The following is a 218736-nucleotide window of genomic DNA, read 5'->3' on the forward strand; positions in this document are numbered from 1 at the left end:
TCTCGGCCGCAACGACCTCGCCCATGTCGACCAGTCGGACTTTTCCAACACCGCGCTTGGTCGCGGCATCAGCGAAGGCAAGACCGACGCCGTCTCCAAGGGCCTGACCCGTGGCGCCTCGCCGGTAAAGCTGGTGTCGCGCGTGACCGGCAACGATCCGAAGGGCTTTGCGGCCCCGGCGGGCGCCCCTGCCCGCTCGGCGCCGACAGCCGCCTTCTCCGGCTCCAACGTGCTGGCGCTGTCGTCGGCCACGGCAACGGCGCTGAAGGCCGACCAGGCGATCGGCTACAAGCGCGACTATGAGGAGCGGGCGAAGGAACTGGCCGAGGACATCGCCTTCGAGGAAGCGGTGGACGCTGCTTCCGACACCGCAGCCGACGCAACCGCAGCATTGTTCACCGACACGGCAGCGCTTGAGGCCGCCGAGGCAAAGAAACTCGCCGCCGACCGCCGCGCCAAGTCGCTGCTCCAGGGCTACACCGGCAATTCCTGCTCCGAGTGCCAGAACTTTACCATGGTGCGGAACGGGACCTGTGAGAAGTGCGATACTTGTGGCGCGACGAGCGGGTGCAGCTGAGGGGAGTCTGAAGCGCTAAAACGTAACATGGTCGGCCCGGTCGCAAGATCGGGCCGAAAGTACAAAGCAGAACAAAACGAGAAACAAATAAAGAAAGCTTTATGAGGCCCATCTGAAATACCAAAGCCGACCCTTTCGGATCGGCTTTGGATACCGCGAATAAGCCGAAGCCCACGCGGGGCGAAGAGATCGAAATCCCCTCTCCTGTCGCAAGGACATTATACGGGGAGTCGGTTCTTGGAGTCGAGGTAGCTGAGGCATTTCCAAAGAGAGATACCCAAATGACTACCAATGAACGCAAGACTTTCGACATTGGACGTAGCTCGAAGAGCGGCCAATTCATTCCTGTGAAGGAAGCAGAGCGCCGCCCCAACACCACCACGGTCGAGCGAGTCCCCAAGCCCGGTTACGGGGACACCAGGAACGAACCGTCACGCAAAAAATAGCGCGCCAAGACTAGGTTTGCCGGTCGCCTCGCTGTGACCGGCAGACAACCTTGTCAAGCTCGCTCGTGCTATATGTGGTGTCATTGCAGCAAGCCATACCACTATGTTGATTTTTTATAGACTTTTCCCATTATGCGGCTAGAATTTTAGTGATTCGAGATGGGCTTCGTATTCGCCGAGTTACGTCAGACACGATCGAAGGAGTTTCTCAGATGCCACCACGTTACTTTGATGATGTGGGCTATGGCGCTGCGGTGAGGCGGGCCCGTACCGAAAGAAGCTTAAGCTATCGAGATGTAGCGACCGCTTTCAAAGTTCGCCTTGCTCTGGTTTCCTACGTGGAGCGCGGTGGCGAACCCACACCAGAGTTTGTTGCCGCAGCAAAATCCAAACTGAAGGTTGATCGGGATCATTTTCTTCTGGATGCGCGTGGCAACAACCCGCAAGTAGCGGCAAATCAGAATCAAATTTGAGGCGCTGGCCATGGAAGCTATCCGATTTTACGGGCCAAAACGCAGCGATCGAAACATAAAGAAAGAGGCAGAACGCCTAATTTCGAGATGGAACTACATAAACAAAGGATCTGTCGAGCATATCGATATCTTGGATCTGATAGAATTTAAGATCGATATATTTGCTCCGGGGTTCTCTCTTGCCATTCTGACTTCAGATGACATGATGAAGGTGCTGGAGGCTAGCTCTGACAAAGAAATTTCAATTGCTTTTACAGACCTCAACGAGAAAATAATATACATCACGGAAAAACTCTACGAAGACGCTTACAACGGTGACGGATGGGCACGAATACTTCTTGCGCACGAGCTTGGCCATGCTGTTCTTCACAGCGATTATTCAAACAGAACTCCTCATTTTAGCTTCAAGTACAAATCGAGCGTGCAATCCGTAGACGAATTAAAAATACGCGGCATACCTCTTTATCGAGATACAGAACGCCAAGCGGACATATTTGCAGCATGCTTGATGGCACCCGATTATTTGGTAGAATGCTGTGTAAGCGTTGCGGACCTGAGTAAAAGAGCCAAGATCGACATATTCTCTGCTGGCGTTCGTTTGAAGTTCTTCTCCGAAGAGAAAGCTGGGCGGGCGCCTGTCTTTTCAATGCGGTTGAGGTAGTTCTTTCGGATTTAGCACTGTCTAGATATTGCGAGCGGGCTCTAGGCCGCTCCTTGTCGCGAGCCGCTTCCAACGCCTCAAACCAGCCCGACCAGCCACGCAGCAGCACCAAGAAAACCAACCGAACAGACCCACAGCAGCCAGAGCCCGCGCACCCGGCATTCGAGCACCGCCGAGGCCGGGTTGGCGGGGTCATAGTGCACGTCGACCTTGCTGCCCTCGACATAGCGCCGCGCCTGGCCGCTGACGAGGCCTGGCAGCGAAGCCGTCACGTTGGCGCCGAAGGTGACGCGGTCGGCGGTGTAATTTTGGCCGGCGACGCTATAGCTGTAGACGATGCGAGACCGGAAGACGGTGCGCCAGCTTCGATAGATTCCATGGGCGCGGAGCGCCTCCAGGCCTGACGCATCGATGCGCCCAGTGGCGACCGGCCATTTCTTCGCCCGCCGGGCGATCACTTTATGGGCGATGCCCATGAGCAGGATAAACAGGCCGATGAACAGCAGCAGCACGGCTGGGCCGAGATTCTCAGGCTTGGGCAGATGCGGCCCGATCGCGTCGAGAGCACCGCCGACAAAAAACACCAGCACCACCGCGCCGATCACCAGCCCGGCCGAAAGCTTGACCATGAACTTGAAGGCGCCATCCGGCAGGGTGCGCTCGATCACGGCTTTGCTCGGATCGGCCGGATTGTAGAAGACGGTCACTTCGGCGCCGCTCGGAAACTGCGCAAGCGTTTCGGCGACTTCGAAATTCCCCAGATTCTCCTTCACGCTGTAGCGCGAGCCGCGAAATTTCTTGCCGCCCACCTTGTACTCGAAGGTGATTGCCGGAAAATTGCGGACTTCTGTGGCATCGTTGCTGTCCACGCCAACGCCCGAGACCCTCACCTTGCGTGCCTCGGCGCGCGACGAGATGATCTTTCCCGGCGTCGGCAGCCAGTGGCTCATTGCCCGCACCTCTCGCCATTTGACGAAGGTGATAAGCGACAACACGCCGGCGATCACGCAGGCAAAGCCGACCAGCAGAAATTTGATCTCCAACTCGCCTCCGATGCCCAAGGGTGCAGGAGCTGCAAATAGACATCAAGGCAAAGCCGATGTCTATTTGCGAACTGGTGCTTGGGGAGAACGCGGCCGACCGTGGAGATCTCGAACAGACGGCGCGGGCGCGCTCGTATTGCGCTCAGCTGAGTTCCTGGGCGAGTCCGAAGAGAAGCCCTTCAGGCCCACGGATGTAGCAGAGCCGATACACGTCTTTATACTGGACGACTTCGCCGACGAGCTGCGCGCCGCGCTTGCTGAGCCTTTCAAGCGTGTCGTCGATGTCGTCCACGGTAAACATGACGCGGAGGTAGCCCAGGGCGTTGACCGGAGCGTTCCGGTGATCTGCGACGACAGGCGGCCTGAGGAAGCGGGAGAGCTCGAGCCGGCTGTGGCCGTCCGGTGTGCGCATCATGGCAATTTCGACATGCTGATCGCCCAGTCCAGTGACGCGTCCGGCCCATTCTCCTTCGATCGTGCCCTGCCCTTCGAGCTCGAGGCCGAGCTCGCGAAAGAAATCAATCGTCGCTGAGAGGTCTTCGACGACGATACCTACGTTGTCCATCCGCTTGAGCGCCATGTTTCCAATCTCCAAGCTGCTGTCCACATCAGAAGCTTGAACCATGGACCGCTTCAAACCGCCATCCCATTTTCAAACGGTCTCTCAGAAGCAAAGTCCGCGCCGCGTCATGACGGCCTGACAGCCAGGAACGTGTTCCATTCGTCGCTGCCGCGTCCCAAGTTGAAATCGTCCCTGATGAGGACCAGCCCGGCGGCTTCGATACGGGCCGCGAAGTCGTCCCTGCGCCAGTAGACTGTGTGATATTCGCCTGATGTCTCGCCATCGCCATTGCGCATCGAGACGAGGAAGGCGCCGCCTGGTCGCAGCGATGCGGCTATCTTGGCAAGAACCTGGTCGGTCTGGTCGCGCGGCACATGGATCAGGACGGCCAGGGCCAGGACTGCGTCGTAAGGGCCGCCGAGATCATCGGTGATGAGATCGAGCAGCTCACCATGCTTGCCGCGCGCGGCCTGCAGCCCGAGAAACCGCTTGGTTGCATCGGTGCGCCGAACCTTGACGCCCAAACTCTCCAGAAAATCCGCGTCGTATCCTGCTCCCGACCCGACTTCCAGAATCTGGCCGCTTGTGCCGGCGATCGCCACAAGGCGCTTCAGCGATGCCTGCTCTCTCTCGTTGGGAACATGCCGCACGATTGCATCGTAGCGCTCCGCATAGTCCTCATAGGCACTGATCGTTTGACGGCTCTTCGCCAGATCCTGCGATGACACGCTCATCTTCCCTCCCTTGCATTCTGCGTCGATCAGACAGACTTGCCTCAGCGGATGCTGCCATTGGGAACGTGTCCGTCGAGCATGCCGATATCGCGCAGGAAGTGGTCCGACAAGCCGCGGTGGTCGAGCAGGCCACGCTTGCGGGGTCTGAACGGAGCGGTGAAGAGGTCGAGCATCGGACGGCGAAGCGAGTTGTAGAAAGCGATGGTGGTCATTGCCGTATCCTCCAGGGGTTCGATCTGATGAACGGAGCATGCCGTTTTCCGGTCTTGGTTTCCAATCGAACGTCGCGTAGCATGCATCAGGAGGATTGATGCGTCATGGGTTGGGAGCTGCCGCCATTAGGCGCTATCAGGGTGTTTGAGGCCGCGGCGCGGCTGGGCAGCTTCACCAAGGCGGCCGAAGAACTCGGCATGACCCAGTCAGCGGCCAGCTATCAGATCAAGCTGTTGGAAGAGCGCGCAGGAACGCCGCTTTTCATAAGAAAAACAAGGCAGATCGCCCTGACGGAGGCTGGACAGCAGCTGGCACCGCTGGCAACCGGCGCGTTCTCAGCCCTGGCTGACGCGTGGCTCGCCACCAAGGGTGGAGCGACCGGAGTGCTTTCCGTCACGACGATGGGAACGTTTGCGTCGAACTGGCTGGCCGTCTGGCTTGGAACATTCCAGCTGATGCATCCCGATCTCGCCGTGAAGGTGGACACGTCGTCCCGGCTGGTCGATTTCGCGCGCGAGGACATGGATATCGGCATTCGGACCGGCATTGGTAAATGGCCCGGTCTGACCGCCCACTATCTGTTCAAGGCGGACTACACGCCGATGCTCAGTCCAAGACTGGCCGCGAGCGTCGGTGGCATTCACCACCCCGAGGATCTCTACAAGGTGCCGCTATGCGGCCCTGACGATCCCTGGTGGAAAATCTGGTTCGAAGCCGCCGGCGTGGCCTTCGATCCCGGACGTGTCATCGCGCGACCGGCGCTTGGCGGGCAGACCTATGATGCGATGGCGGCAATCACCGATCAGGGCGCTGCAATCCTCACCCAGAACCTCTACAGTGCCCTGCTGGCGAAGGGACAGCTGATACAGCCCTTTGATATCGTCGGATCCGACGGCGACGGCTATTGGCTGGTGCACCTGGAAAGCCGCCGCAACACACCGAAGATCAAGGTGTTCCGCGATTGGGTGCTGGCCCAGACGGCGGACATACGCGAGCGCGAAAGGCGCGCGGCCCGATAGGCTTTCAGCGCGCAGCGACGGACCGCCTCAATCCTTGAAGGTCAGCCCGTACTTTGCGACCTGTTCCCTGGGCATATCCGCAAACGCCTGACGCGTGGTGTAGCCGCCATAGATGACGTTGCCGTCCTTGACCATCCAGTCCTCGACGTCGGCCTCGGCCACGGTCATTCGGTCACCCAGTTTGTACTTGTTGCCGTTGACCGGGACATCGGCGAGCAGGCCGATATACGAGCCGTCGCTGTAGCCGACCAGCTGCAGCCAGATGTGCTCGGTGGCGCCGTTCTGCGTCAGCGGGAACTTCACCGTGTAGGTGCCGGGCGTGCCGGCGGCGATCAGCTGGTGGAAGCGCGGCAGCGTCGAGCGGCCGCTCTTCTTGGCGGCCTGCATCGCCTTGTCTTCGGTGGAATAGGAGACGACGTTTTGCTTCGACTCCGCCAGCGAGGTGTCGGTGCCCGGCATGTGGGCGAGCGAGTTGAAAAACCCGTAGCCGACGCCGGCCACAACAGCGATTGCCACGACTGGATTGCGCATTGACCCCTCCGAAACCCGATCACGGGCACGTTACCGGAAGGCTGTTGCGATAGCGCTAAAGGACAAAGTGAGCGGATCGTTAGCGAAACGCTGAAAATTCAAGCCAAGGCGACCATAGGGCCCTGCCGTCATCAGCCTGCGTCGCGAGGCGTTCAGTCGGCGTCAGCCACCATTTGCCGCCCGCCCGCCCATGCGCGCCAGGCATTTTCGTCGCCATGAAAGACATTGAGGTCGATGCGGCCGCTCACGCCGTGCGACAGGCCGGAGCCGGAATACTGCCAGAACAGCCATTTGCGGCCGGGGTAGACTTTTGAGGGATGCCGCGCCACCGCACGCAGCCAGAACGGGTAATCCAGGAAGGCGCCCTGTAGATTGTCGCGGTAGAAATCGGGGCTGGTGTAGATGATGGGCCGCTGGCCGTAATGGCGCTCCAGTCTGTCCATGAACACCTGCATCTTCTCCAGCACCTTTTCGCGCGACGGGCGCCGCTTGCAGCTGGACTCGCCGTTCCACTCGACATCGATGACCGGCGGCAGCGCGCCATCCATCCTGGGCACGTTGCGGATGAACCAGTCGGCCTGTTCGCCGGCGGTGCGGCACCAGTAGAAGAAATGATAGGCGCCGCGCTTCAGCCCGGCGGCATCGGCATTGCGCCAGTTCTTCATGAACATCGGATCGAGATGGTCGCCGCCGTCAGTGGCCTTGATGTAGGCGAAGTTGGCGCCCTGCGCGCGCAGCTTGCCCCAGTTGATGTTGCCCTGCCAGCGCGAGATGTCGACGCCGTGAACGGCCAGGCGCCTTGGCGATACCTTGCCGAAATTCATCGGCTTGGCGTCACGAAAGCCGTAGCGCGTGATCGGCCCGGCCAGCATCGCGGGTGCCGCCCGGCTCAGCCGCTTCGGCGGCGACATCAGGGCAATGGGCTCGGCCTGCGGTTCGGCGCTCTCCTGCGGCGCCGGCGAAGGCGCGATCATGGCCTCTTCTTCCTCAACCATGGAAAAGGGTGGCGCATTGTCGGTCGCCGCATCGGACCGCATCGGCGCGAGAACGGCCGTCTCCACCGGAGCCGCCGCGACCGGCACGCTTGGCCGCACGACCGAACTGGTGGTTTCGTTGGACGGCATTTGCAAGGCATCGACGCCTGCCGTCGACGAGCAGCCGGCAAGGCACAAAGCCGCGACCGAGAAAATGACGACGCCTGATAACCGCATCTGGACCTGTACGCAGAACACAACAGACCGATGGCCAACACTCGCCGCCGGACAAAACTGGCTTCGATTACTAACGAGAAATTACCAACAAAGTTTGAATCAAATATTAGCCATAAGCGGTTGAGTTGAGCAGCACCACCGTGCCTTCGTCATCCTAGGGTCTACGCGACGTCGCTTCGCTCCTGCTCCGCCCGAGGATGACGAAGAGGCGGTGGGATGCAGTCCCCCAATCCCGCTTGACAACTTCCGTGTTAATATTACTCTGCGCTAACCTTACATCGTAAGGTAATGAATCGGGAGGAAGCCCATGTCGTCCGCCGCTCTGTCCGAATTGCAACCCGTCGCCCTGCCCGAACCGCATCAACCGGCCATTGCGATGGAGGACGTCTCCCGCGATTTCAGCCGCGCCATCGAACGCGCCGAGGTCAATGCCTGGCTGGACCTTTACCAAGCCGCTCCCGCCGACTTTGCCGCGCGGCTCGGACTGACGATCGCCGAAGATGGCAATCTCGTCTGGACCACCTGCACGGCAATCCCGTTCATCCATTTCAACTGCGTCAAGAATTTCGGCGTCGCCGGCCCGGCCACCGAGAGCCAGCTTGACGCGCTCCTGGCGCATTACCGCGCCGCCGGCATTGCGAGGCCATGGTTTTATGCCAATCCGCACGCCGAGCCTTCTGCGCTCAGATGCTGGCTCGAGGCGCGCGGCCTGCAGCGCCTGAGCGGCTGGGAACGGATTTTTCGCGAGGCAGCCCCTCTGGCGGCTGAACCGCTTTTCCCGATCGAGGGCGTGTCGGTCGAGCGCGTGACGTCTGCAACGGCAGGCGAATGGGCTGGCTTCATCGACAGCCAGTACCGGCTGCCGACCTCACCATGGCTCAAGGCGCTGGTCGGCCGACAGGGTTGGCATCATTACATGGCGCGGCGGGACGGCGCGGTCGTGGCTGTGCGCTCGCTGTTCATCGGCGCTGACGGCACGGCCTGGAGCGGCATCGACGCGCCGGTGCCTGGCATCATGGCGCCAAGCTTCGATCTCGATGCCATGCTTGGCGAAGCCATGGTTCGCGACGGCCTTGCGGCCGGCGCGAAACTGTTTGTCGCCGACATCGAGGCGCCGCACCCCGACCGCGACGGTCCGGCCTATAGCAACTATGCGCGGCTCGGTTTCAAGCTGGCCTATTTCCGCAGCCATTACAGCTATTTGCCGGCAAACTCCGGCTGACCTATCTGCCCAGCCACTGTTGCAGGCAGGTCTTGGCGACGACATGCGCCGGTGGCACCAGCGGCCCATAGACGGCGGGGCGACGGGCGCGTTCAAGCAAGATGCGCACCTGTTCGGGTTTTACGCGGTCACGCTCCATCACCAGCAAGACCATCGGATCGCTCAAAAGCTCGTCCAGGGTGTTGATGCTGTCGCTCATCCGTCGCCTCCTCGAATGCCGGCCCGCAGCCCATAGATAAGGAGACAATCATGGCTCGCCAATGACGCTTTGCCGGCTATGTCGTGTCTATTTGGATTAAATTTTGGTTATACGATTCAATTCGGTGGCGGCGCGCCTTCATATTGCGGCAGGCCGTCGTCGAGCTGCACCCAGGGCTGCTTCGAAGCTGTCCACATATGCATCTGCGGCTTGAAAACCGAGGGATCGTCGAGCGAGCCGGTGGTGATGCCGACGATGCCGGCGGAGTCGCGCCGGGAAAACATGGTCGTCCCGCAGCTGGAGCAAAAGCCGCGCTTGAGGTCGGGTGAGGTGTTGACCGTCGCCACCGCCCCCTCGACGGTCACGTCGTCGATGCGAAACAGCACGCGCGCATTGAAGGCCGCGCCAATCACCTTCTGGCAAAGCCGGCAATGGCAGACGCGTTCGTTGATCGGTACCGCATCGGTGCGGTAACGCACCGCGCCGCACAGGCACCCGCCCTGATATCCAGCCATCGCCCGGTTCCGTTTTCCTGAGGAAGCCTAGAGGTAACGGCAGGATTGGCCCGGTCAATTGAAAATCGTTGATGATGGTATCGACTGTCGTGATGGGAATGCGAAAGCAGGCACAAGAAACCGGCCGCCCTTTTGGGACGGCCGGCAGCCATTTCCGGTGATGGCTATTCGGTTTCGCTGACGACCTCGTCCCAGGTCTTCACCCTGGTCTCGCCATCGAGGAAAGGCAGCGCCGCGGCGGTCAGTTCCGGGGCGAAAAAGACGTCGTAGTGGGTACGATTGGGCAGAATGGCCAAGCGGTTCTGCGACAGGTTCTCGCGCATCCAGCCGGCATCCTTCAGTCCGCCGCCGAGCATCTGGTAAAACTTGATCTCATGCTCGGGCCGGTACATGTCGCTGTCGCCATAGACCAGCATCACCGGCATCTTGAGCTTGGCGACGTCGGCGGAATAATCGTAATCCTTGCGCATGAAGTTGCCGAGCGCATCGAGCAGTTTCGGGAAATCCTGCGGATGCGGCGCGACCGCGACGTAGGATTTGTACATCGGCGTGTCCTTCATGAAATCGGCTGCCGCGGCGCTGACTTGCGCCTGCTGGCCGCGCATCTCGGCATAGAAGCCGTCGGCTGCATAGCCGGTCGAAACCAGGACGAGCCGGCGCACCGCTTCGGGATGCTGGACGGCCATGCGGAAGGCGACGCCGCCGCCCAGCGAATAACCCATGACATCGACCTTATCATAGCCAAGTGCCTTGACGATCGCGGCCACGTCGTCGCCGATGGCTTCCAGACCGAACGGCCGTTCGCCAAGCGCGGTGCGGCCATGCCCCTGCAGGTCGACGGCGATCACCGTGCGATGCTCGGCAAGCCTGGGCAGGATCGGTGCGAACATATCGATCGTGCCCAAACCTCCATGCAGCAGAAGCAGCGGCTCGCCCTTGCCGTAGACGGCGTAATAGTAGTTCAGGCTGTCGATCGGCAGCAGGCCGGATTTTTCCGGCTTCGGCAGGGTTTTGGTCTCGGTCGTCATGGCGGGCTTTGTCTCCTCTGCATTGGTTGAGCCGGGTGCTGCGAGCAAAGCCGCGACCGAGGCGAAAATGGCGAAAAGCAAGGTTCTGGACATGTCGATCTCCTCCGGTCTTGCCGGCATCAAAGCGTCTTGGCGAGTTCCTCGAGCTGCTCAGTGCACTGGCCCCAGCCCTCGTGAAAACCCATCTTCTCGTGCTGCTCGCGGTCGGCGGCACTCCAGTGCCGAACCCGCACCGTGTAACGGGTCTTGCCGTTGCCTTCGTCCTCGAAGGTCAGCACGCCGGTCATGAACGGCTTTTCCGACGGCTCCCAGGCGGCGGTGTAGGCGTCGGTGAAGACGATCTTCTTGCCCGGGATGACTTCGAGGAAAACGCCGGGGTTGGGGAATTCATTGCCGTCGGGGTCCGCCATGACGACAACGCTGGAGCCGCCGGTGCGCACGTCCATTTCGGCGCGCGGCGTCGTCCACGGTTTTGGCGCGAACCATTGCGTCACCAGCTTGGGGTCGGTCCAGCAGCGATAGACGTTCTCGCGCGGCGCATCGATGATGCGGGTAAGAGCCAGTTCGCGGTCATTGCCGGGGGCGATGTCGAGCTTGGTGGTCATGATGGTCTCCTCGGTTTGATCTGGGTTGTGCCCCAAGGACGTACCGACGGAGCACCAGCCGACACGGCCTGGCGAAAAAATTCACGGGAGCGGTGAACAGAGAGTTGGAAGCCTAGAGCATGATCCCGAAAAGTGGGAACCGGTTTTCGGAAAAGATCATGCTCAAACACAGGAATAGAGCCCCATCCCGATTCCATCGGGATGGAACAGGCTCTAGTGGCGCTTGGCTTGCACGAGATAGGCGTCGATCTCGGTTTCGCCGAGCCACTTGGCCGCTTCCAGCCGGTGCAGGCCCTCGACCAGGATATGGCGCTTGCCGTCATGGCGCACCTGGATCGGCGTCTTCATGCCGTTTTCCAGAATGTCCTCGGCCAGGTGCCGGACGGTCTCGGGGTGCAGCGTCTTCTTGCGCGCGGTCGGCACGTAGATTTCGTCGACCTTGACCTTTTGCACTCTCAGCATTTTGGCTCCCACGGCAGAAATGCCGCCTGCCCTTGAGATAGTCTGTTTGGCCAACACGGCCAAGGGCGCTGTGGACGAATGCTGGCCCGATCGTTTCCATTTGACGCTTGGCTGGCCGATGGTCTCAATGGCGGCCACTGATCTCAGGTGTTCATTGACGCAGCTGCCGACCGAGTTCCCCGATTTCGGGCTGACGCCCGAGCAGCGCCGCGAGGCGGTGCGTGGCCATTATTACGAATGGCCCGGCATGGATGGCGAGCGCGGCGAGATCTGGTGCTATTCCGATCGCTTCTCCTACCGGCTCGGCGAGACAGTTTCGCTGCATGTCAGCTCGACGGCACAAAGCTTCGGCATCGTCATCATCCGCGACGGCGCAACCGAAACCAAGATTTTCGAGAAGGCCGGGATCGCGGCGCGCTGGCAAGAGACGCCGGACCAGTGTTCGGTCGAGGGTTGCGGCTGGGAAACGTCGTTCGAATTCCGCGTCGCGGACGACTGGCCCTCCGGCGCTTATCGCGTCACGCTGACAGCCGATGGCCGCGACGGCAAGCCGATCCTTTGCCACCATCTGTTCATCGTCGCACCTCGGCCCGGCAATAAGCCCGGCCGGGTGCTGCAGGTGGCGGCGACGGGAACCTGGCTTTCCTACAACACCTGGGGCGGCTCCAATGCCTATCAGGGCATCACCGGCCCGGATCGCGACCAGTATGCGCGCATGGTGTCGACGCAGCGGCCCTGGTGCCGCGGCTTCGTCGTGCTGCCAAAAGATGCGCCGCGCGTGCCGCTGGAGGTCGCCGTACCGCCGAAGACCGTGCCGCGCTATCCCCATATGGAATGGGCGCTCGCCACCGGCCATTCGAAGAAATACGCCTCGTCAGGCTGGGCGAGCTATGACAGGCACTTCTTCCGCTTTGCCGAGCGCGCCGGCTATGGAATCGATCTCGCCAGCCAGCACGATCTGCATTTCTCGCCGGAGATTCTCGACGGCTACGACTGCGTCGTCTTTGTCGGCCATGACGAATACTGGACCTGGGAGATGCGCGACGCTGTCGACGCCTATGTCGAACGGGGCGGCCATGCGGCGCGCTTCGCCGGCAATTTCATGTGGCAGACGCGGCTGGAGGACGAGGGCCGCCGGCAGGTCTGCTACAAATACCGGGCGCGTGCCGAAGACCCGGCCTATCGCGCCAACGTCACCCGCGCCAGCAATTCCTGGGAAGCACCGGAAATCGGCCGGCCCGGCGCCGCGACCTTCGGGCTCAACGCCACGCGCGGCGTCTATGCCGGCTGGGGCGGCTGCGCGCCGCGCGGCGTGCGCGGCTTCCCGGTCTACCGTCCCGAGCACTGGGCCTTTGCCGGCACCGGCATCTACTATGGCGATCTGCTCGGCGCCGACAGCCATGTCTATGGCTACGAGGTCGACGGGCTCGACTTCGAGATTCGCGGCGGCCTGCCCTACCCCACGCCTGACAGCGGCGCGCCGGATGGCCTGCAGGTGCTGGCCGTCGGCATGGCGAGCCAGGTTGAGGAAAGCGTCGACATTCCGTTCGAAGACCAGTTCCTCTGCGACGAGGACGGCCGCTTCACCGCCGAAACGCTGTTCGGCGAAGCCAGCGACGCCAATCTGGACAAAGTCAAACGCGGCAACGGCATGATCGTCAATTTCCCGCGCGGCAACGGCGAGGTTTTTCACGCCGGAAGCTGCGAATGGGTTGCCGGCCTGCTAAGGCAGGACCCGATGGTCGAACGCGTGACCAGAAATGTTCTCGACCGCTATCTCGGAAAGACCTGACATGACGAAGCCCTCCACCGCCGTATCGGAAGCGCGCGCGCCGTCGCATCTGTTCTATCTCTCCAGCCTGCGCCGGCCGCTGATCGATCGCGCCGAGGGCATCTACATGTGGACGCAGGACGGTCGCCGCTTCATCGACGGATCGAGCGGGCCGATGGTCGCCAATATCGGCCATTCCAACCGCAACGTGCTCGATGCCATGAAGCGGCAGATGGACCGCGCCACCTTCGCCTACCGGCTGCATTTCGAAAACGAGCCGGCCGAGGAGTTGGCGCGTGAACTCGCAGGAAAGCTGCCAGAGGGCATGGACCGCATCTTCTTCGTTTCCGGTGGCTCGGAAGCGACGGAATCCTGCATCAAGCTGGCGCGGCAATGGGCGGTCGCCACCGGGCAGGCCAGCCGCTGGAAGGTGATCACGCGGTTCCCCTCCTATCATGGCGGCACTTTGGGCTCGCTTTCGGTCACCGGCGACGATGCGCTGGCCGAAAGCTTTACGCCGATGATGCAGGTGATGCCGAGCGTGCCGGCGCCGACCGCCTGGCGCGACCGCGACAATCTCTCGATGGAACAGCGCGGCATCCGTTACGCCGACATGCTGGAGGAGAAGATCCAGGCCGAAGGCTCGGACAGCGTGCTCGCCTTCATCATGGAGCCGATCGGCGGCGCTGCGACCTCTGCCCTGGTGGCGCCCGACAGCTACTATCCGCGCATTCGCGAAATCTGCGACCGCTACGGCATCCTGCTCATCCATGACGAAGTGATGAGCGGCGCCGGCCGTACCGGCAAATTCCTTGGCGGCGACCACTGGAACTGCAAGCCCGACATCGTCGCGCTGTCGAAGGGGCTGGGCTCCGGCTATGCGCCGCTCGGCGCGCTCGCAGCACCGACGCGGCTGGTGCAGCCGCTGCTCGCCTCCGGCGGCTTCCAGCATGGCCACACCTATGCCGGCAATCCGCTCGCCTGCGCCGCCGGACTTGCCGTGCTCGGCGAGATGGATCGCCTCGACCTGATCGCCAATGCGGCCGCCATGGGCGATGTGCTGATGGAGGGGCTAAAAGGGCTGGCAAAGCGCTTCCCGTTCATCGCAGACGTGCGCGGCAAAGGCCTGCTCACCGGCGCCGAGATGGTTGCCGATCCCGAGACATTGAAACCAATCGACCAGAGCAAGAAAGCCACGCAGCGCCTTCTCGACCTGGCCTATGAGCGCGGCCTGATCATCTATGGGCGCAGGGTCAAGGGCGGTGTCGACGGCGACAATTTCATGGTTGCGCCACCGATGATCGTTACCCGCGAACAGATCGGCGAAATCATTTCCATCATCGGCGACTTGCTGCAGGTGCTGGCCGCCGAACTCGACCTCCCGGTCGAAGGCTGAGGGGGAAAAAATGGCGCCGAGGAAAGTCATCATCACCTGCGCGGTCACCGGCTCGGTGCACACACCGTCCATGTCGCCCTATCTGCCGGTGACACCCGACCAGATCGCCGCTGAGGCGATCGCCGCCGCCGAAGCCGGCGCGTCGATCCTGCATCTGCACGCCCGCGATCCAAGCGACGGCCGGCCGACCGCCGACCCTGATGTGTTCATGCAATTCCTGCCGCGCATCAAGCAGGCGACCGATGCGGTGATCAACATCACCACCGGCGGCTCGTCGCTGATGACGCTGGACCAGCGGCTGGCCGCGCCGCTGCGGGCCGAACCCGAAATGTGCTCGCTCAACATGGGCTCGATGAATTTCGCGCTGTTCCCGATGCTCGACAGACCGAGGGAATGGCAGCACGAGTGGGAGCCGAAGCTGCTCGAGGCGACCCGCGACACGATCTTCAAGAACACTTTTGCCGACATGGAGACGGTGCTCGATAAACTCGGCAAGGGCTGCGGCACGCGTTTTGAATTCGAATGCTACGATGTCGGCCATCTCTATTCGCTGGCGCATTTCCGCGACCGCGGGCTGGTGTCGGGACCGTTTTTCATCCAGTTCGTCTTCGGCATTTTGGGTGGCATCGGCGCCGATCCGGATAATCTCGTGCACATGAAGCGCATCGCCGACAAACTCTTTGGCGACAGTTTTCAGTTCTCGGTACTGGCAGCCGGCCGCCAGCAGATGCCACTGATCTCGATCGCCGCGGCAATGGGCGGCAATGTCCGCGTCGGGCTGGAGGACAGTCTTTACGACGGCCGCCAGCTGGCCAAATCCAATGCCGACCAGGTGCGCCGCATCCGCGGCATTCTCGACGGGCTGTCCCTGGAGGTCGCGACGCCGGCCGAGGCGCGCGCTATGCTGGCGCTCAAGGGTGGCGACCGGGTGGCGTTCTAGGCGCATGGTGGAGGCCGGGTGGCAAAGGGAGGAGCTGATATGGAAAGGGTTCTCGTCTCAGCCTGCCTGCTCGGCAGCAAGGTTCGTTACAACGGTTCCTACCGGCTCAACGACCATCCCGTTCTGGCGCGATGGCAGGCAGAAGGGCGGGTCGTGCAGATCTGCCCGGAGGTCGCCGCGGGTTTCTCGACGCCGCGCCCGCCGGCTGAAATTCGCGGCACCGGCGACGGCCTTGCTGTGCTGCACGGCCAAGGCCAGGTGGTCGAGAAAACCGGAAACGATGTGACTGCACTCTATCTCGAAGCCGGGCAGCTCGCGCTCGATCTCGCCCGGGAAACAGGCTGCCGCTATGCAGTCCTGACTGACGGCAGCCCGTCGTGCGGCAGTAGCTTCATCTATGATGGGAGTTTTTCGGGCAACCGGGTGGCTGGCTCTGGCACGACCACGGCGCTGCTGGAGGCGAACGGCATTCGCGTCTTTTCGGAAGACGGCATTGGCGAGCTTGATGACCTCCTGGCCAAGCCTGATACAGCCGGAACCGCAGCCTGATCCATGCGAGAGAAAGCCCGAGCCACGACCCGCGATACCATCATCCGCCCCGGCACCATCGACGACGTCGACACCATCTACGCCGCCCTGTTGCGCCTCGGCAACCATATTGGCGCGCATCAGGAGATCACGTCCACCGCCGACGACCTGCGCCGCTACGGCTTTGGCGAAAAGCCTGCCTTTTCGACCCTGATCGCCGAAGTCGGCGGCGAGTTTGCCGGGCTGTGCCTGCATTTCCCGATCTTCTCGACCTGGATGGGCCGGCCCGGCGTCTATGTGCAGGACCTCTATGTCGAAGGCCGCTTTCGCGGCCGCAAGATCGGCGAACGCCTGCTGCGCAGTGTCGCTGCGCAATGCCGGAAGGACGGTGGCGTCTATCTCAGGCTATCGGTCGACACCGACAACGAAACCGCCAAGGCCTTCTACGAACGATTGGGCATCGCCTGGTCGAGCTACGAACAGACTCAGAAGATTGTCGGCGACGCTTTCTTCGCCTTTGCCGATGGGCCGGACGATGTATAGCCGGCTACTGTATTGGGAGACATGATGAAAGCCTTCTATGCCGAGGAACAGAAACGCCACGATCCAAAGGCCTTCCTCTCCAGCGGGGCGCCGCAGCCCAATCCGGAAAAGCCGGAACGCGCAGAGCGACTGCTTGCCGGTGCCAAGGCCGCCGGCTGCACGATCGAGCGGCCACGGGATCATGGGCTCGGCCCGGTCTCTGCGGTGCATACGCCCGAATATCTGGATTTCCTCGAGCACATCTTCGTGCGCTGGCAGCGCATCGAAGGCGCCTCGGCCGAGGTGATCCCCAACATTCACCCGATTGCGCGCAACGGCTCCTACCCGGCCTCGGCTGTGGGACAGGCCGGCTATCATATGGCCGATACCGCTTGCCCGATCTCGGGCGAGACCTGGGGCAGCGCGCTGTGGAGCGCGTGGAGCGCGGTCGAAGCTGCCGAAGCGGTGATGGCAGGCGCACCGGCCGCCTATGCTCTCTGCCGCCCGCCCGGCCACCACGCTTTTGCCGATGTCGCCGGCGGCTTCTGCTTCATCAACAATTCGGCGGTCGCGGCGCAAGTGCTGCGCAAGCAGGCCGCGCGGGTGGCGATCCTCGATGTCGACCTGCATCACGGCAACGGCACGCAGGGCATTTTTTATGCGCGACCCGACGTGCTGACGGTGTCGCTGCATGCCGATCCGGTGCGCTTCTACCCGTTCTTCTGGGGCCATGCTGACGAGCGCGGCGAAGGGCCGGGTCTCGGCTATAATTTCAACCTGCCTTTGCCACGCAAATCCGGCGACGCCCAGTTCCTCGAAGCCTTGGCGACGGCCTTCCAGCGCATCCGCGCTTTTGCACCCGACGCGCTGGTGGTGGCGCTCGGCTTAGACGCGTTTGAAGGCGACCCGTTCGGCGGGCTTTCGGTGACGACGCCCGGCTTCTCGCGTATCGGCGAAGCCATTGCCGGCCTTGGCCTGCCGACGGTCATCGTCCAGGAAGGCGGCTATCTCTGCGACGCGCTCGGCGACAACCTCACCGCATTCCTCACAGGCTTCGGCGGCAAGAACCGGTGAGGATGCAGCGTCAGGATCGCTGCTGCCTGAGCATGGCGATGACGCGGTGCACGCTTTCGAGCGTCTCGTCGATCTCGGCTGCTGTGTTGTAATGGGCGATGCCGATCCGAACGACGCCTTGCTCGGCGGGAATACCGAGCTGGTGGACGATCTCCCAGGCGTAGTTGTGGCCCGACCAGAGGAAGATGTTTTCGGCATTCATCTGGCGCACGATCGTCTCCGGCACGATGCCATCGACGGTGAAGGAAACCGTCGGCACGCGATGCCCGAGCCGCGCCGGGTCGGTGATGCCGTGGATCGTCAGGCCTGCAATGTCCGACAGCCCGTCGATCAGTCGTTGCGCCAGCGGATTCTCGTAGGCGATCGAGACTTCGAACGCCTTGGCAATCTTGCGCCTTCTTGACCCACCCTCGCCCGCCGCCGTGCCCAGTTCGGCGAAATAATCGACGGCGGCGGTGAGGCCGGCCATCAGTTCAATTTGCGGCGTGCCGAGTTCAAAACGTTCCGGCAGGCCGTTGGACGAACAGCGACATTTGTACGGCTTCAGCGCCTCGATAACATCCAGCCGGCCCCAAAGAATGCCCATATGCGGGCCGAAGAATTTGTAGGCCGAGCAGATGAGGAAATCGCAGCCGAGGTCCTGCACATCGACCAGGCCGTGCGGCGCGAACTGCACGGCGTCGACATAGACCAGCGCGCCCGCCTGCTTGGCGATGCCGGTCAGCGCCTTCACCCGGTTGATCGAGCCGGTCAGATTGCTGGCGTAGTTCAGTGCGACGAGCCGCGTCCGGTCGGTGAGCAGTGCGCTGAGCGCCGTCTCCTCGACCTGCCAGCTCTGCTCATCGAAAGCCAGCCAGCGCACAACAAGGCCAAGGTCTTCGGCCAGTTGCAGCCAGGGCGAGACGTTGCCCTCATGGTCCATGCGGGTAAGGATGATCTCGTCGCCAGGCTTGAACGTGCGGCCGAGCGTACGCGACATATGGTAGGTCAGCGTCGTCATGTTGGCGCCGATGATGATTTCCTGCGGGGACGCGGCACCGAGAAAATCGGCCATCGCGGCGTGAGCATCGTCGACGACCTGTTGCGCGGCGACAGTGGTCTCGAAAAAGCCGCCGAGATTGGCGTTGGTGGTCAAAAGGCAGCGCGACACCGCGTCAGCCACCGCTTGCGGCACCTGGGTGCCGGCGGGATTGTCGAGATAGATGCGGCGGCGACCTTTGTCAGTGAGCCCAAGGGCTGGAAATTTTGCCCGCACCGCGTCGATCTGAAATGTCATTTTGTCCCCCAATCAATTGAACCGGCCCCCGGATCTCCGCTTACGGGCATGGATTGCCGACGCGCTGGTGGATCGCATCGACCGCCTTCTGCATCTCCTCGGTCCAGGTCACGTCGACGGATGACAGCGCCATTTCAAGTTGCGCAATCGTCGTGGCGCCGATGATGTTCGAGGTGACGAACGGCCGGCTCGACACATAGGCGTTGGCAAACAAGGCCGGTTCCAGGCCGAAGGAACGTGCGAGCTCGTTATACTCGAGCTGCGCCTCCGCCGCATTCGGCGTCTCGTAGCGCTGGCCGCGGTTGAACAGTTGCGAGCGCGAGCCTTGCGGCCGTGCGCCATGGTCGTATTTCCCGGTGAGATAGCCCTGCGCCAGCGGGGAATAGGCCAGCAACGACACCTGCTCGCGCTCGCAGACCTCGGCCAGGTTCACCTCAAAGGTGCGGTTGACGAAATTATAGGCGTTCTGGATCGAAGCGACGCGCGGGCCGATGCCCTTGTCGGCCTCGGCGATGAAGCGCATGGCGCCCCAGGAATTCTCGTTCGACAGGCCGAAATGGCGGATTTTTCCTGATTTCACCAACTCGTCGAACACGGCGAGCGTCTCGGCAATCGGCGTCTCGCCGGCCGGCGCACCGATGGAATCGGCGCGCGGCGCCACGGCGCCGATGCGGTTCGGGTTGGCGCCCCACGGTATGTCGCGTTCCGGCCAATGGATCTGATAGAGATCGAGGTAATCGGTGCCGAGCTTGGTCAGCGATTTTTCGATGGCGTCAAAAATGTCGGCGCGCACCAGCTTCGAGGGACGGTCGCCACGAAACCAGGTGTTGGCGGTGCGGCCTACCACTTTCGAGGCCAGGATAACCTGGTCGCGATTGCCCTTCGCCTTCATCCAGCTGCCAATGATCTTTTCGGTACGGCCTTGCGTCTCCGCCTTGGGCGGGATCGGGTAAAGCTCGGCGGTGTCGATGAAATTCACCCCGCATGCAAAGGCCAGGTCCATCTGAGCGTGGCCTTCGGCTTCCGTGTTCTGCTGGCCCCAGGTCATCGACCCCAGGCAGATCTGGGTAACAAGAAGATCGGTCCGACCGAGACGGCGTTTGTGCATGGAATTTCTGCTCCGGAGGGAAAGCTGGCGCGGCGGCGCGAGAAGGAAACCGCTTTTATAGGGAAAGCAGTCGCGCTCTCCAAGCCTCAGCGGACCGACTTTTGCGTGAACTCCGGAAAAGTCAGCGCCTGGCGCCGGCCAAAGCGCGCCGCTTGGCTTCGTCGATCAACATGTTGGCCACTTGCATGCGGATCATGGCACGCTGGCGCAAATGCGGGGCGACACGGTCGGGATGGTTGGCGAAGGCGAAGCTGCGGCGCATGCGGCCGAAATCGGCGACATCCTTGGGCTGGTTGAGGCCGAGTTCGACGGCGATGGATTCGGGATCGATCGGCGGCAGTTTTTCCTCAGGCTTGGGCTCTTCGCCGGCAAGCGCGATCTTCGCCTGATCGAGCAGTGCGGCGAACTCGCTCGCCAGATCGGCGCCCTCGCGATACTCGGCGGCAAATGTGTCGCCGGCAACCTTTATGCGGCCGGAATGAAGCTCGTCAGCCACAGAGAGATAGTCGAACGGAATCGACGGCCGTGCGCCGGCCTCCTCGCCCTTCTCGGGGGCGACGAAGAGGTCGTCGAGCAACGAAGCGAAATCCCGCTTGCTCCCGGTGCCGATCTCAGCCTCCCCTGTCGTAAGCGCACGTGTACCGGCGCCCAACATAGAACCGGCTCGTTAAAAATGAATGCGACCGATCTTAACCAATTTAGCCGTTGGCTTACGGCGTTGCCAGCCGAACCCTCTATGCAAAAAAAAGCCGGACTGCATTTTCATACAGTCCGGAAAATTCGCCAGGAGTGGCGAGGAAAAGCCGGCCATGTGCCAGCGTTGAAGCATACGGTCGGGACGCGCCGGAAGTTTCACCGGCCGGTTCGATTGTGACGAAAAAAATTCGCGCAGCATGGCTGCCATGCAAATGCTGCACTGCACAATCTTCATGATTTGCCTATATTGCTTGAGGTGGAGGATCAACAAGGGGCCATGATCATGGGGTTCTTCACTGAAATGTTCGCTCGTCCGCGTCCGCAGGAACATCTGCGCTATCGCTCGGCACTGGCACTGCTGCATGCGATGAGCAGCAGCGACCGCGCCGACATCGGCATCAAGCCGGCCGATTTTCCGCGCATCGCCCGCGAAATGTCACTGCGCTGAACAAGGCGTTTAGCCGATCCTGACGCGAGGCTTCCCGGCAGCGCCGGGAAGCCTTTTTGACCTTCAACGCCCGAGGAAAGTTGCCTTGCCCAGCGGCACGCCGTTGTGACGCAGGATGTCGTAGGCCGTGGTCACGTGGAAGTAGAAGTTGGGCATGGCGGCGTGCAACAGGTATTGCAGCCCGGGCATCGAGACTTCACGCCCCGCAAGCCTGAGTTCGATCGTCCGCTGGTCGGAGCCATCGAGGTCGGCCGCCGAGAAGGTTGCGAGATGCTCGAGGGTCTTGGCGATACGGGCCTGGACGTCGGCAAAACTCGCCTCATTGTCCTCGTATTTCGGCACCTCGCGGCCGGCAAGCCGTGACGGCGCACCCTTGGCATGATCGGTGGCGATCTGCACCTGTCTCACCAGCGCAAACATGTCGGGCGCCAGCCGCGCCGTCAGAAACACCTGCGGATCGATCTTGCGATCAGCCGCATTCTGTTCGGCTGCAGACAGCACATTGGACAGCGCCTTGAGCCTGGCGGAAAACACCGGCACGGACGCCTCATACATCGATAGTGTCACTTGAAATCTCCATGCGGCGGAACGCCGACGGCGGCAGGTAGCGCCTTCGCGTGTGACTTTTCAAGCGTCACCGCGTCGCCGTAATCCTTGTGCTAGGATTTTCCGCATCGACTGGAGATTCCCGATGAGAAGCGCCCTTCTTGCAGCGACCGCTTTTTTCTCCCTTGCCACCATCAGCCAGACTGCCTTTGCCGCCGACGAAGCGCCCTATGTCGATGACCGGTCGGACGCCGCCGCTGTCGTCCGCTCGCTTTACAGTGCCATCAACCGGCACGAATTCGCGCGCGCCTGGGGCTATTACGGCGACACCAAACCGGCCAAGGATTTCGATACATTCGTCAAGGGTTATGACGGCACCGACAAGGTCGATGTCGAAACAGGCGCTGTTTCCGATGAGGGCGCGGCCGGCAGCATCTATTACAGCGTCCCCGTCGCAATCCGCGCCACCGGCAAAGACGGCAGCGAGGCGGTATTCGCCGGCTGCTACACGCTGCGCCAGGTCAATGCCCAGGTTCAGGCCCCACCGTTCCAACCGATCTTCATCGACAAGGGCGCGCTGAAACCGTCAAAGGCCGATTTCGAGGAAGCGCTGCCGGCAAGCTGCGGCGACGGACCGCCGCCGCCCAAGAAAGACACCGCACTGGAGCAAGCCAAGAAGATGTTTGCCGCCGACTACGGTGGCCAGTGCGACAAGGAATTTCTCGGCGAGGAGCCGGAAATCTTTTCTATCAAATACAAGGAAAAGGATGCTGCTGCTGGCGATCCCGACAAGGAAATGCGGCTTTTCCATTTCTCCTGCGCGGCTGCGGCCTACAATGAAAGCTCCGTCTACTACTTGAGCGATGAAGTGGCGGGCGTGCGGCAATTGCAGTTCGCCGAACCCCAGATGGATATCCGCTACGAGAACAATGACAGCGACGGCAAACTTTTGGGCATGACCATAGTCGGCTTCCACACGACCGGCTGGGCGACCAACTCCGACTACGACGAAGATACCAAGACGATCAGCACGTTCAACAAATGGCGCGGCGTCGGCGATGCCTCGGACTCGGGGACGTACCTGTTCCGCAACGGTGACTTTTCCCTGGTCCAGTACGATGTGGATGCATCCTATGACGGCGAGGAAAACCCGCAGACGGTGGTGGACTACAACACCGCCCCGTAGAGGCTACCCAAGGGGGTCAAGGCGCTTTCGACAGCATCCAGTTGAGCGTGCCGCGCCAGTCGGTCATGCGGATCGGCGTGCCATGCGTGCCCGTCTCGAAACGGACAAAGCGGGTCGGATACGGGTAGGCTTTCGATTTGGCGATGATGGAGCGGAAGAAGGCTTCCTGCTTTTCCACGGGGAAAACCGGGTCCTTGCTGCCCTGGCCGAAGAAGACCGGCACATGGCGCCGGAAGGCGGGGCTCGCCAAAAAGCTCTCGTCCCAGAGCGAGCCAAGCAGCAGCAGCCCGTCGATGCGCCGGCCGGTGTCGTTGCGGGCGGCGAGTTGCCAGCACAGCGATCCGCCCATCGAGCCGCAGGCGACGAAGATTTTCGCGCCCGGCGATTTTTCCGCATAGTGGTCGATCAGCGCCGCGACCTGGGCTGTGCCGGTGTCGCCGAAATCGGTGAAATCCGGAGAGAGATAGAGGCCGCCATTGGCGGCCATCAGGTTCTTGAGCCGGTTGAAATTGCCGCCGAAGGTGAAGTCGTCGACGCCTTGTTTGCGGCTGCCGCCCTGCCCGTGCAGGTAGAGCACGATGATGCCGGCGCCCTCGGTCTTGCCGACGGCGATGTGCCTGACATCGCCGGCATCGGTTTTCAGCAGCAGATCCTGCTGCACCTTGCGCACGTTGGTGTCGGTGTATTGGGCATGCACCCGGCGCTCGGGCACTTCATCACGGGCGTTGATGTCGCGCATTTCCTGGTAGTCGATGACCGTGTAGGCGCCGTTGTCCGCGGACGACAGCGTCGCCGGATATGCGAACAGATCGTCCTTGAAGGGTTTCAGCGCGTCGGCGCGAGCGGCAACGCCGCCAGGAAACAATACAAGCGCTGAGGCAAAAAGGGCATAGCGGAATCTGAAAGCCATGCCCAAGCCATGCGTTTTTCAGCTTCGGTTTGTCAATCCTGCAGCACGCCGCCGGCGCCTTCCAGCGCCTCGCGTGTGTCGACGTCGATCGATGCACCGTCGCCGATCTCGACATCGACGACATCCAGCCCCTCGGCCCCGACCAGATGCCGCGCGCCGGTATCGCCTTCGAGATGGGCGATCGCGGGAAACAATGCACGCGGCAACAGCACCGGGTTGCCGCGGCGGCCATCATGCGAGGCACGCACGACCGAGCGGCCTTCGGCCTTGCGGAAAGCGTCGATCAGCCTGTCGAGGTCGGCCGATGAGACGCCCGGCATGTCGCCGAGAACAATCATGGCGCCGGCGGCGTCTTCGGCAACCCTAAAAATACCGGCTTTCAGCGATGAGGACAGGCCCTCGGCAAAATCCGGATTGTCGGCAAAGGTGACGTCAAGGCCCGACAAGGCTGCCCGCACCCGCTCGCGCTGATGGCCGGTAACGACAATGGTACCCGAGGCTTTCGAGGCGAGCGCGCGCTCGGCGGTGCGGCGCACCAGCGGCTTGTCGTCGAACAATGCCAGCAGCTTGTTTGGTCCGCCCATGCGGCTGGAACGGCCGGCGGCCAGAAGCACGACATCGACCGCCAGTTGCGCCTTGGCCGGCAGCGGCTCGCGCGGCTGCGGCCGTGTCGGGATTTCCATCAGCAGCCCGCCGACGCCCATGCCGGCAATGTCCTTGGCGGTCACGTCTAGCCCGGCGATCAGCCGGTCCAGCACCCAGTCGAAGCCGTTCTCCTTGGGGCTGCGGGCGCAACCCGGCGCACCGATCACGCGTTTGCCGTCGAGCAAGCCGAGCACCAGCAGATTGCCGGGGTCGACCGGCATGCCGGCGCGGACGACGGTCCCTCCAGCGCGCTCGATAGCCGCCGGAACGACATCGCCAAAGTCGCTCATCGCCGAGGCGCCAAAAATCACCACCATGTCATTGTCGCGCGCCAGCGAGGCTGCCGCCTCCGCCACGGGTGCGATCTCGTGCGGTGTGCGGCGCTCCGCCGTCAGCTTGCCGCCCGAGCGGGCCAGGCGCGCTTCGGTGACACGCAGCGTCTTGTCGAGCACGCTCGGCTTGATGCCGGGCAGAACCGTCTGAATGACGCCCACACGCACCGGCTGATAGGCATTGACGGCAAATATCTCGCCGCCGGCGCAGATCTTTGTTACCGCATCGACCAAGGCCGAGGCGACGGCGAAAGGGATGATCTTCACGGTTGCGACCATCTGGCCTTTTTCGACCGGCGCGTGCTGCGCCAGCGTGGCGATGGTGATGGTCGGATCGACGGCGTTGATGGCGTCGATCATCGCCGCATCGACCGTGAAGATGCCGGAAGCCTCGGCATGCAGATTGACCCGGCCGGTCGCGGCCGGCTTCGCCTCGATGTTCCTGTGGGCCATGCTCTTGGCGATCTTCTCGGCGGCTGCATCCTCGCTCAGATCGTCTTGAGCCAGCACCGCCGCAACCACCTCCGAAATGCCGAACGCCTTCAGCAGCGACACGTCGTCGGCGCTCAACCTGTGCGCTTTGCGGAAGCGTCGATCTCCAGCGGTGGTGGCGTGCGCCAGCACAGCACCTTCGGCCGCCTCGATCGGGATCGGGCCGAATTTCACGCTGCGGCACCCTTGGCTTCGAGGCCGCGCGAACGAAAGGCGTGGATCGCCTGCGCCAGCACCGCAACCGCAATCTCGGCCGGGCTTGCCGCACCGATGTCGAGGCCGATCGGCGCGTGGATGCGGGCGATCTGGTCGGCGGTGGCGCCCAAGGCCAGCAGGCGCTCGACGCGCTTGGCGTGAGTCTTGCGGCTGCCAAGCGCGCCGACATAGAAGCAATTGGCATCGAGCGCCGCCTTCAGCGCAAAATCGTCGATCTTTGGGTCATGCGTGACAGCGGCCAGCGCCGTGTAGCTGTCGAGCGGCTGGCGCTTCAGCACATCTTCGGGCCATTCGGCATGCAGCGCGACGTCGGGAAAGCGATCCGGTGTGGCAAAGGCGGTGCGCGGATCGACGATCTCGACGGGATAGCCGGCGATTTTCGCCATCGGCGCCAGCGCCTGGCTGATATGGACGGCGCCGATCACCACCAGTCGCGGCTGCGGCAGATGGGCGTTGAGAAAGAAGGTTCGCCCTTCCGCCTCGACCGAACCGGAATTGCCTGATCGAAACGCCTTGGCGATCGCAGCGCCCAGATCGCCGGCAACCTGATCTCCCTCACGCACGATGCGGTCGCGGCCGTCGCCAAGATCGGTAACCAGGATCGCCGCGCGGCGGGCGCGGCGTTCGGCGTTCAGCGTTTTCAGCGCATAGGGGTCCATCGGTCAGCCCAGCCGCTCTACATAGACCTTGATACGGCCGCCGCAGGACAGGCCGACCTGCCAGGCGGTCTCGTCGGCGACGCCGAACTCCAGCATCTTGGCCTTCCCTGAGTCGATGACGTCGATCGCCTCGCTCACGACAGCACCCTCGACGCAGCCGCCGGAGACCGAGCCGTGGAAATTGCCTTCCGCGTCGATGACCAGATGGCTGCCCACCGGACGCGGCGCCGAGCCCCAGGTTTCGACCACAGTGGCAATGGCGACATCCTTGCCGTCCTTCATCCAGCCTTCCGCGATGATCAGCGGGTCGCGGGCCTCATCGAGATAAATGCTGTTGTCCATCGTCGCTTCTCTCAGAGTCTGTTTATGATCCGGCTATCGCCAATTCGCGCAAGCAAATGCATGGTCAATCGATCACCGCGAATGCGTCAACTTCGATTAGATAGCCGGGCGACAGGCTCGCCACACCAAGCACCACGTCAGCCGGTTTGTGATCTCCGAACAGCCCTAGCCGAGCCTTTTCGATGATCGGCAGGCATTCATCGCGATCGTAGTTGACGACATAGATCGTGATCCTGGCGACCTGGGCAGGCGCTGCACCGGCAGCGGCAAGTGCCCGGCCCAAATTGGCAAACACCTGGCGCGCCTGAGCCGCAAGATCACCACGGCCAACAAGCTTGCCGTCCAGGTCCTCGGGCTCCTGGCCCGAGATGAAGACCAACTTGCTCCCTGTCGCAACGACGACCTGGCTGTAGGTCTGGGGAACTGGCAAATCCTTGGGGTTGATGCATTGGAGCGTCATCTATCGGGTCTCCGGTGCGGGTGATTTCAATTTTTTCCGGGAGTCTGTTTCCCGATGGATAAACATATGGCTATGCCGCGTGCCTGGCGCCAGCACCCAACCAACGACGCGGATCGACGGAAGCGGCCGACTTCTTGTCCAACGACGCACAGAGGTCGGCGAGCGCATCGAGATTGTGCACCGAGCGGAACTCGTCGACATGCGGCAGCATCGCCTTGACGCCGCGGGCGCGGGCTTCGAAACCGTCGAAGCGCAGCAAAGGATTCAGCCAGATCAGCCGTCGACAGGATTTGTGCAGCCGCTCCATCTCCTCCGACAGACCGGCGACATCGTCGCGCTCGAGCCCGTCGGTGATCAAAAGCACCACCGCGCCCTGCCCCAGCACGCGCCGCGACCATAGCTTGTTGAACTCGGCCAGCGTGTCGCCGATGCGGGTGCCGCCCGACCAGTCCTTGACCGCCGCCGAACTCTCGGCAAGTGCCGCATCGGGATCGCGGTGGCGCATCTGCCGGGTCAGGTTGGTCAGCCTGGTGCCGAAGACGAAAGCATGCACGCGCCGGCGTTTTTCGGTCAGCGCATGCAGGAAATGCAGAAAAATGCGCGTGTACTGGCTCATCGAACCGGAGATATCGGCCAGCACCACCAGCGGTGGATGAACCTCGCGCGGCGACCGAAATTTTGGCAGGATCAATTCGCCGCCGGTGCGCGCGGCCGAGCGCATCATGGCGCGCGGATCGATGCGGCGGCCGTGGGCGTCGGCCTTGAAGCGCCGCGTCCTGACCATGTCGAAGGGCAGCCGCAGCTGGGCGATCGCTTTCTTGGCGTCGGCCATCTCGGCGGCGTTCATCTGGGCAAAGTCCTTGCCTCGCAGCACCTCATTGCCGGAAAAGGTGAAGCGGGCGTCGACCTCGATCTCGGGGATTTCCTGCACCGGCTGGTTCTTCTGGTGCCCCTCGAACATCGCCTGGCTGACACGATTTTCGGCCGCGCGCGGTTTTTGCTTTTCCCTGGCGTCCGGCGCCACCGGCGAAAACATCGCCAGCATCTTTTCGATCAGCTCGCGCGATTTCCAGAACAGCCGGAAGGCTTCGTCGAAGGTGGGATGATCCTCGTGCCGCGACACCAGCACGGCGTGCAGCGTCCAGTAGAAATCGTCGCGGGAGCCGATGCCGGCGGCCAGCACCGCCTCGATGGCATCCTTGACCGAGGCCGGCCCGACCCGCATGCCTGATTTGCGCAAGGTGCGGGCGAAATAGACGATGTTGTCAGCGATGCGCCCGTCGGGGGTGGCCTCTTTCGGTTCGGGGCGTGCCATAGCTCCTACTCCGCCGCCGCAAGCTCGGCTTTCACCTCGTTGAGGATGCGCCGGCCTTCGCCCTGTTCGATGCGGGCAATGTCGTCCTGGTATTTCAACAGGACGCCGATCGTGTCGGAAACCGTCTCCGGGTCGAGCGCCACCTTGTCGAGTTCGGTCAGCGCGCCGGCCCAGTCGATGGTCTCTGCGACGCCAGGCACCTTGAACAGTTCGATTTGGCGAAGCTTCTGGATGAACGACACCACTTCCGCCGAAAGCCGCTGGTTGGCCTGCGGCACCTTACGGCGCACGATCTCCAGCTCGCGCTCGGCATTGGGATAATCGACCCAGTGATAGAGGCAGCGCCGCTTCAGCGCATCGTGGATTTCACGGGTGCGGTTGGTGGTGATGATGACGATCGGCGGCTCCTCCGCCTTGATCGTGCCGAGTTCGGGCACCGTCACCTGAAAGTCGGAGAGAATCTCGAGCAGGAACGCCTCGAACGCCTCGTCGGTGCGGTCGAGCTCGTCGATCAGGAACACCGGCGCCGCACCCGCTTTCCCGGTCAATGCATCAAGTACCGGGCGGCGGATCAGGTATTTTTCGGAAAAGACGTTGCGCTCCATGTCGGAGCGGTCGACCTTGCCGGCTGCCTCCTCCATGCGGATCTCGATCATCTGCGCGGCGTAGTTCCACTCGTAGACGGCTGACGAGACATCAAGGCCTTCATAGCATTGTAGCCGGATAAGCCGGCGGCCAAGCGCCTGCGCCAGCACCTTGGCGATCTCGGTCTTGCCGACACCCGCCTCGCCTTCGAGAAAAAGCGGCCGCTTCATGCGCAGCGACAGAAACAGCACGGTCGCCAGCGACCGGTCCGCGACATAGTCCGCGCCGGTCAGGAGATCGAGCGTCTCGTCGATCGTCCGCGGTGCCGGGCGCGGTTTCAACTCGGTCATTCTTTCTCCATCAGCGCCGCTGGTCCGTTTCACAGAACGTGGTAGCCGCGGTTGTGGTAGATCAGCGGCCGCAAATTATCGCCCATGCGCAACCCTGTCACCTTGCCAAAAAGCACACGATGGGTGGCCAGATCCTTGGTGTCGATCAGTTCGCAGTCGAACACGGCAAGCGCGCCCTTCAGCGTCGGCGCGCCGGTCGAGATGACATCCCATTCGCCGAGCGCGAAACGCTCCTCGACCGGCAGGCCGGTGATGCCGGAAAAGCCGATCGACAGCGGCTCCTGGTCCGAAGCCAGCGTATTGAGGGCGAATTTGCCGTTTTTGACGAACGGCTCGTTCTTGGGATTTTCGCGATTGAGGCAGACCAGAATGGTCGGCGGCGTGTCCGATACCGAACAGGCGGCGATGACCGTCGCGCCGCGCCTGCCGGCAGGACCGTCGGTGGTGACCACATGGACGTGACCGGCAAAATGCGCCATCGCGTCGCGATAGGCCTGCGGCCCGATGTCGTTCTTCTTCAGCACGGATGATTTTCCACAGTCAGAACCCAAGCGTTATATATGGCGGCATACGATATGCCACAAGCGAAGTGGTTGACCCGCATTCCCGGAATTAGCGTGTTGCACCAAGGCCGGGCAGCCTTTAGGTCTTGGCGGCAAATAGTGCCAGAAGCGTAAGGCCGGCACGGAGGAATCCATCGCTCGAATGCGACCCCGGACAAGAACAATAGCGGCGCTGGTCTGGCTGTTTGTGGCCGGCGGCGCGAACGCGCAGACGCTGCTGGTCGGCGTCGCCGCGCCCTTGTCGGGGCCGTCGGCGCTGCTGGGCAAGCAAATCGAGACGGGCGCCGGCCTGTCGGCCGAGGCGAACGGCGTCGAGCTCCGGACCGTCGACGATGCCTGCACGGCCGATGGTGGTGCCGCCGCCGCCAGGGATTTCGTTGCAGCAAAGGTCAGCGTGGTCGTCGGCTTCCTCTGCACCGACGCGATCGAGGCGGCGCTGCCGATCCTGAAAGACGCCAACATACCGGTCATCACTGTCGGCGTGCGCACAGAAAGCCTGACCGACCGGCGCGCCAAGACCGGCTGGCCGGTCTATCGCCTCGGGCCGCGCGGCGACGACGAACGCAACGCCGTTGCCGCCATTCTCACCCGCCTGTGGCAAAACGAGCTGTTCGCCATCGTCGATGACGGCACCATCTATGGCCGCGAAATGGCCGAGACGTTTCGCGCGGCTGCGGAGCAGGCGGCGCTGAAGCCAGTGTTCGTCGATACGTTCCGGCCGCAACTCGACAACCAGATCGGATTGATCGGCCGGCTGAAGAAGGCCGGCGCGACGCGTGTGTTTGCCGGCGGCGACGGCGACGACATCGCCATCATGGGCCGCGACGCCAGCCAGCTCGAAGCCGGCATCGTCTTTGCCGGCGGCGAGAACATGCGCACACCGCCTGGCGACGTGCCCTATGCCACGGGCACGCTGATGATTGCGCCGCCGGAATGGGCCGAAGTCGCCGATCCCAAGGTGCTGGAAGCGTTTGCCGCACAAAACATTGCGCCCGATGGCTACACACTGCCGGCCTATGCTGCGGTGGAAATCGCCAAGGCCGCCTCCGCTCTTTCGGAAACCACCGGCAAGCCGCTGACTGAGGCGCTCACCGCGCATGATTTCACCACCGCGATCGGACCGATCCGCTTCGATGAAAAGGGCGACCTCAGCCACAACCCCTTCCGTGCCTACCGCTACGACGGCGCCCATTTCGTGCCGGCGGAGACCAACTGATGTTCCGCACCGGTCCGCGCAATCTCATCACCGATGTCGCCGGCCTGCGGGTCGGCAACGCATCCGACGCCAGGCTGAAGTCGGGGGTGACCACCGTGCTGTGCGATGAACCGGCGGTCGCCGGCGTACAGGTATTGGGCGGCGCGCCGGGCACGCGCGAGACCGATCTGCTCGAGCCGCACAATTCGATCGAGGCGATCCATGCCGTGGTGCTTTCGGGCGGCTCGGCCTTCGGCCTGGATGCCGCTTCCGGCGTGCAAGCGGCATTGCGCGAAAAGGGCATCGGCGTGGAGGTCGGCGGCTTTCGCGTGCCGATCGTGCCGGCGGCCATCCTGTTTGACCTGCGCAATGGTGGCGACAAGGATTGGGGCCGCTATCCGCCCTATCGCGACCTTGGCTATGAAGCGGCGCAGGCCGGGGCAATCGACTTTGCGCTCGGCACGGCCGGCGCCGGCACCGGCGCGCTGAGTTCCGGCCTGAAGGGCGGACTTGGCTCGGCCTCGACAATGTTGGACAGCGGCGTCACCATCGGTGCGCTCGCCGCTGTCAATCCGACCGGCTCGGTGACTGTCGCCCGAACCAGGCACTTCTGGGCGGCGCCGTTCGAGATCGGCGACGAATTCGGCGGGCTCGGATATCCGTCGCCGATGCCGGAGGATGCCAAAAGAATCCTGCTGAAGTACCGCGACAAGCATTTCATGGGACAGGCCGGCGGCAACACCACCATCGCCGTCATCGCCACCGACGCAGTTCTGACCAAGGCGGCGGCCAAGCGTCTGGCGATATCGGCGCATGACGGTTTCGTCCGCGCCATCTGGCCAGTCCACACGCCGGCCGATGGCGATCTGGTGTTCGCGCTGGCGACGGGCAGAAGCGGCATTGAACTCACCGCCGATGCGGCGATCGACCTCTACGCCGCGGCCGGCGCCACCATGGCGCGCGCCATCAGCCGCGGCGTCTTTGCCGCGACGCCAGCCGATAGCGACCTGTTTCCGGTGTGGTCGTCGCGCTGAAGGCGCGACGGTATGATCAGACGGGATCGGATTTTTCTTCCTCGAAAGTGACTGCGACATCCGAGTTTGCCGACAGGCGCACCTTGTTGCCCTCGATCTCGGCGATCAGGCTCGACGGGATATAGTGGTGATGCCCCTTGTGACTGCCCTGCCCGCTGTCGAGTTTGGTCAGTTTGATTCGTTCGCCCTCGACCTTGTCGACGGTGCCGACATGGACGCCGTCGGCGCCGATCACTTCCATATGTTCGCGAATTTTGCTGGTGTCGGTCATGGTGGGTCTCCGTTGAAGCTGCCGACAACAACTAATGGCGACGGGATTGGATGCATCGACCTTGTGTTTTAGACAGCACGACGTTTTGACCGCGTCGTGATAGGTGATCGGTCGACATTGGTTGCCGGAGCGAAACCCGATGCGAATACTGGTCCTGTTTGCCGCTTCCTTGCTTGCCCAGTTTGCGACATCCATCGCCGCCCATGCCGGCGATGTCGCCGAGCTTGAAATCCTTGGCTTCACAGGAGATGGCGGCGTCTTCGCCTTCGAGGAGTATGGTGTCTATGACGGGTCGGGCTTTCCCTATGCCAATCGCTATTACATCGACACCAGCAACGACAGTTTCCTGCCGGGCACGCCGATCCGGGTCCGGCTCGACGACGAGAATGCCACGCTCGACGCAGCGCGCCTCCAGGCGCGGCAAAAAGGCGAGGCGATCGTCAAGCAGGCGGAGCTCACGGCCAATCGTGGCATCACCGCCGGCTTCAACCCGGTGACCGAACTTTCGGCCGACCCGTTCCGCATGGTGGTCAACCCGCGCCCCATCTTTTCGCCGGTCGATCCCCCGCTCGAGTTCCGGCTCGATGAGATTGGCATGAATGACACCGAAGCCTGCCAAAGCCACGGCGAAATCAACGGTTTTCGACTGCTGCGCATCGAGGCGAACGACGGCGGTCAGACCCACCTGCTGCATCAGGACAAATCGATCCCCAAGAGCCGGGGTTGCCCGAACGGCTATCGGATCGGCGCGGTGCAGACGTTTTCGATGGACAGCATCAGCGCCTATGCGGTGCTGATCGCGGTGCGCCAATACGGCTTCGAAGGGCCGGATTTTCGCTGGATCGCGGTGACCGGCCGGCTGTGACACCACCTGTTCAATCCGTGATGCCCAACCCTGGCTCCGAGCGTTTGCCAGGTCGAGTCCGGCGAGCCTTGCCCTCGCTTCGGGTCGCGCTTTTCGGCGCCTTGCTGTGGGCTGCGGCGATGGGCGCCAGCGCGCTGGTCAATCTGTGGCTGGACGATTGGGAAACCCCGGCAAAAATCCGCTTCGTGTTCTTGCTGTTCGCCGCCGGCGGCGCGCTGGCCTTTCCGGTCGGCCTGTTCGCGGCCCGGCTGGTTTCGCTCGGTCGGCATTGGGAAGTCGCGCTGGCGGCGGCCTTTGTCTGCCTCCTCGTCGCGACGATCGGCTTCACCGGCGGGCTATTCGCGCTGCAATACCGTTCCTATTATTCGGAATGGCATGCGCCAGCTTTCACCCTCACCTGGGCCTTCCAGTTCGTGTTCACGATGTTGACGGCGCTCTACCAGTTCGTCGTCCTGGGCATCCGGCTCTACTTTCCACTCGGTTTCATCGCGTTGGCGCTCGCCAGCGTCTGGTTTGCACGCGGGCAGCGTTGAGCATTTTGTCTGCCTCTGTTAGGACGCGGGCAAAAGCTCTCGACACGTCAGGACTGACCGATGATCCCTCGCTATTCCCGGCCGGAAATGGTCGCCATCTGGTCGCCGGAAACCCGGTTCCGCATCTGGTTCGAGATCGAAGCCTATGCGTGCGATGCGCTGGCCGAACTCGGCGTCATCCCGAAGGAAGCGGCGAAAACCATCTGGGAAAAGGGCAGCGCGGCGAAATTCGATGTCGAGGCGATCGACGAGATCGAGCGCGTCGCCAAGCACGACGTCATCGCTTTCCTGACTCATCTTGGCGAATTCGTCGGACCGGACGCCCGCTTCATCCACCAGGGCATGACCTCGTCGGACGTTCTCGACACCTGTTTTGCGGTGCAGTTGACCCGCGCCAGCGACATCCTGCTCGCCGACATTGACGGCCTGCTTGCCGCACTCAAGCGCCGCGCCTTCGAGCACAAGGACACCGTCACCATCGGCCGCAGCCATGGTATCCATGCCGAGCCGACCACTTTCGGCATCAAGCTGGCGCAGGCCTATGCCGAATTCTCGCGCTGCCGCGAGCGGCTGGTGCACGCTCGGGAGGATATCGCCACCTGCGCCATTTCGGGCGCGGTCGGCACTTTCGCCAATATCGACCCCTATGTCGAAGAGCATGTGGCCAAGAAGCTCGGGCTGAAGCCGGAGCCGGTGTCGACACAGGTCATYCCGCGTGATCGCCACGCCATGTTCTTCGCCACGCTGGGGGTCATCGCCTCGTCGATCGAGCGGCTGTCGATCGAAATCCGCCATTTGCAGCGCACCGAAGTGCTGGAGGCGGAAGAATATTTTTCGCCGGGCCAAAAGGGTTCGTCGGCAATGCCGCACAAGCGCAATCCGGTGCTGACCGAAAACCTCACCGGCCTTGCCCGCATGGTGCGCTCCTTCGCGCTGCCGGCGATGGAGAACGTGGCGCTCTGGCACGAGCGCGACATTTCGCACTCCTCCGTCGAACGTATGATCGGGCCGGATGCGACGGTGACGCTCGATTTCGCGCTGTCACGGCTGACCAGCGTCGTCGACAAGCTGCTCGTCTACCCCGACAACATGCTGAAGAACATGAACAAGTTCCGCGGCCTGGTGCATTCGCAGCGCGTCATGCTGGCGCTGACGCAGGCCGGCCTATCGCGCGAAGATTCCTACCGGCTGGTACAGCGCAACGCCATGAAAGTTTGGGAGCAAGGCGCTGATTTCCTTGAGGAACTTCTGGCCGACAAGGAAGTCACGGCAGCCCTGCCCGAAGCCGAGATCCGCGAGAAATTCGACCTTGGCTATCACACCAAGCATGTCGACACGATCTTCAGGCGCGTGTTTGGATAGGTAAGCTCCCTTCTCCCCGTATAGTGACGGGGGGAAGGAAGCTGTGCCACAGTCCAATCACGCCTTGCCGGGAACAGTCCTTATGACCGTGCCCCACGGATCTTCACGCGTGGTTTCGCCGGTCACATTGTCCGAGCGCATCTCGACCCAGGCCAAGCCCGTGCGAGCCGGATCGCGGCGGCCGGCGCCGGCGCTGTGCCAGGCGTTGGCGCCGATGTGATGGTGATAGCCGCCGGACGACAGAAACACCGCCTGGCCGCCATATTTCGCCACCGTGTCGAAACCGAACTCCTGGTTCCACCAGGCTTCGGCGTCTTCCGGCCTGCCGACGCGCAGATGCACGTGGCCGACAATGCTGTTTTCCGGCGCGCCCTGCCAGCCGGCGTCGCCCGCCGGCACATCGGCAACGACAGACGGCAGGTTCAGCCGCTCGGTCGCCATGGCGATCTTGTCGCCATTCCATTTCCAGTCCTTCGGCAGGCGGTCGGCATAGATTTCGATGCCGTTGCCCTCGGGGTCGGTCAAATAGAGCGCCTCGCTGACCAGATGGTCTGATGCGCCTTCGATGCGGATCTTGTTGGTGGCGGCATGGTTGATCCAGCGGCCGAGATCGGCGCGGCTCGGCAACAGGAAGGCGGTGTGGAACAGGCCGGCGCTGCGCGGATCGTCGGGCTTGGCCGCCGCATCCGCCTCGATGACGAGCAGCGGACGGTTGGCGGCGCCGAGCGTGATCGCGCCGTCGGCGCGGCTCAATTCCTGCAGGCCAACGACCTGGCGGTAGTAGGCGGCGAGATTTTCGGAGTCGCGCGCCTTCAACCCGACGCGGGCAACGCTGACGGGAGTCGTGGCGGCAAAGGGCAGTTCACTCATCTGATGCTCCATTCGGCCGGCGTCCGACGAGCCCCAAAAAACCAAGGACCCGGCGCCAGCGATCACTGTACGTCGTCTTTCTCTTCCTGACGACAGATCGTCGATCGGCATCGTTCACACAAGATGGCAAGAAGCGAACATGGTGTTCACTATTGTGATCAGCTGCGCGGTTCATCACGGTTGCATGACGCAGCAGTGCTCGCTATCTCAGCGCCATGAAAGTCAGGGAAGCAGATATTCTCATCGTGCCGGGCTACACCAATTCCGGCCCCGAGCATTGGCAGAGCCGGTGGCAGTCAAAACTGTCGACGGCGCGCCGCGTCGAGCAGGCGGAATGGTCGAAGCCGGTGCGTGAAGACTGGACCGCGAGCGTGGCCAAGGCGGTCAACGAGGCCGAGCGGCCGGTCGTCATCGTCGCTCATTCGCTTGGTGTCGCCGCTGCCATCCAGGCCATGCCGCAGTTCGAGCGGCCCGTCGCCGGCGCCTTCTTCGTGGCGCCGCCCGATGTCGCCAATCCGAAGTTAAAGCCCAGGCATCTGATGACCTTCGGTCCCTACCCGCGCGAGCCGTTGGGCTTTCCCTCGGTGGTGATCGCCAGCCGCAACGACCCGTTTTGCGCGTTCGATGTGGCCGAGGATATTGCCGGCGCCTGGGGCTCGCTGTTTATCGACGCCGGTGAGGCCGGTCACCTCAACGCGGATTCCGGCTTCGGCCCGTGGCCCGAGGGATCGATGACCTTCGCCAAGTTCCTGACCGATCTCTAGGAGTCAGGATCTGTTAATCTGGTCGATTTAGAGTGTTTTGAATCGTTGCGTATCGGACAAGCCAAGATTCTGTTGCAGCGAGACAAAAAGGCCAATGCTTGCGCAAGGACGATTCACTTGAGTTCCTGAGGGGCGTCGCTGCTCTGGTCGTTCTGAATTGGCATACTTTGCTTGCGTTTGCACCTTCGGCAAGCGGCATTTTCGCGGACGGTCCGGCCAACTCGCTGCAGACAAGCTTCGCCTTCGTCGCATTCAACGGCCCATCAGCCGTGTATCTGTTCTTCGTGCTGTCTTCTTTCGTGGTGGTGAAACGCTATTTCACCAGCCGCAAGATGCAAGATCTGGGGCTGGCCGCCATCAAACGCCTGCCGCGTCTTGCCGGCCCAGTCCTCGTCACGGTGCTGGCTTCTTGCCTCGTCTTCAAGCTTGATCTCTACTTCTTCAGCGAAGCAAGCACCCTGACCGGGTCGCCCTGGCTAGCCAGCTTCGCCTATGCCCCAAAGGTGCTGTCGCCGGAAACGGCGAGCTTTTCCGAAGCGTTCACAGAAGGCGCCTGGCGAACGTTCGTCTTCGGTGACAACTATTACGACACCAGCCTGTGGACCATGTGGTTCGAGTTCTGGGGCAGTCTTGCCGCCTTTATCCTCGCGCCAATTCTCTTCTTGATGCATGACCGCACACCCCTACTTGCCTGGGTCGCCCTTTTCATCGGCATGTTTGTGGCATGGTCAATCAACTTCATGCTTGTGGCCTTTCCGGTTGGCCTTTCGCTCTATCTGGTGCTTGCCTCGACGTTTCGCCCGAATGCGCGGTTGAGGGCGGTGATCGTGGTGGTCGCGCTGGTCCTGCTGGGCTATGCCGGAAATGCGGTCGGCGCCTACCGCCCCCTGGCCATTCTGGACTTCAACGGCCTCAGCGCCGAGATGCGGCAAGCCTACGTCGCCATCCCGGCCAGCGTCATGCTTGTCTATGCGGTGCTGACGATGGAGAGCCCGCCATCATGGATGACGGGCAAAGTGGCACGTTTCCTGGGCGATCTGTCGTTTCCGCTCTATCTCGTGCATGCGCCGGTCATCTGCTCCCTGGGATCATGGGCCCTTCTGACCAGCGACTCCGCTCCGATCGCCGCCGCCGTGGCGATGCTGGGCTCGATCATCGTTGCGTTGCCACTCGTGGCCTTCAACAATTGGTGGGTTGCCGCGCTCGGCAGTCTGGTTGGCAGGCTTAGACGCCGCGGCGGCATTGTGGCCGTAGTGCCTGAGGCCGCCAATATCTGATCGTGGGCCGCTTTTGCGACAGATCAGGATCCGATCGAATCCCTGATGCTCTTGATCAGGGTTTTTGCTCCGAGCGCAATCAGCGTGTGATCCGAGCCCATGGCCAGCAACCGATAGCCCATGGCCACGACGCGGCCGGCAATGGCCGGCTCGATGACATAGATGGCGGCATGCTTGCCGGCCTTGCGTGTCCGCTCGGCGACTGAAGCCACGGTTTCCATCATGCTTTCCAGCGTCGAATTGACGGTGGCACCGTTCGACCAGGCGATCGAGAAATCCGAGGGCCCGAGGAAGATGCCGTCAATGCCCGGCGTGTCGAGGATGCCGTCCAGCGCATCGAGTGCGGCACGTGTCTCGACCATGGCGAAGGCCATGGTGCGCTGGTTGGTGTCGCGCAGCCATTCGGCCTGGTCGCCCTTGCCATGGCGCGGAAAGGCATAGGTCGGACCCCAGGAGCGCTCGCCAAGCGGCGGATATTTCATGGCGGCGGCAAACAGTTTTGCGTCGGCCACCGAATTCACCATCGGCGCAATCACCGCCTCGGCGCCGAAATCAAGTGCGCGGCTGGCCATATCGAAGCGGCCGACGGGAATGCGCACCAGCGCCGGCTTGTTGGCGGCCAGCACCGGCACGAGGCCGCGCAGCACGCTGTCTTCGTGATGACCGCCGTGCTGCATGTCGAGCGTGACGGCATCGAACCCCTGCTTGGCGATGATTTCCACCGTCAAGGCATCCGGCACCCCGGACCATGCTGTGAACAGCGTTTCATCCGCCGCCAGGCGTGATTTTAGGGACATTGGCGATTTTCCTTGTTGGCTGGCGCAGTTTCAGCCGGAAACGGCGGCAAAGGCAAAGAAAAACCGCCCGGATGGGCCGGGCGGTCGATTGGTCCAGTCATTCTTTGTTTGTCGCAGGTTCTGTCGCAAAACCGCAGGACACTTTTGCGGAACGTGCTTCGGCTGGATCAGGTGTTCTTGATCTGGTCGATCGCCTGCGCCATCAGCTCATCCATGGTTCGGCGGATCTGATGATCGGACTGGGCAACGCCGGCCGCATCGAAATCGGCGCGGATCTTGCGGAAAACGTCGTGATCGCCGGCTTCCTCGATGTCGGCGACAACCACCTCCTTGGCATAGGCGTCAGCGTCCGCCCCGGTCTTGCCAAGCTTTTCGGCGGCCCACAGGCCAAGCGCCTTGTTGCGGCGCGCCGCGGCCTTGAACCGAAGTTCCTCGTCGAATGCGAATTTGCGCTCGAAGCCCTCTTCGCGGTCTTTCATGCTGCTCATGGCATCCCTCCGGGTACAGTCCGATTCGTTTGACGGTGAATATGTGTTGCCGAAGCACAAACCAAAAGGCCGCGGGTCGGTCAATATGCTACCTTACTTGCTGCGCTGCGGCATTTCATTCCCGAAAGCGGTTGATTGGAAGGATTTGCCGATTGAGCAAACGATGTGATTGGGATAGACCCGGCATTGAACCCTATCGTAGCCGCACTATTTCAGGCTAACGGACAGGAACTGGTCGCTAGCCGCCTGCCCGGAAATCCAGAGAAAAATCAGATGAAAAATCGCCGCCGCATTTATGAAGGCAAGGCCAAGATCCTCTATGAAGGACCCGAACCGGGCACGCTGATCCAGTTCTTCAAGGACGATGCGACCGCGTTCAACAAGAAGAAACACGAGGTCATCGACGGCAAGGGCGTGCTCAACAACCGCATTTCCGAGTATATTTTCAACCATCTCAACCGCATGGGCATTCCGACCCACTTCATCCGCCGGCTCAACATGCGCGAGCAGCTGATCAAGGAAGTCGAGATCATTCCGCTCGAAGTGGTCGTGCGCAATGTTGCCGCCGGCTCGCTATCCAAGCGCCTTGGCATCGAGGAAGGCACGGTTCTGCCGCGCTCGATCATCGAATTCTATTACAAGGCCGACGCGCTCGACGATCCGATGGTGTCGGAAGAGCACATCACCGCTTTCGGCTGGGCCAGCCCGCAGGAAATCGATGACGTCATGGCACTTGCCATCCGCGTCAATGACTTCCTCTCCGGCCTGTTCCTGGGCGTCGGCATCCAGCTCGTCGATTTCAAGATCGAATGCGGCCGCCTGTTCGAGGGCGACATGATGCGCATCGTCGTCGCCGACGAGATTTCGCCTGACTCCTGCCGGCTGTGGGACGTGGCGACGCAGGACAAGCTCGACAAGGACCGTTTCCGTCGCGATATGGGCGGGCTGGTCGAAGCCTATCAGGAAGTTGCCCGCCGCCTCGGCATCATGAACGAGAACGAGCCGCCGCGTCCGGCCGGACCGGTGCTTGTCGCCTCGACCGATGGCATCAAAGGCAAGCCGCACTAACAATCCTACCGCTCAACATCGAACAGGAGCATGTCCAGCGTGATCAAGGCCCGCATTACCGTCACCCTCAAGACCGGCGTGCTCGACCCGCAAGGCAAGGCGATCGAACATGCTCTATCCGGGCTCGGTTTTGGCGGTGTCGGCACGGTGCGCCAGGGCAAGGTGTTCGATGTCGAGCTTTCGGAGACCGACAAGGCCAAGGCCGAGGCTGACTTGAAAGCCATGTGCGACAAGCTGCTGGCGAACACGGTGATTGAGAATTACGCGGTGGAGATAGCCTAAGGTGAAATCAGCGGTTGTTCTTCTGCCTGGCCTCAACCGTGATCGCGACATGATCGCGGCGCTTACCAAGATTTCCGGGACGCCGCCGGTCACCGTCTGGCAGACCGACACTGAAATTCCCGATGTCGACCTGATCGCCATTCCGGGCGGCTTCTCGTTTGGCGATTATCTGCGCTGCGGGGCGATTGCCGCGCGCATGCCTGTCATGCGGGCGGTTGCCGAAAAGGCGGCCAAGGGCGTCATGGTCATCGGCGTCTGCAACGGCTTTCAGATCCTGGTCGAGGCCGGCCTGCTGCCGGGCGCCTTGATGCGCAACAGCTCGCTGAAATTCGTCTGCCGTGAGGTGAAGCTGCAGATCGCCAATGCCAACACCATGTTCACCCGCCGCTATCAGCCGGGCCAGATCATCCGCTCACCGGTGGCGCATCATGACGGCAATTACTTTGCCGATGCCGAGACGCTGGCGCGCCTCGAAGGTGAAGGCCAGGTGGTGTTCCGCTATGCCGAAGGCACCAATCCCAACGGCTCGATCAACGACATTGCCGGCATCATCAACAGCCAGGGCAATGTGCTCGGCCTGATGCCGCACCCCGAAAACCTGATCGAAGCAGCCCATGGCGGCAGCGACGGCCGGGCTTTGTTCGAAGGTGCGCTTGGCATCGCCGCTTGAATTTCCTCAACGCAAGCACCGCAAAAAGCGGGCAAATCCAACACATTAGGGAGAGACGGTCATGAAACTCTATTCGCGGCCGTTGTCGCCCTACTCGTCGATCGTGCGGGCGCTGGCCTACATCAAGAACGTGCCGCTCAAGGTGATCGCGCCGCCGTCGGGATTTCCAATCCCCGAAGAATTCCGCGCCATTTCGCCACTCAACCGGATTCCGGTGCTGATCACCGGCTCCGGCGAAACCATCGTCGAATCGGTGGTCATCGCCGAATATCTGGAAGAGCGGTTTCCGGAGCCGGCACTGCTGCCGCAGGATTCGAAGGACCGGGCGCTGGTGCGCATGTTCGCCCGCATCACCGATCTCGATGTGCTTGCCCCGATGATGAAGCTGTTCGAGCTGTATTTCGTGCCGAAGCGCAACGACGCGGAGATCAAGGCGCAATTCGCCCGCCTGCATCACGGACTGGCGGCGATCGAGGCCCGCATGGCGCAAGGGCCGTTTGCGCTCGGCGACGACATCAGTTTCGCCGACGCCTGGCTGACGCCGACCCGCTTCATCTTCAACAATTTCCGGGTGACGACCGGGCACCATGACCTGCTTGAAGCCTATCCGAAATTCGATGCCTATGAGCAGATCGCCTTGCAGCACCCGGCGCTGTCGCGGGTCTGGGGCGAGATGACGGACGGGCTGAAAATCTTCCTTTCCGAACTCGAGATGGGCGCGGCCTGAGCATGACATCGACGATCGCCCGCCTCTGTCTTGTCGCCACCGCCTGCTTTGTGCTCGCCTCCTGCCAGTCGACGCCAAAGAGCGCGCCGGTGCCCATGGGCAAGAGCGCTTCGCTGCTCGCCATGGAGCAGGTGGCGATCGCTGCCCACAAATGCTGGATCGCCAGCAAGGACCCGGCCTTCAAATCGTATCAGATGGCCAATGAGCTGAATTCGTTCAGCGGCACGCCGCGCTTCCTGCTGGTGCCGGCCAAGCATTATGGCGGCAAACCGCTGCTGGTCGTGCAGGCGCAAGGCAATTCAAGCCACGTCGATGCGTTCGGCCCGCTGATGGCCGATCCGCTCGGCGCCCGCATCGGCTCGGACATTGCCCGCTGGCAGGCCGGCAATCCGGCCTGCAACGCGGCCGCGTAGCCCGATGGGCCGGTTCCTGCAGATCGCGGGTCTGGTCATCGGTCTGGCCGGGCTTGTCCTGCAATTCTGCATCACCATTCCGGCGTCGATGGAAGCCGGCCGCAGCCTGCTCGGCTCCATCGTCTTCCTGTTCAGCTTCTTCACCATCCTGACCAACGTCGGCGCCGTGCTGGTTCACGTCTCCTTGCTCTCGCCCAGCGGCTATGCCTGGCTGCCGGCCTTTGCCGGGCCGCGCATGCGGGCCGGCATCGCCGTTTCCATCGCGCTGGTCTTCATCATCTATACGACGGTACTGGCGCAGCTTTGGCAGCCGCAAGGGCTGTTCCTGCTCTGCGATGTCCTGCTGCACTATGTGACGCCGGTGCTGTTCGTGCTGTGGTGGCTGGTGGCGGGCGCGGACGGCTCGACGCGGTGGCGCGACATCTCATGGTGGATGCTCTATCCGATTGCCTATCTGGTCTATGCGCTGGCGCGGGCGCCAATAGCCGGCGAAGTGCCCTACCCGTTCCTCGATGTCGCCAAAAACGGCGCGGCCAGCGTCGCCATTGCGGCGCTGGCCATCACCGGGCTTTTTCTCGTGCTGTGCATCATCGCGGTCGTTGTTGACCGCGGCGTCTCGCGCCTCAGGACGTCAAGCGTCCGTTAGCTGATCCGGACCTCCGGTCCAGATCATGATTCTTGTTTGACTATGATCTTTTCCAAAAACCGGATTCCACTTTTTGGGATCATGGTCCTAATCCCAGAACGGCCTGATGCCCTCGCGGTGCGCATCGCAACGCGAGACGCCGATATCCTTGAGCTGCTCGTCGGTCATCTCCAGCAAGGCCAGACGGCTGCGCCGGCGATCCAGCAGGTTGCCAATCCAGCGCGCGGCCGATGCGACCACGTACACAAGGCGGCTGACATAGGTTCGCCGGGCCGACGGACGGGGTCCGAGCGACGCATAGGGAATTGTCTCGATTGTATGCATTGTCTTTTTGCCAAAGTCCGAATTGTACCCTTTTTTGTACGCGACTGATATGTATTGACTCCCATTTCGGTGCAATATAGAAAATTGTCACCATGACAAATTGGCTCCCAGACCTCACCGCCGGCACCGGCCCTCTTTATCAGCGTCTTGCTGACAGCATTGAGTCAGATATCGACCGGGGCGTGATTGATGCCGGGGCAAAACTGCCGCCGCAGCGCGACCTCGCCTACGATATTGGCACCACTGTCGGCACGGTCGGCAGGGCGTACCAGTTGCTGCGCGAGCGTGGACTGGTGAGCGGCGAGGTTGGCCGCGGCACCTATGTGCTGGCGCAGCAATCCGAAGCGGCACGCCCCGAATTCGTCGAGACCGCCGTGCAGGGCACACGCTATGTCGATGCGCCCCCCGGCAAGCTGCGCTTCGACAGCACCGCCGCCCCCGAGATCGGTCAGGGCGCCATTGTCGCCGACATGCTGTCGCGCACGGTGCAGGATCATCCGCACGAGATTTCCAGCTACACCAGGGACTTTCCGGAGCGCTGGTTCGAGGCTGGCGCGCGCTGGCTGTCGCGCAATTCGTTCCGCCCGGCCGCGGAGACCATCGTTCCCACGCTCGGCACCCATGCCGCCGTGATGGCGGCGATCGCTGCGTTGACCACGCCCGGCGATTATGTCGCCTTCGAGCACCTCACCTATTCGCAGATCTCGCGCAGTGCCGGGCTGATCGGCCGGCGCACGGCGCTGGTGGCATCGGACGAGGAAGGCCTTGATCCCGAGGATTTCGAACGTGTCTGCGCGCAAAAGCACCCGAAAATGATCTTCCTGATGCCGACGGTGCAGAACCCGACGCTGGCGATCCTCTCGGCAGCGCGCCGCGAGGCGATTGCGCGCGTGGCGCGTGAGTATAATGTCATCCTTATCGAGGACGACCTCTATGGCGGCTTGACCTCGGATCCGACGCCATTGCTCGCCGAATATGCGCCTGAGCGCACCATCGTTGCCGGCGGCCTGTCGAAATCGGTCGCCGCCGGCGTTCGCGGCGGCTGGCTCTCCTGCCCGCCCGCCTATCGCCATCGCATCCGCGTCGCCCACAAGATGATGAGCGGCGGAATGCCGTTCCTGCTGGCAGAGGTGAATGCCCGGCTGGTTCTGTCGGGCCAAGCCGGCGACATCCGCAAGCGCAGTATCGCCGAAATCGGCGCCCGCATCGCGATCGTGCGCGAGACGCTGGCCGGCTTTGCGTTCAAGTCGCATGAGAACGTGCCCTTCGTCTGGCTGACGCTGCCCGACCCCTGGCTGTCCGGCACCTTCAGGAGCGCCTGCCTCGAACATGGCGTGCTCCTCGACGACGAGGACGAGTTCAAGGCGGGACGCTCCGAGCAGGTTTTTCACGGCGTTCGTTTCGGCGTTTCGCAGCCGAGGCGGCGCGAGGACATTGCCGGTGGCGTCGAAGCTATCCGGCGGCTGCTCGACGAAGGCCGCGCCGGCTACGACAGTTTTTCCTGAGTTCGCTTTCGGCCGGGCCTGACAGGTGACGCGCTGCAGTTTTCCGGCGTTTTTCCTCATCCGAAGGGGTGTATCGCGCCAAAGCTTGCGATAAGAGGGGACTCAGAAATCCCCCTCTCCCACGGATACCAATCGCCGCCCATGACCATTTCCAATTCCGTGCCGATCACCCCGGAACTCATTGCCGCGCACGGGCTGAAGCCCGACGAATACCAGCGCATCCTCGACCTGGTCGGGCGCGAGCCGAGTTTTACCGAGCTCGGCATCTTCTCGGCGATGTGGAACGAGCACTGCTCGTACAAGTCTTCGAAAAAGTGGCTACGCACGCTGCCAACCACCGGGCCGCAGGTCATCCAGGGACCAGGCGAGAATGCCGGCGTGGTCGACATCGGCGATGGCGACTGCGTCGTCTTCAAGATGGAGAGCCACAACCACCCCTCCTACATCGAGCCCTACCAGGGTGCGGCGACCGGCGTCGGCGGCATATTGCGCGACGTCTTCACCATGGGCGCGCGGCCGATCGCGGCAATGAACGCGCTGCGCTTCGGAGCGCCTGACCATCCCAAAACCAGGCATCTCGTCTCGGGCGTCGTCTCCGGCGTGGGCGGCTACGGCAATGCCTTCGGCGTGCCGACGGTTGGCGGCGAGGTCAATTTCGACGCCCGCTACAACGGCAACATCCTGGTCAACGCCTTTGCCGCCGGTCTTGCCAAGACCGATGCGATCTTCCTGTCGGAAGCCAAGGGCGTCGGCCTGCCGGTCGTCTATCTCGGCGCCAAGACCGGCCGCGACGGTGTCGGCGGCGCCACCATGGCTTCGGCCGAATTCGACGACAAGATCGACGAGAAACGCCCGACCGTTCAGGTCGGCGACCCCTTCACCGAAAAATGCCTGCTGGAGGCCTGCCTCGAACTGATGGCGTCCGGCGCCGTCATTGCCATCCAGGACATGGGTGCCGCCGGCCTCACCTGTTCGGCGGTCGAAATGGGCGCCAAGGGCGACCTCGGCATCGAGCTCGATCTCGACAAGGTACCGGTGCGCGAGGAGCGCATGAGCGCCTATGAGATGATGCTGTCGGAAAGCCAGGAGCGTATGCTGATGGTGCTGCGCCCCGAGAAAGAGAAGGAAGCCGAAGCGATCTTCCACAAATGGGGACTCGACTTCGCCATCGTCGGCAGGACCACCGACGACCTGCGCTTTCGCGTGCTGCACCAGGGCGACCAGGTCGCCGACCTGCCGATCAAGGACCTTGGCGACAAGGCACCCGAATATGACCGCCCCTGGACCGAGCCGAAGAAGCCGGCGGCGCTTGCCGCAAGCGATATTCCGCAATCCGACGTTGCCGATGCGCTGCTGAAGCTGCTTGGCGGACCGGACCAGTCCTCGCGCCGCTGGGTCTGGGAGCAGTATGACACGCTGATCCAGGGCAACTCGCTGCAGCTTCCCGGTGGCGATGCCGGCGTGGTGCGCGTCGAAGGCCATCCCACCAAGGCACTGGCCTTCTCCTCCGATGTGACGCCGCGCTATTGCGAGGCCGACCCTTACGAGGGCGGCAAGCAGGCGGTGGCCGAATGCTGGCGCAACCTGACCGCCACCGGCGCGCTGCCGCTGGCGGCCACCGACAACCTCAATTTCGGCAATCCGGAACGGCCCGAGATCATGGGCCAACTGGTCGGCGCGGTGAAAGGCATTGGCGACGCCTGCCGCGCGCTCGGCTTCCCGATCGTCTCCGGCAACGTCTCGCTCTACAACGAGACCAACGGCCAGGGCATCTTGCCGACGCCGACCATCGGCGGCGTCGGACTGATTGCCGATTGGTCGAAGATGGTGCGGATCGGGTTTGCGGCGCAAGGCCAGATGATCCTGCTGGTCGGCGCGCCACGCATGTGGGGCACGCATCTCGGCCAGTCGGTCTATTTGCGCGATATCCATGGCCGCACCGATGGCCCGCCGCCGCCGGTCGACCTCGACCATGAAAAGCGCGTCGGCGACCATGTGCGCGCCCTGATTGCCTCCGGCATCGTCACATCGGCGCATGATGTCTCCGATGGCGGCATCGCGGTGGCGCTGGCCGAGATGGCGATGGCCTCCGGCATCGGCGCGACCGTGCCCGGCCTTGCCGGCACGGATCCGATTCCGGTCTGGTTCGGCGAGGATCAGGGCCGTTATCTCTTGACGCTGTCGATCGATCCGCAGAGCGACGAATGGGACGCCATTCGCGAGCAGCAAAGCAAGCTCGGCATCTTCGCGCCGTGGATCGGCTCGACCGGCGGAAGCGAGCTGAAGCTGGGCGATGCCAGGGCTATACCGGTCACGGAATTGACCGCCGCCCACGAGGGATGGTTCCCGCGCTTCATGGATCAGGCCATTTGACAATGCTGGCCGTCCGGGCGCTGCTTGCAGTCGTTTTCTGGCCGTCGCTGTTCTTCTTCTGGTTTCTCGGACCGTTCGTCTTTTTCCTGCTGTCGACGACCTCGAGCGAGGTTTGTCCCCGGCTGGAAACGCGGGCGGCGTTTCTTACCGCGGCCAACGGCACGATTTTGATGCTGGCCGTCCACCTGCGTCAAGCTCTTAGCCGTTACCGTCGTCATTGGCGTGCTGTGGGCGTATGGTTCCTCGCTCGTCTGCGACGGCTACGGCCAGACGTTCTTCTCACCCCTCTGGCAGTGGACGAGTTACCTCCCCATCGTCAGTCTGATGATCAACATTCCACTCTATGTGCTGACCTTCAGCCTTGGCCGCGCCTTCTCGACACGCGAGGATGTTGCCGAGAACGATGCTTCCCAAACAAACCAAGATGTCCCTTGAGCCTCCAATCGTGGCGCGGAACCGCTTCAATCCGAACCCGAAAGGCTTTAGGCTCACCCCGACTCTCATGACGCGGGCTGCACCGCTCCCCCGCTTGAAACAGGATTTTGCGATGGCAATGGACGCGCACGACATCGAACGGCTGATCAAGGAAGGCATTCCGGACGCCAAGGTGACGATTCGCGACCTGGCCGGCGACGGCGATCACTACGCGGCCGAAGTGGTGGCCGAAAGCTTCCGCGGCAAAAGCCGCGTCCAGCAGCACCAGATGGTCTATGACGCGCTGAAGGGCAATATGGGCGGTGTGCTGCATGCGCTCGCGCTGCAGACCAGCGTTCCGGAGTAGCCAACGCGCCTCACTTCTTCGTCGACACCGCGATGATCGGCCCCGCCGGATAGGTCCCGCCGACGATCATTCTCTGGCCATTCGACAATGCCGACACCGCGCCGTCGAAAAACAGCGCGTTGGGACAATTGAGCGCGTCGCGGAACAAGCGCGCGAAGCTGCCCAGGCTGACCTCCGAGCGCGAGATCGCCAGCACCACCGTATCGCCGTCACGCACGCCGACACCATTGCGGATGTAGCGCGAGGTGCCGTTGGCCTCGAAGCGCGGATGCAGCTGGCCGCCGATCACCAGCATCGGACCTGACTGGGTGGCGAAGGCAACGTCAGGCTGCGCAGCCGCATAGGCGTTGCTCTCCAGGATGGCCGCCCTACCGCCCTTGCCGATCAGGAACACGCCGTTCGGCTTGAGGAAGAAATTGCCTTCGGCGTCGGCCAGGTTGAGTAGCGCCTTTTCGCGTCCGTCCTCGACCAGGAGGCCAACCGGCGTCAGATCCTCGTGATACATGCCGGCGTTCATGGCGAGCAGCACCGGCCTGCCCTCGTCGGCCATCGCCTTGTCGAATTTATCCAGCGAACCGAAGGGTTTGCCGTTGGCACCGGCGTGGACGACGGCGATGTCATAGATGCGAAGATCGATCTCGCAGACGATGTAGGAAACCGCTTCGAAACTGAAATCCCGGCATGGCGCCGGCAGTTGGCCGCCGACGACGATGGGCGGGCGCTCCGGTTGCCGGAACCACCAGATCAAGGCCGTTGCCGCGACCAGAATACAGATCGGGATCGCCGCAAAATATCGTCTTTTCATCACGCCCCGGGATCAATGCGTTTGGCCCAACATCACGCCATGTTTTGCGCCATTTGCATGGCGGCGCGGCAAACATCTTGTTTCGGGCAACCTATGGGTTTATTTGATGGCTATGTTTCCAGCCTGACTCCCACAGGCGTGAAAGGATCGTCCATGAGCGGAATCAACGACTACATCGACAACGAAGTGAAGGGCAACGACGTCGTCCTTTTCATGAAGGGCACGCCCGGTTTCCCGCAATGCGGATTTTCCGGCCAGGTCGTGCAGATCCTCGATTACATCGGCGCCGACTACAAGGGCGTCGACGTGCTGACCTCGGCCGAGTTGCGGCAAGGCATCAAGGAATATTCCAACTGGCCGACGATCCCGCAGCTCTACGTCAAGGGTGAGTTCGTCGGCGGCTGCGACATTATCCGCGAGATGTTCCAGGCGGGCGAACTGCAGACGTTCCTCGTCGAAAAAGGCGTCAGCGTCAAAGGCGCGGCCTGACTTCCGTTTTGTGCATGTCGTTGTCCCAAAACCGCTGTACACTTTTGGGCGACATGCACTGAAAACGTCGGGGGTGCCCCCACCTCGGCAGACTGTTGCTCCCCGTTAGCGGGGCAAAGACGAATTCATGCGCCGGCCTTCCGGCGCATATTCGTTTGAACGATCGGACTTGCCGTGGACAACCAGACAGACGCGCCGCAACGGGCATTCAAGCTGCCCATTCCGCGCTGGGAATTTATCGCGCTGTGCGCGGCGCTGATGGCGCTGAACTCGCTGGCCATCGACATCATGTTGCCGGCACTGCAGCAGATCGGCGCGTCGCTTGGCGTCGAAAATGAAAATCACCGCCAGTATGTGATCACCGCCTATATTCTGGGCTTTGGCGGCGGCCAGCTCTTCTTCGGGCCGATCTCGGACCGTTTTGGCCGCCGTGCGCCGTTGGTCGCCGGCCTGATCATCTATGTGGCCGCGGCTGCCGCAGCCGCCATTTCACCAAGCTTTGAAACGCTTCTCATGTGCCGGGCCGTGCAGGGCCTTGGCGCCGCCGCCACCCGCGTTATCGCCGTCTCGATCGTGCGCGATACCTTTGACGGCCGGCGCATGGCCGAGGTGATGTCGCTGATCTTCATGGTGTTCATGGCCATCCCGGTCATTGCTCCTGGCATTGGCCAGTTCATCATGCTGTTTGCCACCTGGCACTGGATCTTCGTCACCATGGCGGTCGGTGCGCTGATCGTGTCGGCGTGGTCGCTGCTGCGTTTGCCCGAGACGCTGCATCCCGAATATCGCCGGCCGCTGACGGTCTCGTCCGTCATCGGCGGGTTCCGCATCGTGCTCACCAACCGCATCGCACTCTGCTATGCCTTCGCCAGCACCTTCGTCTTCGGGGCGATGTTCGGCTTCATCGCTTCGGCGCAGCAGATTTATGTCGACGTGTTCAATGTCGGCGAAATGTTCCCCGTCATCTTCGCCGGGGTGGCGGGCGTGCTCGCCTTCTCCAACTATTTGAACTCACGCCTGGTCGGACGTATCGGCATGCGCCGCCTGTCGCAGGGCGCGCTGCTGCTGTTTCTGGTCATCAGCCTTGCCTGGCTGGTCGTCTCACTGGAGATGAAGATGCCGCTCTGGCTGTTCGTCACCTTCTTCGCTTGCGCGATGGTGCCGTTCGGCGCGCTCGGCGCCAATTTCAACGCGCTGGCCATGGAACCGCTCGGGCAGCTGGCCGGCACGGCATCGTCGATCCTCGGCTTCATGCAGACCTTTTTGGGCGGCATCCTCGGTACGCTGATCGGTCAGGCTTTCAATGGCACGGTGACGCCGCTGGCCGCCGGCTTCTGCAGCGTGTCGGTTGCCGCATTGCTGATGATCTTCATCGCCGAGCGCGGCAAGATGTTCCAGCCGCACAACAAGCCGGTCTAGAGCCTGTTCCATCCCGATGGAATCGGGATGGGGCTCTATCATCTTGTTTGAGCATGATCTTTTCCGAAAACCGGTTCCCACTTTTCGGGATCATGCTCTAGGATGCCCCCTCACGCGCTGCCGTGAAGCGAGGAAACAGCGGACGTCCCGCGATTGCCCCGCCCATGCTCTTCGAAAGGGGCAGCGGCAGAGCCTTGTCGAGAGCCGCGAGGACGGAAGCCACGAAGGCCCGGTTGAGCGGGCCATCGTTGCCGAGATGAGAGTAGGTGGCGCGAGGCTTGCCCATCAGCGTGCCGTTTTGGCGAATTGAAAAACTCAGTGTCAACGTCATGCCCGCGGTTCCGGGCGGCGGCTGCCAACAGGCATAGATCGCGGCGAACATCTCGTCCATTGTGTCGACGGGATCGGGACTGTGACACGCGCGTTCCTGCGATCTCGCCCCGGTGACACCTGCGACCGAGGCAATGGCAAGGACCGTAGCGGCAATCGCCGAGCGAGGTTTCATCGCGGGTCTCCGGTCTCGGCCTAAAGCGCGCCGCGCGCTTTAGGTCTTTGTTTCATGCATGTCGTGCTCCCAAAACCGGGGCCACTTTTGGGCAACATGCATTGGCCGGCTATTGCGCCCAGAGTTCGCGGCGGATTTCGCGCCAGCTTTCCTCGTCCGGCGCGACGAGGATGCCGCCGTCAAGATGCGACGGCAGATAGGCGCTGCCGTCGATGCGCCTTGTGTACCCGCCGGCCTCGGCGTGGATCAGCACGCCGGCCAGATGGTCCCAAGGCATCAGCTTGTTGTAGACGACGAAATGGGCGTGGCCGCTCGCCAGCAGGCGGTATTCGTGCGCCGCACAGCGATAGCCGAACTGCGACAGGCTCTTGGTCTGATTGCGCGCCAGCCGCGACCGCTCCGGCTCCGGCATGTACTGCCAGGACACCGCGCCGGTCGTTTGCGACATCGGTACCGGCTTAGCGACATGCACCTTCTCCAGGCTGCCATACGCATGCCTGATGTGGCTTCCGGCCCCTCTGGCGCCGATCAGCCAGTCCTTGCCGACCGGATCGTGAATGATGCCGGCAACGGTCTCGCCCTTGACGACGACGCCCAGCATGACCCCGAACAACGGCACGCCGGAAGCGAAGTTGAAGGTGCCGTCGACCGGGTCGATGACGAAGGCGAGTTCGGCATCGCCGAGTCCCCTAAGCAGCGCCGGATCGTCCGAGCAGGCTTCCTCGCCGACGATCACCGCCTGGGGGTAGCGCTGACGCAGCCTGGCGGTGATCAGCCGCTCGGCATTGACGTCCGCCTCGGTCACCAGATCGGCGGCCGAAGTCTTCTGGCGGATGTCGCCCTCACCCAGTCGGCGAAAGCGCGGCATGATCTCGGTCCTGGCTGCATCGGCGAGAAGCTCGGCAAGCCAGTCGATAGCTTGGTCGTCAAATGTCATCGGAAAGGTCAAGTCCTGTGCTGAGGTCGCCATTGAGGGCGGCAAAGTCGAACAGTTTGCGGTCGAGCAGATGCGACGGCCTGGTGTTGGACAGCGCGCGAAGCATCGTGTCCTTGCGGCCGGGCATGCGCTTTTCCATGTCGTTGAGCATCGCTTTCATGGCATTGCGCTGCAGGCCTTCCTGGCTGCCGCAGAGATCGCACGGAATGATCGGGAACTTCATGGCGCCGGCGAATTTTTCGAGATCGGGCTCGGCGCAATAGCTGAGCGGCCTTAGCACCATGACGTCGCCTTCGTCGTTGAGCAGCTTTGGCGGCATGGCGGCGAGACGGCCGCCATGGAACAGGTTCATGAAGAAGGTTTCCAGAATGTCCTCGCGATGATGGCCGAGCACCAGCGCCGAACAGCCTTCCTCGCGCGCAATACGGTAGAGATGGCCGCGCCTCAGCCGCGAGCACAGCGAACAATAGGTGCTGCCCTGGGGCAGCTTGTCGGTTACCACCGAATAGGTGTCCTGATATTCGATGCGGTGAGGAATGCCGTATTTTTCGAGATAATCAGGCAGAATGTGTTTTGGGAAATTCGGTTGGCCCTGGTCGAGATTGCAGGCCAACAGATCGACCGGCAGCAGGCCGCGCCATTTGAGATCAAGCAGCACGGCGAGCAGCCCGTAGGAATCCTTGCCGCCAGACAAAGCGACCAGCCAGCGGTCGCCGGGTCTGACCATGGCGAAATCCTCGATCGCCTGGCGGGTAAGCCGCAACAGCCGTTTGCGCAGCTTGTTGAACTCGACGGAGGACGGCACGTCGGCAAACAGCGGATGAAAACCGCCTTCGGCCTCAGTGATCGGTTCCAATGATTCGACGTCTGGCAGCATGTTCATGGCGCGTCGGCCCCGAAATCTCTGTTGCCGCCCGGATTAGCGGAGGTGGCGGACAAAGAAAAGGCCGCCTCGACGGGCGGCCTTCGATGGTGTCGTAAAATGGGGTCGATCAGCGCGAATAGAATTCGACGACCAGGTTCGGTTCCATCTGCACGGCGAAGGGAACGTCGGCCAGGCCGGGGATGCGCGCGAAGGTGGCGACCATCTTGTTGTGATCGGCATCGATGTAGTCCGGCACGTCGCGCTCGGCGAGACCGACCGATTCCAGCACGATGACGAGCTGCTTCGACTTCTCGCGCACTTCGACGACGTCGCCCGGCTTGCAACGGTACGAGCCGATGTTGACGCGCTTGCCGTTCACATTGACGTGGCCGTGGTTGACGAACTGACGGGCAGCAAAAATGGTCGGCACGAACTTGGCGCGGTAGACGACCGCGTCGAGACGCGATTCGAGCAGGCCGATCAGGTTCTCCGAGGTGTCGCCCTTGCGGCGATCGGCCTCTTCATAGACCTTGCGGAACTGCTTTTCCGAAACGTCGCCATAGTGACCCTTCAGCTTCTGCTTGGCGCGCAGCTGCAGGCCGAAATCGGAAAGCTTGCCCTTGCGGCGCTGGCCGTGCTGGCCGGGGCCGTATTCACGCTTGTTGACCGGGGATTTTGGGCGGCCCCAGATATTTTCGCCGAGACGGCGGTCGATCTTGTACTTTGCGGATTCGCGCTTGCTCATCGCATTCCCTTTCAAAACAAACACACCCGGAACCTCATGGTCCGGGTGAAGGAAACGCGCCCTCCTCTGGCCTCCGTTTTCGAGGCCTGACAGGGTTTTCCCACGCAACGCGGCGGAAAACCCACGGGACACGTCAGTTCAAACAAGACCGGAAAATACAAACAGGTATCCGAGGTCTTGCGCATACAAAAAATACCACCGGACATTGCGGCCCGGTGTTGGCGCGGTGGTTAAACGGAGATTTAACCGGTGTCAAGCTTGTGAATGGCGCCGCGCGTCGCGACCGTATAGCATTTTCTGCGTTGAATACGGTGCCGGCTCTGGCGGGAAGTTGTCGCGCCAACGGCATCAGGAAGGGACTGGGAGTTAGAGGAGCCCGATTCTGATGAAGAAATTCTTCCTTTCGTTGGCAGGTGCGGCGGTACTGGCAGCATCGATGTCCGTTGCGGTGCCGGAGCCGGCAATGGCCCGGCATTGGCATGGTCACCGGCATCATCAGGTATGCCGCATCGTGGTCAAGAAGAAGGTAGTTTGGCGTCATGGCCACAAGCGCGTTATCCGTTACACGGTAAAGCGCTGCTGGTGGCGCTGGTAAGTCCGGCTTCGGCCTCCGAGGGGTGACAGCCCGATCAATTGAAGCCCGCGGTTTTAGCCGCGGGCTTTTTGATGGAACACCGCCTGGCGGAACACTGCGGGGCGACGTTATTTCGTTTGATTTCCTTCAATGCTTCGACTTCTTCTCGGGCAGGCCCTTGCGCTTGGTCTCGGCAAAATCCTCGAGCTGTTTTTCACTCATGGATTCGTACATTTCCTTGGAAGCGCCTTTGAGTTCGCTCTGCTTCGTCTCGCCACGTTTGGCGGACAGTGCCGCGCCGGCGGCCATTTGCTGGGCTTTCGATGTGGCTGGCATATCCGTTCCTCCTTTGCTGCCAGAAGAAACGTTGCGCCTCAGCGACGGTTCCAGCGCCGGCGGTTCAATTTCGTGTCTGCCCCGCCAGCAAATCGGCCTTCCCGCGTCCGGAACGCCAGTGTAGGACGACGCCATGAAATCGTTGACCGATCCCTCGCAAGCACTCGCTACCGGCCTAGCAAAAATCCGCACCGAGTTCCATGTGCCGGATGGATTTCCGGCAGTCGTAGTGGCAGCCGCAGAGGCGGCGGCCAAACGCGTGCCCACCCAGCATACCGATCGCACAACGATGCCCTTCGTCACGCTCGATCCGGCAAGCTCCACCGATCTTGATCAGGCGTTTTCAATCGAGGCAAGCGGCAGCGACCTTATGTTGCACTATGCCATTGCCGACGTAGCGTGGTTCGTCGAGGACGGCGACGCGATCGATCTCGAGGCCTGGACGCGGGGCGAGACCCTGTATTTGCCGGACGGCAAGGCCGGGCTTTACCCGCCAGTGATTGCCGAGGGTGCGGCGAGCTTGTTGCCCAACGGACCACGTCCGGCTGTTATCTTCACGGTTCGGATCGCCGAGGACGGAGGGGTAAAGCTGGACGGTGCTGAGCGGGCAATCATTCAAAGCCGCGCCAAGCTTGCCTATGACAGCGTGCGTGCCTCCGACGTTCCGGCCGGCTTCGCCGAAATTGCACGGCGCATGGCGGCAGCCGAAGAGCGTCGCGGCGCTTCCCGCGTCGACCCGCCCGAGCAGGAGGTGGAACAGCTTGCCGATGGCAAATTCCAGCTTTCTTTCAGACCGCTGCTACAATCCGAGCAGGACAACGCCGCGCTTTCGCTGGCCGCCAACATGGCGATTGCCGACGCCATGCTGGCACACCGGACCGGGCTGTTCCGGGTGATGGCGCCGCCGGACGCTTCCAAGGTGCAAAGACTGCGCAACGCGGCACGGGCTCTCGGCCTGTCCTGGCCGGCTTCGACCAGTTTGCCTGACTATCAGCGAACCCTCGATGCGAGCAACAAGCAACAGGCCGCGCTGATGCTGGAAATCCGCCGCGCCGGCTCCGGCGCGTCCTACCAACCCTATCAAGAAGGCGTTGTCCCCTGGCACGAGGCGATGGCCGCGACCTATGCCCACGCCACGGCGCCGCTGAGGCGGCTGGCCGACCGCTACGTCGTGCGCTGCACGCTGGCCATCGCCAACGGTCAGCCGGTGCCTCAGGCCGTTATCGAGGCGTTTGCCAGATTGCCCAAGGTTATGGGGCGCGCGGATGCCCGCGCCTCGCAGATCAATCACGCCGCCATCGACCTTGCCGAGGCAGTCATGCTGAAGGGACGCGAGGGCGAAACGTTCAAGGCCGTCGTCACCGACGTCGTCGATCAGCGTGTGCGCGTTCAGCTCTCAGACATGCCTGTCGTTGCCAACGTAAAGGCCTCCGGACCCAGACAAGGCGATGGCCTGACGCTAAGGCTCGTTTCGGCCGATCCGGATCAACGCAGTATCGTCTTCGCACCTGCCTAAATGTCTTTGTTTTTACGCAATTCCGGACGGAAAACCATTTCACACTTTTCCTGGAATTGCTCTAGCGCGCGCTCAGGCCAAAACCCTGCATCAGCCGGCGGGTGGCGAAATCCACCTTGCCGGAGGTGAAAACAGCGATGTCGGGCTCGCCGTCCGGCAGAGGGCCGTCTACAGGCGCAAGCAGCGACATGGCGCGCCGTGCGATCGCTTCAGCCGGATCGATCCAATCCACCGGCCAGGGCGCCGTCTTGCGCATGCGGTTGGCCAGGAAGGGATAGTGCGTGCAGCCCAGCACGACGATGTCGGTGCGGGCGCCGTCCTTTTCGACGAAGCACGGCGCGATTTCCTGGCGCACGATCTCCTCGTCGACAAATCCCTGGCGCATGTAGATTTCGGCCAGCGGGGCAAGTCGGTCTGAACCGACCAGCCGCACATGGCACTTCTGCGCCCATTTTCCGATCAGATCGCGCGTGTATTGGCGCTTCACGGTGCCGGGCGTCGCCAGCACGGAAACCAGACCCGAGCGCGTGCGCTCTGCCGCCGGCTTGATCGCCGGCACCGTGCCGACAAAGGGATGTCCGGGAAATTTCTCGCGCAGCGCATCGATCACCAGCGTCGAGGCAGTGTTGCAGGGAATGACCGAGATTTCCGGCTGGAATTTGTCCAGCAGCGCGCCGAACAGGCCGAGGATGTGAGCTTTGAGCGCTGGCTCCTCCCAGGCGCCATAGGGAAAGGCGGCGTCGTCGGCGACATAGATGAAGCGGCGGTCGGGCATCAGCACGCGCGCCTCGCGCAGCACGGTGAGGCCACCGATGCCGGAATCGAACATCAGGATCGGGCGGGCGTCTGATGGAACGGTCATTGTGCTTGGATCACGAGAAGAAGCTGAGGAATCAGGAGAAGAGGCTGGCTGCGGCGCTTCTATCTGGAACGATCATGGCCTTGAAGTGGCGAGACGCTCACACAAGACCGCGCTTGCCGAAGCCGCCGGGCCGAGGACGAGCGTTTGGACCTGTCGGTCGCGACGGCGCCGGTCGCGTGGCAGAGGTGGAAGCCGACGAAGCGGTGGGGGCGGCCGGCGACGAATACAATCTCGAATTCATGTTGCCGAGCGGTGCGGCCGGTTCGTCGAAATCAAAGACCGACGCCAACTCGTTGAGGTCGACACCTGCTGGCTTCGCCATCAGAATTGTGCACCAAAGGCCAAAAATCGAGAACCCGAGCAGGTTCAGGCCTGAATTGAAATCTTCAGCATCGAAATCATAAACCAGGACCGTGCCCGCCTGCAGAAACGCAAAGATGGCGGAAAACACGATGTAGCCCCACAGGATCCAATTCGATCCTTGCGCGTCGCGGCTACGGCGCCACGCGAAGTTGGCGCGAAACAGCACGACTACCAGCGAAACCACCAGGATCGCCGCGGCCACCCCTTCCCGGCCCGGACCAGGTTTCGAGTTGGCCAGTCCATCAAAGCCGATGGTGACCGAAATGCACAACACCACTGCCACTATTTCCGCGACCAGCACGGCCGCAGAATAGGAGAAGAAGCGCAGACGGCCGATATTTGAAGCAAACATCCCAGAGCCCATCGTTTTCACGACAATGGGCCTAACCGGATAAAATTCGGTTACCGGTGACGTAGGGGAATGCCTAGTCTTTGTCCGCGGCTTTTCTGGCACGCGCAGCCGCTGCCGGGAGCCGTCTCGGATCATCTCCCGGCGAGCCGTCGCCGCGCGGCATTGCCGGTGAAAACCTGTCCAGCGATGAGATGATGCCGCGCAACACCTTGAGTTCCGGCTCGGCGAAGCCGGCGCGCGTCAGCACCGCGCGCAGATTGTCGACCATCTTCGGCTTCTTCGGCGCCGGGCGAAAATAGCCGCGCGCTTCGAGCGCGCCTTCCAGATAGGCGAACAGGCCGTGCAGCTCTTCCTTGCTTGCCGGCTTCATCTCAGGGCCGGCAAAGTTGGTTTTGGTCTCGTCTTCCAGACCGGACTTCATCCACTCATAGGACATCAGCAAAGCCGCCTGGGCGATGTTGAGCGAGGAGAAATCAGGATCCACCGGAAAGGTGACGATCTCGTCGGCCAGGCCGACCTCGTCATTGTAGAGCCCAAAACGCTCGCGGCCGAACAGGATGCCGGTGCGCTGCCCCATGCCGTGACGGGCGCGGAGCACCCTGCCCGCCTCCACCGGACCGCGCACGGATTTGAAGCCGTCTCGCTGCCTGGCCGTGGTGGCGACGACAAAGTTGAGGTCGGCGATCGCCGAGGCCAGATCGTCGAAGACAGTGACGGCATCGATGACATGGTCGGCGCGGCTGGCAGCGGCGCGTGCCTTTTCGCTCGGCCAGCCATCGCGCGGATTGACCAGGCGCAATTCGGCCAGGCCGAAATTGGCCATGGCGCGCGCCACCATGCCGATGTTCTCGCCAAGCTGCGGCTCGACGAGGATGATCGCCGGCCCAGCGGCGGGAATTTTGTCGGGCTCTACCTGGGCTGTCATGGTCTCAATGAACTGCGGTTTGCGGCATTTCAGCGTCCCCTGCCACATTCGGCCGCGAAAATGAAGCTTTCGCAAGGAACGATCGGCGGTGACGGATGGGCCCTACAGGGCGGATCGCCGTTTGCGCGGTCAAAAATGCTTTGATATACGGGCCGCATCCCCGGCCGAAAGCCATGCGGGCAAGGCCGTTCCGATCCCCCAGCAACGAGGCATTCTTTCCATGGCGAAGATCAAGGTGGCGAACCCGGTCGTCGAACTCGACGGCGACGAGATGACCCGCATCATCTGGCAGTTCATCAAGGACAAATTGATCCACCCCTATCTCGACCTGAAACTTGAATATTACGACCTCGGCATCGAGCACCGCGACGCCACCAACGACCAGGTGACCATCGATTCCGCCAACGCCATCAAGAAGTACGGCGTCGGCGTGAAATGCGCGACGATCACCCCTGACGAGCAGCGCGTCGAGGAATTCAAGCTTAAGAAGATGTGGAAGTCGCCGAACGGCACCATCCGCAACATTCTGGGCGGCACCATCTTCCGCGAGCCGATCATCATGAAGAACGTGCCACGGCTGGTGCCCGGCTGGACCAAGCCGATCATCGTCGGCCGCCATGCCTTCGGCGACCAGTATCGCGCCACCGATTTCCGCTTCCCGGGCAAGGGCAAGCTGACGATCAAGTTCGTCGGCGAGGACGGCAAGGTAATCGAGCACGATGTCTATGACGCACCGGGCGCCGGCGTCGCCATGGCCATGTACAATCTCGACGACTCGATCCGCGAGTTCGCCCGCGCCTCGCTGAATTACGGCCTGCTGCGCAACTATCCGGTCTATCTCTCGACCAAGAACACCATCCTCAAGGCCTATGACGGCCGCTTCAAGGACATTTTCCAGGAAGTCTACGAGGCCGAGTTCGAGGCCGAATTCAAGTCGAAGAAGCTGTGGTACGAGCACCGGCTGATCGACGACATGGTGGCCTCCAGCCTGAAATGGTCGGGCGGCTATGTCTGGGCCTGCAAGAACTATGACGGCGACGTCCAGTCCGACACGGTTGCGCAAGGGTTTGGCTCGCTCGGCCTGATGACCTCGGTGCTGATGACGCCGGACGGCAAGACGGTGGAAGCGGAAGCCGCGCACGGCACCGTCACCCGCCACTATCGCCAGCACCAGAAGGGCGAGGAAACCTCGACCAACTCGATCGCCTCGATCTTTGCCTGGACGCGTGGCCTCGCCCACCGCGCCAAGCTCGACGACAATGCCGACCTGAAGCGCTTTTCGGAAACATTGGAAAAGGTCTGCATCCAGACGGTCGAGTCCGGCTTCATGACCAAGGATCTGTCGCTGCTGATCGGCCCCGACCAGCCCTGGCTGTCGACCACTGGTTTCCTCGACAAGATCGACGAGAACCTGCAGAAGGCGATGGCCTGACCGGCAAGCGACATGGGCAAGCCCATCGCCTACGGGGCGGACTACAGCGTCTATGTGCGCATCGTCCGCCTCGCGCTTGAGGAAAAGGGCGTCGACTACCAGCTCGTGCCGGTCGATGTCTTTGCCGTTGAGGGCATTCCCGGCTGGTATTTCGAGCATCATCCATTCGGCCGCATCCCGGCTTTCGAGCATGACGGCTTTCGCCTGTTTGAAAGCAGCGCGATTGCCCGCTACGTCGACGAGGCTTTTGACGGCCCGCCGTTGCAGCCCGAGGAGCCACGCGCCCGCGCAACGATGAACCAGATCATCGGAATGCTCGACGCCTATGGCTACCGGTCCATGGTCTGGGATGTCGCCGTCGAGCGGCTGGAGAAGGCGGCGCCCGACGAGGTCCTGATCGCCAGCGGACTGCTGCAGGCCGAAACGGTGCTGAAGGTGCTCACCTCACTCAAGGCTCCGGGGCCGTGGCTGCTCGGCGATCGGCTGACGCTGGCCGACCTGCATGCGGCACCCATTGTCGCCTATTTCGTCAAGGTTTCGGAAGGGCAGAGGCTGCTGGCCGAGTTTCCTGAGATCCAGGATTGGTGGACGCGCATTGCGGCGAGTGCGAGCTTCCTCGTCACGGAAAAGGCTGACTGACAGCCAGGGCTCGGCAAACGAACCCTGGCCAGCCGATCAGGCTGCTTCCAGCGCAGCCTTCACCGCAGCGATCGCATCATTGGCCTTCGAGGCATCCGGGCCACCGGCCTGGGCCATATCGGGGCGGCCGCCGCCGCCCTGCCCGCCCAAGGCGGCCGAGGCCACGCGCACCAGATCGACGGCGCTGAAACGGCCGACAAGGTCATCGGTGACAGCGACCACGACGCTCGCCTTGTTGTCTTCGCCGGCGCCGACGAAAACCACCACGCCGGAGCCGAGCGATGTCTTGCCGGCATCGGCCAGCGGCTTCAAATCCTTCGGCGAGACGCCCGAAACCGCCTTGCCGAGGAATCCGACACCGGCGACGGTCTCGTTTTCGGCCGGCGCACCGGCCGCCGCGCCGCCACCCAGCGCCAGCTTCTTGCGCGCCTCGGTCAGTTCCTTTTCGAGCTTCTTGCGCTCGTCGAGCAGCGCTTCGACACGCGCCGGTACGTCGGCCGGCGAAATCTTCAGCGTCGCGGCGGTGGCCTTCAGCCGGCGATCCTGCTCATCGAGATATTTTCGCGCGGCTTCGCCGGTCAACGCCTCGATGCGGCGCACGCCGGCGGCGACCGCGCTGTCGGAGACGACACGCACCAGACCGATATCGCCGGTCGCCCTGACATGCGTGCCGCCGCAAAGCTCGACCGAATAGGGCCGGTTGGCCTTGGCGCCGTGCACGCCGGTGCCCATCGACACGACGCGCACCTCATCGCCGTATTTTTCGCCAAACAGCGCCATGGCGCCTTCGGCAATGGCGTCGTCGACCGACATCAGGCGCGTCGACACCGGACTGTTCTGGACGACGATCTCGTTGGCCATGCGCTCGACCTCTTCGAGATCCTCCGGCGAAATCGGCTTGTTGTGCGAGATGTCGAAGCGCAGCCGCTCGGGCGCGACCAGCGAGCCCTTCTGCGCGACGTGAGTCCCCAACACCTCGCGCAGCGCCTCATGGATCAGATGCGTCGCGGAGTGGTTGGCGCGCAGCCTGGAGCGGCGCGCATGGTCGACCTTCAGCTCGACGGTCGCGCCCGTCTTGACGCTGCCGCTGGCCACCTTGCCGAGATGGACGAACAGCCCATCGGCCTTCTTCTGCGTATCGGAGATCTCGATCGAGAACCCTTCGCCTGAAATGATTCCGGTGTCGCCCATCTGGCCACCGGACTCGGCGTAGAACGGCGTCTGGTTGACGACCACCGCAACCGCCTCGCCCTTGCTGGCGCTGTCGATGGTCTTGCCGTCCCTGACAAGCGCCTGGATGAGGCCTTCCGCAGCTTCTGTCTCGTAGCCGAGGAACTCGGTGGCGCCCGCCTTCTCGCGCACCGAAAACCAGACCGTCTCGGTGGCCGCGTCGCCGGAACCGGCCCAATGCTTGCGCGCCTCGGCCTTCTGCCGCTCCATCGCATCGGTGAAGCCGGCAAGATTGACCGAGATGTTGCGCTGGCGCAGCGCGTCCTGCGTCAGATCGAGCGGGAAGCCATAGGTGTCGTAGAGCTTGAACGCGGTTTCGCCGTCCAGCATGTCGCCGGCACCGAGCGTTTCCGTCGCCTCTGAGAGCAGGCCGAGGCCGCGCACCAGCGTCTTGCGAAACCTGGTTTCCTCGAGCTTCAGCGTCTCTGATATCAACTGTTCGCCGCGCACCAGTTCCGGATAGGCCTGACCCATCTCCCGCACCAGCGCCGGCACCAGGCGCCACATCAGCGGATCATGGGCGCCGAGCAACTGCGCATGGCGCATGGCGCGGCGCATGATGCGGCGCAGAACGTAGCCACGGCCTTCGTTCGACGGCAGCACGCCGTCGGCCACCAGGAACGAGGACGAACGCAGATGATCGGCAATGACGCGGAAGGATGCGACCGTCTCCTTGTCTGGACCGCGCCCGATGGCGGACGACGCCGCATCGATCAGATGCTTGAACAGATCGGTTTCAAAGACGCTTTCCACCCCTTGCAGGATGGATGCCATGCGCTCCAGGCCCATGCCGGTATCGATCGACGGACGCGGCAGGTCGATGCGCTCCTGCTTCGTCACCTGCTCATACTGCATGAAGACCAGGTTCCAGAATTCGAGGAAGCGGTCGCCATCCTCTTCCGGGCTGCCGGGAGGGCCGCCCCAGATGTGCTCGCCGCGGTCGATGAAGATCTCCGAGCACGGCCCGCACGGTCCGGTGTCGCCCATCGCCCAGAAATTGTCCGAGGTCGCGATGCGAATGATGCGATCGTCGGAGAAGCCGGCGATCTTCTTCCAGAAGCCGGCCGCCTCATCGTCCGTGTGGTAGACGGTGACCAGCAGCTTGTCCTTGTCCAGCCCGAACTCCTTGGTGATCAGGTTCCAGGCAAGCTCGATGGCGCGCTCCTTGAAATAATCGCCAAAGGAGAAATTGCCGAGCATCTCGAAGAAGGTCAGATGGCGCGCGGTGTAGCCGACATTGTCGAGGTCGTTGTGCTTGCCACCGGCGCGAACGCTCTTCTGGGCGGTCGAGGCGCGCGAATAGGGCCGCTTCTCGAGACCGGTGAAGACATTCTTGAACTGCACCATGCCGGCATTGGTAAACATCAGCGTCGGATCGTTGCGCGGCACCAGCGGGCTCGACGCGACGATCTCGTGACCCTCCTTGCGGAAGTAGTCGAGAAATGTCGACCGGATCTCGTTCACGCCACTCATGAATGCTGCCTTTTCTAGGAGAGCCGCCGGTCGGCCCGGCGGAAAATAGATTTTTGCCCTTGGAGGACGGACTTGGCCTTTTAGCGGTCACACCGCAGCCTGTCCAGAAACACGGGATTGGTCCAAATCGCGGGCTTCGCGGGCCAGCCGAACCAGCCCTGCGGCGCCGCCCAAACACAAAACCGCCGGCTCAAGGCCGGCGGTTTGAAACGCATCGATACGCAAACTCAATCGGGATACGCGAACTCAAGAAGAACTCGGGCAGTGATTGCCCGCATCCTACATGGCGCCGGATTCTTCCTCGAAGCCGTCGTCTTCGCCACGTTCAGGGCCGCCATTTTCGAGGAATTTCTCGGCGATCAGCCCGGCATTCTGCCGCAGCGCCAACTCGATCTCGCGTGCCGTGTCGGGATTGTCGCGCAGGAACAGTTTTGCATTCTCGCGGCCTTGGCCGAGACGCTGCGAATTGTAGGAGAACCAGGCGCCTGACTTTTCGACCACGCCGGCTTTGACGCCGAGATCGACCAGCTCACCGGTCTTGGACACGCCTTCGCCATACATGATGTCGAATTCGACCACCTTGAAGGGCGGTGCCAGCTTGTTCTTGACCACCTTGACGCGGGTCTGGTTGCCGACGACCTCGTCGCGGTCCTTGACCGAACCGATGCGGCGGATGTCGAGACGCACCGAAGCATAGAATTTCAGCGCGTTGCCGCCGGTCGTGGTCTCGGGCGAACCGAACATGACGCCGATCTTCATGCGGATCTGGTTGATGAAGATGACCATGGTGTTGGAGCGCGAGATCGAGGCGGTCAGCTTGCGCAGCGCCTGGCTCATCAGGCGAGCCTGCAGGCCGGGCAGCGAATCGCCCATCTCGCCCTCGATTTCAGCGCGCGGCGTCAGCGCCGCCACCGAATCGACCACCAGCACGTCGATGGCGCCGGAGCGCACCAGCGTGTCGCAGATTTCCAGCGCCTGCTCGCCGGTGTCTGGCTGCGAGATCAGCAGATTTTCGAGATCGACGCCAAGCTTGCGGGCATAGACCGGATCAAGCGCGTGCTCGGCATCGACGAAGGCACAGATGCCGCCCTTCTTCTGGGCTTCGGCCACTGTGTGCAGGGCCAGCGTCGTCTTGCCCGAGCTTTCTGGCCCATAAATCTCGACGATGCGGCCGCGCGGCAGGCCGCCGACGCCAAGCGCGATGTCGAGGCCAAGCGAACCCGTCGGCACAGTTTCGATCTCGACGACCTGTTCGTTGGCGCCGAGCCGCATGATCGAGCCCTTGCCGAAGGCACGCTCGATTTGCGACAGCGCCGCATCCAGAGCCTTTGATTTGTCCACCGCTTTGTCCTCTACAAGCCGCAAAGAATTCTGAGCCATGATACATCACCCCTTGGTCGTCAATGAAGGCCGGACAATCCGTAATCCCTGCCCAGTTTGTACCTTTTTTGTTCTCGTTTGGCAAGAGGGGTCAAATAGCTGAAAATCAATCAATATCCGGATTTGTTCTTTTTTTGTCTCACAATTCGGTTTGGCGATGCATCCGGCATTAGTCGAGGCCGGTTCCTTGTTTCGCCCCGCCGAATCGCTGCCTTGATCGTGAAGCCCAGTCGCACAGCCTAGCGCTTGTCCGAGACGAATAACAAAGGTCATATCGCCTTCATGGTGAAATCCGCAAAGATACTGGCCGTTGGCGGCGCCCATATCGACCGGCGCGGCCAGGTTTCGGGCCCATATGTGCCGGCGGCGTCCAACCCCGGCACGATGCGCGAGGATGTCGGCGGCGGCGTCTTCAACGCGCTGCGCAGCATCGTGCGGCGCGGCGTCTCGGCCTCGCTGCTCTCGGTGCGTGGCGGCGATGCGGCTGCCGACACGGTGTCTTCGGCCATCGCCAAGGCCGGCATTGCCGATCTGTCGGCGGTGTTCCTCGACCGCACGACGCCGAGCTACACTGCGCTGCTTGACCGCGACGGCGAGCTGATCGTCGGCTTTGCCGACATGGCGCTGTATGATTTGGCGTTTCCCAAGCAGATCCGCCGCTCCAAGGTGCGCGAGGTGATCGGCTCGGCCGATGCGGTCCTGTGCGATGCAAACCTGCCGTCGACGGCACTGGAACGGCTGGTGGCGTTGGCTGATGGCAAGCCGGTGTTCGCCATCGCCATCTCGCCGGCCAAGGTGGTGCGGCTGATGCCGGTGCTCGGCGGGCTGGCGTTGCTGTTCATGAACCGGCGCGAGGCGATAGCGCTGGCCGGCGCAAGCGCCGACACTACAGAGCAAGATCTCGTCGATGGCCTGAAGCGCGCCGGCCTCAAAAGCGCCGTGGTGACGGCGGGCGATGGCCCGGTGCTGGGCTTCGACGAAGCTGGCCTGTTCTCAATCGCGCCCCCAGTCCCCAGAAAGATCGCTGATGTCACCGGCGCCGGCGATGCACTGGCTGGCGCAACGGTCGCCGCGCTGCTGCGCGGCGCGCCATTACGGGAAGCGCTACGCGAAGGTGTAGCAGCGGCGACGCTTGCCATCGAATGTGCCGACGCAGTGCCTGCCTTCACAGCGGCCAGTTTTGCCGAAGCGCTGGCCCTTGTGCCGGATACACAGGAAATGGCATGACACCGGCGAATTCATGTTTCTGGAGCCTGGCTCCAGGTCGGAGATGACAATGACCCCGGAAACCGCCCGCCCGTTCATCGACATCCATCCGCCGGTGGCGCAGGCGCTGGCCGCCGGGCGCCCGGTGGTGGCGCTGGAAAGCACCATCATCACCCACGGCATGCCCTACCCCGACAATGGCGCCATGGCGGCCAATGTCGAGAAGATCATTGCCGATCGCGGCGCGGTGCCGGCGACGATCGCCGTGGTTGCCGGCCGCATCAAGATCGGCCTCTCCGACGGCGAGCGAGAGTCGCTGGCGATGACCGGCGACGCCATGAAGCTGTCGCGTGCCGACCTCGGCTTCGCGGTCGCCGAAGGACGCACCGGTGGCACCACGGTCGCCGCCACCATGATCGCGGCGCATATGGTCGGCATCAAGGTGTTTGCCACCGGCGGCATTGGCGGCGTCCACAAGGGCGCCGAGAAAAGCTTTGATATTTCCGCCGATCTCGACGAACTGGCGCGCACGCCGGTCATCGTCGTCTCGGCCGGCGCCAAGGCGATCCTCGACATTGAGAAGACCCTGGAAGTGCTGGAAACGCGCGGCGTGCCGGTGGTCGGCCACGGCTGCGAGACGATGCCGGCCTTCTGGTCGCGCCATTCGCCTTTCCGCGCGCCGCTGACCTTGCATGGCGCGGACGAGATCGCGCATTTCTACAAGACTCGGGCTGCACTGGGCTTGAGCGGCGGCATGCTGATCGCCAATCCGGTGCCTGAAGATCATGAGATCCCGGCCGAAGAGATGGCCGGCTACATCGAGGCGGCGCAGAAGGCCGCCGAGGCGCTGAACGTGACGGGCAAGGCGGTGACGCCGTTCCTGCTGGGGAAAATCCTCGAACTCACCGGCAGCAGGAGCCTGAAGACGAATATCGCGCTGGTCGAAAACAATGCACGGCTGGCGGCAAGGATCGCGAAAGCCCTCTAGGCGATTACTTGCCGGCGCGCCGTCCGGCCTCATACGCCCGGCGCGCCCAGACCGCCATCTCGTCGGGATCGTCGAAAGCGCTGTCGGGAATGCTCCAGTAAGGCATCGACACAAGCTTGCCGTGCCTGGAGCCAGTATAGGTCCATTGCTGGCAGCCGGCGGCTTCGAAGTCGGGGGCGCTTTGTTCGTCGGCCTTCAATTTCAATTCGCCGCGCAGCACGATGGCGACGATGACGCCGTCGCAATAGACGCCCTTGCCGCCGAACAGTTTTCGGATGCTGACCGGGCCTAGGCTTTCGAAAAGTTCTTCTATGCGTTCATTGTCCATGCCGCGATCATGTCACCGGGATTTGGCCTTGTCATTGTCGCAACCAAAACCATGCTGACAGGTTGAGAACGAAATTCGTAGGAGTTCTTTCATGCCGCTTCTGCTCAAAGGGTCCTGCCGCTGCAACGCTGTGCGTTTCGAGGTCGAAAGCCACACACCGGCGCCCTTCATGCTGTGCTACTGCTCGATCTGCCGCAAACAACAGGGTGGCGGCGGCTTCGCCATCAATCTCGGCGCTGATTACGAGACGCTGAAGATTGAGGGCAAGCGCCATCTCGGTGTCTACCGGGCCGAGATCGAGGATGATGAGCATCCCACGTGCGAGATTTCGACCGGCGAGCGCAATTTCTGCAGGAAATGCGGCTCGGCGCTGTGGCTCTACGATCCGACCTGGCCGGATCTGGTCCACCCCTTCGCCTCGGCGATCGACAGCGAGCTGCCGAAGCCGCCGGAAAAGGTCCATCTGATGCTGAAATACAAGGCGAGCTGGGTCGAGCCGGTGATCGGCAAGAAGGACAAGGCGTTCGACGCCTATCCCGAGGAATCGATCGCCGACTGGCACAAGCGGACGAAGATGTGGGTGAAGTAGCTTCTTCGCCCCGTTCACGGGGAGAAGATGCCGGCAGGCAGATGAGGGGCGGCGCTAACTCTGGAGAGGCTGGCGCTGCCCCTCATCCGGCCCTTCGGGCCACCTTCTCCCCGCAAACGGGGCGAAGGGGAAGATCAGGCCGACTCGCGCGCTTCGGCCAAGGCCTTCAGATCGGCCGGCTTCAGTTCGACGGATTCGCCGCAGCCGCAGGCCGAGCTCTGGTTGGGGTTGTGGAAGGTGAAGCCGGTGCGCAGCGTCGTCTGCTCGAAATCCATCTCGGTGCCAAACAGGAACAGTGCCGCCTCAGGCGCGACATAGACATGGGCGCCGTCGCGCTCGATATGGTCGTCCTTGGTGTTGGGCTCGGTCACCAGATCGACCGTGTATTCCATGCCGGCGCAGCCGCCCTTTTTGATGCCGAGGCGAATGCCATGCGCGTTGTCGCGGGTGGCGACGATCTCGCGAACCCGGTCAGCGGCCTTTTCGGTCATCGTGATGACGGCGAAGCGTCCCATTCTTTTTCCTCTTCCATTCCATGCAGGTTCAAGGCCTGCCGAATGATTCCTCACCTAAAATGGTGAAGTTTTACCACCGGCGCAAGTGCGCCAGCCTTGGTCTGCCTAGTACCAGCCCACCGCGACCTGCGCCTCTTCCGACATGCGGTCCGGGGACCAGGGCGGATCGAAGGTCATGTTGACCTCGACGCCGGAAACGCCTTCGACGGCGCCGACGGCGTTCTCCACCCAGCCGGGCATTTCGCCGGCGACCGGGCAGCCGGGCGCGGTCAGCGTCATGTCGATCTTGACGGCGCGGTTGTCCTCGATGTCGATCCTGTAGATCAGGCCGAGTTCGTAGATGTCGGCCGGGATTTCCGGGTCGTAGACCGTCTTCAGCGCCGAGACGATGTCGTCGGTCAGCCGCGCCAGCTCGTCGGCGGGAATGGCCGAGGCGGAAACCAGCGCGTTAACAGCCGTTTCCGGCACGGTCTCGGTGGTGTGGCTAGCGTCATCCATGATCGTCACCCGAAGAACTTGCGCGCTTTTTCGAGCGCTTCGGCCAAAGCGTCGACTTCGGCCCTGGTATTATACATGCCGAACGATGCCCTGCATGTGGAGGTTACGCCAAAGCGTTTCAACAGCGGCTGGGCGCAATGGGTGCCGGCGCGGACTGCAACACCCTGCCGATCGATCACCATCGACACGTCATGGGCATGAATGCCCTGCAGTTCGAAGGAGATGATGGCACCCTTGCCCGGCGCATCGCCAAAGATGCGCAGCGAGTTGATGGCGCGCAGCCGCTCGTGCGCATAGCTCTTGAGATCTTCCTCGTGGGCGGCGATGCGCTCGCGGCCAATCTTTTCCATGTACTCGAGCGCCGCACCCAGTCCGATCGCCTGGACGATCGGCGGTGTGCCGGCCTCGAAACGATGCGGCGGGTCGTTGTAGGTGACAATGTCTTCCGTCACCTCCTCGATCATCTCGCCGCCGCCCATGAAGGGGCGCATCCCTGAGAGAACGTCCTTCTTGCCGTAGAGCACGCCGATGCCCGAGGGACCGTAGACCTTATGGCCGGTGAAGACGAAGAAGTCGCAATCGAGATCCTGCACGTCGATCGGCATGTGCACCGCGCTCTGGCTGCCGTCGACAAGGACGGGAATTCCACGCGCATGCGCAATGCGCACGATCTCCTTGATCGGCGTCACCGTGCCCAGCGCATTCGACATCTGGGTGATGGCGACCAGCTTGGTGCGTGATGTCAGGCGCTTCTCGAAGTCCTCGATGTGGAAGGCGCCGAGATCGTCGACCGGCACCCAGACCAGTTTCGCGCCCTGCCGTTCGCGGATGAAATGCCACGGCACGATGTTGGAATGGTGCTCCATGATCGACAGCACGATCTCGTCGCCGGCGCCGATGTTGGGCATGCCGTAGCCATAGGCAACCGTGTTGATGGCCGCCGTCGTGTTCGAGGTGAAGACGATGTTGTCGGTGCTGGGCGCGTTGAGGAAACGGCGCACCGTCTCACGTGCCTTCTCATAGGCGTCGGTCGCGGCGTTGGAGAGGAAATGCAGGCCGCGATGGACGTTGGCGTATTCCTGCGAATAGGCGTGTTGGATCGTATCCAGCACCACCTGCGGCTTCTGCGCCGAGGCGCCGTTGTCGAGATAGACCAGCGGCTTGCCGTAGACTTCCCGCGACAGGATCGGGAAATCGCGGCGGATCGCCTCGACGTCGTAAGGGATGTTTTCGACTTTCTGGTCCATTTCGAAGTCCTTGTCGGCCAAAGCCGCGATCCTTCCAACACCCCGCTCGACGCTGCGCGCCGATCCACCTTCTCCCACAAGGGGAGAATGTAAGGCGCTACCCGTGCGCCAAGAACCAGTCGCCGAGCCTTGCTTCCAGCGCGTCGACAATGGCCTCGTCCTTCAGTTCCTCGATCACCTCGGCGACGAACGCCTTGACCAACAGGCCGCGGGCCGACTTCTCGTCGACGCCGCGCGCCATCAGGTAGAACAGATGGTTGTGGTCGATCTCGGTGACGGTCGCGCCATGGCCGCAGACGACATCGTCGGCAAAGATTTCGAGCTCCGGCTTGGTCGAGAACTCGCCGTCATCCGACAGCAGCAGCGTGTTGCAGGCCATCTTGGCGTTGGTCTTCTGCGCATATTGGTGGACGTTGATGCGGCCCTGGAAAACGCCGCGCGCCTTGCCAGTCACCACATTGCGGATCACTTCCGTCGACGTCGTGTGCGGCACGGCATGGTCGAGCACCATGGTCACATCGGTATGCGTGTCGCCGGCCAGAAGATTGATGCCACGCAAGGTGAAGTCAGCGCCTTCGCCGGTCGTCCTGACCACGATCTCCTGGCGCACAAGCTTGCCGCCGGCATTCATGAAGAACACCGTCAGCTTCGAATTCTTGCCGAGATGCGCCTTGAACTGGGCCAGATGCGTGGCGGTTTCCGGCTGCTCCTGGACGATCAGCCAGGTCACGTCAGCACCCTCGCCGAGCACCAGTTGGCTGACCGAGCTGACCAGGGCCGCACCCTCGCCGGTCTGGCGCTCGACGACGCTAGCCTTGGCCCCAGTGCCGACGCGCACCAGCAGGCGCACATGGGTCTGGCCGCCGGCCTGCAGGTTCTGCAATTCGATCGGCTTTTCAAGCTGGGCGCCGTCGGCGATGTCGACAAAATAGCCGTCGGCAACAAAGGCGGTGTTCAGCGCGCCGATGGCGTCGTCGCTGCCATAGGGATCGAGTCCCGGCGCGATACTGCCATCGGTCAGTTTTTCCGACAGGCGCTGCACGGTGACGCCGTCGATGACAGGCAGCTTCGTGCCCGACACACCATTGAGGATCGCCAATACGGCGGACCCATCGACGATCGGTGCAATGGCCTTGCTCTTGGCCGCGGGATCGAAATCCGGCACCGAAATCAGCAGGCGGCGCAAATCCGTGTAGTGCCAGGATTCGATGCGCCGCGTCGGCAGGCCGCTTTTGATCGCCTCGATGGCGTCGTCACGCTTCAGCATCACCGCGCCGTCGCCCGGCAGCAGCGACAGCCGCTCGCCAAAAGCGTCGATCAGCGCCGTTTCGGCCTGTGTTCGCTGGGGTTGTGTATGCATATTCATCAGTTTTGCCTTGCCTTGTGGCATCTCACGCGGCTTCGCCGATCACACCGGCGTAGCCATTGGCTTCGAGGTCGAGCGCCAGCGATTTGTCGCCCGACTTGATGACCTGCCCCTTGTAGAGCACGTGCACGCTGTCCGGCACGATGTGTTCGAGCAGGCGCTGATAGTGGGTGATGACGACGATGGCGCGATCCGGCGAGCGCAGAGCATTGACGCCGTCGGAAACAATCTTCAGCGCGTCGATGTCGAGGCCGGAATCGGTCTCGTCGAGGACGCACAGCTTCGGCTCCAGCAGCTTCATCTGCAGGATCTCGGCGCGCTTCTTCTCGCCGCCGGAGAAGCCGACATTGAGCGGCCGCTTCAGCATCGCCATGTCCATGCTGAGCGAAGCCGCCGCCTCCTTCACGCGCTTGATGAATTCCGGGATCTTCAGTGGCTCCTCGCCGCGCGCCTTGCGCTGCTCGTTCATCGCCACTTTCAAGAATTCCATCGTCGCGACGCCCGGTATCTCCATCGGATACTGGAAGGCGAGGAAGATGCCTGCGGTGGCGCGCTCGGCCGGATCCATTTCGAGGATCGAATGGCCGTTGTAGAGGATGTCGCCTTCGGTGACCTCATAGTCCTCGCGGCCGGCGAGGATGTAGGACAGCGTCGATTTGCCCGAACCGTTCGGGCCCATGATGGCGGCGACCTCGCCGGCTTTCACCGTCAGGTTCAGGCCGCGAATGATTTCCGTGCCGTCGTCGACGATGCGGGCATGCAGGTTCTTGATCTCAAGCATTCTTCTTTATTCCTCTTGCCGACGCGGCAACTTCGTTCATTCGTTCAATCAGTTGTTGCAGCACCTAGTCCGGCGCCGCGGACACTCACATTCCAACGGTCCGTCGCACGAAGGGCCAGACAAAGGCCGCCACCAGGCCGGTGACCGCGCCGCCTGCCAGGCGGCCAGGCAGCGAGCCGAAGGACGGTGCCAGCGCCGAAAGCGCTCCGCAGATGATCGCGTAGAAAGCCATTTGCAACGTATCCATCACTTCACCCCCTCAAGCCGGTGTTCAGAGAATCTGCTCTGCGTTCACCCGACACTGCCTTCCAGTGAAATGCCGATCAGCTTCTGCGCCTCAACCGCGAACTCCATCGGCAACTGCTGGATGACATCCTTGACGAAGCCGTTGACGATCAGCGCGATCGCCTCTTCCTCGGGAATGCCACGCTGCATGACGTAGAACTTCTGGTCCTCGGAAATCTTCGACGTCGTCGCCTCGTGTTCGAACTGCGCCGTCGAGTTCTTGGCTTCCATATAGGGCACGGTGTGGGCGCCGCACTGGTCGCCGATCAGCAGACTGTCGCAATTGGTGAAGTTGCGGGCGTTGGTCGCCTTGCGGTGGGCCGAGACCTGGCCGCGATAGGTGTTCTGCGAGAAGCCGGCGGCGATGCCCTTGGAGATGATGCGGCTCGACGTGTTCTTGCCGAGATGGATCATCTTGGTGCCGCTGTCGACCTGCTGGTAGCCGTTCGACACGGCGATGGAATAGAACTCGCCGGAGGAATCGTCACCACGCAGGATGCAACTCGGATACTTCCAGGTGATGGCCGAGCCGGTTTCGACCTGCGTCCACGAGATCTTCGAACGGTCGCCACGGCAGTCGCCGCGCTTGGTGACGAAATTGTAGATGCCGCCCTTGCCCTCGGCGTCGCCGGGATACCAGTTCTGCACCGTCGAATACTTGATCTCGGCATCGTCGAGCGCCACCAGTTCGACGACCGCGGCGTGCAGCTGGTTCTCGTCGCGTTGCGGTGCCGTGCAACCCTCGAGATAGGAGACGTAAGCCCCTTCCTCGGCGATGATCAGCGTGCGCTCGAACTGGCCGGTGTTCTTCTCGTTCATGCGGAAATAGGTCGACAGCTCCATCGGGCAGCGCACGCCCTTGGGCACGAAGACGAAGGAGCCGTCGGTGAACACGGCGGAGTTCAGCGTGGCATAGTAATTGTCGGAGGTCGGCACGACCGAGCCGAGATACTTCTTCACCAGTTCCGGGTGCTCGCGGATGGCTTCCGAGATAGAGCAGAAGATGACGCCGGCCTGCGCCAGTTCCTTCTTGAAGGTGGTGACGACGGAGACGGAATCGAACACCGCGTCGACGGCGACGCGGCCAGACTTGTAGACATTGTCGCTGGCCTCTTCGAATTCCGACACGTCGGTCTTCTGCACGCCGGCGAGGATTTCCTGTTCCCGCAGCGGAATGCCGAGTTTCTCATAGACCTTCAGCAGTTCGGGATCGACGTCGCTGAGCGAGGTCGGGCCAGGCGTGCTCTTGGGCGCCGCGTAGAAATAGATGTCCTGGAAATCGATCTTCGGATAGTGAACGCGCGCCCAGGTCGGCTCATCCAGCGTCAGCCAGCGGCGATAGGCTTCCAGGCGCCATTCCAGCATCCAGGACGGCTCGTCCTTCTTGGCCGAAATGAAACGGATGATGTCTTCGCTGAGGCCCTTGGGGGCCTTGTCCATCGCGATTTCGGTCTGGAATCCGTATTTATACTGGTCGACGTCGATCTTTCGAACCCGATCGATCGTGTCCTGCACAGCAGGCATAAGCGTTCTCCATCCACGCCGGGGTCAAGGCCCGACAGTTTTCAAACTATGGCACCGGCAACGAGCCCCCATGGGGCTCAAAGGCGGCGTAAGTTCCATATAGTGCGTTTCGACCGGAAATTCACCCGGCCACCCTGAAACGCACGGCTCTACCAGGCCAAAAGGCCCGAATTCGTTTTGCCACGCTCAGGCGGCTTCTTCCCTGCTCGCCCGACGCGCGGCGATCGCTGCCAGCGCGGTGCGAAACATCTCGATGTCGTCGGCGCTGGTTGCGTGGCCGATGGACACGCGCAAAGCGCCGAGGCTGTCACTGTAGCCCATGGCCTTCAGGACATGGCTGGGACCAACCTTGCCCGACGAACAGGCGGATCCCGCCGATAGCGCCACGCCGGCCAGATCGAAGGCGATCTGCGCTGTTTCAGCCTTGATGCCCGCAATAGCGAAGAATGTCGTATTGGCAAGCCTTGGCGCGCCGGTTCCGAAGATTTCCGCATCCGGTACCAACATTTTCAGGATGGCCTCGACCTCATCGCGCCGGCGACCGACCGCATCGATGCTCTGCAGTCCGGCGAGAGCTTCACGCGCAGCAGCGCCAAAACCGACGATGCCGGCGAGGTTTTCGGTGCCGCCGCGATGGCCCTTTTCCTGGCCACCGCCATTGATCAGCGGCTTTGGCATCATCAGGTCCGCGGCAGCGACGATGGCGCCGACGCCCTTGGGACCACCGATCTTGTGCGAAGACAAAATCAAATAATCGGCGTAACCCGCTGACATATCGAGCGGAATGCGGCCAGCCGCCTGCACCGCGTCGACGATCAAGATGCCGCCCGCCGCCTTGACGATCTTCGCGATGGCCTCGACCGGCTGGATGACGCCGGTCTCATTGTTGGCGACATGGATCGCCACCAGCGGCAGGCCGTCGGCCTTGTCATGCGCGGTCAATGCGGCCGCCAAGGCGTTGAGATCGGCGATACCGTTGGCGTCGACGCCGATCCGCGTCACCCCGGCTGCCGGGAAGCGCCCGCCATTCAGCAGGCAAGGATGGTCGGCCGCGCAGACATAGAGATGGCTCATGCGGATAACGCCGCGTCCCATCTGCCAGTCCGGGGTCAACAGCGTCGAGGCGGCTTCCGTCGCCCCGGAGGTGAACACGACATGCTCGGGTTTGGCGTTGACCAATGCGGCCACGTCGCGCCTGGCATTCTCGATCAGGCGGCGCGCCGCGCGGCCCTCGGCGTGGACCGATGACGGGTTGGCCGTGACATCGAGCACTGCCACCATAGCCTCGCGGGCCGCGGCAAGCAGCGGCGCACTGGCATTGTAGTCGAGATAGGCGCGTGTTTCGGCCATTTTCGTCCAGTTGGTCCTGTCAAAAGCCATTCCGCCAACGTATCGCGTTATTTCCTTGAAATTCCAAGGCGAGCCGTCCTATTTACGCGGCTTGCGGCGCGGGTGGCCGGGCTCGACGTCTGGCCACTCAGTTTTGAACAGTTCTAAACTAGCTTCTAAGAAGACGCTCGCCCTGCGTCAAGGCCAGAGGAAGACATGTTCCGGGCGCCGCGCATTCGTATACCAAGTGGAGTATTTCATGCCTGAGGTCATTTTCACCGGTCCGGCCGGTCGCCTGGAGGGACGCTACCAGCCTTCCAAGGAAAAGAGCGCGCCGATTGCCATCGTCCTGCACCCGCACCCCCAGTTCGGCGGCACGATGAACAACAAGATCGTCTACGACCTCTTCTATATGTTCCAGAAGCGGGATTTCACCACGCTTCGCTTCAATTTTCGCGGCATCGGCCGCAGCCAGGGCGAGTTCGACCATGGCACCGGCGAGCTGTCGGATGCCGCCGCCGCGCTTGACTGGGTGCAGTCGCTGCACCCGGATTCCAAGAGCTGCTGGGTTGCCGGCTATTCGTTCGGTTCGTGGATCGGCATGCAGCTTCTGATGCGCCGGCCGGAGATCGAAGGCTTCATTTCCATCGCGCCGCAGCCCAACACCTATGATTTCTCGTTCCTGGCGCCCTGCCCGTCATCCGGCCTGATCATTCATGGCGACGCCGACAAGGTGGCGCCGCCGAAGGACGTTCAGGGCCTGGTCGACAAGCTGCACACGCAAAAGGGCATCACCATCACCCAGAAGACCTTGCCCGGCGCCAACCATTTCTTCTCCAATGATGCCGACCTGCTGTTGGAAGAATGTGCGGATTATCTCGACCGCCGGCTCGCCGGCGAATTGTCCGATCCACGGCCGAAGCGTTTGAGATAGAAGGTTCAACGGACGGCGATGTACCAACCTCCCCATTTCGTGGAAACGCGGCCGGAAGTCCTGCACGGGCTGATCCGTGCACATCCGCTGGGGCTGTTGATTTCCAACGGGGCCGACGGGCCGGTCGCCAACGCCATCCCGTTCCTGCTTGACGCAGATGTGCCGCCGAACGGCAGGCTGCGCGCGCATCTGGCCAAGGCCAATCCGCAATGGCGCCTGCTGGCCGACAATCCGGCATCGCCGGTGCTGGTCGTGTTCCAGGGCAGCGATGCCTATGTGACGCCGTCCTGGTACGAGACCAAGCGCGAGACCGGCAAGGTGGTGCCGACCTGGAATTATGCCATCGTCCAGGTGCGCGGCACCGTCAAGGTGATCGACGACCAAGTCTGGCTGGCGCAGCAGATTGCCGAGCTGACGGCGTCGCAGGAAGGTGCGCGCGAGGCGCCCTGGGCGGTGATCGACGCGCCGGCCCCCTACATCCAGTCGCAGATCAAGGGCATCATCGGGCTGGAAATCGAGATCAGCGAAATCCACGGCAAGTGGAAAGTCAGCCAGAACCGGCCGGTCGCCGACCGCGTCGGCGTCGCCGAGGGGCTCGAAAGCGAAGACCCCCATTCGCCCGACATGGCGCATCTGGTGAGGTCCTACGGCGGACTGGACGGCAATTAGCTTCTAGCTGCTGGCCCGCTTCGCCTGGCCGAACCATGCCAGCCGAAACGTTTGCTTGCGGACCGGCAAGCCCGAGCGCATCACGCGAAAAACGAAGCCAAGCCGGGCAAAGACCAGCGCCGAGGCAATCGCAAAGGCGCAGCCGAGGCCGAAGCCGGCGACGGTGTCGCTTGGGTAGTGCGCGCCAACGAAAACCCTGGTCGACGCGATGCAGGCGGTGATCGCGAGGGCGATGTACCAGCGTTTCGGAAACAACAGCAGAGCGATCCCGAACACTGCGCCCATGGTGGTGGCGTGGCCGGACGGGAAGCCGGCGAAGCGCGCGTCAAAAGCGAAGGGATGCAGCGACAACACTCCGAAATCATGGAAATACATCGGCCGGGCCCGGCCGATCGCGTATTTCAGCGCATTGACGGTCAGGCCGGACAGGCCGACGGCGCTCAGCACCAGAAAGGCCAGGCAGGTCCAGTTGTAGGCAAGCATCAGCGATTGCCGGGAAAGGCTTCGCCAATCGGTCAGGTTGGCGGCGACAAGCAAGAGCGCTGACGGAATGAGATACCAGCCGCCGAGGCCGAACTGGGTGAAGAAGTCTGCAATCTGGACGAAACCTGACGACCACTGGTCCCGCATCAGACCTGCTGGTGTGTCGAGGCGAACAAAGGCCGCAGCCGTCAAAAAGACCCAGACCAGGAGCCAGACCGACCAGAGTATGTTCGGATAGGAGGCCGGACGAGCGGCAAAACGCCTTTTCACGATCTGCGTCGTATCGCGAAAATTGCCGAGTGATCGACCGGGCACCGCAAGCAGTGCGGCGGACACGGAAGAGCGCGATTTCACCAGCATCGGGAATTCGACCCTGCAGCCGTCATTGGACGACACGATAGAGGCCGAGCGACAGTTTGTCTCCCGACGAATAGTTGAGGCCGTCGATCCGGGCGACGCGGTTCGCGGATTTGCCTTGCCCCGCCAGCAATCCATTCAGCTTCTGCTCGTCGCCGATCGGCGCCAGCGCCAGCGCGCAGGCAGGGTCAGAAAGCAGATGTTTGGCGACGCCGTCGACGTCGGTCAGGACCGTCTTCGTGCCCACCAGGAACACCATGCTCGGTTCGTGATATTCCGCCGAGGCAAGCACCGTCGCATCGCAAGGACGGTTGGCGCGAACCGCGGCCTCGATCGCCGGGCTCAGCCATATCGGTTTCAGCGCAGGCGCGATGACGCCGAACAACAATCCATAGGTGATGCCGGCGCAAACCGCTGTCACAGCGATACGGCGCAGCGGCACTTGCAATTGCCGCGAAAAGGCGAAGTAGCCGGCGGCGAGCGCCGCCGCGGCAGCCGGAATGCTCCACCATGAGAAGGTGTGTGTGAGATAGATCGGCGCGCCGACGCAGACCGCCGCCAAACCGAGGCTGACCACGGCAAGGCCGAAGGCAGTGGACCACCACAGCCAATTCTGCCAGCGTTTGAGCGGGGCGTTCGCGTCCTGCGGCTGCAATGTCAGAAGCCAGCCGATCAGCAGCGCCATGCCGGGATAGGCGGGCATGACATAGTGCGGCAGCTTTGTCGGGATCAGTTCGAACACCAGCCAGAACGGGATATACCAGGCGAGGCAGAAGCGCAGGCGCGGGTCGTCGCGCAGGCGATTGAGTGCCTGCAGCCCGGCGCCGACTGCGACCAGCCCGAAGGGCCACATGAACAGCGAATAGGTCAGCATATAGAAGCCGGGCGGCAGGCCATGCGATTCCTCGCCCGACGCGACCTTGCCGATCATGTCCTTGCCGACCGCCTGCTGGAGGAAAGCGCCATGGCTTTTCCAGGTGATGAGCGCGATCCAGGGCAGCACGATCAATGCCGCCAGAGCCAGGCCGCGTGCGGCCCTCAGCTTTGACAGCCAGCGCCAGTCGCGCTCGAAGGCGACCAGTGTGACCATGGTCAGCGCCGACAACAGCGGCGCGATCGGCCCCTTGATCAGGATCGCCGCACCCTGGGCGATCCAGAAAATCCACGGCAGATGGCCGCCGACAGGCTCGTTGCGGCGCGAGGCCGTGTAAATCTGCGCCAGCGCGCCTTGCGCCAGGACGCAGCAGGCCAGCAGCATGGCATCGGTCTTGGCGTCACGCCCCTCGAAGGCCGTGGCGAAGATCGCGGCCATCATCAGCCCGGCGGCGATGCCGGCATTGGTTCCAAAGAGATTGGCGCCGGTCCAGGCGATTCCGACAACGGCGATGGCAATGCCGAGCGCCGAGACCAGCCGGTACACCCAGATCGGTGCTGCCGCGCCGTCGCCGCTCAGCGCCACGGCCGCCGATTGCAGCCAGTAGATGCCGATCGGCTTCTGGTAGCGGGAGGCGTCCTGGAAGCGGATGTCGACATAGTCGCCGGTCTCGACCATCTGCTTGGTGGCCTGGACGAAACGCGGCTCGTCGCGATCGATCGGCGGCATCGACGCCAGCCCCGAAACCGTCATCAGCAGGCTGAACAGGAAGAGAAGGATATAATTCCTGTTCAACGCCATATCTCCGGTCATTCGCGATGCATGTCGCCCAAAAGTGTCCAGCGGTTTTGGGATAAACGACATGCAAAAAAGAGTTACGTGACAGGCTGCTCAATCGACCTTGGTCATCGCTGCTGCCTTGCGCTCATTGGCGATCAGCCAGAGATTGCGGATGTAGATCAACATGCCCATGGCCTGGCCGGCGATGAACACCGGATCCTGGCGCACGATGGCGTAGATCAGCAGCAGGCCGCCGCCGAACAGCGAAAAGAACCAGAAGGCGACCGGCACGACGCTGCGCTTGGCCTTTTCCGAAGCGAGCCACTGCACGACGAAGCGCATGGTGAAGAAGAACTGGGCGACGAAGCCGAGCAGAATCCAGGCATCGAACTGTTTGATGAAAACCTGGTGGAGCCAGGTCGCCAGTTCCTGAAGCACGTTAGCCATGCCTGATTTCCTCTGTTTTTGGCATTCTGCGGCGCCGGCGGCGCAGCCACCAGACACCGCCGAGGTCGAGTGCACCTTGCAGACCGCGATCGAAAATTCCGTAATTCGACTTGCCGTGGCGCCGCGAGCGGTCGACCACGTCGCAGTGAACGATCCGATACCCCTCCTGGATGACCAGCGCCGGAACAAAGCGGTGCGTGCCGTCGAAGAACGGCAATTTCCTGAGAATGTCGGTGTGGATGGCCTTTAGGCCGCAGCCGGTGTCGCGGGTCTCGTCGTGCAGGATCGCGCCGCGCAGCCAGTTGGCGAAACGCGACGCCAGCTGCTTGATCTTGCTGTCGCGGCGCTTCAGCCGCTGGCCTTGCGCGGCACCGAAATCGGGGCCGGCATGCCGCAAGGCATCGACCAGCACCGGAATGTACTTTGGATCGTTCTGGCCATCGCCGTCGATGGTGGCGACGATGGCGCCGCGCGCCGCCCAGGCGCCCGAACGCACGGAAAGGCTCTGGCCGGCGGATTTCTGATGACGCAATTCCCGCAGGGGAAATGGGCGCTTGGCCGCCTCGGCGGCAAGCACCGAAGCGGTATCGTCGGTCGAACCGTCATTGACGATGATGATTTCGAAGTCGCGCCCGGTCATGGCGGCTTCGATCTCGTCGATCAGCAGCGGCAGGTTCGCCGCTTCGTTGCGGCAGGGAATGACGATGGATATCAATGCGTCCGGCATATGTCGCGTCGGGCTCTGTCACAGGATATGGCATTTGAGGGATGCCGTGCGGTGCCGTTCCAGCGGATCGAAGGCTGCAAGAACCCGTTGGCGCGGCGCCTCATTACGCCAGCCGAAACGATGAAGCAAGCTCGCGCGGCAGCGCAGCCTATGCCGCCAGCGTCGGCACAAACCGGAAACCACTTTTGCTAAACGCGCGCGGATGCTAAACGCCCGCGTTCATATCAAGCTTGGCCGTTCAAGCCGGGCGCTTTCAGGAAGAAAAAATGTCCGCCTTCAAATCCGATTTCCTGCGCACGATGAGCGAGCGCGGTTTCATCCACCAGACGTCGGATGATGCCGGCCTCGACCAGCTTTTCGCCAAGGAAACGGTAAGCGCCTATATCGGCTTCGACGCAACCGCCAAAAGCCTGCATGCCGGCTCGCTGATCCAGATCATGATGCTGCACTGGTTGCAGCAGACCGGCCACCGGCCGATCGCCCTGATGGGCGGCGGCACCTCGATGATCGGCGATCCGTCCTTCAAGGACGAGGCGCGCAAGCTGCTGACACCTCAGGATATCGAGGACAACCTGGCCGGCATCCGCCGCAATTTCGCGCCCTACCTCAAATTCGGCAGCAGCGCGGGCGACGCCGTCATGATCAACAATGCCGACTGGCTGATGGAGATCAACTACGTCAATTTCCTGCGCGACGTCGGCCGTCACTTTTCCGTCAACCGCATGCTCGCCTTCGATTCGGTCAAGCTCAGGCTCGACCGGGAACAGTCGCTGTCGTTCCTCGAATTCAACTACATGATCCTGCAGGCCTACGACTTCGTCGAACTCTACAAGCGTCTGGGCTGCCGGCTGCAGATGGGCGGCTCCGACCAATGGGGCAACATCGTCAACGGCATCGATCTCGGCCATCGCATGGAAAACGCACAGCTTTACGCGCTGACCACGCCGCTGCTGACCACCTCGTCGGGCGCCAAGATGGGCAAGTCGGCGTCAGGCGCAGTCTGGCTCGATGCCGAAATGCTGAGCCCCTACGAATTCTGGCAGTACTGGCGCAACACCGAGGACGCCGATGTCGGCCGCTTCCTGAAGCTCTACACGACGCTGCCTTTGGACGAGGTCGCGCGCCTGGCAGCCTTGGGCGGTTCCGAGATCAACGACGCCAAGAAGGTGCTCGCCACCGAGATCACCGCCATGCTGCACGGCCGGGAGGCGGCGGAGCAGGCCAGCGAAACGGCGCGCAAGACCTTCGAGGAAGGCGTGACCGCCGAAACGCTGCCGACCGTCGAGGTGGGCAAGACCGAGTTGGAGGCCGGTATCGGCATCCTGTCTCTGTTCGTCACCGCCGGATTGGCTGGGTCCAACGGCGAGGCACGGCGTCACATACAGGGCGGCGCGGTGCGCCTGAACGACCAGCCCGTGTCCGACGACCGCCGGGTGGTGACGCTTCAGGATCTGAGTCCGGAAAACGTCGCAAAGCTGTCGCTCGGCAAGAAAAAACACGTTCTGGTGCGGCCTGTTTAACCCGGGCCGGACAGGCCCCTGTTTTCTTGTTTGACCATGATCTTGTCCAAAAACCGGTTTCCACTTTTAGGGATCATGGTCTAGCGATACTCGAAGATCGACCTGAAGATCCCGGGCGCGATTACCGACAGCGGGTTGATGTCCAGCACCGGCTTGTTGGCATTGCCCTTGAGCCGGTAGGTGACGCCGATCAGGCCGCGATCGCGGCCATTGCCGAGCAGTGCGCCGACCAGCGGCAATTCGCCAAAGATACGGTTGAGGCCATAGGCCGGCATGAACGTACCGGTCATGTCCATATTGTTGTCCTGGTCGTAGAGCGTGCCCTGGAACGTCGTGCCGATGCGCGGACCGCGCAGCACGCCATTGGCGAGCTTCAGATAGCCGGCGCCCTTTTCGATCTCGGTATAGCCGCGTTCGAACTTCACCCGCGAGGTGTCGAGCTTGCCCTTGACCGCTTCGTTGAGGCTGCGGCTATCGCCGGCCGGCGTGGTCGATACGATCGAGGCGAGCTTCGGTTCGTCGACGATGAAGAAGTCGCTGCTGTCGACCTGACCCTTCATAGGCCCGTCGCCGGCGCCCGCCAATGCCAGCGTGATCAATCCGCCTTCCATGTGTTCGTAGATGTTGAGGAAGCGCAGGATGGCGCCGGCGTCGGCCGACTTCATGGCGAGCGCGCGCCTGCCGTCGCCGGTGGTGTTGCTGATGGTTATGGCTGCACCCGAACTGGCGACAGCGCTCACCTTCAGCCCGTTCACTCTTGAGCCGGCGGCGCTGTAGTCGAGCTTCAGGTTCGACAGGACCTCGTCGTGGAACCCGGTCAGGGAATCGACATCGGCGCTGACGGAAATCGCGTTGGAGCCGGTGGTCTTGGTGGCGGTGTCGACGTCGGAGGTAAACTGCTTGATCAGCGAACGGGCATCCAGGGCGCTGCCGCTGACATCGACCGCATAGCCCTTGCCGGATCGCTTGACCGACACAGCAATGTCGTCGCCGCGGTTCAAGGTCACCTTGCTGAAGCGGCCGGTCGACAGGGCGCCGTTGACCAGCACCACGCTGCCGTCGATGGAGAAGGTCTTTCCGTCGAGGTTGAAATCGGACAGCGTCGTAGTGCCGCCGGACTTCGCCATGACGAAGGAGACGTTGGCGGGAATGCCCGGCCCCTTGCTCCAGCCCGCCCAAGGGATGTCCAGCCTGGCATCGGTCAGGTCGGCCGAGACGTTCTGGTTGCCGTCGCCGCTCTTGTCGATCGCCACCTTTATGGTTCCGGAAAGCAGCGGCGACAGGCCAGGCATGGCTGCATCGCGTATCTTGTCGTCGAGCACCAGCGCGACCTTGCGGCTGCGCGGCGGTCCGCCGTCCCTGAGCGGCTCGACCAGATCGAGTTCAGCCGGAATGCCGTTCAGCAACGCCTTGGCGGAAATCACCGCCTGATCGGGTCCAACGCTGATCGAACCGTCGGCGCCGGTCACCGTCTGGTCTTCAAACGGCTTGGCCAGCGCCAGGTCCTTGTAATCCAGCGTCACCAGCCAATCGAGTTTCGAGGTGTCGACGCCGGACTGCAGCGGAATATCCGCTTTGACGTGCCCGGTCATCGTGCCGGAGAGGTCTTCCGGCAGCAGGCCGACATGGCGCATGGCGTTGATCGGCTCATAGGAGGCGAGCTCTGCTATTGCCGGCGCCTCGCCGGCGACATCGATGTCGAGCGCACCGATCACCGGCGGATGGTTCGCCGCCTTCACCGTCAGCGTGCCGTTGCTTGCCTCGACGGTACGGCCGCTCGGCATATAGACGCTGCCTGACGTCAGGGAAATATCGACATCGTTGCCGTGGAAGCCGACAACGCCCACGGCATCGCGGATCGGTGGAATGCGGCCGGCCGTGTCGAAGCGCGAGCCCTCGATCTGGAAACGGCCGAACACCTCATCGGCCGAAAGCGGCACGCCGTTGCCAAGACGCCCCGGCACGACCTGGAACTGCAGATTGGCATCGACGACGCGGCCGCCGAACAGGTTCTGCAGCACCCACAGACGGGCATTCTTGGCGGAAAACCAGGGCCACAATTGCTTGACATGCGAGACCGGCATGTCGTGGACATTGAAGGCAACCGATATTCCCGGCGCCTTGCCCTCGACGAACGCGACCGAAGCGGTGCCCAGCGCCTCGCCGGTCGGCCCGGACCTGATGCCGATCGTCTCGGCGACCAGTTTGTGGCTGTTGGTCTGGTAGACGCCGGCGATGCGGGCGAAGAAGTTGAGGGCCGGCTCGGGCGATTCCGAAGGCGCCAGCGTCGACCCGTCGCTGGTCAGATCGTAGCGATAGGAGGGCTCCTCGCCCGCCGCGCCGGTTGCCGGCTTTGGCCCGATCGAACCGGCGAAATCGAAGGTCGAGCGGCCGGTCTTCAACAGCAGCCTGTCGACCTGGATCTTGTTGGAGCCAGCGGCAAGCGTGGCATCGACATCGACATCGGCCGGAAGCAAGCCGCGCGTGCCGAGATCGAGCACCGAGCCGGTGAGCGACAACGAGGCCGTCAGCTGCGAATTGTTCTCGCCGGACCCTTCCGATCCGGTCAGCTTCAGCGCAACCGCGCCCAGTTTGCCGACGACCGCCGCAGGGTCGCCGTCGGCTACCTTCACGCTGGCGTCGAGTGCGGTGACGCGCCGCGTCGTCGTATCGCGGCGGGCCGAGGCGGCGATGGTGAGTGCGCGGCCATCGACGGCCGCGTCGGCCGAAAATACCATGCTGCCCGCCCCCGACTGCTGCACGCTGGCAGTGTTGATCCTGACCTGTTTGACCGCTCCGGCTTCGGGCAGCTCAAATTCGACATTGCGCAGATCGATCTGGCGCATCGAATCCTCACGCACGGCATCGAGCCCGTGGTTGACGCCGGCGAAGACCGCTGCGGCGAGTTTTTCCGGATCGACAAGCCCGTCCTGGTTGCGCAGCCCGGCCGTCCAGTCGCCACCCGCCGGCATCGCCGCAGTCACGATATGGGCGTCGGAAATCCTGGCGCTGGTGAGCCGCACCTCGCCCGAAAGCAAGGGGATCGGCCTGATGCCGAAGCGGACGCGCCCGGCATCGGCCATCGGCTTGCCGTCGGCGGTCTTCAGGCTGACGTCGCTCACCTGCAGCGCAATGAAGCTCGATCCGTCGAGCGTCAGGCGAGCCGGTCCGACCGTAACGTCGACGTCGACACCGGCCAGTTTCTCGATCGCGGTTTCGGCTTCCGCCCGCAGCCGTTCTGTGCCAAAGCCTGAGGCGCCGATCACGTACACGGCGACGGCGGCCAACAGCACTAACGCCGAAAACCCGGCAACCAGCCGCGCAAGAATGCGAAAGCCGCGACCGATGCGCGCCTGGCCGAGCGGCGGCACATCGCACGCAGACGGAAACTTGCCCAGGTCGGTGATCTCATCACGCCTGAACTTGATCTTCTCGTGCTGCGGTTCTTCCTGATCCACGCAATTTTCCGTTGTACGAACTCGATCGTGGACGAATCCCCGTTCGACACTATATCGATGCAGCTTCGCGCGTAACCTCAAACAAGGGCATCGATATGGCTGACCTCGACGTGGGCGACCTTGCGCCGCAATTCGACCTTCCGCGCGACGGCGGCGGGTCGCTCAGTCTGACAGCATTCCCGGGCAAACCGATCGTGCTCTATTTCTACCCGCAGGACGACACCACAAGTTGTACCACCGAGGCGATCGGCTTTTCGCAGCTGAAGCCGGAATTCGAAAAGGCCGGCGCCGTCGTGATCGGCCTGTCGCCCGACAGTGTGAAGAAGCACGACAAGTTCAAAACCAAATACGATCTCACCATCGATCTGGTCGCCGACGAAGAGCGAAAAGTGATCGAGGCCTACAATCTGTGGGTCGAGAAGACGATGTATGGCCGCAACTACATGGGCGTCGAGCGCGCAACCTTCCTGATCGGCAAGGACGGGAAAATAGCCAGGATCTGGCGGAAGGTCCGCGTCAAGGGCCATGCCGAAGAGGTGCTGGAAGCGGTGCGCGCGCTTTGACGGTTCGCCGTCGCTGGTCTCGATGGCGAACGTGCGAGCAATCCTTACCGGCGCTTCGCCCCCGGCAAAGCTTTGTTAACCCTAATAATGTGTAATCAGGCTCGTCGTTGGTGTCGTAACGAAAGCTTGGTCCCGTGAACGTAACCGGTCAGTCAGCGGTCTTCGGCAGACGCAGAGAACCCCACACGGTCATCATCGCCCGGGGCAATCAGATAAGGCATTTCACCATACGCCCCTGGCTTGCCGCGTTCATAGGCTCGGCGCTGGCGGCGATTGCCATAGGCTATCTGCTGGCGACGTCCTACCTCGTGCTGCGCGACGATCTCATCGGCGCCGCCACGGCGCGGCAGGCACGCATGCAGCAGGCCTATGAGGATCGCATTTCGGCGCTGCGCGCCCAGGTCGACCGCATCACCAGCCGCCAGCTTCTCGACCAGCAGCTCATGGAAACCAAGGTGAGTGAATTGCTGGATCGGCAGTCCCAGCTCAGCCAGCGCCATGGCCGCCTTGGCCCGATCCTCGAACGCGCCGAAAACGAAGTGGGCACGCCGCCTGCCGCGGCCGATGCCACGACCGCAAAGCCGGACGAACATGCCGAATTGACCGGCAGCATCTCCCAGCCGACGGCCTATTCCGTCGCCAGCCTCGGCGCCGGCGACACCAGGCCGTTCTCGCTGTGGTCGACCCGCTCCGATCCGCTGCCCAGCGAGACAGCGGCCGACCGCGCCGACAAGCTGTTCGTGTCGATCAACGAATCGCTAAAGACCATCGAGAGCCAGCAACTCACCCGCATCGCCACGCTTGCCGACAATGCCTACAAGAGCGCCGATGCGATTACGCAGGCGCTGCAGGCGGCCGGCCTGCCGGTCGACAGCGACTTCGGCAAGAACGAGAGCGATGTCGGCGGCCCGCTGATCCCGCTCAACTCCTCGATGATGTTCGACAGCAAGGTCAAGGAACTCGACGAGGCGCTGGATGCGCTCGACCATCTGAAAACCGAAACGCGGCGGCTGCCGCTCGCCAATCCCGCCCCCGGCCACTCCGTCACCAGCCCGTTCGGCGTTCGCACCGACCCGATCCTCGGAACCGCGGCGCTGCATTCGGGCATGGATTTCCGGGCGCCGATCGGCATGTCGGCCAAGGTCACGGCGCCCGGCGTCGTCGTCAAGGCCGGCTGGAACGGCGGCTATGGCCGCATGGTCGAGGTCGACCATGGCAATGGTTTTTCGACGCGCTACGGCCACCTCAGCGAAATCGACGTCAACGTCGGGGACAAGGTCGATGCCGGCGCCATCATCGGCAAGACCGGCAGCAGCGGCCGCTCGACCGGCCCGCATCTGCACTACGAGGTTCGCCACAATGGCGAAGCCATCGATCCGCTGCGCTTCCTCTCGGTCGGCAAGAAGGTCGAGCAGTACCTCTGAGCCGACGATCCTTTTCGTCGGTCTTCATTCGGCAACCCAAGCATATCCGCGGCCGCGCCGAACCTTCAAAATTCGGAGCAAGGTCTCTGATTTGTGTCCCCTGGTGGCCCGACAAGCGCCGGGGCTTTGCTGCCGACTGCCAAATTATTTTTGAATTCCATTTGACTGAATAAATTATTGGTGCAAGTCTCACCTCTCCTAAGGGGCGCGGACATGGCACTGCGGGGGACCAATCAGGAGTTCGGGCGGCCGTACAACCGGCGCATCGTGCTGGAGTCCATCCGCCTTCACGGGCCTGTCGCCCGCGGTGATATTGCCAGCCGCGTCGGGCTCACCGTCCAGACCGTATCGACCATCGTTCGCGAACTGGAGGAGCACGGCTATGTGTTGTCCGTGCGCGAGGAGCCGAAAGGACGCGGACTGCCGCCGGCAACGCTGCGCATCAACCCGGAAGGTGGCTATGCCGTCGGCATCCATGTCACGCCGCTCGGGATCGACGCGGCGCTGATCAATCTCAGCGGCGACGTAATCGGGAGCACGACCCGCCAGGCGCGCAACGCAACGCCCGATCACGCCTTTGAGCTGATCGGCGCCATGGTGCTTGAATTGACCGGACTGCGGCCTGGAGGTCGCGTTCTAGGCATCGGCATGGCCCTGCCCGGCCCGTTCGGGGTCGAGTCCATGAGCTTTGTCGGCCCGACGACGATGGCCAGCTGGAAGGACGTGGCGCTGCGCGAACGGCTGACCGCCTCGACCGGACTGCCGGCGTTTTTCGAAAACGACATGGCGGCGGCAGCCATCGGCGAGCGCCTCTATGGCCTCGGCGCCGGCTATTCCGAATACTACTACCTCTATTTCGGCGTCGGCCTTGGTGGCGCCATGGTGCATGACGGGGCCGTGTTGCGCGGCGCCTGGGGAAATGCCGGCGAGATCGGGCACATCCCTGCCGTCCCCGGCGGCGAGCCTTGCCCGTGCGGCAACAGCGGCTGCCTCGAACGCTATTTCTCGCTCGACGCCTTCCGCCGCCGCAACATCGGTGAAGTCGACTGGGTGGTCGAAGTCGCACCGATCTTCCGCAATGCCATTGCCATCATCGAGAATCTGTTCGATCCCGAGACCGTCATCCTCGGCGGGCTTGCCCCTGCCGGACTGCTCGAACGGCTGGTCGGTGCAGCCGCACAGCTTCCCGACTCGGTCTCGGCGCGGCGCGATCGCACAACCCCGCGGGTGATGGCGGCGACCGGCGGCCAGCATTCGGTGCTGCGCGGAGCCGCGGCATTGGCCGTTTCCGGTGTGCTCTCGCCGCGCTTCGGCCAGATGTTCATTGCCGAGCGCGAACCAAGACCCGATTTGCTGCACGGCAAGGGAGTGGCGGCATGACCGAACCGCTGCTGGTGCTCGACAACGTCACCAAGAACTATGGCGCCATCGAAGCGCTGAAAGGCATCAGTTTTTCGATCGGCAAGGGCGAGGTGGTGGCGCTGCTTGGCGACAACGGCGCCGGCAAGTCGACGCTGGTCAAGATCATCGCCGGCGGCTTGGAGCCGACCTCCGGCCGCATGCTGTTCGAGGGCAAGGAATTCCTCGCCAGATCGCCCGCCGAGGCCAAGGCGGCCGGCATCGAAACCGTCTACCAGGACCTCTCGCTCTGCACCAACGTCGACGTCGTCGCCAATTTCTTCATGGGTCGCGAGATCACCAGGAAGGTTTTTGGCATCCCCGTGCTCGACGAGCGCGCCATGGAAGCGGTGGTGGGAAAAGCGCTGGCCAGCGCCGGCACTCGCATTCCCTCGCTGCGCACCAATGTCGAGCATCTCTCGGGCGGCCAGCGGCAGGCTATCGAACTCAACCGGTTCGTGCATTGGGGCGGCAAGCTGGTGCTTCTCGACGAGCCGTTCGCTGCCCTCGGTGTCGAGCAGACGCGGCGCGGTCTCGACATGATCCGCCAGGTGGCGAGCCAGGGCATCGGCGTCGTCATCATCACCCACATCATGCAGCAGGCTTTTCAGGTCGCCGACCGGATCGTGGTGATCCGGCAAGGCGTCGTGGCCGGTGACGTTGCACGCAACAAAACAAGTCCCGATGCGGTGATCAACATGATCACCGGTGAGACGCTTGCCGGTGCCGGACCGGCGGGTTGAGGGACACAAAGAGGGGTCCGGCGTAACAGGAGCGAACGACATGAAGCGAATACTTCTTGCTGTCTTCGGTATCCTGGCACTGGCTTTTGCCACGCTCACGCCGGCATGGGCCCAGTCCAAGGGAACCGTCTACTATCTGGTGCCGACCCTGCTCGACGAGTTTCAGACCGGCTCGGTGAGCGCGCTCGAACTGTTCCTGAAGCAGGTCGGCTATGAGGTGAAATCGCTGAACGCCGACAACAAGACCGACGGGCAGCAATCGCAGATGAACGACGTGATCGCGCTGAAGCCGGCAGCAATCATTCTTGCCGCCGTGGACTTCAACGCTTTGAAGCCGTCCATCGAAGCCGCACGCGCCGCCCGCATTCCTGTGGTTGAGTTCGACCGCCAGATCACCTCGACCCTTTCCGACTTCACCTCGGTCGCCGGAACCGTGGAGATCGGCCACGTCGCCGCCGATCAGGCGCAAAAACTGCTGACCGCAAAAAACGGCTCGGTAAAGGGAAAGATCCTGCAGGTGCTCGGCGATCCCGGCGATCCCTACACGCTCGACATCCAGAAGGGCTTTGAGGAGAAGATGAAGGCGTTTCCGGACGTCAAGATCATCTCGCTGCCGGCCATGCAATGGGAAGCCAGCAATGCCGGCACCATTGTCTCCGACCAGATGCTCGCCAACCCCGACATCGACCTGATCTTCAGCCATGCCGCTCACCTCTCGGTCGCCGCCGTCGCCTCGCTCGAGGCCGCCGGCAAGAAGCCGGGCGACGTCATGCTGATGAGTTCGAACGGTGCGCCGGTCGGCCTCGACCTGATCCGCAAGGGCTGGCTCAATGTCGAAGTCGAGCAGCCGCTCTACGCGCAGGCCGCGGCGATCGCCATGTTCATGGACAAGATCGTCAAGAAGGAAGAGATCAAGCCCGGCGAATATGATGTGCTCAGCCTGAAATCGACCGTGACCAAGGAAGCCTGGGGACCGAACATCAAGATCCCGGGCGCCGCCATCACCAAGGAAAACGTCGACAATCCGGCCTTCTGGGGCAACCAGAAGCCGCCGACAGACACCGTCAAGCCGGTCGAATAGCACGTCATGCCAACGCTCCGGGCTGCACCGGCCCGGAGCCAATTCCCTGCAACTCCAATCCGCGCATGATCCCGACGAAATCGAGACGATTTCGCGGGGGCGCCAACCGGATCAGCCCATGAACCCGCGCACGCGCCAAGTCCTGGAGTTCGTTCTCGATAATCTTGTCTGGTTCATGCTGCTGTTCGTGCTGGTTGTGTTCTCGCTCTTCGTCCCGAACTATTTCCAGCTCGGCATCTTTGCCAACATCATCGAGGCGTCGAGCGTGCTCGGCGTGATGTCGATCGGCCTGGCGCTGGTCATCATCGCCGGTCACATGGACCTGTCGGTAGAATCGGTGGCGGCGCTCAGCGCCATGGCGGTCGGCATCCTGTTCTGCTCGTCGGGCATCGGGCTTGGCGTGCAACTGCATCCGCAATGGCTGATGGTTCCGGTTTCGTTGTTTCTGGCGCTGGCCGTCGGCGGACTCATCGGCGCCTTCAACGGTTATCTGGTGGTCAGGGTGAAGATGAGCGCCTTCATTATCACGCTGGCCTCCTACATCTGGGTCCGCGGCCTGGTGCTGGTGGTTTCGGGCGGCCGTTCGGCACAGGATCTGGCGCCGGCCATCCGCTGGTTCGGCGTCCAGCGCCTGCTCGGCCTGCCGCTCACGGCCTGGATCGCCATCGCCTGTTTCGTCGTGTTTTCGCTGATCATGGCCAAGACACCTTTCGGCCGGCATCTGGTGATGATCGGCGGCAATGAGACCGCGACCTTCCGCGCCGGCATCCGCGTCAACCGCAACCTGATCATCGCCTTCATTCTTGCCGGCGCCATCGCCGGCCTCGCCGGCTGGCTGCTAGCCATCCGCACCTCCGGCGCCACCGCCAATCTCGGCGTCGGCCTGCTGTTCAACGCCTTCGCCGCCGTCGTCATCGGCGGCGTCAGCCTGAAAGGCGGTGTCGGCGCGCTGCCCGGCGTCTATGCCGGCGTACTGCTGCTGTCGGCCATCAACACGGCGATCAACCTGATGGGTCTTCCCGCCAACTTCACCCAGGTGATCCACGGCCTGCTGGTGCTTGCCGCTGTGCTGCTCGACGCCTTCAAACAAACCATTCGCCAGAAACTCGCATGACAGGACGGCTCGCATGACCAACCGGCTCAAGGACAAGGTGGCGCTGATCGTCGGCAGCGCCCGCGGCATCGGCAAGGGCATCGCGCTGCGCTTCGCCGAAGAGGGCGCAAGGCTCGTGCTCGCCGACACCGAGGTCGAGGCGGGCCAGGCGACCGCAGACGAGCTCGGCGGCGCCTTCATCCGCACCGACATTTCGCAGATGGCGGAGGCCGAGGCCGCGGTGGCGTTGGCACTGAAACACCACGACAGGCTCGACATCGTCGTCCAGAACGCCGGCATCTATCCCTGGCAGCTGATCGAAAACACCAGCCCGGACGACTGGGACCGCGTCATGGCGGTCAATCTGCGCGGCACCTTCAACGCCACCCGCGCGGCGCTTGTACCGATGAAGGCGCAGCACTACGGGCGCATGCTCTACACCTCATCCATCACCGGCCCGCATGTCACCAGCCCCGGCCACGGTCACTACGCCGCCAGCAAGGCCGGCATCAACGGCTTCATCCGCTCGGCGGCACTCGAATTCTCCGGCTACGGCATCACCGTCAACGGCGTCGAGCCGGGCAACATCCTGACCGAAGCGATCGAGCTGCATCGCGGCGCCGCCTATATCAAGAACATGGAAGACTCCATCCCGCTCGGCCGGCTCGGCAGCCCGCGCGACGTCGCCAATGCCTTCCTGTTCCTCGCCTCGGACGACGCCAGCTACATCACCGGCACGACGATCGTCGTCGATGGCGGACAGTTGCTGCCCGAGGGCAACGATTTTCGGCTGCTGCCGCCGTGACTATCCGCATCTAAAATTGGCAACAACCGCCACGCGGCCCAGGCGATTTCCGATCGCTCCGAGAGGCGCCTACTGATCCGTCGCCGCCAAGGCGCCAGGCATCCCCCTTCCCTTCCTCGCTGCGCACCGTCTCTCCTCGGCATATTACCGTTGACATAAACTAGTTGTAGGATGATATGTATATCCATACCTTCCTACTGATCCAGTCTGGCCCGGGATGACAGCGCACGGCATTGCCTCACCAGTTCTCGACGCGCTGCAGAGCGTCGTCGGAAACAGTGGCGTGGTCGCCGATGCCGCCGGCATGGCGAAGTATCTCGGTGATTGGGCCGGCGATCACAGCGGCAAGGCGCTCGCCGTTCTGAAGCCTGGCTCCGTCGCCGAGGTGCAGGCGCTGGTGCGGCTTTGCAGCGCGCTCGGGCTCGGCGTCATTCCGCAGGGCGGCAACACCGGGCTGGTCGCCGGCGCAATCGACATCGGGACTGGCGGCGCGGTGATCGTCAGTCTGGAGCGGTTGAACACGATCCGGCTTGTCGACGCCGACAATTTCATCCTGCAAGCCGACGCCGGCTGCGTCCTGCAGCACATCAAGGATGCCAGCGAAGCACAAGACTGCCTGTTTCCGCTGGCGCTCGGCGCCCAGGGCAGCTGCCAGATCGGCGGCAACGCCGCCAGCAATGCCGGCGGCGTCAACGTGCTGCGCTACGGCATGGCGCGCGACCTCATCCTCGGTCTCGAGGTCGTGCTGCCGGACGGTGAATTGTGGAGCGGCTTTTCAGGCCTGCGCAAGAACAACAGCGGCTATGACCTGAGGCAGCTCTTCATCGGCAGCGAAGGCACGCTGGGCATCATCACCGGCGTCGAGATGAAGCTGTTTCCCAGGCCCAGCCGTATGGAGACCGCCTATCTCGGCGTCGCCTCGTTCGAAGCGGCGATCTCGCTGTTTCGGCAGGCTCGCCGTGCCTCTGCCGATCTGATGTCAGCCTTCGAGATCATCGGTTCGGAATGCATGGCTTTGGCCAGCCTGATCGACCCCAACACGGCGTCGCCGGTCGAGGCTCCCGTGCACGTACTGATAGAACTGTCGGCAAGTGCGGCCATCGACCTGCGCACTCTTCTGGTCGATTTCCTCGCCGAAGCGATGGAGAGAGGCCTCGTCATTGACGCCGTGCTGGCCGAAAGCAGCACCCAGGCAAAATCCTTCTGGGCAATCCGCGAAGGGCTGGTCGAAGGCCAGGCCAAGCGCGGCTATCATGTGCGCACCGATCTTTCGGTGAGGATCTCGGATATCCCTGCCCTCACCGATCAGGCGCGTCGCTTCGTGGCGCAGGATCATCAGGGATGGCTGCCGCTGGCGTACGGCCATGCCGGTGACGGCAACATCCATTTCAACGTCCTGCCGCCGGAAGGCCTCGACGAGCGCGAGGCCCGTGCCCGCGGCGCCGACATCGCCGCCGGGCTCTACGCCATCACCACCGCGCTTGGCGGCTCGATCAGTGCCGAGCATGGCATCGGACGCACCCGCCAGCGTGCATTCTGGAGCGGGCTGTCGCCAACGCATCGACGGCTCGTCACCGCGCTGAAACAGGCGCTCGACCCCAACGGGCTGATGAACCCCGGTTGCCTTCTGCCCTCGATGGAGAGTTTTTCATGAAAACACGACTGGCTGCCATCGGGACGGTGGAAGCGTTGCCACATCGCGTCGCCGCGTTCCTCAGCCGCGAGATCGAATCCGGCGACCTCAATCCGGGCAGTCTGCTGCCGACGGAGCAACAGCTTTCGGAGAAGTTCGGCGTCAGCCGCAATGTCGTGCGCGAGGCGATCGCGCAATTGCGCGCCGACGGCATGGTGGAGGCGCGACAAGGTATCGGTTCGTTCGTCCTGGCGCCGGAGCAGCGGGCGGCAATCCGCATCGACCGCGAGACGCTGAATGAAGGCCAGAATATGCAGCGGCTGTTCGAGCTGCGCTGCATCCTCGAGGCCGAATCGGCGGCGCTTGCCGCCGAGCGCCGCGACCAGGAGCATCTCGATGCCATCAAGGCGGCGCTCGACCGCATGAGTGGCGAGGAGCGCTGGGAGGAAGGAAGCATCGACGCCGATCTGCTGTTCCATCGCGAGATCGCGCGGGCCACCGGCAACAGCTACATCCACACCTTCATTTCCTTCGTCTGCGAGCAGATCCGCCGCTCGATCCACTACGCCCGTCTCACCAACCCGCTGCACGATCTCGTCGAGGTCAATGTCGGTGAGCATGTGCGCATCTATGAGGCGCTGGTCGCGGGCGATCCGGCGGCGGCCGAAGCGGCAATGCGGGCCCACATCGTCGGCGCCGCGCATCGTGTCGGCGTGAAACTGCCGGCCTCGCGCCCTGAACGCATCGGCGAGGGCAAGTAGCCATGGCGATCGGTGGCCTGGATCGGATTACAGACGTGTGCCTGCTTGTCGCCGACATCGAGCGGACCGTGGAATTCTATGTCGACAAGCTCGGCTTCCGGCTGCGCCGGCGCGCCGAGGGCTTTGCCGATTTCCATGGCGAAGGGGTGACCCTCGCCGCCTGGGAGCTCGACCACATCAACAGCAACACTGGCGTGTCGAATGCCCGCTCGCCGCGGCATGCGCACAAGGTCTGCGTGGCGGTCAAGCTCGACGCGCCCGCCGAGATCGACCGGCTCTACGCCGATCTGACTGCCAAGGGTGTGCCCTTCTATAGCCCACCCCAGGACTATGTCTGGAATGCGCGCTGCGCCTATTTCACCGACCCGGACGACACGCTCTGGGAACTATACGCCTGGCTCGACGGCGGCCCAGGCGATTATCACGACGAAAGGCCGTAGGTGACGTCGCGCCGGCGGGAGTGGCGCGGATTTTGACGAACGCAACATCCAACAGGAGCGAAAAATGAGTGGGAACCAACGCTACCAGACAAACCGCCGGTCCTTCATCAAGACCGGCCTGATCGGCCTTGCGGCCGCATCCTCAGGCATGCAGCTTTTGCTCACGCCAGGCGCGAAAGCAGCCGGAAAGGTCGTCATCCAGTATGACTGGCTGATGTCGAACGGCCAGATCGGTGACATCGCGGCCGTTGCCAACGGCTATTTCAAGGAGGCCGGGCTCGAAGTCGAGTTCAGCCCCGGCGGGCCCAATTCCGCGACCGTGCCGCCGGTGATTTCAGGCGCCGCCCAGCTCGGCCAGTTTTCCGAAACGCCACAGCTCTATGCCGCGCGCGCCAGCGGCGTGCCGGTGAAAATCATCGCCTGCGGCTTCCGCACCGGCCCCTATGCCTTCACCTCCAAGGGGTCGAATCCGATCCGCGGCGTGGCCGACCTCAAGGGCAAGAAGATCGGCATTCAGCCGACAGCTCGTTTTGTCATCGACGAAATCCTGTCGAAGAACGGCTTGAGCGCCTCCGATGTTACCGTCGTCAATGTCGGCTTCGACAAGGCGCCGCTGATACGTGGCGACGTCGACGCCATCGGTGGCTGGATCACCAACACGCAGGCGCTCAGCGTCGTCGGAGATGACCGGGTCGATCTTCTGGTGCGCGATCTCGGGCTGGACTCCTATGCCGATGTCTACTTCGCCACTGATACTGCGATAGAACAGGATCCGCAGACGCTGGCGAAGTTCATCGGCGCCGTGGCCAAGGGTTGGGGCTGGGTTCATGCAAACCCCAAGGAAGCGGTGAGCAAGATGGTCGCGGCCTATCCGGAAATGGACCTCGGCTGGGAGCAGAAAACCATCGATCTCGTGCTGAAGCTGTCTTTCGACGCCGCAACTGCCAGGGATGGCTGGGGAACATTCGACCCCGCCTCCATCGAAAGCCAACTGGCGTTGCTGGACAAGGTCGGCCAATACCCGAACGGAAGGCCGGCCGCGGCGGACGTCTACACCACAAAAATCCTCGAACTGTCGGCCGCCGACCGGCCCAAGCTCGACGCGCCCGCCGCCTGATGGCGAACGCAATAGAAGCCCGCGAACTGGATGTCGGCTATGGCGGCCGGCAGGCGGCGGTGAAAGTGCTCTCCGGCCTCAACCTTTTCGTTGAGGCCGGATCTTTCCTGTCGATTCTGGGACCTTCAGGGTGTGGCAAGTCGACCTTGTTGCGGGTTGTCGCGGACCTGCTCGATCCACTCGGCGGCACCATCAGCGTGCTTGGCGACCGGCCGCGCGCCGCCCGCTCGCGCCGCGACGTCGGTTTCGTCTTCCAGGATTCGACCTTGCTGCCGTGGCGCACGGTGCGCGACAACATCCGCCTGCCGCTCGAAGTCGGACAAGGCAGTGTGACCCGCAAGATCGAGGATCGCACCGACGACCTGCTCGACCTGATGGGGCTCGCCGGCTTCGGCGAGCGTCTGCCGCACCAGCTTTCCGGCGGCCAGCGCCAGCGAGTGGCCATTGCCCGCGCGCTGCTCGGACAACCCAGCCTTCTGTTGATGGACGAGCCGTTTGGGGCGCTGGACGAGATCACCCGCGACCGCCTCAATGACGAGCTTCTGAACCTGTGGCGCCGCACCGGCACCACCATCCTCTTCGTCACCCACTCGATCGCCGAAGCCGCCTATCTCGGCGAACGCGTCATCGTGCTTGCCGCCAATCCTGGGCGCCTGGTCAAGGATCTCGACATGCGGCCGCTCAAGCAGGACGGCAACCGCTGCACGCGCGAGGATCCGGCGATCGTCAACGCCATGGCCGAATTGCGCGGTGCGCTGGAGCGGGCCTCATGAAGCCGGCTCCCTTGTCGCCAACGCTTGCCATCGCCCTGCCCGTGCTTGGTGCCGCGTCGCTCCTTTTCGCCTGGCAGGTCCTGCTCCCATGGCTGGGCGTACCCGCCTATATCGTGCCGACGCCGACGGCCATATTCGGCGTATTCCAGAAGAACCTGTCGCTGCTGCTCGCCAATCTCAGGCCGACGCTGATCGAGGCGCTGGCCGGTTTTGTCATCGGCAATCTTGCCGGCGTGCTGCTTGCCGTCTTGTTCGTGCACAGCCGCATCCTACAGGCCGCCTATTTTCCGATCGTGCTGTTCTTCAACACCATCCCCATCCTGGCGCTGGCGCCGATCATCACCCTGATCTTCGGGCTCGGCATGACGCCGAAGATCGTCATCGCGGCAGTGATCTGCTTCTTCCCGACGCTGGTGAACATGATCCGTGGCCTGGATTCAGGCAGCGACAATGAGCATGAGCTGTTCCGGGTGCTGTCGGCGACGCGCTGGGAAATTTTCTGGAGCCTGCGCCTGCCGCGCGCGCTGCCGATGCTGTTTTCCTCGCTGAGGATCGCATCGGCAACGGCGGTTATCGGCGCCATCGTCGGCGAGTGGATCGGCTCGGACAAGGGCCTCGGCGCACTCATCATCCAGGCGAGCTTCAACTACCAGTCGGACCGGCTTTACGCGGCGATCGTGCTGTCGTCATCGCTGTCGATCGCGCTGTTCGCGATCGTGGTTCTCGTCGAGCGCCGTGTCATAAAATACTGACAGGCATTTTCGCTGCCAGGTTTCAAGCCAGTTCGAAGCGCTCCACCGCCCGCATGATACCGCGGAGTTCGGCGAGACCTTTGAGGCGGCCGATCAGCGAATAGCCCGGGTTGATCCGGGTCTTGCCGATGTCGTCGGCAAGCAGATGGCCGTGGTCGGGACGCATCGGGATGCGCCAGTCGGCCCTGCCCTCTATGCGCCGACGCCCCTCTTCCTTCATCAGCGCCAGGATCACCGACGCCATGTCGGTCGAGCCCTCCAGATGTTCGGCCTCAAAGAACGAGCCATCGTCCTCGCGCGTGACGTTGCGCAGATGGGCGAAATGGATCTTCGATCCGAATTCTTCGATCATCGCGACAATGTCGTTGTCGGCGCGTGTGCCGTAGGAGCCGGTGCACAGCGTCAGCCCGTTGGCGGGACTGTCGACAGTGCTCAGGATGAAGCGCGCATCATCGGCGGTGGAGACGATGCGCGGCAATCCGTAGAGCGAGAAAGGCGGATCGTCTGGATGGATGCACATGCGTGCGCCGACTTCCTCGGCAACCGGAATGATCTCCTTCAGAAACCAGGCAAGGTTGGCGCGCAGTTCCGCCGGGCCGATTGCCGCATAGTCGGCGAGCGCGTCGCGCATCGTCTCCCTGTTGTAACTGCGCTCGGTGGCGGGCAGTCCGGCAATGAGATTGCGCTCTATTCTGTCGATCGCGTCGTCGCTCAATGTCTTAAGCCGCGCTTGTGCCTCCGCGATGCGAGCCGGGCTGTAGCTTGCCTCGGCATTGCTGCGTTTCAGCACGAACAGATCATAGGCAGCGAAGTCGATCGCATCGAAACGCAAGGCAAAGCCGGTCGTCGGGAGCCGATACATGAGATCGGTGCGGGTCCAGTCGACCACGGGCATGAAATTGTAGCAGATGGTCGAAATGCCGGCCTTGGCCAGGGCGCGAATGGTGTCCTTGTAAAAATCCGCGTAGCGCTGCCGCTCGGCCGAGCCGATCTTGATCGAGTTGTGGACGGGGATGCTCTCCACCACCGACCAGGTCAGCCCCGCGTCCTCGATGATGCGCTTGCGTTCAAGAATGTCGGCCAAAGGCCAGGCGCGACCGTCATAGATGTTGTGCAAGGCCGACACGACGCCCGTCGCCGCCGCCTGCCTGACATGATCGAGCGTGACCGGATCGTCCGGCCCGTACCAGCGCCAACATTGTTCCATCAAGGTCCCTTCCGAAGCGAAGCCAAAACCGTATTGTTGGACCATAGCCGGAGTCGAAACTTCGGCAATCCCGACGACGCGATGACGGAGTTTGAGCCATGAAGGATTTCGACGGCAAGATCGCCCTGGTGACCGGAACCACCGGTATCGGCCTGGCAAGCGCCAGGCGCCTGGCGGCGGGCGGTGCTGCGATCATCGCCTGCGGCATCGACGGCAGCGCTAATGCGGCGATGCAAAAGGAATTGGATGGTTCCGGCGCAAAGGCGCTGGTGGTGACGGCGGACGTTTCCTTGCCCGATCAGGTCGCCCGGGCGATCGCGGCCGGCGTCGCGCGCTTCGGCGGACTGGACGTCATCGTCAACTCGGCCGCCGTGCACCCTTATGGCACGGCAACGAGCACGGATTTCGAGACCTGGAACCAGGCCATGTCGGTCAATGTCGGCTCCATCTACCTGACCGCTCATTTCGGCATTCCCGAAATGATCAAGCGTGGCGGCGGCGCCATCGTCAACCTGGCGTCCGTGCAGGGCCACGCCTGCCAGCAGAACGTCGCCGCCTATGCCACGACCAAGGGGGCGATCCATACGCTGACGCGCTCGCTGGCGCTCGACTATGCGCGTCAGGGAATCCGCGTGAATTCGGTCAGCCCGGGATCGATCCGCACGCCGATCCTGGAAAGAGCGGCGCGCAGTGACGGCGGGAGCGACGCCGATATCGAAGCCGCTTTCAAACGCTTCGGCGAAGCGCATCCGCTTGGCCGGATCGGCGAGCCGGAAGAAGTCGCGGAGCTGATCGCGTTTCTGTGCTCGTCCAAGGCGGGCTTCTGCACCGGCGCCGACTACAAGATCGACGGCGGCCTGACCGCCGGCATCGGGGTCAAGTAGGGGGCCGGATCGCCGCGATCCGATCATTCAATCCAGCAAGACCTGTAAAATGGTGGGCGATGACGGGCTCGAACCGCCGACATCTTCGGTGTAAACGTATAGCTACCGTGTCCCTCCAATTCCCGGCAGATCATCTATTGATTGTTTTAACTAAGCTTTTTATGATGTGGCGTCTTTCCAAATCACCCGAGTTCCCATACTAGCTGTTGCTAGGCTGTAGCTAGGGTGGTGATCGGTGCCTCTTACCAAAACTGACATTGACGATATGCCTGCCGATTCCACACTTTGGGATTCTGGGCGCGGGTCAGTTGCGGGCTTTGGGGTTAGACGGCAGCGCAAGCACCCGACGTTCTGCCTAAAATACAGCCAGAGCGGCAAACAAAGGTGGCTTACGATAGGCCGCTATGGATCTCCTTGGACGGTTGATCAAGCACGGAATGAGGCCAAACGGCTGCTCGGTTTAGTCGCAGCGGGTGAAGATCCGGCAGCCGAGAGGGATCGTCCCAAGCCGCCAACTATGGGCGATCTCTGCGATCGGTACATGGAAATTGCCGAGGCTGGGGCGATCCTGACGCGCTTTAATCGGCCGAAGAAGCAATCGACCCTCTCGATCGATAGAGGCCGCATCGACCGCCACATTAAGCCTCTAATTGGAACCAAGGCAGTAACGGATATCGATGGCCGGGATGTCAAACGTCTGATTGAAGACATTACAGTCGGCAAGACGAAAGCGCGCATAAAGACCAAGGCGCGAGGCAGAGCGAACGTGACGGGAGGCGCAGCCACGGCAGCTCGGGTCGCAGACTTGTTGTCCGGCATCATGACATGGGCAGTGGACGAAGGTTTCATCGACCGAAACCCAGTGCACAAAGTCCGGCGATTTCGAAGCGAGGCAAAACAGCGTTTTCTCGACCCGACAGAGCTCGGTCGCCTCGGCACGGTGCTGACTAGAGGAAGGGACACGCAAGACAAAGAAATCCATCCCTACGCTCTCTCCATCATCAAGCTGCTTTGTCTCACTGGATGTCGAATCGGAGAGATTACAGGGCTTCGTTGGACCGAGCTTGACATCGCTCTTAACTGCCTGAGACTGGCCGACACAAAGACGGGCAAGAGCCTCCGGCCCATCGGAGGGGCTGCACTGGCTGTCTTCAAGGGCCAGCGGCGCGTAGCAGGTAAGTCGTTTGTGTTCCCCGGCTCAAAGGGGAACGCTGCCTACCAAGGTATCGGTAAAGAAGCTCGGCGAATCTTTGAAGCTGCTCAAGTTGAGAACGCGACGCCGCACACTCTGCGTCACACGTTCGCGTCATTCGCTTCTGAGCTGGGGTACTCGGACGGCACGATAGCGGGATTGCTCGGGCACAAAGGCAGAGGAATCACCTCACGATACGTTCATCTGCCGGACAAAGCGCTCGCTTCGGCAGCCGAAGCTGTAAGCGCCGTTATCGCCGCAGCCCTGTCACGACCTAGAGCAATTCCGGCAATTGAAGCTCCAGTCGATCAAGCGGGTCATAAGACCTAACCGTTTGATTTTTCAACCGATTCTTGACAATAGGAAAACATTCCTGTTATACTGGCTGCGGCGAGCTGCGTCGGCTGACGCGGTTAGGCCAGACCCTTAACAGGAGCACTAACATGCCTTTGACAGATCGGCCCGACACGCCATGTCGGCACCATACAAATCACACTGTAAGGGGCCCTCTGGCCCCTTTGTCATATTTGGAGGTCGGCCAATGAATGTCGCCTCCGAAACCACCCGATCACTGATCGTGTTCGGCAGGGATGATGCCCGTAAGCCTCATGCCTCGATATTCCTGCTGCCCGAGGTTGAGGCGGCGGAGGGTGCTGCGAAGCTGATGGGGATGCACTCGCACCGCATTGAGCCGGGAGAAGCCGTCGATATCGCCATGCGACTTCCGCGCGGCAAGCTGTTCGATAGCGGCAAGGCGTTCGTGCCCTTCGTCAAAGGGGAAGTCTATGCCCGCATCGCGGCCCTTGCGGGCGTCGCTGACGAGCGCGACGGCGGGCCGGGCGACGACAAGGCCGCCGACAGCCCCGAAAACGCCTCAGCGGGCTCGCCTGCGCCGGTGGCGGCCCTTGGCGGGGGCGATGGTGGCGGCGGTGCCGCTGGCGGTAACGGTGGCGACCTTTGGGCAAAGCTGGCGGTCGGCGACATGGTGCTGGCATCGGAAGGCCCCGACGAGGGATATTTCGAAGCCCGGATCATGAAGGCGAAAGCCAAGGGCATCTTTACGCTGAAATTCAGGGACTATCCGGATGCCCCGCAGGTCGACCGCAGCTACTACCAGCTCGGCCTGATCCACCCCCGCCAGCTGGCGAAGAAATAAAGCGGCCTACAAACGGGCCGGGTTCGATCCGGCCCGCCCCCCCTCAATCACTCATCCATTCGAAGGAACCACCTCATGACATGCTCAACAGAGCGCGTCGGTCGGCTATCGGCAGCTGACCGAACGGCGCGTATTCGGACCCTAAACGACCAACTGCGCCAGACGGGTGCTGGCGGGCGCATGGTGATGACCGCCGGTGTCGCCGCACTGCCTGCCCAAGAGATCGGCGCCATTCTGCTGGCCATCGCCAACTTCGATGCATTCGACGAGAACAACGATCCATGGGGCCAGCACGATTGCGCTCTGCTGCACGTCGGCGAGCGGCAGCTGTTCTTCAAGATCGACTACTACGACCGGGCGCTTGTGAACCTGTCGCCTGACGCCTCCGACCCGACCGTCACCATTCGGGTCATGACGGTCATGCTGCCGGAGGAGTACTGATGTTCTCCCCTGCACAATGCACAGGGGCACATCCGCCAGCTCGTCTAAACCGCTTTCGGCTTTCTGCCCGAAGAAAGTGGAGATGGCTCACGAGCACCTTTCGGAGGTTCGGTCAGAAGTGCGGCAGGGGCAACTCCAAGCGCGTTCGCCAAAGCCTGCAGTGTATCGGTCGTGACGTTTTCCGAGCCGCGCTCGACACGACCGACATACGATCGATCGATCTCGGCCGCCAGCGCCAGTCGCTCTTGCGACAGGCCCTGTTCAACGCGGAGCTTGCGGAGATTCCAACCAATGATTTTGCGCACATTCATCGTGAGCAAGAAGGCAATACAAACGGCTTGACAATCGACGGACTGACAGTCCCCTATTCGATGTGGGTATTGCTTCAGGTTCTATGCAAACCGGTTACGAAGCTTCAGGGGGATTGAAATGAAAATCGCAGTTGGAATTATCGGCATCCTGCTTGGCATGATTTCGATGCTGCAGTCCTGCGCGGTCGCGACGGGTGGAAGCATCGCGGCCAACCATGACCTAGCGGGCGCTGGGTCAGTCGGCGTGTTGGTCGGTTTGCTGTTCTTCGTCGGCGGCGCCTTTGCCTTCGGCCTGCCGCTCGTCTCGGCGATCATTTTCGTCGTCGGCAGCCTGTTTGCCTTCATCGCAGCCAGCGCATTTACCGACATGAAGATTTGGGCCTTCGCCGACCTGATCCTCGCCGCCATGGCGTACTTCGCATGGAGAAGCGCTCGTGCAGGCCGGATCAAAAAAACGGAAGGAGCCGCAAAATGAAAGGGATTCTGCGCGGCTTAATTGCGCTAACTGCAACCCTGCCCATACTGACGGTCTCGGCCCATGCCCAGAGTGCACAGGACTATCTGACCCAGCAGTCAAACATGCCCTACTCCATGGAATGTTGGTTCCGGGGCAGCCAGATTTTGGGTGTTCCGTCGACCAATGGCCGGGATGATGAAGAAGGATGGCAGTTTGCTGCCGATGCGGACGGCAATCTCTATGTCAACGGCACACGGGCGCAACCCGGTCCAAAGGGCAAGGTTACTATCGATGAGAATGGTGTCGGAGTAGATTCGGTCGTCAATGTCATGATGGCCTACGTGCAAGCTCGGGCCGTGGGGCAACCTCCCGAACTAGCAGCAGCGGGAATATCCATGTTCATCTCGGTGATGAGCAATCGGTCGCACGAACGCTTTGCGGTCTTCGACTTCAACAACACGAAGGTGTCCTTCGCCGATTGGGACAAGCTCAATAAGGCGTTTATCGGAGGCGTTGATATTCAATGCTCCGAGCAAGGCGAATGAGTTGCCGGAATGCAATGATTTTCCATATCGGCCCTACCTCGTATATGCTTAGCGGAAAGCATGGGAGGCGTCGTCATGGCCAAGCTGACAAATGCCGCCGATATGGCTAGGTCCGTTGGTGTTGATCCGAAAGCGTATCGACATGCGTTACGAAATGCGAACTTCAGTTGGCACAAGCACAACGACGACTGGATCGTCGAGCTTGATAGTGATGAGCACTCGTCGATGCGGACTGTGCTGGTGACCTTGCTAAAGCGGAAGAAAGCTTAATGTTCATCCAGCGCCGCCGCCAAGAACTTGGTTAGAACGGAGGCTAAGAGCGGGCCGCTCCGGTTGACTGGGGATTGTCGGCGCCGACATTTGCCAAAGCGACGTACGAGTCCGCCTGTCTAGACTAGTAAGGGCGCGATTGAAGGCGACCGAGGAGCGTACCGCGAAGACTATGGAAATGACGTCATGAAAGAAGAAATCACCGCCGAAATGAGCAGCGGCAACGTGTTTGCGGATCTGGGCTTTGACAATCCCGAAGAGGAACTGCTCAAGGCCAAGCTGCTGCGCGAGATCCGCGCCATTATCAAACACCAAGGCCTGACTCCTACTCAGGCGAAGGCGGCTGAGATGCTTGGGATGAAACAGCCCGACTTCTCCGACATTGCCATCGGTCGCACGGGGAGGTTCTCGATCGACCGCCTTGTCCGCTGCCTCGATTCGCTCAATTGGGCTGGAAAAGTCGATGCGGAGGACAAATAGACATCAACCCCGGCATCCTTTCTTAGTTGAACCGGATCGAGGCCCGGACTCTCCCTGTTGATCTTTCTGCCGCCGGAGAGTTGCGCGTAGAGGCCCCGCAGAGATCAACTCCAAGTTGGCGGAGGGCAAGCCTGCCAGCTAGGAAACCTGATACCTAGGTAGCTCGGAATCTGCATCTATATGCGCGACCATTACACACAACGCGGACGAAGAGCTCTCGGATTGCCTTCGTCGTGTGCCTCTAAAAGCGCCCTCGCTCTTTTCCTCGCCGCTGAGCGTGACTCTGATCGTGTAGTTGGGAACCCTGCCAACCCATAGGCTTGGAGTATCGAGCCAAATCGCGATCTGAACACACCAGCCGCAGGAAGGTCTGGGTCCGCATTGATAAGAGCGGAGGTGACATACCCGAAATTTGCGTGTAGCCGTCGGAGTCCATCGAGAAGTTGATCATTCGTAAATCCCCACTTAAACTTGCAGTGAGGATGTGCCGTCGCCCTTTTCATCCCCGCACGAACCGACTCGTATATAGTTGAAGGAAAGCCTGCCCGCGCATAGGCCCGCATTAACGAACCAAATCGGAACGTGAGCACACGAGACACTGGAAGGTCTGGGTCTGCATTGATCATTTTAGCTGTGACATATCCAAACTCGGCATGGAGTCTTCGTATCCCGTCAATTAGGTAATCATCCGTATATCTGAGACCTTGCTGCCAAGGGCATTTATACCCAACCAGTTCATAGGATGCTACGAGACTACCAAAGTGGTTAATATACGAACTCGAAGAAGCAGTGTATGGACAGGCATTAATTACTCCTTGAGTGAGCTTTCCCTTCTCCCTGAAAAGCCTCCTCAACCTTTCGATCATGTCCGTCTTCGCATAGGCATTGCCGACTTTGCGTCTCATCTCCTGTTGAACCTTCGCGAATTGTTTTGGGTCAACAATTGGGTCCATTACCCGCGTTCTGATCCATAGGTCTGGAGGATTTGGTCTGGACGGCCCTTTCATCCGCCGCGTTCGTACGTTGTAGACGTAGTATCCTATCATCAACTCGCTTGTGAGAAGGGTTCTGACGCGGCTCTGGGTCCATGCCTGACCGTTTGTTGAAAGGACACCTTCAACGTTCAGTTTCCGAGCGATAGTTGTCGTTGTTCGATGCTGGCTAACGAACATCCGGAAAATGCGGCGCACGGTTGTGATTTCATCCGGTGGACCGGGCACAAAGACAACGCGATCTGTGCTTAGGCCTTTTTGCTCGCCTAGACTGAGGAGAAATCGATGCTCTCCACCTTCGCTGACCAGCAGGCGTCTCACCCCGTAGAGGACCCCACCGCCCTGTCTGAACCCAAGACGTGCTTGCTGTGTTTGCGCCCTTGAGACTTTTGTAGACAGTTCGCGGCTGTACTCACCGGCCATCACCCGCTTCAGGTTCTTAACGATCATCGAGACCATGCTGCCGTCGTTCTCGAACGGTTCGCCGCAATACTCGACCGCGACCCCGGCGTCCCGACAGATGAATTCGTAATGGGCAGATTGGTCCGTATCCTGAAAACGCCCCCACCGGCTAATGTCCAGAACCAGAATCGCAGAATAGGAATGCTGGCCAGTCACAACGTCAGCCAACAACTGTTTCAGGCCATCTCTTCCCTTCAAGGTTAAGCCACTTTTACCGGCATCGGCGTAGGTCTCAACGATAGCGAACCCTCGTTTTTCGGCATACTCCCCGATGGCAGCGATCTGGTTCTCTAAAGAATACCGCTGGTTCTCGGTCGACATGCGAATGTACTGCGCAGCCGGAATGCGAAGATCGCTTGTAAGTGCAGTCACTATAGTGCCTCCGCGCGAGCCGATGTCTAATGCGGCAGGAACGACGCTGATGACGACAAGCGCATATTACTCCACAACGTCCTTGAGCAAAACGTTTTGAGCGGTCAATTCAGGTGTGCTTGCCGTAGCCGAGGAGAGCGCACCCTGAAGGCGGGAGGCGATGCCAAGCACCGTAAGCGTAAGCCCATAGCCGACCGGGGGATTCTTCGAGCAGACAAGCCACCGCTGCTTCTGGGGGAAGTTTTATCAGATTGCAGGGGCAGCTCGAAGCGCGTCCTGCCTTTCTCTAGACTCTTGCGCCCGACAGAAGCATTCTCCCCTTGGAGAGATGGCTATGGGCAATTCTGTTCAGCCGAGGGTTCGACGGCGAAGGCCTTGGTGGCGTAGTCTTCTGCGCGCTCGTCTCCCTATTTCTCTCGCACTGCTTGTCACGGCGTCCTTCGCCTATGTCGCGACAGACACCCAGCACTCACTTCCAAATGTTCATCATCCGAGCACGTCAACGACGTCCGTCGCCGTGCGCAAAGTGGGCTGTGACATCAAGGGAAACATCAATGATCGCGGGGAACGTATCTATCATGTGCCCGGTCAGGAATACTATTCGGCTACGCGCATAAACCCGGCGCGAGGGGAGCGTTGGTTCTGCTCCGAATGGCAAGCTTGGTGGGCTGGGTGGCGGAAGGCCAAGGTATAGTCGAACGTCGTTCGGTTCTATCAGTTGTCTAGCCCATTTAACTCTTTCAGCAGGTGTTCGCCAATCTCGATGACGGTGGAGAAATCGCAAAGCATTTGCCCATGAAGGCACACAGGCCTCGCATTTTCTCCAAATGAGTGTGTCATTACGGGCTCAAAGCGACCCAAAGCCCTCTGGGCGGAAAAGAGCCCGTCATACTCATCGAAGTTCCTAGCTTTCGCAGCTCGGGCAATCCCTTCTTCTAACTTTCGCCACTCGTTGCCCTCTTCATCGCTAAGCGTTTTCGGGGGGATGTAGACAGGTATCCTATGAGCGACTGCATGACGGTAGTTTGCTAAATATTCGAACCAAGGGTCAGCGCTTTTCAGGTAATCTCGCAACTCGTTGGACAAGCTCTCGCGAACCGTGATGTGCTTGGGGCCAAGACCAATTTGACCGTCTGCGAGAGGTTTTCCCCTCCCGTTTTTCACTTCGGCTTCCCAACACCAAATTCGAGCGACGTTGTCCAAACCACCGTAGACGCTCACCAGAAACGAGTGAATGAAGGCGGTAGCATCCATGAGCTGATCGCGGCTTGGAGGCTCGTCCGATTCCGGGGGTATCAGCTGAAACATCCGATCGATGCCGTGACGAAGGCTCTGCAATCGCCTCGACAAACCATGCCGCGCATACTCGGATGCCCTTTCACCTCGGTAAGCCCGAGTCATATAGTCCGTCATTAGTTGTTCTTGCCGCGGGATCCATTTTTCGTAGGCCTCTGCGAATTGTCCGATCGTTTCTTCCGAATATGCACCCACGTGCCCCTCCGCAGCTGTTTGAAGCCTAGATTCCCAAGAAGCGCCGAAGACTGGAACAAAGCTTTAGCCGTCCGTAACAAAGGATCCAACCAGCGGGCAACACTGAGTCTCAAAAGTCGTCCCGTGCCAATGGCACGGGCGAGCTAGGATGGCGTCGCACCTGACTATCGTGTTAGGGCTGCCGTTTCCGTTTCTCGAGGTTGCCGTGCTCGAAACACTCTTCGATTCTGCCCAAACTGAGCATCTTTATCACGACCTGCGGCGAGCCAACTCTGAGGCGGCCAAGAAGGAGAGATTCCTCACCTATGTCACCACCATTTTCCGGAGTGACGATAAGGTGCAAGGCTTCATACGCGATATGGCGATGGGGGCTGAAACCTCAGTGGCAAATATCATCAGGGACGGCCGTACGGCAAGGGGGCGGGCGGATAGCCAGACCGATGCCGTAATTATTGAATGGGAGCGCGATCTCGCCCGAACGGGGGACCATGCCCGGGACCAGCTTAAAGAATACCTCGAGGGCAGGCATACGCTGGCGTCGCTACGCACCCGACTGGTCTCACGTCGCAGTCGATGAACTAATGGGACGCAGCTTTGAGTTACGTGAGGTCCAAGCGTTTGATCTTTCTCCTAGCACGTTCGCCGAATTCCCTTTCTTCCTCGACGAGGTCCTGTTTGCGGACGAGCGTAAGACCGCGACCCTAGAAAACATCAGGGCGAACTTCGGGGATACGTCTCGGGCCTTTATTAATTCCATAACCGCGCTGAACCGATGTTTGCCAGCCCTGGAGCACCAAAGCGAACTCAAGGTCGCATTCGAGCAATGGAACCGCTTCCTTTCGATTGCCTACGGCCATTTCGATAACTCACCCAAGCTGTTCCTCGTTCACACCTACCTTTCTGTTTTTGCAAAATTCATAGCCTATTCGGTCATTACGAAGGAGACGGCGACCGACGACAATACGATTCGTGACGTCCTTTCTGGCCGGATCTTCGACCGCCTGAACGTGGAACGCTTTGTAGAAGATGACTTCTTTCACTGGGTCGCTTCAGACGAGTTCCTAACGGCACTTCGCCCAATGTTCCGCGAGATAGGACGCCAGATCGACTCCTACGACTTTTCAGAAGTGCAGGAAGACATTCTCAAGGGTGTCTATCAAGAACTGATCGACCTCGAGACCCGTCACGCGCTTGGCGAGTACTATACTCCGGACTGGCTTTGCGAACGAGTGATGGAGGAGCTACCTCTCGAACGCACGTCATCCATCCTCGACCCCGCTTGCGGCAGCGGCTCTTTTCTGCGCGCAGGGATCGCGCGACTTCGGGAACAATACCCTGATCTCGGCGCTGAGAAGCTCGCCGAGCAAGTGGTGGGCATCGACATCCATCCACTGTCGGTTCTCATTGCGAAGACCACCGTCCTTTTGTCCCTCGGTGAGACTGTCCGCCGAGCTCGCCGCCCAGTGACGCTGCACATCTACCTTGCAAACAGTCTTCTCGTGCCGCGAGGGACGGCCGATCTGTTTGAGTCGACGTTCAATGTAACCGTCGACAACGGGTCCTATGCGATCGATACTCGTGGAGTGTCCGCGCCGGAAGCCTTCGATGCCCTAATCACTTTCTGTGATGAACTCGTCGACAGATACGGTGAGCTACTGTCGCGAGAGCGCTTCTTTCAGCTCGGCGCCTCCTTGTTCGACGACTCGCAATCGCGAGATCTTCCAAGTCAACTGTACGACATCTATAGCGCAATGTGGGGCGCAAATAACGAGGGCCGCGACAGCATTTGGAAGTTCATCCTACAGAACTCCTACAAGCCGATTTTCCTAATGGGCCGGTTCGACTTCGTTGTTGGTAACCCGCCGTGGTTGACATACGCGGGAGTGTCCAACGGTGACTACCAGAACCTGCTGAGGACGCTGTCAGATCACTATCGGGTAACGCCGGAAAATAGGGCAAATTTTCCACACCTTGAGATAGCAGCGATTTTCCTCGCCCACTCCGTCAACTACTTTATGAAGCGCAGCGGCAGATTAGCGTTCGTCCTGCCGCGGAGCTTCATGTCTGCCGATCAGCATGAGGCTACTCGCGCCGGGAACGTTGCAGGCCTTCGCCTATCCGCCGTTTGGGATCTTGATGGTGTCGCGCCGCTGTTTCGGGTGCCGTGTTGCGTCCTGTTCGCGCAGCACGGAAAGGAAGGGAAAGGCGAGAACGCCCTGCCGGAACTTGGTATTGATGGGTACTCTGTTTCAGGTCGCCTGCGTAAGGCGCAGGTTCATCTCTTGGAGGCGCGACGTAGCCTGACTTGGGAAAAGAAACGCTGGTTCTACTCGCGGCTACAAAGCACGAAGAAGCGTACAAAGTCGGCGATCACCGCGACCACAGGGGACTCGCTCGCTGGTGCAAACGCTTACACATCAAGTTTCACTCAGGGCGCCACAATCGTCCCTCGGAATTTCTTCTTCGTCGATATCGACCAGCGCGTCGACGCTGGCGAGGATTTGCGCGATCGTGTCCTTGCCCTCAAGACCTCTATTGCCGCAGAGCGTGAGGCGAAGAAGCCATGGAAGGGGCTGCAGATACAAGAGCGAGCCGAAAGCGCTCTATTTTTCCGCACTGCGATCTCTCGGAACATCGTTCCTTTCGCACTTATAGCGCCGCCTCTGGTCCTTTTGCCTGTAGTTGAATCCAATGGAAAATTCGAGGTGCTCGAAGCCGACTCCTTGCTGGCGAAGGGCTACCGATTTGCGAGTGCGTGGTTCAGACGAGCCGAAGACCTTTGGGAGTCCAACCGCACCGAACGCAATGGCGGAAATACGCTCAGTAGCTATCTCAATTGGCAGTCCAAGCTTACGGGCCAAAATCCTCGGGCTCGCTACCTCGTACTATACACTTCGTCCGCGACGGATGCGTCCGCTGCCGTAGTGGATCGCCAATCCTTCGACCATCCATTCATAGTAGACCACAAGGCATACTGGTGCGAGGTGAGAACGCAGAAGGAGGCCTTCTATCTCGCGTCTTTCATTAATTCTGGCTATGCCAACAGAGCTATCAAGCAATTTCAGTCTCGTGGGCTTTTTGGTCCCCGAGATATTCATAAAACCATTGTGAAGGTGCCGTTCCCCCGATTTAAGATAGGTGACCCGGATCACGACGAGCTCGCGCGGCTGGGACAAATTTGTGCGACTAGTTCCGACAAAGTAATCCTCGGAGAGGGGGGCACGGATCTGGAGCCGCGGGTGCTCGGACGTCTTCGATCAAAAATTCGAAACGACATTGCAACAGAACTGGATGCAATAGACGTGATCGTTGAAAAATTGTCACGCGGCCAGAGCAAGGTGAAGACCGGTGAAAAACGTCTCGACATGTCGCGGAAGCGCAAAGCCTCAAAGGGGCTTTTCGAATAGCCGCTGCAAGAATGGATTGGACGATCCGATGTCTTTACAGGAAATGAGCGCCAGATTTTGAGGCCGCGTCCGCATGTAGAATCCGATAGACCTGCATCCGCGAACAACCCAGTGCTTTCGCAATGTCGGACACACCCCCACCCGCGTCATGCATCTCGCAGACGCGTTTTTGATCGATCCTCGATTTACCTCCCTTGTAGATGCCTGCGCCCTTCGCTTTTCGGATGCCTTCGCGCTGTCGCTCTCTGATAAAGCGACGTTCCATTTGTGCAACCATGCCGAGGACCGTTAGCACAACGTGGCCCATCTCGCCGCGGGTCGAAACATGCGGGTCCAGTACGGTGACGAAGGCTTCTCTCTGCTCGCACTCATGGATCAAATTTAGAACGTCGCGAGTGTCTCGGCCGAGCCGATCGAGGCGGGTGACGACAAGCTCATCCCCCGGCCGTAGAAAGTCGATGATGGTTGCAAGCTCGGCCCGGCCGTCCCTGCTGGCGCCTGAGACCTTTTCCGCTCGGATGATGCTGCAGCCTTCAGTTTTCAGCTTGGCGATTTGCGTATCGAGATCTTGGTCGATCGTGCTGACGCGGGCGTACCCTATACGGCTCATTGGCTGTCACCTCAAGGTTTAGGCCGAAGGCTACACTGTCACAAATAGTCGATGTCAACTCCGATGTTACATCGCCCCAACCGGACCGTGTTACGTCACCTCAGGGCATACCCTGAAGTTTCGGTTCCCTGATCCACCTAGACGATCGTCCGGCTCACCTTGATGACATCAGCCGGAGGCACTTGGTGCCCTCTACAACCCGTGGGTAACCCCTGAAGGGAGCTAGCGTATTGCGGCAGGATAGCCGCAAGATATTAAGTTGGACGGGCGAATCATGGGGCATGGAAGACGATGGAAAATAGCAGCGACGACCGGGATTACGTCGACATCTGTATTATTGTCCCGCTTAGAGAGGAATTTAAGAGGCTGATTGCCCGCTTCCCGGTCAAAAGTGAAACAACTAAGGGTACAATTCTGGCCGTCGAGTTGGAAACGGGCGTCCCAACCGTGAAGGCCGTAGCGATACTTCAAGACGACATGGGAAAGGCTGCGGCAACAAGAGCTGCAGAATTCGCGGTTTCCAAATACAACATTGGGGTCTTTATTGTTGTTGGAATCGCCGGTGGAATATCGAACGATGTAGCTGTCGGTGACGTTTGCATCACCGGAAGTGTTATAGACGTTCTTGAGAACGCAAAGGTGAGTGATAAAGGTGGCGGCCTTTCGATGGAGCTGTCCTCAAATTTTTACAATACAAACCCGCGCCTTACATTTGCGATTACATATTTCTCGATCGGGAAAGACACCATCTCCGCATATGAAGACTGGCAACTCACTCGGTACTATGCTGCGCAGGCATTGATCTTTGGCGATTTTATTGGTCGCGGCTCAAAAAATGAAGTCATCGGGATGCCCGAATTGCACGACGGAAATATCGTATGCGGGTCAGTCTCAAAAAGCAGCATTTATAAATCGTTGATGAAAGGGCTAGACCGCAAGGTGTTGGCTGTCGAGACGGAGGCGGGTGGGGTTTTTCATGTCGCTGCCATGAATGAAATCCCGGCGATAGCCATTCGGGGTATATGCGATTACTCAGATGAGAACAAAAATCAACTCGAAACCCAAACTGGTGGGCATCTTCGGAGAATTGCTGCCGACAACGCAATTTCACTCTTGGCGGCTCAGCTAGGAAATAGAGTATTTGAGATTTTTCTTAATGAGCGTCGTCAATCTCGTATGAAATCTACTCAGCTTCACCTTGAGGCCGACGGCGCGCAACTGCCTAAGTTGCTGGATGCCATGCGCCTCGAAGCACATACGCAACTTGGTCACCTTTCACCGGAATATCGCGGAAAGCCAGAAGGTTATCGTCTCCCACTGCCTAGGGTCAGGGCGGGTGCGTCATCAGCCACTGTGTATGCCGGGATTAGAAAAACCGACCCTACCGACATGCTTGAAGCCATTACGCGCAACCGCATAACCATTATCGAGATTCCCAGAAATTATCCCGATAATAGTCTGCCGTGGATCATCGCTGCAGAGCTCGGCCGTATTGAATTGCACGGAAAGAAAACGGCTCCCATCGTAATAGACGGCGAGCGAATCAAACCTCCATCCGGCTCTATAGATAACGTCGTTGACGCCCGCTTCCGCGATGCGCTAGCCAAGCCTGAGATAAAGCCAATCTTTATATTGGATGGATTCCCGTCAAAATCGCGATCTAGAATAGCAGCCCTGAAAGAGGAAATCGGCAAACATCCTGATGCTCACTTCGTAATTCTAGAGGACCATGGCGCTTCGGTAGCCGGTGAGACGGATCTTGTGATAATGACCGGCGCCGTGAGGCATGAGATTTGTAATATTTCTTTTATCGAGATAGCTACTTTCATTCAGCAAAATTTTAAGATTCCAGAGCAGGAATCAGCAGTGATTGCGTATAGACTTCATCAGCTTTTTCGACGTTTTGAACTAAATGCCCATCCGAGTTATTTTGCTGGAGTCGCTGGGGAGGTTCTTAGCTCTCTGTTGAAGGCAAACAGGAGGGCGGAATTGCTTCAACTAGCGGTAGGCGGTTTTCTCAGCTTTGTGGTCGCGTCTGATACAGATGACGTCGTGTTGAGTCGTACTACTCGGGAGGCGTTTCTTCGTGCATTGGCCTTTGATATAAAGGTGAAGGTTCGTCGGTTCGACAGACAAAGCTTAGTGTCATTCATTACTGAGTTCTCTGAGAGAAAAGATTACGATATTGATCCCATAAAGTTCATTTCAGCGTTTCAGGAAAAGGGCATTATCGATTTTGTTGACGGGTCTGCGAAGATAACGCTCCCCTTTATCGAGTCATATTTATTGGCGACTGAGTTGCGTGAGAGGCCGGAAGATGCTCTTCGCTATTTTGACCCAAACAATGATGACTTCGATTTTAATACGTTCGACATCTATGCCGAGCTGGGTGCCGATCCGAAAGTGGTAGACAATATTGTGTCCGCACTGGTTTCGCAGGCCGGTCAGCTGAATGAAGAAACAAATGAAGAGCACATCCTGCTAACTAACGAGCTTCGGCCGCCTTATGTTGAGCGCCAAGCGCGCGTCCAAGTGCTTAAGGAGCGGCTTCAAAAGGCGTTCGAGGATGTCGGTAACAATCGTGCCAACAGCGGAGACAAGCAGCGCTTGCTCGATATTGCCAGCAGGGTGGAGGAAGAGGCAAAAGAAGATATCGAATTACTGAATGCCAGAGAGAGAGAAGGAAAAGAGGACGACGTTAAGACGAGGGACGGGTTCAGGGTTTGGGCGATTGCTACTACTCTTATAGGTTCCGGATCCGAGCGCATCGATAGAGAGCCAAAGAGGAAGCTCGCAGCAGGAATTGTCCAGATTACAACTGTGCTTCTGGACAGAATAATGCGCGAGTTTCCCGTTGCAAATTTCGATAAACTTCGAGATAAGATGAGGTCTAATGAGGTACTCAAGGCAATATTTAATGTGTCACCCGACGAGCAGCTAACGCCGGAGATACAAGAACTTGCTGAAACCCTAGTGGATTCTTATGAATTTTCTTTGCTCACCTACCCGCTTCGCCTGATGTTTGAGCACATCGGCGCGGCCGCAGGACAGAAGGTTCTGCGAGCTAGTCTTGCTAGCATCCAGCCCGACAGCGACATCGAGAACTTAGTCGCTAGAATTTGGGGCGCAGAGATCGACGCGGTTCGCGAGAAAAGCGCCTTGATCGCGGCCATTGCAAGACTCCCTCCGTTCCCTTTCTTGAGACTAGCGCTGTCTACCCACCTGCTTGCACGTGTTTTCTGGGACCATTGGGAGACACCGAACCGGCTGGCATTGCTGGATGCCGTAAATGAAACTCTCAAACCGTTGAGCCAAACGATCGACAAAGGCAAGGTTCAACGGCAGATAGAGAAGGACAAGGGCAACTCTGGCGAGTGAGGGCTAATTCGCTCTATAAGAGCGTAGCGATGTAGGCGTACCGTCCCTGTCCCCCGATGCCCGATCACACGTTTGATAGGACAGTCATGAACCCGGAGCCTTTCTCGCTCCGGGCTCGCAGGTGGCAGATACACTGTCTAGCGATCAAGCCTCCCCAACCTGACACTGAGATAGCGCGTCCTAAGTAGACCCTTTTGCGCGACATGAACGCTTCTGGCACGGGAGCCTTCATCCAAGGCGTCGAGTTCGACCAGCCGCTTCATGATCACGTGTTCAACGCACCAGTCGTCCCTGACAAGGGCCTGGAGCGCCTCAAGCTTGAGGTAGAGCCTGAGTCCGTCCTTCTCGAGACGACGAAAGCCCTCCGACGTCTTCGCGGTGTCCACCGGGGGTTCGCCTCTAACCAACAGGGGAAACCTATCGATGCTGTCGAGGAACAGGCCCCAAGCCTGTTCGTCGCGTTTAGAGGCCGAGACAAACTGGCAGAGGACCGAGTCGTACAGTCGGACCAGAGCTTTCCTAATGGTCGTGGATTTGACGGGGATAAGCCCCACCTGAGAAGCGAGGTCGCCTGCTGCGTAGAGTAGGCAAAAACATTCGGCGATGCGGTCATGGGCCCCGTCGTTCGGCTTATCGACAAACCTCATGAACTCGATCTTGCTTATCGCTCGGGAGAAATCGAGTCCGACGATCCGAATGGACGACAGGTACTTGATCCACGCCGGGAGTATCGTTCCGTGCTGCCTCTCGATCAGCGTCTTAAGCTCGGCGGCCAAGTTCGCCGAAGTCACTTCCGCGCGCTTGCGGTTGTAGATGCCACCCTCGCTGCGGTTCGGGACGGGGATATCTATCAACCTAACCGCGTCGCCTCCTTCGTAGTCCACGTTGCCATCTCGGAAGAGCTGCGACATGGGCTTTTCACTCGAAAGGAAGGGTATAGAGAAAGACGGAGTTTCAAAACCGGAAGTTGGACCGTCGCGGCCCTTCCCGCTCGCCGCATTGAAGACGGTCGTCTGCAGCTTCTCCACTGCCTGCCTACCTTTCTCGTTGGCCGCCTTCAGATCTCCGAACGGATTAACCAGCCCACCGAAGCTTGTAAGTCTGTTCATCAAGTGGACCGGCGGGGCATTGAAATTGAAGAGCGACCGCTCGCTAGCCTCCGTGAGGAGCGAATGGGCCAAGACCAGAGCGGTTGTTTTGCCCGTGGACGACTCGCCCGCAAAGTTCAGGCCGAATGACGACGACCGTCCTAGTCGGGACGCCATGCTAGGCAGCAGTGCAGCGACATAGGCGAGCACGAGAAAATCGGATTGCAACAGGAAACGGCGAATTTGGGAGAGGAATTCGTCTCGAGTGCCCTTTGCATGTCTCGGAACGACAAGGCTTCGATCGAGTCTGACGTTGGCAATGTCTGATCGCTTCCCGAAGACCCCAAAGGGACAAAGAAATGCGTCACCAACCCACCGGCCTGTTCGGACGACCCGTATCTCGCGCGAAGGCATTGCGCCGTCCAAAATCGCCGCACAGCGACTCTCCAAGTCAGGGGGAACAAGGACGCCCTTATCAAGCAAGGTGCGCTTCAACTTGGAAACCTCTGTGAAGGCGGAGCGCGCCACCACTATTTCTCCTACGCCATCCTTTTTCTGGACAGCGAGCGCGTAGGAGTAATTACCCGTCGCGTCGTCGATCTCGACGTGTTTGACTCTGAAGATGCCCTTCGCGCTTGGAGCGGTCGTATCATGCTTCTGAAGACGTGTGCCCTGTGCACCCATGTCGGAATTCCTTTCGATTACGTTGTGGTGATCGGCCGTGCACGGGGGCACAGCCATAGTCGAAGCGGCGTTTGGTTGATGTGTCGCGTGAGGTTGAGGAGCCCAATTTCCCTCGCGTAGTGTTGCTACGATTGCTCCGATCAAGTTCCCCACAACCTCGTTGGGAGGCCTCTTCTCGGCATCGGCAGGGTTGTTTGAGCCATCTTCCACTTGAGAGTTCGCCGACACCGATTTCACATTGGAGGTCAGTCGGAACCGTCCGTGGTCGTAACGCATCCCTACGAACGCCAATCGACCGGAAACCGGGTGAGGACCGAGGTTAGAGATGAGCTCGTGAAGCTCTCGCCGATTTGGAAATGCGCGCTTCTTTCGGGATGGCTCACCGTGATACGAGTACTTCCAGAATGGCTGCTTGACGGTGTAGGTCGCAGCGTTGCGGAAATCTTCCCAACCGGGTGGAACGGCCTCGACCCTAAGCGGCTGCCCCTTTGCGGATCTGTCGAGGTCAAACCCGCGAGCTGCCTGCTTTATCTGAGGCTCAGACGGCCCGCTGATCATGAAGTGCAGATGAAACGGCTTGCCGGTCGCTTCGTTATCGATTGTGCGCCAGACCGTCTCGATCGCACCGATCAGCATGAAATTCGGGACCTTCAAGTGGCGGAGGCGTCGGACGAACGCTTTGATTTCTAGATTGTCTCTCAGACGACCAAAGGCTCGCATGTCTCCGGGCTTTTTCGTCCAGCCGCGGATGTAGGCCGTGACGAAGAACCACTTTCGCTCATGCAGTGCCTCTTGATGCAGGAACTCTACGAACCGCATTCGAAGGGCACGGATGCACAGGGGGCACAGGCCCGAATTGCAACGTTTCTTCGTGCTGCATTTTTCCGCGAGATAGTGCTTAGTGGTTGGAGCGGCGCCCAATGCCGCGCGACGGTATTTCCGGCAGGTAGCAACCGACTCGAACTTGGGTGGCAGGATGTTCTGTGCCTGTGCCCCGTGCACCTTCGAAGGACGCGCGTTCATTCCGCACCTCCTTTGTCGGAAGTGCTACTGCGGGAACCTGAGGCAGCAAATGCCTTTAGTTCCGCAAAGTCATAGACCACGCGGCTGCCGATTTTGAGGAAGCCGGGACCCGTTCCTTTCACGCGCCAGTTGGCAAGCGTCTTGACGCTGACTTTTAGAAAACGCGCAGCCTGCGAAGGCGTCCGAAGGTCACCTTCGTTCGCATTCCTCCTTCGCTTTTTACGAACGGGGAGCGGTGGAGGGAGGGGGAAATGGCCCCTTTTCGCAAACCACAGATAGAGTTGAACAAATGTCCGCTCGGTACTTCGCTGTCTCATAGATGCCCTCGGAATGCAGGACAGCGATGAGAATGCGGGGCGCAATCCGACCACCGTCCTTGTTGGCAAGGATGGTTGGTCAGAGCGAAGCGCCTAAGCGACAGGGGTAGTCCAAAGTACCCAGACCTCGGATAACCGAGATCGCCCTCTGACTAAGATGGCTTAGGCCCTTGGACGGCCGCCATTCTTTTTCTTGGCTCATCAACTAGTAGGTGGAGATCACCGTTACAAGGGCCGCGATGATCGGCGAGCGATTTTTGTTCTCACCCATCCGGCCAAGCTGTTGCTATTTTGTAGCTAGTCGGCGGTTTTGTGGGCTGTATTCTACAGATTAAACACTGAAATTATAGTTTAAAATCAAAGTGGTGGGCGATGACGGGCTCGAACCGCCGACATCTTCGGTGTAAACGAAGCGCTCTACCAACTGAGCTAATCGCCCGCTCCGGCGCGGACCTTTAAGCGGTCAAGACAGGCTTCGCAAGGCCAAATGAACAGGCGGCCCCCTCGCCATCGGCTGGTTTTGACAACAAAATCCCGCTTGTCAAAAAACCTTCTCCTGTTTGCTGTTATGCTGTCCGGGTGCGCTTGACACTCGGTGGCGAACCCCTTATCCACCGCCCCAACGACGAACACGGCTGACACGTGCTCGTCCATGCGCGGGTGTAGCTCAGTTGGTTAGAGTGCCGGCCTGTCACGCCGGAGGTCGCGGGTTCGAGCCCCGTCACTCGCGCCATTTCTCTTCAAGGGTCACGATCCTTGGTGCCGGAGAAATGTCGACGTTGATGTCAAAAATCTGTTCTTGCACAGGCAAACTGAGGCGCTCCGAATGCCGGCCATTGCCGTCGGTCTTCTGACGTTGTCGATTTCCTGCCGCGCTTCCTTGACGACTGACTTCGAATCATTGGTGGCTCTGTGCAAATGGGGTGCCGCGGCGGTAAGCTGACTATTCTGGTGAAACGCCACTTGCATATCCGCCGATAGATCGCTTGATTCATCGTCGGACAATAGGCCTGCTATAGAATGTCTGAGCTGGAAGGAGGACTTGCAATGTCAATCGCCCCAAACGTTTCGATGCGCATGGTGTTCACATTGATCTGCCTGGTCGGACTGACAATGATCGCTTCCGCTCTCTTTCCCAATACAGCCTCGGCCGATCGGCTTCAGCGATGCGCGCGCGAGGGCGGCATTTGCCGGCTGCCTTATCCCTCCGAAGTGGTGTTCGGCGTTCAGGGTCGCAGCACCTCCCGCTTTTTCGACCGCGACGCAGTGCCGTGCTCAACTCGTGTCTTTGGTGACCCGGCGCCCGGCCGGCAAAAGGCGTGTTTCATCGTGCTGCGCGATCGCGACGACTCCGATGGCGGCTACGACGAGCCTCGCCGTGACGAATGGGTCGCCTGTGCCCGTGAAGGCGAATATTGTGATTTCCGGGGCCGCAAGGTGGTGAGGTACGGGGGGCGCGGCCGGTTCACGCAAGACGTATTCAGGAACGGTGTCCAATGCGACAACGATTCATTCGGTGACGATCCCGCACCCGGCGCCCACAAGCGCTGCTACGTCAGGCAGTAGTTGGTCATCTCCGGGTCACTCGGGACCCTTGGCAGTTGCGCGTGTGGAAGCAGCGCCTTCCTGACGCGTTCGATGCCTATCAAGCCTGTCAGCCAGCAAGGGTCATGCTGGCCTGTCACGCCGGAGGTCGCGGGCTCGAGCCCCGCTCGCACCATCTCCCTCGATGGCTTCCGATCCCCGTTTGTAAATCAGGCGGACGACGAGGCCGATGTATCCAAGCTGAAGAACAAACATTGCAAGAACAGCCCAGCCGAGCGCCTTCCAGACGGACCCGGTTTCGATCTCGGCCCAGATCGCAACGATGAACGACGTTGCGAACATGCCCACCAAAAATTGCGGAAAATACATAATGGCCCAGCACCCATGTTTCGGCGATTCAGGCGGCTTTCAAATCGGCAGTTAAAGAGCCCGCCGCTTCATTTTGCGAAGCGGCGGGCCCCGTTCGCCGGGAGCGATGGATGCCCCCGGCATTGCTGACAGTGCAATTGCGGTGCCAGACATGACGACCCATTACGGGACACCTATGCCAATGGCGCAAGACCGGATTGCTGATTAACATTACCTGTTGCTAATATGATACCCCAAGCACGAGCGCCTCGGAAGTCTGAATGCCGGCCTGACAATTTCAGGATTTATAGGTATCGCGCCATCTCGGGCCGGGTTGAAACGAGCCGCCTGATCATCTCTCTTCTCGCCGAGGCGCCCTTGGAATCACCGTTTTTTGCCAGGTCGATGGACTGGCCTGCCAGCGTGTGCGCCGCACTGCGCAGATACAGGATCGAGCCCGGGCGCGGCGGCACCGCTGCATGGAAAATGGCAGGAAGAGCAACAGCTGCGGCAAGCGCGACGAGACCGTAGATCCATCCCTCAAAATACCAGATGCCGCTGACCGCCCCGACCAGTTCGACGAAGCAGATACCCATCAAGCCTGTCAGCCAGTCGGGGGTCATTCTGGCCTGAATTGGACGCCTGGTCTGAGCCATGCTGCGCCATTTTGGCCGCCGTTTTGGCAAGCGTCGAGACGAATGACAGGCATTTGCCCGCAAGCAATGCCCCCAAGGCCAGGGCCACCCAGAGCATCGAAGTTCCTCCTTGCGCGCCAATCATGCCGAAAACAATTTCGCGCCTGCTTCTACCCCTTCGCCAGCAGCGCCTCGACCTCCTGCAGCGTCGGCATGGACGGCGCCGTGCCCGGCCGCGTCACCGAAATGCCGGCGACGGCGCAAGCGAAGCGCATCGCCTGCAACGGCTCCACTCCTTTGGCGAGCGCCGCGGCCAGGCCGCCATTGAAAGCGTCGCCCGCCCCTGTCGTCTCGACCACCGGCCCGGCATTGACCACGGGAACATGGTCGGAACGGTTTTTCGTGTGCAGCAATGCGCCCTTGTCGCCGAGCGTGACGATGACAGCGCCGACGCCCTTTCCGAGCAGGCTGTCGGCGGCGCGGCGGGCGTCGTCGATGGAGGACACCTTGATGCCGGTCAGTTCCTCGGCTTCGGTCTCGTTGGGCGTGACATAGTCGCAAAGCGCGTAGATGCGATCGGGCAGCATCGCCGCAGGCGCCGGGTTGAGGATGGTGGTCACCCCTGCCCCACGCGCGATCTCCAGCGCCCGCAGCGCTGCCTCGATCGGCTGCTCGAACTGGGTGACGAAGACGCCTGCCGAACCGATCAGGCCGGCATGAGCGTCGATATCGGCGGGTGAAATCAGCATCGCCGCACCGGGGCTGACGATGATGGCGTTGTTGCCGGTTGCCTCCTCGACAAAGATGTAGGCCGCACCGGTGTAGCTCTCGGGCGTGTCGATGACGGCGCTCTTCACCCCGGCCTGCGCCCAGGTCTGCCTCGCCATATCGGCGAAGGCATCGACGCCGAGCCGCGTGAGGAAGGTAACGTCGGCGCCAAGCTTGCCGGCCGCCACCGCCTGGTTCGACCCCTTGCCGCCGGGGCCGAGCTTGAAGGAGTTGCCGAGAATGGTCTCACCCATACGTGGCTGGCGATCGGCGCGATATGCGGTGTCGGCGACGAAGACGCCGAGGATAACGACAGGCTTGCCTTCTGCCATGGTGCTACTCCGCGTCCGGCGGGACGACGCCCTTGCGGAAGGCGAAGCAGCCATAGAAGCGGCGCTCGCCGGTCTGGATGACGCAATAGGCCTTCTTTGAGCGTTCGTAGAAGGCGTAGCGCTCGACCGAGATCATCGGCCAAGCCTTGCCCTCGGCCTTGTCGATCTCTCTTTGCACTTCCTTCTGCACGGGCGGAATTTCATCCGGCTTGCCGACGATCTCCATGCGGGCGGCCGCATCGTCGACGAACGTATCCAGCGGATAGAGCGACAGCACGGCCTTGACCACATCCGCCGCCGACGCGTCGATGCGCAGCAGCTTGCCGAGCACGGTCTGGCGCGCCACCGCATCGGCGGGGAAATTGGTATCGGCGATGATCAAATCGTCGCCGTGTCCCATTGCCCGTAGGGCCTGCAGCACATCGGCATTGAGCAACGGGTTGATCCCTTTGAGCATTTATTCCTCCCGAACGAATTTTGGGTGTGAAATCAGAGCCGGTTGCCAGTCTCTGCGTCGAAGAGATGCACCTGGTCAAGCCGCGGCTTCAGATGCAGCGTGTCGCCCGGCTTGAAGTCGTGGCGCTCGCGAAACAGCGCCACCATCTCGCCCTCGCCGAAGCGCAGGAAGACCAGCGTTTCGGAACCTGTGGGTTCGACCACCGAGATTTTGGCGGCAACACCGTCAGGGTGGATTTCGAGATGCTCGGGCCGCACGCCATAGACGACATTGCGGCCGTTCTCCACGGTGCTGTTTGCCGCAATCGGGAACGGCGTACCGGCGATCTCGACAACCGGCTTGTCGCCCTTCTTCACGACGCCCTTGAGCAGGTTCATCGACGGCGAGCCGATGAAGCCGGCAACAAACAGATTGGCCGGCCGGTCAAACAATTCCAGCGGCGCGCCGACCTGCTCGATACGGCCATCGCGCATCACCACGATCTTGTCGGCCATGGTCATGGCCTCGATCTGGTCGTGGGTGACATAGATCGTAGTGGTCTTCAGCCGCTGGTGCAGTTCCTTGATCTCGGTGCGCATCTGCACGCGCAGCTTGGCGTCGAGGTTGGAGAGCGGCTCGTCGAACAGGAACACTTGCGGGTTGCGCACGATGGCGCGGCCCATGGCGACGCGCTGGCGCTGGCCGCCCGAGAGCTGGCGCGGATAACGCTTGAGATAGGGGTTGAGGTCGAGGATGTCGGCGGCGCGCTTGACCCGTTCCGCAACCACGGCCGGATCGGTTTTGCGCAGCTTGAGCGCAAAGGCCATGTTCTGCTCCACGGTCTTGTGCGGATAGAGCGCGTAGTTCTGGAACACCATGGCGATATCGCGCTTGGCCGGCGGCAGATGGTTGACGACACGGTCGCCGATGGCGATCGTTCCGCCGGATATGGTTTCCAGCCCCGCCACCATCCTGAGCAGCGTGGACTTGCCGCACCCAGACGGGCCGACCAGCACCACGAACTGCCCGTCGGCGATATCGACACTGACATCGTGCAGGACCTTGACGGTTCCGAACGCCTTGGCCACATTGGTGATCGCGACTTGAGCCATCGTCCCCTCTATCGTTTTCGGTGAAGCTAGCCATTGCCAACGATTAGGGCAAGCCAGTATCTTATAGATAAAAACCCATCCTTGTTGACAAGGTAATCGATTACGCGAATAGTGCGAGTGCCAATCCGACAGCCGGCCCTTTTTCCGGTCAACGGAACTCCTGGCGACGCAGGGTGGGGTCCCACGTCCCCATATGATATAGGAGAACCGCGGACGTTTCGGCGTCTGAGATTGGCATATCAAATCCATGTCTGGTCAATTCACGACTGTTGTTCTGGGAGGAATGGTAGATGAGAGTCGGTCTTTACGAAAAATTGGTCCGCGCGGGAGCAACCCGACGCGACATACTCAAGGGAGCGGCCAGCATGGCCGCGCTCTCGGCGGCATCGGGCGCCGGCCTCGGCGCATTGACGCGTCCGGCTTTCGCCGATGATCTGCGCGCGCAGATCCTGCAAGTCCCGGGTGTCGGCAAGGGTCAACCGACCGATGCCGACTTCCAGAAGGTCGGTGAGATGTGCCTTGGCGCCACCAAGGCCAGTGTCAAGCCAGGCGAGTTCGCCGGTGTCGAGCTCACCTTCATGGGTCTCAACAACCAGAACCTGCACAATGTGCTGTACCGCGGCTTCCTGAAGGCGTGGGAAGACTACACGGGCGCCAAGTTCACCTGGATCGATCTGGCGCAGGCCGACTACGGCGCGCGCCTGCAGCAGTCGATCGCCACCGGCACCGTCGACTTCGACGTCATCGAGATGGGTGCGCCGTTCGAAGGCGACGTCTGCGGCAAGGGGCTGGCCTCCGAGATGCCGGACTGGGTCAAGAAGCAAATCGAAATGGACGACCTGGTCAACTATCTCAAGCCGCCTGTCGGTACATGGGACGGCAAGCAGTATCGCGTGACCGTCGACGGCGATGCGCACAACTTCAACTATCGCACCGATGTTTTCTCCGACAAAGGTCTCGCCGACGCCTGGAAAGCCGCCGGCAATGCAACGCCGTGGGGCGTGCCGACCACCTGGCAGCAGGTGCAGGCCGTGACCAAATTCCTGAAAGGCCAGAAATTCAACGGCCAGGACGTCTACGGTTATCTCGACGCGCCCAAGGCGTGGGGCGGTTTCGGCTTCTATTTCCTTGGCAGCCGCGCCACCGCCTATGCCAAGCACCCGGACGACAAGGCCTGGCTGTTCGACGCCGACACGATGAAGCCGCGCATCAACAATCCGGCCTGGGTGCGTGCCATCCAGGACGTGATCGACGCGCTGCCTTTCGAACCGGCCGACCAGATCAACGCCGATCCCAACACCACAGGCTTCAGCCAGTTCCTCGCCGGTACCGGCTCGATGATCCCGTGGTGGGGCGACATCGGCTCCAACGCCAAGACCAACGATTCTTCGGTTATCGGCGACACCGTCGGCTTCTCGATCCTGCCCGGCTCGGACGATGTCTACAACTCCAAGACCGGCAAGTGGGATACGCTGGCCAGCGGCCCGAACTTCTCGCCGAACTGCGCTTATCTCGGCTGGGGCGTTTATGTCATGGCCCGCGTCGATAGCGACGAAAAGAAGAAAAAGGCGGCCTGGTCGGCAGCAGCCCATCTCGGCGGCAAGGACCTGTCGCTTTGGTGCGCGGCGTATCCGTCAGGCTTCCAGCCCTACCGCAACAGCCATTTCAACATTCCGGAATGGGTGGCGGCCGGCTACGACGAGGCGTTCATCACCTCGTATCTCAAGTCGGAAGCCGACAGTTACAACCATCCGAACGCGGCGATCGAGCCACGCATTCCCGGCATCTTCCAGTATTACAGCGCCGCCGAGGACATTCTGGCCAACACCTTCGCGGGCAAGATGAAGGCGCAGGAAGGCGCCGACGCCATCGCCGCCGCCTGGGAGAAGCTGACCGACCAGCTCGGCCGCGAGAACCAGATCAAGCTCTACAAGGCCTCGCTTGGCGTGTAGGCTGATCGTATAGTGAACAAGGGTCCGGCGGTGCAAAGCCGTCGGACCTGACCGGCCAGGCCGGTCGAAGGGCCTTCTTATGAATGGACGAGACGCGTGGCTGACCAGACCTTGCCCACCAATGCATGGCCGGCAAACGCCGTTCCATCCGACCTGATAGCGCCAGGCCGCAAGCGGCTCGGCCGGACGTTGATGGCCGTTGCGACGCTCGGTCTCTTGGCAATCATCGCAGTCCAGATCCTGTACAAGACTGAAGTCGACGCCATTGGCTTCGAGACCTGGCGGCCGGTCGTCTATGCCTACATGCTTTGGGGCGTGGCAATCGGCATCGGCCAGGTGCTGACGCGCGGCGAAGACGGCCAGCGCGCGCTGTTCCTGCTGCCGGCACTGCTGTTCACCATCGCCATGGTGATCTTTCCGACGCTGTTCGGCTTCTACATCGCGCTGACCGACTGGAACCTCAGTTCCATCACCGGCCGGAAATTCAATGGGCTCGACAATTTCTGGCAGATGCTGTCCGACCCGTACTACCGCAACGCGCTGTTCAACATGGTGCTCTACGTGCTTGCCGTGCTGGTCGAATATGCGATCGCCTTTGGCCTGGCGCTGCTGCTCAACGCGCAGATCCGGGCACGCAAATTCTTCCGCGTCGTCTTCCTGATGCCGTTGATGCTGTCGCCGGTCGCGGTATCGTGGATGGTCGGCAAATCGATCATGGAATATCGCTTCGGGCCGGCCGCGACGCTGGCACGCACTCTCGGCTGGGAAAACCCGGCCTTCTTCTCGGACCCGATCACCGCCCGCATCTCGATCATGGTTCTCGATGCCTGGACCTTCATCCCGTTCATGATGATCATGCTGCTCGCCGGCCTGCAGGCGATGTCGCGCGAGGTGCTCGAGGCCGCGCGTGTCGACGGCGCCACCGCCTGGCAGACCTTCTGGCAGGTCACTTTCCCGCTGATGCTGCCGGTATCGGTGACGGCGGTCATCCTGCGCATCATCTTCAAGCTGAAGCTGGCCGACATCATCATCACCGTCACTTCGGGCGGCCCGGGCGGCGCGACCGATTCCGTCTCCAGCTTCATCTACCGCGAGTACCGCGACCGCTCGAATGTCGGCTACGGCACCATGCTGGCGATGGCCTATCTCGTAATCATCGTCGTGTTCGTGACGTGGCTGTTGAAATTCGCCAACCGCTTCGTGCGCAACGTCAACTAGGGCCGGCGGCTACAATGAGCGTCCAGACCACCGACTATACCGCTTCCGAAATCCGCTCGCCGGCGAGCTTCGTCGCCAACCGCGTCTTCATCTACGGCGCACTCGCCTTCTGGGCCTTCATCTGCCTGTTTCCGATCTACTGGACGATCACCACCTCGTTCAAGACCGCGGTCGACGTCACCCAGGGGCATCTTATCCCGTTCGTCGATTTCCAGCCGGACTGGAAAGGCTGGCGCTCGCTTGGCCTGTCGCCGGACTCGATCTTCCGGACCTCGACGGTGCGCGACGAATTCCTCAAGCGCTTCATGAATTCGGTCATCACCTCGGTCGGCGCGTCGAGCCTGGCCATCATCATCGGCAGCCTCGCCGCCTATGGCTTGACCCGCTACCGCTATCACTTCGCCTGGTTCAAGAACGAGGACATCTCCTTCTTCTTTCTGTCGCAGCTGATCCTGCCGCCGGTGGTGCTCGCCCTGCCCTTCCTCGTGCTCTACCGCGAAGTCGGCCTGCTCGACACGCGCGTCGGGCTGATCCTGCTCTACACGCTGATGGTGCTGCCGATCGTCATCTGGATCATGCGCGACCAGTTCAACTCAATTCCCGTCGAACTGGAGGAAGCCGCCCTTGTCGACGGCCTGTCGATCTGGGGCGCGTTTTTCCGCATCGTTATGCCGATCGCCCTGCCCGGCATGGTTGCCGCCTTTATCCTGGCGATGGTGCTGTGCTGGAACGAGTATTTCTTTGCCGCGCTTTTGACCTCAACCGATGCCAAGACCATTCCGGTCATGGTGGCGAGCCAGACCGGCTCGCAAGGCATCAATTGGTGGTCGATGGCAGCGCTTGCCACCGCGGCAATCGCGCCGCTTGCAGTTATCGGCATCGCGCTGGAGCGCTATCTGATCATGGGCATGACGGCGGGAGCCGTGAAGTAGGCGATGGCCGGCCCATATTGGTTCGCCCGCAACATCCGCGTCGGCTATGTCGGCAGCCACCGCTACGGCAAAGGCGTCATGCCGATCGCCTGGCAAGGCCGCGCGGTGATCGCCGGCTTTGTGGTGGCGATGGTGGGAGGTGGTCTGTCCATGTTGCTGACCGTGCTCTACACCAAGTCGTTTCCGCTCGGCATCGCGCTCTTTGCCATCCTGGCAATCGCCGGCGGTGGCACCTTCATCTGGGCGGTGGGGACCAAGAGCGATCCGGAGAAGTCGATCGCCGAGTATGGGGCCGAAAGGCAAAGAGCCGGCTCATCCGGCGCTTAGCACTCGTTGACTGGCAACTAGCGCGAAAGCGTCTTGCGCAGATGATCCATGATCATCGCCACGCCTTTTTGCCCCAGTTCCGCCGAGGCGTCAGGGGCGCTCGCCGTGTACCAGCCAGTATTGTCGGCGAAGTGGCCGGCATCGACCGCCTCCGGGCACAGTGCCAGCATCAGCGAGGTCTCGCCGATGCCGGCATGGTCAAACGGGTACTTTCCGTTCATGGCCGCCGGCATCAGCGGATGCACCTGCACCCAGTTGAAGAAGTTTTCGCCCGCGGCGTGTCCGGAATAGTAGTCGGCCATCTCCTTTGCGCCCCACCAGCCCTCGCCGCGCTCCTTCTCCAAAAAGCGGAAGATCGCCTGGCGGCCGGCGGTCTTGAAGGCGAGGTCGGTCGGCATGCCGGCGGCGAAATTCTCGGTCTGGTGGTGGATGATGGCGTGGATGTTGCGAAAACCGACGCGCAACAGGCCGTAGAACAGCTCCTCGGCGAACGGCGCCAGCGCATTGCCGCCGACCTGCACCGAACCGCTGCCCTCCGGCGGCGCCACCACGTAGCTCGCCGCGCCGTAGTAGAAGGGCGGCAGGATGACGATGTCGGCCTCCTTTTCGAACAGGTCGAGCATCTTGACGACCGCCAGCGTGTCCATGCCGACAGCCATGTGCTCGCCATGGTATTCGAGCACGCCGAGCGGCAGCACCACCGGCCAGTTCTCTGATATCGCCTTGCGGATCTGGTGCGGCAGCATCAATTCGTAGCGCATGGTCTATTCCATGTTGGTGTGACGGGCGCGCATCGCTTCGGGCGTTGCGCCGATAATTGCCTTGAGCTTCAGCACCATCACTTCGAACAGCAGGAACAGCGCGCCCTCGAACACCGAACCCATCGGCAGGACGGAGGTCTTTTCCGGCCMCTGGTCGCGGGCCATGGTCTGCGCGGGAATGAGCAAGGTGAAGTCGGCACCTTTTGCCGCGCTGCTGCCGGCCTCGGCGGTGAGCAGCAGGACGGTTGCGCCGGCTTCGCGAGCGACCTGCATCAAGGTCAGCACGGTCGACGTTTCACCCGGGCCGGAACTGACCAGGAAGACATCGCCGCTGCCGAGCGGTGGCGTGTTCATGTCGCCGACCACCGACACCGGCAGGCCGAGATGATAGAGCCGCATGGCAAAACCTTTGACCTGCAGCGCCTCGCGGCCGCAGCCATAGGTGACGATCTGTTTGGCGCCGGCCAGCATGGCGCAGGCCGCATCGATGCGGCTTTCATCGACCCACGCCAGCACGGCGCCGAGCTCTTGTAGTGCAGTCGCAAACATATCCGAGCCGGTATTCGTCATGAGGGTCCCATCTGTCTGCCAAGGCTGTGGCTGGAGATTCCTGGTTGCGCTCTTCCGGGGAAAGGCTTGTTTTTGTTCATGCTATCACCGCGAAAATGCCTGTCCAACCGCCGTGGCGGCTTTTGCTGTGCCTCCGGCGTGATAGTGTCATGTCAGACAAATCAATCCAGGATTTCAGCAGGACATGAAGACACGGCATTTCGACCGCATCGGCAATGGCGGCATCGCGTTTACCGAACTCGGCTTCGGCACGGCGCCACTCGGCAACCTCTACCACGCCGTCTCCGACGAGGACGCCAATGCGACGCTGGAAGCGGCGTGGACGACCGGCTGCCGCTACTACGACACCGCGCCGCTCTACGGGCTTGGCCTGTCGGAAACGCGGCTCAATCCGTTCCTGCGCGGCAAAAAGCGCGACGACTATGTGCTGTCGAGCAAGGTCGGCCGCATCATGCGCGCCTGCCCGCCGGAGCAGCGCACCGGCATCGGCAAGTTCTTCGACACGCCGTCGCGCCGCGAGGTCTACGACTACAGCTATGACGGCGTCATGCGCTCCTTCGAAGCCTCGCTGGAACGGCTCGGCGTCGACCGCATCGACATTCTGTTCGTGCATGACGTCGACATCTTCACCCATGGCAGCAAGGAAGCCTCGGACCAGCGCATCGAGGAGTTCATGGCCTCCGGCTATTACGGGCTGCTGTCCCTGCGCGACCAGGGCGTGATCAAGGCGTTCGGCGGCGGCATCAACGAATGGCAGGTCTGCCAGACACTCGCCGAACGCGGCGACTTCGACCTGTTCCTGCTTGCCGGGCGCTATACGCTGCTGGAACAGGAGGCGCTTGCCAGCTTCCTGCCGCTCTGTGAGAGGCGCGGCATCGGCATCGTCCTTGGCGGTCCCTACAATTCAGGCATCCTGGCCACCGGACCCAAGCCCGGCGCCTACTACAATTATTCGGAAGCGCCGCAGGACATACTCGACCGCGTCACCCGCATCGAAGCCGTCTGCAAACGCCACGGCGTGCGCCTGATCGAGGCGGCGCTGCAGTTCCCGCTGCTGCACCCATCCGTCGTCTCGGTGATCCCCGGCGGCCAGCGGCCAAGCGAGGTCGAAAGCAACCGCTCGCTGCTCGATGCCAAACTGCCCGCGGCCCTATGGGCCGATCTCAAGCAGGAAGGGCTGATGCGGGCGGACGCGCCGACGGCGTAAGGCCTGCGCGCCCTCATTGCCCACAAAAAAGAAAAGCCGGGGCAAGCCCGGCTTTTCATGTTCTCTGAAAAGAAAAAATGGTCTTAGTTGACCGCGTCCTTGAGGCCCTTGCCGGCCGAGAATTTCGGCACGGTGCGCGCCGGAATCTTCACTTCCGCGCCAGTCTGCGGGTTGCGGCCAGTCGACGCCGCGCGCTTGGAGACGGTGAAATTTCCGAAGCCGACGAGCCGTACATCGCCGCCCTTCTTCAGTTCGCCAGTGATCACGGAAAACACCGCATCGACCGCCGACTGTGCGTCACCCTTCGAAATGCTCGCGGATTCAGCGACAGCGGAAACCAGTTCGTTCTTGTTCATAAAAATTCCCTTCCATGAGAAAAACCGGAACTCTTCGACTCATCCGGCAGGAAAGGGACTTTAGAAAGAAGCGTTCCCGCAACCAAGTCAAAAAGCGGCAAAAAAGTTTGAAAAAGCCCGGAAAAGGTGGGTTTTTCACATGAAAAAGCCGGGCTCAAGGCCCGGCTCTCTCTTTGTGCACTGCAACGTTAGCAAATGCTAATGCGCCAACGTCTTTCCGGCATCATCGCCGTTGTCAACCGCGGCCGGCGGATTGACCGGCTCGACCCACTCGATCGGCTCCGGCATACGCACCAGCGCGTGCCTCAGAACCTCGCCGACGCGTGAGACCGGAATGATTTCCATGCCGTTCTTCACGTTGTCCGGAATCTCCGCCAGATCCTTGGCGTTGTCTTCCGGGATCAGCACCTTCTTGATGCCGCCGCGCAGTGCGGCGAGCAGCTTCTCCTTGAGGCCGCCGATCGGCAAGATGCGGCCGCGTAGCGTTATCTCGCCAGTCATCGCCACATCGGCCCGGACCGGAATACCTGTCATTATAGACACGATGGCTGTCGCCATGGCTGCACCTGCAGATGGACCGTCCTTCGGCGTGGCGCCCTCCGGCAAGTGCACGTGGATGTCACGCTTGTCGAACAGTGGCGGCTCGATGCCGAAATCGATGGCTCTGCTGCGGACATAGGAGGCCGCCGCCGAAATCGATTCCTTCATCACATCGCGCAGATTGCCGGTCACCGTCATGCGGCCCTTGCCGGGCATCATGACGCCTTCGACCGTCAGCAACTCGCCGCCGACTTCCGTCCAGGCGAGACCGGTGACGACACCGACCTGATCGTCAGCCTCGACCTGGCCGAAGCGGAAGCGCTGGACACCGAGGTAATCGGCGAGGTTCGCCGCCGTGATGCTCACCGTCTTCTTCTTCGTCTTCAGGATCTCGGTCACCGCCTTGCGGCCAAGCTTCATCAGCTCGCGCTCCAGGCTTCTGACGCCCGCTTCACGGGTGTAGGTCTGGATGATGCCGCGGATCGCGTCCTCGCCGACGGAGAATTCCTTCGGCTGCAGCGCGTGATCGCGGATCACCTTGGGCATCAGGTGACGCTTGGCGATTTCGATCTTCTCGTCCTCGGTATAGCCGGCGATACGGATGATCTCCATGCGGTCCATCAAGGGCGCAGGGATGTTCAGCGTGTTCGCCGTCGTCACGAACATCACGCTCGACAGGTCGTATTCGACCTCGAGGTAATGGTCCATGAACGTCGAGTTCTGTTCGGGATCGAGCACCTCGAGCAAGGCCGACGACGGATCGCCACGGAAATCCTGGCCCATCTTGTCGATTTCATCGAGCAGGAAGAGCGGATTGGACTTCTTTGCCTTCTTCATCGACTGGATGACCTTGCCGGGCATCGAGCCGATATAGGTGCGCCGATGGCCACGGATCTCGGCCTCGTCGCGCACGCCGCCCAGCGCCATGCGGATGAATTCGCGGCCGGTTGCCTTGGCGATCGACTTGCCGAGCGAGGTCTTGCCGACGCCGGGAGGGCCGACGAGACACAGGATCGGCCCCTTCAGCTTCTTCTGGCGGCTTTGCACGGCGAGATACTCGACGATGCGGTCCTTCACCTTGTCGAGACCGAAATGGTCGGTGTCGAGCACGTTCTGCGCAAAAGCCAGGTCCTGCTTGACCTTGGAGTTCTTGCCCCACGGTATCGACAGGATCCAGTCGAGATAGTTACGCACGACGGTCGATTCAGCCGACATCGGCGACATCGTCCTGAGCTTCTTCAGTTCGGCCTCCGCCTTTTCGCGGGCCTCCTTGGAGAGCTTGGTCTTCTTGATGCGCGCCTCGATCTCGGCGGCCTCGTCGCGGCCGTCCTCGCCTTCGCCGAGCTCCTTCTGGATCGCCTTCATCTGCTCGTTGAGGTAGTATTCGCGCTGCGTCTTCTCCATCTGGCGCTTGACGCGCGAGCGGATGCGCTTCTCCACCTGCAGGACGGAGATTTCGGCTTCCATGAAGCCCATCGCCTTTTCCAGCCGCTCCTTGACGGAAAGCGTGGCCAGCATCTCCTGCTTCTCGGGGATCTTGATGGCAAGATGCGAAGCGACCGTATCGGCGAGCTTGGAATAGTCGTCGATCTGGCTGGCAGCACCCACCACTTCGGGCGAGATCTTTTTGTTCAGCTTGACGTAATTCTCGAAGTCGGTGACGACCGAACGCGCCAACGCCTCAACCTCGACCTCTTCCTCTTCCGGCTCGACCAGCGCCGCAGCGTGGGCCTCGTGGAAGTCGGGACGGTCGGTGAACGAGACGATTTTGGCGCGCGAAGCGCCTTCGACCAGCACCTTGACGGTGCCGTCCGGCAGTTTCAGCAATTGCAGCACATTGGCGAGCGTGCCGATGTCAAAAATGGCACCGGGCTCGGGATCGTCATCGGCGGCGTTCATCTGGGTGGCAAGCAGAATCTGCTTTTCCTGACCCATCACCTCTTCCAACGCCTTGATCGATTTCTCACGCCCGACGAAGAGCGGAACGATCATGTGCGGGAACACCACGATGTCGCGCAGTGGGAGGACTGCGAAGACGCCGTTGCTGGGTGCCTTGGATACTTTGGCCATTGTCCAACCTTTCATGTCGCGGCCACCAATCGGCCAACCGCGAATCTCATATTAACGACCGAGGGTCGTTCCGCCTACCACCGTTTGTGACGGGAGTTTTACAGCACAGAACTCAGCCCCACAGCCTTCTTTTGTTAGTTGGATGCACGAGGGGCAAAGATCAAGAGCCAGCACAATCCGTTCGTCACAACGCGGCACATCCGCAACAGCAAAACGGCGCCTCGCGGCGCCGTTTCAAAAACTTCGACTGCGGGCTCACGTCAGGCGCTGACGTTGCCCTTCTTTTCCTTCTGCTCGGAGTAGATGTAGAGCGGCCGGGCGCTGCCGGTAACCACCTCCTCCGAAATAACCACTTCGCGAACGCCTTCCAGCGCCGGAAGCTCGAACATGGTGTCGAGCAGGATCGCTTCCATGATCGAACGCAGGCCGCGCGCGCCGGTCTTGCGCTCGATGGCGCGCTTGGCGATCGCCGAGAGCGCATTCTCGTGGAAGGTCAGGTCGACGTTTTCCATCTCGAACAGCCGCTGGTACTGCTTGACCAGCGCGTTCTTCGGCTCGGTCAGGATCTGGATCAGCGCCGGCTCGTCGAGATCCTCCAGCGTCGCCAGGACCGGCAGACGGCCGACGAACTCGGGGATCAGACCGAATTTCAAGAGATCCTCGGGCTCGACCAGCCGGAACACGTCACCGGTGCGTCGATCTTCCGGCGAAGCGACGATGGCGCCGAAGCCGATCGAGGTCTTTCTGCCGCGATCCGAGATGATCTTGTCCAGCCCGGCGAAGGCGCCGCCGCAGATGAACAGGATGTTGGCGGTGTCGACCTGCAGGAATTCCTGCTGCGGATGCTTGCGGCCGCCCTGCGGCGGCACGGAGGCAACCGTGCCTTCCATGATCTTCAAAAGTGCCTGCTGCACGCCCTCGCCCGACACGTCGCGGGTGATCGAGGGGTTGTCGGACTTGCGCGAAATCTTGTCGATTTCGTCGATGTAGACGATGCCGCGCTGGGCGCGCTCGACATTGTAGTCGGCCGACTGCAACAGCTTCAGGATGATGTTTTCGACGTCCTCGCCGACATAACCGGCTTCGGTCAGCGTCGTCGCGTCCGCCATGGTGAACGGCACGTCGATGATGCGGGCCAGCGTCTGCGCCAGCAGCGTCTTGCCGCAACCGGTCGGGCCGATCAAAAGGATATTCGACTTGGCCAGTTCGACGTCGTTGTTCTTGCCGGCATGCGCCAGGCGCTTGTAGTGGTTGTGCACGGCCACCGACAGCACGCGCTTGGCGTAGGGCTGGCCGATGACATAATCGTCGAGAACTTTCAGAATCTCCTGCGGTGTCGGCACGCCCTCGCGCGACTTCACCATCGAGGTCTTGTTCTCCTCGCGGATGATGTCCATGCAGAGTTCGACGCACTCGTCGCAGATGAAGACCGTCGGACCGGCGATCAGCTTGCGCACTTCGTGCTGGCTCTTGCCGCAAAACGAGCAATAAAGCGTGTTCTTGGAATCACCGCCGTTGTTGCCGACCTTGCTCATTTTCATGTCCTTTCATGGCCGCCCGCCGATGGTCTGGCTGAAAGGGCGCATATTCAATCTATCGCGGGAAATCGCCGCCGCCAGTGTCCCGGCTCCCGCAACGTATTCCGTACGAAACACAAATCAGAAAACGTGGCAATGATTCGCAACAACCCCACGCAAAGCTAAGCCGTCGAAACTCAACATAGCCTTAACGTAGGCAATCCTACCCGTCGAGGGAACAGCCAATTGTGGCCGAAATGCCGCAAGCCGCGCCAAAAGCGCAGGATACGCACCTCCGCGATCGGAGATACCGCCATCCAACTGCCACGAAGCGCTTATGCCGCGACACCTTCGACCGGCTCGCGCGACGAAATGACCTTGTCGATGAGGCCGAAATCCCTGGCTTCGTCGGCGGTCATGAAGTGGTCGCGGTCGAGGGTTTTCTCGATCTCCTCGTAGGTCTTGCCGGTGTGCTTGACATAGACCTCGTTGAGACGGCGCTTCAGCTTGATGATGTCCTGGGCGTGGCGCTCGATGTCGGAAGCCTGGCCCTGGAAGCCGCCGGAAGGCTGGTGAACCATGATGCGGGCATTCGGCGTGGCAAAGCGCATGTCCTTGTGGCCGGCGGTCAGGAGCAGCGAGCCCATCGAGGCCGCCTGGCCGATGCACAGTGTCGACACCGCCGGCTTGATGAACTGCATGGTGTCGTAGATCGCCATGCCAGAGGTGACGACACCACCCGGCGAATTGATGTAGAGGTTGATTTCCTTCTTCGGATTTTCCGCCTCGAGGAACAAAAGCTGTGCACAAACCAGCGTCGCCATGCCGTCTTCGACCGGACCGGTGATGAAAATGATGCGCTCTTTCAAGAGCCGCGAGAAAATGTCGTAGGCCCGCTCGCCGCGATTGGTCTGTTCGACCACCATCGGAACGAGGTTCATATAGGTTTCGACGGGGTTCTTCATGGACTATCCCTTTTTGAAGGTGGGATTCCGGCGCCGGGGAATGAGCAAGTCGGGCAGAATCGGTTCTGGATCGTTGAGATGTAAATAGGATGCCGGCTCACCCTTGCGCAAGGCCGACCGGCCTAGCCATCCGGTTAAGTCGAATTAAGGTTGCCAAGCAGGATCTGTCCGATGCCCTTATCATCGTCGGCGAGCGGGCGAAACCATCGCCGGGTAGCAATTCCTTAACTGCGTCGCTTAACGAAACCGGGCGAAACCGCTTTTCGTCAGCCCGGCATCCCCTACAATTCAACGTTGAGCTTGCGTCTGGAGTTCAAACAGGGGGAGTACGATGTTCAGGAAAACCGCTTCCTTCACGATTGCCGGACTGACTGTTCTCGGCACGATCTCCAGCACGGCGGCGGGCGGCCGCGCCGTCGAATGCTACGAACTGGTCCGCAGTCCGGCTGTCTACGATACCGTCTATGAAGACGTGATGGTCAGCCCCGGCGGGCAGTTGGTCGACTACGACCCGCCGATCTATGGCACGCTCGAGCGCGTCGAGCAGACCGCGCCGCCCCGCGTCACTTATGAGGTGGTGCCGGCCATCACCCGTACCGTTTATCACTCGGTCAAGGTCGACAATGGCGGCTATGCCTGGGAATGGCGCGTCATCCACGGCCGCAAGGTGCTGTGCAAGGTCTGGCGCAAGGCCCGCTACGCCAGTGTCGCCGAAACGGTGGTGGTTGAACCAGCGCGCACCCGACGGGTTGTCCTGCCAGCCGAATATGAGAGCGTTGCCCATGAAGTGCTGGTGCGACCGGAGCGGCGGCATATCACCGAGATAGCGCCGTCATACCAGAGGGTGGCGCGGCGGGTGGTGGTGCAGAAAGGCTCGACCAGTTGGCGGCGCGTGCACATTCCACGGCATTGCCAATATTAACTGGATAGACGCCGATCCCGTGTCCGCCAATCGGACCCTGATGATGAGAGTTGCTGGATTTCTACCCGCAGCGTAGCCTGCGCCGCGGCAAGATTTAGGTTGAGCTGAGGGACATGCGCGACCTGGAAGTTTCCCATGAACAACTATCGGATTTTGCAGACCAAGCCCTGAATCTCGCCAAAAGCTATTGGGCTTCGCTTGACGGGCGTCGGGCGTACCCCTCGACCAGCGGCAAAGATACGACCGAACTCTTCTCGCGGCCCTGGCTGGAGGATGGGCGGGGTGAGGAGGTCCTGCAGGACTTCAAGTCAATCACTGAGCATGTGCGACCTGCTACCGGCAGATTCTTCGGTTACGTCGTCGGCTCGGGCGAACCGATCGGCGCACTGGGTGAATTGCTCGCTGCGGTGCTCAATCAGAATGTGACGTCGTGGCGGTCGGCTCCGGCGGCGACATCGATCGAGCGTGCCGTTGTCGGATGGTTGGCGGAAGCCGTTGGCTGCACCGAATTTACAGGCAGCCTGTGCGGCGGCGGTTCGACGGCCAATCTCATGGCGTTGGCGATGGCGCGTGAAGCGAAGCTTCCAGCCAACGAAACCGGCACACGGCCCTGCGTGATCTACGCCTCCGAACAGGTGCACATGTCCATTCCGAAGGCTGTCGCCCTACTGGGCATTGGCAAGAAAAACCTTCGCCTGATTGCTGTCGACGATAAACTCAGGATGCGACCGGACGCCCTGCTGGCCGCCATTGCCGCCGACCGCGAAGCCGGAAACACACCCATCGCCATCGTGGCAACAGTCGGCACCGTCGTCTCCGGTGCCATCGATCCACTCCCCGAAATTGCGGACATCGCCCGCAGAGAGGCGCTGTGGATGCATGTCGACGGTGCCTATGGGGGACTGGCGGCACTGGCCGTGCCGGAAAAATTCCTGGGGTTGTCTTTGGCGGATTCGCTGTCGCTCGACGCCCACAAATGGCTGTATCAGCCACTCGACTGTGGCTGTCTGCTCTATCGTCGTCCAGACATTGCGCGCACAACTTTCTCGCACAGCGACGACTATGTCAGGATATTGAGCGAAGATCCCCTGGAAGCATTCGCCTTCTTTGAGGAGTCGATCGAGCTGTCTCGCCGTTTCCGTGCGTTGAAGCTCTGGATGTCGCTGCAGTATCACGGACGCCGCGCCTATCGCGAAGCCATCGCGCGCGATCTGCGCCACGCCCAAATGTTGGCGCAGACAATCGCGTCGCATCCGGAACTGGAACAGCTTGCGCCCGTGTCGCTAAGCGCAGTCTGTTTCCGCCACCGCTCGAAGGACAATGAAGCGATCCTCGGTCGCGTGATCGCGCGAGGCCGCGTCTATCTGTCGAATGCAACGGTCAATGGCCAGTTCGCGCTGCGAGCGTGTTTCGTCAATCATCGAACGAATGGGGATGACGTACAGGCGATTGTGTCCGAAGTCCTTGCTGCTGCCGACGAGCTCAATCGCTGAGCCGCAGGACCTTGGCTTGCGCTCAAGCCACCTCTGCCCGCAGCCATGCCTTCAAACCCTCGACATCGCCGTCGACGACGGCCGCTGCCACGCGCCTGCCGACGGCGGCGCCGAACTTGTAGCCATGGCCAGAGCAGGCCGAGACGATCAGGCACTTGCCCTTTTCCTGCGCCATGAATTTGTCGTCGGCGGTGAAGGTGTAGGCGCAAGTGACAACCTCGGTCACCCTGTACTCCCCGATACGGGCGATCGGCGGCGAAAACAGGTTGCGGATCGCCTCGCCCTCGCCCGGCACCGGCTGGCGGTTCCAGTCGGCGTCGCTGGTCGGCACCCGGTGCAGCCCTGAGCCGAATTTCATGCCGGCGCCGCGCGTGAGCGGGATCATGTAGCCATCGGTCGAACCGCCGACGAGGATGGCCGGCGCCGCCTCCCATGCCGCCTTGAGATCCGCCGGTGGTTCGACATAGGCGAGCGCGGTGCGATAGGTCTTCAATTCGCCGCCCAGTTCCGGAAACAGTTTCAGCACCCAGGCGCCGGCGGTGACGACGATGCGGTCGGCCTGCATCGTCTCGCCATGCGCCAGCACGATGCGCCCGGCGTCAGCGTCGACCTCAACCACCTTGCTGTTTTCGTAGACGTTGGCGCCATTGGCACGCAGCCAACCTGCCAGCCCCGCTGCAATCTTGCGGCAATGCAATGCCCCGCCCTCGGGCGAGAGGAAGGCATAGCGGAACGAACCAGCTTCGAGGAACGGCCAGCGCTTGACGGCGGCGTCCGGCTCCAGCAATTCGAAAGGAAAGTTCCCCTCCGCGAGGCCCTCGCGGTATTCATCGCCCTTGTCGCCCGGTTCGAGCGAGACGCACAGCACGCCGCGCGCATCGAGATGGTTTTCCCCCAGGTCGGCCCACATCTCGTCCCAGGCTGCAAAGGCTTCGGTGATCAGCTGGCCATAGCCGGTTCCGGCGCGGTAGGCGCGGCGGATGATGCGATGATGGTCGCCCGACGCAGCCAGCGGATTGGGGATCGGCCCTTGCTCGACGATGGAAACGCTGTGGCCGGCCTTGACCAGCGACCACGCCGTCGAAAGCCCCGCAATACCCGCGCCAACCACGATCACATTCATCAATACCGTCTTTCCGCAGCCGCGGCCACTGGCTCAACGCATTGGGCCGTCGGGCGCCAACATACGGTCTGGCGCCTGTCTGGCAAGCCGCGCTAATGATCTGGAATGACCGATTTGACGCCACCCTACCTGGCCTTTGATCCAGCCAGCCGCCATGTGCGACTGGATCCACACGAGCCGGCTTTTTTTCAGAACCCCTACGCGGCCTATGACTTCTTGCATGGCGCATCGAACGCCTTCTTCTGGGAAGACTACGGCTTCTGGTGCTTTGGCGGCTTCGACGACGTCAACAGGCTGTTGCGCGACCGCCGTTTTGGCCGCCAGAACCCGGCGGGCATTCCCGACAGCCGCGGCGTCGGTCAGGACCGCACGCATCTCGCCGCCTTCGACGGCATCGAGGCCAACTCGATGCTGGAACTGGAGCCCCCGGTTCACACCAGGCTCAGAACGCTGGTCAACCGCGCCTTCGTATCGCGCCAGGTCGAGCGGCTCAGGCCGCGTGTCGAGGCGCTGGCCAACGAACTGATCGACCGCTTCGAACCGGGCGAGGTCGACCTGCTGCCTGCCTTCGCCGCACCCTTGCCGATCACCATCATCGCCGAAATGCTCGGCGTTCCCATCGAAATGGGGCCGCAATTGCTCGACTGGTCGCACGAGATGGTGGCCATGTACATGCATGGCCGCACGCGCGAGACGGAGGTGACGGCCAATCGCGCTGCCCGCGATTTTTCCGATTTCCTGCGCGGCTATGTTGCCGAGCGACGCAAGAAACCTGGCGACGACCTGTTGTCGCTGCTGATCTCGGCGCAGGAAGACGGCCAGAAACTGTCGGAGGACGAACTGGTATCCTCGGCCATCCTGCTGCTCAACGCCGGCCATGAAGCCACAGTCCACCAGACCGGCAATGCCGTGCGCTCGATCCTGGCGCAAGGCGGTGACATCAGGCGCTTCTTCACGTCGCCGGAGGCGACCGCGGCAACCGTCGAGGAGTGCCTGCGCTTCGACGCCCCACTGCACATGTTCCTGCGCTATGCCTATGAGGAGATCGAGGTCGGGCCTGGAATCGTGCTTAAGCCCGGCGACAAGATCGCGCTGCTGCTCGGCATGGCCAATCATGACCCCGGCGCCTTTGCCGAACCTTTCGCCTTCAGGCCCGGCCGCACCGACCAGAAGAATGTTTCGTTCGGCGCCGGTATCCATTTCTGCATCGGCGCGCCGCTCGCCAGGCTCGAATTGCAGGTGTCGCTGAAAACCCTGTTCGAGCGGCAACCGCGGTTGCATCTTGCCGAACAGCCGCGCTTCCGCGACACTTATCATTTCCATGGGCTGGAAAGGCTTGCCGTCAGTTTTTGATGTCGCGGGCCGGGGGTCGCGACATGAGACTGTCTTTCACGCGGGCGACGGCATTCGCCCTGGCGCTGGTGTGCGCAGGCATCGCCGGCGCGTTCGCCCAGCAGCAGCCTGAAAACATCCCGCAGGAAAACAGCGATGCCATAGCTCGGGCAATGGCTGGCAGACTGCTCGAACGCCAGACGGGCGCGGCCGTGCCGGCGGACAAGTTCTGGGCGTACGAGGTCGATTTCAATCTCGACGGGTTTTCCGAACTCTACGTCTATGTCGCCGATCCCGCCTGCGACGGGGTGAAGTGCGGGCTGTTCCTGTTCGTGCTCGAAGGCGACAGCTACCGCGAGGTTCTTGGCGACATTCCAGGCGCAAGGCTGACGGCCACGGACAGGGTCGGGCTCGGCGCATTCAAGCGCAACGGCTTCATCGATCTGCAACTCGACCAAAAACTGTTTGGCTGGACGGGCGATCGCTACGCTGAAGTCTCGACCTTCCCCGCCACGTCGCTCGACGGTACTACCTTCATCGCGGCCTGCCAGAAAAGCAAATCGAGCGAACAGCCTGAAGAAGGCGAGGCCGAACAGGTCGCCAACGAATGCCAATGCCAGTTCAACCGCTTTCAGGCGATCGGCTTTGCACAGGCCGACCTCGACCAATATGCCGCCTCCCTGGGCGAGAAATTCGACTATCCCGTCGGTGACAAGGAGAAAGCCTGGCTAGCCGTCTCCAGGGACGCCGGCGACGTCGCAACGGGCTGCGAGGTCGTCGCCGGCAAGGGCCAATGGCAGCCGGCCTATTTCAATCACGGCGACCAGCCGCAGGAGAAACTGAGCTTCGATGGCTTCATCGAAGCTTGTCCAGGCCAGGATTTTATCCTCGCCAACCGCAAGATCGGCTCGCCCGATCGCGCGCTTGGCCTGTGCGGTTGCCTTGCCCGGGAAATGCCGACCCAGGGCGTCACGCAGATCGGACTGGACCTGTTGGCGCAGTATTATCGCGACGAGATTTCCGATTCGGATGTCGAGGCTGAAGACGTCGATCTGCTGGCAAAGCACGACAAGGCTTCCGAAGCCTGCCTCAGCCAGTTTCCTGGGAAGTAGGTAACGAGCCGCCCTCAAGGAGGCCATCGCAGGACCGAGATCGCATGACTGAAAAAATGAGATTCGCTTTTTTGCAGGAGCCTCCCTTCTGCTTCACCGACGGTTCGGGAACTCTCGGCGGCTGCGACGCCATACTCGCGCAGAAGCTCTGCCAGGCGCTGGGACTGGAAGCGTTTTCACCCGTCGAGACCGAGTTCGCCAATTTGCTTCCCGGCCTGATCGATGGCCAGTGGGACATGACCACAGGCCTCTTCGTTTCGGACGAACGCAGGAAGCTGGTCGATTTCTCGCGGCCGATCTGGGTGTTGCAGGACGGATTGCTGGTGGCGAAAGGCAATCCGCGCACGTGAGTACGGATTTTCCGATACCGACATCGATCGGCTTTTGTGATTGCTATCCTTTTGTTTGACCATGATCTTTTCCGAAAACCGGCGACCACTTTTCGGGATCATGGTCTAAAGCTTGATCACATACTCCTTGCGGGTCGTTTCAAGCACTTCCCAGCTACCGCTGAAGCCGGGCCTGAGCACAAAGCTGTCGCCGGCCCTGACGGTGCGCGTCACGCCGCCCGTCTCCGATATCACCGAGACGCCTGACAGGATATGGCAGAACTCCCACTCGTCATATTCGATGCGCCATTTGCCCGGCGTCGCTTCCCAGATGCCGGCATAGAGCCCGCCATCCCGTTCCTCGACGTTCCAGGTGCGGAATTTCGGATCGCCCGCAATCAGACGATCCGGCGCCGGCGCGCCAGGTTCCGGCGCGACGGTATCGACGCCGATGGTGAGAAATTTTGGCGCGGTCATGGGCGCTCCTTGTTTGCCCGGGGTCAGACCTTGGCGAGGGCCTGTTCCAGATCGGCGACGATGTCGTTGACGTCCTCGATGCCGACCGAAAGCCGGACCGTGTCCGGCCCAGCGCCCGCCTTGACCTTCTGCTCGTCGGAAAGCTGGCGGTGTGTGGTCGAGGCCGGATGGATGACCAGCGACTTGGTGTCGCCGACATTGGCGAGGTGCGAGAACAATTCCAGGGCCTCGACGAACTTGATGCCGGCGGCATAGCCGCCCTTCAAGCCGAAGGTGAACACCGCACCCGCGCCAAGCGGCGAGTATTTCTTCTGCAGCGCGTTGTTCTTGTCGCTGGGCAGGCCGGGATAGTTCACCCAGGCAACCTTGGGATGATTGGACAGCCAGCCGGCGACGGTGACCGCATTGTCGCAGTGACGCTGCATACGCAGCGGCAAGGTCTCCAGGCCGGTGAGGATGAGGAAGGCATTGAAAGGCGAAATCGCCGGACCGATGTCGCGCAGGCCGAGCACGCGCGCGGCAATGGCGAAAGCGAAATTGCCGAAGGTCTCGTGCAGGACGATGCCGCCATATTCGGGGCGCGGCTCCGACAGCATCGGATATTTGCCCGACTTCGACCAGTCGAAGGTGCCGCCGTCGACAATGGCGCCACCGATCGAATTGCCGTGACCGCCGATGAACTTGGTCAGCGAGTGGACGACGATGTCGGCGCCATGCTCGATCGGCCGCACGAGATAGGGCGAGGCCAGCGTGTTGTCGACGATCAGCGGCAGGCCGTGCTTGCGGGCGATGTCGCCGATCTTCTCGATGTCGACGAAGACGCCGCCGGGATTGGCCAGGCTCTCGATAAAGATCGCCTTGGTCTTGTCGTCGATCTGGCTTTCGAAGGTGGAGATATCGTTGGTGTCGGCCCAGCGTACCTCCCAGCCGAAATTCTTGAAGGCGTGGCCGAACTGGTTGATCGAGCCGCCGTAAAGCCTTGTCGCGGCAACGAAATTGTCGCCAGGCTGCATCAGATTGTGGAACACCAGCACCTGCGCGGCGTGGCCCGAGGCGACGGCCAGCGCCGCCGTGCCACCTTCGAGGGCCGCGATACGCTCTTCCAGCACCGCCTGCGTCGGGTTCATGATGCGGGTGTAGATGTTGCCGAACGCTTTCAGCCCGAACAGCGAGGCGGCATGGTCAGCATCGTCGAAGACGAAGGAGGTCGTCTGGTAGATCGGCGTGGCGCGCGCGCCGGTCGCCGGATCCGGCTTGGCGCCGGCATGGACGGCGAGCGTGTTGAAACCGGGCGTGCGGGTCATCGAAAACCTCCCTTTCTGAAAACGTCTGAAATCGCCGGGCATTGTTGGCGAAGCCCGGGTGTGAATGCAAAGAAGAAAATACCTTTCAGCGGACGATCTGCGATCAACGTGCGAGGAAATCGACTTCTTCCCGGAATAAACTTCCGCCTACTTCTGGCGTACTCCAAAACTCTGGAATCCCGCGCGCATTAGCGGCTTCTTCGACGACAGCACGCCGGAATTGACGCCGGTCCAGCCGATCTCGCCCGACAGCTTGCCGTATTCGATCTTCGGGCAGCGGTTCATCACCACCTTGATGCCGGCGGCCTCGGCACGCGCCGCCGCCTCGTCATTGCGCACGCCAAGCTGCATCCAGATGACTTTCGGCAGCGGATCGAGCCGCAATATCTCCTCCAGGACGCCAGGCACGGCTGCCGAGCCGCGAAAGATGTCGACCATGTCGACGGGTCCAGGAAGGTTGGCGAGCCTCGCATAGACCGTGCGGCCGAGGATTTCCTTGCCGGCATGACCTGGATTGATCGGGAACACCGAAAATCCCTTAGCGAGCAGGTATTTCAGCACGAAAAAGCTCGGCCGTACGTCATTGGCCGACGCGCCGACCATGGCAATGGTTTTCACCGAATTGAGGATACCGGCGATATAGGCGTTGTCGTAGGCGTCGTGATTCACTCGTCGGTCTCCCTCAGCGCTTCCTCCATAAAGGACTGTGGGTCCGTGCAGAAGTCGCGCATCATGCGAAAATGATCGGTGTCGCTAAAATCGGTCGGGTCGAGCCCGAAGCGGCTGATGCGGAACAACCGTGCGCCGGGACAGGCCATCAGCAGCGGCGAATGCGTCGCCATGATCACCTGCGCCGTGCCTGACTGATCCATCCGCCGCAGCATCTTGAGCAGTTCGATCTGCCGCGACGGCGAAAGCGCGCTTTCGGGCTCGTCGAGAATGTAGATGCCTTGCCGGCGGCAGCGCTCCTCGAAGAAGCGGATGAACCCCTCGCCGTGCGACCAAGACAGGAAATCCGGTGGCGGCGGTTTGAACGGGTCTTCGAGCGCGGCCTGATCGAGATAGCGGGCGACGGAGTAGAAGGATTCGGCGCGAAAGAACCACCCGGCGGTGACTTTTGGCAGCCAGTGGCCGCGCAATGTGTTGGCCAGAGCCGCACCGCTCTTGTCGATGGCGACAGAGTGATCGACCGGCCGGTAGCCCTTGCCGCCGCCGGCTTCGTCATAACCGGCCAGTGCGCCGATCGCCTCGAGCAACGTCGATTTGCCGGTGCCGTTTTCGCCGACAATGATGGTGATTGGCGTGGTGAATTCCAGTTCGAATTCATGGCCGCGGAAGAGCGGCAGGTTCCAGGGATACTTTTCCCAATCCTCGACGCGGGCGGGGTCGATCAGGATGCGCTTGAGGTAGGGCGCCTTCAATCGGGTCAACTGCTTGCGATAGGCCATCCGGAAGCGATCAATCCGGCAGCGAAATCGATCCGTCTTCCGCGATCGGAAAGGCCGGATTATGCGCCACTTCCCAGACATGTCCGTCCGCATCGGCGAAGTAGCCATACCAGCCGCCCCAGAAGGCACGACCGGCCGGCTTGACGATTTTGCCGCCGGCCTTCTCGGCCGCCGCCAGCACCTCATCGACTTCGGCGTCGGAGCGGGTGTTGTAGGCGAGGTAGACCGCCGACGGTGCGCTGCCGAAGGCGATGCCGGAATCCTCCTCGGCGCTTTGGCGCGGAAACAAGCCGAGAATGGCGCCGCCCATCTGGAAGAAGGCAACGCCGTCGGTGATGCCGGCGTGACGCTTCAGCCCCATCGCCTCGTAGAAGCGCACGGCGCGGCCGAGATCGTCGGTGGCGACGGTGATGATGGAGATGCGCGGTTCCACCTCTATTCCTCAGGCCATTCCGGCTTGCGCTTGCCGATGAAGGCGCCGATGCCTTCCTCGGCATCCCGCGCCAGCATGTTCTCGACCATCACGCGGCCGGTATAGGCATAGGCGTCGGCCAGCCCCATTTCGGCCTGCGCGTAGAACGCCTCCTTGCCGGTCTTGACCACCAAAGATGATTTGGAAGCAATGGTTTGCGCGTATTTGGTGACAATCTGATTCAGGTATTCGCGCGGCACGACGCGGTTGACCAGGCCGAATTCCTTGGCCGTTGCGGCATCGATCGTCTCGCCGGTCAGCAGCATCTCCATGGCGTGCTTGCGCGAGACGTTGCGTGACAGCGCCACCATCGGCGTCGAGCAGAACAGGCCGATGTTGACGCCCGGTGTGCAGAAGGTCGCTTCATGCGAGGCGATGGCCAGATCGCAGCTGGCGACCAATTGCAGCCCGGCGGCGGTGGCGAGGCCATCGACCTCGGCAATCACCGGCAGGGGATGGCGCACGATCGCCTGCATCAGCGCCGCGCAGGCGGCAAACGTCGTCTCGAAGAACGCCCTGCCCCTATCCGCGTCGGCGCGGCGCGCGGTCAGCTCCTTGAGATCATGCCCGGCGCAGAATACTTTTCCGGCCGCCGACAGAATGATGACGCGCACGGATTTGTCGGCCTTGGCCAGCTCGAGCTCCGCCGTCAGCGCCGCCATCACCGCCAACGACAGAGCATTGGCCGGCGGATTGGCGAGCGTCAGGCGCAGCACGCCCTTTTCCAGCTTGGTGACAACAGGGCCTTCGGCGACAGCCGGCTTGATGGCGACGATTTCAGCCATGGGTCGCTTCTCCGCGATTCTGGATCAGGTTGGGTCCGACTAATCTAGTATGCCGCCTCGCTTCGTCCAACACCCTCGGTGACAGACAGGGGTGTTGCCAGAAATGCCGCGCTGCGTTCATACAGGCATGGCGCAAACGGAGACAGACATGCCCGCCCAAAGCAATCTCAAGCCGGTGCTGGATGCGGCGCAGGTCAATGCGCTGATGGCAACCGTCTATCCCGAGCTCAACGACCAGTTCACTTTTTATCAGGCGCTGGATGTGTTTCCGGGCGGCTGCACGGTGCGGCTCAACGCCGACGAGCGGCATCTGCGCCCCGGCGGCACGGTGTCAGGTCCATCGCTGTTCACGCTGGCCGACATTGGCGGCTATGTCTGCGTGCTCTCCCATGCCGGACCGGATGCGCTGTCGGTGACCACCAATCTCAACATCAATTTCGTCCGCAAGGCCGAAGCCGGGCCGATCGACGGCCATTGCCGCATCCTCAAACTGGGTAAGAACCTGATGGTGTTCGACATCGACATCGTCGCCGGGCCGGACGGACACACGGTCGCGCACGCCACAGGGACCTATTCGATCCCGCCAAAACGGGCGCCATAATGACGATTGATTTCCGGCTTGATGTGTATAAATGTGCGCATAGGTGACCTTTGCTGGAGCGTGACAGCCGCAAAATCGTGAAGCGCCTCAAGGATGATGGTTTCGAGCTGATTTCCGTGCGCGGCTCGCATCATAAATTCCGAAAGGGTGAGATCGTGTTGATCGTTCTGCATCCGGAGAAGGATCTGCCAACCGGCACGGCGCGGGCGATCGCCAAGCAAGCGGGCTGGATAAAGGCGCCCTAAAGCGCCCTGGAGACCGAAATGAAGAACTATTTCGCCTTGGTCGATAAAGAGCCCGATAGCGCGTTCGGCATCCGCTTTCCCGACATTCCCGGCTGCTTTTCGGCTGCGGACGAGGCGGAAGACATCGTGCCGAATGCAGTTGGGGCGCTACAACTGTGGGCGGAGGATATGCCCGTTCCGGAACCGTCCAGCCACGAAACGATTGTTGCACTTCCGGACATTCGTAGTGCACTCGCCGAAGGCGGCTATCTGGTCTCGGTGCCACTCATCGACAATGACAGTGCCGTCGTGAGGGCGAATGTGACTTTCGAGCGCGGCGTTTTACGGGCGATCGACGCCGCAGCGCGCGAACGGGGCATAACACGATCCGCGTTCCTCTCCAGCGCAGCCCGCAAGGAAATCGAAGCAAAGCACTAGGACCTGGTCGGATGTTGTCAGGCAAGCAGCGCCTATTCGATGTGGTAAAATAATACCTTTTACCCAAGCCATTGTTTTTGCTTCGTTTTACTCGCCAAATAGCTTTTCACGTGCCTTGACGCAGCCCCGGCCCTCACCTATAAGCCCTCACGAAGCAGCGGCCCGCAAAGGCCGCCGTTTTGTTATTGGCGACGAGCAAGCGGCTTGGCGCCAATCCAAGCAACAAGAAACGCCTTCTCCGGAAGGTCCGAACCGAAAGCAGAATCCATGACAACCTTTTCGCAGAAGCCTGCGGATGTGGTGAAGAAGTGGGTGTTGATCGACGCCGAGGGTCTCGTCGTTGGTCGTCTCGCCACTGTCATCGCCAATCATCTTCGCGGCAAGCACAAGCCCACCTTCACCCCGCATGTCGACGATGGTGACAATGTCATCGTCATCAATGCCGACAAGGTGGTGTTCACCGGCAAGAAATTCACCGACAAGGTCTATTACTGGCACACCGGACACCCCGGCGGCATCAAGGAGCGCACCGCGCGCCAGCTGCTCGAGGGCCGTTTCCCCGAGCGTGTCGTCGAGAAGGCCGTCGAACGCATGATCCCGCGCGGCCCGCTCGGCCGTCGCCAGATGAAGAACCTCCGCGTCTATGCAGGCACGGAACATCCGCATGTCGCCCAGCAGCCCGTCACCCTCGACGTCGGCGCGCTGAACGCCAAGAACAAGAAGGTTGCATAAGATGGCTGAGCTTTCCTCGCTCGCAGAATTGGGCGCCGCCACCGGCAACACCAACACCCAGCCGGCAGCACCCGTCCATGTCCAGAAGCTCGACAAGTCGGGCCGCGCCTATGCCACCGGCAAGCGCAAGAACGCCATCGCCCGCGTCTGGGTGAAGCCGGGTTCGGGCAAGATCATCGTCAACGACAAGGAATTCGCGACCTATTTCGCGCGCCCTGTCCTGCAGATGATCCTGAACCAGCCGATCATCGCCTCCAACCGCGCCGGCCAGTACGACATCGTCGCCACTGTTGTCGGCGGCGGCCTCTCCGGCCAGGCGGGTGCGGTTCGCCACGGCATCTCCAAGGCGCTGACCTACTACGAGCCGACGCTGCGCGCCGTGCTCAAGAAGGGCGGCTTCCTGACCCGCGACAGCCGCGTCGTCGAGCGCAAGAAGTACGGCAAGGCGAAAGCCCGCCGCTCGTTCCAGTTCTCGAAGCGCTAAGCGCTGCGCTTGCAAGTTCCTCGAAAGGCCGCCTCCGGGCGGCCTTTTTGTTTGCACGCAGCTATTGGTCAGCTTGCTAGACGCTTGGAGTGGCCGCCAATACCCGGCGTCGGATCAGGCCCGTCAGATAACGGCGAACTGGCTGATCGAAAAAGCGCAGTAAGGCACCCGAGGCAGCCACCGCAGCGATGGAAGCAACGAGTGCCGCAAGGTTGTAGGCAATCAAACCGGCGGTAAACCTCACGATGAGCACTGAGCAGAAATAAAACAGCGGTCGATGAATGGCATAGAGCGGGTAAGAGATATCCCCGAGCCATTGAGACAAGGCCGCCATTTTGGCAGGCATGGCGTTGTCGCTATTTGCCGCTACGAGGATTACTACACAGAATATTGCATCGATGAGCAGAAAAAGCACCTCGGGTGGCTTGGCTGAGGTCGGCATGGTGAGGATGAGAGCAACCGCGGCGGAGCAAAAAAACGAACCATACCTCCCTGCCGGCAAGCGCAATGTCTTCGACATGCGATAGGACAGCACGCCCAGGAAAAACCCAAAGAGCGCGCGGGCGAATAAACCTAGCATCTTTATTTCTGGTTCAATCAGGATACAGACTGCGGAAAACGCGACCAAAACAATCAGTAGAACCTGCGATCGCCGATTATATAACCATGCCGCATATATCGCGTTAACGACAACCTCAAAAAAGAGAGACCAAAATACGGTGTTGAGTGGAAATAGTTCTTCGTCCGCAGACACGGCCATTTTTGGGAACAGAACGAGGGAAGCCAAGAACTGAGCAGCCAAGGTCGAGAGATTGCCGGGATGCGCCACATAGTGAGCCAGTCCGGCCAAAAGGCCAAGGACACTTCCAACCGCAATCATTGGCCAAAGGCGGATGAAGCGTGTCGAGAGGAATGACGATAGCGTTAGCCCATTTCTTAGCTTGTCTTCATAAGAAAGAGCGATCACGAATCCGCTGAGAATGAAGAATAGATCGACAGCCAGATAGCCGCTTTGAACGACGTCGATGCAGTTGTGATAAAGCATGACGCCGATAGCCGCGATGCCGCGCAGCAAATCTAGCGTCACGTATCGCCGTTGCACGCTACACTCCAATGGCTAAAAATACGGATCGGGAGATCGAGGGCGCCACGGGTACTTCGCCAAGCGCCGACACACTGTCTATGGCTGCGCGCACTTCCTTGCGCCACAGCCAATAATGCGTCGCGGTCATTGAGTTCAGCCCCCTATCGCCCTCACTGAATGTCCGACTGTATCCGGTTGTTGGGCGGGGGGACAGGGTCGGCTCCCCCCGCCGAAAGGAGGAGGACCATGCCCAATATGGATGAATCCGGCGTTTCGCCCAGCTATTGGCCGCGACCGGCCGGTGTCTTGATGAAGTCGATGAACGCCCTGAGCGGCGCTGGCACCAGACGCCGTCCGGGGTAGTAGAGGAATGGCCCCGGGAAGCGCTGCCACCAAGGCTCCAGCACAGGTTCGAGCGCGCCGCTCTCGAAATGCGGGCGCAGCCAGTCTTCAAAGAGCCATAGAATGCCCAGTCCAGCGATCGCTGCGTCGACGACGAGATCGATGCCGCCACCGATCCCAACGATCAGCGGACCTGTAGGGTCGACCAGCACCACCTCGCCGTCACGCTCGAATTCCCACGACGGCATTGCCCCGCTGGGGAAACGTCCACGCAAACAGGCATGGCCGAGCAATTCGCTGGGGTGTTGAGGCCGACCATGGCGATCTAGGTAGGCCGGCGAAGCGGAGGCGGTGAAGCGTTGGACGCGTGGTCCTATCGGCACGGCAATCATGTCCTGCTCCAACCGCTCGTCGTAGCGGATACCGGCGTCGCAACCAGCCGCCAGCACATCGACGAAACTCTCCTCGTTGACCACCTCCAGCTGGATGCCGGGGTAGGCAAGGAGAAACCTCGGAACGATGCTGGGCAATACCAGCCGCGCCGCGCTGACCGGCACGTTGAGGCGCAGCGTGCCCGTCGGCCGGTCGCGGAAGCCATTCACCACGTCAAGTGCCGCCTGGACTTCGTTCAAGGCTGGCCCGAGCCGCCCCAGCAACCCGGCACCCGCGTCGGTCAAGGCGACGCTGCGCGTCGTACGATTGAGCAGCCGGACACCGAGCCGTGTTTCCAGGCGGCGGACCGCCTCGCTCAGACCCGAGGCGCTTCCGCCGCTGGCGCGCGCGGCTTCGCGAAAGCCCCCGGCACGTGCCACCGCCAGGAAGGCGTTGAGATCACTCAGTTCGACATTCACTGTTCGCTATCCTGTACAGCCCGTGCAGATTATATAGGGTTATAAGGACAGCGGACAGCGCCTATTTCTGCTTGGTCATTCAAGGAGAAAGATCATGGCCAACATAGACCAGTCCGGCACGTTCACCCTCGGCAGCCACACCGTAAAGCGGCTCGGCTACGGCGCCATGCAGCTCGCAGGCCCAGGGGTGTTCGGCCCGCCCAGGGACCACGACGCCGCGTTGGCGGTGCTGCGCGAGGCGGTTTCGCGGGGCGTCAACCATATCGACACCAGCGACTTCTATGGCCCGCAGGTCACCAACCTGCTGATCCGCGAGGCGCTGGCGCCCTACCCCGACGATCTCGTCATCGTCACCAAGATCGGCGCCCGCCGTGGCGCGGATGGCTCATGGCTGCCGGCCTTCTCGCCGGAAGCGCTGACCCAGGCGGTGCACGACAATCTCAGCAATCTCGGCCTCGAGGCGATCGACGTGGTCAACCTTCGCGTCATGTTCGACACGCGTGGCCCCGCCGAAGGGTCGATCGAAGCGCCGCTCACCGCCCTGGCCGAGCTGCAGCGGCGGGGCCTAGTCAGGCATATCGGGCTGAGCAACGTCACCCCTGCGCAGATCGCGGAAGGACGCGGGATCGCCGAGATCGTCTGCGTGCAGAACCAGTACAATCTGGCGCATCGGGACGACGACGCCCTGATCGACGACCTTGCCCGCGACGGCATCGCCTATGTGCCGTTCTTTCCATTGGGTGGCTTCAATCCGTTGCAGTCGTCCACCTTGTCGGCTGTGGCCAGGCGCCTCGGCGCCACGCCGATGCAGGTCGCGCTGGCGTGGCTCCTCAAGCGCTCGCCGAACATCCTGCTGATCCCCGGGACGTCGTCGGTCGGGCATTTGCGGGAGAATCTGGCGGCGGCGGAACTGGAGCTGTCGCAGGACGCGCTGAGCGAACTGGACGGCGTAGCGATGGCCGCCTGAAAGCAAATTTTTGCGGGCTGGGCTGTCACCCCACCCGCGCCTGCGGCGCGACCTCCCCATCAAGGGGAGGTAGGGCGCCGCGCCTTATTTTCAGCCATTCGTTCCGATTCTTGCGGAGCTCGGCAGACCAAGGCTGGGCCGAGAATTGCCGTGACTTCCTACCTCCCCTCGATGGGGAGGTCGGCGCGCAGCGCCGGGTGGGGTGAAGCGCCTGCTTTGAATTCCTAGTTGATGCTTGCCGTGTGCGCCGGCTCCGCTTCGGTGGCATAAGGCACGCGAAAGCCGTTGGCTGCCAGCCAGCCTATCGCCGCTTTCGGCTCGTCGGTCTGGATGATGGTCGCGCCGCGCTCGACCCAGAACCCCCAGGTTTCGCGCGGCAGGCTGGCGAGCACTGCCAGCTCGTCGCCGCGGCCGCCGGCCAGGAAGCCGCCCGGCTTGTTGACGATGGCGTAAGTGTCGGCCCAGATGTGCCAGTCGCCCCTCGCCGCCTCCGCCCGCATGTGCGGGCTGAACAGCGGCCCACCGGTCTCGGTCAGTGTTTCGGCGCCGGCCCGCCAGTTGATCAGCTCGATGGCGTGCACCGGGAAGGCGTGGGCGACAGTTTCGGCGAAGCCGGCATCGTGAACCGCATCGTCGGCGATGATCGGCATGAACTGGAAGCCGCCGCCGATCGCATCCATGGCGGCCTTGACCGTCGTAATCCTGGCGGAGTTCCAGAGGTTCTCCTTGACGATCACCTGCTCGGCCATGCCGAGGTCGCGGGCGACCGCGATCATGTCCTGGAGGTCGCCGACGGCGAGCTTGTTGTCGAGGTTGATGAGGATCCGGTCCCTGGTCGCCATCAGCATCTCGCGCAGCGTCGAAACCGTCTCATTGGTGGCGACGCCGGTGCCTTCGATCACCAGCCGGCATGTTTTCAGCTCGGCCAGCGTGTGCTTGACCACCTCGCCCTTGCACGTCGTCGTACGGTCGAGCCAGCTGTCGTGCATGACGACAAGCTGGCCGTCCTTCGACCGCCTGATGTCGACCTCGACGATTTCGGCGCCCATGGCGATCGATGCCTCGACAGCGGCAATCGAATTTTCCGGATAGAGCGTCTTGCCGGCCTGCATGCCGCCGGCGCGATGCGCGGCCACCAACACATGGTCGCGCCACTGGTTGGCGTGTTCGAAGCGGTCGAGGATCTGCCTGGCCCGGGTTTCGCCGGCCACGGCCTGGCCGACGGAGACCGCCAGTGCGGTTGAAAGCAGAAGGCTCAGCCAAATGGTCCGCATCGAGAATCGTTCCTTGCCGGATCGAACCGGGGATAGGCGATGCCCGTGACATCTGGGTGAACGAAGCCGGCTTCGAAAAGCGGGGAAGTTACGTCAACGCCGGCTGGAGCAGCCGTTTGTCGACATCGTGTGGATGGCCGACCGGCCCAAACAGGCGGCCGGCGAGGCGCCGGAAGAGGCGCTGGCCCGGTTGCTCGATCAGCCGATAGGTCACGTAGCTGGCCGCGATGGTGACCGCCACCATGGCGACAATCAGCAGATCGCCGGCAAACAGGCTACCGAGATCGATGCCGTCGCCATAGCGGTCGGTGCGGCCGACCTGCCGGACGAGGGACATTCCGGCGATGATGTCCACCAGCCGGGCCACGTTCAGCAGCCGCAACTGGATGAACAGGTGGATCATGTAGATCGAATAGGACAGTGTGCCGATGAAAATGAACGGGCGCAGGCGCAGCAGGCGGCTGACCATCCCCCTCTCCCTGGCGAAAACCCAGACCAGCAGCGCGAAGACAAAGGGCAAGCCATAGCTCAGCGGGGTCGCATGCGTCTTCCAGGCGACCACGACGGCCAACGCCGTCACCGACAGCTCGATCACGGTCCAGCGTAGCGATCCCGCCCGGCTGACGGGAGCGGCATGCTGCAACAGCATCGAGCGGAAGGAAACCACGTACAAAAGCGCGCCAATGGAAAAGCCGTAGATGGCGCGCAGGAAGCCGGTCCCCGATGCCGAGGCCATGCCTTGCGCCGAGGCCTGCCAAAGCACGAGTGGTGCGGCGATCATGGCGAGGACAAGCCACAAAATAACCCGTTTGCGCTGTGTCAGCACCGCGACGGCGAACAGGACATAGGCCAGATACTCCGCCGAAATGCTCCATGACGGCGTGTTCCAGCTCAGCGAATCCGCAGGCCAAAAAGCCTGGAGCAGCAGCGCGTTGCTGGCGAGATAGGAGAGATCGTTGGTGCCGGAGAATGAGGGATCGGAAGCGTTGACCAGTCCCGGCAGGAAGGTTTTGGCGATCTCGAACAGGAGGAAGAGCGCGAGCATGAAGATGTGCAGCGGATAAAGCCTACCCAGTCGCAAGACGAAGAAACGTCCCATGTCGCGAGGGGTCGAAAGCCTGTCGAGGTAGGCATGGGCGATGACGAAGCCCGACAGGACAAAGAACAGGTCGACGAAGGCTTCGCCCGAGCGGACGATGCCGATCAGTCGAATGTTGCTGACGATCTGGGCGTGAAACAGCACCACCATGATTGCGGCGAGGCCGCGCCAGCTGTCCAGCGCTTCGAACCTGATTGGTGCAGGTCGCGCCACATCCGGCGATCGGGCGGAAGTTCGCAACGCTGGCGCGCCCATAGTTGTTCCGTTCCCCGGCCGATTCCGTCCCACGACGGGACGGATGCTTGCTTTCGGCTGTCTTCATGCTTGTTACCGCAATTTGCGTGCCAGCACCGCAGTTCGCCCGGCACGCAAGAATTTGTGACCGAGTTCCAGCGGCCATCGCCTGCGGAAGGGGTCGCATTTCTGAAAATTATGTCCAATAAGGTCCGCGTCGACGCATAGGAGATCGCTATATGGCCAACCAGAACATCGACCACGCCTTCACCGCCCGCTCCAAAACGGGCGCTGCCTTCGAGCCGACCTATGCCGGCGCGCTGTCGTTCATGCGGCGCAAATACACGAAGGACGTGAAGGGCGCGGACGCCGTGGTGTGGGGCATTCCCTTCGACGCCGCCGTCACCAACCGGCCGGGCGCTCGCTTCGGGCCGCAGGCGATCCGCCGTGCTTCGGCCATCCTCGACAACGACCCGCAATATCCGTTTTCGCGTGATCTGTTCGAACAGCTCGCGGTGGTCGACTATGGCGATTGCCTGCTCGACTCAGGCAACCACCAGAAGACGCCAGGAACGATCGAGCGCGAGGCAGCAAAAATCCTGAAATCCGGCGCCTTCCTGCTGACGCTGGGCGGCGACCATTTCGTCACCTGGCCGCTGCTCAAGGCGCATGCCGCCATTCACGGGCCGTTGGCGCTGGTGCAGTTCGACGCCCACCAGGACACCTGGCCGGACGATGGCAAGCGCATCGACCATGGTTCGTTCGTTGGCCGCGCCGTCAACGAAGGCATTATCGACCCCGACCGCTCGATCCAGATCGGCATCCGCACCCACGCGCCGGATACGTTCGGCATCAAGATCCTCTACGGCCATGAAATCGAGGAGATGCGGGCGTCCGACATCGCCTATGCCATCGTCGATCGCACCGGCGGCAGGAAGACCTATCTCACCTTCGACATCGACTGCCTTGATCCGGCCTTCGCGCCGGGCACCGGCACGCCGGTCGCTGGCGGACCTTCCTCGGCGAAGATCCTGTCGACATTGCGCCAACTCGGTCAGGTCGACATTGTCGGCGCCGATGTCGTCGAGGTTGCGCCGGCCTATGACCATGCCGATATAACGGCGATTGCCGGTTCGATGGTGGCCATGCAGTATCTCGGCCTGCTGGCCGAGCGAAAGGCCCGGCTCGGAGAGATGAACAACGGCAATCACCACGCTGCCGCAGTGAATCAGGCAAGCGGCATATAGTTTTGAAATAGCAGGGAATTTGGTCAATCCATGAAACCGAAAATCTTCATCGACGGCGAGCACGGCACCACCGGTCTGCAGATCAGGGCGCTGCTTGCCGAGCGCGGCGACCTCGAGATCATCTCGATCCCGACCGAGCGCCGTAAGGAAACGGCGGCGCGCGCCGAGTTCCTCAATGCCGCCGATGTCGCGATCCTGTGCCTGCCGGACGCAGCCGCCAAAGAAAGCGTTTCGCTGATCACCAACGACACGACCAAGGTCATCGATGCGTCGACAGCGCATCGCGTCGCCGAAGGCTGGGAATACGGTTTTGCCGAAATGGACAAGGGTCAGGCGAAAAAGATCGCCCGGGCCAAGCGCGTCGCCAATCCCGGTTGCTGGCCGCAAGGGCCGATCGCGACGCTGCGGCCGCTGCTGACGGCAGGGCTGCTGCCGCCAGATTTTCCGATCACCGTCAACGGCATTTCGGGCTATTCGGGCGGCGGCCGGCCGATGATCGAGGAGTATGTCGCCAAGGGCGAGGATGCCTCGGAATTCCTGCCCTACGGGCTGACGCTGCAGCACAAGCATGTGCCGGAGCTGAGGACCTATGCGAAACTCTCGCATGATCCGATCATGCAGCCGGCGGTCGGCAATTTCGCGCAAGGCATGATCACGGTGGTGCCGCTGCAACTCGGCGGCCTCGACCATGTGCCGACCGGTGCCGAACTGCATACAGCGATCGCCGACCACTTCGCGGCCATCGATGGCGGCGTGGTCGAGGTCGCGCCCTATGCGCATCTCGAGCGCATGCCGGAGATCGATCCGGAAGTCTACAACGGCACCAACCGCATGAAGGTCTATGTCTTTGCCAATGACGACCGGGCACAGGCGCTGCTGCTCGCCGTCTACGACAATCTCGGCAAGGGCGCCTCGGGTGCCGCCGTGCAGAACATGGACCTGATGCTCGGCCTTTGATGGACGCGCCGGCGCTGGCAGGTCGGCGCCGGATGTGCAGGTAACCGCCTGTTCACCATGATGATCTACTGAAAGACTGACATCTTTCAGGGAATTCTCATGGTCAGCGCGATTTCGGCTTCGTCCCAGGCGACACAGATTTCTTCGTCCAGCGCGTCGAGCAACGCTTCGCAGGAGGCCGCGCTCGAAAAGCAGATCAAGGCCAAGGAAGACGAGGCGAAGACGGTCGAGGATCAGGTCCAGGCGGCCAAGCTGCAGCAGGAGATTGCGGCGCTGAAGGCCAAGCTCGATGCGCTCAAGGCCGCCGACAAGGCCGCAGCCACCGACCAAGGCCAGTCGACCCCGTCTGCCGCGGCGCTACGCCAGGCAGAGTTCGATGGTGAGACGAAAGACACGTCGACCGCACTCTGGATTTGACGAAGCAGCGAGCCCGCCGTCAGCCTCTGACGGCGATCCGGCTGGGCAAGGGATAAGCGCCCTTGGTGCCGCGCCAGTGAGCGGCGGCAAAGCCCAGCACCACCAGCGCAAAACCCTGATGCGTCAGCGCCATGTGCAGCGGCACATGCGTCAACAGCGTGCCGATGCCAATCGAGGCTTGCACCAGCACCAGCAGGAGCAAAACCGTGGCGCGACGGGCATGTGTCGAGCCGGGCAGACGCCGTCGCGTGGCGACCATGTGCCAGAGCGCCACGGCGAAGAGCGTGTAAGCGCCGAGCCGATGGACGAATTGCACCGTCTTCGGATTCTCGAAGAAATTGCGCCATGCCGGTTCGAGCAGCAGCAGGTCGCCTGGAACGATCTTGCCGTCCATCAACGGCCAGGTGTTGTAGCTGAGACCGGCATCGAGGCCGGCAACCAGACCGCCGAGATAGATCTGGATCAGCGCCAGCAGCACGAGAAAGCCGGCCAGGCGCTGTGTCGAGCGGTCGGCGGCGGGCTCCGAATGCGGGGCCAGCCCGCGCGCGACCACCATGGTCGCGGTGAAGATCAATGCCGCAAGCGTCAGGTGCGTCGCCAGCCGGTACTGGCTGACGGAGACACGGTCGACCAGGCCGGATGCCACCATCCACCAGCCGATGGCGCCCTGCAGGCCGCCGAGCAAGAGAATGCCTAGCAGTTTCGGCCCCAGGCTGCGTTCGACGTGGCGCGTCGCCCAGAAGAACAGCAGCGGCAAGGCAAAGACGACGCCGACGCTGCGCGCCAGGATGCGGTGCGCCCATTCCCACCAGAAGATCGTCTTGAACGCCTCGATGCTCATGCCCTTGTTGAGCTCGGCATATTGCGGGATCTGCTGATAGCGCTGGAATTCCTCCTGCCACTCGGCGTCGTTGAGCGGCGGGATGACGCCGTGGATCGGCTGCCACTCGGTGATCGACAGGCCGGATTCGGTGAGCCTGGTGGCGCCGCCGACCAGCACCAGCGCAACCAGCACCAGGAGCACGACATAGAGCCAGCCGCGCACCAGCGCCCGGTTGCGCAGGTCGCGGTCGCGAGCGATGTAAGGCGCGGCAGCTGGTATGGCAGCCATGGGCTTGTTCCAACGGTTTGAAGTCGCGGATTGGTGAACCATCGCAACCCGGCTGACAAGACCGGACGGCGCGGCACGCCGTCGCGCCGCTTGTCGCGGGTTGCGTGTCACTGTCTCAAGGCTTATTCGAAGCGCTTGCAAGAGGCCGGACAATGCCCATTCGCCTGAAAAAGCTGATCGGAACATTTCTGCTGGTGGCGCTAGTCATCATCTACGCGCTGGTCGCGTCGATCGTGGCGGTCGCGCAGCTGTCGCAGTCGGGACCGCTGGCGCATTTCCTGTTCTTCCTGCTGAGCGGCCTGCTCTGGGTGCTGCCGGCAATGGGCATCATCAAGTGGCTGATCCTGGAGCCGCCAGCGAAGAGCTGACGTGCCTAGACCGTTACGACCATCTTGCCGGCATTGGCCAGCGGCGTCGTTACCCCCGACAGCATGGTGCGAATGTGGGCGACGCTCTGGTAGCGGCCGTTGACTGAAATGCGCGGCAGCGCGTGCAGGAAGCCCGAATGCTCGGCGCGCAGCACGCCGTGCCGCGTCGTCACCGCCGAGGCATAGCCGGCATCGCGGGCAAAACCAACTTCGCGACAGCCGACGGCGCTGGCATAGCCATAGGGATAGGCGAGATGGCGCGGCTCCTCGCCCAGTTCCGCCTGCAAAATACGCCTTACATCGCCGATCTCGTGGCGCGCATCGGCTTCGGAAAGCCGCTTCAGATTGCGGTGGTTGACCGTGTGGCCACCGATCGTCACCAGGGGATGCGCGGCCATGGTGCGAATATCGTCCCAGTTCATCAGCGTGCTCGAGCGTAGCCCGTCAAGCTCGATGCCGTTGGCGCGCGCCAGGTCGCGCAACACCGCGCGCTGGTCTTCCTCGCGGATTTCCAGCGTCAGATAGCTATGCAGGCGCGCATTGGCCTGGAGTTTCTTGCCCGGGGTCGAGCAGTCGATGCTCACCGGGCCGGCCGGCGTCGGCAGCGTCAACCGGTCGCGCGCGTTGACGATGTCCTCGACCACGTCCCACCACAGGTCGGCGGCACCGTTGATCAGCCCCGGCGCGACGTAGATGGCGATCGGCGCACCGTGCTTTTCCAGCACCGGCAGCGCCTCGGTCATATTGTCGCGATAGGCATCGTCGGCGGTGATGGTGGCAAACTGGCCGCCCTTGCCACCGGCCTTGATGCGCTCGATGGCCTCGTCAAGCGTGACGAAGGCATAGCCTTTCGCCTTCATGTCGGCGATCACGGCGTCGAGGAAGTCGGGCGCGATGTTGAGATGCCGGTTGACGCCATTCGGTTTCTCCGGCGTCGCGGTCACCCGGTGCAGCATGAGGATGGCGCCGATGCCGCCGACGAACGGCTTGGCCAACGGTGCAAGGCCGGTATAGCGGGCGACATTGAGCGCCAGTTTCCGGATTGCCTCGCCTCCGTCGATCATTCATTCACCTTTTACGCCTAGGCTCATCCAAGCACGGAACGCGCCTATGCGAACCCCCAAATCGCGATGAATACGCCCTAAGGATTGAGGTATGGTTGACGCCACCGCGTCATTTGACGGCAATCGGCTTGCGGCAACCGAAGCGTCGCCGCGCGCGGTTTCCGTTGACCAGGCCGGCCTGTCGGCCTCGGTCTCCGACGGCACAGCCCTTGCGGCCTATGGCGAATTCAGCCGTTCGGCCTTGGTCGCCCCGGCGCAGAGCGCGTCGTGGATCCGGAACTGGACGGCGCAGGCCGGCCCGGACGTTGTCGTGGCAACCCTTAGCATTGAGGACAGGCCGGTTTTTGCGCTGGCGCTGGAAGTCACCCGCACAGGCCCGTTTCGTGTCGCCCGCTTCATGGCCGGCCGCCATGCCAATGGCAATTTCGCCGCCGCCGATCCGCGCTGGCTGGCCAAGCCGGACGGTTCGGCCATTCGCTCGATGCTGGCGGCAATCGGCAAGACCCGGCCCGATATCGACCTGCTCGCGCTGGAACGGCTGTTGCCGAAGCTCGACGGCGCTGCCAATCCGCTTGCCAGCTTCCCGCATTTTCCGAGCCCCAATCTGTCGCTCGCGGTCGACCTTGCAGGCGGTTTCGATGCCTTGCTGTCGCGCGCCAGCGGCAAGCGCAAGCGCAAGAAGCACCGTTCGCAGACTCGAAAATTCGAAGCCGTCGGCAGCTACCGCCGCATCGCGGCCGGCACGGCGGACGAGGTGAACCGGCTGCTCGACGCCTTCTTCGAGATGAAGGAATTCCGCTTCCGCAAGATGGGCATCGCCAATGTCTTCGGCGATGCGCCAGTGCGTTCTTTTTTCCGCGCGCTGTTCGTGGAAGCGCTTCAAGAGAAAAACCCGCCCTTCGTGCTGCATGGACTCGAGGTCGCCGGCAAGCTGCGCGCCATCACCGGATCGAGCCGTTCGGGCAAACGACTGATCTGCGAATTCGGAGCGATCGCCGAAGACGATCTCGGCCACACCAGCCCAGGCGACTTTCTGTTCTTCGACAACATCCAGGAGGCCTGCGAGACGGGCTTCGACGTCTATGATTTCTCGGTCGGCGACGAACCCTACAAGCGGCTGTGGTGCGACATCGAGACCCAGCATTTCGAGGTGCTGGTCCCCCTGAGCTTGAAAGGCCGCGCGCTGGCGCTTGTGCTGCGGCAAAGCGCGCGGCTGAAGGCCTGCATCAAGAACAGCCCGACGATCTGGAAGCTGACCAAGATGCTGCGCCGCAAGACCGCCGGACAGGCTGCACCTGCGGCTGCCGAGGACGACAGCTGAAGCTGGATGCGGCGCAGAAACTGCCTGATCTCCCCCCTTGCGGGGGAGATCAGATGTCACGCCTGCTTTCGCCAATCGCCGCGCCGCCAGAGTAGGTATCGCATATCTCAGGCGGCGCTACGTCGTCCCGGCACCGGCGTTCCCGGTGTCTCGTGGCCGATCGGCGTCACCAGAGTGAGCTCGGGATAGCCGTTCTCGATCAGCTTGACCGCCGCCTGCGCCACCTCGTCATGGGGCTCTAGCATGGAGAGGAAGACCTCGGTGCCCTCGCCCACCAGGCGGCTGATTCCTTGCGCATCGGTAGGGCCGCATTCGACGACGACCAGATCGTAGGCGGTGGTCAGCGACTGCATGATGATCGGCAGCCGGTCGGCGGCGCGCATGGCGCGAACCGGATCGGCGGTGCCGACGGGAATGACGTGGCAGTCCGAATAGAGATCGGGATGGATGACCTCGCTGAACTGCGCCTCGGAGGCGAGCAGATTGGTGATCCCGGGGAAAAGCCCGCTGTCGAGCATCGGCCGCGAGGCAGCGCCCGAAGCGGTGAGATCGAGCAGCAAAACGCGCAGCCCGGCGTCGGAGACTTCGCGCGCCACCAGCACCGCCGAGGCCGCCGCTTCGTCGCCTTCGGGCGACACGAATATGGCGCGGGCCGCACCGCTGGCGATCAGCTTTTCGGCTGCCTTTTCGACGTCGACTTCGCCGAGGCTGGAGCGCACCGGTTCGGCCCTCGCGGCAGCCTTTTCCGCCACGACAGCCGCTGCCGGCTCCGTCTCGGTTTCAGCCACAGCCGGATGATCCTCGGCTTCCGCGATTTCGACAATCGCCGGCTCCTGGCGGGCAGCCGGCATCGCAACCTGCTCGATGTGCTCGAAACGGGCGCCCGGGGCCGGGCGCATGGCGCGACCCGAGAACAATTCCTGGAGAAGCGTCACGATCGCCATCAGCAGCAGCGAACCGACGAAGGCCGCGCCGACGATCGGGACGATCTTCGGGAAATAGGGTTCGGACGGCATCCGCGCTTCGGAAAACACACTGGCATCGACCGGCAGATAGTTGCGGTCCTTGCGCGAGGACGCTTCACGGAAGCTGGTCATGTAGGATTCGAGTTGCTGGCGCCGCGCGGTCGCTTCGCGCTGCAGCGCATCGAGTTCGACCTGTTCCTCGCCGGCGCGCGCCGATGCAGCCTTGAGCGTATTGACGTCGGCGATGAGCTGGCTTTCACGGGCCTTGGCCGTCTGCGCCTGGGTCAACAATCCGCGCATGATCTTTTGCGCCTCGTTGCGAATCTGGCCGTCGAGATCGGCGAGCTGCGACCGCAGCGCCCGGATGCGCGGATGATTGTCGAGCAAGGTGGTGGAGAGGTCGGCGATGTTGGTCTTCAGCTCGACCTGGCGCTCGCGCAAGCGCTGGATCAGATCGGACGACAGCACCTCCGGCACCGCATCCAGCGAGGCGCCGTTCTGCAATGCCTTGCGCACGCTGTCGGCAGTCGCTTCGGCCGCGGCGCGATTGGCGCGCACCCGCGACAGTTCGCTCGACAGCTCGGACAGCTGTTGTGTCGCCAGCACTGAATTGTTGCCACCCATCAACAGGTCCGACTGCGCCCGGTAGGCAGCAACCTTGGCCTCGGCAGCCTTCACCTGCGCCTGCAGGTCGGTAATTTCCGGCCCCAGGAAGGCCGTGGCCGCGGAATTCGATTTGGTCTTCGCCGCCGCCTGGTAGGCGATGTAGGCGGCTGCAATGGCGTTCGGAATGTCGGCGGCAAGCTTGGGATCTTCGGAGGAAAATTCGATGGCGATCGCTCGCGTCTTCTCGACGCCGTAGACATTGAGCTTGTCGCGCATCTTCTTCAGCACGCGCTCTTCCTGCTGCATTTCTTCCGGATCGCTTTTCAGGCCGGCAATGACCAGAAAGCGGGTAACCGGCGACATGTTCAACGCATCGTCGAACTCCGGCTTATTTGCCAAATTGAGCTGTTCGGCCACCTTATTGAGGATATCGGATGAGGAAATGACCTGAACCTCGGTGGCCACACCTTCCGCATCAAGGACCGGCTTGTCGTCGTCATTGGTGCCGGCAGGGCGGGTGAAGGCCGATTCGTTCATCTGGATCTTCAGCAGCGTCGTGGCCTTGTAGTGCGGCGTGGCGAGCCAGGCAAAGGCGAACGCCAGCCCTGTCACCACCAGCGCGACCACAAAAATGCGCAGCCAGTTCCTCGCAAGACTTGCGAAGAGCTGCCTGAGATCGACATCGACATCTGCGGCCGCGGACTGAACGGACATGCATTCCTGCTCCGGTACTGAGTCTAGATTGCACCGTAAACAACTATGGTAACTCAGCCGTTAAGAACGCTGTAAGCAGCCGTTGGGGTTTGGCTCGCAGGCGGCAAACAACGACCGGAAAACAAGCCGGTTTCTATCGATTGCCGCCACATCGGCAGCGCCCCTTTACCGGCCATTAACCCTAACGGGATGATAACGAACCCGGATCCGTTAAGGTTTGCCGCGATGTCCTGGCGGCCAGAGTGATGAAGGTTCGTGTCCGGTCATGAAAAGCACTGCTTCCCTCTTTCGCGCTCTGCTTGCCGTGTCGATGCTTGCCGGCTGCTCCAGCTACAGGCCGACGCCAGCGGCGTTCCACGAAGTGCTCGATCAGCCCTACCGCCTGGGCGCCGGCGACCGTGTCCGCGTCACCGTGTTCGAGCAGGAGGGATTGACCAACACCTATAGCGTCGACCAGTCCGGCTACCTCTCCTTCCCGCTGGTCGGTGCCGTGCCGGCACGTGGCCACACGGCCGTACAGCTGGAGAAAGAGATCGCCGACAAACTGCGCCAGGGCTATCTGCGCGACCCCGATGTGTCGGTCGAGATCGACCGCTACCGGCCGATCTTCGTCATGGGCGAAGTGGGGGCTGCCGGCCAGTATTCCTACGTGCCGGGCCTGACCGTGCAGAAGGCGATCGCGATTGCCGGCGGCTTCTCGCCGCGCGCCAACCAGGAGAGCGTCGACATCACCCGCGACATCAACGGCAAGGTGATGACCGGGCGCGTGGTCACCTCCGATCCGCTGCTGCCCGGCGACACCGTCTACGTCCGCGAACGCCTGTTCTAGACCACGTGGCGGACACGCTCAGGATCGTCCACTGTTTTCGCTCACCCGTCGGAGGGATTTTTCGGCATGTGCGCGACCTGACCGAGGCGCAGGTCGCCGCCGGTCATTCCGTCGGCATCGTCTGCGATTCGACGACGGGCGGCGATTTCGAGGAACACCTGTTCGAACAGATGAAAGGCAGCCTGGCGCTCGGCATCCATCGCACGCCGATGCAGCGTCATGTCGGGCCGGGCGACCTCGCCTCGGCCTGGCGCACCTACAAGATTATCAAGGAATTGCGGCCGGACGTGCTTCACGGGCACGGCGCCAAGGGTGGCGCCTATGCCCGTCTGTTCGGCTCATTGTTGCGGGTATCAAGGTCTCGCGTAGCCCGCCTTTATTCGCCGCATGGCGGCTCTCTCCACTATGACGAAACCACGGCCACGGGAAAACTGTTCTTCGCGCTCGAACGCTTCATGGGCCGCTTCACCGACTGCCTGCTGTTTGTCTCCGATTATGAGAGGCGAACCTATCGCCGGAAAGTCGGCGAGCCGCCGATCCCCAACAGGCTGGTCTATAACGGCCTGCGCGCCGCCGAATTCGAACCGGTCGGCACAGTGCCGAATGCTGCCGACCTGCTCTACATCGGCATGATGCGCGACCTCAAAGGGCCAGACATTTTCATCGATGCGCTGGTGCTGGCCGCAACCCGGCTTGGCCGCCCGCTTAGCGCCGTGATGGTCGGCGATGGCGACGACCTGCCGCGCTATCATGCACAGGTGAAGCGGCTCGGGCTCGACGGCCAAGTCCGCTTCCTGCCGCCAATGCCGGCAAGGGATGCCTTTGCGCTGGCGGGGCTTGTCGTCGTTCCGTCCCGCGCGGAAGCCATGCCCTATATCGTGCTGGAGACGCTGGCGGCAGGCATGCCGATGATCGCCACCGCCGTCGGCGGCATACCGGAGATTTTCGGCGAGACCTCCCCTGCCCTGATCCGCCCCGACCCTAAGCAGCTCGGCGACAAGGTGAGCGAGGCGATGGCCGACCTCGGCGCCTACATCAGCCTGATGCCCGGCACCGCCGACCTCAAGGCGCGCTTCGGCGCCGACGTCATGGCGGCCGAGATTGAAAAGGCCTACTTCGCCGCCCTCGGGCGCTGAACCCTTTCCAAAGCCACCTGTTGCTTCAAGGCTTTCTTAGCTCTCTTTTGCTATCCAGTTGGGCGAAGCCCGCGGGAAAGTTCCATGAACGAAATCGACCCCACGCGCCGTTTTTCTGCCGACGCGGTGCGCAAACTCAAGAGTCCTGCTGAAGGCGATGCGCCCGGCAGCCTGAACAATGTCGCCCGCCAGGTCGCTTCGCAGTACCGGCGCGATACGATGTCGCCGATCATGGTCAGCGGCGTGTTGCGCCTGGTCGAATTCGGGCTGCTGTTCGCGTCCGGACTCCTGCTCTATTTCCACTATGTCGGCTTCTTCAACTATCTCGCCTGGCAATATCCGCTGACCATTGCCGCCGCTTCGTTCGTCGCCGTGGTGCTGCTCGACGTCAGCGACTGCTACCAGATCGTCGCCTTGATGCGGCCGATCGCCAATTTCGGACGCATGCTGCTGGTCTGGGCCGGCACCTATGCGCTGATGGCGCTGACGGCGTTCACTTTCAAGATATCCGAGGACTATTCGCGCCTGCTCTTCGGCGCCTGGTTCGTCGTCGGTTTCGTGCTGATCTTCGGCCTCAGGCTGGTGATGTCGAAGCTGATCCGCAGTTGGGCGCGCAACGGGCGCATGGAGCGCCGCGCCGTCATCGTCGGCGGCGGCAAGGCAGCGGAGCAGCTGATCCGTTCGGTCGAAAAGCAACCTTACAACGACATCCGCATCTGCGGCATCTTCGACGACCGCGACGACAAGCGCTCGCCGCCCATCGTTGCCGGCTATCCCAAGCTTGGCAACATTTCCGAGCTGATCGAGTTCGCCCGCATCGCGCGCATCGACATGCTGATCGTGTCGCTGCCGCTGACCGCCGAATCGCGCGTCCTGCAGCTGCTGAAGAAGCTGTGGGTGCTGCCGGTCGATATCCGGCTGTCGGCGCATTCGAACGCGCTGCAGTTCCGCCCGCGCGCCTACTCCTATATCGGCTCGGTGCCGATGCTCGACATCTTCGACAGGCCGATCAACGACTGGGATTCGGTTGCCAAGCGCGCCTTCGACATCATCTTCTCCATCATCGGCATCATCCTGTTCTCGCCGGTCATGCTGGCCACGGCCATCGCCATCAAGCTCGACAGCAAGGGACCGGTGCTGTTTCGGCAGAAGCGGCATGGCTTCAACAACGAGATCATCGAGGTCTACAAATTCCGCTCGATGTATACCGACCGCTCGGACCCGACCGCCAAGCAGACGGTGACCAAGAACGATCCGCGCGTCACCCGCGTCGGCCGCTTCATCCGCAAAAGCTCGATCGACGAACTGCCGCAGTTCTTCAACTCGCTGCTCGGCTCGCTGTCGCTGGTCGGTCCGCGCCCGCACGCCATTGCCGCCCAGTCGCATAACCTTCTCTACAATGAGGTGGTCGACGGCTATTTCGCCCGCCACAAGGTCAAGCCAGGCGTCACCGGCTGGGCGCAGATCAATGGCTGGCGCGGCGAGATGGACACCAACGAAAAGATCCGCATGCGCACGGAGTACGACCTCTACTACATCGAGAACTGGTCGCTGCTGTTCGATCTCAGGATCCTTCTGTTGACGCCGGTGCGGCTGCTCAACACGGAAAACGCGTATTGAGCGCCTTCACGCATGCGCCGGCCGCGGTCAACACGTTGCCGCCTTCGGCGGTAAACGCCAAGCTGATCGCGCTGATTGCGTCGGGCGCGGTTTTCATTGGCGTTTTTCTGTCCGGTTTCGTCATCGACGAGCCGGCGCCCTACGATCTCTATATGGTCGGGCTGATCGGCGTGTGGGCGCTGTTTGGCCTGCGCATCTCGCGCGCGGCGGTGCCGTTGCTGGTGCTGTTGCTGACGATGAACATCGGCGGCATGATCGCGATGACGCAGATGTCGGACCTCGCCAACACGCCGCTCTATCTCGCCGTGTCGCTGTTCCTCGCCTTCACCTCGGTGTTCTTCGCCTCGGTGACGGCGGTGCAGCCCAACCTCTACCGGTTGATCTTCATCGCCTATGTCTTCTCCGCGGTAGCGACTTCGCTGCTCGGCATTGCCGGCTATTTCCACGCTTTCCCCGGCGCCGAAGTCTTTACCAGATACGACCGCGCCCAGGGCGCCTTCCAGGATCCGAACGTGTTCGGACCGTTCCTGGTGCTGCCCGGCATCTATCTGCTCTATCTCCTGCTGACCGGCTCGATCGCGCGCATGCCGCTCTTGGCGGTGCCGCTGCTGATCATCACCGCCGGCATCTTCTTCTCGTTCTCGCGCGGCGCCTGGGGCATGTTCGCCGTCTCGGCAATCCTGCTCACCGGCTGCCTGTTCCTGCAAAGCAACAGCGGCAGGTTCCGGCTGCGTGTCGTCATCATGACCATTGCCGCAATCGCGCTGCTGGTCATCGCGATGATCGTCATCCTGCAGCTGCCCGGCGTGTCCGAAATGTTTTCCAGCCGCGCCCAGCTGGAGCAGAGCTACGATACCGCTCGTCTCGGCCGTTTCGCCCGCTACACGATCGGCTTCCAGATGGCGCTGGAACATCCGTTCGGCATCGGCCCGCTGGTCTTCGGCACGATCTTTGGCGAAGACACCCACGACATCTGGCTGAAGACGCTGATGGACTATGGCTGGCTCGGCTTCGTCTCATTCCTGTCGCTGACCTTGTGGACGATCGCTGCCGGCTTCCGCATCCTTTTGCGCGACCGGCCATGGCAGCCCTATCTCTTGTGCGCCTATGTCGCCTTCATCGGCAATATCGGGCTCGGCACCTTCATCGACATCGACCACTGGCGCCACGTCTATCTGCTGCTCGGCCTGATCTGGGGCGCCATCGCGCTCGAATACCGCCACCAGCGGCTGTTGCGGCCGGCGCCGCAGCCCGTGCCGAAGGCGCCAAATCCATCCAGCAGAAAAGCCGCCGAATTCGGTTGACCCGAACCGGCTTATCACGATACATCGCGACCGGTCCGGAGTGTAGCGCAGCCCGGTAGCGCACTTGACTGGGGGTCAAGGGGTCGTCGGTTCGAATCCGGCCACTCCGACCATTTTTTCAAAGGCTTGGCGCCTACCCGAAATCCCCCAAACACATTTGTCGTCGCCGCCGACAAAAGGCCGGCCGAGGCTGGCCATTGCTTTAACCCACGACCTCCCCCGAAAATCACCAATCCGTGCCGGATCATTCCGACCCGCTCCGCGTTGAATGAAATCCAACCCGGAGGAAACGACATGGGCGACGAACGGAACGAAAAGATTCGGCAGCGGGCATATGCAATCTGGGAACGCGAAGGCGGTCGGGATGGCGACCACGAGAGGCATTGGCTCAGGGCCAAGGATGAAATCGATCGAGAGGCAGAGCTGCCGGAAACCGGCGAGGTTGCCAGCACAGACGTTCTAACAGTCGAGGCCCTGGCCGTGCGCACCGGCATAACCGGCCAACAGGCGCAAGACCTCATCGACCAACTCGGAACCGACAGGGCAGCGATCGAGGATGCTGCCCGGAGCCTGGGGACGCAAAAACTCAACTTCAGTAAATAAGAAACCGCGGCCAAGCGAACGGTCGAGCGTTTGCGATTCTAAACCCGGAACCATTCTCACCTGAGAAAGTTGAGAACGGTGACGGCGGAGCATGCTTCCCCCAAGCAATGTCGAGCCCCCAAGCCTTCCGCAGTCACGACCCTTGAACCCCGCGACGTGCGGGGTTTTGTGGTTGTGATGCACAAGGGGCGCGTTGCAAACAAAGGAAATTAAAAGAGTGGAACTGGCTGGCGCCATGTCGCGTTGATCTCAGCCATTGGGAGATCGCAACCATGTCTGTCCAGGAAGAAGACTATCGAACCAACAGAGCCGACTATCTGATAGCGGCGGACGGCCGAACGATCAGGGATGGTGATCGCGATGAGCACCTGGCAAGAAAAAAGAAATCCCTGTGGCTAAGAGATCGGCGATCCGCCAAATTGGCCGCAAATCCTTCGGACAGCTTGCCTGAGCCGAGATCCAGACCGCGTGTCTAGCGCCTAGGCGCCCGCAGGCGCCTTGTTGTTCTCGGAACGAAAGGCGCTCGAGCCGCCTGACGGCGGCGTGCGGCGATGCCGACACGCTGTTGATTTGCCAGATCGGCAAGAGGTGCCAGTGACTCCTGGCCAGGCTCGAAAAGAGATCCCGTTGGTTTCCTCTCCGATCGAAATGCACCGCGAGGCCCTGGTCCGCTGCGAACAGGACCGCGTAGCGCTCGATCTGATCGTCCGATAGCTCGCAATCGCAGACTGTATCCCGCACCGACTGAACTGCCGAAAAAGTTGAGATGATGCGTCCGGGAGCACAGCAGTCGATATATCGCGCGACAGCGTCGATGACGTCGTCAGGAACGAGAAAGTTGAATTGGCGCGAACTGGTTTTGGTCGGCGCTACGATCCGCTTTAGCATTTCGCCTTCTGAAAGCCCCGCGCGATGCTAGCTCTGGGGCAGATACATCAGCAAGGACTAATGGACAGCAGGTGGATGTTATGCACTGAATTCTAACATGCCCAGGAAACACCCGTCCCGCGCATCACCCTACTGGCAGACATCGACCCACTCGGCGTCGACGATTTGCGCCATAAGCTGCGGGTTGAGCCGCACGGCGGCGTTGGTTGCGCCTGCCGCGGGCACAACCTCGTCAAAGCCGCCCAGCGACACGTCGCAATAGACCGGCAGCGGCGCCGGCAGACCAAACGGGCACACCCCTCCGACAGGATGGCTTGTCGCAGCGAAGACCTGCTCGGCGTCCAGCATGCGCGCCTTGCCGCCGAAGCGGTCCTTGAATTTGCGGTTGTCCAGCCGGGAAATCCCGCTCGCGACGACCAGCATCGTTTGATCGCCAACGCGCAGGCAGATCGTCTTGGCGATCTGCGCCGGTTCCACGCCATGCGCCTCTGCCGCCAGAGCCACCGTCGCCGAACTGGCCTCCGTCACGAGGACCTCGACGTCGGGGGCACGGGCAGCGAAAAAGGCACGGACCGATTCAAGACTCATTTCGCCGTTGTTTCCTTCGAAATGGGGGCTGGAGCTTACTGGATAGCTTCCCCATCAACCGGCGGCAACCTTGCCGCCTTTCGACGCCTGCGGCGAGAACAAGCCGCTCGAACACAAAAAGCCCGCCAGGGCAAACCGTGGCGGGCGTGTTGAGAAGACGCTTGCCGTCGCTGCTATCAGACGGCTCGCCTTTCCGCGGGTTGCGCCAGCACTGCCGGATCGATCAGCGCACTTTCCGGAAGTCGAAGTGCCGCGGCGATGCGTCGAAGCCTCGACGGATCATGATCCTTGCCGTTCTCGATGTTGGCAATCTCATCGGTCGACAGGCCGCATGTCAGGGACAGCTCTTCCAAACTGTATCCCCGGCTTTCCCGTATGGCGCGCAGCGCGCTGTGGTCGGGCGCAATGTCAGTCGCCGCCAGTTCGGAGAGGGCTTCGCGTTTTGCATTTTGGGGCATTGGCAACTCCGTGGGCTGAAAGGGTTTGGATCAAATTATGGGTGTTGCCTGAGACGCGGGAGAATGCCTGCTCATTAACTATTTGCCAAGTGGCAATGGAAGCGTCACGGCATCGTGAACCAACGCTGGAACGGCCGTCTTGCCGACGAAGCCGGCGCTCCTCAAAGACTGTCCCATCAAATTCTTTTGAAGGACTGCGGACGAATTGTTCGACGGTTTCAGGCCGCCCGTTCGTTGAACTGCTGTGGCTGGCAAACCAACCATCCTGGCCAACCACCCTGGCCAGCTTTTCGCAGAAGGACAAAACCCATGAATTTGAAGACATTCGCGATCGTGCTCGGCACGATTTCAAGCCTTGCCGGCACCAGCCTCGTTGCGGCTCAGGCGGCGGACACCATGCGCGTGCGCGGCACGGTGGCCGGTTTTGCCGGATCGACGCTGACGGTGAAGACCCGCGAGGGCAACACGGATGCGATCACGCTGGCACAGGGGTGGAAAATCTCCGGCGTCGCCAAGGCATCCGCCCAGAACATCAAGCAAGGCGACTTCCTCGGCATCGCGTCGGTCTCGAAAACCGACGGCGGCAGCGGCGCGCTGGAAGTCGTGGTCTTTCCGGCTGCTCTGAAGGGTGCCGGCGGAAGGCGACCGCCCGTGGGATCTGCAGCCCAACAGTCGCATGACCAACGGCACGGTCGCCGATGTCACCAACATCGATGGCCGGACGGTGACGCTTACCTATGACAATGGCCAGAAGAAGCAGATCGCCATTCCGCAAACGACGCCGATCGTCACCTTCGCCCCGGCCGTCCCTGGCGACCTCAAGCCCGGCGCGACAGTGTTTCTCACCGCCGAGCGGGGCAGCGACGGCGCACTCACCTCCGCCAGGGTCGTCGTCGGAAACAACGGCATCGTGCCGCCGATGTGAGGTGTCGGCCCGGGAGCCCCTCGGACACAATCCGGAAACAAAATTCTACAGTCGGGAAAAACTGTCGAAAAAATCCAGGAGGATAGTTCCAATCGCGGCGCTCATATCACCGGCATGATCCGGTGCCCCTCAAAGGCGGTCCGCGCAGAAAAGGAACCGAAGTCATGAAGAAGTCTCTCCTGTCGGCCCTCGGCCTGGCTTTTGCCCTGGCTGTCTCGCTGCCGGTCATCGGCGCCAGCAGCGCCGATGCAGCACCGCTGCACAAGAAGCATCACCACCATCATCGTCATCACCACAAGCATCACTGGCATCACCACCACCACCATCATCATCACAAAAAGGTGGTTGCGAAGAAGATTTAGTATCCGTCTTGTCCAGTGGGAAGGCTGGCTTTGGACCTCTAGCCAGGCTGCCTTTCTGCTGGTTTTTCATGCGCCGTGCTCGCCTCGCCAAATGAGGGCGTGACACGGCCTGAGCGATTTATGCTAGGGGATGACTTCGGGTCGATCGGCCCGCTTGCCGGCCTGGCAGGGACTTTCCCGAGAGGTATCCCTAGTGAAGGCTAACATCCCGGCCAGACACCGTCTCGTTCTGGCTGTTGCGCGCCTGCTGCTGACGCTTCGCCACCCGGCCCTGGTCGTTCGGTTCGTCATGAAGCTGGGCTATTTGCCCAATCCGGCCGCCCCTGAGAGCTATCACGAGCGATTGCTCTGGCGAAAAATCTTCGACCGCAATCCACTGTTCGTGACGCTGACTGACAAGCTCGCGGCCAAAGCCCATATCCGCGACGCCTGCCCGGAACTGGCCTTGCCGCGGACGCTCTGGTCCGGACGCGACGCCATAGACATTCCTCGCGACCTGCTGGCCGGCGATGTCGTCGTCAAGACAAACCATGGCTGCGCGATGAACATATTCGTTGCCAGTGGCGACCCCAATCGCGGCTTCATCGTCGCCAAGGCGAAGCACTGGCTGAGAAAACGCTATGGCCGCCGCGATGGCGAATGGGCCTATTGGCCGATCGTTCGCACCGTGTTCGTGGAAGAGCGGCTGGCGCTCTCTGGCGCACGGATCGCAACCGACATCAAAGTGCATGTTTGCGGCGGCGTGGTAACGCATGCCTGGGTCGAGGATAAGGCTGCGGGGCGTTCGCTGCTTTTGGATCGGGACGCCAATCCATTGCCCGGGCGCGATCCGGACTATCCCCGCGAGGATCAGGCGGTGCCCGTCAATGCGCGACTTCTCAGCTATGTCCGCCAGGCGGTGTCGATCGCCCCTGCCATTGCCGGCAACCTCGACTACATCCGCATCGACTTCCTGGTCACCGATCATCGTCTCTATGCCGGCGAGATCGTCGTCTACCCCGGCGCCGGCTATGGCACCACCACCAATCCGGCGTTCGCCGGCGAAATCGAGCGGCTCTGGCGGCTCGATCGGTCGCATTTCATGGGGCGGCGGCACAGAGGTCTGGCGCGCTTCTATGCTGGCGCGCTGCTCGCCAAATGCATGATCGATGCCGGCCATTCCCGACAGATACCGGCAGATTGCGAAGCCTGAAATTGACGCCGAGAATGACGCTTTGATGCCTGCGGCGCTCAAAAAAGTTTGAACCGCCGCGTGAACCTTTCCCCTCTGGACCGCACCAAGTCGGCATGGACGCCAAGAAGGCGATCCCAATCAGAAGGACGCCACAACGGCGCTCCACGATCCAGAGAAGGAAATGCTCAATTGACCAACTATTCGAACTTCAAGCGCCTGTCCCTTGCCGCTGCTGTCGCCATTTCGGCGCTCGGCTCGATCTCGGTGCCGGGCTCGGCTTTCGCCAATGGCACGCATCCCACCGGCGACGGCGGCGCGGTTTGCAAGGGCGCAGGCCACTGTCTGGTGCTTGAGATCGAGTGCAAGGGCACCTACACGGACGCCACCGACAAGAACGGCACCGTCTATGGCAAGTGCAGCCAGACCGCGCAGGTTTCGCCGCAGGGCAAGATCAAGCTCGCGAAGTAATCGACTGCCGATCAAGGAAATGGCGGTCGTCCGCGGGACGGCCGCCATTTTCTTGTGTCCGGAACAGAGCGCCGCTACCTGCGGCTGAAGAGCAGGCTGGCGACCAGCCCGACCACCGCCAGGCCCACGGCAGCGGCGGTCGCGGGATGATCGCGCGCCGTCCTTTCGATCGCCCTGCCCTGCTTCCTGATCGCAGGCAAGGCGTCACTGATGCGATCTGCGAGTTGCGCATAATAGTCCGACGCGGCATCACGCCCGTCTTCGTAATAGGCGCCCCCCCGCTTGGCCACGACCTTGCGCAGTGCAGCCAACTCCTTGGAAAGGACAGCGACCCGCTTGTCCAGGTCGATGTCGGTGATGGTGGAAAGCGATGCCATGATGTGTTTCCTTCATTGCAGAAGGAGAGGTAACGCATGGCTGCAAAGCCGGTTCCGGCCTCCCGGTAACAGACGCCAAAGCTCGCCACCGATCGGAGGTCAGCGTACCTGATCGAGCAGGCGCTTGCACTCGAGAAGGTCGAACAGCGCCTCCTGCAGCAAGGCGCGGTTGTCGCGCGACAGTTTTGACGCACCGGGCTGGACGGGACCTTCGTCGTCGGGCTTGCCGAGGCCGAAGAAGCGGCGGCTGGGTTTCACCTTGGGTTGGCCGACCAGCATCTCGTCGTCCATGCCGCGCGGCTGGGCCGCAGGCGTCAGCGGCACGGCGTCAGCCTGCCGGCGCTGCGAGATCGCCTCGACCGCGGCCATGTCGCCATTGCCGATGGCGACCAGGAAATGGTTGCCGTTCTCGCGCAGCAGTTTTTGCACGCCCTTGATCGTATAGCCCTGGTCGTAGAGCATATGGCGGATGCCCTTGATCAGTTCGACATCCTGCGGCCGGTAGTAGCGGCGGCCGCCACCGCGCTTCATCGGCTTGATCTGGTTGAAACGCGTTTCCCAGAAGCGCAGCACATGCTGCGGCAGATCGAGATCCTCGGCGACCTCGCTGATGGTGCGGAAAGCATCGGGGCTCTTGTCCATGGGCGAATCCTCACGCTGGACGGCGATCCGGCTCATTTTGCCGAATCGAGCTTTATTTCAGCGGTTTATGAAACAATATTCAAGCCCGGCGTCAAAGAGGACCACCGTTTTCAACCGGCTTCGACGCGGAGCCTATTTGCTGCCCTTGGCCTTGCTGTTCTGGTGAGAGCGCAAGATGCGGCTTTTCAGCACGTTTGACGACTTGAAGGTCATCACCCGGCGCGGCAGGATCGGTACTTCCTCGCCGGTCTTCGGGTTGCGGCCGATGCGCTCATTCTTGGAGCGGACGTGAAACGTCGCAAAGGACGACAGCTTCACCGTTTCGCCGCGAACGATCGCTTCGCAAATCTCGTCCAGAACCGCTTCGACAAGCTCAGCCGATTCCGTGCGCGACAAACCGACCTTGCGGTAAACAGCTTCGGCAAGGTCGGCGCGCGTAAGTGTCTTTCCCCCCATGCGACCGTCCCATCAGCTCAAAAACATAAATCGATACAAGCAAAGGCAGAGCCTAAGTAATTGATCCGGCAAGGTCAAGGACCGAACCCGTCCGTTCGGCACTTACCAGCGGACCAGCACCGCGCCCCAGGTGAAGCCCCCGCCCATCGCCTCGAGCAGCACCAGATCACCCTTCTTGATGCGGCCGTCGGCGACCGCCACTGAGAGAGCCAGCGGCACGGAAGCAGCCGAGGTGTTACCGTGCAAATCGACGGTGACCACCACCTTTCGCTCTTCTATCCCGAGCTTTTTGGCCGAAGCGTCAATAATCCGTTTATTGGCCTGATGCGGCACGAACCAGTCGAGGTCTGCGGCGGTGATACCGGCCTGAGAAAACGTCGCCTCGATGACGTCGGTGATCATGCCCACGGCGTGCTTGAAGACCTCGCGACCTTCCATCCTGAGATGGCCGACCGTCCCGGTGGTCGATGGTCCGCCGTCGACAAAGAGCTTCTCCTTGTGGACGCCGTCGGAACGCAGGCTCATCGCCAGCACGCCATGGTCGGCAATGCTGCCTTCCCCCTCGCCGGCTTCCAGGACGATCGCGCCGGCGCCGTCGCCGAACAGGACGCAAGTCGAGCGGTCGCTCCAGTCGAGGATGCGCGAGAAGGTTTCCGCGCCGATCACCAGAACCCGCTTGGCCTGGCCGCCGCGGATATAGAGGTCGGCGGTGGTCACCGCGTAGACGAAGCCCGAGCACACCGCCTGCATGTCGAAGGCGAAGCCATGATGCATGCCGAGCCGGTTCTGGATCTCGACGGCGGTCGCCGGAAAGGTGTTGTTGGGCGTCGATGTCGCCAGCACGATGAGGTCGATATCGGCCGGCGTCAGGCCGGCGCTGTCGAGGGCGGCACGCGCCGCCGCTTCGCCCAGCGAAGCCGTCGTCTCGTCATCGGCCGCGATATGGCGCTGGCGGATGCCGGTGCGCTGGGCAATCCACTCGTCGGAGGTCTCGACCATGCCTTCGAAGTCGGCATTCTTCATGATGCGGCGGGGCAGCGCGGCACCGGTGCCGCGCACGACTGATCTGATCAAAGCTCTGTCCTATTCCTTCGCGTCGACAACGACGTCGGATTTCCTGTTTGCCTGGGCATGCGGATTGCGCGCATGGAACAGATCGAGGTCGGCCTCGATGCGGTCAAGCAAATTGTTGCGCACCATGTCGTAGCCAAGCTCGATCGCCGCCGCAAAACCATTCGAATCGGCGCCGCCATGGCTTTTCACCACGATGCCGTTCAGCCCGAGGAAGACGCCGCCATTGGAGCGGCCGGGATCCATCTTTTCGCGCAAGCGGTCGAAGGCGCCCTTGGCGAAGACGTAGCCGATCCTGGCCATCAGCGTCCGGCTCATCGCCGCGCGCAAATAGCCGGCGATCTGCCTCACCGTGCCTTCCGCCGTCTTCAGCGCGATGTTGCCGGCAAAGCCTTCGGTGACGACCACGTCGACCGTACCCTTGCCGATGTCGTCGCCCTCGACGAAACCGTGATAGTTCATCGAGGCCAGATTGGCCTCGCGCAGCATGCGCCCGGCTTCCTTGACCTCTTCCTGGCCCTTGATCTCTTCGACGCCGACATTGAGCAGACCGACTTTCGGCCGGTCGATGCCGAAAACCGAACGCGCCATGCCGGTGCCGAGAATGGCAAAATCGATGAGCTGGTGCGCATCGGCGCCGATTGTGGCGCCGACGTCCAGCACCACGCTTTCGCCACGCATTGTCGGCCAGATCGCCGCGATCGCCGGACGATCGATGGTCGCCATGGTGCGCAGGCAGAATTTCGACATCGCCATCAGCGCGCCGGTGTTGCCGGCCGAGATGCAGGCCTGCGCCGTGCCGGATTTGACCGCCTCGACGGCTTTCCACATCGACGACTTCCAGCGGCCGTGGCGCAGTGCCTGGCTCGGCTTGTCGTCCATCCTGACGGCGATCTCGCAATGGACGAACTCGCTGACATCGGCCAGCTTGGGAAATTTGGCGAGCTCCGGGCGCACCACGTCCTCGCGTCCGTAGATGATGAAGCGGATATCAGGACGCCTTGTAGCGACCGTCATGAGCGCCGGGATGACCACGCCTGGTCCGTGATCGCCGCCCATGGCATCGATGGAAATCCTGATCACGCGGTGTTCATCTCACTTGCTTGGGGCCAGCGGCCTCGCGAAATACGGGGCTCGCGAAGGTTCGGCGAAAATAGCGGTTTTGGGCTGCCGCACAACCGACTTTTCTAATATTGGATCGGCTTTTAGGATTTTCCCAACAAGGATCGCAGCTTTTTCTGGAAATCGCTCTCCGCGGGCTCCGAATCGCCAACGGCGTCCAGGGATACACCTTGCTTGCGCGGATAAGGGTCGATGGCCAGTCCGAAGAACTGTTCGGCGAGCGCCCCGACATCGATCGTGTCGCCGGAAAATGTCTCCGGGCTGTCCGGCCCTTCGGCATCGAGCAGGATTTCGCCGCCGCCGTCAAAGCCCTGCCGTCCAAGCTTGGACTGCTCCGGCAGCAACAGTGCGTCGACCGGCTCATCGATATGCGCCGCGACCGGTTCGAGGGTGACGATGCAGGCTTGCGTGATGTCGGCCACCACATGGCCGCTTACCTTGACGCCATTGCGCTTCCACGGCGCCACCAGCAGTTCGGCGCGGTAGCTTTCGACCGAAAGCAGATCGTGCTCTTCGGCCAGAGCGATACGCTGCGCGGCATCGGCATCGATCACCACCATCAGGCCCTTGTGTGGCAGGCGGGCGACATTTGCCTTGAACGACACGGGGCTTGGGAGATCCGCAGGGTTCATCGGGCTCCTCCTTCAGCCTGGCCCGGCACGGGAAACACCAGCGTGCCGGAAACGATCGATTCGGTCGGCTGTGCCGCCAGGCGCTGGTCGACATTGACGACATAGGACGCCAGCAGCGCTGCTTGCGGCCAGGCGCCGGCGTCGGGCCTGATATTGCGGGCAAGGGCTACAGCAAGCGCTTCGCGGTCGTCGTGCTCCAGCGCGTCGTCATAGGCGGCAGTGCGGCCATAGAACATTTTCGCCAGTTTCTTCATGCGCTTCGGCACGCCGACGTCGCCAATGCCGAGTTCGCGCAGCGAATGCTCGACATCCAGGAAAAACTCGTCGATCAGCACCTGCGCGACCTCCGCGGCAACGCCGCTCTCGCCGCGCAGCCGGTGCTGAAACAGGAACATGTGCAGCGACAGCATCTCGAAACGGCCGAGAGGCGTGTCCGGCACATTCCATTCGGAATAAAACAAAGTCTGCCGCGCCGCTGCCACGATTTGTGCGTAAAGCGCCTCGGTGATAGCGCGGTTGGCGTGACGTTCGCGACCAAAAAGGCGCTGGAACATTGAGGGTGGTCTCCTGGGGACCGTATGTTGAATGGGCCTTGTTGCATCGGCAAGCAAGCTGGTTTACCGGTTTTGCGGCCCAGCGCAAGTTGCGGCCAGCTTATGGAGTTGTAGTTGCGCGCGCTGAAATTCAAGTCGACTTTTTTACCCATGCCTGCCGGCGCGATTTCGTTGCTGGTGATCGCTTCGGCGCTCTCCGCCTGCAACTCGTCCAAGATGATCGGCGATCTCAATCCGAGTGAGACGCTGACGCAGGGTTATGTCATCGATCAGCAGGCGGTCGACTCGGTTCCGGTCGGTTCCAGCCGCGAACAGGTGCTCCTGGCGCTTGGCACGCCGTCGACGACGGCGACCTTCGACAACGAGGCGTTCTATTACATTTCGCAGACGCGCAAGCGCTACGTCGCCTTCGACAAGCCGAGGCTGGTCGACCAGAAAGTGCTGGCGGTCTATTTCGGCCCTGACAGCCGTGTCACCCAGATCGCCAATTACGGCCTGAAGGACGGCAAGATGTTCGATTTCATCTCGCGCACCACGCCGACCGGCGGCAAGGACCAGAACTTCCTCAGCCAGATCATCAACGGCGCCAGCAAGCTGGCGCCCGGCCTGCCCAGCGGCGGCGGCGGCACGCCCTGATCACCAGATTCTGCGTTCCCTCCAGGGAAAGCAGCACCATCTCAGGCGACCAAAAACCCGTGGGAGCAATCCCACGGGTTTTTGTTTTGAGACGGCAAGCTATGGTCGCCAGACATCAATCTCCCAACGCCGTAAAGAAAAACCCGCAGGATCGCTCCCGCGGGTTTGTTTTCGAACGTTGGGCGCTGATCAGCCGTGCGCGAGCACGGCCAACAGCAGCAGCGCGACGATGTTGGTGATCTTGATCGCCGGGTTGACCGCCGGACCGGCGGTGTCCTTGTAGGGATCGCCGACCGTGTCGCCGGTCACCGAAGCCTTGTGCGCCTCGGAACCCTTCAAGTGCTTGACGCCGTCCTTGTCGACAAAGCCGTCCTCGAAGGACTTCTTGGCGTTGTCCCAGGCGCCGCCGCCCGAGGTCATCGAGATGGCGACGAACAGGCCGTTGACGATGACGCCGAGCAGCGAGGCGCCGAGGGCGGCAAAAGCAGACGCCTTCGAACCCGAGATCAGCAGCACGCCGAAATAGACGACCAGCGGTGCCAGCACCGGCAGCAGCGACGGGATGATCATTTCGCGGATCGCCGCCTTGGTCAGCAGGTCGACGGCGCGCGCATAGTTCGGCTTCGAGGTGCCGGCCATGATGCCCGGATCCTCGCGGAACTGCTTGCGCACCTCCTCGACGATGGCGCCCGCCGCGCGGCCGACGGCCGTCATGGCGATGCCGCCGAACAAATACGGGATCAGGCCGCCAAAGATCAGGCCGGCGACGACGTAAGGGTTGGAGAGGTCGAAGGAGACATCGCCCATGCCCTGGAAGTAGGGATATTTGTCGCCATTGGCGGCAAAGAACTTCAAGTCGTTCGAATAGGCGGCAAACAGCACCAGCGCGCCGAGGCCGGCCGAACCGATGGCGTAGCCCTTGGTCACCGCCTTGGTGGTGTTACCGACCGCGTCGAGCGCGTCGGTGGAATGACGCACTTCCTTGGGCAGGCCGGCCATTTCGGCAATGCCGCCGGCATTGTCGGTGACCGGGCCGAAGGCGTCGAGGGCGACGATCATGCCCGCAAGGCCGAGCATGGTGGTGACCGCGATCGCCGTGCCGAAAAGGCCAGCGAGCTGGTAGGTCGAGATGATGCCGCCGACGATGACGATGGCCGGAAGCGCCGTCGATTCCAGCGAGACCGCAAGGCCCTGGATGACGTTGGTGCCGTGACCGGTCACCGACGCCTGGGCGATGGAGTTCACCGGACGCTTGCCGGTGCCGGTGTAGTATTCGGTGATCACCACGATGAGGCCGGTCACCACCAGGCCGATCAGGCCGCAGATGAACAGGTTCTTGCCGGTGATGACCATGCCGGCGACGGTACCGACTTCGCCCCAGCCGACGGTTGCCGAGGTGGCGACACCGAGGCCGACGATCGACAACAGGCCGGTGACGATCAGGCCCTTGTAGAGAGCGCCCATGATCGAGCCGTTGGAACCGAGCTTGACGAAGAAGGTGCCGACGATCGAAGTCAGGATGCAGGCGCCGCAGATGGCCAGCGGATAGAGCATCGCCGCACCCAGAGCGGCGGTGCCGCCGAAGAAGATGGCGGCCAGAACCATGGTGGCGACGACGGTCACCGCATAGGTCTCGAACAGGTCGGCGGCCATGCCGGCGCAGTCGCCGACATTGTCGCCGACATTGTCGGCGATGGTGGCCGGGTTGCGCGGATCGTCTTCAGGAATGCCGGCTTCAACCTTGCCGACGAGATCGCCGCCGACATCGGCGCCCTTGGTGAAGATGCCGCCGCCGAGACGGGCAAAGATCGAGATCAGCGAGGCGCCGAAGCCGAGCGAAACCAGCGCGTCGATGACGATGCGGTCGTTGGGCTCGAGGCCCATGAAGTGGGTCAGGATGAGGTAGTAGATCGAAACGCCGAGCAGTGCGAGGCCGGCCACCAGCATGCCGGTGATGGCGCCCGACTTGAAGGCGATGTCGAGACCGGCGGCGAGGCTGTTGGAAGCGGCCTGCGCGGTGCGCACATTGGCGCGCACCGAGACGTGCATGCCGATGAAGCCGGCAGCGCCCGACAGCACGGCGCCAATCAGGAAGCCGATCGCAGCGGTGATCGAAAGCAGCCACCAGGCGAGCACGAGCACGACCACGCCGACCATGGCGATGGTGGTGTACTGGCGCGCCAGATAGGCCTGCGCACCCTCGCGGATGGCCGCGGAGATTTCCTGCATGCGTGCATTGCCCTGATCGGCCGCAAGGACCGAACGCGTCGCCCAGATGGCGTAAAGGATCGAAAGCAGGCCGCAGGCGATGACAGCGGAAATTATGGTCATTGCCGAATTTTCCTCGATTGGTGGCCCAAAAGAACCCCTCCCTGGGCCGTTGAGACGGAGAGCGGATGCCGCCAGGCAGAATCCGTCCCTTCGCAGCGGCTTATGCGAAACAGGGCTCGGAACGTCAAGATATTGTTCGGTTTTTGCCCGGCTTTCACCGAAAAGGCGTATGTGCCAGCGCGTCTGCGGGCGCCGCCGTCCTATTAGATCGATTGAAATCGGTTCTGGCGCCGTGCGGGATTACTCTGCCTCACGCCCCATCCGGCGCGCGGTGTAGCGCTCGATCGCCGACAGCCCGTCATAGATCAGCACCGCAAGCGCGGCGACGATCAGACCGCCCTGTAGGACGAAGGCAAGGTTGTTCGACAACAGCCCGGCGATGATCACCTCGCCCAGCGTCTTGGCGGCAACGGTCGAGCCGATGGTGGCGGTGGCCAGGCTGATCACCACCGACAGCCTTATGCCGCCCAAAATGATCGGCGCGCTGAGCGGCAGCTCGACCTTGACCAGCCTCTGCCAGCCGGTCATGCCGGCGCCGCGCGCCGCCTCCACCACATTGCCGGGCAATGTCGTAAGGCCGGTCAGCGCATTCTCGAAGATCGGTAGCAGGCCGTAGAGAAACAGCGCGATTAGCGTCGGTTTTTCGCCAAAGCCGACGGCCGGCACGGCCAGCGCCAGCACCGCCACCGGCGGAAAGGTCTGGCCGATATTGACCAGGCTGCGCGACAGCGGCAGGAACTCGACGCCGACCGGCCTGGTGACCAAGATGGCGAGCGCCACCGCAACGATGGTGGCGGCCACTGTGGCAATCAGCACGGTCCTCAGATGCAGCAGCGTCAGCGTCAGCAGGCTGCCCTGATTGTAGATCGCCGGCGCGTTGTTTTCGGTCAGCGGCTTCAGCAACGGCTCGAACCAGCCGGGATTGGTGACGAATGCGACAAGCAGCACCACCAAAGCAAGCCTGAGCAGTGACGGCAGCCAGGCTTTCATGCCGGCCTCGCCGCGCGCTTAACAAGCCCGTCGATGGTGACGCGGCCGAGCGGCTTGCCGTCGGCGCCTTTGACCGGCAGCGCCGGACGGCCCGACCACAGAAGTTCCGCCAGCGCATCACGCTGGCTGGCATCGCCGGGAATGGCTTCGCCTTCGGCGGCGCCTTTTTCTACGGCATCGCGCACGCGGCCGAGCGACAGCAGCCGGAACGGTCTTTCGCTGGCGCCGACCAAGGTTTCGACGAAGGCGCTCGCCGGCCGCGCCAGGATCTCTTCCGGCTTGGCATATTGCACAAGCTTGCCGGCATCCATGACGGCGATCTTGTCGCCCATGTGCACGGCTTCTTCCATGTCATGGGTGACGAGGATGATGGTGGTGCCGAAGCGTTTTTGGATCGCCAGCAGATCTTCCTGCGCCTTGGTACGGATGATCGGGTCGAGTGCGCCGAACGGCTCGTCCATCAACAGCACGTTGGGTTCCGCCGCGAGCGCGCGGGCGACGCCGACCCGCTGCTGCTGGCCGCCGGACAGCTCGTGCGGATAGCGCGGCCCGTAGGCTTGCGGATCGAGCTGGTAGAGTATCATCAACTCGTCGACGCGGGCCTTGATGCGGTCCGCGTCCCAACCGAGCAGCACCGGCACCGTGGCGATGTTCTGCGCCACCGTGCGGTGCGGAAACAGGCCGTGGCCCTGGATGGCATAGCCGATGCTGCGGCGCAGCTGGTAGCCGGGCAGCGAGCGATTGTCGGCGCCGTCAAGCTTGATGATGCCCGCGGTCGGCTCGACCAGCCGGTTGATCATGCGCAGCAGCGTCGTCTTGCCGGAACCGGAGGTGCCGACGATGACGCAAACCGTGCGCGGTTCGATCACCATCGACACGTCGTCGACGACCGTCGTCGCATCATAGCGCTTGGTAATGCCTTCGATCTCGATCATGCCGTTTCAACCCTGCGTTTGGTCGTCGTCATTTCGATCACCGCGTCGAGGACGATGGCGGCGGCAAAGGCCAGCGCCACCGTCGGCACGGCGCCGAGCAGCACCAGGTCCATCGCCGTCTGGCCGACGCCCTGGAAAACGAACACGCCAAAACCGCCGCCGCCGATGAGTGCTGCGATGGTGGCGAGGCCGATGTTCTGCACCAGCACGATGCGGATGCCGGTGAGGATGACCGGGAAGGCCAGCGGAAACTCGACACCGAACAGGCGCTGGCGGTCGGTCATGCCCATGCCCCGCGCCGCATCGTTGGCCGCGCGGGGTACACCTGCAAGCCCAACCACGGTGTTGGCCACCACCGGCAGCAGCGAATAGAGGAACAAAGCGACGAAGGCGGGCGCGGTGCCGATGCCGCGAATGCCGAGCGCGGCTGCTCCCGGCACATGCGTCGCGACCCAGCCGAGCGGCGCGATCAACAGGCCGAACAGCGCGATCGAGGGAATGGTCTGGATGATGTTCAGCACATTGAGCACGCCGGCGCGCAACCGTTCGACGCGGTGGCAAAGGATGCCGAGCGGCAGGCCAATGATCACCGCCGCCGCCAGCGAACCCAGCGCCAGCGTCACATGCTTGGAGCCTTCGGCCCAGAAACTGTCGGCGCGGTTGGCGTATTCCTTGAGGATCGAGAGACTGTCCCAACTTCCCGACACCAGAAGCAGGCCGATGGCCAAAGCCGCGACGACAAGCACGCCGACCCGCCCCCATGGCGACAGGTTCAGCCGTGTCAGCACATCGGCGAGCAACAGCGTGAAGGCGAAGATCAGCAGCCAGAAGCCCGAGGCCGGCGAAATGCGGGCGAAGGTGTTGCCTGCCGGCGTCAGGAAAGCGCCGGCGAAACCGATCAGCAGCGAAAGTGCCGCGAGCGCAACCACGCTGGCGGCAAGGCGCAGGACCAGCGGCGTTTTCAACAGGGCAATGAGCGCCGCGGCGACGACGATCGCCAGCAGCAGCGATCCGGTCGTCGCCGGCAGCGCTTCAAGGATGGAGCGCGCCTGGCCGGGAACGATGCGGTTGGCGCGAAAGGTAGCGAACGGGGCGAGGAACGCCGCATAGGCCACGATCGCGGCGATGACCACGCCGAGCTTGTCGAACCGGATGCGCACGCCCTGCCCCCGTCAGTCGATCCGGCGCGCCACGAATGCGGCGCGCCGGGATCGCCCTATTTCAGGAAGCCGTTCTTCTTCAGGAAGTCCTCGGCGACGCCCTTGACCGGCTCGCCGCCAACCTGGACGCGGCCATTGAGTTCCTGCAGCGTGACGAGGTCGAGCTTGGCGAAGACCGGCTTCAGCAGCGTCTCGATCTCGGGATGTTCCTTCAGCACCGCCTCGCGGATGATCGGCGCTGGCTGGTAGACCGGCTGCACGCCCTTGTCGTCGTCGAGCACGACCAGGCCGGACGGCGCGATGCCGCCGTCGGTGCCGTAGACCATGGCAGCGTTGGCGCCGTTGGTCTGGTTCGCCGCCGCGCCAATGGTCGCTGCGGTGTCGCCACCCGACAGCGTGATCAGCTGTTCCGGCTTCAGCGTGAAGCCATAAGTGGTCTGGAACGCCGGCAAGGCTGCCGCCGAATTGACGAATTCGGCCGAGGCCGCCAGCACCACCGTGCCGCCGCCGGCGACGTATTTGCCGAAGTCGGACAGGGTTGCCAGCTTGTTGGCGTCGGCAACCTCCTTGCGGAGCGCGATCGCCCAGGTGTTGTTGGCCGGCGACGGCGCCAGCCAGACAATCTTGTTGGCGTCATAGTCGAGTTTTTTTGCCGACTCATAGGCTTTGGCGGCATCCTTCCAGACCGGATCATCGGCCTTTTCGAAGAAGAAGGCGGCGTTGCCGGTATATTCCGGATAGATGTCGATCTCGCCGGCGGTGATCGCCTTGCGCACCACCGGCGTACCGCCGAGCTGGATGCGGTCGGTGGTCTTTATGTTGTTGGCGTTGAGCACCAGCTGGATGATGTTGCCGAGCACGCCGCCCTCGGTGTCGATCTTCGAGGACACCACCACCTGGGCGCTGGCGGAGGCGGCGGTGATGCCGAGCGCAAGGGCTGCGCCGGCGAGAGCCTTGATTGAAAACATTGTGAAAACCCCTTGCTGTGAACCGAAATCCGGTGGCCGCATATGAGCATGGCTTCAACGCCCAGTCGGGGCACACGGTTTCATAAGATGAGGGATCAGCGCAATAATTTTGTTCGGAAGCGGCCATTCCGGCTTGGCCAGTCCCGACAGCGTGATGTCAGCTGGGTTGGCGCAAGTCCGTGAACTTCAATGTTCCCAGCGCGACGAAACACAGCACCGTCACCGGGAAGACGATCCAGTTCAGCATCTCCCAGCCCCAGGCATTGTAGATCATGCCCGACATCAGCGACGCGAAGGCGACGGAGCCGAACAGGACGAAATCGTGGAAGCCCTGCACCTTGCTTTTTTCGGAAGGGTGGTAGCTGTCGGCGACCATGGCGGTGGCGCCGATGAAAGCGAAATTCCAGCCGAGGCCAAGCAGGATCAGCGCCGTCCAGAACTGCCACAGATGAAGGCCCGACAGCGCCACAGCAGCGCAGCCGATCAGCAGGACAAGGCCGGCGGCAACGATGCGTTCGGCGCCGAAGCGGTGGATCAGCGAGCCGGTGAAAAAGCTCGGCGCAAACATCGCCATGACATGCCAGGAAATGCCGAGCGTGGCGTCGTCCGTCGACAGGCCGCAGCCGACCATGGCCAGCGGTGCTCCGGTCATTACGAAGCTCATTAGCGCGTAGCTGCCAACGGCGCAGAACAGCGCCGCGACGAAGCGCGGCCGGGTGACGATCTCGGATAGCGGCCGGGCGTCGCTGTCGGCGATCTCCGCCTTGCCGGCAGCCTTGGCCGGAATGCGCAGGAACGATAGGATGATGGCGCCGACCGCGGCCAGCGGCAGAATGGCGGCGAACGAGCCGGCAAACATCACCGGCGCAAACAATTCGCGGGTGAAGATGACGATCTGCGGCCCGAGGATGGCGGTGATGATGCCGCCGGCGAGCACGAAGGAGATGGCGCGCGCCTTGAATTCGGGCGGCGCATTGTCGGCGGCAGCGAAGCGGAACTGCTGAACGAAGGCGCCGCCGACGCCGATGACGGCCAGACTGAACGCGAACAGCCAGAAGCTGGCCTGAAATAGCGCCAGCGTGGCGACCAACCCGCCGAGTGCGGTGATGACCGTGCCGGTCATGAAGCCGCCGCGCTGGCCAAGCTGGCGGATGATGGCCGCGGCCGGCAGCGCACCGACCGCCACGCCGACATTGAAGCCGGTGATCGGCGCCGTCGCCAGCGACTTGTCAGTGGCAAGCAGATATTGGCCGGCCAAGCCGCCCATCGAAATGGCGATCGGCGCGGCCGAACCGATGATCGCCTGCGAGACGGCCAGGATGATTGCCGTCCGACGCGCTTCCTTTGCGACCCCGGCGGCGACAGTCATACAGCGTCCTTGCCGCGCCCCTCGCCGCGCACCCGGCGCGACACGCGATCGAGCACGGCATTGACCAGCTTCGGCTCGTCGTCTTCGTAGAACGCCTTGGCGATATCGACATATTCCGAAACGATGACCGCCACCGGCACATCCTCGCGCTTCATCAATTCGTAGACGCCGGCGCGCAAGATGGCGCGCAACGTCGAGTCGAGCCTGGACAGCGGCCAGTCTTCGGTCAGCGCCTGGCGGATGATCGGATCGATGCTTTTCTGGTTCTCGACGACGCCGGAGAGGATGGCGCGAAACCATTGCGCGTCGGCCTCACGGTAGAGCGCGCCGTCGACTTCCTTGCCGAGCCGGAAGGCCTCATATTCGGCGGTGATTTCGATGACACCGCTGCCGGCAACGTCCATCTGGTAGAGCGCCTGAACGGCGGCAAGACGGGCGGCGCCACGCTTGTTGGCGTGGCGGATCGCGGGTTGGCCGGGCGCAGCGGGTTCGCTCACGATCCGGCTCCCAGCTGCTGTTTGAGCGCGATCATGGTCAGCGCGGCACGCGCGGCAAAGCCGCCCTTGTCGCCTTCCGAACGCTTTGCCCGCGTCCAGGCCTGCTCGTCGTTCTCGGTGGTCAGGATGCCGTTGCCGATGCAGACGGAGTCCTGCACGGAGATATCCATCAGCGCCCGGCTGGATTCATTGGCGACGATGTCGAAATGATAGGTGTCGCCGCGGATGATGGTGCCGAGTGCGACAAAGCCATCATAGTTTGTACCGCCTTCGGCCATGCCGTCGAGTGCGAAGGAAATTACAGCGGGGATTTCGAGCGAACCGGGAACGGTGACGACGTCATAGGTCGCGCCCGCGTCCTTGAGCGCGCTTGTCGCGCCGTCGAGCAGCGCGTCGGCAAGATCGTCGTGGAAGCGCGCCTCGATGATCAGAAGGTGGGCCTTCTGCTTCGGACGGATGAACGCTTTGCCGTGTTGGGATGTGCCAGCCATAGATGTCTCCGGGGGTAACCGGTGACTTAGGCTGAAGCCGGTTTGATCGCAAGCGGAAGATTGCCGGAGGTGCTCATTCGCCGGTGGCTTGACGGTACCGATGCACGGTGTCGCGTAGACGATCGTTCACCGGGCGCGGTGTGGTCAAGGCGTCAACGAAGACGTGAGCGTCCCTGGCGGACAAATCGAGATGCTGGCGCTTCTCAATAGCAAAGCCGATGTCCCCATTTGCCACTGGCTTGTGAGTCAGCTTGCCTTCCCGGGTAGAATTTACTCTGTCCTTGGCCATCAAAGCCCCTCTTTCGCCGCCTCGACCAGCCGCGCCGCGTAGCGGGCCATGGTGTCGATCTCGAGGTTGACGCGGTCGCCGACGTTCCGCTCGCCCCAGGTGGTCACAGTCAGCGAATGGTGGATCAACAGCACGTCGAAACGGGTGCCTTCGACCTTGTTGACGGTAAGCGAGGTGCCGTCGAGCGCGACCGAGCCTTTTGGCGCGATGAATTTCGCCAGCTCGCGCGGCGCGTCCATGGTGAAGCGCACGGCGTCGCCCTCCTCCTTGCGGGCCACGATCTCGGCCATGCCGTCGACATGGCCCGATACGATGTGGCCGCCGAGCTCGTCGCCAATCTTCAGCGCCCGCTCCAGATTGATCCTCGTGCCGGATTTCCAGCCCATGGCCGTCGTCAGCCGGAGCGCCTCTTCCCAGGCCTCGACCTCGAACCAGCGCGCATTGGCGCCCCTTTCCGGCAGTGCCGTCACCGTCAGGCAGACGCCGCCGCAGGAAATCGAGGCGCCGATAGCGATGGTGTCCGGGTCGTAGGCAGTGTCGATGCGCAAGCCGACGCCTTCCCGCAGCGGCCTCACGGCGGCGACTGTGCCGACATCGGTGACAATTCCGGTAAACATCGATGCTGATCCTAGAAGTTTCGTATCCATTCCGCGTAGCTGTCTTCGCCGAACTGCATGTCGCGCAATTTGCGAAATCCTGCCGGGATATGGTTGGCGTCGATGGGCGATGCAATGCCGACCTTGCCGATCGCTTCCGGCCCCTGGAACAGGATGATGCGGTCGACTAGCCCGTCGGCCAGGAAAGCGCTGGCGACCTTGGCGCCGCCCTCGACCAGCACACTCGCCATGCCGAGCGCGGCCAGATCCTCGAGCAGTTCCGGCAGTGCGACGCCGCCTTCATGCGTTTCGGTGCCGATGAAGCGCACGCCGGCACGCTCCAGCGCTGCGCGCCGGTGCGGATCGGCCTCCAGGCACGCGGCGACATAGAGCGGAACCCGGTCGATGCCGGATACCAGCTTCGACGTCTCCGGCAACCTGATCTGGCGGTCGAGCACGATGCGCGCCGGCGAGCGGTTTTCCAATCCTGGCAACCGCACGGTCAGCGCCGGATCGTCTTCCAGAGCCGTGCCGATGCCGACCAATATGCCGTCGGCCTCGGCTCGCATCAGGTAGACTTCGCGCCGCGCGATGTCGCCGGTGATCGAGACCTGCCCGTCGCCTGCCACGCCGATCTTGCCGTCGCTGGAAAGCGCAAGCTTCAGAATCACTTCCGGGCGTTTTTTGAGCGATCGAATCAGATAGCCGGCCATCTGCTCGGCGGCCTCGGTCGCCAGCACCTTTTCGACCACCTCGACACCGGCGGCGCGCAGGATGGCATAGCCCTGGCCGGACACGCGCGGATCGGGATCGCTCGCCGCCCCTACCACCCGTGCCACGCCGGCATTGACCAGCGCATTGGCGCAAGGCGGCGTGCGGCCGTGGTGGGCGCAAGGCTCCAGCGTGACATAGGCGGTGGCGCCACGCGCCAGTTCGCCGGCCTCGGCCAGTGCCTCGGTCTCGGCATGCGGCCGGCCACCGACAGCGGTGACGCCGGTGCCGACGATCATCGGCCCGGAGCCGTCGTCACGCACGATCAGCGTGCCGACGGAAGGGTTGGTCGAGGTCCGCCCGGCATTTTTGCGCGACAGCCTGAGTGCTGCCGCCATGAAGCGGCGATCAAGAACCTCTTGCGCGGCTTTGTCAGGCCTTGCCATGCTCAGCCGGCTTCCTCTTCGCCCTTGGCCTCGTCGCCCTTGAGCTCGCCCAGCACGTCATGGAAATCCTTGGCCTCGCGGAAGTTGCGATAGACCGAGGCGAAGCGCACATAGGCGACGTCGTCGAGCGACTTCAGCGCCTCCATCACCAGCCGCCCGACCTCACCCGAGGCAACTTCGGTCTCGCCCGAGCTTTCGAGCTGGCGCACGATGCCGGTGACGGCGCGGTCGATGCGCTCGGGATCGACATTGCGCTTGCGCACGGCGATCTCGACCGAGCGCAGCAGCTTGTCGCGGTCGAACGGCACTTTGCGTCCGGACTTTTTCACCACCACGAGATCGCGCAGCTGGACGCGTTCGAAAGTGGTGAAGCGGCCGCCGCAATCGGGGCAAACGCGCCGCCGGCGGATCGCCGCGCCATCTTCGGCGGGGCGCGAATCCTTCACCTGCGTATCTTCGGACTGGCAGTAGGGACAGCGCATGAAAAGCCTTCGGTTCGAGATTCCTGGTGAGCGAAAGGCTTAAAGCCTTCCGCGCCTCAGAGATAGCGAGGCGCGAGGAAGATTGCCAGCGCCACCAGATGCGTCAGGGCGCGACGTCCTTGGTCGGGAAACCGCAGGATGTGCCGAGATTGCGATAGGCCTTGGTGAAGCCGTCCATCGGGATACTGGTGACAGTCTGTTTGCCGAAAACGACATCGAGCGAGACGACTTTGCGCATGGCGCGCAATAAAGCGAGGCTGGTCTTGGCTTGATTGTCGACCGTCCAGCTCGGGCGCCCTTTGATGGCATCATTGGAATAGACCGTCGCGGAAACCTTGACGCCGGGATCGCCGAAGGTCGCCGCGATCTTCTTGCCGACCGGCAAATCCTTGTTGCCGACGGTGATCATAATCGCCGGATAGGCATCGGGCGGCAGAGCGTCGCCGCTCGAGATCGAAAGCGTCAGCGTGCCCGCATTGCCGCTGCCATCGACAAAGGCCGTGGAGGCGGCACAGGTCTTGTGCGAATCCTGGCCGGTGTCGAGCGTATCGATGATGGTGGTCCACCTGCCAAAGGTGTTGGTGGCCGGACCATCCGTGCTCGGCTGCTCCTGGGCAACCGCTCCTGAGACAGCGAAGGCGGCAAACGCGCCGAAAAGGGCCAGAATGGCAAGACCGAAAGTGCGCATCATCAAGTCTCCAGTAAGCCGCGCCGCCCGATCAAGGAGCGGCGCAGAGTGCAGGATAAAAGAGGACGCGCCGCTGGCGGTCAACCGAGATAGGGATAGAGCGGGAAGCGATCGGTCAATGCCACCACCTTGGCCTTCACCGCGGCCTCCACGGCAGCGTTGCCTTCGTCGGAATTGGCGACTTTCAGCCCGTCCAGCACTTCGGCGATCAGCTTGCCGATCTCGCGGAACTCGGCCTGGCCAAAGCCGCGCGTGGTGCCGGCCGGGGTGCCGAGACGCACGCCGGAGGTGACGAAGGGCTTTTCCGGATCGAACGGAATGCCGTTCTTGTTGCAGGTGATGTTGGCGCGGCCAAGGGCTGCCTCGGCGCGCTTGCCGGTGGCGTTCTTGGGGCGCAGATCGACCAGCATCAGGTGGTTGTCGGTGCCGCCGGAGACGATGTCGAGGCCGGTTTCCTGCAGGCTGGAGGCGAGCGCCTTGGCGTTGGCAGCAACGCTCTCGGCGTAAACCTTGAAGCTCGGCTTCAACGCCTCGCCGAACGCCACAGCCTTGGCGGCGATGACGTGCATCAGCGGGCCACCCTGCAGGCCAGGGAAGACGGCCGAGTTCATCTTCTTGGCGATGTCTTCGTCGTTGCACAGGATCATGCCGCCGCGCGGGCCGCGCAGTGACTTGTGCGTGGTGGTGGTCACCACATGCGCATGCGGCAGCGGCGACGGATGCACGCCGCCGGCGACCAGGCCGGCAATGTGGGCCATGTCGACCATCAGATAGGCGCCGACCGCGTCGGCGATCTCGCGAAACCGCTTCCAGTCCCAGACGCGCGAATAGGCGGTGCCGCCAGCCAGGATCAGTTTCGGCTTGGTCTCGTGCGCGGTCTTCTCGATCGCGTCCATGTCGAGCAGGTGGTCTTCCTTGCGCACGCCGTAGGAGACGACCTTGAACCATTTGCCGCTCATATTGACCGGCGAGCCGTGGGTCAGATGCCCGCCGGAATTGAGGTCGAGACCCATGAAGGTGTCGCCGGGCTGCAGCAGCGCCAGGAACACCGCCTGGTTCATCTGGCTGCCGGAATTCGGCTGGACGTTGGCGAAGTTGCAGCCAAACAGTTTTTTGGCGCGCTCGATGGCCAGTTCCTCGGCCACGTCGACGAACTGGCAGCCGCCATAGTAGCGCTTGCCCGGATAGCCCTCGGCGTATTTGTTGGTCATGATCGAGCCTTGCGCCTCGAGCACGGCGCGCGAGACGATGTTTTCCGACGCAATCAGCTCGATCTCATGGCGCTGGCGGCCGAGTTCGTTGCGGATGGCGCCGAAAATCTCCGGATCGGCGTCGGCCAGCGTGGTTTCGAAGAAGGATTCGAATTTGTTCGACACTGCCGCTGCTGTTGCCATGGCCTGAAATCCTCGGGTTCGGGGGCAATTTACCTATGCATATCGTTGCCCCAAAACCGCTGTACACGTTTGGGCGACATGCATTGCCGCGCCATTAACACAGTTGTTTTCGCCTCGCCACGTTTGCGGCGCGAAATTTGCTGGCCGGTTTGCGCCAGCAGGGCGGGTAGTCGCTATTTCCTGGACTGCCGGCCTTTCAACAAGGCCTCGGTCAGCGTGATCTCGGCAAACAGCGCCTGTGCCGTATGGTCGTTGATTTCGCCGCTGCGCAACATGGCGCGTATAGCGGTGCGCTCAGCCTCGATGGCTGAGAACCGGAGTTCCAGCTCCAGCCGCCCGGCTTCGCGAGCCTCGGCTCGGGCTTCATTGGCTTCGTCGGAGGCGGCGATGCGGCGGCGGTAGCCGGCAACGATGCTGTCAGCCACCGCCAGGCGGGCATCGGCCGCCTCCCCTTCGCTTGCGTCATTGGCGACGCTCTCGATGCGGGCGATTGCTGCGTTGGCCGCGCCGACGCGCGCCCGGCGCTCCTCGGCAGCACTCGGATCCTCGCCCGGCTCGACCAGCCCGCGGGCGATCTTCGGCAAAGCCAGGCTGGCGATGATCAGCGAGCAGATGATGACGCCGGCGGCGAGGAAGATCACCAGATCGCGCGCAGGAAAGGGCGAACCGTCCGGCATGGCGAGCGGCAACGACAGGATGCCTGCCAGTGTTATTGCGCCACGCACGCCGGCCACGGAACCGGCGAGACGCACGCGCAGGCCGAACGGCTCGGCCTTGCGCTTGCCCAGGCGCGCCGCGATACCGGCTGCGATATCGCCGACCCAGATCCACAGGAAGCGCAACGCGATCAGGCACAGCGTCAGGATCAGCACCGTGGCAACAGGTTCGACCAGCCAATGCCGGGTCGAAAGTTCTGGTGGCACCTTTCGGATGATATCAGGGAGTTGCAAGCCGAGCAGGATGAAGAGCGCGCCGTTGAAGACGAACGACAGCGTCGTCCAAAGCGACATCGTCTGCATGCGCGCCGAGACGCCGAGATAGCGGAAAACGCCGGAGCCACCGGTGAGCAGACCAGCGGTGACTGCCGCCAGAATGCCGGAGGCGCCGGCATATTCGGCGCCGAGATAGGCGATGAAGGGGATCAGAATCATGACCAGCACCTGAGCCTCGGCCGGCACGCCGCCGATGCGGTTCAGAAGCTGAAGCGTCTTGGCGGCGGCGAACAGCGCAGCGACGCCGACCAGGATGCCGACCGCGACGGCGTAGAGGAAGGTCAGTGATGCGGCGGCGAAAGAAAAACTGCCGGTCAGCACTGCCGCCACGGCGAAGCGGAACATGACCAGGCCCGACGCATCGTTGAGCAGCGACTCGCCTTCCAGAATGTGCATCAGCCGCGCCGGCACCACATTCCTGTCGACGATCGAGGACACCGCCACCGCGTCGGTCGGCGACAGCACTGCAGCGAGCGCGAAAGCGACCACGAGCGGTATGCTCGGCACCAGCCAGTGCAAGGCATAGCCGAAACCGACGATGGTGAAGAAGACCAGCCCGATGGCAAGGTCGAGGATCGGCCCGCGCAGTGCCAGCAATTCACGCTTCGGCGCGGTCGCGGCGTCGCTGAACAGTAGCGGCGGGATGAACACCAGCAGGAACAGTTCGGGATCGATCTCGACATGCAGGCCGCGCATCGGCCAGGCAAGTGCGGCGCCTATGGCAATCTGCAGCACCGGCAGCGGTACCCGCACCAGCCGTACCAGCGCGCCGGAGACGGCGACGAAGACCAGCACGACCAGGATGAAGACGGCGACTTCCATGTTGCGGTTCCAGACGCGTTGTTGCCGACCATGCGCAAAGCCGGCCGGTCCGTCCAGCCGGCAAGAAATAGACACGCCGTCCGGGAATTCGAAAAACAAAAAGGCCGCCCGTCGGCGGCCTTTTAAGAAATAATATCAGTCGCTTAGAGCGCGGAGGTAATCTGCAACTCGCTGGCCCCGTCGAGGCCGTAAATGTCGTCGCGCAGCTGCACGACGCCTGGCCCCGTCGACCAGGCCGAGACATAAAGAAAATGAACCGGTACCGGATTGGTGACCTGCACCGGCGTGTTCTCACCGGTTTTGATCGCCGCCTCGAAGTGCTGGCGGTCCCAGCCTGGCGTGTCGCGCAGGATCCAGGTGACGAGGTCGCGCACATTCTGCACGCGCACGCAGCCCGAGGAATCAAACCGCATCATCTTGCCGAACAGGCTCTGCTGCGGCGTATCATGCATATAGACGCCATCCGGGCTCGGGAAGTTGATCTTGACCGAGGCCATGGCGTTGCCGGAGCCCGGATCCTGGCGGAAGCGGTACTTTTCTGCATCGTCGGTCGACCAGTCGACTGTCATCGGATCGACCTCGCTGCCATCCGGTGCGAACAGGCGGATATGGCTGTCCTTGAGATAGTCGGGGTTCTTCCGCATCAGCGGAATGATGTCCTTGCGCACGATCGAGACCGGAGCGTTCCAGTAAGGATTGACGATGATCTCGTTGATCTTGGAATTGACGATCGGCGTCTGGCGGTCGATCTTGCCGACGATCGCGGTGTGGCGCAGCACGACACGGTCGTTCTCGACCGCCTCGATCTGGGCGCCGGGAATGTCGACTAGTACGTAGCGGTTGCCCAGCGTACCGGCCTTTTCGCGCAGCCGCTGCAGATTGGTCTGCAACTGGCCAAGCCGGATTTGCGCCGAAACATTCATCGCCGCGTAGGTGTATTTGCCCATCGAGCCGTCCGAAGGCAGGCCGTGGCGCGCCTGGAAGCGCTTGACGGCCGCGTCGACATAGGAATCGAAGGACGTCGAAATGCCGGCGCTCTGCGCCAGGTCGCCCGACATCATCAGCCGCTTGCGCAGCGGCACCACGTCGGGATCGTCGACGCCAAGCTGCAGCTTCTTGGTCGCGGGAACCTCGACCCAGCCGCCCTGGGCGACGATGTTCTGATACTGCGCGACGGCCTGCTCGGTGAAGGCAACGGTCTGCAGGCTGAAGATCGGCAGCGTCGAGGCGACCTTACCACCTTCTGAGGCGCGGGCATCGAACTGGTCGTCCCAATTGCCGCGGGCCGAGGATTTCAGGATATCCCCGATCACATCCTGCGCATTGGCGCTGTTCGCAACCATTGCGACGGCGAGCGCGGAGGCTCCGGAAAGGAAGAAACGGCGGCTGGTTCTCATGGACGTTCCAGACATTCTTGTAGCAATCGGATCACCGGGCGATCTCGCCCGCACTCTAAGATTGGCAATCTTAACAATTAGCCAACCATGGCTTGCATCACTTGGGCGTGAAACGCACGGGTGCGATGCCAGTTCCGGATGAGCACTCTGCCTTGTGAAATCTTGGCCTTCACCGCAGCATCACCCGTATCCTCGCTTTCACCGGGAATATGGCGGCAACGTGGCTGCTGCCCGAATTTGGATTGGCCGGAGCGGCGAAAAGCCGAGATCGGTGCTTTTCGGCACCGTCATCGCTCAGCGCGAAGTCTCAACCCTTCGGCTCCTGACCCGGCGGCGCCTTCAATTCCGAGCATCGCTGTAACACCTCATTTTGGGGATAGCGCAGGACCTTGTTGTCCAATTTGAGCAGCATCTCCCGTCTCTTGTCCGGGCTGCCCTCGCCGTCCGTGCAGCTCATGTCCAGAATGATCGCGTCCAGGCGGTTGATCTTCTGGACTTTGATCAATGTGCAGCGGACTTCCCACATCTCCACCGCCTTGTCGGTGAACGTCACGATGGAGTCATTGTTGTCGCATGGGGCGCTGCCTTGCGCGGCAAAGGAATCCTTCCACCACTCCTCCGCAAACGCCGGTTGCGCGGCCAGCAAAAACACCGCGGCAAGCGAGCAAATCGTCGAGCGGTTCCCCAGGTCCATCATGCGCTCCCTCCAGGCCGCGACAATTAAGCACCGTTGCCGCAACCCTGCCAAGGAGGCTGCCGACGAGGCGGCTGAGCTTTGGGCAAGGTTTCTGCGCCACCAAAGAAAAAAGGACCGGTGCCCCCCGGCGCCGGTCCTGATTTCCTTCTGCCCCGGCCGCGCTTCTTTCTGGCCCGGCTCGAATCTTGCTGCCTGGGATGCCTTACATCCGGTAGGCGATGGTGTCGTTCCAGAAGCGATCGAGCCGCTGCAGCGCGCGGTTCATCTGCTTGAACTCTTCGCTGTTGATGCCGCCGACCTGTTCGATCGAGCCGACATGGCGCTCATAGAGACCGGCGACGACGTCCGCCACCTCATTGCCTTTCGGCGTCAGCGAGACGCGGACCGAACGACGGTCGATGCGCGAGCGCTGGTGGTTGATGAAGCCGAGATCGACGAGCTTCTTCAGATTGTAGGAGACGTTCGAGCCGAGATAGTAGCCGCGCGAGCGCAGTTCGCCGGCGGTCAGCTCGGAATTGCCGATGTTGAACAGCAGCAGCGCCTGGATGGCATTGATGTCGGAGCGGCCGTTGCGGTCGAATTCGTCCTTGATCACATCAAGCAGACGGCGGTGCAGACGCTCCACCAGCTGCAGCGATTCCATGTACAGCGAACGGATCGCCTCGCGGCGGTCGTCGGATACGTTGGCGGTCTTCGCCGCCGGACGCGAATTGATCATTGTCTTTGCCTCTCGTTTGTCGCCCTGGTGATTTTTTGTTTTTCACCTTGATCGCGACACTATCGAATACTCATAAAATTCGACTTAAACGCTAGGGCTAACAAGAGCTTACCGGTAATAGGTTTCGCAAGAGGCTTAACGAACGGTCACCCGAGCAAGGATAATTAACCTAAAGATTTAGCCAATGATTTCGGGGCAACCAGGGCTCACGCCCGCGTCGGGCGTTTGCGCATCCAGATCACCACGCGGAAGACGATATAGAGCAGCGCCGCCGCGACGTGGGAAAAGATGATCAGCGGCCGGTGGCCGAAAAGGTCGGGGAAACCGGCATACATGATGGTCTCGGTGATCGCGCAGATGAACCAGATCACGGGGCCCCACGACGCCAGCATCCACAGGCCGGCGGCGGCGAAGGGAAAGAACACGGCGAGCACCACGGCCGCCACCTGCCAGTGCACCGGCATCAGATCGAAGCGCCACAGCGGGCCGGGATAGAAGCCGATCAGCCGGATCCAGTAGAGAATGCCGAACAGCAGGCAGTAGCCCGCTATGACGCGCTGGAACCAGGCGAAGATGATCTCGACGCCGGAGGGCTGCAGCACGATGCGTCTCGAGGCGGCCTCGCTCACAGTTCGAGCTCCCGTTCGAGTGGAGCGAAATAGGCATCGATGTCGGCAGTGCCGACCGCATCGATGCTGGCCGGCTGCCAGTGTGGCTTCGAGCCCTTGTCGATGATGACGGCGCGGATGCCTTCGTAGAAATCGCGGCCTGACAGCATGCGGTTGAGGATGCGGAACTCCATCTTCATGCATTCGTCCATCGACAATGTCAGGCCGGCGCTGATCTGGCGCCAGGCGACATGCAGGCTGGTCGGCGAGCGGGTTCGGATGGTCGCCAGTGTCTTGGCGGCGAATTCGTCGGCTGCTGCCGCCCGCTCCAGGCTGTCGATGATATCCCTGAGCGAGGCTTGCGCAAAATGCTGGGCGATCGCTGCCAGCGTCGGCCGGTCGGTCTCGCGCTTGGCCGAGATAAAGAACCCGCGCAGCACCGATTCCGGGTCGCCAGTTGCCGCCAGCCGGTCGAGAAAGCCGGCCTGGTCCTCGGCCTTGATGGTGTGCGTGGCGAGACCCGACCACAGCGCGTCGCCATAGCGGATGCGGTTTCCGGTCAGCGCCAGATACATGCCAAAGCTGCCGCCGAGATCCGGCAGAAGATGGCTGCCGCCGACATCGGGGAAGAAACCGATGCCGACTTCCGGCATGGCGAACTGGGCGTTCTCGGTCAGCACACGCTGCGAGCCGTGGAAGGAAATGCCGACGCCGCCGCCCATGACGATGCCGTCGATCAGCGCGACATAGGGTTTTTTGAACCGCTTGATGCGGGCGTTCAACCGGTATTCGTCGGCGAAGAACTCGACCGGCGGCTTTCCTGCCCGGGCCTCGTAGACGTGCATTATGTCGCCGCCTGCCGAAAACGCCCTGCCCTCGGCCTTGACGACGACGACATCGACGCCGTCATCGCGCTCAAAGGCGTCGAGCGCCTTGTCCAGCGCCTTGATCATGCGATGCGTCAGCGCATTGAGCGCCTGCGGCCGCGTCAGCGTGACGACGCCCGCCTTGCCCAACCGTTCGAAGCGAATTTCGTCGCCTCCGCCAAAATCCATCGTGAAAGAATCCCTCCCCGCGCCTGCGGGACTGAAGTGCTAAAGCGTGGCGCATGGGTGCGTCAATGGCGCGAGTGTATTCACCCCACCTTGGCCACCGCCACCGCCCGATGTTAGAAAGTCCGCCGCCATCGCAGCCGTGGCGTACTGTCTTTCAGCGGCTATGACCGGCTTCGGGGGATTGTGAGCCATGCCTGGACATTCGCGCCTCTCGCTGGTGATGATCGGACTGATGGCCGTTTACGCAACAGTTCGGCCTGCGTCCGCCACGTCACTCGACGAACTCTACCAGGCGCAGACTATCGTCACCGGCCAGGGCGAGGTGAACCGCCAGATCGGCTTCAAGGCCTGCCTGGACTCGGTTCTGGTCCGGGTCTCCGGCGACCAGCGCCTGCCAAAGCGGCCGGAGATGGCTGATCTGCGCGACAAGGCCGGCAGTTTCGTCGCCGAATTCCGCTATCACGACCGGCTGGAAGGCATTCCGGTTCATGATGAGCAAGGCACCCATGACCGGCCGCACGACCTCACCTGCCTCTACAAGCCGGCCGCGATCGATCCGGTGCTGGCGTCCCTTGGCAGCAAGCCGTGGCTCGGCGAGCGGCCGCGCCTGGCGGTGTTTCTGACGGCGGAGCAAGGAACAAGGCATTTCGCGCTGACGGCCGATGTGGACCGTGGGCAAGCCATGCGCGAATCGTTCACCAATGCCACCGGCCCGCTGGTGATGCGGATTGCGTTTCCCACGGCGTCGCTGCTCTCCGGTGCCGGTCTTGACGACAAGACGCTGCGCCATGCCGATTTGGAGACGCTGGACCAACTGGCAAAGAAAGCCGGCGCCGACCAGGCGCTCGCCGGCAGCATCGTCTGGAGCGACAGGGATCTGGGCTGGATCGCCGACTGGCGGCTGGCCACGGGCGGCAAGACCTACACATGGCAGGTGCGGGGCGTAAGCTTCGACGAGGCCTTCCGCGTCGCCATGCGAGGCGCAGCGCAGGTTCTCTCGGGCAATGGTCAACCAGAATAGGATTCGACCCGATCGCTGGCACAATCGTGTCGCATTGGTCAGCGGCAAGGGCTCGTGGTAAAAGCCGCCGATCCGGAGTTCTGGCGATGAACAAATTCACCCCTGCAAAAGCAGCCGGCGCACGCAGCGTCGACGACATCACCGGCAGTCGCCGCCTGCGCCGCATGCGCAAGGCCGATTGGTCGCGCCGCCTGGTCCAGGAGAACCGGCTTTCGGTCGATGATCTGATCTGGCCGATCTTCGTCGTCGACGGCAAGAATATCCGCGAACCGATCGCCGCCATGCCGGGCGTCTTTCGCCTGTCGCTCGACCTCGCCGTCAAGGAGGCCGAGCGCGCCGCCAAGCTCGGCATTCCAGCCATCGCCACCTTCCCCAATGTCGAACTCGGTCTGCGTGATCAGACCGGCTCGCACATTCTCGACCCGGAAAACATCATCAACCGCACCACGCGCGCGATAAAACACGCGGTGCCGGAGATCGGCATCATCACCGACGCCGCGCTCGATCCGTTCACCAGTCACGGCCATGACGGCATTTTGCGCGACGGCATCATCGTCAATGACGAGACCGTGGAACAGGTGACGGCGGCGGCCGTCATCCAGGCGGCAGCGGGCGCCGACATCATCGCCCCCTCCGATATGATGGACGGCCGCATCGGCGCCATCCGCGACGCGCTCGACGCCAACGGCTTTCAGGACGTGGCGATCATGTCCTATGCGACGAAATTCGCCTCGGCCTTCTACGGCCCCTATCGCGAGGCGGTCGGCACGGCCGGCCTGCTCAAGGGCGACAAGAAGACCTACTATATCGACCACGCCAACTCCGACGAAGCGGTGCGCGAGGCCGAGCAGGACATCGCCGAGGGCGCCGACATGCTGATGGTCAAGCCCGGCCTGCCCTATCTCGACATCATCCGCAGGCTGAAGGACGAGTTCCAGATGCCGACCTTCGCCTACCAGGTGTCGGGCGAATATTCGATGATCAAGGCCGCCGCCGCCAATGGCTGGATCGACGGCGAGAAGGCGATGCTGGAGAGCCTGCTTGCCTTCAAGCGCGCCGGCTGCGACGGCATCCTCACCTATTTCGCGCCCGAAGTGGCGGCGATGCTGAAGGGATAGGCAGCGCCGCAGCCGCCCTGCTCCAATCTTCCTAAAACTCCACGTCGAGTTCGATGATGTCCTCGGGCTCAGTCAGCGCGTCCTGCGTCCATACCTGCATCAGCGGCCAGGCGAGGATCGCCTCGCAATAGGTGGCGAGCGGTGCTTCGAGCTCAACCGCGTAGGTGCGAAAACGGGTGCAGACTGGCGCATACATCGCGTCGGCAACGGTCGGCGAGGAACCGAACAGCCAGGGACCGCCATAAGTCGCCAGGCATTCGGACCAGATCGTCTTGATCCGCTCCACATCTGGCCGGGCGCCGGAAAAGATCTTGAAGCTCTTGTGCCGGGCTTTCAGGCTCATCGGTAGCGCCGAGCGCAAATTGTGAAAACCCGAATGCATCTCGCCGGACACCGCCCGGCAATGCGCTCGCGCCACGCGGTCGGCCGGCAGCAGGCCGGCACCCGGCATGGTCTCGGCTAGATATTCGGCGATCGCCAGCGTGTCCCACACCGTCACCCCATCATGGGTCAGCCGCGGCACCAGCACCGATGGCGACAGCAGCAACAATTCCTGCCGCTGCCCGGGGTCATCGATATCGATGCGCTTCTCCTGGAACTCCAGCCCCGCCATGCGGCAGAGCAACCAGCCGCGCAGCGACCAGGACGAATAGTTCTTCGACGATATCGTCAACGTGGCCTTTGCCATGCGATCGGCCCTCCGAGCCCCTTTGCCGGCAACAATCCTCTCGCAATGCACAAAATTTTGCACTAGATTTTTTTGCACTGCCACATGGCCGCTTCGGAACGGGATGCATCTCGATGCTGTACCAGGCCTACCAGCTACAGGACGATCTCATCGCCCCGTCGCTTTTTTTCGCCGATCTCATGCGCTCGGCGATGAGCAGCATGGTTTCAGGCGACAGCGTGAAGCAACGGCTGGCCGCCGGACTGGAGATGATCGGCCGCTTCAAGCTCACCCATGCACGACCGGATTTCGATATCAAATCGGTCAAGGTCGGCAATCGCGATGTACCGGTCACCGTCGAGACGGCGCTCGAGCTGCCGTTCGGCACGCTGCTGCGCTTCGCCAAGGACATGGATACGCGCCAGCCCAAGGTGATGGTGATCGCCCCTTTGTCGGGTCATTTCTCGACGCTGCTGCGCGGCACGGTGGAGACGCTGCTGGCCGACCACGAGGTCTACATCACCGACTGGGCCAATGCCCGCGACGTGCCGCTTTCCGCCGGCCGTTTCGGCGTGGACGACTATGTCGACTACATCATCCGCTTCCTGGAGGCGATCGGCCCGGGCGCGCACATACTGGCGGTCTGCCAGCCCTGCGTCCAGGCGCTTGCCGCCGTCGCCGTCGTGTCCGAGGACAGGCATCCCGCGACACCGCGCTCGATGACGCTGATGGCGGGGCCGATCGATCCGCGCGAAAGCCCGACCAAGGTCAACGAATTCGCGGTCAGCAAGTCGCTGGCCTGGTTCCAGAGTTCCGTCATCTCGCGTGTGCCGTGGCGGCACGCCGGCGGCGGACGCCGGGTCTATCCGGGCTTTCTCCAGCTTGCCGCGTTCATGGCCATGAACATGGACCGTCACAACAAGGCCCACCAGAAACTCCACGACCATCTGGCGGCCGGCGAGACCGCCGAGGCCGAGAAAATCAAGACCTTCTACGACGAGTATCTGGCGGTGCTCGACCTGACCGAAGAGTTCTATCTCGAAACCATCGACCGGGTGTTCCAGAAGGCGGAGCTCGCGACCGGCACGTTCACTTTCCGTGGCAGCCCGGTCGATCCGGGCGCAATCCGCAACACGGCACTGCTCACCGTCGAGGGCGGGCGCGACGACATCTGCGCCCTTGGCCAGACCTCGGCCGCCCATGAATTGTGCCGCTCGCTGCGCCCGCATCTGAAGCGCCACCATTTGCAGGCCAATGTCGGCCACTACGGCGTCTTCAACGGCAAGCGCTGGGAGCGCGAAATCTATCCGGTCGTGCGCAACCTCATCCTGTCGATGGAATAGTTTTTGCTCGACAGGGCTAGAGACTCTGAAGAGGTAGCCGGAACCCGGAAACGCCGGGTTCCGGCTGTTCCTTACGCCTTGGGCAAATAAGGTATCGTTCCGGCCAGATCGGTATTGTCGATCATCTGGAAGCGGCTGTCGCTGCCGGCCTGACGCGCCGCCACGAACGGAGCGTATTGCGGATCGGTGGTGAAGGCCTCGGCGGCCTGAGCCGAGGGAAACGCCATGATGGCGATGAGGCTGGTGTCCAGCGGCTTGCCCTCAAGCGTCTTCACATTGCCGCTGCGCGCCAGATATCGGCCGCCATGCTTGTGCACGAGATCGTGCACCGAAGCGGCATATGCCGGCACCCACTTGTCGTCCTTCACCTTGATGTCTGCGATCACATAAGCGGTCATTGTCTTTCAAACTCCTCATTGATCGGCACCGGACTGCCCGGTGACGTGACCGCTGCTTCCCACGGCGATGACGCATCCCTCCAGTCACCGAACTGTACCAGGGGGCCCAGTACAGGTTCTGTACTGGCCCCATGATCCGTTTCTGGGTAAGTTCGGTCATCGTTTGTTGGAGACCACCACATGTCGCAAGCCAGATACAAACAGTTCTGCCCGCTCTCGATGGCCGCCGAACTGCTCTGCACTCGCTGGACCATGGTGCTGCTGCGCGAACTGGTGGCGGGATCGACCCGCTTCAACGACCTGCGCCGCGGTGTTCCGAAAATGTCGCCAACCCTTCTGTCGCAACGGCTGAAGGACCTTGAAGCCGGCGGCATTGTCGAGCGCACGGAGGTCAAATCCGAGAAGGGCGTGTTCGAATACCGGCTGACCGAGGCCGGCAGAGATTTGCGCCCGGTGGTCGAAGCGATGGGCTTCTGGGGCCAGAAATGGGTCGAGGCCCGGCTGTCATTGAAGAACCTCGATCCGTCGCTGCTGATGTGGGACATGCGACGCAATCTGAATCCCAGTCCGCTGCCGGACGGGCGGACTGTGATACAGTTCCTGTACCATGACCTGCCGACGTCAAAACGGTCCTGGTGGCTGATCGTCGAGAAGCAGGGTGATGTCGATCTCTGCTGGTATGATCCGGGATTTGACGTCGATCTCTACGTGTCGACGGACCTCTGCACCATGACCTCGATCTGGATGGGGCTGACGACGGTTCACAAGGAGCGCGACAAGATCGGCTTGACCGGCGACCTCGATATCGCCGCCAAAATGCAGATCTGGCTTGGCCTCAGCCCGTTTGCGGTGATGCCGAAGCGTGCTGCGGCGTAACTGACGTCACCGGCCTCTCGACTGACCGCTTGCAATTCGCAATCAGTTTGCTACAAAGAAGGCAATTGCAAATCACAATCGGTTATCTCGGAGGCACTCATGTCAAAGCTGCGCGTCAATGCATTCACCCTGTCGCTCGACGGCTACGGCGCCGGTCCAGACCAGACCCTGCAAAATCCGCTCGGCGTTGGTGGCGAGGAGCTGCACAAATGGATGACAAGCACCCGCAGCTTCCACCAAATGGTCGGCAAGGATGGCGGCACCACCGATGTGGACGACCGCTTCACCGTCCGCAGCTTCGACAATCTCGGCGCCTGGATCCTCGGCCGCAACATGTTCGGGCCGATCCGCGGCGACTGGCCGGACGACAGCTGGAAAGGCTGGTGGGGCACCAATCCGCCCTACCACGTGCCGGTCTTCGTGCTGACGCACTACAAGCGCGACCCTATCGAAATGGAAGGCGGCACCATTTTCCACTTCGTTACCGGCGGCATCCATGATGCGCTCGACCGGGCGAAAACCGCTGCCGCCGGCAAGGATGTCCGCGTCGGCGGCGGCGTCTCCACCATCCGGCAGTATCTCCAGGAGCAGCTCATCGACGAGTTGCATCTGGCGGTTTCGCCGGTGCTGCTCGGCAAGGGTGAGAACCTGTTTGCCGGCCTCGACATGCCCAAGCTAGGCTACCAGTGCAGCGAGCAGACCGCTACGCCGCTCGCGACGCATGTGGTGATCAAGCGGGCGTAATTACAGCTATTTCTCCCCGTCACTATACGGGGAGAAATGCCCGGCAGGGCAATGAGGGGCGGCGCTACCGATCGAAGATTGGACGACTGCGATATGGCGTCGAAATAAGTCCATCCCGGCGATTTGAGCCAGCTGTCGAAGTCAGCGCCGCCCCTCATCCGCCTGCCGGCACCTTCTCCCCGTATAGCGACGGGGAGAAGGGAGCTAGTACTTCTCCGGCACGTAAAGCTCGCGCGGTAGCGTCTGGCGCTCATATTCGGGGTTGAAGACGCGCTCCGGCAGCGTGATCTCCTCGTGCGGGACTTCCTCATAGGGCATTTGCTTGAGCAGATGATCGATGCAGTTCAGCCGTGCCCGCTTCTTGTCGTTGCCTTCGACGATGAACCACGGCGCTTCGGGAATGTTGGTGCGAGCGAAGGTCTCTTCCTTGGCCTTGGTATACTGCTCCCAGCGCACGCGCGACTGCAGGTCCATCGGCGACAGCTTCCACTGCTTCATCGGATCGTGGATGCGCATCAGGAAGCGCATCTGCTGTTCTTCGTCGGTGATGGAGAACCAGTATTTGACAACCGTGACACCGGAGCGGACCAGCATGCGCTCGAATTCCGGCACGTCGCGGAAGAACTCCTCGACCTGATCTGGTTCGGCAAAGCCCATCACGCGCTCGACGCCGGAACGGTTGTACCAGGAGCGGTCGAACAGGACGATCTCGCCACCGGCCGGCAGATGCGGCACGTAGCGCTGAAAGTACCATTGCGACTTCTCGCGCTCGGTCGGCGCTGGCAGTGCCACGACGCGGCAGATGCGCGGATTGAGCCGCTGGGTGATGCGCTTGATGACGCCGCCCTTGCCGGCCGAGTCGCGGCCCTCGAAAATGACCACCAGCTTCTTCTTGTGATAGGCGACCCAGGACTGGAGCTTGATCAACTCGGACTGCAGGGTGATGAGGTCACGAAAATACTGCATGCGATCGATCGAAGGCGGATGCGCGTTCTTGTAGATCTTGGCAATCTCCATCGACAGCGCCGGCTCCGACATTTCCAGTTCGTAGTCTTCGTCGAGCGTGTCGGCCAGCTCCGCTTCAAGCCAATCCCTGGCTGGAGAATTCTGTTTTAACTCGGTCATTTGCGCTGCTCCGCTTGCCGGCTGACATGAAACCCTGAGCCGACTTGATATAGGCCGGTAGTGACGGTTTTATTGCAGCCACCGGACGCCGCAAATCCGCGAGGCATGGTCGATCCGTCGCCGTGGCATGGCGACAAGCCACTCATATTGTCCTACAAATGCCGAACCCGTTCGGGCTCCCCTGCCCTCCCCACCGAAATTGCGAGGATTTGACATGGAATACCGCACGCTTGGCCGTTCCGGCCTGAAAGTTTCGACGCTGACGCTGGGCACCATGACCTTCGGCGGCACCGGGCCGTTCGCCGCCGTCGGCAATTCCGACGTCGCGGAAGCCAGGCGTATCATCGACACCTGCATCGATGCCGGCATCAATCTCATCGACACCGCCAATGTCTATTCGAACGGGCTTTCGGAAGAGATCATCGGCGAAGCGCTCGGCGGCAAGCGCAAGGGCGATGTGCTGATCGCCTCCAAGGCGCGCATGCGGATCGGCAAGGGTCCGAACGACGAAGGCCTGTCGCGCTACCACCTGATCCGCGAGTGCGAGAAGAGCCTGAAGCGCCTCAGGACCGATGTCATCGACATCTATTTCCTGCACGAATGGGACGGCGTGACGCCGCTCGAGGAAACCATCGCCGCGCTCGACACTTTGGTGGCGCAGGGCAAAGTCCGCTATGTCGGCTGCTCCAATTATTCCGGTTGGCAAGTGATGAAGGCGTTGGGGATCAGCGACAGAAGTCATCAGCCGCGTTTCGTCACCCAGCAGATCCACTACACGCTGGAAGCGCGCGAAGCCGAATACGAACTTCTGCCAATCTCGGTCGATCAGGGGCTTGGCGTGCTGGTATGGAGCCCGCTTGCCGGCGGATTGCTGTCGGGCAAGTACAATCGCGACAGCCCTACGGCCCGCCAGCTCAGCGGCTGGTCGGAGCCGCCGATCCGTGATGAGGACCGGCTGTGGCGGATCGTCGACGTGCTGGTCGAGATCGGCAAGAGCCGTGGCGTTTCGGCGGCGCAGGTGGCGCTGGCCTGGCTGCTCGGCCGCCCCGCGGTCAGTTCGCTGGTGATTGGTGGGCGCACCGAAGCGCACTTCAAGGACAACATTGCCGCTGCAAGCCTGGTGCTTGCCGAGGACGAGCGCGCCCGGCTTGACGCCGTCAGCAGGCCGCCCTTGCTCTATCCCTACTGGCACCAGCAGCTCACGGCAAAGGACCGCTTCGGTCCGGCCGATCTGGTCATCGACCGGAGCGGTGTCTGAGCGACCTAGAAGCGCCGGCGCTAGCCCGAGATATAGCGCCAGACCTCGGCGTCGGGCTCGACCTGGCCACTGAGCACGAAATATTTGTAGAGCACGAGCAGCGAGATCGCCTGCTCGGTCTGCTCGTTGCAAAACTTTCGGCAATAGGCGTTGGCGGCGGCAATGATGCGTTCGGCCTCCGCCGGATGCTGCTCGAAATACCGCATTTTTTCGGCAAGATCGGAGAAATCCGGGGCGAGCGGCACATAGTGGATATCAGCTTCTATCTGCTTTTCGGCGAACCAGGTCTCGTATGTCGGCGGCGGCATCAGACACAGCGAATTCGAACTCATGATCCATTTGAGGTTGGTCGCCACATCATTGCCTTCGAGCGAAACGATGTAGCGGTAGTGCCGCTGCTGGTCGATGCTGAGATATGGCTTGCGGTAAGCCGCCGCGGTCGACTTGGGTGAGCCGACATCGCAGAACGGCAGATCGCGCACCGCCTTCAGGAACAGCGTCCGGATCGGATTGTTGAGTTCGCCGCGCCAGACCACGGCCGGACGCTTGTCCGCGAAACGCATGGTGTCGGCGGGCATGTTGAAATGACGAAACTTGTCGAGCTTCATCAGCACGGCATTGCTGTTGTCGTCCTGGATTGGCCGATCCTTGACGATCGAAGGCACTTTTGGCACGTCAATGACGTCGCCGAACTCCAGATCGATCAGCAGGCCCGGATCGAAATAGCGGGCGAATTCCTTCAGGTCGTAATAATACATGCTCGGCCTGAACGGCAATCGGCGGACAGGCACGGCATTCGGGCTCGGCACGAAGGCGTGCTGCAGCTTGTTGTAGTAATCCAGCCGTTCGCGCACCGCCGCGTCGGAAAGGCTTGCCTGGCGAAGCCGACCGGCCAGCCGGCTGCGGAACAATGCCTGCGGCGCCAGATCGCGCACGACGTTGCGTGCGTAGTAGAACACCTTGACTGAGTTGCGTAGGACTGTGGCCATCGGTCACTTGATCAAAACAGACTGGCGGCCCCAGCATTTCGGCGCCTCAAGTCTTTCCTACACCATTGTGCCGCCTATCTTGCAAGCCCGGAACCACTCGGAAGCTCACCGCAGGGCATCTATGGGTGCCGATCGTCCCCTGCGGTGTTGTGTTTGCAGCCCAATGCTCCTAGGCAGGGGCAAGTCTAGAGAAAGGATACGACATGGCACGACCACCGAACTACGGGCAAGAACGCAAGGAGCGTGACCGGCAGAAGGCTGCCAAGAAGGCGGAGAAGCTGGCGGCCAAGGTCGCGGCCAAGGATCGTTCGACGCCCGAGAGCGAGACCAACGCTGAAGCCGAGACCGAAACGGCAGAATAGAGCGGCATCCGACCCGGCGCGGCAGACCGGCTTACGCCTCCCGGTTACGTCAAGCTCGAGCCGGTCCTTGCCGTGCTCAGGCCGGCATCTTGTCGCTGACGAAGACGTTCACTTCGCGCGCGGCGGCGATGAAGGCGCGCCTTGCGTTCATCGCCGGCTTGTCGCCGGCCAGCGCGTCATGACAGGCCTGCAGCGCTTCGCGGTGCTTCATGCTGCGCTTGCCGGGCCAGCTGTTGAGCAGATAATCGGAAGCCTCGCGCGCCGTACGCAAGAGCTGAGTGCTTCCCTCCGCGACCGACTTGACGGTCACGGGTGTTTCAAATCGGTTGTTTTCCATGGCCGCTCTTACGCCATCGGCGTTCGCGAAGCGAGGCCGAAAGTGATTGCACTGCCCGTTCTGCCTTTTCGTGATGACGTGCGTCAGGCGGCGACGACGGCAAAGCCCCTGGCGCGCAGGCCGCGCCGGTCATTGTGCAGCGACGTCACCAGCCGGTCGCGGCTGCCCACGATGTGGGTTGAGAGCCGGCCTGCCGCCTCGTCGGCGTCGCCAGCCTGCACCGCCGCCAGAATGGCGTGGTGCTCGGCCCAGGCCCGGCCAAGGGCTGCCTCGTCGCGGACCTCAAGCCAGCGGGCGCGCGACAGACGCGTCATCGCATCGCGCACAGCCCTGAACAGAAACTCGTTGCCGGACAGACGCGCCAGCTCGATGTGGAAATCCATGCCGACGCGGTGCCATTCCTCGCGCGGGGTGCCGGCATCGCAGGAGTCGAGCATCGCTTCGATGACGTCGACGGCGCTCCTGTCCTCAAGGGCGCAGGTCAGGCGCAGCGCCGCGACCTCGACCGCCTCGCGATAGACGGCGATCTGCTCAAGCTCGGCAAGGTTGATCGGCGACACCGTCCAGCCGCGCCCGTCGCGGCAGATCAGCCCCTCCGTCTCCAGCCGCAGCAGTGCCGCCCTGACCGGCGTGCGCGACGCGCCGAAGCGGCCTTCTATCCAACGCTCCGTCAGCCGCTCGCCAGGGCCGATCTCGAGGCCGAGGATCATCTCGCGAAGCTGTTTTTCGACATTCTGCATCTGCGACATTTTTATTCCGTTGTTCTTGTCACTGGACCAATCGGCCGACCGTTCGAGGATGCCGCATTGACAGCAGCCGGACTTGCGTCCAAGACGGATACCAACTTGGTATCCCAAAATGGTATCCACAGCAAGCCATCGGCTGCCGGGACAGGACAAATGACATGCCGCAAGACAGCGCAGGCACATACAACGCCCATTGGCGGCGCAATCTCTTCGTTTGCGTTGCCGGCTCGTTCAGCACGCTGATCGCCATGACGCTACTGCTGCCGTTCCTGCCGCTCTATGTCGAGCAGCTCGGAGCCGAGGGCCACGCGGCAATCGTGCAATGGTCCGGCATCGCCTATGGCGCGACCTTCTTTGCGGCGGCGCTGGTCGCGCCTCTGTGGGGACGGCTGGGTGACCGCTATGGCCGCAAGCTGATGCTGGTGCGCGCCAGCTTCGGCATGGCCATCTGCATGTCGCTGACCGGCATGGTGCAGACCGTCTGGCAACTGGTGCTGCTGCGCCTGCTGATCGGATTTGCCGGCGGCTATTCCTCGGGTTCGACCATCCTTGTCGCCATGCAGACCCCCAAGGAGCGCTCCGGCTGGGCGCTGGGTGTGATGTCGGCCGGCATAACCGCCGGCGCCTTGGTCGGCCCCCTGCTCGGCGGCGTGCTGCCGCCATTGATCGGCATCCGCACCACCTTCCTCATCTCTGGCGGCGTCATTTTCCTGGCCTTCCTGGCGACGACCTTTCTCATCAAGGAGAACCCTCGCCCGGTCGCGACAGACACCAGGTCAAAGGAGAAACCCAGAGGTGGCTGGGCACAGATTCCCGACAAGCGCCCCGTCGTCGCCATGCTGGCGACTGGCATGCTGTTGAGTTTCGCCACCATGTCGATCGAGCCGATCATCACCGTCTATGTGCAGCAGCTCATCGAGGATCAGAGCCGGGTCACGTTGATCTCCGGCGTCGTCATGTCGGCGGCCGCGCTCGGCGCCATCCTGTCGGCCTCGCGTCTCGGCAAGCTCGCCGATCGCATCGGCCACTGGAACGTCATCGTCGGCGCCCTTGCCGTCTCGGCGCTGCTGCTCATCCCGCAGGCTTTCGTCACCGAGGGCTGGCAGCTGGTGGCCTTGCGTTTCCTGATGGGCCTGGCGCTGGGCGGTCTGTTGCCCTGCATCACCAGCGTCATTCGCCACAATGTTCCGGACGGCGTCGGCGGCAATGTGCTTGGCTTGTCGATCTCGGCGCAGTATGTCGGACAGGTTGCCGGGCCGCTGCTTGGCGGCTTTGTCGGCGGCCATTTCGGCATGCGGGCGGTGTTTCTCGGCACATCGGTACTGATGGCGGGCGGCGCGGTGTATAACTGGCTGGTCCAGTCACGCCGCGCACGCGACATGCTGGTGCAAGCCGGCAAATCCTGACACAGGCTATTTCAGATCACGGAGACATTGACATGGCCGATCAGCTTGCAGGCAACAGTGGCCGCATCCTGGTTTTTGCCGGCGGCCTGTGCGGCGCGGCGGGCGTGGCGCTGTCGGCCGCGGCGGCGCATCTGGGCGGCGCCTTCGTCGGCACGGCCGCGTCGTTCCTGATCATGCATGCGCCGGTGTTTCTTGCCGCCGGCCTTACCGGCGCAAACCGGATGCTGCGATGCGGAAGCTTCATCCTTCTCGCCGGGCTGCTGCTGTTCGCGGGCGATCTTCTCGCCCGAGACTTCCTTGGCTCAAGGCTGTTTCCGATGTCGGCGCCGATCGGCGGCACCTTGCTCATCGCCGGCTGGCTGGTGATTGCCGGCTCGGCGCTGGTGCGTCCACGGGCTTGAGGTTCGCCCTGTTGTGAGCGTCAGCCTACTGACGTTCACCCTTGCCGGCGCTCGTCCTCTCGGCGCTCAGGTCGGAGCGGCAGTTCACGGTCGCGCGTGGCCGGCTCGGCGGCACGCCGCCGCTCCGGCCGATTGGAGGCCGGCGACATACCCCAATAATTGCGAAGAATTTCTTCGAACAGACGATTGACGGGATGCATGGCACTCTCCCTGTTATGAAACTTGAATCGATCCAATCGACTGGCACAAAAATGCCGCGCCGATCAGCTCCGTTTGCGCTCCACGAGGAAACGCAGATCGCGCTTCCCGGTCTTGCCGCGGCGCTTCCGGGCAACCGGAGCGATGCCCCAGTCGTTGCCGTAGATGTCTTCGAACAGATAGTTGACGGGATGCATGGCACCCTCCTCTTCAAGCGATCCAACCACAATTGGCATGACACTTGGATCGATTCAAACATAGGCCTTGACGGGCGGATGTCAAGCAAAAATTTGAATCGATCCAACGAAAGTGCTAGATGCTGCCAACGAACGTGCTAGATGGGAGATGGAGGCAAGCAAAAATGGCGCTACGCGGCGAAGGCAGCACAAGACCCATCCGGCTGGCGGACATCGCCAAGGCCGCCGGGGTTTCGCACGGCACTGCCTCCAATGTCTTCAGCCGTCCCGAGATCGTGCGCGAGGAAGTGCGCGAGCGGGTCAAGGCGGCGGCGGAAGCGATGGGCTACGCCGGGCCCGACCCCAAGGGCCGGCTGCTGCGCGCCGGCAAGGTCAATGCGATCGGCGTCGCGACAGGCGAACCCCTCGCCTATTTCTTCGACGATCCCTATGCCCGGGCCATGATGGCCAGTATTTCCACGGCATGCGACGCCACCGGCGCCGGCATAGCACTGGTGTCCGCCAGCAATGAGGAAAAGCTTGCGTGGAACATCCAGAGCGCGCTGGTCGACGGCTTCATCCTGTTTTGCATCGAGGGCGGCTCGCGCCTTGTCGAGCTGACACGCGAGCGCAAGCTGCCCTTCGTTGCGCTTGAGCTCGGCTTCGAGGACGAGACGGTTTCGGCGATCGGTGTCGACAATGTCGCCGGCGCCCGCATGGCGGCGCGCCATCTCGCCGAGCTTGGCCATCGCCGCTTCGCCGTGCTGTCGCTGCAGTTCGCCGACGGCCGCACCGGCCTTGTTTCGCCTGAGCAGGTCGCGGCGGCGGTCTACACCGGCACGCGCGACCGCCTTGCCGGCTACTTCGAGGTGCTTTCCGGCTTCGGCGTCGACACCGCCAAGGTGCCGGTTTACGAGACCGAAAACGACGAGGCCAGCACGAGAGCCGGCCTCGAAACCATTTTCGCAAGCGGTGAGAAGCCCACAGCTATCCTGGCGATGTCGGACCGGATGGCCATGATCGCCATCGAATGGCTGGCTGCGCGGGGTATAGCGGTGCCCGGCGATGTCTCCATCGTCGGCTTCGACGGCGTGCCTGGCGCCGCACTTTGCGATCCTGCGCTGACCACGGTCGCCCAGCCGATTGCCGAGATGGGCCGCCGGGCGGCGCGGGCGATCCTTGATTTCGACGGCAAGGTGCTGCGCGAAATACTCGATGTCGAGCTGATCGTCAGGGCTTCGGCCGGGCCGCCCAAGAAAGCTTGAACCCTATCGGTTGGCGCCTGCCGCCGCCGGCTGCGCGCTGAAGGAGGCCCGCCCGGAGGCTGCTTCGCTGTGTGTCGGCCTCTTGCCGGATGCACCGACGGTCGAAAACCATTCGAGATAGAAGGCGAGCGCGAACTGCATGGCGATGCCTGCAGCGATCAGCAGAGTGTCATAGACAAGGCCTCCGGGATTGATCAGCTTCAGCACCTGCGCTGCCATGGCGAGCACCGTGCCGGCGATGAACACCGGCAGCGAGCGCTTGCCGAGTATGGCGAGCGGATGATCGCGAGCGGTGCGGAACAGGTTCGAGATGGCCGGAAAGGCAACGATCAAATAGCTCATCGCCAGAATGTGCAGCAACCGCGGCAACGACAGGAACGTCTTGTCGAAGCCGGTCAGCACCACCGGCAGATCCAGCCATGACACGTGCCCCCAGAGCGGGCTGTGCACCCAGACAAGCGCTCCCGCGACATAGATTGCCGCCGCGCCGACCAGCCAGCGATTGACTGGAATGGTGCCGCCGCGCCTGACATGCAGCGTGCCCGCCAGGCCGATGTTGAAGAGGAACTGCCACGACAGCGGATTGAGAAACCAGAACCCCGGCTCGGGATAATTGGGCGGCGCGATCTGGTAGATTCCGGCAACCAGCCACAACGTGCCGGACACGGCCAGCGCCAGCAGCGGCCGGTAGCTGACGAACAGCAGGAAGGCCGGCGCCATCAGCAGCAGCGCTGCATAGACCGGTAAGATGTTGTTGTAGCCGAGCTGATGACCAAGCGTGACGATGCCGATCAGCACCTCCGGCGTGTTTTTCATCAGCGGCTCGATGTTGATCAGTTTCAGCAGCTCCGGGCGACGGGCAAACACCGCCGCCGCGCAGAACATGGCCATCACCGCCATCGTGGTGACGATATGGGCGGCATAGAGCACACCCGCCCGCCGCCACATTTTCAGCGTCGCCAGCAGCCGGCCTCCCGGCTGGAATTTGCTGCCATAGGCGAGCGCGACGGCCATGCCGGAGATCAGCACGAACGCTTCCGCGGCGTCCGAAAAGCCGAAATTCTTGTAGGTCAGGGTTTCGAACGCGGTGCCTGGCACGTGGTCGACGAATATTGTGATCAGCGCGAGTGCGCGAAACACATCGATACGCGTGTCGCGTTCGGACGAAATTGGCATGGACATCGACAAAAGGCCTCAAAGCTGGTCGTTCATAGGGGCAATGCGACCCCCGACGCACCGCTTCGATTCCTCCCGTGAGAGAGTGTATCGGCGCAGAAACGGACTGAAGTTAGCCTGGTTCAATCAACTTTCACGGAGCATGAAAATATTCCGTTTTGAAGCCGGCAAATGAACAAAAGTGACGTTAAATCAAAAGGATGTGATGATGACTGAAGAGGCCGCCGAAGATGGACTTCTGAGGCGCGACCTGGACTTTCCCTACCGCCTCTACAGGCCTGCCGATGCAACCGGCGAAGTGCTTTTTCTGCTGCATGGTTCCGGCGTCGACGAGACCACGCTGGTCCCGCTCGGCCGGCAGATCGCGCCGCGCGCGGTGCTGGTGGCGGTGCGTGGCCGCATCCCCCAGGAGGACGGGTTCCGCTGGTTTACACGCATCACGCCGACGCGCTTCGAGCAGGACAGCATCCGCACGGAGACAGACGCATTCGCGGATTTCATTGCCGACGCCGCGAAGCGCCAAAACCTCGATCTCTCCCGCTCCACATTTCTCGGTTATTCGAACGGTGCCAATCTGGTTTCCAGCATGATGCTGCTGCATCCGGGCCTCGTCGAACGGGCGGCGCTGTTACGCGCCATGCCGGTGCTGGACGACGTGCCGCCGGCGGACCTCAGCAAGGCGCAAGTGCTGATCATTGCTGGTGCCGCCGACCTGACCTACGCCCCTTTCGCGCCGGCGCTGGTGTTACTGCTCAGCCAGCGCGGCGCCGAGATCGACGCCCGGATCATCCCATCAGGTCATGAATTCGGCGGCCGGGATGCCGAAATCGTCAGGCAATGGCTGGCAGGCCCAGCGGCCATCACACAGGCGGATTGACCGCTCAGCGCGCGGCGACGGCCGCATGGCATTCCGCGGCGAGATCGACTACGCCATGCTGGTCAAGATTTACGGCGTCGCCGGAAAGCGTTGGGAGATTGCAGACATCGTTGCGCTGATCGAGGCGAAGGAAGCCGAGAAGCCACTGGCGCTGCCCCTACGCGGTTGACAAGCCATCGCGTTCGACGAGCTTAATTGGAGCTATCTAGCGGAATGTGCTATGATTCCTGTCGTGGGCAAGAAGGCAAAGCAGAGGATCGAATCCTTGGCAGATCGCGAAATGGCGATCGAAGCCGCCTACTTTGCCCGCAAGTTCGGCCTCACCAAAGAGGAGGCACTCAAAACCCTCAAAGAGGCCCGCGTCGTGAAACCGTTGCCTAGCAGAAATCTGACAAAAACCCGATAAGGGTTGGGTTGGACGACAACCGGCTTTTGGCAAGAAATCGAACGGCACTTCAGGGCCATAGATTTTGCGTCAGATCTCTATGGACGTTCATATTCAGATTTCGGCGTCCTCTCCGCGTCAGCCGCCCAGGCGCGTGACAAGATAGGTGAGGGCCGAAATGGCGGCCGTGGCCGGCAAAGTGACGATCCAGGCAATGACGATGTTCCCGGCGATGCCCCAGCGTACGGCCGAGACGCGGCGGGCCGCGCCGACGCCGATGATGGCGCCGGTGATGGTATGCGTGGTCGACACTGGAACGCCGAGCCAGGTGGCGGCAAACAGGGTGGTGGCACCACCGGTCTCGGCGCAGAAGCCCTGCATCGGGTTCAGCCGGGTGATCTTCGAACCCATTGTGTGGACGATGCGCCAGCCGCCGAACAAGGTGCCGAGCGCCAGCGCCGTCTGACAGGTGAGGACGACCCACAGCGGCACATAGAAATTGGCGCCGAGCATGCCTTGCGAATAGAGCAGCACGGCGATGATGCCCATGGTTTTCTGGGCGTCGTTGCCGCCATGGCCGAGCGAATAGAGCGAGGCGGAAAAGAACTGCAGGACGCGGAAGGTGCTGTCGACGGCGAACGGCGTCTGGCGCACGAACAGCCAGGAAACGACAAGGATCAGGGCAAGCGCCAGAACAAAACCTGTCGCCGGTGACAGGACGATCGCGGCGACCGTCTTGCCAAGCCCCGTCCAGACGATGGCGCCGACCCCACCCTTGGCAACGCCGGCACCGACCAGCCCGCCGATCAGCGCATGCGAACTGCTCGACGGGATGCCGGCAATCCAGGTGACGATGTTCCAGACAATGGCGCCGACAAGGGCTGAGAAGATCACCGCCGGCGTGACGATGCTGACGTCGACGATGCCCTTCCCCACTGTCTCGGCGACATGGAGACCGAAGAACATGAAGGCGATGAAATTGAAGAAAGCCGCCCACAGAACGGCATATTGCGGCCGCAGCACGCGGGTGGAGACGATGGTGGCGATGGAATTGGCGGCATCGTGCAGGCCGTTGAGAAAATCGAAGAACAGCGCCACGGCGACAAGGCCGATCAGCACGGGAAAGGCAATGGTGGCTTCCATCACCTAAACATTCTCGATGACGATGCCGCTGATCTCGTTGGCGACGTCCTCGAAACGGTCGACCACCTTTTCCAGCTGGCCGTAAATCTCGCTGCCGATCAGGTAAGCCATCGGGTCGCTGCGGCCGTGCCGCTTGAACAGGTCCTTCAGCCCTTGCTCGTGCAGATCGTCGGCGCGGCTTTCGACGCGCATGACCTCTTCGGCGATGGCGTTGAGGCGCACGGTGTGCGTGCCGACCTTGCTCAGCAGCGGGATCGCCTCGGCGACCAGCTTGGCGGCAGCGACGATGACGCCGCCCATTTCCTGCATCAGCGGGTCGAATTCCTTCTTTTCGAACAGCTTCACCGTCTTGACGGTCTTGTGCATCATGTCGATGGCATCATCCATCGACTGGATCAGATCCTTGATGTCGCCGCGATCGAAAGGCGTGATGAAGGAGCGCCGCACCGCAAGCAGTACTTCGGCGGTGATATGATCGGCCTCATCCTCGAGATCGATGATCTTCTGACACCAGCGATCGATGTCCTTGCCCTGCAGAAGCTGCTCCA

General features: G+C 62.0%; 237 protein-coding genes, 3 tRNA genes and 3 pseudogenes (2 of these 243 only partly in view). 115 read left to right on the plus strand and 128 right to left on the minus strand.

Annotated elements, in window-relative coordinates; all coding sequences use genetic code 11:
* From AC1DXN_RS06985 to AC1DXN_RS06995, 3 genes are all read left to right on the plus strand, one after another.
* Positions 1–577 carry the end of a vitamin B12-dependent ribonucleotide reductase gene (locus AC1DXN_RS06985; protein WP_477269461.1) on the plus strand. It extends 3236 nt beyond the left edge of the window, so only the last 577 of its 3813 coding nucleotides appear in the window; the start codon falls outside the window, past its left edge; its stop codon occupies positions 575–577.
* Between the two features lie 658 nt (positions 578–1235).
* Entirely contained in the window at positions 1236–1496 is a 261-nt protein-coding gene (locus AC1DXN_RS06990) for a helix-turn-helix domain-containing protein (RefSeq protein WP_477269459.1), read from the plus strand.
* Positions 1497–1506: 10 nt separating this feature from the next.
* On the plus strand, positions 1507–2157 hold the full coding sequence (locus AC1DXN_RS06995; protein ID WP_477269457.1) for an ImmA/IrrE family metallo-endopeptidase: 651 nt from the start codon (positions 1507–1509) through the stop codon (positions 2155–2157).
* A gap of 77 nt (positions 2158–2234) precedes the next feature.
* On the opposite strand, the gene AC1DXN_RS07000 is transcribed toward AC1DXN_RS06995, so the two are convergent.
* The 4 genes from AC1DXN_RS07000 to AC1DXN_RS07015 all read right to left on the minus strand — a co-directional run bounded on the left by AC1DXN_RS07000 (position 2235) and on the right by AC1DXN_RS07015 (position 4708).
* Positions 2235–3200, minus strand: a complete 966-nt coding sequence (locus tag AC1DXN_RS07000) for a DUF3592 domain-containing protein (RefSeq protein ID WP_477269455.1) — start codon at positions 3198–3200, stop codon at positions 2235–2237.
* A gap of 142 nt (positions 3201–3342) precedes the next feature.
* Positions 3343–3780 (minus strand): VOC family protein, encoded by a 438-nt coding sequence (locus AC1DXN_RS07005; RefSeq protein WP_477269453.1) that lies wholly within the window; start codon positions 3778–3780, stop codon positions 3343–3345.
* Between the two features lie 107 nt (positions 3781–3887).
* The gene (locus AC1DXN_RS07010; RefSeq protein ID WP_477269451.1) at positions 3888–4496 is read right to left on the minus strand and encodes a class I SAM-dependent DNA methyltransferase; all 609 of its coding nucleotides are present in this window, start codon (positions 4494–4496) and stop codon (positions 3888–3890) included.
* 41 nt (positions 4497–4537) lie between these two features.
* Positions 4538–4708 carry a hypothetical protein gene (locus tag AC1DXN_RS07015; RefSeq protein WP_477269449.1) on the minus strand — a complete coding sequence of 57 codons (171 nt, stop codon included), beginning with the start codon at positions 4706–4708 and terminating at the stop codon, positions 4538–4540.
* 105 nt (positions 4709–4813) lie between these two features.
* Between AC1DXN_RS07015 and AC1DXN_RS07020 the strand changes: the two genes are divergently transcribed.
* Positions 4814–5728 (plus strand): LysR substrate-binding domain-containing protein, encoded by a 915-nt coding sequence (locus AC1DXN_RS07020; RefSeq protein ID WP_477269447.1) that lies wholly within the window; start codon positions 4814–4816, stop codon positions 5726–5728.
* Positions 5729–5755: 27 nt separating this feature from the next.
* On the opposite strand, the gene AC1DXN_RS07025 is transcribed toward AC1DXN_RS07020, so the two are convergent.
* The gene (locus AC1DXN_RS07025) at positions 5756–6259 is read right to left on the minus strand and encodes a DUF2314 domain-containing protein (protein ID WP_477269445.1); all 504 of its coding nucleotides are present in this window, start codon (positions 6257–6259) and stop codon (positions 5756–5758) included.
* Between the two features lie 152 nt (positions 6260–6411).
* The gene (locus AC1DXN_RS07030; protein ID WP_477269443.1) at positions 6412–7470 is read right to left on the minus strand and encodes a glycoside hydrolase family 25 protein; all 1059 of its coding nucleotides are present in this window, start codon (positions 7468–7470) and stop codon (positions 6412–6414) included.
* Between the two features lie 307 nt (positions 7471–7777).
* Between AC1DXN_RS07030 and AC1DXN_RS07035 the strand changes: the two genes are divergently transcribed.
* Positions 7778–8692 carry a hypothetical protein gene (locus AC1DXN_RS07035; RefSeq protein WP_477269442.1) on the plus strand — a complete coding sequence of 305 codons (915 nt, stop codon included), beginning with the start codon at positions 7778–7780 and terminating at the stop codon, positions 8690–8692.
* Between the two features lies 1 nt (position 8693).
* Here the strand turns inward: AC1DXN_RS07035 and AC1DXN_RS07040 are convergent, their stop codons facing one another.
* From AC1DXN_RS07040 to AC1DXN_RS07060, 5 genes are all read right to left on the minus strand, one after another.
* Positions 8694–8891: a hypothetical protein gene (locus AC1DXN_RS07040; RefSeq protein ID WP_477269440.1), complete on the minus strand. Its 198-nt coding sequence runs from the start codon at positions 8889–8891 to the stop codon at positions 8694–8696.
* A gap of 116 nt (positions 8892–9007) precedes the next feature.
* The gene (locus AC1DXN_RS07045) at positions 9008–9406 is read right to left on the minus strand and encodes a GFA family protein (RefSeq protein ID WP_477269438.1); all 399 of its coding nucleotides are present in this window, start codon (positions 9404–9406) and stop codon (positions 9008–9010) included.
* A 164-nt stretch (positions 9407–9570) separates the two neighbouring features.
* On the minus strand, positions 9571–10527 hold the full coding sequence (locus AC1DXN_RS07050; protein ID WP_477269436.1) for an alpha/beta fold hydrolase: 957 nt from the start codon (positions 10525–10527) through the stop codon (positions 9571–9573).
* Between the two features lie 26 nt (positions 10528–10553).
* Entirely contained in the window at positions 10554–11039 is a 486-nt protein-coding gene (locus AC1DXN_RS07055; RefSeq protein WP_477269434.1) for an SRPBCC family protein, read from the minus strand.
* A 213-nt stretch (positions 11040–11252) separates the two neighbouring features.
* Positions 11253–11501: a ParB N-terminal domain-containing protein gene (locus AC1DXN_RS07060; protein WP_023669061.1), complete on the minus strand. Its 249-nt coding sequence runs from the start codon at positions 11499–11501 to the stop codon at positions 11253–11255.
* A gap of 127 nt (positions 11502–11628) precedes the next feature.
* Here AC1DXN_RS07060 and AC1DXN_RS07065 point away from each other — a divergent pair, with 127 nt between their 5' ends.
* From AC1DXN_RS07065 to AC1DXN_RS07090, 6 genes are read left to right on the plus strand one after another with little or no spacing between them, the layout of a single operon-like run.
* Positions 11629–13293, plus strand: coding sequence for a N,N-dimethylformamidase beta subunit family domain-containing protein (locus AC1DXN_RS07065; protein WP_477269432.1), 1665 nt, complete (start codon positions 11629–11631; stop codon positions 13291–13293).
* Position 13294: 1 nt separating this feature from the next.
* A complete protein-coding gene (locus AC1DXN_RS07070; protein ID WP_477269430.1) occupies positions 13295–14668 on the plus strand; it encodes an aminotransferase family protein in 1374 nt (457 codons plus the stop codon).
* Between the two features lie 10 nt (positions 14669–14678).
* The gene (kce, locus tag AC1DXN_RS07075; protein WP_477242977.1) at positions 14679–15608 is read left to right on the plus strand and encodes a 3,5-dioxohexanoate:acetyl-CoA acetone transferase; all 930 of its coding nucleotides are present in this window, start codon (positions 14679–14681) and stop codon (positions 15606–15608) included.
* 39 nt (positions 15609–15647) lie between these two features.
* Positions 15648–16157: a 2-thiouracil desulfurase family protein gene (locus AC1DXN_RS07080; protein WP_477269428.1), complete on the plus strand. Its 510-nt coding sequence runs from the start codon at positions 15648–15650 to the stop codon at positions 16155–16157.
* A 3-nt stretch (positions 16158–16160) separates the two neighbouring features.
* Positions 16161–16679, plus strand: a complete 519-nt coding sequence (locus AC1DXN_RS07085) for an N-acetyltransferase family protein (RefSeq protein WP_477242976.1) — start codon at positions 16161–16163, stop codon at positions 16677–16679.
* Positions 16680–16703: 24 nt separating this feature from the next.
* Positions 16704–17732 carry a histone deacetylase family protein gene (locus tag AC1DXN_RS07090; RefSeq protein WP_477269995.1) on the plus strand — a complete coding sequence of 343 codons (1029 nt, stop codon included), beginning with the start codon at positions 16704–16706 and terminating at the stop codon, positions 17730–17732.
* 10 nt (positions 17733–17742) lie between these two features.
* Here the strand turns inward: AC1DXN_RS07090 and AC1DXN_RS07095 are convergent, their stop codons facing one another.
* The 4 genes from AC1DXN_RS07095 to AC1DXN_RS07110 form a co-directional block, all read right to left on the minus strand.
* Complete coding sequence (locus AC1DXN_RS07095) at positions 17743–19008, minus strand: cysteine desulfurase-like protein (protein ID WP_477269426.1); 1266 nt, start codon at positions 19006–19008, stop codon at positions 17743–17745.
* Between the two features lie 40 nt (positions 19009–19048).
* Positions 19049–20116 (minus strand): aldo/keto reductase, encoded by a 1068-nt coding sequence (locus tag AC1DXN_RS07100; RefSeq protein WP_477269424.1) that lies wholly within the window; start codon positions 20114–20116, stop codon positions 19049–19051.
* A gap of 121 nt (positions 20117–20237) precedes the next feature.
* Positions 20238–20693 carry a hypothetical protein gene (locus AC1DXN_RS07105; protein ID WP_477269422.1) on the minus strand — a complete coding sequence of 152 codons (456 nt, stop codon included), beginning with the start codon at positions 20691–20693 and terminating at the stop codon, positions 20238–20240.
* A gap of 90 nt (positions 20694–20783) precedes the next feature.
* The gene (locus AC1DXN_RS07110) at positions 20784–21020 is read right to left on the minus strand and encodes a hypothetical protein (protein ID WP_477269420.1); all 237 of its coding nucleotides are present in this window, start codon (positions 21018–21020) and stop codon (positions 20784–20786) included.
* Between the two features lie 39 nt (positions 21021–21059).
* Between AC1DXN_RS07110 and AC1DXN_RS07115 the strand changes: the two genes are divergently transcribed.
* Entirely contained in the window at positions 21060–21260 is a 201-nt protein-coding gene (locus AC1DXN_RS07115) for a hypothetical protein (RefSeq protein WP_477270011.1), read from the plus strand.
* A gap of 63 nt (positions 21261–21323) precedes the next feature.
* Here AC1DXN_RS07115 and AC1DXN_RS07120 read toward each other — a convergent pair whose 3' ends face one another.
* Entirely contained in the window at positions 21324–21827 is a 504-nt protein-coding gene (locus AC1DXN_RS07120; protein WP_477242972.1) for a DUF1993 domain-containing protein, read from the minus strand.
* Positions 21828–21951: 124 nt separating this feature from the next.
* Here AC1DXN_RS07120 and AC1DXN_RS07125 point away from each other — a divergent pair, with 124 nt between their 5' ends.
* Positions 21952–22992, plus strand: coding sequence for a DUF1176 domain-containing protein (locus tag AC1DXN_RS07125; protein ID WP_477269419.1), 1041 nt, complete (start codon positions 21952–21954; stop codon positions 22990–22992).
* Positions 22993–23008: 16 nt separating this feature from the next.
* Here AC1DXN_RS07125 and AC1DXN_RS07130 read toward each other — a convergent pair whose 3' ends face one another.
* From AC1DXN_RS07130 to AC1DXN_RS07165, 8 genes are all read right to left on the minus strand, one after another.
* Complete coding sequence (locus AC1DXN_RS07130) at positions 23009–23902, minus strand: alpha/beta fold hydrolase (RefSeq protein WP_477269417.1); 894 nt, start codon at positions 23900–23902, stop codon at positions 23009–23011.
* Between the two features lie 32 nt (positions 23903–23934).
* Positions 23935–25545, minus strand: coding sequence for an NTP transferase domain-containing protein (locus AC1DXN_RS07135; protein WP_477269415.1), 1611 nt, complete (start codon positions 25543–25545; stop codon positions 23935–23937).
* On the minus strand, positions 25542–26246 hold the full coding sequence (locus AC1DXN_RS07140; RefSeq protein WP_477269413.1) for an XdhC family protein: 705 nt from the start codon (positions 26244–26246) through the stop codon (positions 25542–25544). The genes AC1DXN_RS07135 and AC1DXN_RS07140 overlap by 4 nt, the downstream gene beginning before the upstream one ends.
* Positions 26247–26249: 3 nt before the next feature.
* Positions 26250–26588, minus strand: coding sequence for an XdhC family protein (locus tag AC1DXN_RS07145; RefSeq protein ID WP_023734542.1), 339 nt, complete (start codon positions 26586–26588; stop codon positions 26250–26252).
* Positions 26589–26652: 64 nt separating this feature from the next.
* Positions 26653–27048 (minus strand): RidA family protein, encoded by a 396-nt coding sequence (locus tag AC1DXN_RS07150; protein ID WP_477269411.1) that lies wholly within the window; start codon positions 27046–27048, stop codon positions 26653–26655.
* A gap of 70 nt (positions 27049–27118) precedes the next feature.
* Complete coding sequence (locus AC1DXN_RS07155) at positions 27119–28363, minus strand: vWA domain-containing protein (protein WP_477269409.1); 1245 nt, start codon at positions 28361–28363, stop codon at positions 27119–27121.
* A 5-nt stretch (positions 28364–28368) separates the two neighbouring features.
* The gene (locus tag AC1DXN_RS07160; RefSeq protein WP_477242965.1) at positions 28369–29298 is read right to left on the minus strand and encodes an AAA family ATPase; all 930 of its coding nucleotides are present in this window, start codon (positions 29296–29298) and stop codon (positions 28369–28371) included.
* A 29-nt stretch (positions 29299–29327) separates the two neighbouring features.
* On the minus strand, positions 29328–29822 hold the full coding sequence (locus AC1DXN_RS07165) for a flavin reductase (protein ID WP_477269407.1): 495 nt from the start codon (positions 29820–29822) through the stop codon (positions 29328–29330).
* Positions 29823–30003: 181 nt separating this feature from the next.
* On the opposite strand from AC1DXN_RS07165, the gene AC1DXN_RS07170 reads away from it, so the two are divergent.
* Together AC1DXN_RS07170 and AC1DXN_RS07175 are read left to right on the plus strand one after the other, a co-directional pair.
* Positions 30004–31077 carry a branched-chain amino acid ABC transporter substrate-binding protein gene (locus AC1DXN_RS07170; protein ID WP_477269405.1) on the plus strand — a complete coding sequence of 358 codons (1074 nt, stop codon included), beginning with the start codon at positions 30004–30006 and terminating at the stop codon, positions 31075–31077.
* Positions 31077–32090, plus strand: a complete 1014-nt coding sequence (locus AC1DXN_RS07175) for a P1 family peptidase (protein ID WP_477269404.1) — start codon at positions 31077–31079, stop codon at positions 32088–32090. Before AC1DXN_RS07170 ends, AC1DXN_RS07175 begins: the two co-directional genes overlap by 1 nt.
* Before the next feature lie 16 nt (positions 32091–32106).
* Here AC1DXN_RS07175 and AC1DXN_RS07180 read toward each other — a convergent pair whose 3' ends face one another.
* A complete protein-coding gene (locus AC1DXN_RS07180) occupies positions 32107–32361 on the minus strand; it encodes a DUF2171 domain-containing protein (protein WP_477269402.1) in 255 nt (84 codons plus the stop codon).
* Positions 32362–32500: 139 nt separating this feature from the next.
* On the opposite strand from AC1DXN_RS07180, the gene AC1DXN_RS07185 reads away from it, so the two are divergent.
* From AC1DXN_RS07185 to purB, 3 genes are read left to right on the plus strand one after another with little or no spacing between them, the layout of a single operon-like run.
* On the plus strand, positions 32501–33226 hold the full coding sequence (locus tag AC1DXN_RS07185) for a DUF2259 domain-containing protein (protein WP_477269400.1): 726 nt from the start codon (positions 32501–32503) through the stop codon (positions 33224–33226).
* 20 nt (positions 33227–33246) lie between these two features.
* Entirely contained in the window at positions 33247–33759 is a 513-nt protein-coding gene (locus AC1DXN_RS07190; protein ID WP_477269399.1) for a hypothetical protein, read from the plus strand.
* Positions 33760–33819: 60 nt separating this feature from the next.
* On the plus strand, positions 33820–35121 hold the full coding sequence (gene purB, locus AC1DXN_RS07195; RefSeq protein WP_477269397.1) for an adenylosuccinate lyase: 1302 nt from the start codon (positions 33820–33822) through the stop codon (positions 35119–35121).
* Positions 35122–35178: 57 nt separating this feature from the next.
* Here the strand turns inward: purB and AC1DXN_RS07200 are convergent, their stop codons facing one another.
* Positions 35179–35991, minus strand: coding sequence for a VOC family protein (locus tag AC1DXN_RS07200; RefSeq protein ID WP_477269395.1), 813 nt, complete (start codon positions 35989–35991; stop codon positions 35179–35181).
* A 215-nt stretch (positions 35992–36206) separates the two neighbouring features.
* Here AC1DXN_RS07200 and AC1DXN_RS07205 point away from each other — a divergent pair, with 215 nt between their 5' ends.
* Together AC1DXN_RS07205 and AC1DXN_RS07210 are read left to right on the plus strand one after the other, a co-directional pair.
* Positions 36207–36755 carry an RBBP9/YdeN family alpha/beta hydrolase gene (locus AC1DXN_RS07205; RefSeq protein WP_477269393.1) on the plus strand — a complete coding sequence of 183 codons (549 nt, stop codon included), beginning with the start codon at positions 36207–36209 and terminating at the stop codon, positions 36753–36755.
* 98 nt (positions 36756–36853) lie between these two features.
* Positions 36854–38032 (plus strand): acyltransferase family protein, encoded by a 1179-nt coding sequence (locus tag AC1DXN_RS07210; RefSeq protein ID WP_477269391.1) that lies wholly within the window; start codon positions 36854–36856, stop codon positions 38030–38032.
* A 23-nt stretch (positions 38033–38055) separates the two neighbouring features.
* Here AC1DXN_RS07210 and AC1DXN_RS07215 read toward each other — a convergent pair whose 3' ends face one another.
* Together AC1DXN_RS07215 and AC1DXN_RS07220 are read right to left on the minus strand one after the other, a co-directional pair.
* Entirely contained in the window at positions 38056–38829 is a 774-nt protein-coding gene (locus AC1DXN_RS07215) for an HpcH/HpaI aldolase family protein (protein ID WP_477269389.1), read from the minus strand.
* Positions 38830–38996: 167 nt separating this feature from the next.
* Positions 38997–39317 carry a DUF1476 domain-containing protein gene (locus AC1DXN_RS07220; protein ID WP_477242953.1) on the minus strand — a complete coding sequence of 107 codons (321 nt, stop codon included), beginning with the start codon at positions 39315–39317 and terminating at the stop codon, positions 38997–38999.
* A 273-nt stretch (positions 39318–39590) separates the two neighbouring features.
* Between AC1DXN_RS07220 and purC the strand changes: the two genes are divergently transcribed.
* The 6 genes from purC (at position 39591) to AC1DXN_RS07250 (ending at position 43123) form a co-directional block, all read left to right on the plus strand.
* Positions 39591–40385, plus strand: a complete 795-nt coding sequence (gene purC / locus AC1DXN_RS07225) for a phosphoribosylaminoimidazolesuccinocarboxamide synthase (RefSeq protein WP_477242952.1) — start codon at positions 39591–39593, stop codon at positions 40383–40385.
* A gap of 39 nt (positions 40386–40424) precedes the next feature.
* Positions 40425–40667 carry a phosphoribosylformylglycinamidine synthase subunit PurS gene (purS, locus tag AC1DXN_RS07230; protein WP_477269993.1) on the plus strand — a complete coding sequence of 81 codons (243 nt, stop codon included), beginning with the start codon at positions 40425–40427 and terminating at the stop codon, positions 40665–40667.
* Position 40668: 1 nt separating this feature from the next.
* Positions 40669–41337 (plus strand): phosphoribosylformylglycinamidine synthase subunit PurQ, encoded by a 669-nt coding sequence (purQ, locus tag AC1DXN_RS07235; RefSeq protein ID WP_477269387.1) that lies wholly within the window; start codon positions 40669–40671, stop codon positions 41335–41337.
* Positions 41338–41398: 61 nt separating this feature from the next.
* Entirely contained in the window at positions 41399–42064 is a 666-nt protein-coding gene (locus tag AC1DXN_RS07240; protein WP_477242950.1) for a glutathione S-transferase family protein, read from the plus strand.
* A 2-nt stretch (positions 42065–42066) separates the two neighbouring features.
* Entirely contained in the window at positions 42067–42477 is a 411-nt protein-coding gene (locus AC1DXN_RS07245; protein WP_477269385.1) for a hypothetical protein, read from the plus strand.
* 4 nt (positions 42478–42481) lie between these two features.
* Positions 42482–43123, plus strand: a complete 642-nt coding sequence (locus AC1DXN_RS07250; RefSeq protein WP_477269383.1) for a Pr6Pr family membrane protein — start codon at positions 42482–42484, stop codon at positions 43121–43123.
* Between the two features lie 87 nt (positions 43124–43210).
* Here the strand turns inward: AC1DXN_RS07250 and AC1DXN_RS07255 are convergent, their stop codons facing one another.
* Entirely contained in the window at positions 43211–43447 is a 237-nt protein-coding gene (locus AC1DXN_RS07255) for a DUF1127 domain-containing protein (protein WP_477269381.1), read from the minus strand.
* Positions 43448–43539: 92 nt separating this feature from the next.
* Here AC1DXN_RS07255 and AC1DXN_RS07260 point away from each other — a divergent pair, with 92 nt between their 5' ends.
* The 4 genes and pseudogenes from AC1DXN_RS07260 (at position 43540) to AC1DXN_RS07275 (ending at position 48106) form a co-directional block, all read left to right on the plus strand.
* Complete coding sequence (locus tag AC1DXN_RS07260; RefSeq protein WP_477269379.1) at positions 43540–44952, plus strand: aminotransferase-like domain-containing protein; 1413 nt, start codon at positions 43540–43542, stop codon at positions 44950–44952.
* 141 nt (positions 44953–45093) lie between these two features.
* The gene (gene purL / locus AC1DXN_RS07265; RefSeq protein WP_477269377.1) at positions 45094–47325 is read left to right on the plus strand and encodes a phosphoribosylformylglycinamidine synthase subunit PurL; all 2232 of its coding nucleotides are present in this window, start codon (positions 45094–45096) and stop codon (positions 47323–47325) included.
* Positions 47322–47760: pseudogene (locus AC1DXN_RS07270) on the plus strand (hypothetical protein). Before purL ends, AC1DXN_RS07270 begins: the two are co-directional and overlap by 4 nt.
* Positions 47761–47872: 112 nt before the next feature.
* Entirely contained in the window at positions 47873–48106 is a 234-nt protein-coding gene (locus tag AC1DXN_RS07275; protein ID WP_023798252.1) for a BolA/IbaG family iron-sulfur metabolism protein, read from the plus strand.
* Between the two features lie 10 nt (positions 48107–48116).
* Here the strand turns inward: AC1DXN_RS07275 and AC1DXN_RS07280 are convergent, their stop codons facing one another.
* Positions 48117–48911 (minus strand): phosphodiester glycosidase family protein, encoded by a 795-nt coding sequence (locus tag AC1DXN_RS07280; RefSeq protein ID WP_477269375.1) that lies wholly within the window; start codon positions 48909–48911, stop codon positions 48117–48119.
* Between the two features lie 153 nt (positions 48912–49064).
* On the opposite strand from AC1DXN_RS07280, the gene grxD reads away from it, so the two are divergent.
* Both grxD and AC1DXN_RS07290 read left to right on the plus strand, forming a co-directional pair.
* On the plus strand, positions 49065–49400 hold the full coding sequence (grxD, locus tag AC1DXN_RS07285) for a Grx4 family monothiol glutaredoxin (protein WP_111542518.1): 336 nt from the start codon (positions 49065–49067) through the stop codon (positions 49398–49400).
* Between the two features lie 174 nt (positions 49401–49574).
* Positions 49575–50819: a multidrug effflux MFS transporter gene (locus tag AC1DXN_RS07290; RefSeq protein WP_477242941.1), complete on the plus strand. Its 1245-nt coding sequence runs from the start codon at positions 49575–49577 to the stop codon at positions 50817–50819.
* Between the two features lie 97 nt (positions 50820–50916).
* On the opposite strand, the gene AC1DXN_RS07295 is transcribed toward AC1DXN_RS07290, so the two are convergent.
* The 4 genes from AC1DXN_RS07295 to rpsD all read right to left on the minus strand — a co-directional run bounded on the left by AC1DXN_RS07295 (position 50917) and on the right by rpsD (position 53871).
* The gene (locus tag AC1DXN_RS07295) at positions 50917–51324 is read right to left on the minus strand and encodes a hypothetical protein (protein ID WP_477269373.1); all 408 of its coding nucleotides are present in this window, start codon (positions 51322–51324) and stop codon (positions 50917–50919) included.
* Positions 51325–51433: 109 nt separating this feature from the next.
* Positions 51434–52261, minus strand: coding sequence for an inositol monophosphatase family protein (locus AC1DXN_RS07300; RefSeq protein ID WP_477269371.1), 828 nt, complete (start codon positions 52259–52261; stop codon positions 51434–51436).
* Positions 52251–53144, minus strand: a complete 894-nt coding sequence (gene ttcA / locus AC1DXN_RS07305; protein WP_477269370.1) for a tRNA 2-thiocytidine(32) synthetase TtcA — start codon at positions 53142–53144, stop codon at positions 52251–52253. Before ttcA ends, AC1DXN_RS07300 begins: the two co-directional genes overlap by 11 nt.
* 109 nt (positions 53145–53253) lie before the next feature.
* A complete protein-coding gene (gene rpsD / locus AC1DXN_RS07310; RefSeq protein WP_006332867.1) occupies positions 53254–53871 on the minus strand; it encodes a 30S ribosomal protein S4 in 618 nt (205 codons plus the stop codon).
* Between the two features lie 385 nt (positions 53872–54256).
* Between rpsD and AC1DXN_RS07315 the strand changes: the two genes are divergently transcribed.
* Complete coding sequence (locus AC1DXN_RS07315; RefSeq protein WP_477269368.1) at positions 54257–54466, plus strand: hypothetical protein; 210 nt, start codon at positions 54257–54259, stop codon at positions 54464–54466.
* A gap of 126 nt (positions 54467–54592) precedes the next feature.
* Here the strand turns inward: AC1DXN_RS07315 and AC1DXN_RS07320 are convergent, their stop codons facing one another.
* Positions 54593–54781 carry a DUF3008 family protein gene (locus AC1DXN_RS07320; protein ID WP_477243118.1) on the minus strand — a complete coding sequence of 63 codons (189 nt, stop codon included), beginning with the start codon at positions 54779–54781 and terminating at the stop codon, positions 54593–54595.
* Positions 54782–54914: 133 nt separating this feature from the next.
* Here AC1DXN_RS07320 and AC1DXN_RS07325 point away from each other — a divergent pair, with 133 nt between their 5' ends.
* Positions 54915–56297, plus strand: a complete 1383-nt coding sequence (locus tag AC1DXN_RS07325) for an RNB domain-containing ribonuclease (protein WP_477269366.1) — start codon at positions 54915–54917, stop codon at positions 56295–56297.
* A 61-nt stretch (positions 56298–56358) separates the two neighbouring features.
* Here the strand turns inward: AC1DXN_RS07325 and murI are convergent, their stop codons facing one another.
* From murI to AC1DXN_RS07340, 3 genes are all read right to left on the minus strand, one after another.
* Complete coding sequence (gene murI / locus AC1DXN_RS07330) at positions 56359–57159, minus strand: glutamate racemase (RefSeq protein WP_477242935.1); 801 nt, start codon at positions 57157–57159, stop codon at positions 56359–56361.
* Between the two features lie 97 nt (positions 57160–57256).
* Positions 57257–57895, minus strand: coding sequence for a hypothetical protein (locus tag AC1DXN_RS07335; protein WP_477269364.1), 639 nt, complete (start codon positions 57893–57895; stop codon positions 57257–57259).
* A 52-nt stretch (positions 57896–57947) separates the two neighbouring features.
* Entirely contained in the window at positions 57948–58799 is an 852-nt protein-coding gene (locus AC1DXN_RS07340; RefSeq protein WP_477269362.1) for an RNA methyltransferase, read from the minus strand.
* A gap of 220 nt (positions 58800–59019) precedes the next feature.
* Here AC1DXN_RS07340 and AC1DXN_RS07345 point away from each other — a divergent pair, with 220 nt between their 5' ends.
* Entirely contained in the window at positions 59020–60231 is a 1212-nt protein-coding gene (locus AC1DXN_RS07345; RefSeq protein ID WP_477269360.1) for an NADP-dependent isocitrate dehydrogenase, read from the plus strand.
* A 12-nt stretch (positions 60232–60243) separates the two neighbouring features.
* Positions 60244–60870, plus strand: coding sequence for a glutathione S-transferase family protein (locus AC1DXN_RS07350; RefSeq protein ID WP_477269358.1), 627 nt, complete (start codon positions 60244–60246; stop codon positions 60868–60870).
* Positions 60871–60906: 36 nt separating this feature from the next.
* Here AC1DXN_RS07350 and alaS read toward each other — a convergent pair whose 3' ends face one another.
* On the minus strand, positions 60907–63573 hold the full coding sequence (gene alaS, locus AC1DXN_RS07355; RefSeq protein WP_477269356.1) for an alanine--tRNA ligase: 2667 nt from the start codon (positions 63571–63573) through the stop codon (positions 60907–60909).
* 279 nt (positions 63574–63852) lie between these two features.
* Complete coding sequence (gene recA, locus AC1DXN_RS07360) at positions 63853–64953, minus strand: recombinase RecA (protein ID WP_112561417.1); 1101 nt, start codon at positions 64951–64953, stop codon at positions 63853–63855.
* A gap of 282 nt (positions 64954–65235) precedes the next feature.
* Here recA and AC1DXN_RS07365 point away from each other — a divergent pair, with 282 nt between their 5' ends.
* Both AC1DXN_RS07365 and AC1DXN_RS07370 read left to right on the plus strand, forming a co-directional pair.
* Positions 65236–66180 carry a carbohydrate kinase family protein gene (locus AC1DXN_RS07365; RefSeq protein WP_477269355.1) on the plus strand — a complete coding sequence of 315 codons (945 nt, stop codon included), beginning with the start codon at positions 65236–65238 and terminating at the stop codon, positions 66178–66180.
* A gap of 49 nt (positions 66181–66229) precedes the next feature.
* The gene (locus AC1DXN_RS07370; protein ID WP_477269353.1) at positions 66230–67147 is read left to right on the plus strand and encodes a pseudouridine-5'-phosphate glycosidase; all 918 of its coding nucleotides are present in this window, start codon (positions 66230–66232) and stop codon (positions 67145–67147) included.
* A 4-nt stretch (positions 67148–67151) separates the two neighbouring features.
* On the opposite strand, the gene AC1DXN_RS07375 is transcribed toward AC1DXN_RS07370, so the two are convergent.
* Positions 67152–67475, minus strand: coding sequence for a TfoX/Sxy family protein (locus AC1DXN_RS07375; protein WP_477242924.1), 324 nt, complete (start codon positions 67473–67475; stop codon positions 67152–67154).
* Between the two features lie 91 nt (positions 67476–67566).
* Here AC1DXN_RS07375 and AC1DXN_RS07380 point away from each other — a divergent pair, with 91 nt between their 5' ends.
* The gene (locus AC1DXN_RS07380; RefSeq protein WP_477242923.1) at positions 67567–68064 is read left to right on the plus strand and encodes a GFA family protein; all 498 of its coding nucleotides are present in this window, start codon (positions 67567–67569) and stop codon (positions 68062–68064) included.
* A 134-nt stretch (positions 68065–68198) separates the two neighbouring features.
* Here the strand turns inward: AC1DXN_RS07380 and sufA are convergent, their stop codons facing one another.
* The 8 genes from sufA to AC1DXN_RS07420 all read right to left on the minus strand — a co-directional run bounded on the left by sufA (position 68199) and on the right by AC1DXN_RS07420 (position 75630).
* Complete coding sequence (gene sufA, locus AC1DXN_RS07385) at positions 68199–68579, minus strand: Fe-S cluster assembly scaffold SufA (RefSeq protein WP_477242922.1); 381 nt, start codon at positions 68577–68579, stop codon at positions 68199–68201.
* A gap of 105 nt (positions 68580–68684) precedes the next feature.
* The gene (locus AC1DXN_RS07390; RefSeq protein WP_477269351.1) at positions 68685–69077 is read right to left on the minus strand and encodes an SUF system Fe-S cluster assembly protein; all 393 of its coding nucleotides are present in this window, start codon (positions 69075–69077) and stop codon (positions 68685–68687) included.
* Positions 69078–69082: 5 nt separating this feature from the next.
* A complete protein-coding gene (locus AC1DXN_RS07395) occupies positions 69083–70324 on the minus strand; it encodes a cysteine desulfurase (RefSeq protein ID WP_477269349.1) in 1242 nt (413 codons plus the stop codon).
* 97 nt (positions 70325–70421) lie between these two features.
* Positions 70422–71690, minus strand: coding sequence for a Fe-S cluster assembly protein SufD (gene sufD / locus AC1DXN_RS07400; RefSeq protein ID WP_477269347.1), 1269 nt, complete (start codon positions 71688–71690; stop codon positions 70422–70424).
* Positions 71691–71715: 25 nt separating this feature from the next.
* A complete protein-coding gene (gene sufC / locus AC1DXN_RS07405; protein ID WP_477269346.1) occupies positions 71716–72471 on the minus strand; it encodes a Fe-S cluster assembly ATPase SufC in 756 nt (251 codons plus the stop codon).
* 85 nt (positions 72472–72556) lie between these two features.
* Positions 72557–72718 (minus strand): hypothetical protein, encoded by a 162-nt coding sequence (locus tag AC1DXN_RS07410; protein WP_477242917.1) that lies wholly within the window; start codon positions 72716–72718, stop codon positions 72557–72559.
* Between the two features lie 44 nt (positions 72719–72762).
* Entirely contained in the window at positions 72763–74280 is a 1518-nt protein-coding gene (sufB, locus tag AC1DXN_RS07415) for a Fe-S cluster assembly protein SufB (protein ID WP_258593086.1), read from the minus strand.
* Between the two features lie 186 nt (positions 74281–74466).
* Positions 74467–75630 (minus strand): cysteine desulfurase family protein, encoded by a 1164-nt coding sequence (locus AC1DXN_RS07420; RefSeq protein ID WP_477269992.1) that lies wholly within the window; start codon positions 75628–75630, stop codon positions 74467–74469.
* Positions 75631–75868: 238 nt separating this feature from the next.
* On the opposite strand from AC1DXN_RS07420, the gene AC1DXN_RS07425 reads away from it, so the two are divergent.
* The gene (locus tag AC1DXN_RS07425) at positions 75869–76543 is read left to right on the plus strand and encodes an alpha/beta hydrolase (protein WP_013532163.1); all 675 of its coding nucleotides are present in this window, start codon (positions 75869–75871) and stop codon (positions 76541–76543) included.
* An 18-nt stretch (positions 76544–76561) separates the two neighbouring features.
* Complete coding sequence (locus AC1DXN_RS07430; protein ID WP_477269344.1) at positions 76562–77212, plus strand: FMN-binding negative transcriptional regulator; 651 nt, start codon at positions 76562–76564, stop codon at positions 77210–77212.
* Between the two features lie 3 nt (positions 77213–77215).
* On the opposite strand, the gene AC1DXN_RS07435 is transcribed toward AC1DXN_RS07430, so the two are convergent.
* The 4 genes from AC1DXN_RS07435 to AC1DXN_RS07450 form a co-directional block, all read right to left on the minus strand.
* Positions 77216–78091 (minus strand): phosphatase PAP2 family protein, encoded by an 876-nt coding sequence (locus AC1DXN_RS07435; protein WP_477269343.1) that lies wholly within the window; start codon positions 78089–78091, stop codon positions 77216–77218.
* Positions 78078–79727, minus strand: a complete 1650-nt coding sequence (locus tag AC1DXN_RS07440) for an ArnT family glycosyltransferase (RefSeq protein ID WP_477269341.1) — start codon at positions 79725–79727, stop codon at positions 78078–78080. Before AC1DXN_RS07440 ends, AC1DXN_RS07435 begins: the two co-directional genes overlap by 14 nt.
* A gap of 90 nt (positions 79728–79817) precedes the next feature.
* The gene (locus tag AC1DXN_RS07445) at positions 79818–80153 is read right to left on the minus strand and encodes a lipid-A-disaccharide synthase N-terminal domain-containing protein (RefSeq protein ID WP_477242912.1); all 336 of its coding nucleotides are present in this window, start codon (positions 80151–80153) and stop codon (positions 79818–79820) included.
* Positions 80146–80880, minus strand: a complete 735-nt coding sequence (locus AC1DXN_RS07450) for a glycosyltransferase family 2 protein (RefSeq protein ID WP_477269339.1) — start codon at positions 80878–80880, stop codon at positions 80146–80148. Before AC1DXN_RS07450 ends, AC1DXN_RS07445 begins: the two co-directional genes overlap by 8 nt.
* 266 nt (positions 80881–81146) lie before the next feature.
* On the opposite strand from AC1DXN_RS07450, the gene tyrS reads away from it, so the two are divergent.
* The gene (gene tyrS / locus AC1DXN_RS07455; RefSeq protein WP_477269337.1) at positions 81147–82400 is read left to right on the plus strand and encodes a tyrosine--tRNA ligase; all 1254 of its coding nucleotides are present in this window, start codon (positions 81147–81149) and stop codon (positions 82398–82400) included.
* 80 nt (positions 82401–82480) lie between these two features.
* Here the strand turns inward: tyrS and AC1DXN_RS07460 are convergent, their stop codons facing one another.
* Complete coding sequence (locus AC1DXN_RS07460; RefSeq protein ID WP_477269335.1) at positions 82481–85858, minus strand: hypothetical protein; 3378 nt, start codon at positions 85856–85858, stop codon at positions 82481–82483.
* A gap of 95 nt (positions 85859–85953) precedes the next feature.
* Between AC1DXN_RS07460 and AC1DXN_RS07465 the strand changes: the two genes are divergently transcribed.
* The 13 genes from AC1DXN_RS07465 (at position 85954) to AC1DXN_RS07525 (ending at position 98441) form a co-directional block, all read left to right on the plus strand.
* Positions 85954–86421, plus strand: a complete 468-nt coding sequence (locus tag AC1DXN_RS07465; RefSeq protein ID WP_477269333.1) for a peroxiredoxin — start codon at positions 85954–85956, stop codon at positions 86419–86421.
* Between the two features lie 134 nt (positions 86422–86555).
* The gene (locus tag AC1DXN_RS07470) at positions 86556–87845 is read left to right on the plus strand and encodes a M23 family metallopeptidase (protein WP_477269331.1); all 1290 of its coding nucleotides are present in this window, start codon (positions 86556–86558) and stop codon (positions 87843–87845) included.
* Positions 87846–88058: 213 nt separating this feature from the next.
* Positions 88059–89225 carry an ROK family transcriptional regulator gene (locus AC1DXN_RS07475; RefSeq protein WP_477269329.1) on the plus strand — a complete coding sequence of 389 codons (1167 nt, stop codon included), beginning with the start codon at positions 88059–88061 and terminating at the stop codon, positions 89223–89225.
* A complete protein-coding gene (locus AC1DXN_RS07480; RefSeq protein ID WP_477269328.1) occupies positions 89222–89986 on the plus strand; it encodes an ATP-binding cassette domain-containing protein in 765 nt (254 codons plus the stop codon). The genes AC1DXN_RS07475 and AC1DXN_RS07480 overlap by 4 nt, the downstream gene beginning before the upstream one ends.
* 40 nt (positions 89987–90026) lie before the next feature.
* Positions 90027–91067 carry a sugar ABC transporter substrate-binding protein gene (locus AC1DXN_RS07485; RefSeq protein ID WP_477269326.1) on the plus strand — a complete coding sequence of 347 codons (1041 nt, stop codon included), beginning with the start codon at positions 90027–90029 and terminating at the stop codon, positions 91065–91067.
* 118 nt (positions 91068–91185) lie between these two features.
* Positions 91186–92181 carry an ABC transporter permease gene (locus tag AC1DXN_RS07490; RefSeq protein WP_477269324.1) on the plus strand — a complete coding sequence of 332 codons (996 nt, stop codon included), beginning with the start codon at positions 91186–91188 and terminating at the stop codon, positions 92179–92181.
* Between the two features lie 13 nt (positions 92182–92194).
* Positions 92195–92965 carry an SDR family oxidoreductase gene (locus tag AC1DXN_RS07495; protein ID WP_477269322.1) on the plus strand — a complete coding sequence of 257 codons (771 nt, stop codon included), beginning with the start codon at positions 92195–92197 and terminating at the stop codon, positions 92963–92965.
* Between the two features lie 217 nt (positions 92966–93182).
* Positions 93183–94619 (plus strand): FAD-binding oxidoreductase, encoded by a 1437-nt coding sequence (locus AC1DXN_RS07500; protein WP_477269320.1) that lies wholly within the window; start codon positions 93183–93185, stop codon positions 94617–94619.
* A complete protein-coding gene (locus tag AC1DXN_RS07505; protein WP_477269318.1) occupies positions 94616–95359 on the plus strand; it encodes a FadR/GntR family transcriptional regulator in 744 nt (247 codons plus the stop codon). The genes AC1DXN_RS07500 and AC1DXN_RS07505 overlap by 4 nt, the downstream gene beginning before the upstream one ends.
* A gap of 2 nt (positions 95360–95361) precedes the next feature.
* Positions 95362–95799 (plus strand): VOC family protein, encoded by a 438-nt coding sequence (locus AC1DXN_RS07510; RefSeq protein ID WP_477242904.1) that lies wholly within the window; start codon positions 95362–95364, stop codon positions 95797–95799.
* A gap of 64 nt (positions 95800–95863) precedes the next feature.
* A complete protein-coding gene (locus tag AC1DXN_RS07515) occupies positions 95864–96916 on the plus strand; it encodes an ABC transporter substrate-binding protein (RefSeq protein WP_477269316.1) in 1053 nt (350 codons plus the stop codon).
* Positions 96916–97689, plus strand: a complete 774-nt coding sequence (locus AC1DXN_RS07520) for an ABC transporter ATP-binding protein (RefSeq protein ID WP_477269314.1) — start codon at positions 96916–96918, stop codon at positions 97687–97689. Before AC1DXN_RS07515 ends, AC1DXN_RS07520 begins: the two co-directional genes overlap by 1 nt.
* The gene (locus tag AC1DXN_RS07525) at positions 97686–98441 is read left to right on the plus strand and encodes an ABC transporter permease (protein ID WP_477242901.1); all 756 of its coding nucleotides are present in this window, start codon (positions 97686–97688) and stop codon (positions 98439–98441) included. The genes AC1DXN_RS07520 and AC1DXN_RS07525 overlap by 4 nt, the downstream gene beginning before the upstream one ends.
* A 22-nt stretch (positions 98442–98463) precedes the next feature.
* On the opposite strand, the gene uxuA is transcribed toward AC1DXN_RS07525, so the two are convergent.
* Entirely contained in the window at positions 98464–99648 is a 1185-nt protein-coding gene (uxuA, locus tag AC1DXN_RS07530) for a mannonate dehydratase (RefSeq protein WP_477269312.1), read from the minus strand.
* 98 nt (positions 99649–99746) lie between these two features.
* Here uxuA and AC1DXN_RS07535 point away from each other — a divergent pair, with 98 nt between their 5' ends.
* The 5 genes and pseudogenes from AC1DXN_RS07535 (at position 99747) to AC1DXN_RS07555 (ending at position 103321) form a co-directional block, all read left to right on the plus strand.
* Positions 99747–100532, plus strand: a complete 786-nt coding sequence (locus AC1DXN_RS07535) for an SDR family NAD(P)-dependent oxidoreductase (RefSeq protein ID WP_477269310.1) — start codon at positions 99747–99749, stop codon at positions 100530–100532.
* A 235-nt stretch (positions 100533–100767) separates the two neighbouring features.
* Positions 100768–101019: pseudogene (locus AC1DXN_RS07540) on the plus strand (Arm DNA-binding domain-containing protein); the annotation flags it as partial.
* A 54-nt stretch (positions 101020–101073) separates the two neighbouring features.
* Positions 101074–102054, plus strand: coding sequence for a tyrosine-type recombinase/integrase (locus AC1DXN_RS07545; protein ID WP_477269990.1), 981 nt, complete (start codon positions 101074–101076; stop codon positions 102052–102054).
* A gap of 211 nt (positions 102055–102265) precedes the next feature.
* Positions 102266–102880, plus strand: a complete 615-nt coding sequence (locus tag AC1DXN_RS07550; RefSeq protein ID WP_477269308.1) for a hypothetical protein — start codon at positions 102266–102268, stop codon at positions 102878–102880.
* Between the two features lie 186 nt (positions 102881–103066).
* A complete protein-coding gene (locus AC1DXN_RS07555; RefSeq protein ID WP_477269306.1) occupies positions 103067–103321 on the plus strand; it encodes a DUF3768 domain-containing protein in 255 nt (84 codons plus the stop codon).
* A 44-nt stretch (positions 103322–103365) separates the two neighbouring features.
* Here the strand turns inward: AC1DXN_RS07555 and AC1DXN_RS07560 are convergent, their stop codons facing one another.
* Positions 103366–103632 (minus strand): helix-turn-helix domain-containing protein, encoded by a 267-nt coding sequence (locus AC1DXN_RS07560; RefSeq protein ID WP_477269988.1) that lies wholly within the window; start codon positions 103630–103632, stop codon positions 103366–103368.
* A gap of 157 nt (positions 103633–103789) precedes the next feature.
* Here AC1DXN_RS07560 and AC1DXN_RS07565 point away from each other — a divergent pair, with 157 nt between their 5' ends.
* The 4 genes from AC1DXN_RS07565 to AC1DXN_RS07580 all read left to right on the plus strand — a co-directional run bounded on the left by AC1DXN_RS07565 (position 103790) and on the right by AC1DXN_RS07580 (position 105384).
* A complete protein-coding gene (locus AC1DXN_RS07565) occupies positions 103790–104107 on the plus strand; it encodes a hypothetical protein (protein ID WP_477269304.1) in 318 nt (105 codons plus the stop codon).
* Positions 104104–104634, plus strand: coding sequence for a hypothetical protein (locus tag AC1DXN_RS07570; RefSeq protein ID WP_477269303.1), 531 nt, complete (start codon positions 104104–104106; stop codon positions 104632–104634). The genes AC1DXN_RS07565 and AC1DXN_RS07570 overlap by 4 nt, the downstream gene beginning before the upstream one ends.
* A gap of 75 nt (positions 104635–104709) precedes the next feature.
* A complete protein-coding gene (locus AC1DXN_RS07575) occupies positions 104710–104904 on the plus strand; it encodes a hypothetical protein (RefSeq protein ID WP_477269301.1) in 195 nt (64 codons plus the stop codon).
* A gap of 186 nt (positions 104905–105090) precedes the next feature.
* Entirely contained in the window at positions 105091–105384 is a 294-nt protein-coding gene (locus AC1DXN_RS07580) for a helix-turn-helix domain-containing protein (protein WP_477269299.1), read from the plus strand.
* Positions 105385–105575: 191 nt separating this feature from the next.
* Here AC1DXN_RS07580 and AC1DXN_RS07585 read toward each other — a convergent pair whose 3' ends face one another.
* Complete coding sequence (locus tag AC1DXN_RS07585) at positions 105576–107210, minus strand: recombinase family protein (protein WP_477269297.1); 1635 nt, start codon at positions 107208–107210, stop codon at positions 105576–105578.
* Between the two features lie 334 nt (positions 107211–107544).
* On the opposite strand from AC1DXN_RS07585, the gene AC1DXN_RS07590 reads away from it, so the two are divergent.
* Complete coding sequence (locus AC1DXN_RS07590) at positions 107545–107904, plus strand: sunset domain-containing protein (protein WP_477421511.1); 360 nt, start codon at positions 107545–107547, stop codon at positions 107902–107904.
* 20 nt (positions 107905–107924) lie between these two features.
* On the opposite strand, the gene AC1DXN_RS07595 is transcribed toward AC1DXN_RS07590, so the two are convergent.
* A complete protein-coding gene (locus AC1DXN_RS07595) occupies positions 107925–108701 on the minus strand; it encodes a hypothetical protein (RefSeq protein WP_477269293.1) in 777 nt (258 codons plus the stop codon).
* A 148-nt stretch (positions 108702–108849) separates the two neighbouring features.
* Between AC1DXN_RS07595 and AC1DXN_RS07600 the strand changes: the two genes are divergently transcribed.
* Both AC1DXN_RS07600 and AC1DXN_RS07605 read left to right on the plus strand, forming a co-directional pair.
* Entirely contained in the window at positions 108850–109278 is a 429-nt protein-coding gene (locus AC1DXN_RS07600) for a hypothetical protein (protein ID WP_477269291.1), read from the plus strand.
* 4 nt (positions 109279–109282) lie between these two features.
* Complete coding sequence (locus tag AC1DXN_RS07605) at positions 109283–112108, plus strand: N-6 DNA methylase (RefSeq protein ID WP_477269289.1); 2826 nt, start codon at positions 109283–109285, stop codon at positions 112106–112108.
* A gap of 34 nt (positions 112109–112142) precedes the next feature.
* Here the strand turns inward: AC1DXN_RS07605 and AC1DXN_RS07610 are convergent, their stop codons facing one another.
* Positions 112143–112718 carry a recombinase family protein gene (locus tag AC1DXN_RS07610; protein ID WP_477269287.1) on the minus strand — a complete coding sequence of 192 codons (576 nt, stop codon included), beginning with the start codon at positions 112716–112718 and terminating at the stop codon, positions 112143–112145.
* A 291-nt stretch (positions 112719–113009) separates the two neighbouring features.
* Between AC1DXN_RS07610 and AC1DXN_RS07615 the strand changes: the two genes are divergently transcribed.
* On the plus strand, positions 113010–116096 hold the full coding sequence (locus tag AC1DXN_RS07615) for a phosphorylase family protein (protein WP_477269285.1): 3087 nt from the start codon (positions 113010–113012) through the stop codon (positions 116094–116096).
* 137 nt (positions 116097–116233) lie between these two features.
* On the opposite strand, the gene AC1DXN_RS07620 is transcribed toward AC1DXN_RS07615, so the two are convergent.
* From AC1DXN_RS07620 to AC1DXN_RS07630, 3 genes are all read right to left on the minus strand, one after another.
* Entirely contained in the window at positions 116234–118891 is a 2658-nt protein-coding gene (locus AC1DXN_RS07620) for a DUF927 domain-containing protein (RefSeq protein WP_477269283.1), read from the minus strand.
* Positions 118888–119208 (minus strand): helix-turn-helix domain-containing protein, encoded by a 321-nt coding sequence (locus AC1DXN_RS07625; protein WP_477269281.1) that lies wholly within the window; start codon positions 119206–119208, stop codon positions 118888–118890. The genes AC1DXN_RS07620 and AC1DXN_RS07625 overlap by 4 nt, the downstream gene beginning before the upstream one ends.
* 363 nt (positions 119209–119571) lie before the next feature.
* A tRNA-Val gene (locus tag AC1DXN_RS07630) sits at positions 119572–119647 on the minus strand.
* 217 nt (positions 119648–119864) lie between these two features.
* On the opposite strand from AC1DXN_RS07630, the gene AC1DXN_RS07635 reads away from it, so the two are divergent.
* Together AC1DXN_RS07635 and AC1DXN_RS07640 are read left to right on the plus strand one after the other, a co-directional pair.
* A tRNA-Asp gene (locus AC1DXN_RS07635) sits at positions 119865–119941 on the plus strand.
* A gap of 314 nt (positions 119942–120255) precedes the next feature.
* A complete protein-coding gene (locus AC1DXN_RS07640; RefSeq protein ID WP_477243117.1) occupies positions 120256–120774 on the plus strand; it encodes a hypothetical protein in 519 nt (172 codons plus the stop codon).
* A gap of 102 nt (positions 120775–120876) precedes the next feature.
* Here the strand turns inward: AC1DXN_RS07640 and AC1DXN_RS07645 are convergent, their stop codons facing one another.
* The 5 genes from AC1DXN_RS07645 to AC1DXN_RS07665 form a co-directional block, all read right to left on the minus strand.
* Entirely contained in the window at positions 120877–121122 is a 246-nt protein-coding gene (locus tag AC1DXN_RS07645; RefSeq protein WP_477242898.1) for a hypothetical protein, read from the minus strand.
* A 284-nt stretch (positions 121123–121406) separates the two neighbouring features.
* A complete protein-coding gene (locus AC1DXN_RS07650; protein WP_477242897.1) occupies positions 121407–121724 on the minus strand; it encodes a hypothetical protein in 318 nt (105 codons plus the stop codon).
* 182 nt (positions 121725–121906) lie between these two features.
* The gene (gene rbsK, locus AC1DXN_RS07655; protein ID WP_477242896.1) at positions 121907–122836 is read right to left on the minus strand and encodes a ribokinase; all 930 of its coding nucleotides are present in this window, start codon (positions 122834–122836) and stop codon (positions 121907–121909) included.
* A gap of 4 nt (positions 122837–122840) precedes the next feature.
* Positions 122841–123293 (minus strand): RbsD/FucU family protein, encoded by a 453-nt coding sequence (locus AC1DXN_RS07660; protein WP_477269279.1) that lies wholly within the window; start codon positions 123291–123293, stop codon positions 122841–122843.
* Between the two features lie 32 nt (positions 123294–123325).
* A complete protein-coding gene (locus AC1DXN_RS07665) occupies positions 123326–124384 on the minus strand; it encodes an ABC transporter ATP-binding protein (RefSeq protein WP_477269277.1) in 1059 nt (352 codons plus the stop codon).
* A gap of 290 nt (positions 124385–124674) precedes the next feature.
* Between AC1DXN_RS07665 and AC1DXN_RS07670 the strand changes: the two genes are divergently transcribed.
* The 4 genes from AC1DXN_RS07670 (at position 124675) to AC1DXN_RS07685 (ending at position 128813) form a co-directional block, all read left to right on the plus strand.
* Positions 124675–126336, plus strand: a complete 1662-nt coding sequence (locus tag AC1DXN_RS07670) for an ABC transporter substrate-binding protein (protein ID WP_477269275.1) — start codon at positions 124675–124677, stop codon at positions 126334–126336.
* Positions 126337–126432: 96 nt separating this feature from the next.
* Positions 126433–127554: a carbohydrate ABC transporter permease gene (locus AC1DXN_RS07675; RefSeq protein WP_477242892.1), complete on the plus strand. Its 1122-nt coding sequence runs from the start codon at positions 126433–126435 to the stop codon at positions 127552–127554.
* Positions 127555–127568: 14 nt separating this feature from the next.
* Complete coding sequence (locus AC1DXN_RS07680) at positions 127569–128486, plus strand: carbohydrate ABC transporter permease (RefSeq protein WP_477242891.1); 918 nt, start codon at positions 127569–127571, stop codon at positions 128484–128486.
* Positions 128487–128489: 3 nt separating this feature from the next.
* A complete protein-coding gene (locus AC1DXN_RS07685; RefSeq protein WP_477269273.1) occupies positions 128490–128813 on the plus strand; it encodes a hypothetical protein in 324 nt (107 codons plus the stop codon).
* A 17-nt stretch (positions 128814–128830) separates the two neighbouring features.
* Here AC1DXN_RS07685 and AC1DXN_RS07690 read toward each other — a convergent pair whose 3' ends face one another.
* Positions 128831–129574: a creatininase family protein gene (locus tag AC1DXN_RS07690; RefSeq protein ID WP_477242889.1), complete on the minus strand. Its 744-nt coding sequence runs from the start codon at positions 129572–129574 to the stop codon at positions 128831–128833.
* Positions 129575–129577: 3 nt separating this feature from the next.
* The gene (locus AC1DXN_RS07695) at positions 129578–130144 is read right to left on the minus strand and encodes an SIS domain-containing protein (RefSeq protein ID WP_477421513.1); all 567 of its coding nucleotides are present in this window, start codon (positions 130142–130144) and stop codon (positions 129578–129580) included.
* 184 nt (positions 130145–130328) lie between these two features.
* Between AC1DXN_RS07695 and AC1DXN_RS07700 the strand changes: the two genes are divergently transcribed.
* On the plus strand, positions 130329–131351 hold the full coding sequence (locus AC1DXN_RS07700) for an aldo/keto reductase (RefSeq protein ID WP_477269269.1): 1023 nt from the start codon (positions 130329–130331) through the stop codon (positions 131349–131351).
* 83 nt (positions 131352–131434) lie between these two features.
* On the opposite strand, the gene AC1DXN_RS07705 is transcribed toward AC1DXN_RS07700, so the two are convergent.
* From AC1DXN_RS07705 to clpP, 4 genes are all read right to left on the minus strand, one after another.
* Positions 131435–131707, minus strand: a complete 273-nt coding sequence (locus AC1DXN_RS07705; protein WP_112392385.1) for an HU family DNA-binding protein — start codon at positions 131705–131707, stop codon at positions 131435–131437.
* 198 nt (positions 131708–131905) lie between these two features.
* Positions 131906–134317, minus strand: coding sequence for an endopeptidase La (gene lon, locus AC1DXN_RS07710; protein ID WP_477242886.1), 2412 nt, complete (start codon positions 134315–134317; stop codon positions 131906–131908).
* A gap of 260 nt (positions 134318–134577) precedes the next feature.
* Positions 134578–135852 (minus strand): ATP-dependent Clp protease ATP-binding subunit ClpX, encoded by a 1275-nt coding sequence (gene clpX, locus AC1DXN_RS07715; protein WP_436161829.1) that lies wholly within the window; start codon positions 135850–135852, stop codon positions 134578–134580.
* Positions 135853–136169: 317 nt separating this feature from the next.
* On the minus strand, positions 136170–136799 hold the full coding sequence (clpP, locus tag AC1DXN_RS07720; protein WP_477242885.1) for an ATP-dependent Clp endopeptidase proteolytic subunit ClpP: 630 nt from the start codon (positions 136797–136799) through the stop codon (positions 136170–136172).
* A gap of 331 nt (positions 136800–137130) precedes the next feature.
* Here clpP and AC1DXN_RS07725 point away from each other — a divergent pair, with 331 nt between their 5' ends.
* Positions 137131–137721 carry a hypothetical protein gene (locus AC1DXN_RS07725; RefSeq protein ID WP_477269267.1) on the plus strand — a complete coding sequence of 197 codons (591 nt, stop codon included), beginning with the start codon at positions 137131–137133 and terminating at the stop codon, positions 137719–137721.
* A gap of 113 nt (positions 137722–137834) precedes the next feature.
* On the plus strand, positions 137835–139214 hold the full coding sequence (locus AC1DXN_RS07730; RefSeq protein ID WP_477269265.1) for a pyridoxal phosphate-dependent decarboxylase family protein: 1380 nt from the start codon (positions 137835–137837) through the stop codon (positions 139212–139214).
* A gap of 22 nt (positions 139215–139236) precedes the next feature.
* On the opposite strand, the gene AC1DXN_RS07735 is transcribed toward AC1DXN_RS07730, so the two are convergent.
* Positions 139237–140337 (minus strand): NAD(P)/FAD-dependent oxidoreductase, encoded by a 1101-nt coding sequence (locus tag AC1DXN_RS07735; protein WP_477269986.1) that lies wholly within the window; start codon positions 140335–140337, stop codon positions 139237–139239.
* 105 nt (positions 140338–140442) lie between these two features.
* Here AC1DXN_RS07735 and AC1DXN_RS07740 point away from each other — a divergent pair, with 105 nt between their 5' ends.
* The 3 genes from AC1DXN_RS07740 to AC1DXN_RS07750 are packed head-to-tail and all read left to right on the plus strand — an operon-like array spanning position 140443 to position 143131.
* On the plus strand, positions 140443–141690 hold the full coding sequence (locus tag AC1DXN_RS07740; RefSeq protein ID WP_477269263.1) for a cytochrome P450: 1248 nt from the start codon (positions 140443–140445) through the stop codon (positions 141688–141690).
* 23 nt (positions 141691–141713) lie between these two features.
* Positions 141714–142781: a hypothetical protein gene (locus tag AC1DXN_RS07745; RefSeq protein WP_477242880.1), complete on the plus strand. Its 1068-nt coding sequence runs from the start codon at positions 141714–141716 to the stop codon at positions 142779–142781.
* A 56-nt stretch (positions 142782–142837) separates the two neighbouring features.
* Positions 142838–143131, plus strand: coding sequence for a transporter substrate-binding domain-containing protein (locus AC1DXN_RS07750; protein ID WP_477269261.1), 294 nt, complete (start codon positions 142838–142840; stop codon positions 143129–143131).
* Between the two features lie 105 nt (positions 143132–143236).
* Here AC1DXN_RS07750 and AC1DXN_RS07755 read toward each other — a convergent pair whose 3' ends face one another.
* The 6 genes from AC1DXN_RS07755 to AC1DXN_RS07780 form a co-directional block, all read right to left on the minus strand.
* On the minus strand, positions 143237–143587 hold the full coding sequence (locus AC1DXN_RS07755) for a cupin domain-containing protein (protein WP_477269259.1): 351 nt from the start codon (positions 143585–143587) through the stop codon (positions 143237–143239).
* Between the two features lie 23 nt (positions 143588–143610).
* The gene (locus tag AC1DXN_RS07760; protein WP_477269257.1) at positions 143611–144891 is read right to left on the minus strand and encodes an O-acetylhomoserine aminocarboxypropyltransferase; all 1281 of its coding nucleotides are present in this window, start codon (positions 144889–144891) and stop codon (positions 143611–143613) included.
* A 147-nt stretch (positions 144892–145038) separates the two neighbouring features.
* Positions 145039–145560 (minus strand): CoA-binding protein, encoded by a 522-nt coding sequence (locus tag AC1DXN_RS07765; protein WP_477269255.1) that lies wholly within the window; start codon positions 145558–145560, stop codon positions 145039–145041.
* The gene (locus tag AC1DXN_RS07770; RefSeq protein ID WP_477269253.1) at positions 145557–146339 is read right to left on the minus strand and encodes an AAA family ATPase; all 783 of its coding nucleotides are present in this window, start codon (positions 146337–146339) and stop codon (positions 145557–145559) included. Before AC1DXN_RS07770 ends, AC1DXN_RS07765 begins: the two co-directional genes overlap by 4 nt.
* 10 nt (positions 146340–146349) lie before the next feature.
* Positions 146350–146772: a VOC family protein gene (locus AC1DXN_RS07775; RefSeq protein ID WP_477242874.1), complete on the minus strand. Its 423-nt coding sequence runs from the start codon at positions 146770–146772 to the stop codon at positions 146350–146352.
* Between the two features lie 2 nt (positions 146773–146774).
* Positions 146775–147596: an enoyl-CoA hydratase gene (locus AC1DXN_RS07780; protein ID WP_477269251.1), complete on the minus strand. Its 822-nt coding sequence runs from the start codon at positions 147594–147596 to the stop codon at positions 146775–146777.
* 148 nt (positions 147597–147744) lie between these two features.
* Between AC1DXN_RS07780 and AC1DXN_RS07785 the strand changes: the two genes are divergently transcribed.
* The 5 genes from AC1DXN_RS07785 to rpsI all read left to right on the plus strand — a co-directional run bounded on the left by AC1DXN_RS07785 (position 147745) and on the right by rpsI (position 150075).
* Entirely contained in the window at positions 147745–148197 is a 453-nt protein-coding gene (locus AC1DXN_RS07785) for a PaaI family thioesterase (RefSeq protein ID WP_477269249.1), read from the plus strand.
* Positions 148198–148250: 53 nt separating this feature from the next.
* The gene (locus tag AC1DXN_RS07790; protein ID WP_477269984.1) at positions 148251–148442 is read left to right on the plus strand and encodes a type II toxin-antitoxin system HicA family toxin; all 192 of its coding nucleotides are present in this window, start codon (positions 148251–148253) and stop codon (positions 148440–148442) included.
* An 18-nt stretch (positions 148443–148460) separates the two neighbouring features.
* Positions 148461–148859 (plus strand): type II toxin-antitoxin system HicB family antitoxin, encoded by a 399-nt coding sequence (locus tag AC1DXN_RS07795; protein ID WP_477269247.1) that lies wholly within the window; start codon positions 148461–148463, stop codon positions 148857–148859.
* A gap of 267 nt (positions 148860–149126) precedes the next feature.
* Positions 149127–149591 carry a 50S ribosomal protein L13 gene (gene rplM, locus AC1DXN_RS07800; RefSeq protein ID WP_477242871.1) on the plus strand — a complete coding sequence of 155 codons (465 nt, stop codon included), beginning with the start codon at positions 149127–149129 and terminating at the stop codon, positions 149589–149591.
* A gap of 1 nt (position 149592) precedes the next feature.
* Entirely contained in the window at positions 149593–150075 is a 483-nt protein-coding gene (rpsI, locus tag AC1DXN_RS07805) for a 30S ribosomal protein S9 (protein ID WP_023810272.1), read from the plus strand.
* A gap of 76 nt (positions 150076–150151) precedes the next feature.
* Here rpsI and AC1DXN_RS07810 read toward each other — a convergent pair whose 3' ends face one another.
* Both AC1DXN_RS07810 and AC1DXN_RS07815 read right to left on the minus strand, forming a co-directional pair.
* Positions 150152–151177, minus strand: a complete 1026-nt coding sequence (locus AC1DXN_RS07810) for an acyltransferase family protein (protein ID WP_477269244.1) — start codon at positions 151175–151177, stop codon at positions 150152–150154.
* A gap of 263 nt (positions 151178–151440) precedes the next feature.
* The gene (locus AC1DXN_RS07815) at positions 151441–152352 is read right to left on the minus strand and encodes a LysR family transcriptional regulator (protein WP_477269242.1); all 912 of its coding nucleotides are present in this window, start codon (positions 152350–152352) and stop codon (positions 151441–151443) included.
* A 94-nt stretch (positions 152353–152446) separates the two neighbouring features.
* Between AC1DXN_RS07815 and AC1DXN_RS07820 the strand changes: the two genes are divergently transcribed.
* Positions 152447–153319: an aldo/keto reductase family oxidoreductase gene (locus tag AC1DXN_RS07820; protein ID WP_477269240.1), complete on the plus strand. Its 873-nt coding sequence runs from the start codon at positions 152447–152449 to the stop codon at positions 153317–153319.
* Between the two features lie 224 nt (positions 153320–153543).
* Here the strand turns inward: AC1DXN_RS07820 and AC1DXN_RS07825 are convergent, their stop codons facing one another.
* Positions 153544–154593 (minus strand): glycerophosphodiester phosphodiesterase family protein, encoded by a 1050-nt coding sequence (locus tag AC1DXN_RS07825; RefSeq protein ID WP_477269238.1) that lies wholly within the window; start codon positions 154591–154593, stop codon positions 153544–153546.
* Between the two features lie 88 nt (positions 154594–154681).
* On the minus strand, positions 154682–155905 hold the full coding sequence (locus AC1DXN_RS07830) for an acyltransferase family protein (protein WP_477269236.1): 1224 nt from the start codon (positions 155903–155905) through the stop codon (positions 154682–154684).
* 260 nt (positions 155906–156165) lie between these two features.
* Between AC1DXN_RS07830 and speB the strand changes: the two genes are divergently transcribed.
* From speB to AC1DXN_RS07845, 3 genes are all read left to right on the plus strand, one after another.
* Positions 156166–157173 (plus strand): agmatinase, encoded by a 1008-nt coding sequence (gene speB, locus AC1DXN_RS07835; RefSeq protein WP_477269234.1) that lies wholly within the window; start codon positions 156166–156168, stop codon positions 157171–157173.
* A gap of 30 nt (positions 157174–157203) precedes the next feature.
* Entirely contained in the window at positions 157204–158130 is a 927-nt protein-coding gene (argC, locus tag AC1DXN_RS07840) for an N-acetyl-gamma-glutamyl-phosphate reductase (protein ID WP_477269232.1), read from the plus strand.
* 99 nt (positions 158131–158229) lie between these two features.
* The gene (locus AC1DXN_RS07845) at positions 158230–158547 is read left to right on the plus strand and encodes a hypothetical protein (protein ID WP_477269230.1); all 318 of its coding nucleotides are present in this window, start codon (positions 158230–158232) and stop codon (positions 158545–158547) included.
* A 19-nt stretch (positions 158548–158566) separates the two neighbouring features.
* Here AC1DXN_RS07845 and AC1DXN_RS07850 read toward each other — a convergent pair whose 3' ends face one another.
* Positions 158567–159658, minus strand: coding sequence for a COX15/CtaA family protein (locus AC1DXN_RS07850; protein ID WP_477269228.1), 1092 nt, complete (start codon positions 159656–159658; stop codon positions 158567–158569).
* A 152-nt stretch (positions 159659–159810) separates the two neighbouring features.
* Here AC1DXN_RS07850 and AC1DXN_RS07855 point away from each other — a divergent pair, with 152 nt between their 5' ends.
* Positions 159811–160026, plus strand: a complete 216-nt coding sequence (locus tag AC1DXN_RS07855; protein WP_477269226.1) for a DUF2842 domain-containing protein — start codon at positions 159811–159813, stop codon at positions 160024–160026.
* Positions 160027–160031: 5 nt separating this feature from the next.
* Here AC1DXN_RS07855 and AC1DXN_RS07860 read toward each other — a convergent pair whose 3' ends face one another.
* Entirely contained in the window at positions 160032–161090 is a 1059-nt protein-coding gene (locus AC1DXN_RS07860; RefSeq protein WP_477269225.1) for a polysaccharide deacetylase family protein, read from the minus strand.
* Between the two features lie 91 nt (positions 161091–161181).
* Between AC1DXN_RS07860 and AC1DXN_RS07865 the strand changes: the two genes are divergently transcribed.
* Positions 161182–162411 (plus strand): GNAT family N-acetyltransferase, encoded by a 1230-nt coding sequence (locus AC1DXN_RS07865; RefSeq protein ID WP_477269223.1) that lies wholly within the window; start codon positions 161182–161184, stop codon positions 162409–162411.
* Positions 162412–162518: 107 nt separating this feature from the next.
* Here AC1DXN_RS07865 and AC1DXN_RS07870 read toward each other — a convergent pair whose 3' ends face one another.
* Entirely contained in the window at positions 162519–164696 is a 2178-nt protein-coding gene (locus AC1DXN_RS07870; protein WP_477269221.1) for a GumC family protein, read from the minus strand.
* Positions 164697–164961: 265 nt separating this feature from the next.
* On the opposite strand from AC1DXN_RS07870, the gene AC1DXN_RS07875 reads away from it, so the two are divergent.
* The 6 genes from AC1DXN_RS07875 (at position 164962) to AC1DXN_RS07900 (ending at position 170188) form a co-directional block, all read left to right on the plus strand.
* A complete protein-coding gene (locus AC1DXN_RS07875; RefSeq protein ID WP_477269220.1) occupies positions 164962–165525 on the plus strand; it encodes a polysaccharide biosynthesis/export family protein in 564 nt (187 codons plus the stop codon).
* 5 nt (positions 165526–165530) lie between these two features.
* Positions 165531–166661: a glycosyltransferase gene (locus tag AC1DXN_RS07880; RefSeq protein ID WP_477269218.1), complete on the plus strand. Its 1131-nt coding sequence runs from the start codon at positions 165531–165533 to the stop codon at positions 166659–166661.
* Between the two features lie 84 nt (positions 166662–166745).
* Positions 166746–168281 carry an undecaprenyl-phosphate glucose phosphotransferase gene (locus tag AC1DXN_RS07885; RefSeq protein ID WP_477269216.1) on the plus strand — a complete coding sequence of 512 codons (1536 nt, stop codon included), beginning with the start codon at positions 166746–166748 and terminating at the stop codon, positions 168279–168281.
* Positions 168278–169585 (plus strand): O-antigen ligase family protein, encoded by a 1308-nt coding sequence (locus AC1DXN_RS07890; RefSeq protein ID WP_477269214.1) that lies wholly within the window; start codon positions 168278–168280, stop codon positions 169583–169585. The genes AC1DXN_RS07885 and AC1DXN_RS07890 overlap by 4 nt, the downstream gene beginning before the upstream one ends.
* Positions 169586–169621: 36 nt before the next feature.
* Positions 169622–169698 (plus strand) — tRNA-Pro (locus AC1DXN_RS07895).
* Between the two features lie 181 nt (positions 169699–169879).
* Positions 169880–170188 carry a DUF2934 domain-containing protein gene (locus tag AC1DXN_RS07900; RefSeq protein ID WP_477269213.1) on the plus strand — a complete coding sequence of 103 codons (309 nt, stop codon included), beginning with the start codon at positions 169880–169882 and terminating at the stop codon, positions 170186–170188.
* Between the two features lie 342 nt (positions 170189–170530).
* Here the strand turns inward: AC1DXN_RS07900 and AC1DXN_RS07905 are convergent, their stop codons facing one another.
* From AC1DXN_RS07905 to AC1DXN_RS07915, 3 genes are all read right to left on the minus strand, one after another.
* On the minus strand, positions 170531–171076 hold the full coding sequence (locus AC1DXN_RS07905; RefSeq protein WP_477269211.1) for a hypothetical protein: 546 nt from the start codon (positions 171074–171076) through the stop codon (positions 170531–170533).
* Positions 171077–171205: 129 nt separating this feature from the next.
* Positions 171206–171664, minus strand: coding sequence for a YbaK/EbsC family protein (locus AC1DXN_RS07910; RefSeq protein WP_477269209.1), 459 nt, complete (start codon positions 171662–171664; stop codon positions 171206–171208).
* 176 nt (positions 171665–171840) lie between these two features.
* Entirely contained in the window at positions 171841–172122 is a 282-nt protein-coding gene (locus AC1DXN_RS07915; RefSeq protein ID WP_477242849.1) for a helix-turn-helix domain-containing protein, read from the minus strand.
* Between the two features lie 309 nt (positions 172123–172431).
* Between AC1DXN_RS07915 and AC1DXN_RS07920 the strand changes: the two are divergent.
* From AC1DXN_RS07920 to AC1DXN_RS07935, 4 genes and pseudogenes are all read left to right on the plus strand, one after another.
* Positions 172432–173047 (plus strand): annotated as a pseudogene (locus AC1DXN_RS07920) (hypothetical protein).
* A 164-nt stretch (positions 173048–173211) separates the two neighbouring features.
* A complete protein-coding gene (locus AC1DXN_RS07925; protein ID WP_477269207.1) occupies positions 173212–173409 on the plus strand; it encodes a hypothetical protein in 198 nt (65 codons plus the stop codon).
* 193 nt (positions 173410–173602) lie between these two features.
* Positions 173603–174601 carry an ATP-grasp fold amidoligase family protein gene (locus tag AC1DXN_RS07930; RefSeq protein WP_477269205.1) on the plus strand — a complete coding sequence of 333 codons (999 nt, stop codon included), beginning with the start codon at positions 173603–173605 and terminating at the stop codon, positions 174599–174601.
* Positions 174602–174772: 171 nt separating this feature from the next.
* Complete coding sequence (locus AC1DXN_RS07935) at positions 174773–175051, plus strand: hypothetical protein (protein WP_477242845.1); 279 nt, start codon at positions 174773–174775, stop codon at positions 175049–175051.
* A 74-nt stretch (positions 175052–175125) separates the two neighbouring features.
* Here the strand turns inward: AC1DXN_RS07935 and AC1DXN_RS07940 are convergent, their stop codons facing one another.
* The 7 genes from AC1DXN_RS07940 to AC1DXN_RS07970 form a co-directional block, all read right to left on the minus strand.
* Positions 175126–175428, minus strand: a complete 303-nt coding sequence (locus AC1DXN_RS07940; RefSeq protein ID WP_477269203.1) for a hypothetical protein — start codon at positions 175426–175428, stop codon at positions 175126–175128.
* 99 nt (positions 175429–175527) lie between these two features.
* Complete coding sequence (locus AC1DXN_RS07945) at positions 175528–176070, minus strand: MerR family transcriptional regulator (RefSeq protein WP_477269201.1); 543 nt, start codon at positions 176068–176070, stop codon at positions 175528–175530.
* Between the two features lie 132 nt (positions 176071–176202).
* Positions 176203–176526 (minus strand): integration host factor subunit alpha, encoded by a 324-nt coding sequence (locus AC1DXN_RS07950; RefSeq protein ID WP_477242842.1) that lies wholly within the window; start codon positions 176524–176526, stop codon positions 176203–176205.
* Positions 176527–176628: 102 nt separating this feature from the next.
* Positions 176629–177600, minus strand: coding sequence for a beta-ketoacyl-ACP synthase III (locus tag AC1DXN_RS07955; RefSeq protein ID WP_477242841.1), 972 nt, complete (start codon positions 177598–177600; stop codon positions 176629–176631).
* A 9-nt stretch (positions 177601–177609) separates the two neighbouring features.
* On the minus strand, positions 177610–178680 hold the full coding sequence (plsX, locus tag AC1DXN_RS07960) for a phosphate acyltransferase PlsX (RefSeq protein WP_477242840.1): 1071 nt from the start codon (positions 178678–178680) through the stop codon (positions 177610–177612).
* 122 nt (positions 178681–178802) lie between these two features.
* On the minus strand, positions 178803–179351 hold the full coding sequence (locus AC1DXN_RS07965; protein ID WP_477269199.1) for a YceD family protein: 549 nt from the start codon (positions 179349–179351) through the stop codon (positions 178803–178805).
* A complete protein-coding gene (locus AC1DXN_RS07970) occupies positions 179348–179905 on the minus strand; it encodes a ubiquinol-cytochrome C chaperone family protein (protein ID WP_477269197.1) in 558 nt (185 codons plus the stop codon). Before AC1DXN_RS07970 ends, AC1DXN_RS07965 begins: the two co-directional genes overlap by 4 nt.
* A 114-nt stretch (positions 179906–180019) precedes the next feature.
* Between AC1DXN_RS07970 and AC1DXN_RS07975 the strand changes: the two genes are divergently transcribed.
* Complete coding sequence (locus tag AC1DXN_RS07975) at positions 180020–180541, plus strand: outer membrane protein assembly factor BamE (RefSeq protein ID WP_477269195.1); 522 nt, start codon at positions 180020–180022, stop codon at positions 180539–180541.
* 189 nt (positions 180542–180730) lie between these two features.
* On the opposite strand, the gene AC1DXN_RS07980 is transcribed toward AC1DXN_RS07975, so the two are convergent.
* From AC1DXN_RS07980 to AC1DXN_RS08075, 20 genes are all read right to left on the minus strand, one after another.
* The gene (locus tag AC1DXN_RS07980) at positions 180731–182872 is read right to left on the minus strand and encodes a sodium-translocating pyrophosphatase (protein WP_477269194.1); all 2142 of its coding nucleotides are present in this window, start codon (positions 182870–182872) and stop codon (positions 180731–180733) included.
* Between the two features lie 240 nt (positions 182873–183112).
* Positions 183113–183862 carry an ABC transporter permease gene (locus AC1DXN_RS07985; protein ID WP_477269192.1) on the minus strand — a complete coding sequence of 250 codons (750 nt, stop codon included), beginning with the start codon at positions 183860–183862 and terminating at the stop codon, positions 183113–183115.
* Positions 183859–184797 (minus strand): ABC transporter ATP-binding protein, encoded by a 939-nt coding sequence (locus AC1DXN_RS07990; protein WP_477269190.1) that lies wholly within the window; start codon positions 184795–184797, stop codon positions 183859–183861. Before AC1DXN_RS07990 ends, AC1DXN_RS07985 begins: the two co-directional genes overlap by 4 nt.
* Positions 184794–185957 carry an ABC transporter permease gene (locus tag AC1DXN_RS07995; protein WP_477269188.1) on the minus strand — a complete coding sequence of 388 codons (1164 nt, stop codon included), beginning with the start codon at positions 185955–185957 and terminating at the stop codon, positions 184794–184796. Before AC1DXN_RS07995 ends, AC1DXN_RS07990 begins: the two co-directional genes overlap by 4 nt.
* Positions 185958–186013: 56 nt before the next feature.
* Positions 186014–186925: a glycine betaine ABC transporter substrate-binding protein OsmF gene (gene osmF, locus AC1DXN_RS08000; protein WP_477269186.1), complete on the minus strand. Its 912-nt coding sequence runs from the start codon at positions 186923–186925 to the stop codon at positions 186014–186016.
* A 157-nt stretch (positions 186926–187082) separates the two neighbouring features.
* Positions 187083–188294, minus strand: a complete 1212-nt coding sequence (locus AC1DXN_RS08005; protein ID WP_477269184.1) for an MFS transporter — start codon at positions 188292–188294, stop codon at positions 187083–187085.
* Positions 188291–188791, minus strand: a complete 501-nt coding sequence (gene nusB, locus AC1DXN_RS08010) for a transcription antitermination factor NusB (RefSeq protein WP_477269182.1) — start codon at positions 188789–188791, stop codon at positions 188291–188293. The genes AC1DXN_RS08005 and nusB overlap by 4 nt, the downstream gene beginning before the upstream one ends.
* Positions 188788–189282, minus strand: coding sequence for a 6,7-dimethyl-8-ribityllumazine synthase (gene ribH, locus AC1DXN_RS08015; protein ID WP_477269180.1), 495 nt, complete (start codon positions 189280–189282; stop codon positions 188788–188790). Before ribH ends, nusB begins: the two co-directional genes overlap by 4 nt.
* A 73-nt stretch (positions 189283–189355) precedes the next feature.
* Entirely contained in the window at positions 189356–189571 is a 216-nt protein-coding gene (locus tag AC1DXN_RS08020) for a type II toxin -antitoxin system TacA 1-like antitoxin (protein WP_477269178.1), read from the minus strand.
* Complete coding sequence (locus tag AC1DXN_RS08025; RefSeq protein WP_477269176.1) at positions 189571–190188, minus strand: riboflavin synthase; 618 nt, start codon at positions 190186–190188, stop codon at positions 189571–189573. Before AC1DXN_RS08025 ends, AC1DXN_RS08020 begins: the two co-directional genes overlap by 1 nt.
* An 11-nt stretch (positions 190189–190199) precedes the next feature.
* Positions 190200–191324: a bifunctional diaminohydroxyphosphoribosylaminopyrimidine deaminase/5-amino-6-(5-phosphoribosylamino)uracil reductase RibD gene (gene ribD / locus AC1DXN_RS08030; RefSeq protein WP_477269174.1), complete on the minus strand. Its 1125-nt coding sequence runs from the start codon at positions 191322–191324 to the stop codon at positions 190200–190202.
* Positions 191325–191326: 2 nt separating this feature from the next.
* Positions 191327–191806 carry a transcriptional regulator NrdR gene (gene nrdR, locus AC1DXN_RS08035; protein ID WP_477242825.1) on the minus strand — a complete coding sequence of 160 codons (480 nt, stop codon included), beginning with the start codon at positions 191804–191806 and terminating at the stop codon, positions 191327–191329.
* A gap of 103 nt (positions 191807–191909) precedes the next feature.
* Positions 191910–192494 carry a hypothetical protein gene (locus AC1DXN_RS08040; protein ID WP_477269982.1) on the minus strand — a complete coding sequence of 195 codons (585 nt, stop codon included), beginning with the start codon at positions 192492–192494 and terminating at the stop codon, positions 191910–191912.
* An 80-nt stretch (positions 192495–192574) separates the two neighbouring features.
* Positions 192575–193888: a serine hydroxymethyltransferase gene (gene glyA / locus AC1DXN_RS08045; protein WP_477269172.1), complete on the minus strand. Its 1314-nt coding sequence runs from the start codon at positions 193886–193888 to the stop codon at positions 192575–192577.
* A 173-nt stretch (positions 193889–194061) separates the two neighbouring features.
* On the minus strand, positions 194062–195702 hold the full coding sequence (locus AC1DXN_RS08050; protein ID WP_477269170.1) for a Na+/H+ antiporter: 1641 nt from the start codon (positions 195700–195702) through the stop codon (positions 194062–194064).
* A gap of 143 nt (positions 195703–195845) precedes the next feature.
* Entirely contained in the window at positions 195846–197099 is a 1254-nt protein-coding gene (locus AC1DXN_RS08055; protein WP_477242822.1) for a L,D-transpeptidase family protein, read from the minus strand.
* A gap of 307 nt (positions 197100–197406) precedes the next feature.
* Positions 197407–197796 (minus strand): hypothetical protein, encoded by a 390-nt coding sequence (locus AC1DXN_RS08060; RefSeq protein WP_477242821.1) that lies wholly within the window; start codon positions 197794–197796, stop codon positions 197407–197409.
* A gap of 202 nt (positions 197797–197998) precedes the next feature.
* A complete protein-coding gene (ldtR, locus tag AC1DXN_RS08065) occupies positions 197999–198514 on the minus strand; it encodes a transcriptional regulator LdtR (protein WP_142869475.1) in 516 nt (171 codons plus the stop codon).
* Between the two features lie 206 nt (positions 198515–198720).
* Positions 198721–199143, minus strand: a complete 423-nt coding sequence (locus tag AC1DXN_RS08070) for a DUF6163 family protein (RefSeq protein WP_477242820.1) — start codon at positions 199141–199143, stop codon at positions 198721–198723.
* On the minus strand, positions 199140–200177 hold the full coding sequence (locus AC1DXN_RS08075) for a 3-hydroxyisobutyryl-CoA hydrolase (RefSeq protein WP_477269168.1): 1038 nt from the start codon (positions 200175–200177) through the stop codon (positions 199140–199142). The genes AC1DXN_RS08070 and AC1DXN_RS08075 overlap by 4 nt, the downstream gene beginning before the upstream one ends.
* Before the next feature lie 190 nt (positions 200178–200367).
* On the opposite strand from AC1DXN_RS08075, the gene AC1DXN_RS08080 reads away from it, so the two are divergent.
* Positions 200368–201198 (plus strand): DUF2066 domain-containing protein, encoded by an 831-nt coding sequence (locus AC1DXN_RS08080; RefSeq protein ID WP_477269166.1) that lies wholly within the window; start codon positions 200368–200370, stop codon positions 201196–201198.
* A gap of 86 nt (positions 201199–201284) precedes the next feature.
* A complete protein-coding gene (gene hemB / locus AC1DXN_RS08085; protein WP_477269164.1) occupies positions 201285–202316 on the plus strand; it encodes a porphobilinogen synthase in 1032 nt (343 codons plus the stop codon).
* A 31-nt stretch (positions 202317–202347) separates the two neighbouring features.
* Here the strand turns inward: hemB and AC1DXN_RS08090 are convergent, their stop codons facing one another.
* On the minus strand, positions 202348–203004 hold the full coding sequence (locus tag AC1DXN_RS08090; protein WP_477269163.1) for a glutathione S-transferase: 657 nt from the start codon (positions 203002–203004) through the stop codon (positions 202348–202350).
* Between the two features lie 113 nt (positions 203005–203117).
* On the opposite strand from AC1DXN_RS08090, the gene AC1DXN_RS08095 reads away from it, so the two are divergent.
* Positions 203118–204326: a polyhydroxyalkanoate depolymerase gene (locus AC1DXN_RS08095; RefSeq protein ID WP_477269161.1), complete on the plus strand. Its 1209-nt coding sequence runs from the start codon at positions 203118–203120 to the stop codon at positions 204324–204326.
* Between the two features lie 71 nt (positions 204327–204397).
* Here AC1DXN_RS08095 and AC1DXN_RS08100 read toward each other — a convergent pair whose 3' ends face one another.
* Entirely contained in the window at positions 204398–204724 is a 327-nt protein-coding gene (locus AC1DXN_RS08100) for a DUF1330 domain-containing protein (protein WP_477242814.1), read from the minus strand.
* A 180-nt stretch (positions 204725–204904) separates the two neighbouring features.
* Here AC1DXN_RS08100 and AC1DXN_RS08105 point away from each other — a divergent pair, with 180 nt between their 5' ends.
* On the plus strand, positions 204905–205600 hold the full coding sequence (locus AC1DXN_RS08105) for a winged helix-turn-helix transcriptional regulator (protein WP_477269159.1): 696 nt from the start codon (positions 204905–204907) through the stop codon (positions 205598–205600).
* Positions 205601–205699: 99 nt separating this feature from the next.
* Positions 205700–206344 (plus strand): dihydrofolate reductase family protein, encoded by a 645-nt coding sequence (locus AC1DXN_RS08110; RefSeq protein ID WP_477269157.1) that lies wholly within the window; start codon positions 205700–205702, stop codon positions 206342–206344.
* A 204-nt stretch (positions 206345–206548) separates the two neighbouring features.
* On the opposite strand, the gene ppk2 is transcribed toward AC1DXN_RS08110, so the two are convergent.
* Positions 206549–207469, minus strand: a complete 921-nt coding sequence (gene ppk2, locus AC1DXN_RS08115; protein WP_477269155.1) for a polyphosphate kinase 2 — start codon at positions 207467–207469, stop codon at positions 206549–206551.
* 214 nt (positions 207470–207683) lie between these two features.
* On the opposite strand from ppk2, the gene AC1DXN_RS08120 reads away from it, so the two are divergent.
* Positions 207684–208727, plus strand: coding sequence for an aldo/keto reductase (locus tag AC1DXN_RS08120; RefSeq protein ID WP_477269153.1), 1044 nt, complete (start codon positions 207684–207686; stop codon positions 208725–208727).
* Between the two features lie 20 nt (positions 208728–208747).
* Here AC1DXN_RS08120 and AC1DXN_RS08125 read toward each other — a convergent pair whose 3' ends face one another.
* A complete protein-coding gene (locus AC1DXN_RS08125) occupies positions 208748–209716 on the minus strand; it encodes a glycosyl transferase family 90 (protein ID WP_477269151.1) in 969 nt (322 codons plus the stop codon).
* 203 nt (positions 209717–209919) lie between these two features.
* Here AC1DXN_RS08125 and AC1DXN_RS08130 point away from each other — a divergent pair, with 203 nt between their 5' ends.
* On the plus strand, positions 209920–210078 hold the full coding sequence (locus AC1DXN_RS08130) for a hypothetical protein (protein WP_477242808.1): 159 nt from the start codon (positions 209920–209922) through the stop codon (positions 210076–210078).
* 76 nt (positions 210079–210154) lie between these two features.
* Here the strand turns inward: AC1DXN_RS08130 and AC1DXN_RS08135 are convergent, their stop codons facing one another.
* Both AC1DXN_RS08135 and AC1DXN_RS08140 read right to left on the minus strand, forming a co-directional pair.
* Complete coding sequence (locus tag AC1DXN_RS08135) at positions 210155–210388, minus strand: DUF982 domain-containing protein (protein ID WP_477242807.1); 234 nt, start codon at positions 210386–210388, stop codon at positions 210155–210157.
* 110 nt (positions 210389–210498) lie between these two features.
* Positions 210499–211164, minus strand: coding sequence for a GntR family transcriptional regulator (locus tag AC1DXN_RS08140; protein ID WP_477269150.1), 666 nt, complete (start codon positions 211162–211164; stop codon positions 210499–210501).
* 155 nt (positions 211165–211319) lie between these two features.
* On the opposite strand from AC1DXN_RS08140, the gene AC1DXN_RS08145 reads away from it, so the two are divergent.
* Together AC1DXN_RS08145 and AC1DXN_RS08150 are read left to right on the plus strand one after the other, a co-directional pair.
* The gene (locus AC1DXN_RS08145) at positions 211320–212567 is read left to right on the plus strand and encodes a multidrug efflux MFS transporter (RefSeq protein WP_477269148.1); all 1248 of its coding nucleotides are present in this window, start codon (positions 211320–211322) and stop codon (positions 212565–212567) included.
* A 32-nt stretch (positions 212568–212599) separates the two neighbouring features.
* Complete coding sequence (locus tag AC1DXN_RS08150) at positions 212600–212968, plus strand: DUF423 domain-containing protein (RefSeq protein WP_477269146.1); 369 nt, start codon at positions 212600–212602, stop codon at positions 212966–212968.
* Positions 212969–213003: 35 nt separating this feature from the next.
* Here AC1DXN_RS08150 and AC1DXN_RS08155 read toward each other — a convergent pair whose 3' ends face one another.
* Complete coding sequence (locus tag AC1DXN_RS08155; protein ID WP_477269144.1) at positions 213004–213168, minus strand: hypothetical protein; 165 nt, start codon at positions 213166–213168, stop codon at positions 213004–213006.
* Between the two features lie 63 nt (positions 213169–213231).
* A complete protein-coding gene (locus AC1DXN_RS08160) occupies positions 213232–213363 on the minus strand; it encodes a hypothetical protein (RefSeq protein WP_477269142.1) in 132 nt (43 codons plus the stop codon).
* Between the two features lie 164 nt (positions 213364–213527).
* Between AC1DXN_RS08160 and AC1DXN_RS08165 the strand changes: the two genes are divergently transcribed.
* The gene (locus AC1DXN_RS08165) at positions 213528–214607 is read left to right on the plus strand and encodes a LacI family DNA-binding transcriptional regulator (protein WP_477269140.1); all 1080 of its coding nucleotides are present in this window, start codon (positions 213528–213530) and stop codon (positions 214605–214607) included.
* A 3-nt stretch (positions 214608–214610) separates the two neighbouring features.
* Here AC1DXN_RS08165 and AC1DXN_RS08170 read toward each other — a convergent pair whose 3' ends face one another.
* Positions 214611–215789, minus strand: coding sequence for an OpgC family protein (locus tag AC1DXN_RS08170; RefSeq protein WP_477269138.1), 1179 nt, complete (start codon positions 215787–215789; stop codon positions 214611–214613).
* Positions 215790–215991: 202 nt separating this feature from the next.
* Between AC1DXN_RS08170 and AC1DXN_RS08175 the strand changes: the two genes are divergently transcribed.
* Genes AC1DXN_RS08175 through AC1DXN_RS08185 form a run of 3 tightly spaced genes read left to right on the plus strand, consistent with a single transcriptional unit; the run spans position 215992 to position 217066 of the window.
* The gene (locus AC1DXN_RS08175; RefSeq protein ID WP_477269136.1) at positions 215992–216660 is read left to right on the plus strand and encodes an alpha/beta hydrolase; all 669 of its coding nucleotides are present in this window, start codon (positions 215992–215994) and stop codon (positions 216658–216660) included.
* A 25-nt stretch (positions 216661–216685) separates the two neighbouring features.
* Complete coding sequence (locus tag AC1DXN_RS08180) at positions 216686–216829, plus strand: hypothetical protein (protein WP_477269134.1); 144 nt, start codon at positions 216686–216688, stop codon at positions 216827–216829.
* 51 nt (positions 216830–216880) lie between these two features.
* Positions 216881–217066 carry a hypothetical protein gene (locus AC1DXN_RS08185; RefSeq protein WP_477269132.1) on the plus strand — a complete coding sequence of 62 codons (186 nt, stop codon included), beginning with the start codon at positions 216881–216883 and terminating at the stop codon, positions 217064–217066.
* 117 nt (positions 217067–217183) lie between these two features.
* On the opposite strand, the gene AC1DXN_RS08190 is transcribed toward AC1DXN_RS08185, so the two are convergent.
* Positions 217184–218188, minus strand: a complete 1005-nt coding sequence (locus AC1DXN_RS08190; RefSeq protein ID WP_477269131.1) for an inorganic phosphate transporter — start codon at positions 218186–218188, stop codon at positions 217184–217186.
* A 3-nt stretch (positions 218189–218191) separates the two neighbouring features.
* Positions 218192–218736 carry the 3' portion of a DUF47 family protein gene (locus AC1DXN_RS08195; protein WP_477242797.1) on the minus strand. 97 nt of this gene lie beyond the right edge of the window, so 545 of the gene's 642 nt are visible here — the last part of the coding sequence; its start codon lies off the right edge, out of view; its stop codon occupies positions 218192–218194.

This window comes from Mesorhizobium sp. P2_H9, from assembly GCF_056403215.1.

Coding starts and splice junctions, on each gene's coding strand:
- AC1DXN_RS07680 (WP_477242891.1), top strand. CDS start 127,569: ATGAGCGTCCAGACCACCGACTATACCGCTTCCGAAATCCGCTCGCCG.
- osmF (WP_477269186.1), bottom strand. CDS start 186,925: ATGTTTTCAATCAAGGCTCTCGCCGGCGCAGCCCTTGCGCTCGGCATC.
- AC1DXN_RS08095 (WP_477269161.1), top strand. CDS start 203,118: ATGCTGTACCAGGCCTACCAGCTACAGGACGATCTCATCGCCCCGTCG.
- AC1DXN_RS07300 (WP_477269371.1), bottom strand. CDS start 52,261: ATGACATTTGACGACCAAGCTATCGACTGGCTTGCCGAGCTTCTCGCC.
- AC1DXN_RS07795 (WP_477269247.1), top strand. CDS start 148,461: ATGAAGAACTATTTCGCCTTGGTCGATAAAGAGCCCGATAGCGCGTTC.
- AC1DXN_RS07430 (WP_477269344.1), top strand. CDS start 76,562: ATGTACCAACCTCCCCATTTCGTGGAAACGCGGCCGGAAGTCCTGCAC.
- AC1DXN_RS06990 (WP_477269459.1), top strand. CDS start 1,236: ATGCCACCACGTTACTTTGATGATGTGGGCTATGGCGCTGCGGTGAGG.
- AC1DXN_RS07130 (WP_477269417.1), bottom strand. CDS start 23,902: ATGGCTTTCAGATTCCGCTATGCCCTTTTTGCCTCAGCGCTTGTATTG.
- rplM (WP_477242871.1), top strand. CDS start 149,127: ATGACAACCTTTTCGCAGAAGCCTGCGGATGTGGTGAAGAAGTGGGTG.
- AC1DXN_RS07175 (WP_477269404.1), top strand. CDS start 31,077: ATGTTCCGCACCGGTCCGCGCAATCTCATCACCGATGTCGCCGGCCTG.
- AC1DXN_RS07730 (WP_477269265.1), top strand. CDS start 137,835: ATGCGCGACCTGGAAGTTTCCCATGAACAACTATCGGATTTTGCAGAC.
- AC1DXN_RS07345 (WP_477269360.1), top strand. CDS start 59,020: ATGGCGAAGATCAAGGTGGCGAACCCGGTCGTCGAACTCGACGGCGAC.
- alaS (WP_477269356.1), bottom strand. CDS start 63,573: ATGAGTGGCGTGAACGAGATCCGGTCGACATTTCTCGACTACTTCCGC.
- AC1DXN_RS07910 (WP_477269209.1), bottom strand. CDS start 171,664: ATGAGTCTTGAATCGGTCCGTGCCTTTTTCGCTGCCCGTGCCCCCGAC.
- AC1DXN_RS07480 (WP_477269328.1), top strand. CDS start 89,222: ATGACCGAACCGCTGCTGGTGCTCGACAACGTCACCAAGAACTATGGC.
- AC1DXN_RS07535 (WP_477269310.1), top strand. CDS start 99,747: ATGAAGGATTTCGACGGCAAGATCGCCCTGGTGACCGGAACCACCGGT.
- AC1DXN_RS07260 (WP_477269379.1), top strand. CDS start 43,540: ATGACAAATTGGCTCCCAGACCTCACCGCCGGCACCGGCCCTCTTTAT.
- AC1DXN_RS08060 (WP_477242821.1), bottom strand. CDS start 197,796: ATGATGGACCTGGGGAACCGCTCGACGATTTGCTCGCTTGCCGCGGTG.
- AC1DXN_RS07350 (WP_477269358.1), top strand. CDS start 60,244: ATGGGCAAGCCCATCGCCTACGGGGCGGACTACAGCGTCTATGTGCGC.
- AC1DXN_RS08130 (WP_477242808.1), top strand. CDS start 209,920: ATGGCACGACCACCGAACTACGGGCAAGAACGCAAGGAGCGTGACCGG.
- glyA (WP_477269172.1), bottom strand. CDS start 193,888: ATGGCAACAGCAGCGGCAGTGTCGAACAAATTCGAATCCTTCTTCGAA.
- AC1DXN_RS07855 (WP_477269226.1), top strand. CDS start 159,811: ATGCCCATTCGCCTGAAAAAGCTGATCGGAACATTTCTGCTGGTGGCG.
- AC1DXN_RS07760 (WP_477269257.1), bottom strand. CDS start 144,891: ATGACCCGCACGCCCGGTTTCAACACGCTCGCCGTCCATGCCGGCGCC.
- AC1DXN_RS08125 (WP_477269151.1), bottom strand. CDS start 209,716: ATGGCCACAGTCCTACGCAACTCAGTCAAGGTGTTCTACTACGCACGC.
- AC1DXN_RS08190 (WP_477269131.1), bottom strand. CDS start 218,188: ATGGAAGCCACCATTGCCTTTCCCGTGCTGATCGGCCTTGTCGCCGTG.
- AC1DXN_RS07425 (WP_013532163.1), top strand. CDS start 75,869: ATGCCTGAGGTCATTTTCACCGGTCCGGCCGGTCGCCTGGAGGGACGC.
- AC1DXN_RS07620 (WP_477269283.1), bottom strand. CDS start 118,891: ATGAACGCGCGTCCTTCGAAGGTGCACGGGGCACAGGCACAGAACATC.
- clpP (WP_477242885.1), bottom strand. CDS start 136,799: ATGAAGAACCCCGTCGAAACCTATATGAACCTCGTTCCGATGGTGGTC.
- AC1DXN_RS07985 (WP_477269192.1), bottom strand. CDS start 183,862: ATGAAAGCCTGGCTGCCGTCACTGCTCAGGCTTGCTTTGGTGGTGCTG.
- AC1DXN_RS07580 (WP_477269299.1), top strand. CDS start 105,091: ATGAAAGAAGAAATCACCGCCGAAATGAGCAGCGGCAACGTGTTTGCG.
- AC1DXN_RS07055 (WP_477269434.1), bottom strand. CDS start 11,039: ATGACCACCAAGCTCGACATCGCCCCCGGCAATGACCGCGAACTGGCT.
- AC1DXN_RS07110 (WP_477269420.1), bottom strand. CDS start 21,020: ATGGCAGCCATGCTGCGCGAATTTTTTTCGTCACAATCGAACCGGCCG.
- clpX (WP_436161829.1), bottom strand. CDS start 135,852: ATGAGCAAGGTCGGCAACAACGGCGGTGATTCCAAGAACACGCTTTAT.
- AC1DXN_RS07035 (WP_477269442.1), top strand. CDS start 7,778: ATGTCGTCCGCCGCTCTGTCCGAATTGCAACCCGTCGCCCTGCCCGAA.
- AC1DXN_RS07740 (WP_477269263.1), top strand. CDS start 140,443: ATGACCGATTTGACGCCACCCTACCTGGCCTTTGATCCAGCCAGCCGC.
- AC1DXN_RS06995 (WP_477269457.1), top strand. CDS start 1,507: ATGGAAGCTATCCGATTTTACGGGCCAAAACGCAGCGATCGAAACATA.
- speB (WP_477269234.1), top strand. CDS start 156,166: ATGGCCAACCAGAACATCGACCACGCCTTCACCGCCCGCTCCAAAACG.
- AC1DXN_RS07410 (WP_477242917.1), bottom strand. CDS start 72,718: ATGGATACGTTGCAAATGGCTTTCTACGCGATCATCTGCGGAGCGCTT.
- AC1DXN_RS07250 (WP_477269383.1), top strand. CDS start 42,482: ATGGGCCGGTTCCTGCAGATCGCGGGTCTGGTCATCGGTCTGGCCGGG.
- AC1DXN_RS07950 (WP_477242842.1), bottom strand. CDS start 176,526: ATGGGGGGAAAGACACTTACGCGCGCCGACCTTGCCGAAGCTGTTTAC.
- AC1DXN_RS08075 (WP_477269168.1), bottom strand. CDS start 200,177: ATGGATTTTGGCGGAGGCGACGAAATTCGCTTCGAACGGTTGGGCAAG.
- AC1DXN_RS07505 (WP_477269318.1), top strand. CDS start 94,616: ATGAAAACACGACTGGCTGCCATCGGGACGGTGGAAGCGTTGCCACAT.
- AC1DXN_RS07945 (WP_477269201.1), bottom strand. CDS start 176,070: ATGGACAAGAGCCCCGATGCTTTCCGCACCATCAGCGAGGTCGCCGAG.
- AC1DXN_RS07845 (WP_477269230.1), top strand. CDS start 158,230: ATGGTCAGCGCGATTTCGGCTTCGTCCCAGGCGACACAGATTTCTTCG.
- AC1DXN_RS07040 (WP_477269440.1), bottom strand. CDS start 8,891: ATGAGCGACAGCATCAACACCCTGGACGAGCTTTTGAGCGATCCGATG.
- AC1DXN_RS07380 (WP_477242923.1), top strand. CDS start 67,567: ATGCCGCTTCTGCTCAAAGGGTCCTGCCGCTGCAACGCTGTGCGTTTC.
- ribH (WP_477269180.1), bottom strand. CDS start 189,282: ATGGCTGGCACATCCCAACACGGCAAAGCGTTCATCCGTCCGAAGCAG.
- sufC (WP_477269346.1), bottom strand. CDS start 72,471: ATGCTTGAGATCAAGAACCTGCATGCCCGCATCGTCGACGACGGCACG.
- AC1DXN_RS07090 (WP_477269995.1), top strand. CDS start 16,704: ATGAAAGCCTTCTATGCCGAGGAACAGAAACGCCACGATCCAAAGGCC.
- purL (WP_477269377.1), top strand. CDS start 45,094: ATGACCATTTCCAATTCCGTGCCGATCACCCCGGAACTCATTGCCGCG.
- AC1DXN_RS07440 (WP_477269341.1), bottom strand. CDS start 79,727: ATGGCGTTGAACAGGAATTATATCCTTCTCTTCCTGTTCAGCCTGCTG.
- AC1DXN_RS07850 (WP_477269228.1), bottom strand. CDS start 159,658: ATGGCTGCCATACCAGCTGCCGCGCCTTACATCGCTCGCGACCGCGAC.
- AC1DXN_RS07625 (WP_477269281.1), bottom strand. CDS start 119,208: ATGAGACAGCGAAGTACCGAGCGGACATTTGTTCAACTCTATCTGTGG.
- AC1DXN_RS07240 (WP_477242950.1), top strand. CDS start 41,399: ATGAAACTCTATTCGCGGCCGTTGTCGCCCTACTCGTCGATCGTGCGG.
- AC1DXN_RS08080 (WP_477269166.1), top strand. CDS start 200,368: ATGCCTGGACATTCGCGCCTCTCGCTGGTGATGATCGGACTGATGGCC.
- AC1DXN_RS08160 (WP_477269142.1), bottom strand. CDS start 213,363: ATGCATCCCGTCAACTATCTGTTCGAAGACATCTACGGCAACGACTGG.
- rpsD (WP_006332867.1), bottom strand. CDS start 53,871: ATGAGCAAGCGCGAATCCGCAAAGTACAAGATCGACCGCCGTCTCGGC.
- AC1DXN_RS07990 (WP_477269190.1), bottom strand. CDS start 184,797: ATGATCGAGATCGAAGGCATTACCAAGCGCTATGATGCGACGACGGTC.
- AC1DXN_RS07510 (WP_477242904.1), top strand. CDS start 95,362: ATGGCGATCGGTGGCCTGGATCGGATTACAGACGTGTGCCTGCTTGTC.
- AC1DXN_RS08020 (WP_477269178.1), bottom strand. CDS start 189,571: ATGGCCAAGGACAGAGTAAATTCTACCCGGGAAGGCAAGCTGACTCAC.
- AC1DXN_RS07885 (WP_477269216.1), top strand. CDS start 166,746: ATGAACGAAATCGACCCCACGCGCCGTTTTTCTGCCGACGCGGTGCGC.
- uxuA (WP_477269312.1), bottom strand. CDS start 99,648: ATGGAACAATGTTGGCGCTGGTACGGGCCGGACGATCCGGTCACGCTC.
- AC1DXN_RS07145 (WP_023734542.1), bottom strand. CDS start 26,588: ATGGACAACAGCATTTATCTCGATGAGGCCCGCGACCCGCTGATCATC.
- AC1DXN_RS08005 (WP_477269184.1), bottom strand. CDS start 188,294: ATGACTGTCGCCGCCGGGGTCGCAAAGGAAGCGCGTCGGACGGCAATC.
- AC1DXN_RS07650 (WP_477242897.1), bottom strand. CDS start 121,724: ATGACCCCCGACTGGCTGACAGGCTTGATGGGTATCTGCTTCGTCGAA.
- AC1DXN_RS08025 (WP_477269176.1), bottom strand. CDS start 190,188: ATGTTTACCGGAATTGTCACCGATGTCGGCACAGTCGCCGCCGTGAGG.
- AC1DXN_RS08145 (WP_477269148.1), top strand. CDS start 211,320: ATGCCGCAAGACAGCGCAGGCACATACAACGCCCATTGGCGGCGCAAT.
- AC1DXN_RS07340 (WP_477269362.1), bottom strand. CDS start 58,799: ATGACAGCCCAGGTAGAGCCCGACAAAATTCCCGCCGCTGGGCCGGCG.
- AC1DXN_RS07475 (WP_477269329.1), top strand. CDS start 88,059: ATGGCACTGCGGGGGACCAATCAGGAGTTCGGGCGGCCGTACAACCGG.
- sufA (WP_477242922.1), bottom strand. CDS start 68,579: ATGGGACGCTTCGCCGTCATCACGATGACCGAAAAGGCCGCTGACCGG.
- AC1DXN_RS07060 (WP_023669061.1), bottom strand. CDS start 11,501: ATGCTGAGAGTGCAAAAGGTCAAGGTCGACGAAATCTACGTGCCGACC.
- AC1DXN_RS07025 (WP_477269445.1), bottom strand. CDS start 6,259: ATGCGCAATCCAGTCGTGGCAATCGCTGTTGTGGCCGGCGTCGGCTAC.
- AC1DXN_RS07575 (WP_477269301.1), top strand. CDS start 104,710: ATGGCCAAGCTGACAAATGCCGCCGATATGGCTAGGTCCGTTGGTGTT.
- AC1DXN_RS07600 (WP_477269291.1), top strand. CDS start 108,850: ATGGCGTCGCACCTGACTATCGTGTTAGGGCTGCCGTTTCCGTTTCTC.
- recA (WP_112561417.1), bottom strand. CDS start 64,953: ATGGCTCAGAATTCTTTGCGGCTTGTAGAGGACAAAGCGGTGGACAAA.
- AC1DXN_RS07525 (WP_477242901.1), top strand. CDS start 97,686: ATGAAGCCGGCTCCCTTGTCGCCAACGCTTGCCATCGCCCTGCCCGTG.
- AC1DXN_RS07320 (WP_477243118.1), bottom strand. CDS start 54,781: ATGCCAGCCACATCGAAAGCCCAGCAAATGGCCGCCGGCGCGGCACTG.
- AC1DXN_RS07820 (WP_477269240.1), top strand. CDS start 152,447: ATGGCCAACATAGACCAGTCCGGCACGTTCACCCTCGGCAGCCACACC.
- AC1DXN_RS07390 (WP_477269351.1), bottom strand. CDS start 69,077: ATGGATGACGCTAGCCACACCACCGAGACCGTGCCGGAAACGGCTGTT.
- AC1DXN_RS08140 (WP_477269150.1), bottom strand. CDS start 211,164: ATGTCGCAGATGCAGAATGTCGAAAAACAGCTTCGCGAGATGATCCTC.
- AC1DXN_RS07925 (WP_477269207.1), top strand. CDS start 173,212: ATGAAGAAGTCTCTCCTGTCGGCCCTCGGCCTGGCTTTTGCCCTGGCT.
- AC1DXN_RS07495 (WP_477269322.1), top strand. CDS start 92,195: ATGACCAACCGGCTCAAGGACAAGGTGGCGCTGATCGTCGGCAGCGCC.
- AC1DXN_RS07185 (WP_477269400.1), top strand. CDS start 32,501: ATGCGAATACTGGTCCTGTTTGCCGCTTCCTTGCTTGCCCAGTTTGCG.
- AC1DXN_RS08055 (WP_477242822.1), bottom strand. CDS start 197,099: ATGAGAACCAGCCGCCGTTTCTTCCTTTCCGGAGCCTCCGCGCTCGCC.
- AC1DXN_RS07275 (WP_023798252.1), top strand. CDS start 47,873: ATGGCAATGGACGCGCACGACATCGAACGGCTGATCAAGGAAGGCATT.
- AC1DXN_RS07065 (WP_477269432.1), top strand. CDS start 11,629: ATGGCGGCCACTGATCTCAGGTGTTCATTGACGCAGCTGCCGACCGAG.
- AC1DXN_RS08155 (WP_477269144.1), bottom strand. CDS start 213,168: ATGCATCCCGTCAATCGTCTGTTCGAAGAAATTCTTCGCAATTATTGG.
- AC1DXN_RS07590 (WP_477421511.1), top strand. CDS start 107,545: ATGGGCAATTCTGTTCAGCCGAGGGTTCGACGGCGAAGGCCTTGGTGG.
- AC1DXN_RS08185 (WP_477269132.1), top strand. CDS start 216,881: ATGATTCCTGTCGTGGGCAAGAAGGCAAAGCAGAGGATCGAATCCTTG.
- AC1DXN_RS07205 (WP_477269393.1), top strand. CDS start 36,207: ATGAAAGTCAGGGAAGCAGATATTCTCATCGTGCCGGGCTACACCAAT.
- AC1DXN_RS07015 (WP_477269449.1), bottom strand. CDS start 4,708: ATGACCACCATCGCTTTCTACAACTCGCTTCGCCGTCCGATGCTCGAC.
- AC1DXN_RS07220 (WP_477242953.1), bottom strand. CDS start 39,317: ATGAGCAGCATGAAAGACCGCGAAGAGGGCTTCGAGCGCAAATTCGCA.
- AC1DXN_RS07045 (WP_477269438.1), bottom strand. CDS start 9,406: ATGGCTGGATATCAGGGCGGGTGCCTGTGCGGCGCGGTGCGTTACCGC.
- AC1DXN_RS08110 (WP_477269157.1), top strand. CDS start 205,700: ATGTCAAAGCTGCGCGTCAATGCATTCACCCTGTCGCTCGACGGCTAC.
- AC1DXN_RS07875 (WP_477269220.1), top strand. CDS start 164,962: ATGAAAAGCACTGCTTCCCTCTTTCGCGCTCTGCTTGCCGTGTCGATG.
- AC1DXN_RS07770 (WP_477269253.1), bottom strand. CDS start 146,339: ATGGCCTATCGCAAGCAGTTGACCCGATTGAAGGCGCCCTACCTCAAG.
- AC1DXN_RS07050 (WP_477269436.1), bottom strand. CDS start 10,527: ATGTCCAGAACCTTGCTTTTCGCCATTTTCGCCTCGGTCGCGGCTTTG.
- AC1DXN_RS07665 (WP_477269277.1), bottom strand. CDS start 124,384: ATGGCTCAAGTCGCGATCACCAATGTGGCCAAGGCGTTCGGAACCGTC.
- AC1DXN_RS07370 (WP_477269353.1), top strand. CDS start 66,230: ATGACCCCGGAAACCGCCCGCCCGTTCATCGACATCCATCCGCCGGTG.
- AC1DXN_RS07555 (WP_477269306.1), top strand. CDS start 103,067: ATGACCGCCGGTGTCGCCGCACTGCCTGCCCAAGAGATCGGCGCCATT.
- AC1DXN_RS07755 (WP_477269259.1), bottom strand. CDS start 143,587: ATGACCGCGCCAAAATTTCTCACCATCGGCGTCGATACCGTCGCGCCG.
- AC1DXN_RS07980 (WP_477269194.1), bottom strand. CDS start 182,872: ATGACCATAATTTCCGCTGTCATCGCCTGCGGCCTGCTTTCGATCCTT.
- AC1DXN_RS07735 (WP_477269986.1), bottom strand. CDS start 140,337: ATGAATGTGATCGTGGTTGGCGCGGGTATTGCGGGGCTTTCGACGGCG.
- AC1DXN_RS07085 (WP_477242976.1), top strand. CDS start 16,161: ATGCGAGAGAAAGCCCGAGCCACGACCCGCGATACCATCATCCGCCCC.
- AC1DXN_RS07450 (WP_477269339.1), bottom strand. CDS start 80,880: ATGCCGGACGCATTGATATCCATCGTCATTCCCTGCCGCAACGAAGCG.
- AC1DXN_RS07940 (WP_477269203.1), bottom strand. CDS start 175,428: ATGGCATCGCTTTCCACCATCACCGACATCGACCTGGACAAGCGGGTC.
- sufB (WP_258593086.1), bottom strand. CDS start 74,280: ATGCCTGCTGTGCAGGACACGATCGATCGGGTTCGAAAGATCGACGTC.
- rbsK (WP_477242896.1), bottom strand. CDS start 122,836: ATGGCAGAAGGCAAGCCTGTCGTTATCCTCGGCGTCTTCGTCGCCGAC.
- AC1DXN_RS07325 (WP_477269366.1), top strand. CDS start 54,915: ATGAAATCGTTGACCGATCCCTCGCAAGCACTCGCTACCGGCCTAGCA.
- AC1DXN_RS07500 (WP_477269320.1), top strand. CDS start 93,183: ATGACAGCGCACGGCATTGCCTCACCAGTTCTCGACGCGCTGCAGAGC.
- sufD (WP_477269347.1), bottom strand. CDS start 71,690: ATGAATATGCATACACAACCCCAGCGAACACAGGCCGAAACGGCGCTG.
- AC1DXN_RS08175 (WP_477269136.1), top strand. CDS start 215,992: ATGACTGAAGAGGCCGCCGAAGATGGACTTCTGAGGCGCGACCTGGAC.
- AC1DXN_RS07100 (WP_477269424.1), bottom strand. CDS start 20,116: ATGCACAAACGCCGTCTCGGTCGGACCGATCTTCTTGTTACCCAGATC.
- AC1DXN_RS07700 (WP_477269269.1), top strand. CDS start 130,329: ATGAAGACACGGCATTTCGACCGCATCGGCAATGGCGGCATCGCGTTT.
- murI (WP_477242935.1), bottom strand. CDS start 57,159: ATGACCGTTCCATCAGACGCCCGCCCGATCCTGATGTTCGATTCCGGC.
- AC1DXN_RS07705 (WP_112392385.1), bottom strand. CDS start 131,707: ATGAACAAGAACGAACTGGTTTCCGCTGTCGCTGAATCCGCGAGCATT.
- ppk2 (WP_477269155.1), bottom strand. CDS start 207,469: ATGACCGAGTTAAAACAGAATTCTCCAGCCAGGGATTGGCTTGAAGCG.
- AC1DXN_RS07420 (WP_477269992.1), bottom strand. CDS start 75,630: ATGGCCGAAACACGCGCCTATCTCGACTACAATGCCAGTGCGCCGCTG.
- AC1DXN_RS07465 (WP_477269333.1), top strand. CDS start 85,954: ATGGCTGACCTCGACGTGGGCGACCTTGCGCCGCAATTCGACCTTCCG.
- AC1DXN_RS07615 (WP_477269285.1), top strand. CDS start 113,010: ATGGAAAATAGCAGCGACGACCGGGATTACGTCGACATCTGTATTATT.
- AC1DXN_RS07295 (WP_477269373.1), bottom strand. CDS start 51,324: ATGAAACCTCGCTCGGCGATTGCCGCTACGGTCCTTGCCATTGCCTCG.
- purC (WP_477242952.1), top strand. CDS start 39,591: ATGAAAAATCGCCGCCGCATTTATGAAGGCAAGGCCAAGATCCTCTAT.
- AC1DXN_RS07150 (WP_477269411.1), bottom strand. CDS start 27,048: ATGACGCTCCAATGCATCAACCCCAAGGATTTGCCAGTTCCCCAGACC.
- AC1DXN_RS07395 (WP_477269349.1), bottom strand. CDS start 70,324: ATGGACCAGAAAGTCGAAAACATCCCTTACGACGTCGAGGCGATCCGC.
- AC1DXN_RS07750 (WP_477269261.1), top strand. CDS start 142,838: ATGAGATTCGCTTTTTTGCAGGAGCCTCCCTTCTGCTTCACCGACGGT.
- AC1DXN_RS07865 (WP_477269223.1), top strand. CDS start 161,182: ATGGTTGACGCCACCGCGTCATTTGACGGCAATCGGCTTGCGGCAACC.
- AC1DXN_RS07605 (WP_477269289.1), top strand. CDS start 109,283: ATGGGACGCAGCTTTGAGTTACGTGAGGTCCAAGCGTTTGATCTTTCT.
- AC1DXN_RS08040 (WP_477269982.1), bottom strand. CDS start 192,494: ATGCGCACTTTCGGTCTTGCCATTCTGGCCCTTTTCGGCGCGTTTGCC.
- AC1DXN_RS07685 (WP_477269273.1), top strand. CDS start 128,490: ATGGCCGGCCCATATTGGTTCGCCCGCAACATCCGCGTCGGCTATGTC.
- AC1DXN_RS07245 (WP_477269385.1), top strand. CDS start 42,067: ATGACATCGACGATCGCCCGCCTCTGTCTTGTCGCCACCGCCTGCTTT.
- AC1DXN_RS08090 (WP_477269163.1), bottom strand. CDS start 203,004: ATGGCAAAGGCCACGTTGACGATATCGTCGAAGAACTATTCGTCCTGG.
- ribD (WP_477269174.1), bottom strand. CDS start 191,324: ATGGCAAGGCCTGACAAAGCCGCGCAAGAGGTTCTTGATCGCCGCTTC.
- lon (WP_477242886.1), bottom strand. CDS start 134,317: ATGGCCAAAGTATCCAAGGCACCCAGCAACGGCGTCTTCGCAGTCCTC.
- AC1DXN_RS07785 (WP_477269249.1), top strand. CDS start 147,745: ATGCCCGCCCAAAGCAATCTCAAGCCGGTGCTGGATGCGGCGCAGGTC.
- AC1DXN_RS07375 (WP_477242924.1), bottom strand. CDS start 67,475: ATGGACAATGAACGCATAGAAGAACTTTTCGAAAGCCTAGGCCCGGTC.
- AC1DXN_RS07170 (WP_477269405.1), top strand. CDS start 30,004: ATGCGACCCCGGACAAGAACAATAGCGGCGCTGGTCTGGCTGTTTGTG.
- AC1DXN_RS07125 (WP_477269419.1), top strand. CDS start 21,952: ATGAGAAGCGCCCTTCTTGCAGCGACCGCTTTTTTCTCCCTTGCCACC.
- AC1DXN_RS07545 (WP_477269990.1), top strand. CDS start 101,074: ATGGAAATTGCCGAGGCTGGGGCGATCCTGACGCGCTTTAATCGGCCG.
- AC1DXN_RS07080 (WP_477269428.1), top strand. CDS start 15,648: ATGGAAAGGGTTCTCGTCTCAGCCTGCCTGCTCGGCAGCAAGGTTCGT.
- AC1DXN_RS07550 (WP_477269308.1), top strand. CDS start 102,266: ATGAATGTCGCCTCCGAAACCACCCGATCACTGATCGTGTTCGGCAGG.
- AC1DXN_RS07095 (WP_477269426.1), bottom strand. CDS start 19,008: ATGACATTTCAGATCGACGCGGTGCGGGCAAAATTTCCAGCCCTTGGG.
- AC1DXN_RS08180 (WP_477269134.1), top strand. CDS start 216,686: ATGGCATTCCGCGGCGAGATCGACTACGCCATGCTGGTCAAGATTTAC.
- AC1DXN_RS07140 (WP_477269413.1), bottom strand. CDS start 26,246: ATGGACCCCTATGCGCTGAAAACGCTGAACGCCGAACGCCGCGCCCGC.
- AC1DXN_RS07190 (WP_477269399.1), top strand. CDS start 33,247: ATGCCCAACCCTGGCTCCGAGCGTTTGCCAGGTCGAGTCCGGCGAGCC.
- AC1DXN_RS08100 (WP_477242814.1), bottom strand. CDS start 204,724: ATGACCGCTTATGTGATCGCAGACATCAAGGTGAAGGACGACAAGTGG.
- AC1DXN_RS07690 (WP_477242889.1), bottom strand. CDS start 129,574: ATGCGCTACGAATTGATGCTGCCGCACCAGATCCGCAAGGCGATATCA.
- AC1DXN_RS07280 (WP_477269375.1), bottom strand. CDS start 48,911: ATGAAAAGACGATATTTTGCGGCGATCCCGATCTGTATTCTGGTCGCG.
- AC1DXN_RS07255 (WP_477269381.1), bottom strand. CDS start 43,447: ATGCATACAATCGAGACAATTCCCTATGCGTCGCTCGGACCCCGTCCG.
- AC1DXN_RS07515 (WP_477269316.1), top strand. CDS start 95,864: ATGAGTGGGAACCAACGCTACCAGACAAACCGCCGGTCCTTCATCAAG.
- AC1DXN_RS07610 (WP_477269287.1), bottom strand. CDS start 112,718: ATGAGCCGTATAGGGTACGCCCGCGTCAGCACGATCGACCAAGATCTC.
- AC1DXN_RS07560 (WP_477269988.1), bottom strand. CDS start 103,632: ATGAATGTGCGCAAAATCATTGGTTGGAATCTCCGCAAGCTCCGCGTT.
- AC1DXN_RS07215 (WP_477269389.1), bottom strand. CDS start 38,829: ATGTCCCTAAAATCACGCCTGGCGGCGGATGAAACGCTGTTCACAGCA.
- AC1DXN_RS07905 (WP_477269211.1), bottom strand. CDS start 171,076: ATGCTAAAGCGGATCGTAGCGCCGACCAAAACCAGTTCGCGCCAATTC.
- AC1DXN_RS07520 (WP_477269314.1), top strand. CDS start 96,916: ATGGCGAACGCAATAGAAGCCCGCGAACTGGATGTCGGCTATGGCGGC.
- AC1DXN_RS07870 (WP_477269221.1), bottom strand. CDS start 164,696: ATGTCCGTTCAGTCCGCGGCCGCAGATGTCGATGTCGATCTCAGGCAG.
- AC1DXN_RS07670 (WP_477269275.1), top strand. CDS start 124,675: ATGAGAGTCGGTCTTTACGAAAAATTGGTCCGCGCGGGAGCAACCCGA.
- AC1DXN_RS07005 (WP_477269453.1), bottom strand. CDS start 3,780: ATGGCGCTCAAGCGGATGGACAACGTAGGTATCGTCGTCGAAGACCTC.
- AC1DXN_RS07180 (WP_477269402.1), bottom strand. CDS start 32,361: ATGACCGACACCAGCAAAATTCGCGAACATATGGAAGTGATCGGCGCC.
- AC1DXN_RS07825 (WP_477269238.1), bottom strand. CDS start 154,593: ATGCGGACCATTTGGCTGAGCCTTCTGCTTTCAACCGCACTGGCGGTC.
- AC1DXN_RS07485 (WP_477269326.1), top strand. CDS start 90,027: ATGAAGCGAATACTTCTTGCTGTCTTCGGTATCCTGGCACTGGCTTTT.
- AC1DXN_RS08170 (WP_477269138.1), bottom strand. CDS start 215,789: ATGTCCATGCCAATTTCGTCCGAACGCGACACGCGTATCGATGTGTTT.
- grxD (WP_111542518.1), top strand. CDS start 49,065: ATGAGCGGAATCAACGACTACATCGACAACGAAGTGAAGGGCAACGAC.
- hemB (WP_477269164.1), top strand. CDS start 201,285: ATGAACAAATTCACCCCTGCAAAAGCAGCCGGCGCACGCAGCGTCGAC.
- AC1DXN_RS07445 (WP_477242912.1), bottom strand. CDS start 80,153: ATGGCTAACGTGCTTCAGGAACTGGCGACCTGGCTCCACCAGGTTTTC.
- AC1DXN_RS07565 (WP_477269304.1), top strand. CDS start 103,790: ATGATTTCGATGCTGCAGTCCTGCGCGGTCGCGACGGGTGGAAGCATC.
- AC1DXN_RS07030 (WP_477269443.1), bottom strand. CDS start 7,470: ATGCGGTTATCAGGCGTCGTCATTTTCTCGGTCGCGGCTTTGTGCCTT.
- kce (WP_477242977.1), top strand. CDS start 14,679: ATGGCGCCGAGGAAAGTCATCATCACCTGCGCGGTCACCGGCTCGGTG.
- AC1DXN_RS07200 (WP_477269395.1), bottom strand. CDS start 35,991: ATGAGTGAACTGCCCTTTGCCGCCACGACTCCCGTCAGCGTTGCCCGC.
- AC1DXN_RS07010 (WP_477269451.1), bottom strand. CDS start 4,496: ATGAGCGTGTCATCGCAGGATCTGGCGAAGAGCCGTCAAACGATCAGT.
- AC1DXN_RS08120 (WP_477269153.1), top strand. CDS start 207,684: ATGGAATACCGCACGCTTGGCCGTTCCGGCCTGAAAGTTTCGACGCTG.
- AC1DXN_RS07780 (WP_477269251.1), bottom strand. CDS start 147,596: ATGGCTGAAATCGTCGCCATCAAGCCGGCTGTCGCCGAAGGCCCTGTT.
- AC1DXN_RS07965 (WP_477269199.1), bottom strand. CDS start 179,351: ATGAACCCTGCGGATCTCCCAAGCCCCGTGTCGTTCAAGGCAAATGTC.
- AC1DXN_RS07645 (WP_477242898.1), bottom strand. CDS start 121,122: ATGTATTTTCCGCAATTTTTGGTGGGCATGTTCGCAACGTCGTTCATC.
- AC1DXN_RS08165 (WP_477269140.1), top strand. CDS start 213,528: ATGGCGCTACGCGGCGAAGGCAGCACAAGACCCATCCGGCTGGCGGAC.
- AC1DXN_RS07160 (WP_477242965.1), bottom strand. CDS start 29,298: ATGACCGAGTTGAAACCGCGCCCGGCACCGCGGACGATCGACGAGACG.
- AC1DXN_RS07490 (WP_477269324.1), top strand. CDS start 91,186: ATGAACCCGCGCACGCGCCAAGTCCTGGAGTTCGTTCTCGATAATCTT.
- AC1DXN_RS07970 (WP_477269197.1), bottom strand. CDS start 179,905: ATGTTCCAGCGCCTTTTTGGTCGCGAACGTCACGCCAACCGCGCTATC.
- AC1DXN_RS07745 (WP_477242880.1), top strand. CDS start 141,714: ATGAGACTGTCTTTCACGCGGGCGACGGCATTCGCCCTGGCGCTGGTG.
- AC1DXN_RS08050 (WP_477269170.1), bottom strand. CDS start 195,702: ATGGAAGTCGCCGTCTTCATCCTGGTCGTGCTGGTCTTCGTCGCCGTC.
- AC1DXN_RS07725 (WP_477269267.1), top strand. CDS start 137,131: ATGTTCAGGAAAACCGCTTCCTTCACGATTGCCGGACTGACTGTTCTC.
- AC1DXN_RS07365 (WP_477269355.1), top strand. CDS start 65,236: ATGGTGAAATCCGCAAAGATACTGGCCGTTGGCGGCGCCCATATCGAC.
- AC1DXN_RS07155 (WP_477269409.1), bottom strand. CDS start 28,363: ATGGCACGCCCCGAACCGAAAGAGGCCACCCCCGACGGGCGCATCGCT.
- tyrS (WP_477269337.1), top strand. CDS start 81,147: ATGTCCGCCTTCAAATCCGATTTCCTGCGCACGATGAGCGAGCGCGGT.
- nrdR (WP_477242825.1), bottom strand. CDS start 191,806: ATGCGCTGTCCCTACTGCCAGTCCGAAGATACGCAGGTGAAGGATTCG.
- AC1DXN_RS07070 (WP_477269430.1), top strand. CDS start 13,295: ATGACGAAGCCCTCCACCGCCGTATCGGAAGCGCGCGCGCCGTCGCAT.
- AC1DXN_RS08150 (WP_477269146.1), top strand. CDS start 212,600: ATGGCCGATCAGCTTGCAGGCAACAGTGGCCGCATCCTGGTTTTTGCC.
- ldtR (WP_142869475.1), bottom strand. CDS start 198,514: ATGATCAATTCGCGTCCGGCGGCGAAGACCGCCAACGTATCCGACGAC.
- AC1DXN_RS07315 (WP_477269368.1), top strand. CDS start 54,257: ATGAAGAAATTCTTCCTTTCGTTGGCAGGTGCGGCGGTACTGGCAGCA.
- ttcA (WP_477269370.1), bottom strand. CDS start 53,144: ATGAACATGCTGCCAGACGTCGAATCATTGGAACCGATCACTGAGGCC.
- AC1DXN_RS07915 (WP_477242849.1), bottom strand. CDS start 172,122: ATGCCCCAAAATGCAAAACGCGAAGCCCTCTCCGAACTGGCGGCGACT.
- rpsI (WP_023810272.1), top strand. CDS start 149,593: ATGGCTGAGCTTTCCTCGCTCGCAGAATTGGGCGCCGCCACCGGCAAC.
- AC1DXN_RS07660 (WP_477269279.1), bottom strand. CDS start 123,293: ATGCTCAAAGGGATCAACCCGTTGCTCAATGCCGATGTGCTGCAGGCC.
- AC1DXN_RS08105 (WP_477269159.1), top strand. CDS start 204,905: ATGTCGCAAGCCAGATACAAACAGTTCTGCCCGCTCTCGATGGCCGCC.
- AC1DXN_RS07570 (WP_477269303.1), top strand. CDS start 104,104: ATGAAAGGGATTCTGCGCGGCTTAATTGCGCTAACTGCAACCCTGCCC.
- AC1DXN_RS07860 (WP_477269225.1), bottom strand. CDS start 161,090: ATGATCGACGGAGGCGAGGCAATCCGGAAACTGGCGCTCAATGTCGCC.
- AC1DXN_RS07900 (WP_477269213.1), top strand. CDS start 169,880: ATGGGCGACGAACGGAACGAAAAGATTCGGCAGCGGGCATATGCAATC.
- AC1DXN_RS07640 (WP_477243117.1), top strand. CDS start 120,256: ATGTCAATCGCCCCAAACGTTTCGATGCGCATGGTGTTCACATTGATC.
- AC1DXN_RS07020 (WP_477269447.1), top strand. CDS start 4,814: ATGGGTTGGGAGCTGCCGCCATTAGGCGCTATCAGGGTGTTTGAGGCC.
- argC (WP_477269232.1), top strand. CDS start 157,204: ATGAAACCGAAAATCTTCATCGACGGCGAGCACGGCACCACCGGTCTG.